Here is a 230,686-nt window from a genome sequence, read left to right as displayed (position 1 = left end):
AAGGTCAGGCGCTAGCTCTCCAGCTACAACCAGACTTGATCATGCTCGATTTGATGTTGCCAAGAGTCGATGGATTTACCGTTTGTCAACGCTTGCGTCGGGATGAGCGCACAGCTGAGATTCCCGTGTTAATGTTGACGGCTTTAAGCCAAACACAAGATAAAGTGGAAGGTTTTAATGCCGGGGCAGACGACTATCTGACCAAACCCTTTGAAGTTGAAGAAATGCTGGCACGAGTGCGGGCTCTATTGCGACGCACTGACCGTATTCCTCAAGCAGCAAAGCACAGTGAGATTCTTAACTATGGGCCTCTGACCCTCGTTCCTGAAAGATTTGAGGCAATTTGGTTCCATGAAACAGTGAAACTGACGCACTTGGAATTTGAGTTACTTCATTGCTTACTCCAACGCCACGGACAGACAGTTTCTCCTAGCGAAATCCTGCGGGAAGTTTGGGGCTATGACCCAGATGATGACATTGAAACGATTCGAGTACATATTCGCCACCTGAGAACTAAACTCGAACCAGATCCCCGCCATCCCCGCTATATCAAGACAGTTTACGGTGCTGGTTATTGTCTAGAATTACCTAGCCTACCTCCATCCGCTGAAGGCGCTTCAACATCAGTTGTTGAGTGAAATCAGAGTAAATTACCTTACCTGAGCCATAAATTGGCACTCTGTTCTGTCAAACTTAGCGAGTGCCAATAGGATGCTGTGTCTAAAATTGGTGAATCAATTAGCAAATACTGCTTGTAGTTAAGCTCTTCATTTGCTCAAACCCGACAATAACTCATAGTCAGTATTTCAGCCTTTTAAGGCACTGAGATCCGTTGATAACTTGTGTAGTTGATTGAAAAAAGGCAGAGGGCACAGGGCAGAAGGAGTCCTAGTGAATGTGCTATGCGTGAAAAAGGACAAGGGAGATAAGGAATCACAGACGAGAGCTTTTTCCCTCTGCCCCCTGCTCCCTGCCCCTCTGCTTCTTCCCATGCCCTATTTCTTACTAAAAATTCGATAGTAAAGCCAGGTGCTAGTTTCTTTGATAGGAAAAAGCAGGTATGTCAAAGGATTGATTGTCACAATAATATTGCGAAAATCTCGCTGTGCGAAAAACAGAATGGCACGAGCTACTTGCTGTGCTGACATAACACCGTAAGGATTCAGTTGGCTCTTAAAAGGCCCCAGGATTAGCTTGCGAATTATACAATCCCCATTTAAGCGCTTGAGCGTCACAATATCCCCCAAGGCGCGTTTGCTCAGCTCATAAAGGGGACTTAATGCTGGAGATACCTCAGCTTCAGATGTATTAACCCAGATTTCTTTAGTTGCTTTTGATTGAGGCCCTGTCACAGTTGTTAAAAATATATCCATCAATCGCAACGTCGAAAAAGTATTGACTTCATAAGAAGAATTAATGGACTCTGGTGTGCGGCTACCATAGACATTAATTCCGTGATTGAGAATCAAAATATCAACTTTCTCTAAACTATTTTTCAAATCTGCTTCATTACCTAATTCCCACGAAACTATCGCTACTTTATCTTGTGCCTGTAATTTTTCTGGGTGAGTAGTTAATGCGACTACCTTAGCATTATGCTTGAGCAGTTCACCTGCTAATGCTTGCCCTAAAGCACCAGAAGCACCAGTTAAAGCTACGGTTTTACCCTTGAGGGAAAGTCCTGTGCCCAATATGGTATCCACTAAGGGAAATACACCGCTATAGTAGGCGTTGACATCATCAAAATGATGTCGCCAGTGATAAGACCGATTCACCCACCAAACCGAGGGAATCGTTTCTAATGGGCCGGGGAGATGAGTATAATCTGTGTCGATTTTCCCTAAAAAATATCGTCGGGACGCACCATATAAGAAGGTACAAGCATAGGCTACTCCCAGCCACAAGCCCATTTGGTTGAGTAACAAAGCAACTATTGTCAAGATTGTCACCAGGATACTCGACTCAATAATATCGTTGTACAACTGGGACTCTTGATAAATTTTCAAGGAAACTACCGATAAATCGCGGCGATAGGCCTGGTGGTGCTTGTTGTGCCATTTTCCCAGCCAACTAAACTGGTGACACAACGCATGATAGCTATCTCTCACTACCTCAGCCAGCAATAGCGAGAATAATCCCCAAGTAGCAAACTGTAAGCAGGTATTTACTAAATCCCAATTAATCTGTAATTTTTCCTCAATTCCAGCCAAGTTAATAGCTAACATATTCATCGTGATTTTGCTGTACTCGTTTTTTGTAACCATTCTTCATAATCTAATAAGAATGCTTTCAGGTCGAGTTCTAAAGCACACGAAACTTAAACTGTATCAGCTTAACTCACAATAAAAATACTGGCTAAACTTGATGCTCTGACAGAATAGAGCTGATAACGCAATGATGCAAACTCTCACTGAAGGCGATCGCCTTGATAAGATGATTGAACACCATTGGGTCATTCTTTGAACCTATTTTATTACTGTATGAGGCACGATCGGATAATCTCTTCGCGCGATCGCACTGTTGGCCGGGAATTACTGCTTATGAGATATCTGCGATATGGGCGTTCATCCGGCGCACAAATTCTACACCTTTAATTACCGATTCTAGATCCTCGCCTTCAGCAAAATATGGAAAGGGCTTGAAAGCCTGTAACAATAAAATGAGGAAGGTCGCAGAGGTAGTTGGTTGCTCAAGCTATGCTTCTATGGCAAGGACTATAGTTAAGATGCGATCGCAGCTGAATTAGCCAAGTTTGGAGAATCACTATGCCTGTGGAAAAAGATGGCAAACCCAAGGCCCCAAATCCGCATCATTTTGGCGGTAGTTTGCTGATGCTCCTATTTTTCTGGCTGTTGCTGCACTTTTTTATTGCTCCGGGAATACGTCCCTCAAAAACTGAGGTTCTCTACAGCCAATTTCTCAAAGATGTCAAAGAAGGCAAAGTTAGTAAGGTTTTGGTGGGTGAAAACCAGATTGAGTATACCCAAAAGGCAGAGCAGCCACAAAATCAGCAATCTCGGCCAAAATTGTATGTCACCACACCCATACCCAATGACCAGAACTTACCAAAGTTACTGGAAGATAAAAATGTGGAATTTGGAGCCAAACCACCCGATGGCGGTAGCATTTTAGCTACCATCCTCGGCTGGGTGATTCCACCATTGATTTTTATTGCTCTTTGGAGCTTTCTCTTAAACCGCGCTCAAGCTGGCGCTGGTGCAGCACTCACAGTTGGCAAAAGTCAAGCTCGCATTTATGCTGAAGGTGACACTGGGGTGACATTTGCTGATGTCGCTGGTATCGACGAAGCCAAAGAAGAACTAGAAGAAATTGTCGAGTTTCTCAAAAATTCTGCCAAATATACTCGCATTGGAGCCAAAATCCCCAAAGGCGTGTTGTTAATTGGCGCACCCGGAACAGGTAAAACTCTGTTGGCGAAGGCTGTAGCCGGAGAAGCAGGAGTACCATTTTTTAGTATCTCCGGCTCTGAGTTTATTGAGTTGTTTGTTGGTGTTGGTGCAGCACGAGTACGAGATTTATTTCAACAAGCCAAAAAACAAGCTCCTTGCATCGTCTTTATCGATGAATTAGATGCTTTAGGTAAATCTCGCGCTGGCGGCGGGCCGAATATGGGCGGGAATGATGAACGAGAGCAAACTCTCAACCAACTTTTGACGGAAATGGATGGATTTGAAGCCAATACTGGGGTGATTATCCTCGCTGCAACTAACCGTCCAGAGGTTTTAGATCCGGCTTTACGCCGCCCTGGTCGCTTTGACCGCCAAATAGCCGTAGACCGACCAGATAAACAGGGACGGGAAGCAATTCTCAAAGTCCATGTCAAAGGAGTCAACTTAGCAGCAGATGTAGATTTAGGAGCTATAGCCACCCGCACGCCGGGATTTGCAGGCGCAGATTTAGCTAATTTGGTGAATGAAGCTGCTTTACTTGCAGCCCGTCATAATCGGGAAGCCGTCAAGATGACTGATTTTAATGAAGCCATTGAACGAGTGATTGCGGGGTTGCAAAAAAAATCCCGCGTCCTCAACGAGATGGAGAAAAGAACCGTTGCTTATCACGAAGCAGGTCATGCTGTTGTAGCAGCCTTAATGCCTGGGGCTGGTAAAGTTGAGAAAATTTCGATTGTTCCCCGTGGTGTGGGAGCTTTGGGATATACTTTGCAGTTACCAGAAGAAGACCGCTTTTTAATGGCAGAAGATGAAATTCGCGGTCGAATTGCCACTTTACTTGCAGGACGTTCAGCTGAGGAGATTTTTATCGGTAAAATTTCTACTGGAGCTAGTGATGATATTCAAAAAGCCACAGATTTAGCCGAACGCATAGTCACTCTTTATGGGATGAGTCAAAAATTAGGGCCTGTAGCTTTAGAAAAAGTACAGCAGCAATTTCTCGATGGATTTTCTAATCCGCGTCGCGCTGTCAGTGAAAAAGTAGCGGAAACAATCGACCAAGAAGTGAAAGATATTATAGACGGGGCACATCATATCGCCTTACGCATTTTAGAGATAAATCGTTCTTTATTGGAAGAAATGACTCAAGACTTACTACGCACAGAAATTCTTGAAGGAGAACAACTAAGAAGTTATTTAGAGCAAGTTCAACCACCAGCAGAATTAGCAATTTGGTTGCGTACAGGTCAAATGCTGTCTGTAAATTAGCTAGATTTCTACTTATAAGTGGTATTCTTTACAAGCAGATTTTCTCATCGAGAATCGCTCGTTTGTTGTGAATTAATTTAAACAAAATGAAGCTGTTATTTACTGCACTTGCTATTACTTCCACTCTTTTCTTAACTCAAGGTTGCGCATCACAATTTAAATCTAGCGAACAATCAACCTCTGGTTCTGCTGTTGCTCAGGAACACCATCAAATGGACGGGGCTGCAAATAGTCACGAGCATCATAGCGGACAAGCAGAGTCAGAACCTACGGCTATTGCCAAGCTAACTGTAAAGGGAGCGATCGCGCCCAAAACTCCTGTACCATTAATAATTGATGTTCAAGACAAGAATGGGAAAGCGATCGCTAATTTTGATAAATTCCAAGAACAATTAATGCATCTCATTATTGTTAGCGATACTCTCGATAGCTTTAATCATATTCATCCTACCTACAAAGGTAATGGACGCTTTGAAGTCCAAAATAATTTTCCCCATCCTGGTAATTACACCCTTTTTATTGATTACAAACCAGCAGGAAAAGCCGAACAAGTTTCCTTATTAACAGCAAAAGTTCCAGGTGAAGCACCTAATACGCCCAAAATTGACTTTTCTACCAGTAATACTTTTGGTAATACTCAAGCTAATCTCAAATTTTCTCAACCTACGTTGAAAGCTGGGCAAGAAGTCCACGTTATTTTTAATTTACAAGATACTGCTACTAAGCAACCAATTAAAGATTTGCAGCCTTATTTAGGTGAAAGAGGACATTTAGTGATTATCAAACGCACATCGCCATTAACCAGAGCAGACTATATTCATGCTCATGCTATGAAAGATACGCCAGATGGAGAAGTTCATTTTATAACTAGTTTCCCAAAACCGGGAGACTATAAACTTTGGGGACAATTTAATCGTAATGGCCAAATTGTTACTGCTAATTTTTTGGTGAATGTGCAATAGCAATTAGGAGCTTCAGTTAGTAGGGTAGGCATTACCACCATATCCCGTTTTTGGTAAGTCATGCCTACTATTAATTACCTAGAAGTTCAATCAATTTCAATCGCTACTTTGCCAAAGTGCGCGCCACTTTTGAGATATCTGAATGCTGCTTGTGCTTGAGAAAATGGAAAAACTCTATCAATAACTGGCTGCAATTTATTCTCTTGAATGGCGTGATTCATCGCCTCAAACATCTTGCGACTGCCTACATAAATGCCTTGAAGAGTTATACTCTTGAAGAGTATTGGCATGGGGTCAATCGCATCTCCTCTGCCTGATAACACACCAATTAAGCTGACACGTCCGCCAATTCTGACTGCTTGCAAAGATTTCGCTAGCGTACCCGTACCGCCTACTTCTACTACATGATCTACACCTGTGCGATTAGTCAGTTCGTAGACTTTCTTTTCCCAATCTGGCGTTAATTTATAATTAATTGTTTCGTCTGCACCTAAATCTTGAGCTTTTGCCAATTTTTCATCGCTGCTAGAAGTGATAATTACTCTAGCACCGTATAACTTCGCAAATAATAGCGCAAAAGTAGATACTCCACCTGTACCGAGCAATAATACAGTGTTACCTTCAGTAATGTTACCTTTGCTCACGAGTGCGTGCCAAGCTGTGACGGCTGCACAGGGTAAAGTTGCACCTTGTACGTAGGATAGATGATCGGGCAAAATTACCAAGCCATCTTGGTGTAAAACAACATACTCAGCTAACATTCCATCGATAGCGCCGCCTAAATCAGACTTCATCGATTCTCTAGTTAAAGAGCCAGCAATCCAGTCTTGGAAGAAAGTACCAGCTACGCGATCGCCTACTTTTACTCGTGTCACGCCTTCCCCTACCGCCACCACTTCTCCCGCACCGTCAGACATGGGGATGAGGGGATATTTGACTCCCGAACCATAGGCTCCCTCTGCAACCAACAAATCGCGGTAATTTAGAGATGTAGCTCTCACTCGAATCAAAACTTGCCCACAATTAGGTTTAGGTTCGGGGCGATCGACTAATGTGAGTGCATCAATTCCCGTATTATTTGTAAGTTCGTAAGCCTTCATAAAATTTCTCCTAGGTGAAAATCACAAAACTTGTTGGCAATATCTATAATGTGTGCGTTAAATCTACTCGTACAATCATTAGGACTTACGCAATTGGCATACTAAATAAAGGTTAGAGTGGTCAACAGTCAATAGTCTATAGTCCACAAGTCTCAACTTAAATCACTAGACACTTGCGTAAGTCATAAAGTAACGTCTCTACAATTTGAGAACTTTCAGGGATGTGAGGCTGAAATCTTGGCAACCAGTAATCAATCCACCTCTGGCTTGGATGTATCGCAAATATTCAATTGCAGGTTTGGTAATTAATTCTCCCGGCATTAACACGGGTATTCCTGGGGGATAGGGACAGACGATTTCTGCACAGATGCGATCGCTCGTTTTTTCTAGAGGTAAAGTTTCTGTAGGTGTGAAAAAAGCTTCACGGGGAGAAATTTGCACAGTATGACCCAGATTAAAAGTATCATCCCATAAAATTAGCTTGTTTTTTTCATCTGGGGGTGGGGCGATCTCAACCAAGGTAGTAAAACCTTGAATTAATTGCTCAATATCAGCTTGGATATTGCCGAGACTAATAATAAATGTGAGATGTTGCAGCGATGAAAATTCAGCCGTAACGCCTAATTTTTCATCCAAGATTTCCTCAGCCTCAAATCCGGTTAAACCTAAGCCAGAAACGGTGACAGTGAGGCGTGTTCTATCCAAAGCTACAAAGCCAGGTGTTTGACTGTGGGGAATCTCTAAAATTGATAATCCAGGAATTTGGCTAATTTTAGTTCTGGCTAGATCCGCCAGTCGCAAAGTCCGAGACATTAACTGCTTGCCATCCATTGCCATTTGCTGACGCGCAGCATCAAGGGAGGCTAAAAGTACATAACTGGGGCTGGTAGACTGGACTAATTGCAAAGCTTTCGTTACACAGTCAATATTTATCCTGTTGCCTTGAACGTGCAGCATGGAAGCTTGCGTCATTGCACCCAGCGTTTTGTGGATGGATTGTACTGTTAAATCTGCACCTGCTGTTAAGGCTGGGGTAGGTAATTCGGGATGAAAGGCAAAGTGTGCGCCGTGGGCTTCATCCACGAGTAATGGGATATTGTATTGATGAGTAATTTGAGCGATCGCTGCTAAATCTCCACACACACCGTAATATGTGGGATAAACTGCCAACACCGCTTTGGCATCGGGATGCTGTTGTAGAGCAGCTTGCACAGCAGTTGGTGTAATACTGTGGGCAATATCTAAAACTGCGTCATATTCAGGATTGAGAAAAATCGGTATCGCACCGGAAAGAATTAAACCAGCGATCGCAGAAGAATGCACATTTCGCGGCAGGATAATTTTATCACCCGTGCCACAAGTAGCGAGAATAGCTGCTTCTATACCACAGGTAGAACCATTGACCAAAAACCATGTTTGTGCAGCACCAAAAGCTTCAGCTGCTAGTTGTTGCGCCTGTTGAATTACTCCTTGGGGTGCAAACAGATTATCTAAATCTCCTAACTCTGTTAAATCAACGCCAAATACAGCTTTACCTAGCAAATCAGCCAAAGGTTGAGCAATTCCCTGTCCGCGCTTATGTCCGGGAGTATAGAAAGGAGCGTGGGGACTTGTTGCACAAGCTTTTAAAGCGTCTATTAATGGCGTTTGATTTTGATTGAGCATTTTGGAGAAAAAACCGCAGAGAATGTGAAGAGAATCTACAACACTGCCAATTATCCTGTGAAGCGTCTATCTAGGTTCGCCTGGGTTCCAGACCGTTCTCTACCTGGTCTTACCCAAGCAATATCTTGATGAGAATCACGTGTCATTTGTGCATCTCGCTCTGCGTCACTTTCAAATCCACCGCGAGTTGAAAATCCTACATTATTTCGGGGACTTGTAAACATATGGTAGACAACAACCGCCTCTGTTTTCCCAAAAAGATATTGCTGTGCGAGCAAGTCTGCACCTCGCGCATCTCCCACAATAAAGCTTTGATTTTGTTCTAGAGCATTATCAATCAAACAGCGGTAGTGCAAATCAAATTCTGCCTGTGTTAAGTCGAGGTGTCCGCTGATAAAATTGACGATTTGCTTATCTACCATAGAGTATTTTGAGAATTTACGCCAAAGATACGCCTTTTAGTCAGAAAGTAATGATTTTATAGCCAAAATTAACATTATATTAAACGTTGCTTGATTGGGCGTTGTTAGGTTCGACTATAAAAACAGAGAAACTTTTTGACGAGGGGTGAATATGGAATTCATGCATTGCGATCGCCTACTCAAGCATCGTTGCAGACGCCGGAGTTTTTTGTTAGGTGCAGGATTATTCACAGGGTTAGCGATGACTAGCCAATGGCGTCCAGCAATAGCAAAACCTAAGCTTTCTGGCTATCCGTTTAGCCTCGGTGTCGCCTCTGGCGATCCTTTACCGGATGGTGTGGTGTTATGGACGCGACTAGCTCCCAATCCCCTCAATGGTGGGGGAATGCCATTAGAAAATGTTGTAGTGCGGTGGGAAGTTGCGCTTGATGACAATATGAAAAAAGTTGTGCAAAAAGGTAAAGCCTTAGCAACTCCAGAACTAGCACATTCAGTACACGTTGATGTGCGTGGGTTGGAGCCTGAGCGTTGGTACTGGTATCAGTTTAGAGTAGGTGATGAAGTTAGTCCCATTGGACGAACTCGCACAGCTGGCGCATTCCACCGTTCTCTCAAACAGCTTAACTTTGCCTTTGTTTCCTGCCAAGATTGGCAAAACGGCTATTACACAGCTTATCGACATCTAGCTGAAGAAGAACTTGATTTGGTTGTGCATCTTGGTGACTATATTTACGAATCCGCCTCCCAACCCGGAGGAGCACGCCAACATAACAGTCCGGAAACCTTCTCCCTTATCGACTATCGTAACCGTTACGCTTTATACAAGACCGACTCGAATCTGCAAGCGGCTCATGCTGCCTTTCCTTGGATAGTAACGTGGGACGATCATGACGTTGATGACAACTACGCTAACTTAATACCTGGAGATAACCAAACTCAGGAAGCATTTGTAATTAGGCGAGCTAATGCTTATCAAGCATACTACGAACATATGCCATTACGGGAGTCTTCTCTGCCCAACAAGTCAAATATGCAACTTTATCGGCGGTTGACTTTCGGTGATTTGGCTGAGTTCAATGTCTTGGATACCCGCCAGTATCGCACTGACCAACCTTGTAATGACGGAATAAAACCCCGTTGCGTCCAAGCTTTTGATGCCAATGCTACGATGACGGGGAAAGAGCAAGAGCAGTGGTTATTTCAAGGGTTAGATAAATCGCGATCGCGTTGGAATGTAATAGCTCAACAAACTATGCTAGCTGAATATGATTTCGATCCTCGCCCCGATATCGGAGTATTCATCATGGATCAGTGGGATGGCTACGTAGCAGCGCGAAATCGACTCTTGAACTTTCTGCAACAGCGCCAACCTTCCAACCCAGTGGTAATTACCGGAGACTTCCACGCTAGTTGGGTACACGACCTCAAAGCAGACTTCAACAACCCAGCCTCCATTACAGTTGGTACAGAGTTTGTCGGAACCTCAATCTCCTCTGATTTTCCTGCCGAATTTATCGCCCCAGTTCAAGCCGCCTTAATAGATAATCCTCACACAAAATTCTTTGATGGCGCTTCTCGCGGCTACGTCCGCTGCAAGCTGACGCCAGAACGCTGGCAGAGCGATTACCGTGCTGTATCAACTATCATTAGTCCTAATGCTTCTATTAGTACTCTAGCTTCGTTTGTAGTACAAAACGGGCAACCAGGCGCACAACGGGCATAAATCTCGTAGTGGAATGACACGACTAAAGTTGTGCATTAAATTTTAATGACAACCTTCGCCAGTTATTTTTAATTACGCCTACCACTTAGCTATTTAGGGAGATGTCAGTAGCTTAAATTGTCATCTAGGTTGGGAAGGTCGAGTAATTTAATTGAGACTTTCCATGATTAAACCTATTGCTATTTCTATACCCGAACCTGGAATTCCCAATCCCGTACCAAATCCCCTACCCAGTCCTGAACCCGTACCAGAGCCAAACATTCCCCAACCCATACCGGGTCCTGTACCCGAACCCGTACCTGCGCCTATTCCCCAGCCTGTACCCGGGCCGATTCCGCAAACAGTTCCCGAACCAATACCCCAAACAATTCCTGAACCTGTTTAATTTATCTGGTTGACACTCTCACCACTTGAATTTTGTGGTTTACAACGGCTACAACCTTTACTAGATAAAGATTCTAAGTTGTTGTTCTAGGCTAAAACGTTATTTACAATACTCCTCTAAGTAAGTCGGTATAAATAATCATCACTTGTTTGTAGTCGCGCTTTAGCGCTAAAGCGCGACTACGAGCCAAATACAGAGATTGTACTTTTCTTTACATAGTTTGGTTTTTTCTCACCGACTTACTTATCATCTTTTCCAAAATCGTCCTAGCAAAATAGTAGTTCCGGCGGTAGCCTCAAAATTTTATTAGCGCACCATCAATCGAACTACTATCTTCAGGGCGGTTTTAATTGCTTCCCATAGCCTCAAATCTTCCCTCTTTATCTTGATTTTCGTCAGCGATTCACCTTTGCCAGTATTTTTATGTAAGTAAATGCCACAGCATTTACTAAGAAACATTACGTAATTTTAATTTTTTCCGTATATATATGGATATAAAATACCGATATTGATATTCTTAATGAATCCTTAACTTTACAGGGATTTCAATAAAATGAACGACTCTAAAACCTCAGGTAATTTGGGTGTATCTATATTTATGGGCGCTATCATCATGTTGACAAGCGCTAGCATTATCACCATCATGAGCGTGTTTTAATAAAACTACAACAATATTTAGCAAATAAACTTTACAAAGCTCCTCTCAAAGCAAGAGGGGCTTTTACAATTTGTAATTTTTATGTTTAGCGATCGCCTACAGTTATGTGAAGAAAAGTTATCTATATGAAATAGACAAAGGAGTAGCATCTGAGCTTCTCCCCTGCTCCCTCTCCCTCTCCCTCTGCCCCTCTGCCGCTTCTAATGCCCTATTCTCTATAATCCTCAGCAGATTTCATCGGTATCGCATCCTCGTAAGAAAAATTGCGTAACGATAACATCATCGAGTTGATGCGTTCAACTTGTAATTTCATTGATAACAAGATTTTAGGTAGCTTGTTGATGAGAAAATGCAGATTTATGGATTGTGCGCGATCGCTAATTTCACCGTCGGGTTCAGGATAGTGCAACTGATACAAACGCAACATTTCTAACAGTTTTTGGGTGCTATAGCTGATGTCAGATAGACTGGTGGAGATATAGTTAACAGGATTTTTGATTTCGTGTGCTACACCCAGCGCCCATAGTCCTAAGCTGGACATTTTTTCACTTTTAATTAGTTGTGCTTGTGTATTTTTGATTTGTTCGAGAGCTTGAGCTAGCTGTTCAGCTTGCGCTGTAGCAGCAGATTCCGCAGCCAGACTGGTTTCGTAGAGTTGTGCGTGCTGAATGGCAAGAACGGCTTCATCTGCGAGATGTTGTAACAAATCCATTTCTGCATCGCGCCAATTTCTCGGAGCAAAACACTCATGGGCAATAATTAAACCCCATAACTGCGTACCCATCTTGATTGGTACAATGAGATTTGCTTTAATCTGAAGACTCAATAAAAACTCTCGATGGCAGGGAGTTAAATCTTCTGAGGTTGTATTGTTGATGGCTCGCACTCTTCCGCGCAAGTAAAGACGGGCAGATTCTTCAGGAAAGCATTCTAATGGTGTTTTCATTCCTAAAAGAGAACGCAAGTTACTGCCTGCATCTTCAACAATCACTTCACCTTCTAACTCGCCAAGAATTTTGTAAATCAATACCCGATCTGTTTTCAGCAACTTCCGCACTTCCTGTACGAGAGTTTGCAAGGTAAGCTTATAGTCTAGATTGCTACGTATTTGATCGGAAACTTGCTTAACTATCCTCGTCAGATCTAAAGCCTGTTGTAATTGGGCTGTGCGCTCTTCTACTAAACTTTTTAGATTGGCATTCAGCATTCGCACTTCATGATACATTTGCTGTTGCTGAATTGCGATCGCAAATTGATCCGCTAGAGCTCGCCCGATTGAGATTTCTTCAGGTTTCCACTCAGGTGCTTGTCCTTTTTTTTGCTCTAGCCAAGCTGCAAATGAAAGCTGAGGTAGCCTTTGTTGCTCATTCGGATCGCGATGTCCTGCCCACAATATTTCCCTATCAAATTCAGGACGAAAAATAGTTAAAATGCCGATAAAAGTTTGACGGTAGCTAAGGGGAATGATTAACATACCGCGAATCTTAGTTGGCTGGAATAGGGGAGCCAGTTCTTGCCAATGAGGTTCTTTGTAGAGATCGTTAATTGCCCAGATGTTACCTGTTTTACACTCAACCATCCAGTCTTGCCATAGTGGATGCTGTTCTAGAACAATGTTTGCTAGCCCCTCTGATAGTATTGGTTGGTCGCCCCACGTGTATAATTCTGCACTTTGCTCAATGTAAATTCTACCGCCTATGCCATCCAAGGCTGCAATAGTTGCTTCTAGTGCGGTTTGGAATTGAATTGTCGGTGAGGCGTGTAACAGCGTCGTCAGGCGGTTGGTAATAGCTTCTCGCTCCTGTTCTGCACGAACTTGGTTGAGTAGGTAACTTTGAGCGATTGCCACTGAGATTTGATCTGCTACTTGCTGCACTAATTGCAGTTCTGGTTTCCCCACGGTGCGGGGTGTACTGTGGTGCGATACCAACAATCCCCACAGTCGCGGTTTTGCTGATTGCTCTTTCGGGTCGTGATGTAAAATTGGCACCACTAGCGAAGATTGCACGCCCATTGCTGTTAAGTATTGAATATGGCAAGGATCTACTGCTCGGTAGTAGAGATTCTCATTACTGAGAGATTTTCCTGTTTCTGGGCTGTCTAAGGGCGATAGTCCAATTCGCCCGCTAGCCACATTCACGATTGAACGCTGACGCGCTCGTAAAAACAGATCGCGTGCTTCTTGGGGAATATCACTAGCTGGAAAGTGCAGCCCCAACAGTGATGGTAGTTGCTGTTTATGTATAGATTCAGCTACGACTTCTCCACTACCGTCGCTGTCAAATTGATACACCATTACTCGATCTGTGCCCAAAAATCCACGGATTTCTGCAACACTTGTCGTTAATATCTCTTTCAGTTCGAGTGATTGCCTAATTCGGGTTGTTATTCGATGTAGCAAACTTTCTTCGGCAATTCTTGTTTCTAAATCATGTGAGTACTCAGTAAATTTCATTCAGTAAAATTACCTTCATAGTTGTATAAAAAGGTAGATGCACTTAAACGTGTGTAACTGGTAAAGCCTGCTAATTATGTTAATTGAAATTACATGCTTAGATATTTTTGCACATTATAAAAATTTATATACAATATGATTTGATTTTATACGTAAAAGAATACCTTAATTTTGGTTGAATATACTAAGGCTGGAAGCGTTGCACTTTTGAGGCGATCGCGCGCTGAAATATTTGGCTAATGATAGAAATAGTCAATTATCACTATCGAAAATTATTAACAAATGTATCAGCTATGTTATCAAAACCTGATAATTAGGCGATCGCTCACAACCAAGAGTAATAAAGCCCTTGTTTCAAAATGTTTAGGGAATTCCTGCTTGTTGAAAAATTTGTTGCGGTGTAATTTGCAGCCATGCAAACAGAGAATCTTCTAAACTATCTTCACCGCTTTTTGTTTGAGGTCGTGCATCAGGATAAAAAATAGTTATTGTTTTAGCTCTCGCATCCACAACCCAAACTCTCATGACACCTGCATCGAGATAATCTGTAGCTTTGGCGCTCATTTCACCAAAGCTTTGGTCGGGAGAGATAATTTCAATAACTAAGTCTGGAGGTATAGGACAGGGTTCATCTTCGATTAGCTCACTTGCCAACCGAGAATAAGAGACATAAAGTAAATCTGGTATCGGCACCCAATCCCTACCCTGACGTTTTAAAGTAACTGCCCACTCAATACCAACCTCACCAAGATTTTGCGCTCCCAGTAATAAAAGCGTGTAAATTGCGCCTGTTAGCCGAGAATGGAATCTTTTGGGTGACATTTTGGCTTTTGCTTCGCCATCGACTAATTCGTAAGTGATATCCTCTTCTGGTAGCGCGAGGAATTCTTGTAGTGTAATTTGAGATTTAATTTGAGTCATAGTGATCGCATCTCTTGTGACTCTATTTGCAGCTAGTTTAATTAAACGTATCATCAATTTCAAACTGTCAGCGCCTACGATCGCTTGTAGAAATGAGAATTGTCGCGGGGATGTCAGCAAATGCGATTAATTTTATATAGCAAACCAGGATGTCATTTATGCGAGGGGTTACAGGAAAAGTTAGAGAAAATCCAAAATCTGGCGTTGGAGTTGGAAATTCGCGATATTACCACTCGTGAGGATTGGTTTTTGGCGTATCAGTATGAGGTGCCAGTTTTATATTTATCAAACCCAGCAGATACTAACGAGAAACCTTTGCCACGTCCTTCACCTCGTGCTAGCGTGCAGCAGTTGGAGCAAATGCTGCGTAAGTATTTATCAAATGATTAAAATAATGCAGAATAAGCGCAAGAAAAGCGGGTGACGAGGTTCACAACATGAAACTGCGGGAATTACTAGCAGCGATAGACAGTGTAGAGCAATTACCTAAGCATCCTGCGTTGGCGGATGCAGAAGTGCAGGGCTTGAAAACCAATTCCCATGCGTGTGGTGTGGGAGATTTGTTTATTGGGATGCCAGGAACAAGGGTAGATGGGGGAGAATTTTGGCAAAGTGCGATCGCATCGGGTGCGGTAGCAGCAGTTGTATCTCCCCAAGCTGTGCAGAAAAATCCTCCCACTAGCGAGGCTGTTGTCATTAGCGCTAGCGATATGACTAAAGCCTGCGCCCAATTAGCAGGTGCTTTTTACGGTTATCCCGGACGAAAACTCAAACTAGTGGGTGTTACCGGAACTAACGGTAAAACCACAACTACACACTTGATTGAATTTCTGTTGGGGAAAGCAAATCAACCCACAGCTTTGATGGGGACTCTTTATACGCGCTGGCCGGGTTTTGCCGAAACGGCTGTCCACACTACACCGTTCGCGGTGGAACTGCAACAGCAGCTAGCACAAGCTGTAGATGCTGGTTGTGAGTATGGGGTGATGGAAGTTAGTTCCCATGCTTTGGCTCAAGGTCGCGTGTTGGGTTGTGAGTTTGAGGTGGCGGTGTTTAGCAATCTCACCCAAGACCACCTAGACTTTCACCGCGATATGGAAGATTATTTTGCGGCAAAAGCATTATTGTTTAGTCCAGATTATCTCAAAGGACGGGCAATAATTAATGCTGATGACCCTTATGGTAAGCGATTAATTGGCGCGTTGAGTCCAGAAAAAGTTTGGAGTTACAGCGTTAACAATGCCAATGCTGACTTTTGGATGAGCGATCTCAATTACGAGCCTAACGGTGTGAGTGGGACATTACATACACCTAAGGGGAATGTAGCTTTTCGTTCGCCTTTAGTTGGTCAATACAATTTAGAAAATCTGTTAGCAGCAGTTGGTGCAGTTTTACACTTGGGTTTAGATTTACAGTTAGTTGCAGCTGCAATCTCTGAATTTCCTGGGGTTCCCGGACGGATGGAACGAGTACAGGTAATTCCCAATCAAGACATCAGCGTGATTGTGGATTATGCCCACACACCAGACAGTTTGGAGAATCTCCTGAAAGCGGCTCGTCCGTTTATTCCTGGGAAGATGATTTGTGTGTTTGGTTGTGGTGGCGATCGCGATCGCACTAAACGCCCGAAAATGGGGAAAATAGCTGCCGAATTAGCTGATGTAGCCGTGGTGACTTCAGATAATCCCCGTACAGAAGACCCACAAAAGATTTTACAAGATATTTTGGCCGGAATTCCTGAAACGATTCATCCCACAGTGATTGGCGATCGCGCTGCTGCAATTCGCACTGCAATTTTACAAGCACAACCAGGCGATGGAGTGTTACTTGCTGGTAAAGGTCATGAAGATTACCAAATTCTCGGTACAGAAAAAATCCACTTTGACGATCGAGAACACGCACGCGCAGCTTTACAAGAAAGACTAAAAATTCAAAATTAATTAAGAATTCCATTTCTTGTTAGGGACGCTATTGCTGTACGGCTTGGCGGAAGTAAAGCAACCATTCAAAATCGATGAAAAGCTTACGGAGTATGCATTTTCCATTTTGGATTTTGGATTTTGAATTCCGCACAGCGGTACTAGCGTCCCTATGACTGAAACCATTAGGGATAGGAGAATTTTAGTTTATAGATAAACGCTAATAATGAATTTTCAATTCTCAACTTATTTCACCTCAAATGTGCTTGCGACATCATATAGTAAATGCTACACTCCATTAGTTTTATAATTGATATTCCAGAATTCATAATTAATATTAATTTTCTTAGCTTTCTGGTAACTAAGGTAAACATCAGGGTGAAAAGCAAAGACATAATTATCTTTTCCTTTATCCTTCTCTATCCCTCCTGCTTGTGCTTAACTCATGAATGATTCTCAGGCTCAGGATCTGTCAATTTATCAGTTAGCTTTGGCAATGCAAGCGCCTCCCCAAGGATTACCCTTCAGTCCTGGTACTCTGCTATCACTACTCAGATCACAAATTGACTTACTAATTGAGCAGAAAATTGCAGCAACCTTATGGGTAAAGCTACCGCCAGGAAAAATTTGGCGATCGGAATTAATTCGCTATCAATCCGCAATGGATGTTTCTGCTGTCATTTATAACTGTCAGATTGATGAGAGGCGCAAACAAGAAGCAACAGAGAGTACATATCTGAGCCAAGCGTTTGATGACTTAGTTATTAAGTTAATCCCAAATAGATATTTACAAAGAGAATACTTTTTTATAGCCTTGTCACCACAATTTTGTAGTCTAATTTTGGCTCATCGACCGCCAAAAAGACGAAGAACTAACGTTTTAAAGAAGGGAAATGCGAGAAAAAATATCCCTTTATTGGCGATAACTACAGTGGAAGGCAGAGTAATTCAGCGAGTGCTAGATGGTATTAAACAAGCAAGAACGCCAGAATCAGCCTCGATACTCCAGGCAGATTATCTTTGCCCTAGCGTACCAGAATCAGCACTGATGAATCAGCTGTTAGTCAAACAAGCCAAGCGACAAGATGAAATTAATCATCAATTGATGACAAAACGCAGCGCCAAGTTGCAGCAGCAAAATCAAAAACTCTACAAAAAAGCACAAATTAAAGACGATTACTTAAGCAATGCGTGTCAGGAGTTGCGTACACCTCTCACCCATATGAAAACAGCATTGTCGTTGTTAAATTCTCCGACGTTGAAGCCTCCCCAACGGCAACGTTATTTACAAATGTTAAATACCCAGTGCGATCGCCAGAATTCTTTAATTAGTGGTTTATTAGATTTGGTGCATCTAGAGCGCAATTTACAAGAATCGCCTTTAGAAGCGGTATGTTTGGCAGATATTGTTCCAGGGATAGTTAGTACCTACCAGCCTGTAGCCCAGGAAAAAGGCATTATGCTAGCCTACACAGTCCCCTCAGAACTACCATCTGTGTGGTGTGTAAATGGCGGTTTAAGACTAATTTTGATTAATTTGCTGCATAACAGCATAAAATTTACCCCTAGCGGCGGGCAAGTGTGGGTGCGATCGCGCTTGCATGGCGATCGGGTGCAACTAGAAGTCCGCGATACAGGTATTGGTATAGCGGAAACTGAAATTCCGAAAATCTTTGACAGCTTTTATCGTGTGCGTTCTGGCACAACAGATGAATCTAGCGGGCCGGGATTGGGGTTAACAGTTGTACAGCAGTTACTTTGGCGTTGCGGTGGTTTTATTTCTGTGAGAAGTAAGCTCAATGAAGGTTCAGCTTTTATTGTGAATTTAGCCATTGTCCGCGATCGCCCAGTTTAAGGGACTTGCAAACAAAAATATTCTGTTGCTTTTTGGGGAAGAGAGCAGAGAGAGCAGAGGAGCAGGGGAGAAATAACTATTGCTTATTCCCTTCTTGCCCCATGCCCCATACCTTTTAGATATGATATGAACTGAAATTTGAGAGTAATTCTCTCATCTGCCCTTCACCACTAGCTGTATTATCTCGTTCCTCTTGAGCTTCCATCGATTTCAACACGTTCTGAGCAGAACGCAAAGCACCTTCAATAAATCCTTGGTTATCAGAGTAAGCTTCTCCGCAGATATGAATATTTTTATGCTTGTAGCGATCGTTAAGTAGGCTAAAGGCTCTCAAACGTACCATCACCTCTCCAGACTTTACATTAGGTCGCCACGCATGACACGCAGCGCCAAAAGGAGCCTTTCCCCAATCATGAATGCCAAAGTCTTCAATGGTTCCCTTTAGATCTTCAACAATTTTTTGAGCTGATTGGTCGAGAAAACATTGCGGATAATTGGGGAAGATGCTGCTTTGAGAAAGATCATCAGCCTGCTTTTCTATCTCAAAGCCATCAGCAAGGTATTTAAAAAACTGCTCAACTAATCTCAAATCTCCTCTGATTTCTGCTTGCTCATGATATTCGGGATTCAAGATATAATCTTTCCAATATTCTCCTGCTGGGCGATCGGTATAAACCATCACCATACCTTTGCCATTTTTGTTGAACACGGAAAAGTCTTCTTGTCGGATAAAATACTCGTGGCTTTTGCGGTAAGGCGTATAGTAAATTATCCAGCCCTTACCGTTCTTTTTCTTGTCAACGGTCATATCATCAGGAAGTTCTATTCCCGCATCAATAAATTCACTCCGCATCTGTTGGGAAATGATTCCTTCATTGAGTTGGGCTTCATATTGCTGTTTTCTGTCTTGAGAAAGCTGAAGAGAATGTTCCTGATAATAATGCACTTCTCTTGTGGGAAGCGTATAAGCTCCAGTTTGCGGTTGCGTATCTTCATCCCACCAAGGGCTATCAGTCACAAAAAAGACTTTGAGCAGGGGAATGGCAATTACGGAATCTAAAGCTTTGCGGATAGTTTCTGGGAAATATGGTGACAAACGCAGCAATGCAGTTTTCGGTAAAGCTAAAATTACGTTTTTAGCTAGAACTTCTTCGATTTCTCCTTGAAAATAAAGCCTGACGAATTCACCTTCAGAACTTATTGCTTTCAAAGCATGGTTGTTTTTTCGGGTAAGATTGCTAAATTCATCAAGTTTTTTCAGCAGTTTCTCCGTAATTTGTGCTGAACCGCCTTTGATTCCTACCAATCTATCGTTGGGTTGCAAACCACGCAGCCAGAAAATAATCCATTCAATCGCATTGGGGTTTTCGGAAACAAAGTGATAAAAATTCCCCATATCTCTAATCTTCAAAATCGCCCGATGACTCAAAGCATCGCTCAAAGCGTTCCAAAAGCCGCGAGTATACAAGAGTTGACCATTAGGTTTACCACCTTGTCTAGCAGTTTGACGCAGAATGTCGTAGTCATACTCTGGCGCAATTGCAGGTTCTTGTTGCTCGAATTTGGCAATCTCATTGTCCATTTCCTGCTTGGACATCCCATTTCTGTACAATCCCAAAATTTTTAAAATTCCCATTCGTAGCAGATTTAAAGGATCTTCCTGCCATCTTTGTTCTTCAGGGTCTTGGATATTATAATCAGGCCATTTGGGTTTAGAAGATTGATATTGTGGGAAAGGAGAATATTCTAGCTGCAATTCATCGAGCAAATTATTGAGAAAACGTTGTCCTTTTTCCTCAAACCTCATCGGCCCAAATTCAGCTTTAAATTCTTTACCTTTTCCCATTCTTACTGTTTCAATACATCCTCCCCAACGATGGGATTTTTCAAATAAAGCAACCTGTTGATTTCTTTGTGCTAGTCTTAAACTGCAATACATTCCTGCGATCCCACCACCTATAATTACGGTATCGTAGGTTGAAATTTCTCGATTTTGTACCATTGTATTTTTAGAAAAATAAAATAAATAACTCACCTTGTTGTCACCAACAAAGTGAAAACTTGTCTATGAATTTCATAGAGAAATTTGAGATTGGTATCAGTACTATATGACTGTTTATAATTATTTTATCTTCTAAAATTTCAAAATACGATTGACTAAAATATCTTAATATGATATTAACAATCACAATAAATTGAGTTAAAAGCCTGATTTTCTATCAAATCTGCTCGATTAATGATAATTCTCGCATCTATGCAAAAAACGTAGAGTCCTATTTATCTTTGCTCCCTGAGCAGATATTAGAGAACTTCTGTTGTTTGATCATCTTGAGCCATACTGATTTCTATAGTGGAGTGAGAATTGATGATTGGCTTTTTGAAAGCAGGACAAGGTGTGATGAACTAATTAATGGTCAGTGCTAGGTGGTGCTAACACAGTATTAATCTGTGTAGGTGGGTCATTTAACGAGAGAGTTAAATGAGGTGTGGGAATATGATGGTCGCTGCGGGTAGGTATAACTGCTGTACCAACAGCAAAAAACTCAATTACATGGGAACTCCAAGAATATTGATGCTCGTGAATATTCGCGCCAATAATTCCTTCAGCTTGCAGTTGAGATGCTTCAACTTGCATTCTTTCCATCGCTAATTCGCGTGCATCATATAATGCTTGGGTAAAATTGGTCATCTCTACATTTTTGCCAATATTTCTAAACCACTGTCCCAACCCTTGATAAGCAACATGATAGACGCAGTTACCCATGACTAAACCCAGAGGACGATAGCCAGCTCTTAGAAGCGTCCAAAAATCTTGACCGGATAGGTCGCTGGTAAAAGGTTTGCCTGCAAAAGTACGATAAGAAGTTGCGGTATTAGTTGCCTTGACTGCGGTACCAATGGCTACAAACTCCGCCATATTCGGTTCCCAAGTCATGTGTTTAGCACTCAGACGCACTCCAACAATACCATCTGCGTCTAAGGCTTCTGCTTCTTCCTGCATCCGACTCATAGCTAATTCACGAGCATGATACATTGCTTGGGAAAGCACAGTCATTTCCATATTTTGGTTAATGTTAGCCCATTGAAAGCCGATGTGATACATCGAACAGCCAACTACTAACCCTACTGGCTCAAAACCAGCTTCTTTGACTAATAGGAACTCATTGACTGAGAGGTCGCTGGTAAATAAATTACTTTGCTTGCCGCCCTTTTGCATCATTGTTAAGCGTTCGCGGGCGTGTTCTGGTAAGTCGGCAGCGATCGCCGGATTATGATGAGGTTGAGGAACTTGGTTTGTCATAATTAAATTTACTGTTGAGAAAGTGGGTAGAAAACTAGAGTTTTACTAACTGGGTTTTCTTGTGGCAATTCATCTTCAACAATGGCAGTACCAATGGCAACAAAATTAGTCAGGATGTCGCGGAAGGGGCCGTTATTCCCAAGGATGCTGTTGAAAACCGCGAAAATAATATTGATAGTGAAACTAAGGAATAACAACACAAAACTCACACCCGCAGCAGTGCCTTGACCGGCGATAATTGCGCCAAAACAAGCAATAAACAGACCAACAGTAAAAAAAGCTAAAAAGCAGCCTAAAGGTGACTGAGGCTGATAGGTAATAATTTCTTCGCTCTTTTCGATGTGCATTCCGACTGCACCCTTAGCCTCTAATTGACTGATTTCTGCGGAGAGTCGCATTACTGCTAATTCCCGTGCATCTTGGAAACCTTGAGTAAACTGGGTTAATTCTTGGTTACGCCTGCCTTGACCAAATAAACGATTCCAAGCAGAGTTATTCATTAAGGCGCGAGTAGTGCGATCGCTATGCACATAATAAGAACAAGCACCGAATACTAAACCTTTCGGCCAATAACCAGCTTGACGCAGTTGCCAAAATTCCTGTCCGCTTAAGTCACTGGTAAAAGGTTTATTTGTTGGTGGACGGTTAGGTATGCGAATTGCCGTTCCAATAGCCGTAAATTCCACCATCCCTATGCCCCAGACTTGACGACGCTGATGCAGACGTACTCCAATAATGCCATGAGCGCCTAACATTGCTGCTTCTGCCTGCATTCTACTCACAGCCAGTTCTCTTACAGCTATTTGAGCTTGAGTTAAAGCTTCTACCTCTCCTGTTTGGTTACGATAGCCCCAAAAATAACCATAAAATCCGACTTTATAAAAGCTAGTTCCCATCACCAAACCGAGAGGTTCACAACCAGCTTCACGGGTGAGTAAATATTCGTTGGTACTTAAATCGCTAGTGAAGAAAGATTTGCCAGACTTTTTCTGAATATCTTTGTGTCGTTTGAGGCGATGAGTAGGAATATTAAACGCAGCCGTGGTAACTTGAGAATTCTGTCGAGATATAGAACTTACTCCCGACTTGCTAGCATTCCAAATCTTGTTAACGAGTTTTGCGAATAATCCCATACAGCTTTTAGCCCAAAATAAACTTACTCAAAGCTTCGCGCATCTCGGTATTGCGAGATGATACTTGAACTAATGCTGCTGCTACTGCTTGACGCCATTCTGTAACCGAAACTTCGGTAGTTTTAATTTTGACACCGCCTACTATTTTCATAACTTTAGCTGTAATACTGCCGTAGCGATCGCGGTTGATTTGGTAGTGATAATCGTCAAAGCAGAGGGTAACTGCTGTCACCGCACCTAAACCAAACCATTGACGTTGCACTTGTGTATTTTGAGGCAGAGCGCGTCGCAACTTGAAAGCCAATAATTTTAAGATATCTCTTGTTTCCTGGCGTTCAATTGTCAGGGCAGCAGAAAGAATCTCTACTTGTAGTTCTTGGTCGAAATTATCTGTCATTGAGTCAGTGTTCTTGCTAGGTGCAATGAATCCAATTTAACTCTCTCTTGGTTAAATTGGGGTAATCAACACCAGCCCTGACAACGCGAACGAATGAACTAATGAATAGAAGGTTATAATACTGTCTTATTGTAAAAACTACAGCTTGAAAAGCTTATTAATTCGTAAGCCCTGTCAAGTGATATCTAAAAAAGCCCGTTTTCTTCGTGTTCTTCGTGCTTTTGCCTTTGTGGTTTAAAATATGCGATCGCCCAAAGCTGACTGCGCTCCAGGCAATTACCATTGCTTTGTGCTAACTTCCAATGGTAAGAAAATAGTCATTACTTCCCCATGTTGCGGACGCTGACGTACAATCAGCTTGCCACCAATCGCTTGAAATAGATGCTTAGTTGCTGAGATATTCAGGCTAATTGTCCCTGTTTCGGGTTGGAACATGAGCAATTGACCCAAAGCTTTGCGAATGGGTGGGGTTGTTGCTGGGGTAGCTTTACTAGTATCTGTGCATTGCGGTTGCGGCGATAGTTGTAACTTTAGTTGATCGCCAGCCGGAATTACCTGCACTTGAATATGGCTACCAGCAGGTAAGCTGCGGGTAAAATTCTCAATCAAATTAGTCAGCACCCGATCCAACATTGTCGGGTTACTCACTACTGTTGGTAGTTGTTGCGGTAAAACCACATCCAAAGTTAAGTTGCGGCGATTTGCTGCTTGTTGCCAACGCGGAATACTCTGCTGCAATACTCGATCGAGAGACATGGGCGTTAGTTGAGTATGCGCAGGCTTCGCTGAATTAGATGTTTCTAGTTCTGCTGCTTTAAATAGCAACTCCATGCGATCGATTTGCTCGGTACACTCGTGGTCGATAACTTCTAGACGACTAATGACATTAGCAGGTAAGTCTCGCCGCTTCAGTAGCAAGCGAGTCATGGTGCGAATCGTAGTCAACGGAGTGCGAACTTCATGGGCAAAAGCCTGGAGTAATTCCACATCTGGTCGGGAACTAGCAGATGTCGCAACCGCAACAGGAGGTGAAGCGGGGACATTCTCCTTATCTGGTTCTGGTGCAAATTCTTGCAGCAACAACTGACTAAACTGCATCACTGTGCGATAATCTGGCGCTACTGGCGCAAATTTTTGTACTGATGCATCCAAATCAGCAAAAAAATCTGGGTTAGTCAGCATTACTCTTGCGCCTAAAGCCCGCCAAGCTTGCTGAACTATCTCTGGTTCAAAGGAAAATAAAAATGTTTTTTGGCCGCTGTTTTGTTCTGCCAAAACCAGTACTAAGCTAAATTTATCTGTAAAAACTAAGCAGAATTGTTCTGTTCCCAAAGGATCGGCAGGTAGTAAGGGTAGCACTGATTCATGCGGCGCAATTTCCTCTGCCATTTCTAAAGGAATCGGCATTTCAAACGGCATCAGTGCCAAAGGATTAAATGGCTTGGCTGTGAATGTTACTGTTTGTAAGTTCTGAGTGAGTGTTGGTTGACCAAACAGGGGTGCTGGTGCGGCTAAAACTAATCCCTGATTGGCATCAGATGCAGCATTTGCTAAAGTACTGATGAGCAACTGTTCTGTTGCTGCTAGGCTGATGCGCCACTGCCACTCTGCTTTTGCTGGTGAAGATTCAGCCGCGGTTGGCTGACTTTCAGCTAAAATTTCTCTCAGACTTGGCAAGATCCATTCGTACACAGGTTTTCACCCCTTGGTTGGAAAGCGACTTACAGCAACTAAGTTTTCACTACTTACTTACGAGGTTATAGCCATTTGCGTGCTGATGACAGTCGTATAACCGAACAAGATAGGCGCAATTTCCCCTGAGATTTGATGAAAATTTTGTAAGGACGCAACAATGTTGTGTCCTGAGATCGTGTGTGGCGTATCGTTTAACAGTAGGTGTTAAGGCAACCAAAATTCAGGCAAAATAGATTTAGTTAACTGACGAACTGTTTGATTGAGCGATCGCGCTACTTGTATATGTGCCTCATCTGCTTCTACAGGTAAAATCTGCGATCGCTGACCCTTCCCTAAATAAGACACTACCAAATTCGCAGCTTCTAAACCCGTAACATAAGCCTTTTCCTGCGACCATGAGCCGTGACGGTTAATAATCCAATCCCCACTCATAAACACATTTGCCAAACTTGTCTTGGCAGGTAACATATGACGATAACTTCCAGGTGCAAAATGTGTAACTGCATTTGGTAAACGAATTACACTGCTGTCAATTACTTTTGCATCTCTAAACTCTGGTACACAAGTTGCTAAATAACGTTGGACTATTGCCACAATATCCTCATCACTCAAATTGAGAAACTGATTTGCATGATAGAAATCAGCTTCAATTACCGTTCCTGGTTCATTGTTATATTCATCATGCAGTGTATTTAAATCAAAAAATGTCCAACCTGTAGTAGCATCAAATCCAAAACACGCATTAGAAGGACGGGGAATATTAATTTTGCGGTCAAACCATAAGCGAGTTGCTAAAACATCAATTGCTCCTAAATTATTTATATTCCGAAATTCTTCCCGACTTTGTAAGCTAGGGCTGTTAGCAACAATTTTCTTCATTCCCGTGACGCCAACCGCAAAAATTACAGCGTCAGCATCGAATACTTCATTATCACAAACTACACCTGTTGCCCGATTATTATCATCAACAATCAAGTCAGTAACTCGCCGCTTTGATAAAACTTTGGCACCAGCTTTTTCAATTCTTTCTACCCAAGGACGAAATATCTTTTCTCCTACAGTTCCCCGACACCAAACCACATCAAAATCAGATTGGTGAGCCAGAATGAAAAAGTACAGCATTCCTAAAGTTGCGGCGGCTGAACATTGTTCCCCAGGCGCAAACAAGCCTACTAATAACATTGGTTCAAACGCTTCTTTATACAGTCGCGCCGAAACCCCAAAATCTTTAAATAATTCCCGCGCCGTGACAAAATCGTAACGCCGCCAAGCATCATGTGAATTATCAAAATCAACCACAGAGTAAAGTAAAGGTAAGGCACTCAAACGGTCAATTAATGGCAAACGCTGAAACTGAGTGTAGAGAAAAGTTCCTAGGGGTGAGGGGAGTCGCGGTAACTCTTGAAAAATTGGCGATTCCACTTCCAAACCCGCAGGGGAATATTGCGCAGAACGAGTCCAAGATGTAAAAGGATTAATACCTAACTCATGAATTAAGGCAAAAATATTGCGATACGGATACCAAAACCCATGTATACCAGCTTCTACAGAACGTCCTGCGGATGTTTTCCACCCAGCAACTAATCCCCCAGGATAAGGCCCTGCTTCGAGAAGCGTTACATCGTATCCTTGTTTTGCCAAGTGGTAAGTTGCACCTAAACCAGCCCAACCTGCTCCTACCACCACTACCCGTTGTTGTGACCCTTCATTCATTCCAGCACAGTCTCCAAGAATTCCAGTCTATATTTAAATTTAAAGTATTTGTAAACCGATTTAAGCCTTTCAGCGTAAATCTACTGACAAAGTATAATTTTTTGATTTTATATGATTTAGCAAATATTGTTTTTTAACAAATTTATTGGCAGCAGACCACCGCGTTTTTGAGTAATTATTAAAAGTAGCAATAATTTTGTAATTAGTTTATGTATTTTTGATTAATGTAAGTAAATAAAATGACGCTTGCACTTAATCAGGGGTTAGGAGTATAACAAGAAAAATAGCTAGCTATACATCAAAAATACTCTTATGACTCAATTAGCAAAATCCGGAAGTAGCTTAAGCGAATTTCAGCTTCGGGATGGCATTTATTTTCCTAAGAACTACGAACAGTTAAATAGTACTGAACATAAACAAAAATGGGATGCTATTGGTAAGACTTACTATGGTTCCCAAAAAATTGAGCAAGTTCCAGAAACATCACCCATTAAACAAGATTACACCTTATTAGGTGGTAGACCTGGTGGCACTTGGAATAAATTCCCCATGAATAAATCTGTTGATTCTATTCTGGAGATTGGTTGTGGTTACGGTCGTGCGCCATTGCATCTTTCAATAGAAAAAAATCTCAGATGTCAAAAATACTTTGCTATTGATATCTCTGAATCTTTATTACGGCGCTTAATTAGAGTTAAACAAGAATATGATTTTTTCCCAGGCGCACAATTTAATATAATTTGCAATTCTGCCGAAATCTTACCTTTAGAAGATAATTCTGTAGATTTAGTAATTTCTAACTGTGTATTTATGCATATCCCAGATTTGCAGTTAAGAAATTTATTGTCTGAAATATTTCGAGTATTAAAACCTGGTGGAAGTTTTGTTTTTAATCATTCTTTCCATAACAAGGCTTGTCCTTCTCACATTATCCATAATTTTATTAGAAGTATAAATATCTTTAGTAAAAACCCGATTTATCTCAAGCAATATTCAGCCGTTGAAATTCAGGAAATGTTGAATGCTGCTGGTATAAAAACCAAGTGTCCGCAATATATAGTGGAACCAACAACAGAATATGCAATCTTACCAGAAACGATCAAAGGGATTCCACTACCGTTTGCGAAAGCGATTAATAGAAGCCTGAAGCCTGCGGATGCTTGGAAAGAGACGTTGGCTTATGGCTTTAGTGCCTACAGCGATCCACTTGAGTAAGCGATAAAATAGTTACGGCATTCTGAAATTATTTTGAAACCATTGTTAGACAGTGGTTTCTTTTGTTTTATACGAACTGATTTTGCGATCGCACTTTCTACCATATTGAGGCGATCGCCTAAAATATCTTAAATAATCCCAACTCTCAATTAGACTGTCAGACTGGAGAGTTGTTGCTCAACACGAGTCAGACGTTCTGAGTAATTTTTCATCACTTGCAGGGCGAACATCGGAGTTTCTTGAACTGCAAACAGAAACCTTTGTTCGTCAAGGAAAGCAAGTTGACAATCTGTTTTGGCAATAGCTGTATAAGTTCTATTTTTTACTCCTACCAAGGCTCCAATCGCAAACACTTCTCCAGATGCGATCGTTTCTACCACCTTGCCATCGACTAATATATCAACCTCGCCTTCGATAACGCCATACATACAATCGCCTGGTTCTCCGGCTTGAAATATCACTTGTCCTGCGGAAAATACTTTAGGATCTGGTTGTTTTTGAAAGATAGCGAGAGTTTGTACGGGATTTAACATGAAAACGTCCCTGCGATTGCTTGTTTTTCTACCTATGTTTTGCATCAGGCTAGCTGCGATGCTCTTTGGCTAGGGTAAAACAAGCAAGGTTAATAAAGGGTTAATCTCTGGTAAAGCATAATTTTAAGTTTGTTGCCAATATTTTTACAATAGCTACATAATTAGTGGAAATTTATACAGGAGTCTTATCCCCTACAAATTTTTGCAACACAACCTATCAATAATAGCCACTTGGGCAGAATAATTCGATAAGCTCTACAAGACAGAGTTAGTCCATCCCATCCACCTCATCAACGCAAAGAATATTTGAAGTTCTCTTTGAACAGTACATACAAGAAGATCCATGACTGCTTCACCACAAAACAATTCAATAATTCCCGTTATTGCAAGCCTGGAGGTTGCTAGGCAGGAATATCAATATAACTACACCCATATTCCACCGATCGCGATGGTGGATGAGCTTCCTACTAGGGAACGGTTCTCTACGAACTGGTATTTTTTGTTAGCCCAGCAGTTACGCAATCTTTTTGTTAATACTTTGATTACCAACCGAGGCAATCGCGGTTCCAAGTCGATTCGCGATGATGTCAAAATGTTTATCTTGGAAGCCATACTCAAGGGAGCGATACCGTTCAATGTCAGTATTGTTGCGCGAGTTCTGCAAATTATCCCGCAGTTTTTAGTTAAAGGAATATCTAAAGATTTTCACGAACTTGACGATCTGTTGTTCTCTATTCTCAAAGAAAACGGACTCGTAATCCTTAGAGATGCGCTCAATCGCGTCATTGAGTTGCTGTATGAAGGACATCCCACAGGTCATGTAGCTAGCCTGAACGATTATGAAAGGTTGTTTCCCGTAATTGAAGTTCCGAAGATTGGCAAAACTTTCCAAGAAGATAGAGTGTTTGCCTATATGCGAGTAGCTGGCTACAATCCCGTGATGATTCAGCGAGTCACTAGCTTGAGCGATCGCTTTCCAGTCACAGACGAACATTACCAAGCCGTAATGGGAACTGATGATTCATTACAAGCCGCTGGGGAAGAAGGCAGACTTTACCTCACAGATTATGGAATTTTCGAGGGGGCGCTCAACGGTACATATCCCCAAAAACAAAAATATGTTTATGCACCCCTAGCACTGTTTGCTTTACCCAAAGGCTCAGATCCTTCTCGCTTACTGCGCCCAGTCGCCATACAATGCGGCCAAACTCCAGGCCCCGATTACCCCATTATCACCCCTAAATCGGGTAAATATGCTTGGCTGTTTGCCAAAACTATTGTGCAAATAGCAGATGCCAACTTTCACGAACCTGTCACCCACCTAGCCCGAACTCACCTGTTCGTTGGTGCTTTTGTCATGGCCACCCAGCGCCAGCTACCAGCCAATCATCCCCTGGGCATACTGCTACGTGCCCATTTTGAGGGCACTTTAGCAATTAACGATGCCGCCCAACGGATTTTAATCGCTCGTGGCGGTGGGGTAGATAGATTGCTCTCATCAACAATTGATAACTCGCGGGTTTTAGCAGTGCGCGGCTTGCAAAGCTATGGCTTCAATAGCGCCATGTTACGCAAGCAATTTCAGCAGCGCGGTGTAGACGATCCGAAATTGCTACCTGTGTATCCTTACCGGGATGATGCATTGTTAGTCTGGGATGCGATTCATGGATGGGTTGCGGACTACCTAAACCTTTACTACGCTACAGATAACGACATTCAGAATGATGCAGCCCTGCAAAAGTGGGCAACTGAAGTCCAAGCTTACGATGGTGGTCGCATCAGCGATTTTGGCGAAGATGGACGTATCCAGACGCGAGAATATCTAATAGATGCCGCTACGCTAATTATTTTTACCGCCAGCGCTCAACATGCGGCAGTGAACTTTCCTCAGAAAGATTTGATGGGCTATGCCGCAGCCTTACCATTGGCTGGTTATTTGCCAGCTTCAACTCTCAAAGGAGACGTGACTGAGCAAGACTACTTAAATTTACTCTCACCCTTAGACCAGGCACAACGGCAATACAACTTACTCGGTTTATTAGGTGCTGTATATTACAACAGACTAGGGGAATATCCAGAGGGATACTTTAGCGATCGCCGCGTACAACCTTTGTTGCAGACATTCCAAACAAATCTCCAGCAGGTTGAACATACCATCAATCAGCGCAACTTGAACCGTCCCGCCTATGAATATCTGCTCCCTTCTAAAATTCCGCAGAGTATTAATATCTAATTGTCATTGGTCATTGGTCATTTGTCATTTCTCCCTTATCCCCCTGCTCCCTGCTCCCTGCCCCTCTGCCTCCCCTATCCCTAATTGAAGATTATGGAACTCAAAAATAAAGTTCTCAAAGCCCACAGACGCCAGATACGGTTTTCACGTATTCTAGCCAAGGTCGGTTATAACACTGCCATTGGCAAGTTGCTGCGCTTAGGTCTCTATTATATGGATGGTTTGACCATGCTCAGGGCATGGCGAGACTTTCTCTACATCCGTAAGGACAATATCGGAGACAAATTTTTCGCAGTAGACCAAGCAATTATGCATTCCTCTCATGCGCAAGTGAGGGAACTAATGCAAGTTGAGCCGCAAGTGCGAGGAAATGATTTAGGTATTATTAGAATCCTCGCCCCAAGCTATATGCTCAATAATCCACTGAGTTTGGGAATGAATGGTAATGAACATACAGGAATTCGTGCTGTATTTTTGCAAGCTTTACCAAATCCAACCGAACAGGCAGAGTTTTTAGGGCAGTTAGTTAATAAATCTTTGTCAAAAGCTGCTATACAAGGCCAATTACATATCGGTAACGATTTGCCTAGGATGATGGTGGCAATTTTGCACGAACTTGTTTTCCAAATTTCATTATCTGAGGAAGAAATTACTGCATCGGCTGCCTATATTAAAGGTTTGGCTCTCGCATCCTTACCAAATTTTATTAGCAAATATCTACTGTCATTCAAAACATCACCAAATATTCGCCATCGCCAGCGTTTAATTGAGCGATATAAACAATCGCCAAGATGGTCATTATATCTAGCCACAGGTGCCCAATATCAGTTGAACGCACACCAAATTGCTAATAGCTTGTTCGATATGATTCATATTGCTGGTACTGCTGGCACGAGTGCGCTTTTAGGATCTGTAATTGGTGTTTTATGCTTAGATAATGCTTTAAGAAATGACGTAATTTCAGAAGTTAATGCGGTTTGGGATGGCAAGGATACTCCGAGTGGATATGCTTTAGCACAGTCAACATTGCTCAATAAGGTAATTCTAGAAACAGCCCGTCTCTATCCGCCTGTACGGTTTGTTAGCCAGCTTTCCACAGAAAGAGGTGAGGTTGAAATTGGTACACAGCGTTGTCCGTTTCAAAGGGGAACTCGCTTGCTTGGTTCTATTTTTACAGCTAATCGGGATGCTAATAGATACAAAAATCCCGATAATTTTGATTTAACGCGGGATTTTTCTGATATTTTATCTTGGAATGGTGAAGGACATGAGCGAGTTTGTCCTGGCAGAGCTTTATCAATTGGCTTAATTCAAATGTTCTGTTTGTATTTGTTCAAAAATTATCAATGGAACTCATTTACAGAAGTAAAGTGGGATTTTGAAAAAGTAACTGCTGTCACTCCGAATAATTTAGTTCTACAAGGCTTTGCTTCAAAACGGTAAGTTTTTGAGAGAGGAAAGAAGTAATGAATCAATCAATCGAGAAAAAGCAACTCGACAATATTGCAACTTGGATGCTCCAGATCGCCGAAACAAAATTACCAACACCTCTCAAAGGTGTATTTTTTATGGATGGCAATCCGCTTCCTGATACTTGCATCACAATGTACAACTTGGAGTGGGATACGCAAAACTTGAGCTTGGTTCTACCTGTCTATGGCCCTGTACAGTGGACTTTTCATGACTCGCTTCCGGGATTTCTATTGCTTGTTGGTGCCCAATTATCTCGGTTTACCTACAAAATTCAGTTTGAAGATGCAACCTTAAAGCGATCGCAAATTATACCCTTTGCGTTCGGATTGCAGATTCCTCAGTGGCTCGCAAATTTCACTATGACCCAAGATGAAAATTCTCAAAATGGAGAAACATGGCAACGCCAGAACGTTTGGTTAGGTTTTATTACTGGTTTTGGTGATTATACGCTGCGTAAAGTTGTTGATGAAGATGGTCGTTATACTCCCGCCTTCAACGATATGCTGGCTAAGGCACCAAACGAGTGTTTGGTAATTGTCAGCAACTCAAAAGATAAGTAATCATTCACAGCCAGAAGTACGCTCGCCTAAGCTGCCAGAAATTAATTTACTCACAAAAAAACATTACCCTAACATTATATTGTTAGGGTAGATTTACGGTTGCGAAATATAGATTACAATAGTAAGTAAATATTTTTTCAAAACATCTAATAATATGATTACTCGCTTTCCTGCAATTGCTGCCACCTTGGCCAGCCTCAGTTTAGGTACGCTTTTGAGCATTGCTAGCCCAGCTTCAGCCCAGCAGCAGGTTATAACCTGTGAAAGCCATGATGGTCAGCCGCATAGCTGCTCGATATCTACAAGAGGTAGAGTACGAGGAGTGCGCCTGATCAAACAATTATCTGACACCAGTTGTAGAAATAATTGGGGCTATAACAGAAATCGTATCTGGGTGAGAAATGGTTGCCGCGCTCAGTTTGTAGTTCGCGATCGCAGAAATAACAGAAACGATAGATACGATAGAAACGACAGATACGACGACAGATACGACAGAAACGACCGATACAACGACAGATACGATAGAAACGACCGATATGACGACAGATACGATAGAAACGACCGATACGACCGATAGATATTTGATCTGGCTAGAGTGATGAAAGAACTCTGAGCGATCGCCAGCTATAGTTTAGTTCCGCAATTGTGAGACTGCATCAACTGAGCTGCGGCGCGATCGATTCCCATGTCATAACACCATTCCCCATTGAGATCTAACCTGGTTGGTAGCTGAAGCACGAGATGGCGATCGTTCCTATTGCGGCGATCGCCTGATAACAAACACTCACAAAGGTAAATACAAGAAAACTCCCTTCCATTCTGCTTGTTCGCTAAAATCGATCGTAGTTTGCTCCGCCGAACAGCGAACGCTCCCAATGACTGTAATTAATTTTGCGTGATTACTTATCATCAAATGAACGTGATATAAATATTTATTGAACAGGCGATCGCTACATATAGTGCATCTCCTATTTTGAAGCTTGGTGACTGGATTTATATTTATCAGTATGATTAAAAATCGCCATATTGCAAAAACTGCAAAATATGTTGAGATGTTATTTGTGGTTGTTCTATTTGAGGAGCGTGACCACAATTTTTCAGCTTGATTAGTTGAGAATTGGCAATATCTTTCTGAAATTTTTCTGCATCTCCAGATGCCAGCATATCATCATTTTCTCCCCATAAAATTAGTGTTGGTTTATCTACTTGGGCAATTCTATTCGCCAAGTTAGTGTAACCACCAGTTTTGACATAAGAAATCATGGCATCATACCAACCAGGCATTTCTTGGTGTAGCATGGCGCACTGAATAGCCGAAAGAATTTTTGGATCTAAATTAGCTAAAGTACTGCCTATATTGAATGCCAAAATGTGGCGTTGGCGCAGGTATTCTACAGCAAAAAAGTCAAAAGGAGGAAACAAGTATTTGCTAAAGGTGGGAGCGCCAGTATAACCCAAACTATTAATCAATACTAGCGATTTCACAATTTCAGGATAGGTGAGAGTAAAGTCAATCGCAGTTGCACCTCCCATTGATGCACCTACTAGTACGATCGGTTCTTTAATTAAATTTGCCCAAAATTCGTAAAGATGAATTTTGATTGTATCTGGACTGTATTGGATTTCTTTTTGCCTTTGTGTAAAGCCAAAACCTAACAAATCTACTGCCCATGTTTCATTTTCAGCCGCAAGTAATGGCAACAGCAGCCGGAACTCTAGGATGGAACTGTCGAAGCCGTGTAGTAGCAGAATCGGTGTTCCTCCCCGGCCTTTATGAATATAAGTTGTGAGGATTGGCTGTTGGCTAAGGGGAGTTACAAGCGCAATTGTTTCTATACTAGCAACGACAGCGATCGCCTCTAAGTCTTTGATTTGATTAACTTGTGATGGAAGAAAACTAGAGAACATGATGTTTGTCAATACTTTAGAGTATATACCGCAGACTTCGAGAACTTACTTGAGACGACAGAGATAAATGGCGTTGCATATTTGCGGGATGAATTCAGACTTCTAGAAAAAGCTGAAAGTCGATTCTTTGCGCCTTTGCGCCTTTGCGTGAGATAAAAATCATCCCATCAATCAGCAACGCCACAAATCTATTAGTCATTGTGGGCGTGTTCAAACTCATAAACGTAAAATAGTCGGCTCAATTTCTTTAACAAGTATCCTACTACTGCAAATAACGTTGCGCCTGCAAATGCCCACCAGAATCCGATTGGGGGAAGAACTGTTAAAAGCGGTATCGGCAGATGATTTACAGATGCTAGGGCAGCTTTTACCGCTATAGCCCTCGCATCGATAATTACGCCTACACACAGAAAAATTGCAGCTAATCCATAAGCTAATACATAAAGGCGTTTAATATTTTTCAGTGCATCCTGACAAACAGAACAATGTTGAGTGTGAGTTGTCCAGACATCAAAAAGCTTTTGCTTGTCTAGTTCTGCTGCGGAAAGATTAGAACTCTCTCCACCAGCCCAAGGAATACTACCTCCAGCTTTTTTCTCCAACCACTGGCGAAATGTAATTACCATTTTGTCTTGAGGATTGGGTGTATAGACTGCATCCAACCATCGGTTGTTTTGCCGTTTAGCTAAAATTTTCTGTTGGTAATGGAGAAACACTAAATCTTGGTGTAAGAATAGGGATGACAAAACATGACCTAACCAAGTTGGCATTGGCAGACCAAAGATTCCTAATCCTTTGGGTATTTTCCCAGATTCATTCTTGACTAATACCTGACAGCCAATATGACGACACCATCCCGGACGAGTTGGGGTGGCATATAATGCCAGAATGAGTTTGCCACCATCAACAGATGTTGAGACAATTTTCATATGACAGGGTGGTTGAAAATCGTGTATCGCTTGCTTAATTGTGGGTGCTGTCGGTGTGATTTCAAAGGCGAACCCTTCTTGTGTAGATATCTGCTTGATGCAAGGCATATCATAGTATTTGGCATCTTTATAGCGATCGCCTACAATACCGTGGTGGGAAACGGGTACATGGGCAGGATCGGCCACATTCTCCATAAAAAAGTCCCATCCGTAGGCTAAATCTCGGATGTTCCAAAACAAATGTTTTACTTGAAGTGACTCATCCTCAAGTTCTGGAATAATTCGTGGTGTTCTCAATTGGCTTTCAAGTTGTGCTGTTTGTCCTGACTCAGCCCAAACCCACAGTAGACCTTGACGTTCTTGGGTTGGATAGCTAACAGCACAGGATTTAGGGTTGGAACAATTTGCAGAGGCTGTTTGCTCATCTTTTGACTGGGGAATACTCACACAGTTTCCCTGCGCATCAAAACGCCAAGCGTGGTATGCACATAAAAGCGTTCCATCAGACTCAACACGCCCTTCCGAAAGAGGCGCTAGTCGATGGGGACAAAAATCTTCAAAACAAGACCACTTGCCCAAATTATCTCGCCACACAACAAGATCCTTTCCTAGTAACTGGACTGCGTGTGGGCGAGATGGATCTAAGAAATCTACAACTGCTACTGGATACCACTGCTTTGTCCACTGGAATATTTCTTCGTCTTGTTGATGAAATTGTCCAATAGCGTTATCTATATCGCCTTGCAAATTATTTTTAGTAGTCATGAGTGTTTCTTTGACCTTTAACAGACGCTTCTCCTGTAAGCAGAGCATCGCTTGCTTATGTCATCGTAACGAATCCGACTTATCTTCACAATTGCAAATTGATACTGGGTTGAAATTTGCTTTTGATGTTGGTTGTAGTCCCCTTCCGGGGAAAGTTAAGAGGGATGTAGGGGCATGGCGTCCACAATTTTTTGGTATATACAGTAATCTTATCGGTGCCGTGCCCCTACGAAATATTGCATCTCAGCCTAACTGAACTTTATTGACTTAAAACCATGCCCAAAAAAATGCAAATTAGCTTTGAGTTTAAGCCCCCTTGCGGGGAAATGGTTGATGGAAACAGTTTTAGATAAACCCAGCACTGGGCTTAACGGTATGTTTCAGTCCCCTTGCGGGGAAATAGTTAATGGAAACAAAGGTGCGAAAGGCAAAAAACAGCACGAAGTGAAGTTTCAGTTCCCTTGCGGGGAAATGGTTGGTAGAAACCAACTAAAAAACGAGGTCGCCCTCGCAAGAATGCCGGTTTCAGTCCCCTTGCGGGGAAATGGTTGGTAGAAACTGTTTGGATAGGCGATCGTGAAGTGCATAGAGCTAAGTTTCAGTCCCCTTGCGGGGAAATGGTTGGTAGAAACTGCTGTGGTATTCAAGAAGGAAATTGCCAAGCAGCGAATGATTGTTTCAGTCCCCTTGCGGGGAAATGGTTGGTAGAAACTATTGTGCCAATTTTCTGTTGTAGCAGCTGCGAGAGTTTCAGTCCCCTTGCGGGGAAATGGTTGGTAGAAACGGAACATCAACCCGCCATTACTCCCGTATGCCTCAAGTTTCAGTCCCCTTGCGGGGAAATGGTTGGTAGAAACTGCTCGGTTCTGAAACTTAAGCAGAGCAAGCTTCCTGGGAAGGGTTTTCGTGAACCGAAAATTTTGGTCATTTTCAGCCGACCTTATTGCAAATTATTTGCAACTTCCCTGATTTACCAAACGCTAGAACTATTTACTTGTCAAGGTTCTGGCGATTTTCGCGAACCTCTCGGTATTTTTGCCCTCACTTCGGTTCGCGAAAAATGCGGTTAGCGAATAATCATAAGATACTCATCGGCTGATGTCGAGTTGTTTATCGTTATATTTAGTAAACTTAGCAAAAATCAATCTGAAATTATTCCTCAAGTTTGCGATCGCTCTTTTAATTGTTGATACTTTTAGGAATGATGGTGTTTGATTCCAGCCAGCGATCGCACCCAGGTAGAAACTTAGGTGTTAGGCTGAGAGTAAAGGTTTGACTTGACCGAAACGGCGATCGCGTTTTTGGTAACTCAACAAAGCCTGATGAAATGCTTCTCGATCGAAATCAGGCCAGAGAATATCAGTAAAGTACATCTCTGTATACGCCATTTGCCACAACAAAAAATTACTCAAGCGCATCTCTCCACTAGTACGAATTAGTAAATCTGGTGCTGGAGTATCTGCTGTGTAGAGATGTTTTTCTACCAGGCTTTCATCGATTGCTTCTGCACTGAGTTGACCTTGTTGTACCAGTTGCGCTAGTTGACGACAAGCTTTTGTGATTTCGTTGCGGCTACCGTAGTTGACAGCAACAGTAAAGTGAATTGCTTGATTATTCAATGTTTCAATCATTGAACGTTCCACTTCCGTTTGCAGAGATGGGGGTAAAGCTGACAAATCGCCAATAAAGGAAATTCTCACTCCTTCTTGGTGCATTTGGGCTAACTCACGGCGTAATAATCGCTCAAATAAGTGCATGAGAAAGTCTACTTCTTCAATGGGACGCTGCCAATTTTCAGTAGAAAATGCGTAGGCGGTGAGGGCTTTGATTCCCCAATCTTTGCAGCAGCGTAATAGTTGTTTGAGGGTGCTAGCGCCCTGGCGATGTCCGGCGATGCGTGGTAGTCCTCGGCTAGTTGCCCATCTACCGTTACCATCCATGATTACGGCTATGTGTTGGGGAATTTTTTCGGGGTTGAGGTCTGGGGGTAGGGGGTTCATGAGATTTTTGGTGTTGATGAGGAAATTTACTAAAGGCTCACGCAGAGCGCGGAGGCGCAGAGAGAGTGTAATATCATGTCTGTTCAAATAACCGTCATTGCGACCGTTCGCTGTTCGGCGGAGCCGTTCCCGAAGGGTAAGCGTTCCCGCAGGGTAGGGAAGCAATCCCAAAAACCTTGCGATTGCGTCGTTTCACTTCGTTCCACTCGCAATGACATTGCCGAACATCATAATAAGAGGGTTATCGGGTTTCTAGTAGATTGTTGAGATACTCTGGTGTGAGGCTGTTGTGCCATGTCCAGAGGCGGTGCATGGTGTGGGTGAAGGTGTATAGTAGGGTGGCTTTGTTGGTGAAAGTCCAAGCATTCCAGTTGAGTGTCGCCATCATCCGGCGTAGGGTACGGATGAGGTTGTTACGTTGATAGGTTTGGGAACGGGTTTTGATGAGGGTTTTTCCTACTCGTATCAGTCCGGTATCGGGGAAAGCCCAGACTCCAAAGCCCCAGAATTTAGTCATGTGGTTGATTTCGTCTTTTGCGAGTTCTTCAAGAACATCTTGAAGTGCGTCGGTTGTGTGCGCCATCAGCCACAGATAAAGACAGGTTGCACCATATTCTGTGGCGACGCGATGCAAGCCGTGGCGATATAGATCTTCTTGGGGGTCATCTGTAGGGATGTAGCCTCTGACGATGCGGTGTTTGGGGGTAATTTTTTCCCCTGTTAATTGGGTGTAAACCTTCATTAATGCGGGTGTATGCTGGCGTTCTTCTTTTTCCCACAAGCCAATTTCTTGGAGTTCGCCGCCTTCACTGACTGTTCCACCGACAAACCGCGCCATGTGCGGATGTAATTTCTCTAAATACTGGCGGCTGGTTTGGGTGTAAGCTCGAATCGGGGCTTCTGTATCCATTGCACCGATTAAAATGGATAAAAATACTTCTGGGTTTATGCCGATAATTTGATTGCGGTTAATAGCTTGCCAATCAATAGGTTTCCAGGGACGCGGTTGAGGATTGCTAAATTGTAAGGGTAAATCTTGCAAGCGATCGCGGAGTTTTTCATCTGCAAGATAGTTATCTATTAGAGAGTGAATTCGACGCTGTATTTGCCAGCTTTGCGCGCCCGATGTTTCTATCTGTGGGCTGGCGGTATTAAGCATAGTTTTTTATACTTTAACTCTATGCCCAATAGCCTAAGCGATCGCACTTTCTGTTGTCAGTCGGCTGAAGTCGGCAATTTTATTTTGCGTGGTTACAAAAGTTGGTAAAAAGGTAGGTAACAAATGCATAGATTATATCTGAGACAGGATTTAATCACCATAGTATGCAAACCTTTGACATTATTATATAGTGAAAGCTGCTCTTATATATTTAGTCTCAAGCTCCTAAACACAATATTTTTAGCTGTGGTGTAGTATATATGTAGTGTTTATGGATTTATAAAATATGAAGGTCTACGACATATTCTCAAAACGTCAAAAAAGACTCAGAGGAGAATTCCCTGATGTTTATCAGTATGTTGATATTCCTCAACCGCTTCGTGTACAGATTTTCTATATTCTTAATGATGTTATTGCCGCACCCATAGATTTACACTTTATGAAGGGTTTTAGCGAAATTTATAGTAGATTATATCGTGAATATGGTAAGTTACAGCAAGCGATAGTAGGTAAAGATATCATTAATCTGTTTTTATTTAATACTCAAGTAACAGAACATATTTTAGATTTTATAGAGTTAAGCTTCCAATTGATTGACACAACATATAGAAGAAGTATTACTGTAAATGAAAATTTTTCAAAAATTACAGCTGATGAAGCAATTGCAGAATTAAACTTTAGATTTAGAGAACACGGTGTAGGCTATCAGTATGAGTCAGGTAAAATGATAAGGGTTGATTCTCAAATTATTCATACTGAAGCTGTCAAGCCAGTTTTACACTTATTAAGTGATACCAGATTTCAAGGAGCAAATGAGGAATTTTTGAAAGCACATGAACACTACAGACATGGACGCTATAAAGAATGTCTTGTTGAATGCCTAAAAGCTTTCGAGAGTACTATGAAAACTATCTTTGATTCTCAAGGCTGGAGCTATCAATCTACAGACACAGCAAAAAAGCTGATTGATATTTGCTTTCAAAATAATCTAATTCCAGCATACTTACAAACTCAGTTTACCTCTCTCAGATCGAATCTTGAAAGCGGAATTCCTACTATAAGAAATAAAAATGCGGGTCATGGGCAAGGTTCTCAGTTAATTACTATTCCACAACACTTTGCTGCTTATCAACTTCATATGACGGCAAGTACCATTTTATTTTTGCTGGAAGCAGAGAGGACACTACCTTAATAAACCAAAGTCAAAAAAGTCGGGAAAAAAGTCGGATTCACAAAATCTTATCCGAAAATTGGGCAGGGGAATTGTAGATTAATCTATAGTTCTCATATTTAACTACCCTCATCGTTACATAATGGACGCTGAAGCAGCATTAGCATGGTTGGATACCATAATTCCTGCTCAGACCGGGGAACGGTTGAGCGATTTGCAAAAAGTTATTCTTCAGCAGGTTTGGTTGGGTAGAAAATACTTGGATATCGCCCATGCTTACGGTTGTACGGAAGGACACGTTAAGGATGTTGGTTCGCAGTTATGGAAGTTGTTGTCTCAGGTATTACGAGAGAAGGTTACTAAAAGTAATTGTCGCGCTACTTTAGAACGAATTCTGAGAAAAGCTGCGGCTATCTCCAGCCAGATCGATCGCTCACAACCGCCCCAAGTTTCCATTATTAAACCAGAGGATAGCAATTTTTTGGGTAGAGAAGATGCGATCGCTCACCTAACTTCCTTAGTAAATCAAGGGTCGAAAGTAATTGTTATCCAAGGTGAGGGTGGTTTAGGTAAAACTACTCTAGCGCAGCAATATCTGCAAACTCAGGGTTTTGAGTTGGTTTTAGAATTGTTGATGGCGAAGGAAACCCACAACATCACCTCAGCGCAACGGGTGGTAGAAGAATGGCTCAAACAAGACTTTGGTGAAGAACCGGGGGTAGAATTTGGGGTAACGTTGGGACGACTCAAGCGCCTACTCCATCAGCGGCGAATTGGGGTGTTAATTGACAATCTGGAACCTGCTTTAGATGGAAAAGGAAAGTTAATTCCTCCGCACCGCAACTATCTAGAACTGTTGCGGATTTTAGCTGATGTTAGAGTACAATCTGTAACGCTGATTACCAGTCGCGATCGCTTGTGCGAACCAGAGTTGAACGTGCATCATTATCGGCTTCCAGGTTTAGATGGAAGCGCATGGCTGAAGTTTTTTCGCAACCAGGGATTAACTGTTAACCTTCCTAGCTTGCAACAAATACATCATACCTATGGCGGTAATGCTAAAGCGATGGGTATTCTCTGCGGTGCGATGCAAGCAGATTTTGGCGGTGATATGGCGCTTTATTGGCAACAAAATCATAGCGATCCTTTAGCCGCAACAGATTTAAAAAATTTAGCGGTTAGTCAAATTAATCGTCTGCAAGCCCTCGACCCTCAAGCCTATCATCTACTTTGCCGTTTAGGTTGTTATCGTTACCAAGATATACCCACCATTCCGATTCAAGGAATATTTTGTTTATTGTGGGATGTTCCACCTGCCGAACATCTGCAAATTATAGCTTCTCTGAGAAATCGCTCTTTAGTAGAGTGCGATCGCGGTGAATATTGGCTGCATCCGGTAATTCAAGCCGAAGCGATCGCGCGTTTACGCCTGAGTGATGAGTGGCAAATTACTAACCATAAAGCCGCAGAATTTTGGACAGCTAGCGTTACCCAAATTGCCACCTTTAAAGATGCTTTGCAAGCTCTAGAATCCTATTATCATTACATAGAAATTAATGAATTTGAGTTAGCAGGTAAAGTTCTGCTCAAGAGTCGTCATAATCAATGGCAGCAGTTTTTACCTCTTGGTAGTACTCTGTATCGCATGGGTTTAATTCAGCCTATACTTACAGCAATTAATCATATATTAACTCATATTGAAGCTGAACAAAATATTATCGAGTTATACAATATTTTAGGCGATCTATATTGGATAACAGGTGATATCGATCGGGCGCTAAATTGCCAAGAAAACACTATAAATCTAGCTAAACAAGCACTTAAATCACTTGTCCCTCAGTCAGAGAATAAACATAAAGTTTACTATCTGAGAATGTTAGAAGTAGATTCCCTCTTAAGCATTGGTCTTTACAAAATAGATTTGTGGGAACTAGAAGCAGCCTTTGAGTTATTTCAACAAGTAATTTACCTTGCTCAAAATACTGCTCATCATCGCTGGGCAGAAAAAGCTTCTGTATGTTTAGCTTTAGTTAATTCCTATTTAGGCTTATACGATGCTGCCCATGAGTTAGCCAATGCAGCCTATGAACATCTTAAAAATGAACAATCGATCGAGACTGGCAGCTTTGCTTATTTTATGCAAATTCTAGGTCAAACCTATGTCAATTTAGGCGATTTGTCTAAGGCTAATCAAATATTTCATCAAGTATTGAATTTTGCCGAAGCTAGCCATTATATGCAGGTTAAAGCCAAAACTCTAAATGGTTTAGCAGAAATTTATCGTCAACAAGCAGATTATCAATTAGCCCTGGCTCATCATACAGAAGCAATCGAGCTTTTGGATAAAATAGGAGCTAAATGCGACTTAGCAGAAGCTTATTTTCAATTAGGATTGACTTATCAAAAATTGGACAAAGCTGGTGAAAGCCAAATGTATTTTCATCAAGCAATGCAGTTGTTCGCAGAAATAAAAGCTCCAAAACAAGTTGCGAAAATTTCTATACTTACTAGGGTTTAAAATAACCTAGAGTAGTATTTTTAGGGTGGGTAACGCCCACCGCCACTTAGTTGCTACAACGCAGTGGCTTGCCTATGTATTATTTCTTTAACCTTCTGTCGCATTATTTTTTTAAATTCGTATAACCCAGAGTATAATTTCTTTGCTTAACAAAAAAAAGCGATCGCTTGTTATTATCTCTGCAAAAGAATAGCATACCGATCCATTTGCCTAAGTGGACTATGCGTTTAAGTGCAACACATTGAGCAGCATTAGACTTTTTTCGAGGATAATCTTAATCAACCCAGATTAATCTACCATTTATGCTCAATAATTCTACAAGCTCGCCTGACAATTCTTACATTCGTCCTTACCGACGCGGAAAACATAAAATTTTCATTGGGATGGCTCCTGGCGTCGGCAAAACTTACAAAATGTTAGAAGAAGCACATCAACTAAAACAAGATGGTATTGATGTTGTAATTGGTATCTTGGAAACTCATGGACGCAAAGAAACAGCCCAAAAAGCTACAGGTTTGGAGGTGATTCCTAGAAAAACCAGTAGCAGAGAAAATGTGACTTTAGAAGAAATGGATACGGATGCAATTCTCTTGCGTTCTCCTCAACTTGTATTGGTTGATGAACTCGCTCATACTAATGTACCTGGTTCTCCACGCGAAAAGCGCTACCAAGATGTAGAAGCGATTTTAGCCGCAGGAATTGATGTTTACTCGACTGTCAACATTCAACATTTAGAAAGTTTGAACGACTTAGTTGCAAGAATTACAGGCGTTGTCGTGCGAGAACGAATTCCAGATCGCTTGCTTGACGAAGCTGATGCGGTTGTGGTGATTGATGTGACGCCAGAAACCCTAGAAGAACGCCTGCTAGAAGGTAAAATTTACGCCCCTGAAAAAATTTCTCAATCGTTAGACAACTTTTTTCAGCGTCGCAATTTAATTGCTTTGCGAGAACTGGCTTTACGAGAAGTAGCAGATACAGTTGAAGAAGCTAACACTTCTACTTTAGAAGGACAGAACTGTAATATTCACGAGCGAGTTTTAGTTTGCGTGTCTACCTATCCTAATTCTGTGCAATTACTCCGTCGGGGAGCGAGAATTGCTAATTACATGAATGCGCGACTTTATGCGATTTTTGTTGCAGATCCCGAACGATTCCTCACCAAACAAGAAAGTTTACATATTCATACCTGCGAGAAATTATGTAAAGAATTTAGTGGCGAGTTTTTACACGTCAAAAGTCACAACGTCGCCCAAGAAATTGCTCAAGTTGCAGCTAAATATCATATCACTCAAATTGTCATTGGTGAAAGCCAGCAGCCTCGATGGAAAAGATGGTTTAAACTTTCTTTTACCCAACGCTTGATGGAGCTAATTAGATATCAAAATATTGATTTACACATCATCGCTACTGACAAATAGTTTTTTAATAATCTCAATAGTTTTGATGTGTTGTTTACAACATTTATAATTATCATTCCTATGATGTAATAAGACATAACTTAATACCCTATTATCCAAAACTAAAATGCTAATCAGTTGGATTTACCTTGTTGCAGCAGTTTTGTTTGAAGTTATCGGTACAACTTGTATGAAGTTGTCGCAAGGGTTTACTAAAGTTACTCCTTCAATATTAGTATTTACATCTTATGGGCTGTGTCTAACTTTTCTCACACTTTCGCTCAAAAAAATTGAAGTCAGTGTTGCTTATTCTTTTTGGGCTGGTTTGGGGACTACACTCATTGCACTCATTGGAATTTTTTGGTTTCGAGAATCTATGAGTAGCGTTAAATTCATATCTATCATATTGATAGTTATTGGCGTGATTGGTTTAAATTCAGGTAAGTAGGTAGCGTGAATTTATATCCCCGACTTCTTAAAGAAGTCAGGGATCTAAGCATTTAAATTTGTAATAATCCCTCTGGATTTACAGATAAAAGCGATCGCCTCTGCAAACCCTCACGCGATAAAATCTCATTGGCTGCTAATAAACCGCTACTTACAGCCCTTTCCATTAACCCACAAGGGAAAGGCATTTTTACCCAATCTCCAGCAAAAATTACATTAGCAATACTGGTGCTAGTTTCTGGACGTTCTGCATAACTATTTGGTGGATAGCCAGAAAAGTTATGTTGATTTACCAATTCTCGATGCAATACCTTTGCTTGCTTTAATTCTGGGACTATTTCGTATAGTTCCTGCTCAAAAGTATTTAACAAAGCTTCCTGGTTGGGAAATTCTTTTTCTTTATAGCAGTAAGCGTGTAATTCTACTACGCTACCACCTGTACGATTTGCCCAGTCAATAAATTGTTCTTGAATGCGATGATACAGGGTAATACTATCAGTTAGCTGGTAGCCAGATAAGGAAGTAAAATTACTTTGTTCCCACTGAAAATCACGGTTAAACCAAAAACGACACACAGCAAAAGGATCGGCGATGCTTAATTTTTCCACTTGCGATCGCACTTTTTTATCGACATCGCCATTAATCCGCTTAAATAGTTGCTGTACTCCCGGTACATCAGTAGCAAATACATAATAATCGGCTGCGATTGCTTGTGGTGATGACGATTCTGGATTAGCTGCTACTAATTGTAATTCTTCATCTTGCCTTGCTACTATTTTAAACTTAGTTAAATCTCGCTGTGCTGGCCCTTTTAAAACTTTTCCATCAGCAGTAAAAACTGCACCATGACAAGGACAATGAAACTTACCATCCTCTGCTTTTTTAACAGTACAACCTTGATGGGTGCAGGTAAGCGAAATTGCTTCTTTACTTCCCTTAGGTGCAGCAAATACTTCATCAGCTGCTCCAAAATATTCTATCTTTTCATCTGCAACAACTGAGTTACGCTTAACCGAAAAAGGTACAACATTATTGTTATTATTACCATCAAAATATTTTAAGGAATTAATTTTACCTTGGACAGCAGAAATTTCACTTACTGTTGCATCTGTAATAATTTTACCGCCGTTACTCAAAATTGTCTGAGCTATGGGTTGGACTAAACTAGTTCCCATATCGTCTTTTGTACCATTAAAAGCTAATCCTTCAGGATTGCCAAAAAAATAAAAGTGGAAGAATTGCATGAGTTCTCCCACACTCATCAAATCTGGTGCATTCAAACTAGATTTAGCAAAAGGGAGAAAATATAAATCATATAAACCTTGGGGAAATTCTGTGGCTACCCAATCAGCCACAGAAATATTATCAAAGCGTCGATAATTTCTTTCGCGCTGAAATCCAGTAATCGCCTGAAATACTTGTAAGTGCTTTAAATTAATGAGATTAATTCCCCATTGGAAGCGATTGGGAGAAGCGATCGCTAAATCTATAATATTCCAAGGAAAGGCTGAACGGCTAGGACGAAATACCTCTGGTTGATATTTGCGATCGCGATACACAACCGAATAAAAATTTAAAGATTGGAAATGCTCGTTTATCCCTAATTCTGTAACTAAACCATTCAAATTATAGTATTGGGGAAAAAAGCCATGAAACCCATGCTCCATCATGAAAGTTTCACCAACGGCTTCAACTTGCCAACTAGCAATTTTACCACCAAGTTGAGGGGACTTTTCTAAAAGTGTCACAGCAAATCCCCGTTGACTCAATTCGTATGCACAGGCTAAACCCGCTAATCCAGCCCCAATCACTACCACACTTTTACCTTGATTTAGCATCCTTGGTAGTTGTAGAGTGTCTCTTTGAAAAACCGTTGGTTTTGGCTTACTGAAACGAGAGTATCCAGTTACTCCAGCGATACTACCAATACCGAACCACTTCAGCAGCGTGCGGCGGGATATAGTAGATGATTCTGGTGAATTTGATAATTGACTCATTGGTTACAAAATTAACTCTTGATGATGAATTACTGGCGGGAAATCGGGGCTATAAGTTAGCCAATTTTTCGGAGTATTTTTGCCATTTCAGTGTTAATCTTCAGCCGATTCATTTTTGGACAATGAAATAATCTGCCCTCAAAATTGCTCGTTCGGGCTATTTATGCATAGACGATAAATCTTTAGAATTGGATTCAAAAATTAGCAGATTATTTGACAAAATAAATGTCAAAATCATATTGAACGCATTTCTGGTTAAGGAAATTCTTGACTTCAGATTTCATACTTCACACTTCATCCTTCAGATGACAGTGTAATATAATATTTAAAAGTTGACTACTAAACGTTAGGTAGGTTTGAGAGTGCCAGACGATCGCAACTCTCCAAAACAAGTCCCATCTAGTGGCAGAGAACGCATTCTTGATGAAGCAGAACAGTTATTTCGCGCGCGTGGCTATAATTCGGTAGCCATGAGGGATATTGCTCAAGCAGTGGGAATCCGACAGGCTTCTTTGTACTATCATTTTCCCAGCAAAGAGCAACTTTTTGTCGCCGTGACCGAGCGAATGTTTGAACGCCATCGCCTCGGTATACAGCAAGCTATTGGCGAACACGAGGATAATTTGCGATCGCAACTATCTGCAATCGGTGCGTGGTTTATCTCTCAACCTACCATCCACTTTTTGAGCATGGTACACACAGATATGCCTTTATTAGATGAGGAAAATACTGCGAGATTATCAGCTTGCTCTACCAAATGCATTTTTGAGCCTATTTGTCAAATTTTTGCTCAAGCACAACAGCGAGGAGAAATTCGTACTGTACGTCCCCAATTGCTAGCTGGATTCTTTTTGTCGGTGATGGAGAGTCTTCCCCTCGCCGCTACCTTAGCCGATGCTGTACCGAAACAAACTATTGTGAATGAAATGATTTCTGTTTTATTAGATGGATTGAAACTCCAGTGAGTTAGAGAAATATGAAATATTTGCGTGAAATTATAGCAGTAAGCCAGCGCATTTTAATTGAGCTATTGCGCCGTAGACGCAGCTTAATTTTCTGGAGTATTTTTCCGATTTCAGTATTAATTATCAGTGGATTTATTTTAGCAGAACGGGCACAACTACCACTTACATCTGCTTTTGCATATGCTGCTCCTTCAAGTTTAGTAGGTGCAGCAATGTTTTTTAGTTGTTTGGGTGGAAGTGTCGCCACTGTCGTTGCAGAAAGAGAACAGCAAACTCTCAAACGTTTGTTTCTTTCTCCTTTAAGCGGTACTTCTTATTTTTTGGGAATTTTTTTAGCTCATAGTTGCATTGGTTTGGGACAAACATTATTAATTTATACTGTTGCGGCTTTTTGGGGTGCTACTTTCAAGGGTTCTATTTTATTAGGATTGATAATTATTTTAATGACTATTATTGCTTATGTAGGTTTAGGTTTTATTTTAGGAACCCAATTAGCTCGGAGAATTGAAGATGTCAACGCTTTAGTAGCAGCATTTGGCGTACCTTTATTAATTTTAGGTGGAGCATTTTTACCCGCTACGCTGTTTCCTCCTACCTTAATTAATATAGCCAAATTTAATCCGATTTATCACATGAATGAATCGCTTGTAGCCGTTTCAGCTAAGGGTGAAGGAATTGCTGATATTTCCTCACACTTCTGGTTTTTATTAATTTTTTCTATAGCAATGTTTGGATGTGGATGGTTCGCTTATCGGCGGATGTTAATAGTTGAGAGAAGATTATAAAATCCTCAAAAAATATGCTTACAATTAAAAACTTAAATAAATCCTATAGAAAAAGACAAGTTCTCCAAAATTTGAACTTGCATATAGCTTCAGGAGAAATTTATGGCTTAATTGGCGCAAATGGAGCAGGTAAGACCACTACAATTAATATTATTTGTAATTTGCTCAAGGCTGACAGTGGTGATATTCAAATCAATCATCAACCAGTTTCAGAATCTACGAAAAAACTGATTGGTGTCGCACCCCAAGAAAATATCCTTTATAAAACTCTATCTTGTGAAGAAAATCTGAAATTCTTCGCAGATATTTATGGATTAAACCGCAAAGAACGCCAAAGAATGATCGCAGAAACTTTAGTAGCTGTAAACTTAATAGATAGAGCAAAACATCCCGTAGAGACGCTTAGTGGAGGAATGCAGAGGCGGTTAAATATTGCAGTAGCTTTAGTGCATCAGCCACAGCTAGTAATACTAGACGAACCAACGACGGGTTTAGATATTGAGGCGAGATACGAAATTTGGGAGTTGATTCGTCAACTAAAAAATCAAGGAATTACAGTTTTGCTCACAACTCATTTACTAGACGAAGCAGAACGCCTTTGCCAAAGAATTGGTATTCTCAAAAACGGCCATATCTTGGCTGAAGGTAGTTTAGCAGAATTGCGCAGATTAATTCCAGCCCAAGAAGTTATTTTAGTGCAAACTGAGTTTGAAGAGCAAGCGATCGCCAGAGCCAAAGAATATGGTTTTGCTCATAGGCGTTATGGTAGCGACTTGGCCTTTTGGTTGCCAGAGCCTTTGGAATTAAAAGAAATTATTGCACGGTTTGAGGGTATAGCGATTAACTCAATTGCCCGTCAACCTGTACGTTTAGAGCATATTTATGTGGAACTAATGCATCACCATTAGCAATATCTGAGAATCATAGAAAATAGGGAGATTTTGGAGAATTCTTGTTGTTTATCGTCCTCAAGCTCTATCATATCTACGCTCCACTTTGCGTTAATATTCGTTTAAGCACAAGGTAGCGGTTACATCTGGAATTGTGCTCATAACAATTATTTTTCCCATTATCAATTGCGGAATTATGGACATTGAGCTAGCTTTAAAGCCTCTCAGCAACTCATGCTTGAGCTTGCTGTTTTTAGCTTGTCAATATGAAATTGGCTGAATTAAATTTGGATAATTTTTTGATAAAGGTTGCATAAAGATGACAAATTGTGTAACATCGTCTAAGTAAATTTGTCCGGACAAAAAATATTGACGTTAAGTTACCGATGTAACTTACATCTCAGTAAATTTGTCATGGCGAGAAAAGTTTGGGTGAAGTTATAAAGTGTGCATTGACCGAATTGTGTTGATTTAACCAAGTCAACACAGAGCTAAACTTTTACATCTATATCTCAGGGAATAATTGGCAATATTAGCGGATATTCTGCAAATTTCGGCTGATATTTCCAACTATTCTCAGTTCACAATTTAGCTCAGAAAATCATCATAGCAGGGTGCTCTGAATCCCATCATCTCGACTGCTTGTGTATGCAAAAAGTCGAGACTTGACAAAGTTGTTATTCAAGGGAATTCAAAGCATGACTATTATTAACGTGACTACGACTGCCGATAGCGGAGCAGGTTCCTTACGAAATGCGATCGCCTCTGCAAAAGCAGGAGACACAATTAAATTTGCCTCAAACCTTACCAATCAAGTCATTAGACTCACCAGCGGGCAAATTAACATTACAAAGAATCTGACAATTGATGGCACAGGAGCAGCTAATTTAAAGATTAGCGGCAACAACACAGGTCGCGTATTTCAGGTCTGGAGAAATGTTGATGCAACAGTCCGAAACCTCACCATTGCCGATGGTTACACCACGGGAAGAGGCGGAGCTATCGAAGTTATTGACTATGCCACTATCAGAGTTGAAAACTGTCGATTTAGCAACAATCGCGGTGGCGTCGCTGGAGCAATTCACATTGGCTATGGTAGCAAAGGCACAGTACTAAACAGCAGCTTTGACAGTAACGATGGTACTTTAGCAAAATCTGGTTTTAGTAGTGGCGCGATCGCCACCTATGGTTCTGGTGAACTAACTGTCAAAAACAGCCAATTCACCAATAACAAAGGAATGTGTGGTGGTGCTATTTATAGCCTGCTAGGTGGTTTGACTGTAGAAAACTCAGCCTTCCGCAATAACAGTTCACAAAGTAGTGGTGGTGCAATCTTTACTGATGGAGCCAACCTAGTAGGGGGTGCTTCTACTGTCGGAGGTACAATCGCCATTCGTGGAAGTCGGTTTGAAGGAAATAGTACTAAAGGGGAAGGTGGCGCACTATTTCTCTATGGTTACGGCCCAGACAAGATCCTTCTGGAAAACAGTACTGTTGTTGGTAATACAGCTAGCAAGAACGATCAAGGTATTGGGCGAGGGGGCGCATTGCGAGGTAATAGCGCTCTGACAATTCGCAACGTCACTTTTGCTAACAATACAGCTGACGTCCAAGGCGGAGCTTTGTGGATAGATGGTGGCTCAACAAAGAATATCATCAATAGCACCTTTTCAGGGAATAAGGCAAGGAGTGATGCTGGTGGGGCAATGTTTCTCAATGTCGGCAAATCCAACCCTGTTAATATCGTCAATTCCACTATCGCTAATAACTTTGCTGGACGGGCTTGTGGGGCAATTTGGATGGCCAGTCCAGAAGCAGCTGTCACCCTCACCAACTCCATTGTTGCCAAAAATACTTCTAATGACGTATCACAACAACAAGTTGTGTTTCAACTAAAAGATGGGGGTAGTAACATTGAATATCCGGCTCCAGCGGCCGGAAACCGAGTTGTAGCAGGGAGCCGGATTGTTGACCCTCTTCTTGGCCCCTTACAAACAATTGGTGGTTCTTTAGTACATCCGCTTCTAGCAAATAGCCCGGCTATCAATACAGGTAAAACAGGTAGTGGTATACCTACTATTGATGAGCGCGGGATGCTAAGAGATGCCAGACCAGATGTGGGAGCCTTCGAGATATCCAGCCAGTTGAGTACAACAGGTATTAATACTATTATTTCAGGGCCGAACATCGTGCGCGGTACTCAATGGAACGACAACATTCAAGGCATTGCTACTAGCAACATTCTCAAAGGTGGCGATGGTAACGATACCATGCGTGGTGGTGATAGTAACGACATCATTCACGGTGGTGAAGGTGACGATGTTTTGATCGGTGGTAAAGGTAGCGATGTCTTGCTTGGGGTAGGAGGTAAAGACCGATTTGTGTATGAAAGCTTTGCAGATCGAGGCGATTTTCTGCAATATTTTGACTCTGGACAAGATAGGATTGACCTCAGCAAAATTATCGATGGCAGCAAGTTTATGAGTTCTAATCCTTTTAGGGATTATGTAAAAATATCACAGTCTGGTTCTAATAGCGTTGTGAGCATTAACCCAAATGGTGATGCCAGCCCCAATCAATATCAGCAATTGTTAACAATAGGTAATCTTAGCAGCAGCAGTCTAACTGCCAGTAATTTCATTCTTTAGAATCTGGTTGCAATCTTTAATAAAGTAGCACTGATTACGCTCCCCACCTCAGCTTTTATGCTGGGTGGGGATTCTGGCTGCAATAAACACAATCTTGCTCAGGCTTGTTATCATACCACGTCCAGTTGAACACAAGTCAATTGCGACCTGAGGGAGGCGATCGCAAAGATATTGGGATTGCTTTGTTATAACCCGCACCTACTTCGCTCATCTGAACGCCACATAAAGGCCGATTTTGCACCCTTTAAATTGTGTACAATTAGCCTTTTTACGGGAAAAAGGGTAAAAGGAAGTTGAATTCCTTTTACCCTTGGTTAACTACTTATAAATTTAGTTTTACAAGCAGTCTTATTTACCCAATTACCCCAGTAATTTCTCTTTCTCTCAATTGAAACGCAACTTTGAGTACCTTTGACTGTGCATAGGCGTAAAGCGGTCAACCAGTGAGGTCTCGCACAGCATAAACACCATCTGGAGGGCTGGCGAAAGACATCACTTGTTATTTACCTTGCCGATGCGGCCTTTGAAAGAGCTTCCAACGCACCTATGTCCACAACTGCACGCCCGTCAGCATTCCCATCTACGGGACGCTTAAAGCCTAGCTGATCGACACTGGGTGCGTTAATTCCACTAAAACTGCTAGCTCCAGCATCAATTGCCGAACTCCCAGATCTGAGGGTGAAATTCCCTCTATCAGGATCGCTAAATAGGGGGTTTTTTCCAAGAATATTGTTGGTTCCTGGGGCGTTGAATTTGGATGAGTTGTAGATTAAATTATTGTTGTACTGGATGTTCGTTGATCTAGACAGGCTATTAACTACACCACCAGTTTTAGCGTAGAGAATGTTGTTGAAGATTTTCACGCGATCGGAACCACTAGAGGTAGCAATTTCTCCCAAGCCTTGAGTCTCTGCGACTTGTCCATTCTGATATGTCGTGTTATTGACGATATCAACGTTGGGGCTACTATAGACATTAACACCAGCACCACCATTTCTATAGATGATGTTGTTTGTAATTAGCGTTCTCCCGTTATACCTTTGATGAAAAGAGGCTGACTGGGTATTCAAACAATCATCAATTATGATGCCATGCCCTTCAGTAATTTTGCCAGCCGAGCTCCAGGGAACAAAATTTTTGTTGTCGTAAATAATGTTGTCCCGGATCACCATCTTATATCTATCGGTGACACCATCAGAATTCCAGTTATATTGGGTGCTAATACCACTGGTTCCGTCCGGACTGTACCAAGCATTTCTCGCAACAATATTTTTCTCAATGGTCACGTAGTCAGACCTGTAAGAATGAATCCCGTGCCCGCCAAAATTAGAAATTTTGTTGTTGCGAATAGTTATATGGTGAGATTTCTCATTAATGCCAATTCCCGTACCTTTGGTTAATGGATTGTTCGAGTTATATCTTTGTTGGAGTGCGTACTCTTTAGTGATGTTGTTGTTGTTTCCCTCTAGGGTCAAACCCTCAATAATAATATAAGAGGATCTAACAATGTTAATAGCGTAGGCATTTTTTGATTTGATCAGGGGATTATGCCCAGGATAGGCTTTGAAAGTAATCGGAGCACTAGCAGTACCTTGTTTTTCATATAAGACCACGATCTGTGTATCAGAACTGTTCCTTTCGTAAGTACCGTTCATGAGATAAACTGTATCACCTGCTTTTACCAAACCCCCTACTCTGCCTAACGTCCGAAATGCTTGACTTGTGGATAAGCCGTTGTTGCTATCGCTGCCACTTCCAGAGACATAGTAAGTTTTACCAGTCGTACTCTGAGCTATTTTTGTACTGGCATTAGCATCTGTAGGTATCAGTTTTGGTGCAGACTTGTCTGCATTATCAGAGTATTCAGCTTTTAACCGAGCACCATTGGCAAAGTTAACAGGTTGGGTTATTGCAACCGGTTGATCTAAAAACATAATTGTGCGACTCCTAAGGTGTTTGAGAATTCTAGTAGCGCATTCCTGGTATGAGGCAACGGAAATCTGCAAATCACCGTGCAAAAATGTTCGCGATCTCTTATCGCTTATAGATGCTGTGGTAGTGTATTTAAGGGCTCACAGCCCAAGTTTTGAGCTAAGGTAAAGCCCCGATGATGACGCTAAATTGGTAAATATTTGACAAACGATCTACGTTTGTATGTCAGGCGATTGTTTGGGTGAAATCGCTTACTAAACCTGAATCAGCTTACCATGCGTTTTTGTAGCATCGGGTACATATATGCCACTTATAAAGCTGTCACAACACTTTGCTAATGAGTGTTGATAGGGAATATGTAAACCCCAAAATTTAACACCTACTGGTTAATGCGAAAACAAAAAAAACTTTTAACTTTTTCCCAAGCCAAATTTTCAGTTCACAATGCTTAAACGAGTAGTATTGCCCGAACCTCGGCGTCACAGCTTGAAGTAGTTCATGTAATATGAGAATAAACAGAGAAAAGTAAAGTTGAGAGCATTAATTAACTTTCTTTTCAATGTCATCAGCAAAGTTCGGCAATACTCACCAATTCTCTGTGTGCGATCGGAATTTATAGCTTACTAGTAATTCAGGTAATATTTGACAGCCTACAGCAGGAGAGATAGTCAAAGACATTCGGGAAAATTTACTAGAAAATTAAGTACTAGCTTTATTGAATAACGATTGCAGCTAGTAATAAGGCAAGGAGAGTAAAACCGACTGACTTTTGTATATTCCAGAGAATCAGCGATGCATCGCACTCACCTGATGGAGGTGAAATTATGTCTACTAGAAAATTTCATACCCGTGCTGAAGCTGGTAAGATGTTAGCCAGAGAATTAACCGCCTATGCTGACTGCAAAGATCTGGTGGTTTTAGGTTTGCCTCGTGGTGGTGTACCTGTAGCGTATGAAGTGGCAAAGTTACTAGGTGCAACCTTAGATATCTGTTTAGTGAGAAAATTAGGCGTACCCGGTCATAAAGAGTTGGCAATGGGTGCAATTACGTCGGGTGGTATTCGCGTATTAAATTACGATGTTGTCAGTTCATTAGGGATCGCCAATCAAACGATTGAGCAAGTAACGGCTGAAGAATCGCAGGAATTACAACGTCGCGATCGCGCTTATCGTGGCGATCGCCCTCCCTTAAATGTTAAAAATCGCACTGTGATTGTAGTAGATGACGGTATTGCTACTGGCTCAACTATGCGTGCTGCCATTACTATGTTGAAACAGCAACAGCCAAAGCGTATTGTTGTTGCAGTTCCTATCGCACCACCAGAAACTTGTGAGGAACTCAGTAACTTCGTAGACGAGGTAGTGTGTCTAAAAATGCCAGAGCGAATGTATGCAGTAGGCATTTGGTATGAAGACTTTTCGCAAACTACCGATGAAGAAGTGCGCTATCTACTTACTCAACAGTCAACTGTTAGCACTCACAATTGACCGTATGCGATTCTACTTATCATCAGCAGCACAGCGAAATCCTGCGAAAATCTGACGCACGCTGGGATAATACCAGTTGCGAAAACTTGGACGGAGTACCCAAGGACGAGTTGCCCAACTACCGCCTTTTAAAACGCGGTGCTTTTGGTCAAAATAAACTTGTGAGTATCCTACATAAGGATAACTTTGAAACCCCTCATAGCCAGCAAACCAAGAATCTGTCCACTCCCAAACATTTCCGAGGGTGTCGGATAAACCATAAATACTTTGTCCGTCAGGATAAGCATTTACTGCTGTAGTTTTACCAACTAGGCGATCGCAATTACAATTCTCAATTACTGTTTTTGCTTCTACATTCTGAGTAGCCGCTTTTTCCCATTCGGCTTCTGTTGGTAGGCGCTTCCCAACAAACCGTGAGTATGCTTCTGCTTCGTACCAACTGACACCACAAACTGGGCGATTATCCCAAGTGCGATCGTTATCCCAATATAGGGGTTGTGTCACCTGCTCAGTTTGTAGCCAATGCCATCCAGCGTTTGACCACCAACGCCGATCTTGATATCCACCTGCCTCTATGAATGTCAGATACTGCCCACAAGTTACAGGATAGCGATCGATCCAATAAGTGTCTAAATATACTTTATGTGCTGGAGATTCGTTATCTAACGCATCAATAGAGTTATTACCCTGTTCAAATTCACCAGCTGGGATTTGGATCGTGTCTTCGAGGTTGTTAGGAGCAGGTTGGCTGGCTCTATCGGTGCGGAGTAGCTTTTTATGAGAGTGGGAAAGTTTTACTAATTCCAACACCATACTAATAATTTCGTGGTGTTGGCTTTCATGCTGAATCAAAAAGCGCCACAGACGTTCGTTTTGTTCAACATCAGCGACTTTTAGGGAATCTAGTACTTTGGCTCTCACCGTATCCAAGTAATAACGGATTTCCGTTAGTTCGGGTAATTCCACACGTTTGGCTTTGGGTAAACCATCAGCTGCAAACAGCTGACGGTACTGCGGAAACAAACAGGGTAAACCTGCACTGCGTTCTAACAGCCACAAAGCTTCAGTGTAAGCAATGTGTCCTAAGTGCCAGCCAACAGGGCTAAAATCTGGATGCGGTTGAGCGCAAAAAGTCATCCGATCCATACCCTCGAATATTGCCAGAGTTTTAGTCCGACATTCAACGAAGGCAAGAATTATCGCCTCTCTCACACTAGATTTGCTCAACTTGGATATCACAGTCCACTCCCACACTGATGATGCTATTTTCTGAGAAATCTGTCCAATTACCTGTAAATAGTGGTTCGGATGCAATAATTACGGCTTTGGGGAAAGTTAGATCGTCTCGTAACCAGTAAAGAGACGGAGCAGGTGATTTTGTACTAAAGCGAGAAGCAATTAAGCGATCGCGATCGCTAATTACTATATTGGCGGAAACATCAGTTTGATATTCCTCTGCCCATTCCCTCAATTGAAGTAATGTAATATGCAATGCTTGCTCTACACTCTTACCGGGATTGGCTTGCAGATGATGGAGCAGTAAAGCAAAAATATGTTCCGAATCTGTACTTCCCTGGATTGATTGGTAAATTTCATCGCTGAGTCGGTTGCGAATCGGTCTGTATAATGTCTGCCGGAACTTTTCAATCCGTCCATTGTGAGTAAATAATAGACGCTGATACTGAAAAGGCTGAGAATTACTAAAATCTAAGGCTTGTCCTGCTGTTGCACTGCGAACATAAGCCAATATTTGCCCCGATTCGACATAACGGCTCAGACTTACCAGATTTTGGTCATTCCAAATCGGCAAAATATTTTTGTAAATAAAGGGTTCGGTATCTTTTTGCGGATGATACCAACCCATTCCAAAACCATCAGCGTTCACCACTCCCGAAAGCATTTCCTGAGGTTGATAACTCTGCACAATCAAGGAATGTTCTGGTGCGTACAGTAAATGTTCTAAAGAAATCGGCGAACCGAGGTAAGCAAGTAAACGGCACATAAAATAATTGGAATTTTGGGCGTTGCTAATTAGCTAGCAATAAACTTCAAGGCTACACCATTCATACAGTAGCGTTTACCAGTGGGTGCAGGGCCGTCGTTAAATACGTGACCTAGATGACCACCACAACGATGACAATGGACTTCAACTCTAGTCATAAAGAAGGACTTATCTACGGTTGTGCCAATAGCTCCTTCAATGGGTGCATAAAAACTAGGCCAGCCTGTACCACTGTTGAATTTGGTTTCCGAGGAAAATAGAGGTAATTCGCACCCAGCACATACGTAAGTTCCCAGTGCATATTGCTTATCGAGAGGACTAGTACCCGCGCGTTCGGTACCATGTTTACGCAAAACATGAAACTGTTCTGGTGTCAAGGTTTTGCGCCATTCTTCCTCAGTTTTAGCGATCTCAAATTCATTTTCATTCTTGGCAGTTGTCATAACTTCTGATTTCCTTGTGAAATATTGTGATAAAAATGCTGTGCCAACAATTACGGCACTAGCTTCTAAAAAATACCGCTTGTTCATTATCTAGTTGCCGATTTACCTTGCTGCATTATGAGCGATCGCTCTGAATGAGCGCTGATAGCAAGATGAAAATTCTCTAAGAACTGCTGATTGCGATTCACAGACCGCAAAATAAATGTTGTGGTAGTCTGTCCAATCCTCCTGGTTTTTGGTTTTTAAAGTTGTTACAAAACTACATCTACTCTAGTAAATTATCGCCCTGTTAATCAAACCATTCCGGGTGGTGATTTCACTAATTCCCGAAACAGCACGCGATCGCTCAATTGATGAAACCAAAGATTATACTTTGTTGGTACGCGAGGATTATGATATGTTGCCCTGGACTAGTCTCATAACTGCTTTAACGCTGCTGCTGTACTTTGTCGTTACCATTAATGTTGGTCGAGCCAGAGCCAAATATAAAGTACCACCTCCCCAAATGACAGGCGATCCTGACTTTGAGCGAGTGCTACGCGTTCAGCAAAATACCCTAGAGCAAATGATTTTCTTCCTACCTGCTTTATGGTTATTTTCTTTTTATGTCAATCCGTTGTGGGGGGCGGTTATCGGTGCTATCTGGCTTGTGGGTCGAGTCGCCTATGCTTGGGGATACTATCAAGCGGCAGAAAAGCGGAGAATTGGCTTTGGTATTAGTTCTCTTAGCGGTATAGCGCTACTTTTAGGTTCGCTCGTGGGTATCATCTTATCTTTAGTTAATTACAATTTCTCATAACCGCAACAACGATTAGACTACAGTCCTGACTACAAATTTTGGGAGATGGAAAGAACTTCTCCCCATCTCCCTTTGCTTTAGATGCTTATCAATCAGTCTGACAGTGCTAGCTTGGAGTCCCTTTTCACCTTCTTTTTCCCCAAAACAAACCTTATCTCCTACCTGCAACTACTGAAAATCACCCTTGAAGATACTGTTGTGGTGAAAATAAACTTCGCTACCATCAAATGTTTCGATGAAGCCGTTGTTTGTGAGCCTTGATTTACTGACGCAACATACTACTATGGTCTTGCAGTTTGCGTTTGGCTATATCAAAAGCATCACGAATCGCTACATAAATATCCTCGTGACTATGACGTTCGGGTGGATCGCGTTTTACAACTATTTCCCCATTTGGCACAGTCATGTCAATTCGTACCTGATAAAGCTTACCGTTACGTTGATGCCGATGTGGCACGTCAACGATAACTCGACAGCTAGTAATTCGGTTATAGAAGCGGTCTAATTTAGCTGCTAAGGCGCGAATTTTGTCTTCTACAGCTTCTGATGGCGGGATGTTATGAAAGGTGATTTGTAGCGGGATTCTCATGATTTCTCCTAATTCTTAATTATCTGTTGCTTCGATCAACCAATGGCTCAAGCCAGGTAATAATTAAGATGTATTTTTCCAATCTCAAAGCAACATATATTCTTGCTTGGTTGTGAGTTAAAGAGGGTAACTTGAGAAGTAACGAAATTTTTTGAATTTGCCGTACCTACAACTTTGGTTTAGTGGCTGTGATGGTCATTCTCTTCACTCCCTACACTAAATTCAGAAAGACAAATTCGTTATAAGTGGTCGGTACACTGAAACTACTGGTGATGGTTGCTTTTTCATTAGTAAGGATTTTCAGCATATTTACTTTGCGTAAAATAGCTCTGTTTATTACCGAATGGCTTACTTAATGACTTTAGCTGATATGAAAACTTTGAGCTTTAAGTATTAACCTTTACCTTCAATTTCTATATTACTCTAAATATCAATAATAAGAAAGTACCAATAAGAAAATATATATTAAGTCTGTGTGGAGAAATAGTCCTGATTCTGGGCAATTCTCTACTTCTAAGCGTAAGTTTATAACTTAAATATCTGCGCTCCAGAAATAGCCCTTGATTCGCGATCGCTCTCTATTAGCTGTTGCTTAATTTCCCGAATAATTTTAAAATTAAAATAGCTGTGCTATGCAAATAAAATATAATAATTTGGCAAGAAAAGCCAGAAAAAATTGCCTTTCTGGCTTTAACAACTAACTGCTAGTTGCTGTGTCAACATTTCATGAATTGCGGTATCGCTGATTTTGGCGAAGTTTTCATACCAAAGAGCGATCGCATATAAAGGTTCTGGTGTCATTAAACAGACAACCTTATCTACTTCATTGCGCAATTCCTGACAAGTTTTTGCTAATCCCACAGGAACCGCCACAATAATTTGCTGAGGCTTTTGTTCCCGGACTATGGCAATAGCAGCGCGCATCGTAGCACCGGTGGCGATACCGTCGTCGATGAGAATAATAGTGCGATCGCTCAAATTTGGTGGCGAAAGATGACCTCGATAAACCCTGTCGCGTCGTTCTAATTCCCGTTGTTCTTTCGCCGCAACATCATCAATCGTTTTCCCAGAAATCCCCAACCAACTGACAACATCATAATTTAAGCAACGTACACCACCCGATGCGATCGCACCCATTGCTAATTCTTTGTGTCCTGGTACAGTCAGTTTGCTAACCAAACAAATATCCCACGGTACATCCAGTATTTTGGCTACTTCACAAGCAATCGGTACGCCACCACGCGGAAGCCCCAACACTAAAACATCTGGACGATGGGCGTAATCTGTCAGCTTGCTAGCTAATTTTTGTCCTGCTTCAGCGCGATTTCGATATCTTGTAGTCATTTTTATCACCTCAACTACAGGATTAGTCAAATTTGTTTCAAACTCTTTCCTTGTGTCTCCTGCCTTCTGGCACTAGTCCTAGATATCTTTTAGCTTAGGAAAAAAAGTTGAGGAAATTGTGAGGAACACAAGATTACTTCAATGAGTTACAGTTTACACACCGAACTAATAAGAGCGATCGCAATTATGCCATTACAACTGAGCAAATTAGCCACAAAGCTAATCTGATGCACATTTATATCTCGGTCTTGTTTGCTAAAGCCTAGCCCTTGTGAAAGATGGTGCGAATGATATCACTATCCAGCAATTCTACCAAGTAAATGCTTGCTTGTAGTTCTTGGGATAATCTTTGAGCGATCGTTAAAAATAACTTTCACGCCAAGATAACGTTTGTACTCTACTGCCACCTTCATCCGCTTTTGTTGCACAGTAGAAGCCTTAATATTAGTAGCAGAAATATTGACAAAATGCACTCCCTCATCTGTAGAGTGAGATAATAGAAGTAGAGCCATTCCCCTAACGAGATGACTCTAGAAAAGGCTATAGAGGAAAGGGGAAGTGCAAAATGCTGAAATGCTTAATTAGTCTTGGACTAGTAACTACAGCACTCCTTGGCAGTCTAGGAATTGTTAGTGCTGCTAGCTACTCTTTAGTATCTAACAACCCTACAGAGATAGAGAATATTATTGTTCAGGCAGATGCCAACAGTTACAACACTTATATGAGTAGGGGCGTAAGCAAGCTCGAACAGAAAAAATATTCAGCAGCTGTTGAAGATTTCAACAATGCTATTCGCCTCAACCCTGATGAGGCACGAGCTTACTTCGGTCGGGGGTTGGCTTTTTCTGCATTAGAAGATTACCAGAAAGCCATAGAAGACTTTTCCCAAGTGATTCGCCTCCAACCTCCTAATACTCCGCAGGCTTGGGCTTACGACGAACGAGGTTACGTGTACTACATTCTAGACAAATATCCGGAAGGTCTCGAAGATTTCAACCAAGCTATCAATCTTAAACCTGACTATACTGATGCCTACTATCACCGAAGCCACGTCTATTATGCTTTAGGCAACTATCAACAAGCCATTGATGATTTAAGCCAGGTTATTCAGAAAGCTCCAAAATTTGCCTGTGCCTACAACAATCGGTGCTACTATCGCGCTCGTGGGCTGAAAGACTATCAAGGAGCAATTGAAGATTGTAACCAGGCTCTTCGACTAGATTCACAAACTGCCAATTTCTACAGCAGTCGCTGCTACGTTCGTGCCAATTTAGGAGATCAAAAAGCCCTAGAAGATTGTGCTCGTGCTTTTAAAATTGCTCCTAATAAGGCGGGAACTTATGAGGATCGGGGACTCGCCCACTTGGCTTTAGGAGACAAACAAAGAGCAATTGAAGATCTCCAGAAAGCCGCAGAACTCTACCGACAACGAAAAGATAATCAAAGTTACCAAAAAGTTATGAAAATCATCGATCAAATCCAGTTAAAACCGACTACCTTCTAAGGTTATTTATGCCAGTTTAAGACAAAATTAGTTGTGTCTATTCTTAACTTAAATGCGATCGCCTTGGCTTTCTCTGATGTCATCGACTGGAAAAAAGAATGCGACAGACGAGTAGGGAACATCAGTAATATAAGTTGACATTACTCACATATTCCTCACATTTTGTTTCTAACCTTAAAGTAGAGTCCAAGTTTCAAATCAAAGGTGGCAAGAGATGTCTCGATCAAACGCCAACGGAAGTCAAAAGTATTGGAGAGGAAATATGCTCAACGTTGTGCGTCGCAGTCAGATTATTGGATGGATTGCAATAGATAGCTCGACAGCTGAACGTTTAGGTAAGTTAGAGGAAGTCTGGATAGATGATTCCGGGCGTATTGCCTATTTTTCGGGTGGGGAAACTTATTTACCAGTAGATAGAATTGCTGGCGTAGGTATGGGTGCGGTGTCAACTTATTATTTCCCAGTCCTTGATACTCCAGAAAATCTGCGTCGCTTGCATCAAACTACTGTTGAATCTACATTGGGTGAAACTCTTGGTTGGGTAGAAGATTTTTTATTTGATTGGCAAACGGGAGAAATCGCCGCTTACATTGTAGCCGGAGAAATTGCAGCTCCTTTTGGTGGAAAAGCAGTACTGTATCCTGAAGATATCGAAGTAATTGACATAGATAAAGTAGTTATCGGCGAAGACGTGCAAGGTAAACTTCAAGGTGAATCAGAGGGATTGAAGAGTTTTTTTAGTGAGAAATCAGAACAAGTACAACATCTCGTACACATGATAGGCGATCGCCTACATCATCTGATTGCTCCTGAGGATAAACCAGAAGTTGTGCGCGTCAAAATTAAAGAGGTTAGCGACGAAGTAGCAGCTTCTAGCGATCGTCCGCATCATGTCTTGCAAGAGGCTACGGAGTTTTTGCAAGAGCAATGGCATCATTTGCAACAGAGTATTACCCGTGCAGGCGATAGCGCAAAATCGGCTCTAGATGCTGCTTGGAAGCAAATCAGCAAATAATCACAATTCAAAATTCCGAAAGCTAGACATAACAAGGATTTGGCAGTGCGTATCTGTCGCATTCCTTGTTCAAATTGGAATCAGGTATTGATTATGGACAATTTCATCCTCTTTGCAGGCACAGCTAACCCTGATTTAGCAGCAGCCGTTTCCCAGAAACTCAACATTCCTTTGGGTAAATCTCTGGTGGAATGCTTTCCAGATGGCGAGGTAAATGTCCAACTCCTAGAATCTGTACGCGAAAAGGCTGTATTTATCCTCCAGTCCACTGCACCACCCGTTAATGACCATTTAGTAGAACTTTTAGCCTTTGCAGATGCCTGTCGTCGGTCTGCGGCTAGACGGATTACGGCTATTATCCCTTACTTTGGCTATGCCCGTTCCGATAAACGTCATGGTAGGCGGGAACCAATCGCTGCCAGTATGGTGGCTGAAGTTTTACAGGCTGTGGGAGTAACTCATATTGTCACCCTGGATTTACACACCCCACAAATTGAGGGTTTCTTTCGCATTCCTGTAGACAGTCTGACAGCAGTACCCATTTTTTGCGAGGCTATCAGCCCTCATTTACCGCCTAATTTTGTCGTTGTATCGCCAGACACCGGGCGCGTCCAAATGGCAACTCAGTATGCTCAAAAGCTGAATAGTTCTGTAGTTGTGCTACACAAACACCGCAAGAGTGGTACAGAAACAGAAGTAACTCGTGTGGTAGGAGATGTAAAGGGTTGTGCCTGCTTAATTATCGATGACATGATTTCCACGGGTGGCACTCTGGCTAGAAGTATTGAAGCCCTATTGAAAGCGGAAGCACGTCCAGAAATCATGATTGCTGCTACCCACGGGTTATTTGTGAAGGACGCACGCGCTAAGTTAAGTCACCCCAGCATCCAGGCTGTTTATGTCACCGATACTATCGCACCAACAGAAACGGATTGGCAGCAACTCAAAATTGTCTCGATCGCACCTTTAATTGCTACTGCTATCAAACAGTTTCAGGTAGACGGTTCTCTTAAAGATTTATGTTTAAAAGAGGTATAAAATATGTTGCAAAGATTCCGTAATCGGGTTGAAGCTGGGAAAGTATTAGCTGCTAAGTTAACAGAGTATGGCAATCGTCCAGACGTTTTAGTTTTAGGGCTTCCCCGTGGTGGCGTGCCTGTAGCTTATGAGGTAGCAAACGCACTTGATGCACCCTTAGATGTCTGCTTGGTGAGGAAATTAGGCGTACCCGGACACAAGGAACTAGCAATGGGTGCGCTCGCAATGGGAGGAGTACGTGTCATTAATGAGAATGTCGTAGATTGGTTACGGATTCCCAAAGAAACTATCGATCGAGTAGCCGCAATGGAAAGGCGGGAATTAGAACGTCGTAACCTCGTTTATCGAGGTAATCGTCCGCTACCAAAAGTCAAAAATCATACCGTTATTCTTGTAGATGATGGTATTGCTACGGGTGCAACTATCCGCGCCGCGATCGCAACTTTGAAAAAACAACAGCCCTGCGAACTAGTTGTGGCTGTTCCAGTAGTAGGCGTATCTACTTTTGAAGAACTAGAACCAGAAGTAGATAAGCTTGTTTGCGTAATCATGCCAGAAGATTTGTATGCGATCGGTATTTGGTATGAGGATTTTCAGCAAACAACCGACGCAGAGGTATGCGAACTGCTGACAAGGCAAAAATTACTGGTAGCTAATAGCTCTTAAGTAGTGGTCAGGGTCATCATTGGTCATTAGTGGAGATTAAGTTTATGCAGAAGCACGAACACCTAATATTAGTCAACGCAGGTGAAGTCAAGCTAGAGGGAAATTTAGTAATTCCCGATGGTGCTACAGGCGTAGTTTTATTTGCTCATGGTAGTGGTAGCAGCCGCCATAGTCCTCGCAATCGCTTTGTGGCTGGAGTTTTACAACAGGGGGGACTAGCAACTTTATTAATTGATTTGCTCACTCCACAAGAAGAAGAAATTGATCTGCGGACAAGACATTTGCGCTTTGATATTGCTTTGTTAGCATCGCGGTTAGTTGGTGCTACAGATTGGCTAGCAGAAAACCCAGATACCCAACACCTGAAGATAGGTTACTTTGGCGCTAGTACTGGCGCTGGTGCAGCCCTCGTCGCCGCCGCCGAACGGAAAGCAGCGGTGCAGGCTGTTGTCTCTCGTGGGGGAAGACCCGATCTAGCTGGTGCAGCACTACCTCATGTCAAAGCACCAACCTTGCTGATTGTTGGTGGTTACGATACGCCAGTCATAGCGATGAATGAGGAAGCATTAGCAAAATTGCGATCGCCAAAACGGCTGGAGATTATTCCCAAAGCTACCCATTTATTTGAAGAACCAGGCACATTGGCAACAGTAGCACTATTGGCGAGTGAATGGTTTAGCCATTATCTTATGTCTAGAAGCGAGTGAAAATGCTGATGCATTCGTAGGGGCGGGGTTTTTCCGCCCTTAACGATGATTTATAGCGTTACACAGCAATTTCCTTCAAAGCGTGTAAGACTCGCTCAACTTCCTCAACTGTGTTGTAGTGTGTCATTCCAATCCGCACTAAGCCACCTGTCGCTTCTACGCCTAACTTTTCAGTCAAACCGATCGCATAAAAATGTCCGTGCCAAGAAAATATTCCGCGATCGCCTAATGCTTTGGCAACACTTTCCGGGCTTTGTCCTGCTAGCCTAAAGGCAACTGTTGGTGTGCGTGAAGTAAAGCGCTGTGGGTTAGTAATGCCATACAAGGTTAAACCAGGAATCGCCAACAATCCGGGAATGAGTTTGTGACTCAATTCTCTTTCGTATTGTTGAATTGCTGACATTGCTGCTACTAAAGCAGCGCGGCGGCTGTGATAAGCAGATGTGATTGAAGGTGTAGATTGATCGGGTGATGTGAGGAAACTGGGACAGTGAAATTTTTCTATGCCTTCCTTATCTGCTTCGATTAAGGCGGAAATTAACTCATTATCGACTGAAGGTGATACGTGACAACCGAGTTTTGTCAAATAATTAATCGCCGCTACCAATCCTGCTAAACCTTCAAAATTCAAAGTTCCTGTTTCCCAACGCGCTGGGACTTCATCCGGAGCAGGCCTAACTTTATATGGAATTAAGCGGGTAAGATGTTCTCGCTTACCATACAAAATCCCCACGTGGGGGCCGAAGAATTTATAGGCGGAACAGGCGAGAAAGTCACAACCTAGCGCATGGACATTAATTGGAGCGTGGGGTACGTAGTGAACTGCATCAACAAACACCAAAGCTCCAACAGCATGAGCAAGGCGCACGACTGCGGGTACATCGTTGATTGTCCCGACAGCGTTAGAAGCATAACCAACAGCGACTAATTTTGTGCGGGGATTAATTTGGCGTTCCAGTTCTCCCATGTCTAAGGTGCAGTCTTCGGTGTTGAAATCTACAACTTTGACAACTACACCCTTTTCTTCTAACGCATACCAAGTAGAAACATTGGCGTAATGGTCGAGCCGCGTCACAATAATTTCATCGCCTGGTTGCAGTTCCCGACCAATAGCGCGACTCAAGCTGAAGGTAAGGGTAGTCATGTTCGCACCGAATACTACCTCATCACTGTGGCATCCTAGCAAATCGGCACTAGCAGCACGAGCAGCTGTAATCAGTGCATCTGTACGCATACTCGTGGCAAAAGCTCCGTGAGAATTGGCATTTGACCTCACCAAATAATCGCTAATGGCATCGAGTACTGCTCCTGGTGTCTGTGTACCACCAGGGCCATCGCAAAAAATTACAGGTTCACCGTTGATTTTTTGAGTAAGTGCGGGAAACTGGGCGCGTATCCATTTCAGGTCAAGGTGCTGCATAATCATCTCCTGGGTTGATAGTCGAATGGCGCTGAGACGATCCGACACAGGGATGCTACCTAAACTTTTAATTCGTAGCATTTTTAAATGCAGAGAGAAGCAGAGTTTTTCTTAATTTAATTAGTTACGAATTTGTGAAGTTTTGTACTGAGTGCCATTCGTTGATAGTGTCTTAACTTTTCACAGGTAAGTTATGCTGCACAAGGTAACACAAAAATTTTTTGATTACACTTGTGGTTGTCTTGGTATCCCTACACTTTTGAGGATATTCATTGGCCCTGCGTCTTTGAGGATTTGCATTTGTTCTTGATTCCGCACTAGTAGAGCGCCTGCACATCCTAAGGAGTTGACAGAAATCCCCTCGAATTCTTCTTGCGATCGCGGTACGATTAACATCCATTGGCGTGTAGCTAAAAAGTTGTAAGCGCCCGATTGTCTATTACCTTCAACTGCGGCGATCCCTACAGTCTTGAGTAAGTTGCGATAGATTTCTAGGGTAGTTTTAGCGGCTGTGAGTGGCGACTCTGCCCAACTGCGATCTAGGCTTGCGAAAGCGTGTGTAAAAGGTAACTCTGGAATAGTTGCGACTGTACCTTGAAATTCTGCTGCTGCTAATAAAGGCTCAATGGGTATGGCTGCACCTGAGGTTGTTAGGGGTAAGGGTACAACCTGTAAATGCTTGTGTCGCTGACTTGCACCTGCAACTTGACCGCCGTTGTAAAATGCCAATCCATCATATTCTGCCAAACAAGCCCACATGGCAGCGAAATCTTCTAAGGTTAGTAAGCTTTCCTGTTCTTCAAAAGCGCGAGTAATAATTAATAAGTGATAGTCAACTACGTTGAATTTATTCAACAAACAAACGTGTGTCTCAGAAATATCGGCAACAAATAAATCTTCTTCGTAAGGTAAGAATGGATTAAAGTCCTTGCCAGATGAGGTAGTTTGTTGAACTTGTTTTTGCTTGGCTGCATCCTTGCGCACCAGATTAGACAAAATCCTTACTAAGAACTGCACGCCATCCTGCTCAACAAATTCAAACTCCGTTGGTATCGACAACAAAGCTCCGCATTTCCAAGCGGATTCAGTACGTTCTATGACACTTTTCCATAACGTGCCAGGTTGCAACAATATTTTTCCTTGTGTCATATCTTTTCCTTCAGGCTCGGTGAAATATTTTAAGCCATACGCTGCTTTTCTACCAATGACAGATTAACTAAGTTTGAAAATTGCGACTAGAGAAAGTTACTGAAGAAAACTTGTTAGTGTACGTACCTACCAAATGTAGCTCCGATAACTAATACGGAGGTATGAGGGCAGAATACTAGTGATTGCGTCACGCTATTTATATCGCCTGTTGACAATTTTCCTCTTTTTCGTAACCAGTACCGCAGCAAGTAGACGCAAACCAGATCGGGCATCGCTGCTACTTATTGAGTGTAAAGTACTACAGGATAATTTGCTCATGGCTATAACTGTCAAAACTAATTCCATTACAGAAGCTTGGAGGTTAGTAGAAAACTCCATTATTTTCTATAGCAAACGCCCCATTGGTACAGTAGCAGCTTGTGACTTACACAGAGAGTCTCTCAACTATGACCAGTGCTTTATCCGCGACTTTGTGATTTCCGGGTTAGTTTTTCTCACCCAAGGAAAAGCAGAGATTGTTCGCAATTTTTTAACCGAGACTCTCACCTTGCAAAGTCACGAAAAGCAAATGGACTTTTTTAAGCCAGGCCCTGGATTAATGCCTGCTAGTTTTAAAGTTGATATTGTCGATGGAAAGCAAGTTTTGATTGCTGATTTTGGCGAACACGCTATTGGCAGAGTTCCGCCAGTCGATTCTTGTTTGTGGTGGATTATTTTATTACGAGCTTATGTAAAAGCAACCAAAGATATTTCTTTAGCTTATCAGCCAGAATTTCAACAAGGTATCAAGCTAATTTTAGATTTCTGCTTAGTGCATCGCTTTGCTATGTACCCAACCATGTTAGTTCCAGACGGTGCTTTTATGATTGACCGTCGCATGGGTGTTTATGGTAATCCTTTAGAAATTCAGGTGCTATTTTATGCAGCTTTATTAGCAGCAAGTGAATTGCTTTTACCAGGTAATGGTGGTGTTAAATATCTGGAAACAATTAACCGACGCTTGGCAGCGCTGGAGTATCACGTTAAAGAATATTATTGGATAGATATCAACCGTGTAAATGAGATTTATCGCTACAAAGGCGAAGAATTTGGTAAAGAAGTTGCCAATAAATTTAATATTTATCCTGAGTCTATCCCTCATTGGTTAACTGAATGGCTACCAGAAACCGGAGGCTATTTGGCAGGAAATTTAGGGCCTTCACAGTTAGATTTTCGCTTCTTTGCTTTGGGTAACTTAATGGCAATTCTAGTTTCCTTAGCCAGCGAACAAGAATCTCAAATGATTATGGATCTAATTGAACAACGCTGGCACGATTTAATTGGCAATATGCCGATGAAAATTTGTTTTCCAGCTTTAGAAGGTTTAGAGTGGAAAATTGTGACTGGCTCAGATCCAAAAAATAGAGCTTGGTCTTATCATAATGGCGGTAATTGGCCTGTTTTACTTTGGTTGTTAGTAGCTGCGGCTATCAAAACAGGTCGAGTAGAACTGGCAAATAAAGCTATTAATGTAGCTCAAAGCCGCCTCAGCCACGACCAATGGCCAGAATACTATGATGGTAAAAATGGGCGATTAATTGGTAAAGAAGCAAGGAAATATCAAACTTGGACGATTTCTGGCTTCCTAATGGCAAAAGAACTAGTAGCTAATCGGACACATTTAGAGTTAATTTCTTTTGAAAAAGACCCTGAGATGATTAGCTGTGTAAATTAAATAGCTAATCTAAATCGGGTTCAACACCAAGCGCTTTTAATTGGGCGATTAATCTTTCAGCGCGTTGTCTTTCTTGTTGTATAGAAGTTATTATCCAATTACCAGTGCGATCGTACCAGCGTAACCAAGGCTGTTCTACATCTTAATAGCTACCTTGCCATACACCCAAGCCTAGTTGTAATTCTGGTATTCAAAAGCGAGGTTCTGATAGTGCAATCTGTGCATAACTACTACCATCAAGCCTGAACATCCTGAATTCATATTTATAACTGTCAAATACGGCGTAATAGGGAACCCGCAGAATTTGCTCATATACTTCCCATTTACCTGGCGGTTGCTCAATATTGCGATCGCCGCATCGGTTTTTTAGTACAGAATTATGCGCTATTCCCACACAGCCTATCCTACGGGAAGCCGCTATTCTAAGAGAACGCATCGCAAACGCGTCTATGCGCGAAACAAAATTCATCTCATCAATCAGCAACGCCAAAAAAATATCTCATCGCTGGTTGTAGTTACCGAAGTTAAGAGATTAGTCCCAAGAGCAATTTTATATATATCACTAGCTGAAAGAATTGCTGTGCTTTGGTTAGAAATATTAATAGCCAATTATTCTTAACTTCGTGCTTAAGTTCCTTAACTTCGGTGGTGATACCAGACTAGAAAAAGGAAACTATATTTGTGCCTTTGAGAACAATAATTTACTGACTTGTTCTTAACTGGTGCGATTGGGCTGACACCAGGGTGATTGAACTTGTTCAGATGTTTTAGTTCTGGTTGAAAAGACAAACTTTAATAATTTGATGTTTTCAGGAGATTTTATGGATAGTGTAAAACTGCAAGCCGCCATCGATCTCGCAAATGCTAATTGGCAAGCAGGTGAAACCAGCATATCTCAACTATCGCCTCAAGAGCAAAGGAAGCGCTTGGGTTATTTTCCTCGTCCTGGCGAACCTTCTTTAGAAGACCGAGAAAAAATTGCACGTATCAACCACGAAGCTTTGAAAACAGCTCAAGCACACGGTCAGACTTTTGGATATCCAACATCCTACGACCTCAGAACAGGTGGCTTTGTGACGCCTATTAAGGATCAAAGTAGTTGTGGTTCTTGTGTTGCTTTTGGTACAGCCGCCACAATTGAAGCTACTTTTCGTCGCCAACGCAATAACCCTAACCTCGCTGTAGACTTGTCAGAAGCTCACTTGTTTTACTGCTATGCTAAGAATGATGGCATGAACTGCGATACTGGTTGGTGGCCAGATCGCGCAATGGAAGCAGCTAAAAAAGGTATTGTAGATGAGGCTTGCTTTCCTTACACTCCAGGAAACCAAGATTGCAAGCTTTGTTCTGATTGGCAAAATCGTCTTGTCACCATTACTGGATATCACCAGATTACTGATGTGTCTGCGATGAAAGAGTGGCTATCTAGCCGTGGTGCGTTGAGTGCTTGTTTCAGCGTCTATAATGATTTCTTTTATTACAAGAGTGGTGTCTATCGCCATGTTTCAGGTGATTTAGCAGGTGGACACTGTATTTCCATGATTGGTTACGATGACACGCAAGGATGCTGGATTTGCAAAAACAGTTGGGGAACTGGTTGGGGCGAGCAGGGCTTCTTCAAGATTGCTTATGGTGAGTGTGGAATAGAAGCTTCAGTGTATGCAGTAGATGGTATCGATGATACAGGTTGGTTAAGTAATGTCACAGTTCAAGGATTATGGTCAAATAACTCCGACCTCAATTCTTACGTCTACTTGAGTAATGGAATTGGCTGGCGTAGATTGTGTAATACCAACGTCAACGCTCACATTGATATGTTGATGCAATTAGCAGCTTCCAAAGAGCAAAATCATGCGGTATCTGTTTACCAACTTCACGGCATCATCACCCAGGTTTACGCATGGTAATTACTCACAAATAATCTTCTCAAAAGTGATTTACGCATCATTTCAAATTTGGCTAATTGAAGAGGTTAATTATGAATCCACAATCTGAAACACTTGCAGCTTTAACAACTATCGATCAATGCGAACCCTGCCAAACCTCTGTCCCACCTATGGCACAAAACATTGAAGGGAATGGCTCTAGTCAAAGTACTTCCTTACTCAACTACCCAACCGAGCAACCTCCTGCTAGTGCCGTTGCTGCTAGGGTTGAAGAACGTCCTACCCAAGAACCACTCAGCCAATTAACTGGTCAACAGCAAACTGTTAGTGCCGGATGGCAAACTGATAAGAAAGTATTAGGATTATGGAGTGCCTGCTCGGATCAGCGCAATGCTTGGATGTATGTTGATGGCATTGGTTGGCGTAAGTTTGCTGATAATTCTGATAGTGCAATCATGGCATTTAATATTATTGCATCTCATGCCAAGGTTACAGGCAAAGGTAGTTACTTCTATGAAGGAAATGATGGCAAAGTCAGCACTCTTTACGTTTGGTAAAGCTTTTTCCTCGCATCTGTTCAGTGGGTAAGGAAACTCCTATCTTTATTCAACGTCGTTTTATAGAGTACATACGTTAGTCGCCAGAACTCAGCTAGATTTCTGTGCGACTGACGGAGAAATACTTGATGCAACCATAACCAATATTGGTAGGCATGAATTCCCCACTAATTAACTATTACTTTTGGATTATTCTACAAAGTAAGTAATGCATTACAGTCTTACATATTTAAAAATAACTCTTATGTTTCCCGCACTAATTATTACCACGTATCTAGTATCTTGTATTCCCCAAGCTCCGAAAACTACACCAAATAATCAAACATCATTACCGCCAGTGGTGACTCCATCTCTGCGGTCTCCAAAATTACCATTGAAATCAGGTATGTCTGAAGTAACTTTATCTCAAGCCGATAACGGTAAAATCATCACCCTCAAGCGCGGCCAAATTCTGAAACTTCGCTTAGACGAAAATCCGACCACAGGCTATCGCTGGTCAATGTCTGTCCCAGATTCACAAGTATTGCAACTTAATAGTGACAACTTCAACCAGCCTAGTAATGCTGGTATTGGTGCTGGCGGACAACGCGTGTTCGCTTTTCACGCAAATAATCCTGGAAAAGCCAAACTACAAATGAAAAAGTTGCGTGAGTGGATTGGCGAGCAATCAACGATTGAGCAATTTGAAGTTACAGTTCAAGTCACCGAATAGTCAGGATTATAGCTGGGTAGAAACTGAGGTTTAAAAGCTAAAAACTATTTAGTGTAAAAATCTAGATTTATCCCTACGAAAAATTTAAATTTTGAGGAATCGAAATTATAAATTCAGTACCACCTGTTGGTAGTGGCACGCATTCCAATGAACCGCCATGCTTTTCTTTGATAATTTGATAGCTAATTGCTAATCCCATTCCAGTACCAACACCAACTGGTTTAGTTGTAAAGAAGGGGTCAAATATTTTTTGTTGGAGATCTTTTGGGATTCCTTTGCCATTATCAGCAATGCGGATGACAACTTTTTTATCTATTGCTTCAGTTTGAATCCTAATTGTGGGAATTGCATTTATGTTCCGATGTTCGCTGAACAATGAACAACTGAGTGTTGCTTCTTCTAAAGCATCAATAGCATTACTAATAATATTCATGAATACTTGGTTGATTTGCCCAGCATAACACTCTACTAGAGGCAGATTGCCATATTCTTTAATAACATTGATGGCAGAGTTATCAAGCTTACCTTTCAATCGATGTCCCAGGATCAGTAATGTACTATTAATACCCTCATGAATATCAACATCTTTGATTTCAGCTTCATCTAAGCGGGAAAAAATTCGTAAAGAAAGGACAATATCTCGAATACGTTGTGCGCCAACTTTCATCGATTCGAGTAATTTAGGTAAATCCTCTACGAGGTAATTTATATCGTTGGATTCGATTTCTTCCTCAACCTCAGGAACAGGATTTGGGTAATAGTGTTGATAAACTTTTACCATTCTGAGTAAGTTCTCAATATATTCTTGAGCACAAGTAAGATTGCCATAGATAAAATTAACTGGATTGTTAATTTCATGAGCTACACCTGCTACTAATTCACCCAGGCTAGACATTTTCTCACTTTGCACAAGCTGAGTTTGGGCTTGTTGTAATTCTTGAAGTATTTTCTGAAGTTCAGCTTCTGCTTGTCGGCGTTCCGTTACTTCTTGGATTAATTTTTTTTGAGTATTTCTAAGTGCTAAGTGAGCATTAACACGAGCCAGAACTTCTTCAACTTGAATGGGTTTAGTGATGTAATCTACTGCTCCCATTTGTAACCCTTTAACTTTATGCTCTACATCAGATAAAGCGGTCATAAACATTATGGGAATATCTTGGAAGTCAGCATTTGCTTTTAAACGCCGACAGGTTTCAAACCCATCAATACCAGGAGGCATCATTACATCTAACAAAATCAGATCTGGCTGAATTATAGGCACTTTTTCTAATGCCATTTCACCACTCTTCACGACAGAAATATCGAAGCCATCTGCATGTAAAATATCAAATAGCAATCGGATATTCATTGGAGTATCATCAACAATTAAAATAGAGTTTGTCTCAAGATTTTCCATAAATTATTTGTTGTGAATGTAAAAGACAGAGCAGGGGTAATTAAAAAGAAGACAGACAAATAATACAAAATGAATATTTGACTCTGGCTATTTATGGGATATGTATGTTTCTACTAAGGTGGCGATCGCTTCTACTTCAAACTCGTCAGCTAGTGCCAATAACTTATCAGTAAAAGCTGTATACTTTGTATCTAGTTGCTTGATGCGGTTCGTTTCTAATTGGATATTGGCAACATCACAACGTTGAACGGCTTGATAAAGTACCATCAGTTCAGATGCAGGAGGTACAACCATTTCTGCAACCTCAGGGGAAGTATTTTGATTTTCATCTTGATAAATCCATTGCAATTGCAAATGGTTTGCTAATATATCTATCAACTCTTGGGCTTGTATGGGTTTGGGTAGGAAATCATTACAGCCAGCGTCTAGAGCTTTTTGGCGATCGAGATCGAATACACTTGCTGAGGAAGTAATGACGATCGCATTTTGCATCTCCTTTGACTGGCGTAGGTGTTGAATCATGGTGAACCCATCCATTACAGGCATTGCTAAGTCGGTAATTATCAAGTTTGGTAGAAGTGCGATCGCTTTTTCTAATCCTTCCTGACCGTTACTGGCTTCAAAAATTTCAAACCCGATGGGTTCGAGTAAATTCACTACCACCGAACGATTTTCCCAACGGTCATCCACAATCAAGATTTTCCTGGTTTCGCCTTGAAAGCCAACAATAGTAGTTTTAGGAGCAATCGTAGATGTTTGTGTCCATTCTTGTGTCTCAGGTAACTCTACCTCAAACCAGAAGACGCTACCCTCTTGATATTTACTTTGTACATGAATTGTGCTATCCATCAAAGCTACAACCTTTTGGCTAATAGCTAACCCTAACCCCGTACCTTCTGCTTGCTGTTCAACGCTACCAACTTGCTCAAAAGGACGAAAGATTTTCTCTAGTTCTTGGAGAGTCATACCGACGCCTGTGTCTGCAATTTCAAAGCGAATTTTTTGCAGGTGTTGTTGGCGATCGCCTACGACCTCAACTTTAAAAGTGACGCCACCGCGATCGGTAAATTTAATCGCATTACCCAAGAGGTTGATCAAAACCTGACGCAGACGTTTTTCATCTGCATGAATATTCCGAGGAAGTTGTTTGCTTGGTTGATAAATAAACTCAATTCCCTTTTGTTCAGCGCGAATGCGACAAATTTCTACCACACCTTGCAGGAAGTTGAGAAACGGAAAATCTTTGGGATAAAGTTCCATCTTTCGCGCTTCAATTTTTGAGAGGTCAAGGATATCGTTAATTAATGTCAGCAGGTGAGAAGCACACTGATGAATGATATCAATACCTTTATGTTCCTTCTCTGTTAGAGTTTGGGAGCGTTGAAAGATTTGCGCATAGCCGAGAATACCGTTGAGGGGAGTACGCAGTTCATGGCTCATATTTGCCAGAAATTCGCTTTTGGCTTGGCTTGCACTGTCAGCAATAATTTTAGCTGCTTTGAGTTCAGCAGTACGCTCTTCTACTCTTTGTTCTAATTCGTCTTTTGCTTGTTTGAGTTTTGCTTGTGCTTTTCTATTTTCGTTGAGTACAGCTGAGAGTACAAATGTAGTTAAGGCAACAACACAAATAAAAGATTGCAGTAGTAAAAGAGATTGATATACCGATCCTTTGGCAAAGGAACCAAAACCATGAGCTGTTCCAAAAATTGCGATCGCTGAGATAACAATTACAAGCAAAGTAGATTCCCTTTGTCCAAATCTAAAAGCAGACCATAACAACACAGGAATCATCATGTATTCGACAGGATAGCCACTCCAAAAGGCTATCTTACTGATGACAATTAACGAGAACAGTAATAGTGCAAACTCTATAATCTGTTGTTTTCGGAGTCTTTGCTGCTGTGTTGACTTTTGTAACCATGCCAAGACTACTGGTGTAACGATCAGCGTACCAGCAAGAACTGCTGTTAACCAAGCCCGCCAGACATTTACATATTGTGCCCAAGGAGTACTACCAGTTAGACAGAGTACACCAATGGCTACAGTAGAGCTAATTACAGGATAAGGCACAATTAGCACTACAAACTTGAAAACATCCTGCGCTCGCTCCAACAAATTGCGACGACCGATAAAGCGATTAATCAGCAAAGCCATCATTAACGGATCGCTCATGTCAATGAAGGAGATGATGAGACTGCCTATAAAGCTGTTTTGATAAAAAATTGAAAAATTAGCAATTAATTCACTTAGAAGAATCGCAGGCCAAATACGGTATCCCAGCACTAGGATACTACCTAAATAAACACCTGTGGTTGGCCAAATTGGTGCAGTTCCATCTTGAAAAGCAATTGTCGCTGATAATTTACCAAGACAAAAATGAATAACAGGAAGAATAATTAAGGCTATTAATACAGTGCGATCTGGGATAAAATTAAATTTTTTGGAAATAGAATTTTGTTGCATCACTCTTCAAGTAGGTATCCTACTTAATCAGTAAAAATCCATATATATAACGCTGAATTAAGCCATAACTTAATCGGGTGCTACCGCAAAATTTTTTTCACACACAAGATGTAAAATCACCCTACTTCAGCTATGGCTTATCTTCAATAGTTCCCAAAAATTTTACCCAAGTAACATTTCACTAATATCCACACTTCAATTATTTTTCCAATAATTTCAGAGGCTATCTCGCAACAAATATCCAGATTAATCAATCAGGTGCTAACTTTGCACCTGACTGGTAGAGCATGATTAAATAACTTTGTATATTATGAAACGTTTTAACTTAATATTAAGATTTAGAAAAAATTTGGAAATACAAGTAGGCTATGTCTTGCCCATAACTAAAGTCTCAGTTTAATAGTGCAAGTTCACTTAAGTGTCCTGAAATATTTGCTTGAGTCTACTTAAGTAGACTTTAATTATTCAACCTTAGAATTAATTCCAAAGCGAGACTAATCAGAACTAATATGGTGTCCGGCAAATTACACTCGATAAGTCATTGCGAGCGCAACGCAATGGACATGATATAACAGGTGTATATGCTAATTATTATGTCTTTACCTCTGTTGTTTCTGAGTTAGTAAGCTTAATATGCTCAAAAAATCGAGACATCCAAGGTAAAGCAATCAGAATTCCTGCTAAAACTAATAAAAATACTGAAATACCGAGAAGTTGATCGCGAGGAATTTCTAGTACACCCCGTAAAATTACTTCTCTTAAAGCAGAAACAATAGTAATTTCTACGGCTGCTCCTACAGATATTTGCTGTGCTTGGAGATAATCAATTAACAAGCGAAATAACTCTACCAGAATCAAAATAAACAAAATATCAGATGTTATTTCTCGTAAATCTAGGGGATTTAACAAGGAAACAAACATATCTGTCAGGCGGATAAGCATCACACAGAATAAGCCAAGACACAGAGAAATGATAATAAAGTCTTGAAAAATTTCTAAATTACGTACTATTCTATCTCTCTGCAACCAATTATTTAGCTCTGTAATAATTCGTTTTGGCATGGGATATCCTGAATTTAGACGATTATATATTTATATATTAATTATTTTCATTACTCAGTTCATAATTAGCTATTTTTACGATCGCTACTCTAAAATTGAACTAACAATTCTGATAAATTAAGTTTAAAAAATAATAAATTGCTTGGATTTTATAACTGTATTCAGGTTTACAAATTAATGAAAATCCTGTAGCTAAGAATCATTTATGTATCGCAAACATTATTTGAATTACTATTAACTAGTAAATTTTTATCTGATGCGATCGCTATATTCGCAATGCAGACATCAATAGCGCAGACTTATTCCCCCAACCACACAACCAAAATTGCCATCCATCGAAATCCTGACTTACACAACTATTTACCAACTAAGTTGGTAAATAACTTGGTCTTTGATGAGAGTTAGACAAGCAGTATCAGTAAAAAGTTTCTCCACCACTCTTTTTGTACAGGTATTTACAAAACTGTACAAAAATGAGAGAAAATTACAGGTTTTGACATAAAAATCAGTGAGAGAAGCATGATCGTTGAGGAAAACTTAGCCCAGCAGTTTACAGCAATTGTTGAGCAATCTCACCCACAAGTATGGAAATTGCTGCGCCATTGTTATGTAAAAGTGATTAATCCTTACTCAACACGCGCGCGGGTTCCCCACTTACCATACATTGGCATTTATTGCCCAGATAGATTGATCGCGGCTGTAGCTGCCGAAAAAAATATTCTTAGAGAAGTTGCAACATTTGTGGGATTGGTTGAAGTTATTTGTTTAAATGCCACACACATAGCGTGCGATCCTCTATCAAACCTGAAGCAGACCGATCCCCAATTTTGGCTAGAACTGTTATGGATATCCACACAATCAGAATAATTAAAATAATCTAAAATTTAACTTAAGATTACAGAATTCAAATTTTATTAACTTTCGATCGTCGTTTTGGGTGAGGTGAAGTTTGAGGCTTCAGCTTTGCCCTTGATTAATATATCTGTAGATTTAGTGCGATCGCTGATTTGCCAGTTAAGAGATTGAGGATTTTAGGACTTCCAACAGAAAGCCGACGGGAAAGCCCACTCTTCAAGGGGTGGGATGAGCTTAAATATTGTAATGCATAAAAAATACCATCCATATTCTCACTGACCTGTATAATGCATAGTGAATATGACTACATAATATTTAACCGAAGTTTGTTGTTTTTTTACAAAATTGTCTATTTTCTGGTGAAACCTGCTTTTATTATTTAGTGTCATATTTTCATAGCTGACTCCGGTTACACCTCAGCTTTTACCAAAAAGTTTGGGTAACTATTACTACATTTATTTTGGTGCCTGTCAAAGCTCGGTAGTTCAACCATACATAGAGATCGAGACTTAACAACTTCGTGAAGTCTTTAACTGACATACTCAAGACCTATCTATGTATCTCTATATCCGCTAAAAGTGTTCTGTCAGAGTACACGCAGGAAGAGAAAGGAGAGATTTGCACAACTGATTTTGGAATGCTACATCTATCCCATTGCGTCTAAATGGTGAAAATAGCTTGCTAGTGAGGTTGTGACCCAAAAATAAACTCTAACCATGCATTGATCGATATGAAAGAACTCTCTCCAGCAAAAGGCTGTAAGTGCGATAGTGCTTGAACTGCAACAGCTAACGATTGCTTGTGAACTTAAACTTACTATCACCGATCAAAGGAATTAATTATGCCTGTTACACCCACCTATCCAGGTGTTTACATAGAAGAGCTTCCCAGTGGTGTACGTACAATTACTGGTGTAGCAACTTCGATTACTGCATTTGTCGGCTACACACCACGAGGTACCTTAAATAAGGCTGTACGCATTTTCAATTTTGGTGATTTTGAACGTGAATTCGGTGGCTTACACCCAAATAGCGAAATTAGCTACTCAATACAGCAATTCTTTTTGAATGGTGGTAGTGATGCTTATGTAGTGCGTGTAGCTCAGGGTGCAAGTGAAGCCAGTACAATACTCAAATATGGATCTAATGACAATGAGAATGCGTTGACAGTAAAAGCTGCTAATGCGGGGAAATGGGGTGAAGACTTATTTGTAACAGTAGATTACGGTAGTTCTCCTCTGACTTTGACAAGTACCTTTAACCTCACAGTCACTCGTCAGGTACAACAAGGTAACAGTCCTAACCTTGTTCCTGTAGAAACTGAAAAGTTTCTCAACCTGAGTATGAATAGCAAGTCTGCTAAATACGCACCAGATGTTGTAAATAGCGGTTCTAAGCTAGTTCGGCTAGAAGTTGCCCCTGGATTATTTAATGGTGCTAGCGAGCAAGGTTATACTCTTAGCGGTGATTTGTCTACCTTCCCCACATTAACTGATAAACAAATCAAAATATCTGGCGTAATTGATGGAGAAGATGCCTTTACGCTGATCTTGGATACTCAGTCATCCTTCCCACCAACCAATATCAGTCAGTTAGTGACAGCTATCAATAATGCTATTACCGCAGCTAACTTAACCTCTCGTCTAGAAGTTTCCAATCAAGGAAATTTAATTAAACTGACTTCTAAGTCCACAAATGCCGAAATTTCCGCTGTACAGGTGACGATCGCCCCAGATAATGATGCCTCCCCAGCTTTGAAACTAGGAATTGATAATGGTGGACAAGAATTCCAAGCTGCGAGAATACGTCGGCCATTAGCTGTAGAAAATGCAAGATTGACTGGTGGTGGAGATGGTAGTCCACCCCAAAGTGCCAATGATATTCTTGGTGGATTTGATGCCAAAACCGGGATATATGCATTGCGAAATGTGGATTTGTTCAACCTGTTAGTTATTCCCGAAACCACCAAGCTAAGTGACGCAGCTGGTAAAGCCGTGATTCAGGAAGCGATCAAATTCTGTGGAGATCGGCGGGCATTTTATATTATCGATCCCCCACCCTCAAAGACTTTTACTGAGATTGGCGATTGGGCTGTAGGTGCTAGTAAAGATAAAAATGCGGCTATCTTTTTTCCCCGAATTTTGGCAGCCGATCCCAAAAAAGATTTCCGTCTGCGGGATTTTCCGGTTTCAGGAGCGATCGCAGGCATTTTTTCGCGCACCGATAGCGATCGCGGTGTATGGAAAGCACCAGCAGGGATTGAGGCTGTTGTCCGTGGCGCTCAGGGGCTAACCTATACCCTAACAGATTCCGAAAATGGAGTTCTCAATCCTTTGGGAATTAATTGTCTACGCACCTTTCCTGCCTATGGAACAATAGTTTGGGGAGCGCGGACTCGTCAAGGAGCCGATCAAGATGCCTCTGAATGGAAATATATTCCTGTCAGAAGGTTGACTTTGTTCTTAGAAGAAAGCCTCTATCGCGGTACTCAGTGGGTAGTGTTTGAACCCAACGACGAGCCGCTGTGGGCGCAAATCCGGCTAAATATTGGTGCGTTTATGAATAACCTATTTCGCCAGGGAGCATTTCAAGGGAAATCGCCCAAAGAAGCCTATTTTGTGAAGTGCGACAGTGAAACTACAACCCAGAATGACATCAATTTAGGCATCGTCAACATCGTTATTGGTTTTGCACCGCTGAAGCCAGCCGAATTCGTGATTTTGAAATTCCAACAAATGGCCGGACAAATTGCCACCTAATACCAATTTGAAAAATGATGGCGACAGATGGATTCACACCCACCCAGACTCAGAAAGTAATTCCCCCAACATCCCAAATGGTAGAAGGAGATTTAAAGAATGCCCGCACCTCAATTTACGGTTAATACTTACCGTTACGATCCCTACAAGACCTTCAAATTTCGCGTTTATTGGGTTGGTAAAACAGCTCCAGTCGCAGGAATTAGCAAAGTTGGCGCACTCAAAAGAACTACGGAAGTAGTAACACATCGTGAGGGTGGAGACCCCAGCACGCAACGCCATTCACCAGGACAAACCAAGTACGAACCCATAATGTTGGAGAGGGGAGTTACCCACGACAAAGAATTTGAACAATGGGCTAATAAGGTTTGGAACTACGGTTCTGGTTTGGGTCAAGAAGTTTCTCTCAAAGATTTTCGTAAGGATATCATCATCGAATTGATGAATGAAGCAGGGCAACCTGCCATCCGTTACAAAGTATTTCGTTGCTGGGTGTCAGAATTTCAAGCTCTACCAGAACTAGATGCTAATGCTGCTAACACCATAGCAATTCAGCAGATTAAACTCGAAAATGAGGGTTGGGAACGTGATTACGATATTAGTGAACCAACCGAGCCAAGCTTCCTTGAGCCTAGTTAATTACCCTTAAGCCATGCGTCCTTTATCTGCCGATTACATCCTGCGGATTTGGGAAATTGGGCAAAGTCAGCACCCCATAGATAGAGCGCTGACTTTGCTTGCCTTTGCCTGTCCGGAAAAGACAACAGACGAACTCGCATCTCTGACAATTGGACAACGGGATGCATATCTGTTAACCCTGAGAGAAATTTCTTTAGGGCCTAGACTTAATGGTTTTACTGAATGCCCAAAATGCGGAGAAAGGCTGGAATTTGATTTGAATGTGTCAGATATCCGCATCAGTGAGCCATCGAAAACAGTTGTGCATAACCATACACTCAAGTTAGAAGCATGGGAGTTACAGTTTCGTTTGCCAAATAGTTTGGATTTGGCTGCGATCGCCGATTGTCAGGATGTAGCGGCAGCAGACTCACTGCTCTTGCAACGTTGTTTACTGCAAGCTAACCATAACGGTACTCCCGTAAGTTGCGATCGCTTATCACCAGAAGTGATTAATCAACTGGCAGAGCAAATGGCAGAAGCCGATCCCCAGGCAGAAATACTGCTCAACCTCAACTGCTCTGCCTGTGGGCATGAATGGCAGTCTTTATTTGACATTCTTTCTTTCTTCTGGACGGAAATTACTGCCCAAGCCAAGCGCTTATTACGGGAAGTACATCTGCTCGCCAGATTTTATGGTTGGCGGGAAGCAGATATCTTATCCATGAGTGCATTCCGGCGACAGCTTTATTTAGACTTAGTAACCGATGGCTAACTTTTGCACCAGATTGGTCACTCGTACTTTGGGGTTAGAACCCACAGTACAACCTCTGATTGCTTCTATGTTTACACCAACAGATGCGATCGCCATTGATTCGGCTGATAATTCAGCAGTCGATCCTCCTCAGGCAAATCTAATCAGTCCAGATGCAGAAACCCTATCCACGGTTACTCCCTTGGCTGATGCACCTCAATCACTCTTATTTCCCAGTCGCGCTGATGTTTTACCATTAGCAACACCTCCTCCACTAGTAGAAACCCCACAGATTTTAGGTAGTTCTTCCCCAGTTGAACAGCCTGAAGCCACAGGTGGAGAAAGTGTAAATTTTACATTTGATTTTCAGCCTGTAAATGTCACACCTACGCCTAATTTTAGTAATACTTTACAGCCCAACTCGCCAGCGGAAATATCCATCCAAAAATCAGACGCTACAGGTGGAGAAAATGTAAATTTCACCTCTGCTGTTCAACCTATACCTGTCACACCTACACCTAATTCTAGTAATACTTTACAGCCCAACTCGCTAGCGGAAATATCCATCCAAAAATCAGAAGCCACAGGTGGAGAAAATGTAAATTTTCCTTCTGATGTTCACCCTGTACCTGTCATACCTACGCCTAATTTTAGTAATACTTTACAGCCCAACTCGCCAGCGGAAATATCCATCCAAAAATCAGAAGCCACAGGTGGAGAAAATGTAAATTTTCCTTCTGATGTTCACCCTGTACCTGTCATACCTACGCCTAATTTTAGTAATACTTTACGGCCCAACTCGCCAGCGGAAATATCTATCCAGAAATCAGAAGCCCCAGGTGGAGAAAATGTAAATTTCACATCTGATGTTCAGCCTGTACCTGTCATACCTACGCCTAATTCTAGTAATACTTTACAAACAAAATCACCCAGCGAAAGACTCATCCAGAAATCAAAAGCCATAGGTGAGGAAAATGTAAATTTTACATCTGACGTTCAACCTGCACCCATAACACCTGCACCTAATTCTAGTCAGACTTTACAGACAAACAACACTACAAAGCCACAAGTACCTGGATTTATGGGTTCACAAGTTGAAAATAATACCCTTGAGATTAGTAAATCTACTACACAAAACGTAATTTCAACTAGTTCTAGCGAACAACCAAAGCTTACGGAAACCCCTCAAGTCTCAGGGAGCATCCAGCCAGTAATAGAGGCGACAACAGGGTTAGCCAGCGGCCAATCTACAAATATTCAAGATGTTGCAGCGAATGTCCTATCTACCAGGAAAGTTGTAGAGTCAGTAATATCCATACCTACACCAACTGACGGAGTTGAGAAGAACGCTGATAAGGTAAATATAGAAACCTCGGCAAATCCTCAACAAAAAAGTGAACTCCCAACAGGGAAGGAAGAACGGAGAGAAGGACTTAAGAATTCCCCTTTGATTCAGTCACAATTGACACCAGCAATTTCTCCACAAGCACAGATACCCGTTTCCGATAGCTCTTTTGAAGTTGACAAAACAACAACAGCCAACAGCCAATCTATATATGCAAGTGATTCCAGGCATTCTATAACCAGAAGGCTCAGTCAACGTTTCTTGGGGGCGCGATCGCAGGTTTTGTCTAATCAAGGGATGAATAACCGCCAACAAATAGATTTTACATTTGCTGGAGAAGATAAAATAACTCCACAAATACGCAACGCGCGATCGCACAGTGATTTATTCAGCACAGATAAAACAGCAATCTCACCCATAAATGAAAAAGCAAGGGAGCAGGGAGTAGGGGGCAGGGGAGAAAACACTATAGTGGATACAGTCGCTATTTCTGCGGTTGCTGCCAAAGTTCCAGCATTGAAGTCGGGGTATAAAGAACAACCTCTATCAGCGGAACGTCGGCAAACTGTAGCTTCATCACCTGCACCAACACCGACAATTAACATCACTATTGGGCGGATTGAGGTAAGGGGCGTTAATCCACCCACTCCTACACCAAGCACAAAATCTGTGCGCCGCAGTCCTGCCTTATCTCTGGATAATTATTTGCAACAGCGAAACGGGAGTCAGCGATGAGCAATTTTTTAGCGATCGCCACCGTAACTGCTACACTCAGTCAACTGTTACAGTCATCTGTGGGTGTAGATGTACCAGGCGCAACAGTCACTACTCTGCGACCGGACGGTTTAGGGAGTGGTACGCCAGCCCCGAAAGTCAATCTTTATCTTTATCAAGTCACCCCCAATGCAGCTTTACGGAATGTTGATACCCCAACTCGCCGTGCTGATGGTACACTCATCCAGCGCCCGCAAGTAGCCTTGGATCTACACTATTTACTCAGCTTTTATGGTGACGAAACGCAGTTGGAACCGCAACGCCTGTTAGGTAGCGCCGCCAGCATCCTCCATGCGCGACCTTTGCTGACACGCTCAATGATTCGTGAAACTATTAGCAGTACTACATTTAATTATCTTGCTGGCTCTAATTTAGCTGAAGAGGTGGAATTAGTTAAATTTAGCCCTATAGGTCTTAATTTAGAAGAATTATCGAAAATTTGGTCTGTCTTTTTCCAAACCCCTTACGCTCTCTCGGTTGCTTATCAAGGATCTGTGGTGTTGATTGAAAGAGAAGAAGCACCGCAAACAGCACTACCTGTACGCGATCGCAATACTTATGTTATACCTTTCCGTCACCCTGTAATTGAACGTGTGGGCACAGCCACAGGAGCAGAACAGCCAATTACTATTGGTAGCACCTTAATTATTACTGGCAAACAACTCAAAAATGATATTACCCAGGTACGAATTGGCGAAACTGATATCACACCCACATCAGTCAGCGATACCCAGATTAGCTTACCTTTAACTTCTCCCCCTCTCAACACCGATATACTCCGGGCAGGAATTCAAGGTATCCAAGTAATCCATCCCCTGTTAATCGGTACGCCGCCTGTTCTGCATCGAGGTAGCGAATCGAACGTAGCTGCCTTTGTGTTGCGTCCCACAATTAGCGTAGATATTGGCTCTATTACTTGTACAACTACCAATAATGTGACTCGCTGCTCTGGATCAATTACGATTAATTTTACACCCAGTGTCGGTAAAAACCAGCGAGTAGTACTGCTGCTGAACGAATTTCAACCCACTGGTAAAGCACGCGCTTATAATTTTCCAGCGCCATTGCAAAATGGTATTACTGACCCCCAAGTAGATGCAACCAATACCATTACCTTCTCTATAGAACGGGTAGTAGCTAGTACCTATCTAGTGCGAGTACAGGTAGATGGTGCAGAAAGCGTGCTGGCGATGAATCCCGACCCCAATAACCCAGGATACATTGCACCCCAGGTAATCATCGGATGAACACCACAGATGTACAACATTGGCAGATAGCAAACCAAAATTACCTAACGGCAGCTTTGGCAATTGTGTGCGATCGCTTGGAATCTTACGTTAAGCGATCGCAGGGTGAAAACACAGCACGAGAAAAAAGTCAAGTTTTGCAACATAATTTACAAGCAGCTGCCAATCAATTAAAAGCGCCTTCAGCCTTAGAAAATGTGTGTTCCGCCTTTGGCTTAACCGATTTTGAACGGGATGTACTGCTGTTATGTGCTGGCTTAGAACTAGGTGGGGAATTTGCCCAGTTATGTGGGAAAGCCTTTGGAAATGCTGGTGACACTCATGCCACCTTTAGTTTAGCAATGGCAGTTTTATCTGAAGCTCACTGGAGTGCCCTGCTACCAGCATCACCCTTGCGTTACTGGCGTTTGCTGGAGGTGGGCGCGGGGAATGTCATGGCTTACAGTCCCTTAAAGATTGATGAGAGGATACTGCACTATCTCACAGGAATGTCTTACCTCGACGATCGCTTGCAGGGGTTAGTGGAACCAGTCGCAGCAGGGGGAGAATTACCGCGATCGCATCAAAGCGTCGCTGACCGCATTGTAAAACTTTGGCAGCCAAGAATTGCCACCGGCTCGGCGATTCAACTGTGTGGCGATGAAGATGGGGGGAAAGAAACTATTGCATCTACAGCTTGTAGTCAATTGGGTATTGAGTTATGGATGCTGCGCGGGGCGGATATTCCAGCCACAATCGTGGAACGGGAAGCATTAATTCGCCTGTGGGAACGGGAAGCAATGCTGGACAACAAAGCCTTACTCCTAGATTGTCAGCATTTGGACAGCACCGAAACTACCCGCGCCATCCGCTTTGTTGAGCATCTGCGGGGACTGCTAATTATTGTCACCCGCGAACCCCTGCGGACTCAAAGACTTTCCCTACTCCGCTTTGATGTTAACAAACCCAGTGCTAGCGAACAAAAGTTACTTTGGCAAAACGCTTTGGGTAATTGGGCAGGAGATATCAACGGTCATATAGAACCTTTGGTAATGCAGTTTAACCTCAGTTCTCAAGGAATCCAAGCAGCTTGTTTAGAATTACAAACTCAAGGGAGTGAGACAGCGCCAATCAATACCCTGTGGAATGCCTGTCGCGCCCAAGCTAGGACTCACCTAGACGATCTAGCACAGCGCATTGAACCTGTCGCCACTTGGGATGATTTAGTTTTACCCGCACTCCAACACCAGACATTAAAGCAGATAGCTGCCCATGTAAAACAGCGTGCCAAAGTCTACGAAACCTGGGGTTTTGCCAGTAAAAGTGCAAACGGTTTAGGGATTAGCGCCTTATTTGCCGGGATGAGTGGGACAGGGAAAACAATGGCCGCTGAGGTACTGGCAAATCAACTACAGCTTGACCTTTACCGCATCGATTTAAGTTCCGTAATCAGCAAATATATCGGGGAAACCGAGAAGAATTTGCGGCGGGTATTTGATGCGGCGGAAGCAGGAGGCGCGATTCTTTTATTTGACGAAGCCGATGCGTTGTTTGGTAAGCGAAGCGAAGTCAAAGATAGCCATGACCGCTACGCCAATATTGAAGTTAGCTATTTATTGCAGCGCATGGAAGCTTACCGGGGGCTGGCAATTTTAACTACTAATTTAAAAGGCGCTTTGGATACCGCCTTTTTGCGCCGTCTGCGTTTCATCGTCCAATTTCCCTTCCCTGATGCAGCCCAACGCACAGAAATTTGGCGGCGGATTTTTCCCAGTAATACACCTACTAAGGGTTTAGATATGGTGAAATTGGGGCGGTTGAATGTAGCTGGGGGTAATATTCGCAACATTGCCCTGAATGCTGCTTTCTTAGCTGCGGATGGTGGAGAGGCTGTGCAGATGAAACATCTTTTAGCAGCAGCCCAGAGCGAATATGCCAAGTTAGAGAAATCTTTGATTGAAGCGGAAATTGGAGGTTGGGTATGAGTGGAGCGATGAATCGTAAATCGAGTTCTCAGGTTAAATCTACAACTGTGTCGCCAGTATCTTCCCTATCTCAGCCGGGGATTTTACAGCGTAAATGTGACTGTGGCGGTGTAGCAGGGTTAACAGGGCAATGTGAGGGGTGTAACAGTAAGCGATTGAGTGGGCAGGGACGGGTGAGTAATTCGCCGTCGGCTGGGGATGAGGATTCTCAGAGTAATGCTTTGACAAGGACAGAGCAGTTACCTGGGCATAGTTTTGGGCGGATGACAGTGCAGGCGAAATTACCGAATAGGAGATCGCCATTAAAACCGCAGCAGTTACCGCAACGCCTCCCTAAAGAAGTACCATCACCGTCAGAGGATAATCACGCGCTCAATGGGAAGAGCAAAAAAACAGGGAATAGCCAAGAGTCATCAGAGGCGACGCGCCTCAACAAAACTGGCTTGCCGGATCGCCTCAAAACAGGTATTGAAAACCTCTCCGGCTACTCAATGTATGATGTTCGGGTACATTACAACTCGGAGAAGCCAGCACAATTGCAAGCACATGCTTATACACAAGGCACAGAAATATATTTGGGTGCAGGACAAGAGAAACATCTGCCCCATGAGGCTTGGCATGTAGTGCAACAAATGCAGGGAAGGGTACGGACTACGATGCAAGCACATACCGTGAACATCAACGCCGATCCGAACATGGAGCAGGAAGCTGATGTGATGGGGCAAAAGGCTTTACAACTGGCTGATGTTCATTCAAAAGGAGTGGCGTTAAAAGAGGAAACGCCAAAGGTGACGACAGCAACGGTGCAGTTGATACCCGTGGATGACAGTGATATTGGCAAAACCTATGAAATCATTCCCTATGGTGCAGCTGCCAAGGTACAAGGACAGCTGAAAGAGATACGAGGTGGAGGATGGTATATTTTTACTACTGTATCAGGCAAGGTGAATGTACGTGGGCATGAAAATATTATACGGGAGATAACGGCATCTACATCTCCAAGCACAGGTACACTAGGGGTCATCCTAAGCAGTTACAATATAGCAGCCCTTTCCACCTCCGTGTCGGAATTTGTTATCAATGATATTGTCAAGGCATACAGTGTGACCCCTAGTCAAGCCCTACAAATGATTGCGAATAGTTTTGGCCGTGATCCACGAACCATACGCATTCATTATTCCTTTGGCTCTAAAACCATTGCTCCTGGCGCACCTGCTTTTACCGATCCATCAAAAACTGAAAAAATGTCGCAGGCGATGGTTAGTTACCGTAAGAAAGATTACCCGAAGCATCAAAAGGTGGGTAAAGACTATGATGAATGGGCAGATGAACTATCGGACAGCGAAGATTCCTCATCTGAACGTCAGGATTTAGCTCGAAGAATGGGAGAATATCTCACATCTCCCAAACCTACGGACGACTTTATGGATCTATCGGGAGCAAAACGGGCTGCGTTAGGTGGTATTTTAACAGCTACACAAGTATCTGATCGCTTGCGTACCTATCAAAATTCAGAAGTAACACCTATGGAATTCACCAAGCAAATAGAAGAGCGTGGGAAAGGTACGGGTACGATGCATTCAATCTTTGGAAGCAAAACCTATTCTACTTTTCTCCCCGCCCGTTCTGGTGGCTCAGGTTTGCAGAGGGAACAACTGGCTAACTACATAGAAGAAATTAAAGCTAGCGCCTTGTTAAGTGTAAATAACTGTCTCATAAATGCGATTTGTCAAGCGCAATATGGACGAAATGCAACTATGCCTGAACTGGTGGAAATCCGTTCCATGTTGGGAAATGTAGGGAGAATGCTTGTTGCGAGCGCAGATACTATCAATGTCATCCGTCAAGTACTCCATGTTAACAATAAGATCATGGTTCGTTATCCCTTAGGTTTAGGGGCAGCTAACGAACTCTTTCCTGGTATGGGAGGGGGAGGCGGACTCATCAATGTTTACCATACTGGAGGACATCATTTCCAACACAATCAGCCCTCTGCTGGAAGTTATGATATGTCGTAATTAAAGTGCGATCGCCCGATCTTTTAGGGTGAGCAAAAGCAGATAATTGGGAAATAAACTGTTAAATATGGCAATATTGCCCACCTAACCCCACTACTTGCCTACTCGATCTTCTAAATCTCGAAAATCTGGAACTTGTGGTACATTCCCCCCACAACATCCCCAATCCGGTCGATAAGTAACCACGCAAAATTAATTACAGTCATTGCGAGCGAAGCGAAGCAATCGCAGGGGTTGGGATTGCTTCATTTCGCTTTGCTCCATTCGCAATAACATTGTGTAATTAATTATGTTTAACTACTTACCTATATTGCTCCACCCATTTGTGAAAACTTGAATATCCTCATAAATGAGGACAAGACACCAAACCATGCTTAACCGGATTATAGTGAATATAATCTAAATGCCTGTGCAAATCATGCTCATCACAAATCGTATGCTCCCAAAAGCGACGTTGCCAAACATCACTTTCTCGGTGCTGACGACGAGAAGCGGAAAAATCTTGTGATAATGAGCGTTTTTCTCGTAAATAGCGTGTAAATAACACTTTGAATCGAGATACTCTTTGAGAATAATTAGAATCATCTGGTGGTAACGACCAGATAAAATGAAGATAATTCGGTAAAACAACGGCGGCGGTGATTTCAAAAAGTAATTCTTTCCGCATTTTAGCGATCGCCTATTGTGGTAATGATTTGAAAAGAGCGATCGCAATCTCGAAAAAACTAAGCGATCGCAAATTCAGTGCGATCTCCATCTTGTTGTTAAGCCACTCCATAGCCCGTATATTCTCGCATTTGGGGAGCTTGAAATCCTAGAATAATATCATCTTTTGGAACACCTTGCTCAACAAGTTCTTGAGCCACTCTCATTTCCGTCATATTCTGCTCAATCCAAATTTTTCCCTCTTTAATATCTAAATGCAAAACACAACCATAAACACGCCGATGACCATCCCATCCCACATTCATTACCATGTAATGGTCTTGTTTGGTATCAAAAACTGTATAACAATCAATTTGACCATTTGCAATTGGGATAGCAGCATAAGCCGTTAACAACGACTGAATGATATAGCGATAAGAATCTAGGGTATCCATTGTAAAATTACCTCTTGAATTGGGTCATAAACAATTTGTTTAATCCGATATTTCTCTACATAAATTGGGCAAATTCCCGCTTAAAAAAAGATTCATAAACACCTATAGGCACTGCCAAATAGAGAATCCGATTTGGATCGCTGTTTTCTAAAGCAAGCCGATAATTCAAAAACTGTCCTAACGCAGCATGATAATCTGTTAGGGGTGAATCACTCAAAAATGTTTTAATCTCAACTGCATTTTTTCTTTACCTCTCTCTGCTGCTAAAAGTTGTTCGGCACCTAAATCGATTTCAAACTTAGTTCCACCAACTTCCAATCGCAGAGGATCGTCGTTTATCTTCCACTGCTCCTTTTCTAAAGCAATTTTCACCACAGCATGAAATTTATCTTTAGCTGCCATCGTTAACGTTTTCTGATTTACTTAACATTTTAGTGCAAGCAGTCTTTGATGAGGCTCTGGAAATGCGATCGCCTCTGGTATTGCTGATATGAAAAGTTAAGCGATCGCAAATTCAGTATATTGTCTGGCATGAGGTGGATGAAATGCTAAAACAATCTCTTCCTGTGTAATACCTTTGTGCAACAAATCTGTCGCCACACCATTTTCTGTCCAAACACAACCATAGACTCGCCGACCATCATGCGATCGTGAAGGGTAACAAAATAGTACTTTCATTACTTTTGCATTATTCAAGTATGTGAATGCTGAACTATATATTTGCTGAACTTAATTATTAAATAAAATGATTACCAATAGTCTAGGAAAAGCAAATACGTGCACCGTTTCAAAAAGTTATCCTCAATGGTGTTTCTGCTCTTAGCCTTTATTTATACACCTGCGTTGGCTGAAAATCATGTACTCAACGAACAAAGTCTTAACCCACAGACAAAAGTAGTTGGAGAGCAAGGTGAAGAGCTTTTGTTAGCTCACCGACACACTCGAAGACGTTATCATAGACGGCAACGGACTAGACAATATTATTACCGTCAGCGGAATCGACAACATTATTATAGACGGCGCTATCGCTCTATACATTATCACGGACAACCATATCGTTATGGAGAATGGGAACTGGTGCGCGATCGTCATGGACGATTAATGTATGATTGGCAGCGTTAATAGTACACTTTAGACCAATTTTTCTCAATAATTTTTATGCGTAAATCCTCATGTATGCAGACTTGTTCGAGCTAAGTAAAGCAACTGAAAATCGATGAATTTTAAACTATATAAAGAATATAAAATAAAATCTTATGTGCGGTTGATAGTCAAAGAATTAGCAGCAATTATCAGATGATTTTTTATTGTTTCATATATGGCACATATTCCTAAAATATTTGATTTTATACGCTTTGTCCGAATTTCCATACAATTTCTTGAGAAAAGTGTGGAGTGACAAAATTGAGTTTAAGCACTTCAACATAACTAATCCAGAAAAGCTCTCGATGGAGACAGTAACAGTAATTGAGGATAATATCGGGTTCACTAAATCTGAGTATTGAGGATTTTTCGATTTGATTGCCTGTTTTGTGAGTACAGCGATCGCCTAGAATGCAAACTCTGTTGATAGCGCATAGGGACTTTACGGAATACTATATCTCCTTAGATTGAGGAAATCTACAGCGGAGATATCTCCAATGTAAGACAGACCTAAAATCTTACTATCCAAAATTCTATGTCAAATCTCTTTCGAGGAGACGTATCACGCCGTCAACTTTTAGCCAGTGCAGGATTCGGAATTGTTGCTGCAACGGCAAGCACTAATTTGTCAGACACCGCCTCTGCCCAGGAATCAGAAGCATTAGCTCAACCGATACCACGCGGTGGAGAACTACCACCTCAGATCCAGTTACCACCGATTCAAGCTCCGACTGAGCAAGAGACAGGCGGCCCTCCTACTGCCTTGCCACGGGAACGGCGATTAGGGTTTGCGATCGTTGGACTTGGCAGATTGTCATTGGAAGAAATCATGCCTGCGTTTGGTGAGTGCAAACTGGCAAAACCTGTGGCTTTGGTGAGTGGCGATCGCGCGAAAGCAGAACAGGTGGCTCAACAGTACAGTATCCCACCGCAAAACATTTACAACTATCAGAATTACGATAATCTCCGGAATAATCCTGAAGTTGATGTGATTTATATTGTGCTACCCAACAGTATGCACGCAGAATATACTGTGCGGGGTGCGCGAGCTGGGAAACACATTCTTTGCGAAAAGCCGATGGCAAATACAGTCGAAGAATGCCAGCAGATGATTGATGCTTGTAAACAGGCAAATCGTAAGCTGGCGATCGCCTATCGCTGTCAGTACGAACCGCACCACCGTGCCATCATCCAAATGGTTCGCAGTCAGGAATTGGGTACTGTCAAGCTGATTCAGGCAGACAACGGACAGAACCAGGGCGGTGACTTAAATCAATGGCGGTTAAAGAAATCCCTAGCCGGAGGTGGTTCGTTACCAGATGTGGGAATTTACTGCTTGAATGCTACGCGCTACTTAACTGGCGAAGAACCGATCGCCATCAGCGCCAACCTCTTCAGCACTCCTAAAGATCCCCGTTTTCGAGAAGTTGAAGAGAATGTGACGTTCCAACTTCAGTATCCCAGCGGCGTCTTAGCCATCTGTTCTACTAGCTATGGTTATCATCGAGCCAGCCGCTTTCGAGTTTTTGGCTCCGATGCTTGGGTACAACTCGATCCAGCATTTACCTACAACGGTTTGCAAATGGCGATCGGGCGTAAATCTTCTAGCAACAGCATGGCAGAGAACATAACACAAGTGCGAATGCCTGAGAAAAATCAATTTGCCTTAGAAATGGATCACATGGCAGATTGTGTGATTCACAATCGCATACCTCACACACCAGGAGAAGAGGGCTTACAAGACCAAAAGCTGATGGCGCTGATTTACCAAGCAGCCCAGACCCGTCAGACTATTTCGCTACCCCCTGTATCAAAACTGGATATTACTCGCGGCCCCACTCCTCGAACGCTTAAATAATCAACACTAGCAATATTCACGTAAATGCACCTCAAATTGCACTTGTACAAGTTGCATTAGACACTGCCAGTCAAGGAGAGGTGCCCCATCTCTGCATTCATCAATTTTTTCTCTTAGGATCACAGAGTAAGCTTTCATTTTTATACACCATGTCTGTACTTACTGTATTCTACCTGGTTGCAATTCGCTCTAATTTTGCATACAAGGCGACGCTATAGCATCACAGGTCGATGCATTAATATAACAAGGCAATGTTTTAACAATACAAGCCAATGTTATGGCATCACAGGGCGATGTTTTAATATAACAAGCCAATGTTATGGCATCACAGGGCGATGTTTTAATATAACAAGCCGATGTTATGGCATCACAGGGCAATGCATTAACATAACAAGCCAATGTTATGACATCACAGGGCGATGTATTAAGGGACTTCTAGAAAATAAATTATCCAATTTACTTAGATCGTAATATTGTTCTTTCTCTCCCTGCTCCCTGCCCCCTGCCCCCCTGCCTACACAGCAATGGGATATCTTTTTAGTTGGAAGTCCCTAAAGTCGTGGATCTACTGGTTCGCTCTCCAATGCTAAAATGCCGAAAACGCATTCATGGACGCGACGCAGTGGGGTATTATTCACAAAGCGCTCTAATGCTTCCACACCCAAAGCAAATTCGCGCATCGCTAGCGAACGTTTGAGAGATAATCCCCGTTGACGCAGGCGTTGTAGATTCTCTGGGCTGGAGTATTCCGGACCGTAGATAATGCGCAGGTATTCCTGTCCCCGACATTTTACCGCAGGTTGTACTACTCCGCGACTACCTTGGACGATGTATTGCATGGGTTTAATCACCATTCCTTCTCCGCCAGCTTTGGTAAGTTCTTCCCACCAATGCACGCCTTCAGCTTGGCTGCTAGGATCTGTTAAATCTATGACTTTGTAAGCAGTGGCTAATAGCAAACCTGGATCGGCTTGGCAAATTTTAGCAGCTTGTTCCATGTGCCAACGGTGGTCTTTATCAGTATGCACGGCTCCTTCTGTTGCTAGGATGTGGAAAGGAGCCAGTTTTAACTGCGAAATATCGCTGACATTCCAGCAATAACGGCGATAAGCTGCAACATATTGATGCGCCATCTCTGCACGTTGTTGATAGTGAGTGAATTGGCTGGTGACATCCACGCCGCGATCGCTTGCTTGTTGTAACAAAGATACGGCATCATTGAGAGCTAGGCGTGATGCTACTCCTACAGGTGCATACTGCGATCGCAATAATCCCTGCGCTTTTGCTGACCAAGGCATTAATTCACAATCTAAACATACCCAGTCGGTATTAAATGTTTCCCAAAAGCCACTTTCCAAGAGGGCTGCATTTACCCGCGCTAAGAGTTCTGCTTCGAGTGCTACATCATCAAAAAATCGCCTTCCGGTGCGGGTGTAGCAGATACCGATACCTTCATTTATTACACCAAAGCGTTTCTCGGCAGCCGCCGCATCTCGGCAAACAATTACCACAGCACGCGAACCCATGTGTTTTTCTTCGCAAACTACCTCAGTAATTTCTTGGTTTTGGTAATAATCAAAAGCTTGTGCAGGATGTTCTAACAACCCCGGTAATGAAGATGTCGCCACTGGGGACATAGTGGGAGGTAAGTAAATTAGCCATTTGGGATTAGCTGCAAACCGACTCATCACTTCTAAAGCTGCGATCGCATTTTCTTCGCGAATGGTAATGTTAGATTGCAGTCGAGTATTGATGATGCGCTTACCTAATACATCTTCGATATGCAAAACATCATCGAGTTCTTGCTGAGATGTGCGGGTGAAAACGTTTTGTACCAAAGGTTTCACAGGTTCGCAGTAAGTACGCGCCGCAGGTACGCTCACCAATTCTTTTTCAGGATAGCGCAGCGCAGTTAACTTACCGCCAAAAACGCAACCTGTATCAATATCAATAGTATTATTCAGCCATTCCGCTTCTGGTACAGGGGTATGTCCGTATACCACCATTGCTTCACCCCGATACTCACCCGCCCAGTTGTAGCGCACAGGTAAGCCAAATTCATCAATTTCCCCTGTACTTTCGCCATACAAAGCGAACTCCCGCACCGCACCAGAACCCCGTCCTTGCATCTCCTGTTTCATCCCGGCGTGGGCTACTACTAACTTTCCATCATCGAGGAGGTAATGACTAACTAACGTATCTAAAAATTCTCGCAGTTCTTGAGTAAAGGGTTCCCGCACTGCATCAGGTAACGCCTCAATCTCCTGCAAAGTTTGCTCTAAACCATGATTAACCCGGACATTCTTACCGCGTAGTTTCCGCAACAGCTTGTTTTCATGATTACCAGGGACACAGATAGCTGTACCTGCTTTCACCATGTTTCGCACTAACTTGACTGTATCTAAGATGCGGGGGCCTCGATCTACTAAATCGCCAAGAAATACAGCTTTGCGCCCTTGGGGATGGTGGTAGGTGGGTACATTCCAGAGTGGAGAGGGGGGAGTGTGGGGAGTGTGGGAAGATGAGATAGCAAATTCTCCCTTGTCTCCTCCATCCTTCACATACCCTAACTGTTGCAACAATGCTTCGAGTTCATCACCACAGCCGTGAATGTCACCGATAATATCAAAGGGGCCGTGTTCGTGTTTTAGGTTATTCCATAGCGGTTGACGTTCGATTTCAACAGATTCTATTTCCTCCAGAGATTTGAGAGTGTAGACATAGCGGAAGCCTTCCTTTTCTAAACCGCGTAGAGAACGCCGCAACATTTGGCTATGACGACGCACGACATGGAAACCAAAATTGCGATCGCTTCTTTGTTGGTTGCGTTCGTGACATAATTCTTCTGGGAGGTCGAGAACGATTGCGATCGCAAAACAATGATAATCTCGTGCGATTTGCAGTAAATGTTTGCGGTCTTCTGGCTGCACGTTAGTAGCATCAATTACAGTTAATTTACCTGCTGCTAGTCGTTTGGCGGCGATAAAGTGCAGCACTGCAAAAGCATCGCCAGAAGCAGATTGATTATTTTCATCATTAGAAACTAACCCGCGACAAAAGTCTGAAGATAGAACTTCAAAGGGTTGAAAGTGTTTGTGAGCAAAGGTTGATTTACCAGAACCAGAAGCACCTATAAGAACAATTAGAGAAAGTTCGGGGATAGTAATTTTCATATTAGTTAATTGGTTTTTGTAACGCCAAGTGACGCGGAGTTTTATTTATGGTTTAGCATTAACTAGTTCTGCAATAAATTTGCTGTATTCATCTTTCATTGGCAAGTCAAAATCGCGTTTGATGCGTCGCCGCAATGCGGGTACAATTTCACCTTTGATGGGGTTAAATCCTTGCTTTTCGTATTCTTCCCAATAAAGCCCCACACCTCGCTTATGCCAGTTAGGAAGTTGATTAAAATTAATGCCATGTTGGAATAACAATTCATTTTTATCAGCAACAGATAATCCTTTCATCATCCTGGTTGCTGCTGTGGCATTTTTCCCATCGCGACGCAAACACCAATAGCAATGAGCATTCAGTGCATTTCTGTGAGCATCCTCATTCCGCCAGCGAAAGTAATTCACTACTTCTTCTGTATTGGGAAGCTGAGAAATTCGACAATCAAAACAGGCTAAAGAACCTAACAATACGGAGAATTTAGCGCTAGCTTCACCTGCTAAAACTGAGTTGAGTTTTCTTAATTTACGGCTGAAGGTGTTTTCGTTATGGGTATAACCATAAATGATATCGATGCCACAATTCATTAAATGTTCGACTGTTTTCACCATCAAATCTCGAAAGCGGATATCAAAAGGTGCTTCAAATTCATGCACTTCTTTTGTGAGGCGGGTAAAGCCGCGTCCATCTAATCTGGCAACAATATACAATCCAGGTAGCACACAATGGTCGTGTGCTGTTTCAAATACCCGCATTCTGCTATCAAGTTCATCAAATTTCACGGTTCCATTCCTCAACAATAAATGAGTAATTTACATCAGGTTTAACTGTATAGATGGCATCAAATCCTTCTTCCCAACTCGGCATAACTAGCTTTTTATAAGTTGCTAACAGCCCTACTAAAGGCACAATTTGTTTAGGTGGTCTTTGGTTGTTGCGTTGCTGGCAATCTTCTAATAAAGCTTGAAAGTAATAACCCACAACCCGAAAATATTTCTCTTTAGCAGGTATGATGTAACGCTTTCTTTCCTCAACAGTTGGATTAGTGTTATCGATAACAAAAGGCTGTTTGGCTTCTAAACAAGCTTGGAAAATTATTTGTTCGCGATGGCGGGTTTTGAGCATATCCAGGTTAATGCGGATGTGAGTATTAAAGAAGTAGTTACGATAAAAAGTAGATTTACCTGCTCCTTGGATGCCTATAAAAATGATTGCTTCCATTCATCTGTGTTATCAACAACTAAACACCGCCATTTGTGTTGGCGAACCTACTACAGCATCTTCCATCCCTACCGCTTGAAATTCCACAGTATAGCCAAATCTTTCTGCTACTTGATTTGCCCAATTTTGGAACTCTAACCGCGTCCATTCAAAGCGGTGGTCTTTATGGCGCAGTTTACCCGCTGGGAGTTTTTCAAATTTAACGTTGTATTCAATATTTGGTGTTGTTACTACTATTATTTTTGGACGAGCAAACTCAAATAAAACTCGCTCAAATGCTCCCAATCTTGGTAAATCTAGATGCTCAATTACTTCAATTACTGTAGCAGCATCATAACCTTTGAGGCGTTTATCTTGATAAGTCAGCGCCCCTTGAATTAGTTGTAAACGTTCCCATTGATTGCGGGGAAGGCGCAGGCGGTCTAATCGTTCTTGAGCAATTTCTAAGGCTCTATAAGAAACATCTACGCCTGTAATTTTTTCAAAAAAGCTATCTTGAAGCAATACTTTTACAAGATTACCTTGACCGCAACCTAAATCAATCACCTTCTTGGCGTTACTTTGTTTTAAAGCAGCAATTACGGCATTCATGCGTTGCTGATTTAAACTAATGGGCTTTTCTACCGCCGCTTCTTCTTCAGCATGGCTTTCTTCGGTGCTGTCGGGGTCGGGGTTGTCTTCTTCTGCGAGTTGGGCTAAAGCTTCGCGAGTTAGGCGATGTTGACGTTTGAGGTAACGTCTGGTAATTTGCGATCGCGCTGGATGTTGAGTTAACCAGCCTTCACCATGACGCAGTAACTTTTCTATTTCATCTTCGTTGACCCAGTAATGTTTATCGTCATCTAACACGGGAATCAACACATACAGATGACTCAATAAATCGCTGAGGGTGATGGTGTGTTGCAGTTCCACCGTAAAATATTGGCTCTGTCCCCAATCAGGAAATTCCTCATCTAAGGGGTAACTTTGGGCACTAACAGTGTAACCCAACGGTTCAAATAGTTGGCGGAGGAAATTCTCGCCACCGCGACAAGGTAAAACAGAGATTTTGGCAATTAGAGGTATGGGAGTTTGTGCAAGTTCTGGTTTATCTTTGCAACGACCTGACAACGCAGTGCTAAATACTTGCGCGATCGCTACACTTAAAAATGAAGAAGCTACATAAGGGCGATCGCTAACATACTGTTCTAGCCTAGCACCCTTTCCCCGCACTAACTTCACCGGATCGACATCTAACAGCAACGCCGCCGTACAGCGTTCTGGTTGCGCTTGGGGGTAAAACACGTGCGCCTGCCCAAACGTCAAAGAAAACGACTGACAACGGTCTGGGTGTTTATGTAGTAGGTAGCCTAACTCCGTTGCTGGGGAGTGTGTGGTAGTGATAGTCAGCAGCATTCACTGATATGGAGATATGCGAATAGTTAATAAATACCGCTTTAGCGTAAGCGATTACGGAAATAAATAACGGTGTTGTTGAGGAATATTAAGTTTGCAATTGCAAAAGGAAAAGGGGGGATAGTTTGGTATCAAATGTAAGATTCAAAATTACAACGATTCAATGTTGCTTTTAAACAATTCCTTGAAAACTGCTGATTTGAGATGCTGAATCAGATTGAGACTGGCTAAAATCTTATACAACCATTGCAATATTTCCAGTGCTAAATGAGCAATCAGAAACCTCCTTACATCTCTCGCCAGCAAGCCAAGGACTTTTTCGCTAAATTTGCTAAGGCGTTGGAATCTCCAGAGTCTAACCCACTTTTGTTTCAGGTTTATGGGTTTGGAGGAGTTGGCAAAACTACCCTTACCAACAAACTACTAGAGATGCACGAGTCGCAAGCTGACTTTGCAGTAGTGTCTTTTGGTCTTACACCAGGTATCGAAACGCCATTGAAGTTAATGGAAAAGCTTTATGAGCTATTACCTAAACCTACGGGACTTTTACGAAGGGATATCTTACCTAAACCAGACCCGTTTACATCACTTTACGAGCGATATCACGATACTTTTTACAAGCTAAAAACTGAACCTGTTCAAGGTAAATCAGTTGATACACAACAACAAAATACAGTTAAAGATTGGCTTGAATTAGGCACAGGAATGCTACTAGCAACAAGTGCAGGATACTTGGGAGATCCCGGAACAGCATTAAGTTTAGGTCTGGATGCTGCGGTTAAGGCCGGAGGAATGTTATCGGATGCACCACAAGCGCTTAAATCAAGTAAAGAGCGTATGCAAGAACTATTGCAACAGCATCCAGCAACCAAGAATAACAAAGAACTTCAGGAGTTAATGCTGGAACCAATACCTAAGTTAACTCATGCCTTTGCTCAAGGTTTGATACAGAAAGCTCAAAAGCAAAAGCAGTCAATTGTGCTGATTTTAGATACCTATGAAAAAGCACCCTCAGATATTGACACTTGGCTGTGGCAGTATTTACTAGAAGATACCACTTTAAAATCTTACCCTGTTCGTATTGTGGTAGCAGGACGGCGTTCTGTACTTGAGAAAGAAAGTTGGCGCAAATTGCAGCAGGATCGGGATTTGATTTATGGACAACAACTAGATGAATTCAATAAAGAACAGACAAAAGAATATCTTCAGCATATCGGCATTACTAAATCTGGTGAAATTCAGAAAATATATAAAGCAACTAAAGGTTTACCTTACTATCTCAACTGGATTAAACGAGAAAAAGAAGTAGGTAGAGATATTGATTTTTCTCGTGGGAACCAAGCGATTACTGAACTGCTACTACAAGGACTGAGTACAAAGCAAAAGCAAATAGTACAATTAGCAGCTTGTTGTCGTTGGTTTGATCGGTCATTGATTGAGTATTTAATGCATAAACAGGGAATAGACTTTGAAACTGGTGCTTGTGCAACTAGCAACTGTTTTGATTGGCTAACAAAGTGTGACTTTGTTGAGTTTGTTCAAGGTCAGTATCGCTTGGATGATGTGGCTCGTGATATTTTTCGCCTTTCATTTTATCAGGATGACAAAATGCAATTTCGAGCAACCCATGAACTGTTAGCCATATATTTTGAGCAACTGGCGAACCAAGAGGTTGCTGTTGATAGCCATGAACTGGAAAAATACGAAAATGCTGATTGGAGGCAATATACTGCTGAATTTCTATATCATGCTCTGTTTGCATGGAGAGATGAGGGCCAGCGTCAATTTATTTTCCATTTGTTTGCTTCTCGCTATTTGAAGCAGCTTGAAGTAGTGATGATACCTTTTGCCGCAGTTGTTGCTGAAGCAGTATTAGGAAATTATCGCCTTTTACCAGATTCGACTGAGAGATTTTTGAAAAGCATAACATTGGGCTTTCTATTTAGTTGGGTAATGTTAGCAAACGATCCAACTAAATATGAGATAAACTATGAAAACGGGACTGGCCCATCTAAAGAAGAGATAGAAGCAGCATTAAGACCTTGCTTCACTCAAGTTGACTTTTTAAAAGATGGTTTGGGTAAATATGCCGGGCTTTTGTATAAATCCTTAAGAAGTCGCCCTAGTCAGCGAAAAGATTTGCTACTTCGAGCAATTGAGCAAGCTGAAAGTATTTCTACTGATACTTATCTTGAATTTAATAGGACTTACGCAATTGGCACAAATAGCAGGCAGGGCAAAGCCCTGACACGCGACAATATAAATCAAACCAAGCACATAAAAATACTTGGGCGCTTCAGTTGCTGAATTAAATAATTAGAAAGCAAGTTATGCTTGATTTGATAGATAGTTTTGCCAGTTCTATAGGCTAAATTCTTTAACCTAACCCAAACCAACATTGCACAAGCAATATGATTTCTTTGGAGTCTAGCTTTCCGACACTGGCAAGATTCAATGCCAGTTAGTTGTTTAATTTCCCTGTGAAACTCCTCTATTTTCCAACGAATTTTACACACCTGTTGTACAACATCCGTGGAACTTTGAGATAAATCGTTAGTGGCGACATAATCCGTTCTGTTGGTAGAAACAGTAACCCGGAATAGTTTCACTTTTTTATTAGCTGGGAATCCTTTAATTTTTATGATTTTACCACAGTCTAATTCTTCTTGGTTCCATTCTAATAATTCAATCCGTTTATATTTTTCTTGACCAAATGTATCATCAACTAAACGATTATTTTTTAAAGGGCAATAATAAATTTTGTCTAAGCTATCAATATATAGCATTAAACTGTGTACCGCATACCATGTATCCATCAAAACAGTATCAAATGGTAAAAGCTTATGATACACAAGGTTTTGGAGCATATCTTTCACATGGTCTATCTTGGTTTTCCCATCGACATCAGGATTAAAAATTCGATAATCTATGACCCAAAATCTTTGAAGTGTAGGGTTGACATACACGCAGCTAACTACACCAATGCCTTTCAGGACACCATGCTCATTACCACTATATTGTCTTCTGACTATTTCTATTTCTTCAGAATACTTTTTATCTAAAACGCTATCATCAAATATGATGTAACCATTTTCATCAGACTCAACGACCTCTTTCACGTTATCCCATAGTAAACGAGGTGTTAATTTTTCGGTTTTCAAATAATAGTTAATTGCGTCATGACTAATACTCTCTAAATGCTCTGCCAAATTGGTAATTGTATAATTAATTTGACTACTTAATAAATATTGGCAGTAATTAAGCTTAGTAAATCTCATTACCCTTAGCGAAATTTATCTAATATAACCTCTACCTATTTTCTCACGAATATTTCGATAGTACTTCCAAGACAGCGACTTCTATTACGAAGGCAAAGCTTTCAAAATCAGATTTAATTAATACATATGTACTATGAACTAACGATCGCATTGTGCCAGTTGCGTAAGTCCTGTTTAATAGTCATCTGTTTTTAGATGTCAGTAATAGGCTATATAGATTAGAAGAATACAAAGAGGCTTTGGCTAACTATGACAAAGCTTTGGCAATTAAGGATGACAACCCAGAAGCATGGTTCAGCCGAGGCGTTGCACTGGATGACTTAAAGCGTTACGAGGAAGCATTAGCTAGCTATGACAAAGCCATAGCAATTAAGGATGACTTTGCGGAAGTATGGTCAAATCGAGGCAATATACTGGATAATTTAAAGCGTTACGAGGAAGCATTAGCTAGCTATGACAAAGCCATAGCAATTAAGGATGACTTTTCGGAAGCATGGTTAAATCGAGGCACTGCGCTGATTAACTTAGAGCTTTACAAGGAAGCATTAGCTAGCTATGACAAAGCCATAGCAATTAAGGATGACTTTTCGGAAGCATGGTTAAATCGAGGCACTGCGCTGATTAACTTAGAGCTTTACAAGGAAGCATTAGCTAGCTATGACAAAGCCATAGCAATTAAGGATGACTTTTCGGAAGCATGGTTAAATCGAGGCTTGGTACTGAGAGTATTAAAGCGTTATAAGGAAGCATTAACTAGCTATAAGAAGGCTTTAACTGTTCGACCAAATAAACTAGATTATTTCAATGAGCAAAGCTTAACCTTAAGTTTCTTAGGACTTTATGAAGAAGCATTGGCAAATATCAATGAAGCTTTAAAACTTCAACCAGAGTATCCTATATGCTGGGCTAATCAAGGTATTGTACTAGGGCGTGCAGGGCGCTACAAAGAAGCACTGGCTAGTTGTGACAAGGCACTAGAACTACAGCCTAATGATGAGAGTGGTCATTATGGCAAAGCTTGCTGTTACGCTTTGCAAGGAAACATTGAGTTAGCAATTGAAAAGTTGCAACAAGCAATAAATCTCAATCATTCCCGATGCCGCAGAGAAGCAAAAATTAATCCTGATTTTGACAGCATTAGAAATGATGAACGGTTTAAAGCATTAATGCAAGGCTAAACAAGACTCCAGAATCATTCACGCAAAGCAGTTTATATTTCTTGATACCATAAAGCACCTAGACTTTTAACCTGCGCCTCTCCAAAGGTCAGGTTGAAGATTGACAACGGTCTGGGTGTTTATGTAGTAAGTAGCCTAACTCCGTTGCTGGGGAGTGTGTAGTCGCGATCGTTAGCAGCATTCACTTATAAAAATAGAAATAATTATTGAATACTGTTTCAGGGTAAGCGATTACGGAAAAAAATACTGGTTTGTACCGGAATGTAAAGTTGACTATTTTTGCTATAACTATACTGAAATACCTTTCTTCTTTGTGCCTTCGTGCTTTGTGTTTTAAAAATTATTTTTTTACCACAAAGACACTAAGCTTAAATTTACATAAATTTTTGAGAGCTTACATCATGAAATATTCGCTCTTATTGTTAGTTATCATCAGTGCGATCGCTGGAACCAAGAATGCCGATGCTCAACAAGTAAATCTATTCCCCACAAGAACACAACCCAATCAACCTGCTGTGATAGTGCCTGCTACTGATGAAACCAATCAAGCTGCTAATCTACTAACAGAAGGAGCCACAATTGATAACAAATGGAAAAATGTTATTATCCAACCAAATAATCATCTCATCCCGAATAACAACAAAATTACAGTAGTGCAACAGCAGGGATGTAAACAAATGAATCCCTTAGATTTCTTAGAAAATCCAGCGGCTGCGTTTGAAAAATGTCAGGAGTTAAATAATAATCAAACTCCACCTCCTAGAAGCAGCGAACCAATTGAATATTTAAAAGTGCCTAAACTTGATTCTGGTATTAGCGTGACTGTGACACAATTTTGATATCAGTTGTTTTTGTTAATTCTGAATTAGGAGTCCCATACAAATTGGTCAAAGTCGTCACTATCAACATTTTATTTGAAATGGACTTATGGGAGAGGCGCAGCCAACTATTAGTAGAAGGACTGAAAGCACTTCGGGCAGATCTAATTGGATTGCAAGAAGTTAATATTCAAGAAAATACAGGTTTTTGGCTAGCAGAACAGCTAGAAATGCCTTATGTTTATTTAGTGCCTTATCAAGAGCGAGCTTATCAAATTGGGCCTGAGTATGGAATTGCAATTCTTAGCCGCTATCCATTCATTCAACAGGCGCAACTTGATTTGCAAAGTCAAGGAAGGTTTGCTCAATATGTACGGGTAGAAATAGGCGATCGCCCATTAATATTTTGTAATGGGCATTATTATTGGCAACCCGGATCTACTCCCGCGCGGATGCAGCAACTACAGCTATTAGTCAACTGGCTGAGTCAGTTACCGCCACACATACCTGTAGTCGCCGTGGGAGATTTTAATGCTACACCTGAAACCCCAGAAATTGCATTTATGCAGGAGCAATTTACCTCAGCCTATGCTGCCTATCATGGGTATGAACCAGAGTATACTTGCCCTACACCCTTACAGAAGCCCAACCGCAGTTGGTGGCGTAAATTTGGATTGTCTTTAATCAACTTATATACCAACCGCACATTAAAACCTTGGCGTGGCACTCTGGATTATATATTTATCAACAATCAGTTGAGCTTGCGTAACTGTCAACTGATCCTGACTGAAGCTGCACCAGAGAATCCTCATATTTATCCATCAGACCACTTTGGCATTGCAGCCGATGTGGAATGGAATAGTTGATCGGCTTTGTTATTTGGCTGGGAATAATGCTGTGGGCGGGATGAGAATTTTTCTGACTTTGAAAACAGCTTACGATCGAGAAGAAAATATAGCGATCGCCTATGTTAATTTTACTGGTGGAAGATGACCCCGCCCAATTGGAACCATTGCGAGCTGCATTATCCAAAGCCGGACATGTTGTTGACGCCATTGAAGATGGAGATACTGCTCAATGGCTGTTATCTCAAAAAGATTATGACTTGCTCATCTTAGATTGGATGCTTCCTCATGTTAGCGGAGTTCAACTTTGCCAGGAATATCGACAAGCGGGGAAAACTTCTCCGGTGTTGATGCTTACCGCCAAAGACACCACCCCAGATAAAGTCACAGGTTTAGATGCGGGTGCAGATGATTATTTAGTCAAACCAATAGATGTGATGGAATTGCTAGCAAGAGTAAGAGCCTTAGCCAGGCGTTCTCCATTTTGGCAGGGAGACACTCTCAGTTTAGAAGATTTACATCTCAACTTAAACAACTTGACAATTGAACGCGATCGCGTGACAGTTCAATTATCTGGGCGCGAATTTCAGCTAATGGAATACTTGATGCGTCATCCACGGCAAGTTTTATCTCATAATCAAATAGAACAAGCTCTTTGGGGATGGGGCGCAGAACCAGAAAGTAATGCGGTGACAACATTGGTACGGCGACTGCGACAACGCTTGCAAACCGTAGGAGCCAAAGATTGGCTAGAAAATGTTTATGGGATGGGCTATCGTTTCGACGTTCCCACAAAAAGCGAGTTGTAGTGAGACAAAAATCTCTGATATTCATTTGCTACACACAGTAATAATTGCTATTAACAAATGAAAATTGTTCCAGTCGATCGAGATAACTTCGATACATGGCTAAATCTGGCCTTGCAACTATGGCCAGACGGATCGCCAGAAGAAATGCGTGCAAGTCTGAGCAATATTTTTCAATCTCCGCGTGAGGCAGGATTTTTGATTAAAGATGACGATGAAACAGCAATTGGCTTTATCAATCTCTCTCTGAGATACGATTATGTGCCTGGTGCTACTCAAAGTCCTGTGGCATATGTAGAAGGAATTTATGTTAAAAGTGAATATCGCAACCAAGGCGTGGGCAGATACTTAATCGAATATGCCCAACAGTGGGCGCGGGAACATGGATGTGTAGAAATCGCCTCAGATGTTTTATTAGAAAATACAGTAAGTTATCAATTTCATCGTCAGGTCGGTTTTCAAGAGGTAGAAAGAATTGTGACATTTATTAAACAAGTTCCCCCTACTGAAGAGCGATCGCAAACATAAATTAAATGAAGTTTTTTGACTAAATATTTTGGTATAAACAGGAAGGATATGATGTGAATTCGGGCATAGGTACATCATCAAGTACTGCTTCTCCGATACTATTTACATCATTAAGTAATTGTCTAATACTGTACGCATGTCGCAACCCCTTTCTCCTCCCGCACGTAAACCTGCCAATCCTCACTTTTCCTCTGGCCCTTGTGCAAAGCGTCCTGGTTGGTCTGTTTCTAACCTAGAAAACGCCTGTGTTGGTCGTTCCCATCGTTCTAAAGATGGCAAAGCGAAATTAGCCGATGTAATTGAGCGTTCTAAGAAAATTCTGGGAATTCCTGCTGATTACCGCTTGGGTATCGTTCCAGCGTCTGATACTGGTGCAGTAGAAATGGCTTTGTGGTCGCTATTAGGACACAAACCCCTTGATATCCTGGCATGGGAAAGTTTTGGTCAGGAATGGGTCAAAGATGTCACAGACGAGTTAAAGTTAGCTGATGTTCGCCTGCTGAAAGCACCCTATGGTAGTTTGCCAGATTTAGAATCTGTTGATTTTAGCCATGATGTCGTTTTTTTGTGGAATGGTACAACTTCAGGTGTGAGAGTTCCCAATGGCGATTGGATTAAAGATGACCGCCAAGGGTTGACCATTTGCGATGCTACATCCGCAGTGTTTGCGATGGACATACCTTGGGAAAAGATAGACGTGCTGACTTACTCTTGGCAAAAGGTATTGGGTGGCGAAGCACAGCATGGAGTGCTTGTACTTTCACCCCGTGCTGTCGAACGCCTGGAAAGTTATAAACCAGCTTGGCCTTTACCGAAACTCTTTCGCTTGACACAAAAAGGTAAGCTGATTGAAGGTATTTTCAAAGGAGATACCATCAACACGCCATCAATGTTGTGTGTAGAAGATGCCCTAGATAGCTTAACTTGGGCAGAAAGCATTGGCGGACTTCCTGGTTTAATTAGTCGCAGTGAAGCCAACTTAAATGCGATCGCAAAATGGGTTGAGCAAAGCGATTGGGCTGATTTTCTGGCAGAAAAATCCGAAACTCGCTCTTGTACTTCCATCTGCTTGAAAATTATTGATTCTTGGTTTACTAGCCAAACTCCAGAAGAACAGGCAAAATGTGCTACCCAATTAGCCAAACTACTGGAGAAGGAGAAAGTAGCTTACGATATTGCACCTTATCGCGCTGCACCACCAGGATTAAGAATTTGGGGAGGCGCAACAGTTGAAACCGCAGATATTGAAGCGCTGCTGCCTTGGTTAGACTGGGCTTACAATACTATCAAAGCTGAGTCAATTGCTGTGGTTTAACTTGAGCGTAAAATGATGAGGCGCAAGGCTTTGCGCCTCTACAGCCTGAAACAGGAATTTAATATTTACCAACAAGCTTTGGCTGTAGAACCTTGGAGAATATCAGGGTTATTTGAGCTTTTCCGTTTTAGTTGACGAGAAGCAATTAGAGCAAGCGTCAGAAAATTAGTGTTTTTAATAATAGTAGATAAATTAATTTTCCTCTGCTCTATTAATGCTCGGATAAAATCTAGTGATTTTGTGATGGTGAACCACGGAAATCCATCATCTACTATTGGTCTAATATTGTGTTTGCCGTAACATAACTCTAAACCTTTACAGCCAGACATCCATCTATAAATTTGCTCCATCCAAGCACTTTTGATGGAACTATTCATAGTTATCTCACCTATCTTTGGAGATCTATTTGTAGAGTTAACTTTCAAGCATATATCAGAACCAAAACCAGCATGATAAGTTAAAATGCTGAGATGTACATCTTCAACTCGTATTCCTGGATATCTTTCACTAATTATCGCTAACAAGCTAATCATGGCATCTGTTCTCGCAACAATACCACCTCCAGGGTGCCACTTGTAACCAGAAAATTTCCCATGTACGACATTTAAAAATAACTGGATCGGAGGTACTTCTTGACTGAAGTCGGGTAAGAGAATCTCTTTATTATCCAGCATAGCTTGTTGATAAACCACAAATTTATTGCGGGTGCTTAAAATATCAATTTGTGGGCTTTTTTGTAACTCATTAACTATTAACTTCAAGCCATTAGTCTCTAACTTCGACTCAATTGCTTGATATTTGGGTTCGACTAAAAACTGAGTTTCAGCATCGAAAGTTACTAAAAACTCAGGAGGTATCCATCCTTTTTCTATACTCTTTAACAGTAAAGAGCCATAAATATCGCCTAAAACTCTAATCTTTCCCGATGAATGCAAACTAACTTTTTGGTGAACAATAAAGATTCTATGCTGAGAAGATTCAGGAGGAATATTAGATAAGCAATAAGGTTCTCCCGTGCATTGTACATTGTCAAATATCCGGGCTGCAATATTATTTTCTGGCTTGGCTTCGGTATATAAGTGAGTAATTTGGACGTTTGGTAATAAATTGAAGTGTTCGATTACTGTTGGACATTCAAAACCGTGATTAAGTCCAATAATGATATCCGCTTGCATTCCCATCTCAGTAATTTGTTGAATGATTTGGGGAATGGTATAAGGTAAAAAGCTGTCGGCTTGATTAGCAGCAGCTACTACTCCTAAGATTCTGGTTTTATCAAAAGTATTTTTAGTTTTAGATACGATCCATTCTCGACAAGTTTTGACAGCTTGAAGATCTGAATTTAGTACGCTATTTTGTGTACGCTTTACTAAAACATTTTGCTTTTTGAAGTGGAGAGTTTGAAACGCAGGGATTCTCAGAAATGTATCGAGAGACATATCTTGAAGAACTTCTATGAAGATGTTGAGGCTTAATTCTTTCTAGCTGTTTTTTCAATCTGGAACAGTAGTTGTCCTCACATTTTTTGCATAGATAAGTTTGCAATGTCCCCAGGTTGCTGTCACCACCTTCCACTTGCAGGTCTAATAGTAATAAAACTATAGTTAAAGTAAGTGCGATCGCTTAAATTTGGGAATTGTAAATTTTCATGTGTCCACGCGGAGTTACTACCAGTCGTTCAACTCAAGCTAAACAAACAATTGCCCCGAAATTGTGGTTGTTACTGGTGGGTGTCAATCAATATCAGGACGAGCAACTTCCTTCGCTACGTTATTCAGCAGTTGACTGTCAGGTATTAGCTGAAGCTTTAGCAGGCGCGACTAAGGAACAGTTTCCGCAAAGACAGGTAACAATTTATCACGATTTTGCTAATAATTTGCCACTATTAGCAACTGTGCGCGAAAGTTTACAGCAAATTGCTGTTGATGCCCAACCAATTGATACGGTTCTCTTTTATTTTTCTGGTCACGGAATGTTACAGCCAAATACTCAAGAAGCATTTTTGTGTTTGGCAGATACGCACAAAGATAATTTAGAACAGACTGGTTTACCTGTTAAAGAACTGTTGGCGCAGTTAAGTAAAAGTGGGGCACAAAATCAGTTAGTTTGGTTGGATGCTTGCCATAGTGGAGGAATGACTTTAAGGGGAGCAGTGACAGAACCGCTGCTGAATCCTACTCCGCAATTAGTAGATGCTTTACAGCGTAATGCTACAAAAGGTAAAGGTTTTTATGCCTTACTTTCCTGCGATATTAATCAGCAATCATGGGAGTTCCCCGAACTGGGGCATGGGGTATTTACTTATTATTTAATGCGGGGGTTAAATGGTGATGCTGCTGATGCCCAAGGTATAATCTTTGCTGATGGGCTTTATCGCTATGTTTATCACCAAACGCTGCAATATATTGATAAAACTAATCAACAATTACGCTTAATTAATCAACAAAAACGCGGCAAGGGAGATACTCAACTTTTTAGCGAATATCCCCTACAAACGCCTAAGCGCATTGTCGAAGGAATTGGGGAATTAATATTAGGTTCAATTCCGGCGATCGCAGAATCAAACCCTCCGAGAATAGCGCTAGTAATTGAGGGCTTTAGTGGCTATCAAACAATGCTAGATCTTAGTAAGATATTGGTTGATAGTGGTGATTTTGAGTTAGAATATGTGACCCGTTCGGTAGAAACAACCGCTAAGGATATTCGCACTGCAATTCAACAACGCCTTGCCAGAAATGAAGAAGCTGCAACCGTATTGTTATATCTACGTGGAATTTTAGAAGAAACCCCAGCCGGAGAAGCAGCATTATTAATAGCCGAAGATATTTGGCTAAGTCGTTCTTGGTTAAGGCAACAATTACGCCGTTCGCAAATAGCCCAGCAAATCATTATTTTAGATTTTTCTGTTGTGGCGACTGCTGTTTCTTCCATTCAGGAATGGGTAGAAGATTTGCAAGTAGAATCAGAAAAAGGGCAATGTATTATCGCGGCTACTTCCCCAAAAGATAATCCAGAACTCTTTGCACAAACCCTCATCGATACTTTAAAAGCTGCTAAGAAATCAGCGGGTTTATCTGTAGCAGGTTGGATTACGCAATTACAAGTTCAACTAGCAACTCAAACCCAAATTACCCCGTTTCTACCATTACATTTTTGGCTATCAGGAACTCAAGGTGTAATTGAAATTATTCCGGCTACAACTGGCGCACGCAGTCATAAAAAAGCAGCCTTAGATTTCAAAATTTGTCCCTACCGAGGATTAAGGGCTTTTGCTGAAGAAGACGCGCAATATTTTTTTGGGAGGGAATCTTTAACCCAGCATTTAATTAGTCAAATAGCACATAAATCTTTTTTAGCTGTAGTGGGTGCTTCTGGTAGTGGTAAATCTTCTGTTGTCCAAGCAGGATTAATGGCTCAATTGCGTCTTGGTAAACAATTACCTGGAAGCGATTCTTGGTTAATTAAATGTTTACGTCCCGGTGCGCGTCCCTTGGAAGAGTTGGCGAGGCGGTTGGGGGAGGGGGGAAGAAGCAGGGGGGCGGGGAGCAGGGAGCAGGGGGGAATTGAAGATTCTCCGTCTCCTGAACTTGTACTTGAGGGGATGCTGTACCAGGGTGTGGAAGGCTTTGTTTACTGGTTGCGTAGCCGACCTGAAGCTATGGTGATTTTGGTCGTAGACCAGTTTGAGGAATTGTTCACGCTTGCGCCTAGTGAAGATAGACAGCGATTTTTAGATTTGGTGTTGGGAGCTATAGAGTATGCTTCGGATAAGTTTAAATTAGTCGTTACTTTGCGGGCAGATTTTATTGCTGCTTGCTTGGAAGTACCTGCACTCGCGAATTTATTGCAAGAATCTAGCGTGTTGGTTCCGCCTAATTTGAGCGATCGCGATTATCGTCGTGTCATTATTAATCCAGCGGAACAAGTAAGTTTGAAAGTAGAACCAGAATTAGTAGAAGTTCTGGTACAAGAGTTAAACCACTCGGCGGGAGATTTACCGCTGTTAGAATTTGTACTTGAGCAGTTATGGGAATACCGCCAAGAAGGGGAACTGACTCTAGCCGCTTATCAGCAACAAGTGGGTGGGATTAAAGGAGCATTGGAACGTAAAGCCCAGGCGGTTTATGAAGGTTTAGATACCCAAGCTCAAGATTGTGCTAGGTGGATTTTTCTCTCTCTCACTCAATTAGGCGATGGTACAGAAGATACCAGGCGCAGGGTGTTGAAATCAGAGTTAGTGGTGCAAAAATATCCAGCGGCGTTGGTGGAAAGAACGCTGCAAGTATTAACGGCTGCAAAGTTAGTCGTGGTGAATTTGGAGGAGGAGGGGAGTAGGGGACAGGACAAGGGAGACAAGGGGGACAAGGGGGATTCTGTAATGGTTTCTCTTCCTGCGTCGGCGGTAACTATTGAAGTTGTGCATGAAATATTGATTCGCCATTGGTCAACTTTGCGCTGGTGGTTGGAGGAGAATCGTAGTAGGTTGCGATCGCAACGTCAAATTGAACAAGCGGCAGCTTTATGGAAATATAATCATGAGCAAGCTGATTTTTTGTTGCAAGGTATCCGTTTGGCAGAAGCGGAAGAAATTTATGTCAAATATACCGATGAATTATCTCAAGATGTCCAACGTTTCATTGCTGCTTGTTTAGCAGAAAGACAACGACAACAATTTGAACAGAAAAAGCGACTTAGACAAGCTCAAAAAGCTATTGTAGTTATTAGTGTTTTGGGTATTGCTGCAAGTGGTTTTGGTGGATTAGCTTATGTCCAAAAACAAGCGGCGCAGTTACGCGAAATTTCTGCTTTAAACGCCTCATCGGAAGCATTATTATTATCAAATCAGCAACTAGAAGCTTTAATTGCGAGTGTAAAAGCTGGGCGAGAAGTAAAGCAGGTATTTGCACCAAATAAAGATATTCAATTAGCAACTGTAGCAACTCTTCAGCAAGCTGTTGACCAAACTCAAGAAGTCAACCGTTTACAAGGTCATAGTCAACAAGTTGATGCTGTGAGTTTTAGCCCAGATGGGAAAATTATCGTCTCGGCTAGCGATGACGGTACAATTAAACTTTGGCATACAGATGGTAAATTAATCAATACGATTATTGATAATCAAAGTAGGTTTATAGATATTGATTTCAGTCACAATGGGAAATTTATTGCTGCAAGTATAGATAAAATTATCAAACTATATACTATAGATGGCAAGTTAATCAAAATTTTTGCTGGGCATAATGATATTGTAAATAGTGTTGATTTTAGTCCTGATGATAAGACGCTTGTTTCTGCTAGCCGAGATAAAACCATCATACTATGGCGTAGTGATGGCAGTTTAATTAAAAGCTGGAATGCTCATAATGGTTGGGTAAATACTGTTAGCTTTAGCCCAGATGGTCAAATTATCGCTTCTGGTGGTGAAGATAATTTAGTCAAGCTGTGGCAAGCAAATGGGAAGTTATTGCAAACAATGTCAGGGCATAAAGAACGAGTAACTTGTGTTAAATTTAGCCCAGATGGTAAATTTATAGCTACTGCTAGTGGCGATAAAACTATTAAACTTTGGAATATTCAAGGCAAACTTTTACAAACTATTGAAGGTAATACAAATCAAATTAACAGTATCAGCTTTAGTCCAGATGGTAAATTACTCGCTGCTGGTGATGCTGATGCGATATTGAAAATATGGAGTGTTCAAGATAAATCAACTATAGAAATCCAGCAGATTTTCAGAGGGCATGGGGCACAAATTAATGATATAAGCTTTAGCCCTGATCGTAAAATTATTGCCTCTGCTAGTGCTGATAAAACCGTTAGAATTTGGCGAGTAAATAATAATACAAAAACTCAGAATAAAGGTAATTTTTATAGTGTCAGTGTTAGCCATGATAACAAAACATTCGCTGCGGCTGGTTGGGATGGCATAATAAAAATCTGGGGTAACAATGGAGAATTTATAAAATCACTTTCAGGAAATAAACAGATAATTTATGCGGTAGATTTTAGCCTCAATAGCCAAATTATTGCTGCTGCAAGTGATAATAAAACAATTAAATTATGGAATATAGCAAATACTTCTTTACTTCAGACACTAACAGGACATACAGCGCGAGTAACTAGCATTAGTTTTAGTCCAGATGGAAAGATGCTAGCTTCTGGTAGTGCCGATAAAACTATAAAATTATGGCAACTTCCAGATGCTAAATTACTCCAAACTTTTAAAGGACATACAGATGCAATAACCAGCATTAGTTTTAGTGCTGATGGTAAAATAATAGCTTCTGGTAGTTACGATAAGACAGTCAAACTTTGGAAACTTGATGGCAGTCTTGTTAGAACTTTACAAGGAAATGGGCTTGCGATCGCATCTGTAAAATTTAGTCCAGATAACACAATCCTCGCTGCTGCTAGTTTGGACAACAATATCAAACTTTGGAATGTCGCTGATGGGACTTTAATTACTACCCTCGCCGGACATACTGCTGGTGTTACTAGTTTGAGTTTTCTGCCAAATAGCCAAATACTAGCTTCTGGTAGCGCTGACGGTACAATAAAGCTGTGGAATATCAGCGATCGCACTTTACTCAAAACCCTATTAGGTCATCCTGGTAAAATCAATAGCATCAGTTTCACTCCTGATGGTAAGGCGCTAATTACTGCAAGTGAAGACGCTGGTATCAAAGTATGGGATTTAGATTTAAATAATCTTAGGCAGCGCGGATGCTTACAAATCAAAGATTACCTGCAAAATAACCCCAATGTCAGCGAGAGCGATCGCCATATCTGCAAAGATTAATTTATGCCGTTACACCAATGTTTTGGGAATTACGCAACGTTTCTAACTGTTTCAACTGCTGTGACTGTTGTTCTAGGCGAATTGATAAGCGATCGCACACTAGTTCGCAGATCTCAAAAATTAACGGATCGGCGATTTCATAAAACACACTCACCCCTTGCGGTTGACGCTTAATCATCCCAGCTTTGGTGAGAATTTGCAGATGTTTGGATACATTGGCTTGTCCCAATCCAGTGATGGCGATAATTTCGCTAACATTTTTGCTACCTGACCTCAGAGAACATAAAACTTGAAGTCTGCTAATTTCAGATAGTACTTTAAAATAATCAGCAATTTGCCCTAAAGCAGCAGGTGAAGTTTCTAACATAAAGATTCGCACGCTTATACATATATTTATTATATTATTATATGGTAGTATAATCTCTAGCAATAGTAAGCGATCGCATTTCCTGAAGAACGCCAATTTTCTATCTACAAACCTGCTACTCTCTGAAATTGTTCCAAGATTACTCTTTGGTTCTGGGGGAAAGAGACATAATCAAAGCAAGCAGGACACGGAGACAAAAAAGTGCAAATTACTAAGCGCAATGTCGAATTAAGAGTAAATGACAGTTTAATGCGTGTCTATGTAGCGGCTCCTAAAGCAGAAGGAGTTTATCCAGGTATTGTATTTTACAGTGATATTTATCAGTTAGGCGGGCCGATCGTTCGTTTAGCTAACTACCTAGCAGGATTTGGTTATGTAGTCGCCGCACCAGAAATTTTCCATCGCCTTGAACCAATTGGTACAGTTATTGAACCCGACGATCTCGGTCGGATGCGAGGGAATGATGATGCACGCCGAACTGCGATCGCAGATTATGATGCAGATTGTCGTGCAGTAATTGAATTTCTCAAAACAGAAAGTGCAGTTTCTCCAGATAAAATAGGTGCTCTCGGCTTTTGTATTGGCGGACATTTAGCTTTCCGCGCAGCCTTTCAACCCGAAATTAAGGCTTCCGTCTGCTGCTACCCGACAGGTATTCCCAGCGGTAAGCTAGGTCAGGGAATAGCTGATACAATCCATCGGGTGAGTGAAATCAAAAGCGAGATGCTATTGGTATTCGGTACTCTCGACCCTCACATCCCAGAACCAGACCGCCAAACCATAATTCAATCTCTAGAGAATGCGAATGTACCTCACAAAGTTTTTCTCTATGAAGCAGAACATACATTTATGCGCGATGACGGTTATCGCTACGATTCCGCTGCTGCTACCTCTGCTTGGTCGGAAATAGTAACTTTTTTAGAACGGATATTTGCAAACTGAAGAGAAGTTAGGATGGCGATCGCGCTCTTATACTGAAAATTCCTCAATGCGATCGCTGTACAGATGTGGCTGGATGGATGATACAGTGTAGAGCGAACTGGCAATCAAACCTTGAGGAGTAAATTTATCGTGTCCGGTCGGCTAAGAACATTTGTTACGAAAATCTTGCTAAATCTCAGTTTGGCAATCTTCTTAACTCTTACTAGTAGTTTAATATTTCCTACTAGTTGGGCTTTTGCTGCTAGCTTGGGATTAAATAATGGTCATCTGAGTTCTTGTCCGACTTCAGATAACTGCGTTGTCAGCCAAGACGCCGATGCTAAACACGCGATCGCTCCGATTCCTTATCATGTAGACCGCAATGTAGCGAAAGAAACCTTACTCAAAGTTCTCACCGTTGTTCCCCGAACAGAAGTTCTAGAACAGACAAACGATTACATCCATGCTATTTCTAAAAGCCGCATCTTCAAATTTGTTGACGATGTGGAGTTTTATTTTCCTCCTAATGAGTCAGTCATTCATCTGCGTTCCGCATCTCGTGTAGGAGAGTCGGATCTCGGCGTTAACCGCAGGCGTTTAGAGCAAATTCGTCTTGCTCTGCGAGATTTAAATATTTGATTTAATCTCACCTGAATTGCTGTAATCGCTATTAGTTTTACACAGAGAACTTATACAAAATATTTCCCTCTTCATTGACTTCAAAAGAAGCATTGAGTTCTTTAGATTTCTCATCTAAATATTGTTTAGCGTCCTGGATTGATATTTCAGCATATCTCGCCATTTGAAAAACTGTTATACTTCCAGCATTATTATCAACTAATTCTAAGAACACTAAGTTTAGACGCTTTTGTTCTGATGCCACAAGTAATGCTTGTTCTTTGCGATTTTGCTGTCTTAATGACCAAATCATCCAGCCGCCTAAGGCTGTTGACGGAAGAGTCAGAATAGTTAAAGCAGCTATAGCATCGTGTTTGCCTTTAGGGGATGTTTTGGGATTGAGAATATCTACCATCATCCCAACAGAAAATGGAACACCAAATAATAGGAAACATATTGCAAAAAATCTTTTAACTGCTTTCATAAAACCTTTTTATTTAGTATTAAATATTAATTTAATCAATTATTTAGAGTTATTTGAATCTGTCATCCTTTCCAGTAATCTATTATCAATAGTAAGAATTGCAAGCTTACATAGATAAACAAAAACATCATAGTCCATTATACAACGTATAATAAAATACTGATTGTTAAGTAAATAGACCACATTGTCGGAAACAATGTTCCCTTGTGAAAACTGCTGTCTTGAAGCGATCGCTCGACACTTATCAAGGGCGAGGTTTCCCCACCCTTGTAAATGGCAAAGCGACTATACTAACCTCTAAAATAATGCTGTGCGATTTTGGCAGGTGGATGTTTTGATGTCTGAGGCGATTGTGAATGATGGCGATTCTGCACCAGTACCAACGCTGCAACTGCTAGGAGAAAATAACCAAAGGTCTTTTGAAGTTTTTGTGCTGGTACAAACTGAGCCAAGTATGCACCGGGAATTGTGCCTAAACTTGCAGCCACAATAAAGGACAACATGAGATTCCAATTGAGAGAAACATGTCCCAGGTAGCCCAAAAAGCCTGTAACTGAATTGAAGATAATAATCAGCAGTGATGTACCGATCGCCTTTTTCATGGGTAGATTTCCTAACAGTACCAAGGCTGGGACAATAGCAAATCCACCACCCACACCCACCAACCCAGTTAGTATCCCCACCCCTAAGCCTTCAGTCATTAACCACAACCAGCAATACTTACAAACAGGTTGGGGATAAAATCCTAGCTGTCGATCTGCGGCGACAGGCTGAGAACTACGGCGAATCATAAACACTGCTGCTAGCAACATCATGATTGCAAACAGCATCATTTGGAAGGTTTCGGTGACTACTGGGAGTGTGGCAATTTTTGCTCCGATAAATGCACCCAACATCGTTGCAGAACCGAAGATAATTGCAGTCTTGAGGCTGACATTCTTGGCTCGCCAGTGGGGAATCACTCCCAACAAACTAACTGTACCGACAATTACCAGCGTCATGGCGATCGCAGATTTGGGAGGTACACCCATGACATAAACTAAAATTGGCAGCGCCAGCACCGAACCACCACCACCAATTAAGCCCAAGCTCACACCAATACACAGAGCCAGTAAATGCCCAATAATCCACAGCGTCATACGCTACTCCGCTGGTTATAGGGTAGTTTCGCCAGCATCATCCCCAATATACAAGTGTCTGTTATACCCGAATAGATTAACCCTGCTCCCATGAAGCCACTAAGAAGTAAAAACCAGGGAGAAACAAAAGCTCCTAGTACAGTACCTATGAAGACAGAGGAACCTGTAACAATCTGAACTTGCCGTAGTAGGCTAATTGGAGCATTTTGGTTGATTGTGGTAGGATAACCTGCCTCTTTCCAAGTACTAATACCACCATGCAAATGAGTCACTTTTGTAAATCCAGCATCAAATAGCTTTTGGGCAGCCATTGTCGAGCGATTTCCAGAGCGACAGTAGAGAACGATGTTACCCTCTTGAGGAATCTTGCGAGGATCAAAATTGGATAAGGAAACTAGGGTTGCGCCTGGGATATGTTCGCCCGCAAATTCCGCTGGTTCGCGAACATCAATCGGTGTCACAGCTTTTTGGTCAAGCAGCTGTTTGAGAGTTTGGGCATTAATAGTTTGTAATCTGTTCGCACGAGAAGTAGTCATCAAATTTATCCTTTAGTTCTCTATAAGCAATACTTCGGACAAAATTAGGCAGCAATAACGCCGTAAGATCGTAGGCTTTGGTAGTTAGGATGAGATTTAATTACAGTCGCACAAAGGCCTAACTTTGAAATAAACGTGTCGAGCAAATGGTCATTAAAAGAGCGTCGTTTGACACTGGCCATTGAAAAGACAAAGGGTTGTTGACCCGACTGCTGTCGATAAGCATCGAGCTTGGCAAGATTTAAGGCAGTGAAACTGACATTGAAATGAAAATCAAGTTTTTTAACATCACGGGCTTGACAATCACTCAGTCCGGTAAACTGTTTAGCATCACGGAAGATGAATTCGATTTGAAAGCGCAGTTTGTAGAAACGATAAATTTCGTCTGGCGATTGGCTGATATCTGTCGAGAATAAGACAGCATAACTCGGTTTGTGAGGCTGACGGCGGTCAAGTAAATAAGCCAGGCGTATCTTGCGTTTGAGTGAAACGTGCCATACAACAGATGTGTAGAGTTCAAGCCCTGATTGCAGTTCGCGTACCCAACTCAAGCGAGTAGGGTCGGCTAGATCAACTTTGCCATCATATTTACGTTTAGCTCCCCGTGCTTTTTGTTCACCTTCAAACACATATCGTAGATTCGCATCTCGGCGCAGTTTACTAATCACATCGAGCTTGAGCGCCCTCACCCCTGTGACAAATGCTTCCTTGGCATATGCTCCATCCACAGCAAGATAGCGAACTTGGGGAGGTAATTGAGGTTGAGTAATTTCCAGGTGGTGAAGATAGTAGTCCATCCGTGTCAGTTCTGGACAGAAGCCTTGGTCAAATGTTTGTTCAGCAAGCAGACCAAAGCCCACTTCAGTTTCTACATTTATCACCGCCACCAAGGACACTTCCAATCCTTTCTCGACTCGATTGTGACTACCATTGTAAAATTGGTCAAGTCCAAAGGTCTTTTTCCCACTTTTGGCAATGAATGAGCAATCCATCACGGCGATCATCTGGTGCTGTAAAGAGTTTGCTGCTTTGATAATTTCTGCGTTGAACTGGGCGAAGTCAAACTGTCTGTGAAACTGTCGTCGATAGGTTTTCTCGCTCAAACTGCTGTAGCGACTCAAGTTGGTAAAATTTACCTTGCCACATGTAATTAATATCGTTGCAAACAGCGTTGTCATCACCTTTACTCCCGGTTTGCCCAAAACGCCCATTTTTTCCACCAGGCTTTGTATAATTTCCATACAGCTATCGTTCCTGTGCTTGTTTCTTCTAATCAGCACCCTAATGGATCGATAGCTTTCTTGTCGATTGGCTCAACTCAAAACTGTCCGGAGTATTGTATAAGTAGACAGGTGTGAATATTTATCGTTGAGGTAAGGCAAAGGGCAGAAGACTTATAAATTTGAATTAAGCTGCGACGCTACCGCAGCGCTGGTTGGCTGGTACTGCTTCCATAATCTTTTTGGGGTCGGGTAGGTTAAGATTTGCCATCAATTGCACAAATTCATTGCGATCGCGTCCGGCTAATCGAGGGTTCCACAGCTTCTCTTCACCAATAGTAGAAACAGTATGTCCGCGATAATCGTGACCGGGATAAACTAAGGTTTCATCAGGTAGCGCGAACAATCTTTGCGTTATTGAGTCATACATCGCTTCTGCATTCCCGCTTTGGAAGTCAGTTCTTCCACAACCACGAATTAGCAACGCATCTCCAGTTAACAGGTGAGTGCTATTAACTAGATATGCCATGTGGCTGTCGGTATGACCGGGAGTGGCGATCGCTTCTATTCTCACACTCCCTACCTCTAATACTTCTTTATCTTTAATCAAGCGGTCTGCACAAGCAACTTGGGCATTCTCTGGTACGATTCCCTGACAACCTGTTAACTCACGTAGTTTTGCTGTACCTGTAATATGGTCGGCGTGGATATGGGTTTCTAGACAGAATTTTAGAGTTAGTCCTAGTTCGTTGAGCAATCGGCGATCGCGTTCCACCTGCTCTAACACCGGATCGACTAAAACAGCAAATTTAGTTGCAGGATCTGCAATTAGATAAGTATATGTACTAGTTTCTGGATCGAATAGTTGTCTAAATAACATCATGGCTGACTCCAATAATCTCTCTTGCCAATATTTTACTTGTTAATACTACTATATAACTAAATAGTAGTATTGATGAATATTGTTTGCAAAAAGATAATTAAAATTCCTAGCTGGTAAGACTTTTTACTCTACGGACTGACACGAATGACGACGGCAGTAATACCGCAATCCCCATAAAGATGTAACTAAAATTACAATTTTTAAGACCAAGGGACTTAAAAGAAAACTAATAAATAGACTGACTACGGCAATGGTGGTTGTCAAAACAACTACTATCTCTTCTTGACGAAAGTAAAATCTGAGAAAGATAGCAATGAGTGCCAGGATCAAAGATATATACACGATCATTTGCGATTGGGGATTGAGGATTGGGCATAGGCTATGGGGCATTTCCCCGCACTCCCAAAAAATGCATTAGTGGAAAGTAAAGATTTTTATAATTCTGCTTTACCAACTCACTATATTACTATATAGTTATATCATAAGATGGTGGTTATGAGGTAAAACTGCTGTGGGATGTCAGTCGCAGACCGCAAAATAGGCGGTATCAGTAGGTGAACCTTGTAACTAGTAGGAGTGAGCTGCTTGACTCTGGCTGCATTAAATAGTTACCGGGGGGAATTTTATGGCTCGGATTGTGGTGATTGGTGCTGGAATTGGAGGATTACCTATTACCTACGAACTGCGACGACTACTGCCAAAAGAGCATCAAATTACACTAATTTCCAATACTCCTAAGTTTACTTTTATTCCTTCCCTACCTTGGGTAGGGTTGAATCTTAAAGAACTTGAGAGTATTCAATTAGATGTAGAAAATCTGCTAGTAAATCGAGGAATAGATTGGATATTAGGAGGAGTTAGCCAAATTCAGCCAGAGTTACAGCAAATCGTTGTAGACGATACTGTAATTTCTTATGATTATGTAGTGATTGCCACAGGTGCAGAGTTAGCACTAGACGCAATACCAGGATTAGATCGGGGATATGTGCAATCGGTGTGTAATCCAGCTCATGCACTCAAAGCCGCCCAGTGCTGGAAACAGTTTCTCAAAAAGCCAGGGCCGATAGTAGTAGGTGCAGTACCCGGTGCTAGTTGTTTTGGCCCAGCTTATGAGTTTGCATTACTTACAGATTGGTTATTGCGACGATATGGTTTGCGCAGTTGGGCCCCTATTACTTTCGTCACACCAGAACCCTATATTGGACATTTGGGAATTGGTGGGATGGCAAATTCTGCGGAGTTAGTCACAAAATTACTCAAACAAAAAGAAATTACAGTACTTGAAAACACCGCTATTAGCCATGTTGGGCCAGACACAATTTATTTAGCAGATGGTCGTTCTCTACCATTTGCTTTTAGTATGTTGCTTCCGCCATTTAGGGGGCCGCGTTTTTTACGGGAAGCACCGTATTTAACTGACCAAAAAGGGTTTATGCCTGTACTGCCAACATACCAACATCCTCAGTTTCCCTCAATATATAGCGTTGGGGTGATTACGCAACTCAAACCACCAGAACAAACTCCCATTCCCATTGGTGTACCCAAGACAGGCCAAATGACCGAAGCAATGGGAGTAGCTGTAGCTCATAACATTGCTGTGCAACTAAAGGTAATTTCTGCACCTTTAGTAACTCCCACCTTAGAAGCACTTTGTTTAGCCGATTTTGGCGACACAGGAATTGCATTTTTAGCAGACCAAGTTTTACCAGATCCAATTACTAAGCAAAGACGCAGAGCCATAGCTAAAGAAGGGCTTTGGGTCAGTTGGGCTAAGACTGCTTTTGAGAAGTTTTTCCTAGCTAAGATGCGTTGGGGTTTAGCAGTGCCTTGGTTTGAGCATTGGGGATTAAATCTGATGAATTTAACCCTTGTAAAACCTGTTGAAGACTCCGAGTTAACAAAAAATCCTCAACCTGTTGAGATGAAATAGCCATTTGTCATTTGTTGAAAATGTAGGGTGTGTTGTCGCGTAGCGCAACGCACCGACAAAAATTGTAGATTTTCACCTTAATTATTCTCTATTAAATCTGGAAATTTTACAAAAATATATTAACCAGAAAGAGGAGAAATAAATATGAAAAGGATAATCCCAACAATTGCAACAATTTCTATTTTGAGTTTACTTTCAGTACCAGTTGTATTAGCTCAATCAGGTACAGGAGGATGCCCTTCTAGGGCTACTTCCTCCCAAGGAATGTATGACCCAAAAACTGTAGAAACTATAACTGGTCAAGTAATTGCTATCGACAACACTGCTTCTCCTAGAGGAATGTCTGGTGGCTTGCATTTAAAAGTCAAAACTCCCACAGAAGAGATTCCAGTACATTTGGGGCCAGTATGGTACATCAACCAACAAAACATCCAAATTAAACTTCAAGACCAAATTGAAGTTAAAGGTTCAAGAATTACCTTTGCTGGACAGCCAACAATCATTGCTGCCCAAATTAAAAAAGACAACCAAATTCTGAAGTTACGTTCTGATGATGGTCTACCAGTTTGGGCTGGATGGAGAAGAAACCAGAGGTAAGCCAATGAACAGTGACGAGCGCAATAGCCAGCTAAAAATTTACTTTCAGTTAGTAGATGTTTTAGCACTAATTACTGGCTGGAGTTTGGCATTTTTGACAGGGTTGTTATTGTGGTTTGCCCCTATAGAAAAAGATGTGGATATAGTCGTTTGGTTTTTCGGTTTATTAAAGCATGAATGGGGCAAACTTCATTTATTTATGGGTGTAATTGCTTTGTGTATCACAACGGTTCATCTTGTAATTTCTCAAAGAGTTTTACAAAGTTTGCATCATCGTCACAATTTATGAGAATAATCTTTATTAAAGATGTATGGAAATTGCACTCAACCCGAATGAATTAGAACTACTAGCACGCCGCTTTAAAGTTCTTGCAGAACCCACAAGATTGCAGATTTTAGGGGCGTTATGTAATCAAGAGCAAACCGTACAGGAAATATGCGATCGCACTGGTCTTAAACAAGGAAACGTCTCTAGACACTTACAACTGATGAAAGATGCAGGAGTGTTAACTTGTCGCCGCGAGGGTTCATGGCGCTACTACCGTGTGATCGATACCGAACTTTTAGCCATGTGCAAACAAGTTTTCCGCAACGTTATGAGGTGATTTGTGATACCTTGCCACATCCGAAGAATTTTCTCTTGGCTATTACTACTTGGCAGCTTAGTTTTACTGATTTGGGGCAATAAGTAACTAGATTTGTCATTTGTCATTTGGTGTTTGTCCCAATTACCCATTACCCAATCCCCAGTCCCCAATCCCTAATCTCTTGGAGTTAAAAACATGACAGAATTATTTTCCTCAGAATGGATGCAAGCTTACGCAGAGAAATGGAATCAAGAACCGGAATTAGCAGATGCGCTCAAACAAATTCATTTCAATTCTGTAATTGGTTATGGCTTTGAAGATGAGTCAGAACCTAGAGGTGTACTCACCATTGTGGATGGAAAAGCTATTGAAGCAAGTGCTTACAATGGGCAAAAACTTAACTGGGATCTGCGTGCTGACAAGGATAATTGGCAACAGTGGGTAGCTAAGGGCTTAAACATGATGGGTTTGAGTATGGCTTATATGTCACGCAAGCTGCAATTCCGTGTGGGAGATTATCTCGCCATGATTAAAGATCCACGCATGGCAGGGCCATTTATTAAGTCTTTCTCGGTTATGGGTAGAGTTTGAGTTATTAACCGCCGATAAACGCAGATAAACGCCGATTTGATGAGATGTATTTTATTCTCTCTGCGTCTGTGCATAAAACAGCTGCAAGAAAATTACTTCCAATCCAAAATCCAAAATCCAAAATTCCAATGAAACGTACTCTCAAAGAAAACGAACAAAATCAAACTCAACCTTTCAGCTTAGGTGCTAGACAACTGCGATCGCGACAAGCACAATTCACAATCATTGATGCGCGCAGTTGGATGGAGTACGTTCTTGGGCATATTCCCGGAGCACGTTACCTCAGTCAAAGCAGTATCCTAAAGGAAATTCCTAAAGACCAACTAATAGTAGTCACTTGCCTGTCAGGACACCGCAGTTTATCAACCGCAAATTGGTTAATAGAGCAAGGCTACAGTAAGGTTTACAACTTACAAGGCGGCATCATGACATGGCAACAGTTAGGCTATCCTCTGCAACGAGGAAACAATCCCTAGCTATTTGATGCTGAATTAATGGGAGAGCAAAATCAATCTTATGTTTAACGATCAATCGTCCGTCAAATTGGAACCAACTCATACAGACATTACCGCAGAACCAGCCCCAGAACTACAACCCAAAAAACCCAAGCGGCTGCCAACGATCGCCTTGATTACTGCGTTAGCTTTGCTCGCCGTAGGCATCGCATTTGGGGGCGTGGCTTGGTTCTGGTTATTTCGTCATGCTTCCGAATCTACGGAAGCGACAACCGCTAATCTCCAACCTCTAGAGGTGGAAACTACAACGGCTGCTCAAGAATCTATAGCTGGTGACAGCAGCCTGACTGGTACTATCGAATCTGTAGAGACTGTCACCACTACCAGCCGGATTCAAGGACAAATTAAAAGTCTTCCAGTAGCAGAAGGCGACAGAGTCAAAGCTGGTCAAGTGCTGGCTATTATCGATGTTAAAGATATCCAAGCCCAAGGGAATCAAGCATTAGCAGCCATCGCCCAAGCACAAGCTGGTGTCACAGTGGCGGCGGCGGCGCAAACGCAAGCAATGGCTAGTAAAACCCAGGCAGAAGCACAGTTAAATCAAGCCGAGGCGGGACAACAACAAGCCGAAGCCCAACTACAAGAAGCAGAAGCACAATTAGCTGATGCCCAATTAAATCAACGCCGTATGGCAATGCTGCAAAAAGATGGTGCAGTTAGTCAGTCACAGTTGGATCAGGCGAATACACAAGTTGCATTAATTCAAGCGCGAATTAAACAAGCCAAGGCGGGTATCGATCAAGCTAAACGGGGAATTGATCGCGCCAAAGCTGGCGTACAACAAGCCAGTTCCCAAGTTCAACAAGCCCAAGGCGGAGTAGAACAAGCACGTTCCCAAGTCCAACAAGCCAAAGCTGGACAACAGCAAACCCTCGCTAATTTAAACTATGGCACTGTCACCGCACCCTTCGCAGGCGTGATTACCAAAAAACATACAGAAGTTGGTGCGATCGCGGGGACAGGACAACCTATAGTGACATTAGAAAGCACCAATCGACTACGTTTAAGTGTCGCAGTCCCAGAATCCTTAATTACCCTAGTCAGGCTAGGAGACGAAGTGACAGTACAGCTAGATACTGTGAACCGTTCCGTTACTGGTCACGTGCGGCAAATGGTACCTTCTGCTAACTTAAATTCCCGTAGTTTTACGGTAAAAGTAGCTTTAGATAATTCCTATAAATTAATGCCAGGAATGTTTGGCCGCTTAGAACTACCGCGAGAAACTCGCACAGTCATGATGATTCCGCAAAATGCTGTGTTTAAGCGTGGTCAATTAGAAGGAGTATATGTAATTGCGGCTAATGATATTGCTCAATTACGCTGGGTAAAAACCGGGAAAGTGCAAGATAAAAAAGTAGAAATTGTCTCCGGGTTAGAAGCAGGCGATCGCATTATTACTAGCAATGTTGATGAACTGCGTGATGGACAGCAGGTTGTTGCTAATAAATAAAGAGTTTTTTCTCACGCAGAGGCGCAAAGGCGCAAAGAAGAATGCAATACTCTGCTCTCAGTTAAAAACTCTCTTCTACTCTCTTCCCTTCGTGTTCTTCGTGCCTTAGCGGTTCGTTTATCTCTTCTCCCCATCTCACAAAACTGCATATCTTATGAACGGTAAAAGTTCAGAGCCAAAAATCCAAAATCAATCTAAACTTGGTTTTGTTGGCAAACTAGCCAAAAAATTTATTGACTCTAAATTAACTCCCCTAATTATTTTAGTTTCATTATTATTAGGCATTGGGGCAACGATAATTCTACCCCGCGAAGAAGAACCGCAAATTACAGTTCCAATGGCGGATGTATTCGTGCAAATGCCAGGTGCAACTGCCAAGGAAGTAGAACAGCGCATTACCTTCCCGATGGAGAAGTTAATTAAAGAATTACCTGGTGTCGAGTATGTTTATTCTACTTCTAGCCCTGGTTCATCTGTTGCCATAGTCCGGTTTTACGTAGGGCAAAAAACCGAAGATGCTATTGTTCAACTTTATAACAAGCTATACGCTAACTTCGATAAAATTCCGGCTGGTGTTTCTCAGCCATTAATTAAATCTCGTGCCATTGATGATGTACCGATTCTGACACTCACTTTGTGGAGTAATGAAGCCAACGCTACTGATTTACGGCAAATTGCGGCTCAATTGGATGAGCAAATCAAGCAGGTACCAGATGTATCGGAAACCACTTTAATTGGTGGTCAAAAACGACAGTTACGCATCGAAGTTGACCCTGCAAGATTGAATGCGTTCGGCTTAACTCCCTTAGATATTTCCCAAGCATTACAGTCACAAAATACCGAACTAGCAAGCGGTGCTTTGAGCCAAAACAATCAATCATTCTTAATTAGAACTCAAAGCTTTATTCGCTCGGTAGAAGATGCACAAAATTTAGTTGTCAGTGTGGCGAATAATCAACCTGTATATTTACGGGATGTAGCTACTGTTAGCGATGGTGCAGAAGAACCCGCTAGTTATGTATTTTTCGGACAAGGAAAGACAGAAGGTAAACATGGTGCAAAGCAAACAGCGACGGGTGAAGCCGATGCAGTGACAATTGCGATCGCCAAACGTCCAGGTGCAAATGCAATTCAAGTTTCCCATCACGTATTGCACAAGTTAAAGGAAATTCAACATAATTACATACCCAACTATGTACAGCTAACAGTCACGCGCGATTATGGGGAAACCGCCGCAGAACGTTCTAACGAGTTGCTAGTCCACATGGGGATTGCGGTAATTTCTGTAACAGTCCTCATGTGGTTTGCACTAGGTAAGAAAGAGGCAATGGTGGTGGCAGTTTCCATCCCTGTTACCTTAGCGCTAACTCTCGCCAGCTTTGTATTTTATGGCTTTACCCTTAACCGTGTAACATTTTTTGCGCTAATTTTCTCCATTGGTATTTTAGTAGATGATGCGATCGTGGTTGTAGAAAACGTTGGTCGCCATTTGCAACTTCCCGAAAACAAAACCCGAATGCAGTTATCCCGGAATCGCCAAAAGACACTACAAAAAATTGTCCTCGAAGCTGTTGACGAGGTGGGAAATCCGACAATTTTGGCGACCTTAACCGTTATTGCGGCGATTCTGCCAATGGCATTTGTCGGTGGGTTGATGGGGCCTTATATGCGTCCAATTCCTTTAGGTGCATCTGCGGCGATGATTTTCTCCGCGTTAGTGGCGTTTATTGTTGTCCCTTGGGCAACGATGCGCTTTTTTGGTAGTTACAATAGTCACAATCGCGGACATGAAGAGGAAGACTTTCTCAGTCGGCTTTATCGCCGCTTCATGGGGCCGTTAATTGCGCGTCGTCAATGGGGAAACGCCTTTATTGCAGGAACACTGGCGTTATTAATCGCAGCGTTGGGATTAGCGGGATTTCGGTTAGTTATCCTGAAAATGTTACCCTACGACAACAAAAGCGAATTGCAGATTGTCCTCAATATGCCAGAAGGGACAACCCTAGAACAGACGGCTAGGGTAACGAAAGAAATGGGGCAATATCTCACAACAGTACCAGAAGTGACAAACTATCAAAGTTATGTTGGTACTGCGTCACCTTACAACTTCAATGGCTTGGTGCGACATTACTTTTTGCGTTCTGGTGCGAATATTGCAGATATGCAGGTGAACTTTTTACCGAAAGGCGATCGCAATCGTCAAAGCCATGATATTGCTAAAGCTATCCGTCCCCACCTCAAGCAAATTGCTGATAAGTATAACGGTCGTGTGCAAGTAGCAGAAATACCTCCAGGGCCGCCAGTGTTGCAAACTTTGGTGACAGAAGTATACGGTGCAGATTACGATAAACAAATTGAACTAGCGCGACAAATACGCGAAATTTACAAGAATACTGCCGATATTGTGGATGTGGATTGGTACATGGAATCACCACAAACAGAATATCAATTAGTAATTGACCGAGAAAAAGCTGCCCTCAATGGTATTAGTCCGGCACAAATTTCGCAAGTATTACAAATTGCTCTTTCTGGTCAAAATGTGGGGTTACTACATGATGCTAATTCCCGCGAAGATATCACTATTAACTTACGGTTAAATCAAGCAAATCGCACCAGTTTAGCAGACCTGAAATCTTTAAAGATGAAAGGAGTAAATGGTAATTTAGTCGCTGTCAGTGATTTAATTCAAACTAAAACTACCACAGCAGACCATAGTATTTATCACAAAAACTTAAAGCCTGTAGTTTATGTTACGGCTGATGTTGCTGGGAAAGTTGAGAGTGCAGTGTATGCCATGCTCAATGTGCAATCTCAAATAGATAAACTCTCCCATACTAAGGGCTATAACATTACTACCTATTTTACCGAACAACCGCCAACTACCGAAAAATTTGGCATTAAATGGGATGGTGAATGGCACGTTACCTTTGAAGTATTCCGCGATTTAGGAATTGCTTTTGCTGTAGTGTTGGTGTTGATTTATGCCCTGGTAGTTGGCTGGTTCCAATCCTTTGTAACTCCCTTAGTAATTATGGCAGCAATTCCCTTTTCTCTAGTAGGAATTATGCCAGCCCACTGGCTAATGGGAGCATTTTTCAGTGCTACCTCCATGATTGGCTTTATTGCCGGAGCCGGAATTGTAGTGCGAAACTCGATTATTTTAGTAGATTTTATTGAATTGCGTCTGAAAGAAGGAATACCTTTAGAAGAGGCAGTAATTGATGCGGGCGCAGTGCGATTTCGCCCGATGTTACTCACCGCCGCAGCAGTAATAGTTGGTTCCGCAATTATTTTAACTGACCCAATTTTTCAAGGATTAGCAATTTCTTTAATGGCTGGTGAAGTCGCTTCTTTATTATTATCGCGTTCAGCCGTTCCCATTTTATATTACAAAGTCTGGCGGGGTAAGAAGTTAAAAGCAGCAGCTACCCTTATTCCTACTGTTATTGTCAACTAAATGATTAGAAGCTAACTTAAAGACTCTAATGATTTAGTAAGATTTGATGCTAAAAATATGGCAGATGCGATCGCACAAACATTAGTATCTGCGATAATACGTAATCTACAATCAAGCACAGTATAAACCTATTCCAGCTAGTTGTAATTTTAATTTCAGCTAATTTTGATTGATCTTTCCAGGGAGAATCTGTAAAAAACAGATTCTCCTTCTACTTGCTTACTGGTAGTTTTTAGTAACCTTTGATACAATAACTGGTTTACATTATTAATCCTTGGAGCTAAAAATATGAGGAGCTTCTGGTCAAATTTAGTTGAAGATTACATCCAATCGGGAGAAACTCTAACCCAGCAATATGAACCGAGAGAATCAGTTATTAAATTACTAGGTAATGGTGCTATCTATATCAAAAGTGATATGGATGCAGATGCTGATGGTTCACCTCGCGCGAGAATCATCGATCCTAAGTATGGTCAATTAGCGACTTCACTAATAAAACCTAAATGGCTAGGGGAATCTAATTATGTTAATGCTGAAACTATTCCTTACTTTGTATTACCTGCAAATTTTAATTCTGTATGTGGACTACCATATGAATTGAGGGAATTACTAGGTGATTTAGCGCTAATTCGTTGGCAAAACCGAGAAATTTTTGCAATATTCGCTGATGTAGGCTCTCGTAAAAGAATTGGTGAAGGCTCTATCAAAACAATTGAAGCTTTAGGTGGAAATCCGTGGAATTCAGATAAAAGCCGAATTATCAAAGGTTTACCATTCGGAGTAGAGTATCTGGTTTTTCCTAAATCAACAGCAAATATTCCTCTTCCTGCAACTTTTGATTCAATTCAACAGATAGGTGCTGAAGTTTTCCAAAAAATCTTCTCATCTTTAACAGTTTATTCAATGACCACAGAAGAGATGAAACAACAATCGGGGGTTAATAATATTGAAGTTAGGGAAATTCTAAATACTCCAGAATTTAAGACTGTAACAGAACTCAACTGTCGTAGTGGTGTGGGAACAGAGTATTCTATTTTAACAGTTATTCCGGCTAATACTGTTGTCAAAAATAAAGTAGCGTACACACCTGGGAATTCTCTGGTCTTTAATGTTGGTGCCAAAAATAATGGCTTATGGTTTATGGTAGAGTACCAAAATTATCGAGGTTTTGTTCGTGCTTCCAGTACTTACATTATCCCCTGGCGGCAAGATTCATCATTATTAGGATCTCCAGCAGAGAATATTCTATCTATCTAAATACTGGTCATTGTTTTTCCAGGCTTACAGTTGCTCTCCAAACAGCAAATTCATGTAAATTAATTTACTCTAGTCCCAATATGAGGATAGTAAATGCAGGTAATTTTCTTGGCACACCTGCATTTATTTATCAAAATAAAGGCACATTTATTCCGATATTTATGCCTACAGAAAAGTTGTCCAAATCTACTAATGGGTCAGATGAAGAGCCGAAAAGATAGGACGCTGAACCACTAATAAAAAAATCTGGGTTAATATTATAGATTGCTTCTAAACCAATTTGATTTTGGGTATCAAATCTATCTTGTTGAGTGAAGTCTCTTAAACTTAATCTATAATCTAATGCACCTTGAAATTGAGGTGTAATATCATAGCGCAAACGCGCCCCTAAGGTATTGGCGACGCGGTTTTGGTCGCTGGGTGTGGCAAAGCTGGCGCGTAGTTCGTAGAATGAATCGAGTCTGAGGCGATTGTCTAATTGGTCTTGTCGTCCGACACTTAAGCGAACCGAGTCATCTAATAATAAGCGATCGCCACTACCATCTCTATATAGTCTCTCCTGAACCCATCCCAGTTGACCATACATTCCCCTGGTAAGTCGTTGCTGTATCCCCACATTGAAGTTGAGATAGTTGTAATTAAAGTCTCCGCGATCGGCATATCTTACCAAACCACCACCCGCAGCAGCTATTAAGCGGGTATCTTCTGCTAGTTTAGGTGTTGCTAGTAGGGTAGCACTATTGATGAATACCGCATCACTTGGTTGAAATGCTTCAAAACCTGTAATGTTGGAACTAGTAAAAGCTGAAGAACGCAGCAATAGTTGCACATCAGGTTGACGGCGCTGGGGTGGTTGTTGTGGACGAGGAGTGATAATTTTAATCTCGCCTAATTCTGACTCAACATCCTGTGGATCGGTTGCTTGATTTGAGTCATTTACAGGAAAATCTGCGGGATTATTTGGGTCGCCTGGAACTACAGGTACTTGGACGACAACTGTATTTTCTGGTTTTGCTTGTGGAGAATCAGCTTGTGTAGAAACTGGGAAATTCTCGCTTGGGGTAGGATTAACAGCTGCGCTACGATGAATGTCCCAAGTCAATAACGTAGCTAACGAACAAAGCGCAATCGGAAAAGCACGCATAAGTAATTCAATATTCAAAAATAATTAATAGAAAATACCAAATATTGGCTAGAGGTTTTAGCGATTATCGCTTGATTTTGCAATTACTTATCGAAGTATTTGTCCTTGACCGCTAGTTTGACCACCAGTTTGACCGCTAGTTTGACCACCAGTTTGACCACCAGTTTGACCACTAGTTTGACCGCCAGTTTGACCACCTGGATCTCTTCTGGGTGGGGGAGTTACAATGTTGCGATCGTCTTCAAATCTCCGCAGTGGGTCATCGTTCGTAGTGATACAGTTAGTGGAAAGCGTACTAGCTCCACCACGGGAATTGACATTACACAAACCTTCAATCCAGACTTTTTGTGTATTTAATCCTGCTAAGGTTTCTTTTCTAACTTTATTGAGAATAACCTGCACATTAGGAGACTCTTGTGATACTAAAGCTTCTTGTCCAGGCCCTAAGCCAGTAGCTAGTTGACTGGTTTGGTAAAACCTCTGCAAATCAAAATTTTGTACTGGACTGATGACCCCGTTGTTAATTGTCACTGTTTGACCAGCTTGTAAAGTTTGCAGTTGAGTACCGTTGAGATTGGTGACTGTAACTGGCAGATTAGTTAAATTAAAAACTTGGGTAATATTAGTAGCACCGTTATGAGTCACAGCTACAGCGCCACTAGTGGCGGTTGGGGGTAATATATCTGAACCGGGAGGAGGTGCTGCTGCTATTACATTAATACGGCTTTGGGGAGTTTCGATTGTCGTTCCCGTACTACCAGATGGCGTGAGAATTAAAGCTGTACCATTTCGCAATTCAAAAATGGTTTCTGCTTTGTAAATTCCGCCAGGTAATTCAAAGCGACGTATTCCTGGCTTAAACCGAAAGGTTGCACTAGAACCAATTCTCGCTAGAGAACCTTCATTAAATAATAATTCGGCGCGCGATCGCGATTTTGTCTGAAGCGCATCTAAAGGAACCAACACATCCGCCTTTTTCGCAGCGCGCGGTGGTTTATCTTTTAGCAGCAATTGCACTTGATTCAGCAACTTGTAGACTTCTGCACGGGTTAGTAAATCTTGCTGCGCCAACGCTGGTGTTATCCAAGATGCTGTGAGAATCATCCCCACAACGATCTTTTGAACTAATGACCGCATCCACCACTCCATCACAACTATAAATAATCAAAATCCTAATTATAATTAGAACATTTGTTCTTAGCTAGATCTACACAGAGCGATCGCCTGGTTCCAGATCGCTGTTGTTACATTTGGTAAATATAAGCTGTTGGATAGATAAAGATCGCGGAAAAGCCACGATCGACTTTTGACTTCTTCATAAATTGTTGCAACTTATGAGTGCCGAATTTTTATCTAGTAAAGTTTAGTTTCAAGTATTACTCATCACAAATTAGTAGTGCTATTTTAATAGTTGAAGCTAGAAAGCTTCCCTGGCAGATAAAACAGCCAAGTAGGCAAAGTCCAAGTTAGTTAAGAGGTAAAAACGCTGTTAAATAGTCTGTCTCGTCAACTAACAACAACACCCAACTCGAAAGCTGATATTTCCTCAATGTGGTAAGAGGGGGTTATACACCTAAAACTTAATTACATCGCGAGTATGTAATTAATAGCTGTAGCCCCGTGTGTCTAGTTCAAACAGAGGAAATCACTAAGCAAGTCGTAGCTTGGGTGTTGTTGTTTTTAGGATTTTTTGATAGAAAAAAACAGAAATCACAACAGTATGTAAACTGGTTGTTGCAACTTGTGAGTGCTGAATTTCTATCTAGTAAAGTTTAGTTTCAAGTATTACTCACTACAAATTAATAGTGCTATTTTAATAATTGAAGCTAAAAAGCTTCCCTGGCAGATACAACAGCCAAGTAGGTAAAAGTCCAAGTTAGTTAAGAGGTAAAAACGCTGTTAAATAGTCTGTCTCGTCAACTAACAACAACACCCAACTCGAAAGCTGATATTTCCTCAATTTGGTAAAGAGGGGGTAATGCAACTGAAAATAGTTACATTGCGAGTGTGTAATTTAGTCGGTGTAGCCCCGTGTGTCTAGTTCAAACAGAGGAAATCACTAAGCAAGTCGTAGCTTGGGTGTTGTTGTTTTTAGAAATGAATGAGTGAGAGAAAAAGACCCACCACTTTCCGACTTGGCGATCGTTGCAGACGGCTAAATTGAAAATTTAGCGCGGTCTTAAACCCACTTATTCATCCACTCATTTTGGCGACTGATATCATGTCCGTTTAAATAACTGTGATTGCGACCGTAGAGCAGCAATAGCAGAGTTTTTTGGCAAGACTCTGACTTATCACCGCGTCAGCCGCAATCATCTTCTTATTCAGCAACGCCTTGAATTGGGTCTTACCTTAATGCTTGTAAATCAACATCAGAGCATCTTCCGGCTCTATCACAAGTGGTAACTAGTAAGGAACCGTTAGGTAAAAGAGATATTAAGAAATTATCGGGAGAATAGTTACGGGCAGGTTGTTTGGTATAGTAATCGGTGGGATTATAGCCAACTAAAATTAATCCTTTAGCTGAAGATTTTAGATACATAGTTTGCGAGATTACCCTAGTTCTTCGTAAGTTAGGGTCGTAGAATGTAGTTCCTAGTCCACCTTTATACCCATTCATAATTAAAACACTTTCATATACAACTCCATCAATACTGTAGGTTAACTTCCAGGTTCCATAAATAGGAGAATTTGCTTCTGAGTATTGAGCGATTTTATAATTCGACGATTGAGTAATAGTTGCTTGATTCTCAGTTGAATTATTTACAGATGTTTTTGCACCTGCTGGCTGTACACCAAATAATGCCATTCCAAGTAACAAAATTCCAATTGTAGCGGCTTTTTTCCCATTCATATATCAATCTTGTCCTTTGATTGAGCCTTCACTTCACACATATTTCTCAGCATCGGGAACTTATGCAAAAGATGAAGCTAATACCAATTTGAAAAAAGAATGTGACAGATGAGTAGGGAACATCAGTAAGATATCGGTTAATAAGAAAGTCTTTTGTTGCCGTGCCCCTACAAGATATATGGAATCAAGACGCGAAAACTGCATAAGTCCTTGCCCCTCTGAAATAAATATGAGAAAAGCGAGGAGAAACACCCATGAGTAGACAAACTCTCTCAATTTTGTTGCAAAAACTGAAACCAGCCTCAGCCAATTTTCATGTAAGCTTTAAACTAAGCCCCATCTAGCTCAGTAGATATTTTGAAAATAATTTAATCATCCAATTATCCTCAATCTAGCAATAGATTGACACCCAAACTCCTGGGTAATTTTTCATGCCTTTTAATTACGAATTACGAATTAAAAATGATGCCTAAATTTAAGCTTTACACTTTAACCTGCTTGCTGAGTGTTGTTTTATTATCCGAGTCAGTGGGAGCAAAAGCCACATTTAAACAAACGCAAATCGCCCAGCAGCCAACCACAACACAGCAAGATGTAAACCGCGCCGCAGCAGCAAAACTGTTTGATGAAGGGATGGCGCTTTACAAACAAGGTACAGCAGAATCACTGCAACAGGCGATCGCAAAATGGCAACAAGCGCTAGTATTGTGGCAGAAAGTAGGGGATAAAAAAGAAGAAGCCAGAACATTAGTATGGCTTGGCTATGTTTACTCCGCATTAGGGGAAAAGCAGAAGGCTTTGGAATTTTACAACAAAGCACTCCCACTATATCGGGCGGTGGGCGATCGCTCTGGGGAAGCTACTACCCTGAATAATATCGGCTATGTTTACTCCGCATTAGGGGAAAAGCAGCAGGCTTTGGAATTTTACAACAAAGCACTCCCACTATATCGGGCGGTGGGCGATCGCTCTGGGGAAGCTACTACCCTGAATAATATCGGCGCAGTTTACGACGATTTAGGGGAAAAGCAGCAGGCTTTGGCATATTACAACAAAGCACTCCCACTATATCGGGCGGTGGGCGATCGCTCTGGGGAAGCTACTACCCTGAATAATATCGGCTTAGTTTACGACGCATTAGGGGAAAAGCAGCAGGCTTTGGCATATTACAACAAAGCACTCCCACTATATCGGGCGGTGGGCGACAAAGATGGGGAGGGAACTACCCTGAATAATATCGGCTTAGTTTACGACGCATTAGGGGAAAAGCAGCAGGCTTTGGCATATTACAACAAAGCACTCCCACTATATCGGGCGGTGGGCGACAAAGATGGGGAGGGAACTACCCTGAATAATATCGGTAAAGTTTACTCCGATTTAGGAGAAAATCAAAAAGCTTTGGAGGCTTACAATAGTGCACTCCCATTGCGGCGTGCGGTAGGTGACAGGCGTGGGGAAGCTATTACCCTCAATAATATCGGCGTAGTTTACGACGCATTAGGGGAAAAGCAGAAGGCTTTGGAATATTACAACAATGCACTCTCATTGCGGCGTGCGGTGGGCGATCGCTCTGGGGAAGCTACTACCCTCAATAATATCGGCGTAGTTTCCTCCGCATTAGAGGAAAAGCAGAAGGCTTTGGAATTTTACAACAAAGCACTCCCACTATATCGGGCGGTGGGCGATCGCTCTGGGGAAGCTACTACCCTCAATAATATCGGCGGAGTTTACGACGATTTAGGGGAAAAGCAGCAGGCTTTGGCATATTACAACAAAGTACTCCCACTAAGACAGGCGGTGGGCGATAGGGGTGGCGAAGCTAAAACTCTGGTTAATATCGGGAAAGTTTACGCCGATTTAGGGGAAAAGCCGAAGGCTTTAAAATATTATAACAATGCACTCCCACTAATTCGGGCGGTTGGCGACAGGGATGGGGAAGCTTCTACTCTTGGTAACATCGCCCACCTAGAACGCAGTCGCGGAAATCTCCAAACAGCCCGCACCAATGTAGAAGCCGCTATCAAAATTATCGAAGAATTACGCACCAAAATTGACAGCAAAGAACTCCGCACTTCTTACTTCGCCACAGTTCAGGGTTATTACAAATTCTACATCGACTTGCTGATGGAACTGCACAAAAAAGAACCGTCCCAAGGATACGCTGCATTAGCCCTACACTACAGCGAACGCTCCCGCGCACGCAGCCTTATAGAGTTGTTAAATGAAGCTAACGCCAAAATTCTTAAAGGTGCAAACCCGCAATTAATAGCACAAGAACGGGATTTACGACAGCAAATTGATGCTAAAGATACGCTGCGGCGTAATTTAGAAACTTCAACCAATAAAAACGACCTTGTTACCAAAGCAGCTATTGAAAGACTGAGCAAAGAAATCAAAAATCTCCTCAACCAATACCAAGAAGTACAAGCAAAAATCCGTGCTAGTAACCCTGAGTATGCAAAATTGACAAACCCAGATCCAGACAAAGATATTCTCAAATTACCGCAAATTCAACAACAACTAGATAAAGACACGCTGCTATTGCAATATTCCTTGGGAGAAGAACGCAGTTACTTATGGGCTGTCACTCCCACATCAATGCAAGTTTACACACTCCCCCCACGCCAAGAAATAGAAAAACTTACCGAACGAATAAGCCAAGATTTAAAATCACCAATAGCTAATGACGCTACTATTGCTAGTTCCAAAAAACTTAGTCAAATTATCCTTGCACCTGTTGCTGATCAATTACCAGGAAAACGTTTAGTTATAGTTGCTGATGGTGTGTTGCAAACCATTCCCTTTGCAGCTTTAGCTGATATCAACACCCAAGCCTCATCCTTACCTCACCCTAACCCTCTCCTCAAAGGAGAGAGAGGTTTGGAGAGAGGTTCTCTATATCAACCACTGATGGTAAACCATGAAATTGTCAATTTACCCTCAGCTTCTACCATCGCTTTTCAACGCCAACAACTTGCTAACCGCAAACCCGCACCAAAAGCCTTAGCCATCCTTGCAGATCCAGTATATAGTGCTACCGATAAACGAGTTACAGGTAAACCCGAAAATACTCAACTCGGTTCAAATTTAGAAATCGAACGTTCAGCCCTAGAACGTGCAGCCAGAAGCCTCAAACGCAATGGTTGGGATAGGTTAGAAAACACCGCAACCGAAGCCAAAGAGATTTTAAAACTAGTACCAGCATCCAGCAGCTTAGAGGCTTTGAATTTTGATGCAAACTACAACCAAGCAACCAGCAGCGCTTTAAATCAATTCCGCATTCTCCATTTTGCTGCTCACGGTTTTGTCAATCAAGAACAGCCACAGCTATCCGGAATAGTACTGTCATTAGTTGATAAAAAAGGCAACCCCATCAGCGGCTATCTGCGCTTGGGAGATTTGTTTAACCAAGATTACCCAGCCGAGTTAATTGTCTTAAGCGCTTGCGAAACTGGACTTGGTAAGAACGTTAACGGTGAGGGATTAGTTGGGTTGACACGCGGTTTAATGTATGCAGGTGCTGCGCGGGTTGTGGTGTCGCTGTGGAAGGTTGGTGATGAAAGTACATCGGTATTGATGCAGGAATTTTACAAACAGATGTTGCAGCAAGGTAAAACTCCAGCCCAAGCTTTGCGTGCAGCTCAAAGCAAGTTATGGCAAGATGGGCGCAGTCCTGATGAATGGGCGGGTTTTACTGTGCAGGGTGAATGGCGGTAAAGAAGGCAAAGGGCACAGATTAACGCGAATTGAAGTTATTGCCAATTGTAAGCGATCGCCATTGCGGGAATTTGATGACATCGGCTTGTGATATTAACGCATCGCCCTGTTATGCCAAAACGTCGGCTTGTGATATTAAAACATCGACCTGTTATGCCATAACGTTGGCTTGTGATATTAAAACATCGACCTGTTATGCCATAACATCGGCTCGTTATGCCAATGCGTCGCCCTGTTATGCCATAACATCTGCTTGTTATGTTAATGCATCAAAGAGCAATTGAATTGCATAGTGATGAGTAGGTGTTGGTAGTAATGGCAAACTTGGCAATGTTGTTGCTTACGATTATGGAAAGTACTGTGTATGAAGTCGCTGTGCCTTTAAATTCAATTTTTTATAAATGAATTGTGAATTTCTGATGATGAATCGGCTAATAGCGATGGTACTTTTACTCAAATTGCTAGAATACAGACGCCGAATTTAGTATTTTATTGAACACGTGCGGAAATACCAATTCCTTTATTTACTATTAGCACTCAACTTACTTGCTATCCTTGGCATGTATTATTTCTATAGGCCATCGCACCTTATCGCTTGCAAGCCAATCGAATTTATTGCCAGTAAAGATAAACAATATTTATATCCTCAGAAAATAGTACTTCAGCCTTGGCGCGGTAGGCATTATGTCTATGCTCTATTTTCGGTTCCTAAAGAATATAAAACTGACAAGTTGATCGAGGTGAAACTACCAGATAAAACCACCGAATGCGGAATTATTGAGCCTGTTGCTAACTCCTTTGATGGCGGTGTTTATGCACAACCCGATCGTTACTTAGTCAAGGGGCATTTACAAACAAGAGTCGCTTTTTCGCTAATTTTACAAGGTAAAAAAGACCAGTTGCAACAAGCTAATAACTGGACATTGGGTTATATCAATAATCATAGTCCACAGTAATTTTTTATTTGTCGCGGTGCCCAATTAAGATTAAAAGACAATACAGCAGATAAACTAGCATATACAGTAACTATTACTGCATATGCTGCATTAAACGCCAATATTTATACCAATTCCAATAATATTTACAACAGATAAATTCCTTGTCAGGGCACGGCAACCACAATCTTTTGGGATACCAAATTATCTTACTGGTGCTGTGCCCCTACTTATCTGTCGCGTTCTTTTTTCAAAATAGCGATCGCGCTTGCATAAGTTCCCCCTCGCCAGAAATATAAGGAATTGTAGTTAACCCAAAGCAAAGGGAACGTGGGGAAATGCCCCATGCCCCAAAAGAAATTGCTTTTCCGCAAAGGAGGTGAAACAATTAAAAATAAGTAGCTGAAATTCAGTAAAAATACCGTGGTAGCAGCAAAATTCTGGGAATTTGTCAAGCTAGACTCTACGAGTAAGCGCCGGGTGGAAATGATAGTTGCAGCTAGAAATTATTTGCAAACAAAATTTACAGGAGTTGAGCTTTCTGATAGTGCGATCGCTCGTCAACTTTGGCTACAAATGCAACAAGGTACAGCAAGCGACACTACAGAAACCAACTTAGCGGAAATTTGTTTGCGCTGCTATATATCTTCCCAAATCTATCAGGTTTGTCTAGATTTAGCGATGAGGTTTGGCAGTCGTCACGGTTTTCGGTGTGAGGATTTATTACCGTTCGTCTTGGACGATCAAGTAATCTTAGAAACTTCCAACAAAGCGCAACTAAGTACATCCTCTTATCAATCCTTAGCGACAAAACTCTTAAATACCTTCGACCCAACGAAAGGTTCGCTGAATGCATGGGTAAGTCGGTATGTGAAACAAAACCCAGAAATCAAGCGGTTTTTACTTCAGCATGGCGTGTTGTTAATTAGCGATTGGGCATTGTTAAACGATACAAATCCTAAGGAGTTACAACGAATTCTCGCAGATATGTATCATTTAACGCTAGGAGAAATTGAGCAAGTCTGCCAATTGTTGATTAGTTATCACGCAGTTTACCGCGAAGACCGCTTGCAACAAAGGCTAGCTGGAGTAACGCAACCCTGTCAAATCCCGACATCGGAACAGTTAACTCGCATTGTTCATGACTTGCAAAGCCGAACTAATCGCAAAATCGGTAAAGAAGCTGTGTTAACTCAACTGCAAGCAATCGCAAGCAAGCTGAGACAATACCGCATTGCAGCCCAAGGTGGTTATGTTTCCTCTGTTGCTTACGATCGCCCAGAGATACAACCCATTGTAGAGCGATCGCAACTCACGCAAGTTGACGATGAAACCACAGAATTTATGCAGTTATATCAACAGCAATTTCTCGAATCTTTAGATAAAGCTGTTGCACAAGTCTTAGAAACTTCTCTTGATAAACTGCAACGTAAACGTGCGACTAATCCAGAAATTACCCAATCATTTATCACTGCTTTACACCTGTTTCATTGCCAAGGTCTAGCGATGAGCCAAATCGCACCGCAAATTGGCATGAAAAAACAATATGAAGTAACGCGGTTATTAAAGTTAAATGAATTGCGCGCTGATATTAGACAAAATTTATTATTGATCTTACGCGATCGCGTTTTAGAAATCGCCCAACAATTTACCAATTATGAACGCTTGCAACGTTTAGATCAACAGTTGGAATTGATTTTAGACGAACAAATTTCTCGCATCATCCAAGAAGCCGAATCGGAAGCGAAAAATCCCGTGCGGAATCAACCTTTATGTAGTTTATTAGCTCGTCGATTATGTCGGTATTTGGAAGGCAGGAGGTAGGGGGGATGAGGGAGTGTGGGGAGTGTGGGAAGGGTGGGGAGAAATGGGACAAATGACCAATGACAAATCACAAATGACAAATGACTAACTTATGATTCAACCTACATCAAATTTAAATTTAAACGATTATGTTGATTGGCATTCGCTGAATGAAACTCGAACAGAATTATTACCGGAAAATTTACAACAAGCTGTACGTTTGAGCCAATCAATTCACCTGCCACAACAACGCTGGCCAGTTTACCTGTGTGCGTTGGCAACTTTAGGATTTGAGCAATGGATAAAAGAACGCGCACCCGATCTAGAAATACACAGCGATTCTGCTTCAATTTGGCAACCAGCAATTGCAAATTTATTAGCAGCAGCTTGTAATATTCAAGTGGGCGCTTTTAAGATTTGTCTCATAACTGCCAGCGTTTTACCTGACCAACATCGCATCCCTAATGCAGTTTTTGATATTCCCGATTTTGCTGCTCATTTCTATGTGTTGATGCAAGTTGAGGAAGAAGCACAGCAGGTTGCGATATCTGGATTTATGAACTACGAGCAATATCGTAGTTATCAAGCAACAGCAAGGTTACAACTCGAGCCAGATTGGACATACACTCTACCTCAATCTTGGTTTAATTCTGACCCTAACGCCTTACTACTAAATCTACGCTGTCTCAACCCAGATGCCATACAGCTACCTATAAATATTCCCTCAATAGAAACTAATACAGTTGCAGGATTAAAACAAAAGCTTACAAGAATCAAACCTCAACTACAAAAGCAACAACCTTGGGAATTACTCACAATTAACGAAGGCATAACTTTACTAAGTAACTCAGATTTAATTCACTGGGTTTACAAAGCAGCAACTCCCTCCCTGATACAACCATTAATTAATGTTGGTTTATGGTTAAACAATCAAATTGATATAGTTGCTCAAGAATTGGGTTGGATGTTAATGCCATTACCAGCATTATCACAATTACGTTCCTTACAAGAAAATTTTGACCGAATTCGCGCTAGTTTAGAACAACAGGGAGTTTATATTCCCTCTTCAGCACGGGGTGCGTTTCGTGACTTAAATAGCGAACAAAGTAGTTTGCGAATGTATGCAATTACCTGGGAACTAACAGAAACAGCAGATAACCGAGAATGGACATTGCTAATTGCTTTAGGTTCCCAACCGCAAACACAAATCCCAAATACTCTAACCTTAGAGGTGCGCGATGAAACACAACAATTATTTGAACAAACTCTATCAGATACCAGTCAAGGTATACTTTACGCTCAAGTTATTGGCGATTGGAACGAGCGATTTTGGGTGACAGTAACTGCCGATGATATTGTATTTGAAATTCCGCCTTTTGGTTTGGCGTTAGAAAGTGCTTAAAGGCAGAGGGCAGAAGGAGGGAAAAAGAAGAATTACGTTTTTAGTATTAGCTAATTATTTAAAACTTGTATTCTTTGCGTCTTGGCGGCTTTGCGCGAAATAAAAATTCTAATATGAAAAATAATAACCATATTTTTAATCTAAAAGTTCAAAAAGTAGAGCAAATTTGTCTATTTGAACTCGCTTGGGGAAAAGACCAGCGATTAACTACACAAATTAATTATCCCCCCGCCCTCACTCAGCTGTATCAAGATTGGCGAAAAGCATATCTTAACTTTTATCGCTCCGACCAAATGCGCGGACGCACTGTTGATGGTGGTATAGCTAAACTCACTATCGATTGGCACGCCGAACTTGTGAAAGCCGAAACGAAATTGATGTATGAGTTTCATCGCTGGTTACGCAGTGCTGAACTTTATGAAATTCGTGCCCAAATTGCTCAAGAAAGTCAACAAATAATTAAAGATAATCCCGACACTAACGCACCCATACAAATATTCCTTACCTGTGCGCCTTTAGAATTAGCTCGTTTTCCTTGGGAAGCCTGGGAATTAGGTAATGAATTTGCCACTAATGAAGCAATTCAATTCATTCGCACACCTTTAAATATTTCCACACAAGCACAAGAAAAACGTCAAGGCAGACCCCGCATTTTAGCAATTTTGGGCGATGATACTGGCTTAAATTTTAAAGCGGAAAAAGAGTCTTTAAAATCCCTGTTACGCATAGCTGATGTCGAATTTGTCGGTTGGCAACCACAACACACTGCGGCGCAGGTAATTCAAGAAATTACTGATGCAATTACCGATGAACGCGGTTGGGATGTGTTATTTTTTGCTGGACATAGTAATGAAACCGACATCACAGGCGGCGAATTGGGGATTGCGCCAGGCGTGTCAATTGCGATTAGCGAAATTGCACCGCAACTTAGCATCGCCCAAAAACGCGGACTTCAAGTAGCAATTTTTAATTCATGCAGTGGTTTAAGTATTGCAGATGCGTTAATCGATTTGGGTTTTGGTCAAGTAGTGGTGATGCGCGAACCCATTCATAACAGCGTCGCCCAAGGATTTATGGTGCGATTTTTGCAAGGACTGGCGAAACATCTTGATGTGTACGAGTCGTTGACGGAAGCGCGGCAATTTCTACGGATGGATAAAAGTCACACTTATCCTTCATCTTACTTAGTACCTTCGCTATTTTGCCATCCGGGAGCCGCACTCTACCGCATTCCGGCTTTTCGCTGGCAACAACGCCTGCGTCAAAGTATACCAAATCGCTTAGAGGCGATCGCTCTCGCTGCCAGCCTTACTCTTGGCCTGCTTGTCCCGGTTCAAGAAATGCTGCTAGAGACAAGATTACTTACTCAGTCAATTTACCGCAACGTCACAGCCCAAATCCCATCGGAGGAAGCCCCCCCAGTCGCTTTAGTCCAAATTGATGAAGAGTCGCTTTACCGCGCCCAAATGCCGAATTCCCAACTTTTGCCAATGAACCGCAGGTACATCGCCAAGTTGGTAGATAGTACGAGAAAGTTAAATGCTTCTGTTGTAGGTTTAGATTTTATTTTTGATACACCCCAGAAAGATCCGCCATCGGGAGATAAAGATTTAGGTAAAGCCGTGCGTCAAGCGGTAGATGCAAATATGTGGTTAATGTTTGCGGCTGTTCTGCAACCCGATCGCGAAGTCGGTACAAATGAAGCACTGAACATTAATAACTGGGATTGGACATTGCAAGGATACATTGATGCATACCCAAACTTAGTAGAATTACCAGATGGCAATAACGACTGTCGTAAAACTTGCCCGTTCGCATATTTGCTGTCTTTAGTGCAGCTAGCTAAACAAGAAATCACAGCCTTACCCCAACCGCAAACTAACCGCCAGCAGAATCTCCGGGCGCAACTACTCGATGCAATTCAGCAGTATCCCAACAAAGGTAACTTATCTACGCTGCGAGATTGGCGATCGCCTTTTGGTTTACAGCCAATCTTAGATTACTCAATTCCCCCGAAGCAAGTTTATACCCCGATTCCCGCTTGGCAATTGATTGAAAACCCAGATATCAACAAATTTCCTTTACTTTCCAAGCAAGTAGTTTTGATCGCAGTTGGTAGCGATCGGCGTTTAGGAATTGCAGCCGGTCAACCCGATCGCTCTCTAGCCCCAGCCGCCATCAGTTATTGGACAAAGCAAGAGTGGCTGACAGGTGGTGAAACTTTAGCATACATGATGCACCATTTTCTAACCCAGCGTTTGGTAATTCCTATCCCCGATATTTGGACGATTGGGGTGGCAATTATTCTCGGTAAAATCACAACCTTGGCGATGAAAAATCAGTTGCGTTTAAAACCCAGCCGTCGTCAGCAAATCATAGCAGGTGCAATCGGTGCAGTCATCCTCTACGGAATTGCCGTATTGCAACTATATATTTCTGTGGCGATTTTAATTCCCTGGTTTTTACCCTCATCAGTTTTCCTCATCTACGTTTTACCAGCTACAAAGAGAAACAATCATGCGTAAATTATTTAGCTTTGCACTCATTCCTTTAGCGATCGCTTTTGGCGGTATCCCTAACGAACAACACATTGCTAAATCTGAGCAACTCATGGCTCAATCTAGTGATTTGTTTGCCTTTTTTTGGAAGCGTCGTCCCAGAAAGCCTTTAGCCTCTAGAGGAACTAATAATCCCATCTGTGCGATCGCCCCTGGCTTAATAGAAACATACATTGTTTGGAGCGATCGCCCTTTATTTTTATGGCACAGTCCCGGAAACAATCAAGACGCTCAATTAATTGTTCGCGATTACGAAACTGAAAAAGTCGTGTGGCAAACACCAGTTAAAATTGCCGACCAAAAAGTTGTTTACGGTGCAGAACAACCCTTAGAAGCGGGCAAATTCTATCAATGGCAATTATCAGACAGCACAAACTGGACAACATTTCAAGTCATGCCAGCAAGCGATCGCCAAAAAATTCAAGCTCAATTGCAAACCTTAGAGCAACAACTTAAAGCCAACAAAGCCTCTTCCGAAGAAATCGCCCTCAAAAAAGCCGATTACTTTCTTAATTATCAACTCAAACACACAACAGAAACAGGTACTTTCCATCCTTGGTCTGATGCTTTTCAAGTTCTTTACCAAGTAGAAAAACCCTCTGCATCCTTCATCAAGCAACGCGAAACATTTGTCACAGATGTGTGTAAACCACGCTCATCTGCAACTTCTCCAGCCCAATAACCGTAGGGCGGGGTTTCCCCGTCCTCTAACGGACATGATATTACTGCATGTGTTGCACCTCACCAGAAATAGTTATAGGTATGAGTTCAATGCAAAGATCGGCCCTTAGAGTAATCAGCTATGAATCAGATACAGAATTGGCTCCACAACTCCCTTGTATTCAGCTTGATTTTACTAGCCAGCACACCAACCTCTGCACAAATCAACGCTGATGATACTTTAGGGGCAGAGAGTTCTTCTGTGACACCCAACGTTTTAATTAATGGTGCAAGTGCCGATCGAATTGATGGTGGTGCTTTACGCGGTAGCAATCTATTTCATAGTTTTACTCAATTTAATATTGATGATGGGCAACGAGTTTATTTTGGCAACCCTGCCGGAGTGCAAAATATTTTCACTAGGGTGACAGGTAGGCAAAGCTCAAATATTTTGGGGACATTGGGAGTTGCGGGAAATGCTAATTTATTTTTAATAAATCCCAATGGAATCGTATTTGGTAAAAATGCCCAATTAGATATTCGGGGAGCCTTTACAGCGACTACAGCAAATAGCTTACTCTTCCCCAATGGAATTGAATTTAGTGCCACTAATACTCAAGCACCACCTTTATTAACTATCAATGTACCAATTGGCTTGCAGTTTGGTTCTCAACCTGGAAGTATTACTAGCCAAGCAGTTAATCCGTTGTATGTTGGCACTGGTAGCACCCTAGCATTTATGGGTGGTGAAATTGCCTTAGATGGTAGTTTTTTGTTTGGCTCAAATGGACAAGTAAAATTGGCAGCAGTCGGTGGAGATACATCTGTTGGATTGAATGTTAATGGCTCATCATTGGATTTTAAATTACCAGAAAATTTTGGACGCTCACCCATTAACTTAACAAATAGCAGAATTGTCGCTACAGGTGAAAATAGCGGTATTGAAATATTTGGTGAAAAAATTAGCTTAAACGGAAACAGTTCGTATCTATTTAGTTCTAATGGCGGCTCTATTGTTGTTGATGCAACTCAATTGAATTTAGACAACAGCGGCGGAATTGCGAGCGCTACTAATGGTGCAGCTAAAGGTGGTGATATTCAAATCCAAGCCAGCGATGCAGTTAACCTGACTAACAGTAGCGCAATTTTTTCTAACAGCAATGCTTCAGGTAAAGGTGGTGACATTACCATCAATGCCGACAAAATTACAATTACCGGAGATGGAATACCAGCAACCAGCAGTAGAATCTATACATCTGCCATTGGTGAAGGTAATGGGGGGAACCTCACCCTGAATGCTAAAGAGTCAGTTAACATTAATGGTGGCTTTGTTTTGCTGATATCTGGGGGTATAGGTAACACTGGGAATTTGACAGTGCGGGCAACAGATGCAATCAATATTAGCAACCAGTCTTCTTTAGCACTTTCGAGCTTAGGTTCCGGTTCCACAGGTGACATCCGAATTGAAACGGGTACTTTGCGAGTTAAAAACAACTTTTCAGGAAGAGGAATAACAGCACTTGCAAGTGATGGTGGAAGTGTTGGTTCTATTTCCATTCAAGCTCGGAATGGAGTTGAAGTGAGTCAAAGTAATATAGCTACATCTCTAGTTTTACCATTTGGAAGTATAACTCAAGCCAAAGCAGGCGATATTACCATTGAAACCCAGCGAGTTAGTCTTAAAGATGGAGGGAATATCAATACGAATACCTCTAGCAGTGCAAATGCAGCTAATATTTTGATTAAAGCTAGCGAATATGTAGAGATTAATGGTGTTTCTAGCGGGGTATCAAGCCGGACAAGTTTTGGTACAGGAAATAGCGGTAATGTAACAATAGAAACTCCTCGACTAAATATTACCCAAGGAGCAAATATTACTACTACATCCATTAGTAGCAGCGGTAATGCCGGAAATATTACTATCCGCGCCCAGGATGTAGAACTGGATGGGTTTGTTTTTCTCACCAAGGAACAGGTTGCAGAACTCAATGAATTATTTTCTACGGAAGAATTTCTCTTTGATCCTCAGTTACAGGAAGTGCTATCTCAATTCGGGGGTCTGAATTATACCAGTGACATAATCTCGGATGTAATTAATAGTAATGCAGATGTGCTGGGTGGCACGATCGCTATTGACACAGAACGGTTGCGGTTGAGTAATGGCGCAAGCATATCAACCTCAGTGGTAGGGGGACGTGGACGAGGGGGTAATTTGGTGGTTCGTGCCACGGATACTATTGATATTTCTGGGGTTGGTCCAAAAAGACAAGATGGTTCACCTGCACCATCAGGTTTATTTGCTGAATTGCAAACGGGAGGAATTGGTTCTGGAGGAAGCATTAACCTGACAACAGGACGGTTAAACCTCAGTAATGGCGGACAAATTTCTGCATCTACATTTAACCAAGGAAACGCTGGCAATGTTTTCATTGATGCCAATCAAATAGATTTACGCGGACAACAGACTGTCATTCTTACTGTCGTTGACGATGAAGCTAAAGGCGATGCAGGCAACATCAACATCAAAACTCAACAATTAAATCTACAAGGAGGAGCGCAGATATCATCAGGAACTCAAGGAAATGGTAATGGAGGGAATTTAAAAGTCCAAGCAGATACTATTAACCTAACGGGTTCAGTGGATGACCAAGCTAGTAGCTTAACAACATCTGTTGACGAAAGAGCTAATGGTAAAGGTGGCGATATAGATGTTACTAGCAACCGCATATTTATCAGTGATGATGCTGAAATTGCTTCCGGTAGTTTAGGCACAGGCGATGCCGGAAATATGAGGATTAGTACGAATTTTTTAGCAATTGATGGCAAAGGTAGCGCGATCGCATCTTTAACAAATGCTGGTAACGGTGGTGACATCATCCTCGAAATCGGTGAATTATTACTTTTGCGGCGTGGCGCGTTAATTTCCACCACCGCAGGCAGGACACAAGCAGGCGGCAATGGCGGTAACATCATCCTCAATTCACCCTTCATCGCCGCCATACCCAACGAAAACAGCGATATCACCGCTAATGCTTTCACTGGCAAAGGTGGTAATGTGAACATCACTACGCAAGGTATTTTCGGCATTCAAGCGCGATCGCAACTTACGCCACAGAGTGATATCACTGCAAGTTCTGAGTTAGGCGTACAGGGAGAAATCACTATCACCGAACCACAACTTCAACCGCCACAAAAACTGCTGGAGTTACCTACAGGATTGGTTGATGCGAGTAGTCAAATTGCCCAAACTTGTCCCAGAGGCCCGAATGCTAAACCTTTAGGTAAATTTGTTGTCACCGGACGCGGGAGTTTACCACCCTCTTCATTAGAACCGCTAACAGGTGCAACTAGCCTCAATCCCTTAGCAAGTTTAGATGGAGAAAATCCTGATACGGGGATGCAGGGACATCAAGATACAGGAAAAATACCACAAATTGTTGAGGCGCAAGGTTTTATAAAAACTGCTGATGGCAAAATTGCCCTTGTAGCCCAAGCACCGATAGCAACACCTTCAGCTACAAAAGCAACGGCTGCATGTGTTGCACCTCGCTAGAAATACTATAGGTGTAAGTTAAATGCAACGCATCAGCTCCCAGAACAATCAGCAATGAATCAGATGCAAAATTGGCTCCACCGTAATAGTCATACGTCATTGCGAGTGAAACGCAGTGGAACGAAGCAATCTCTAATAGCTTGCGATCGCACTATCTTCCCAGACAGCTTTTCGCGAATCTTCGCAACGTTCGCTGTTCCACCAAACATCATATTATGCAGTTTCATTCTGCTAACTAGCACCCCCGTCCAAGCTCAAATTAATCCAGACAACACTTTAGGGGCAGAGAGTTCTTCTGTTACACCCAACGTTTTAATTAATGGTGCCAGTGCCGATCGAATTGATGGTGGTGCTTTACGCGGCAGCAATCTTTTTCATAGTTTTACTCAGTTTAATATTAATGATGGGCAACGAGTTTACTTTGGCAACCCTGCTGGAGTGCAAAATATTTTCACTAGGGTGACTGGTGGGCAAAGCTCAAATATTTTGGGGACATTGGGAGTTAATGGTACTGCCAATTTGTTTCTCATCAATCCCAACGGCATTGTCTTTGGTAAAAATGCCAGTTTAGATGTGCGTGGTTCCTTTGTGGGGACTACTGCTAATGCTGTGCAATTTGGCAATCAAGGCATTTTTAGCGCTACAAATCCGCAAGCAGCGCCTCTGTTAACTATTAATCCCTCAGCGTTGCTGTTCAACCAACTAAATCAAACAGGAATTACCAATCAATCGCAAGCACCGGCAGGTATTAATCCTGTGGGTGACAATGTTACAGGGCTAAGAGTCGCAGATAGCCAAAACTTACTATTGGTGGGTGGAAATCTCAACATTGATGGCGGCGGACTGCTGGCTTATGGCGGGAACATTGAATTAGCTGCTGTAGCCGCACCAGCAACAGTCGGATTAAATATTGCCGCTAATAATTTGCCCAGTCTAACAATACCCGATGGCGTAGAACGTGCAGATGTCTCTCTCAGCAATGGCGCAGAAGTTAATGTTCGGGGTGCAGATGGCGGTAACATCAAGATTAATGGGCGGAATGTCAACTTAGCAGGAGAAAGCAAACTCCGAGCCGGGATAGAAACAGGTTTAGGTACAGCAAATAGTCAAGGCGGAGATGTTGAAATTAATGCCACAGGCACAACAACTCTAACTGATAGCAGTTTTATCAGCAATTCGGTACGCGATCGCGCATTTGGCAAATCGGGTGATGTGAAGATCGCTACAGGCTCGTTGAACTTAGATAAAGATGCAGTAATTAATGTCAGCACTTTGGGACAGGGTGATGCTGGTAATATATTTATCCAAGCAGATGGTGTTTCTTTAGGCAGCAATACAGGCATTTATAGCAGCGTGACCTATGGAGCTATCGGTAATGGTGGTAGCGTTAATATCAAAGCAAATTCACTAAATATCAGCGATAATGCGGCGATAGAAACGAATGTCCTCGGAGCTTATCAAGAATTTCCCGTTGGGCGGGGAAACGGAGGCAATATCAATGTTAATGTTGGCTCGCTTTCCCTAAACCAAGGTATCATCAACGCTAGTACATCGGGACAAGGTAATGCTGGCAATGTTTCGATCCAAACAAAAGACGCTGTTTCACTGACCAATGGTGCTGGTATTTACAGTTATGTAGATGAAGGTGCTGTGGGAAACGGCGGTAGCATCAAAATTCAAGCTGGTTCCCTGTCACTCATCAAAGGCTCAGAAATTGACACTAGAACTTTCGGACAAGGTAATGGCGGTAAAATTACTGTCAACGCCAGTGAAGCGATTTCTTTAGACGGATTTGGTAACGATAGCAATCTATTTACCCGAATCATTAGCGCTGTTGGTAATTCAGGTGTCGGTAAGGCTGGAGATATTGAGCTGACAGCTGGTAATGTTGCACTTACTAACGATGCTTATGTCAGTAGCAGCACCTTAGACAAAGGAGATGCAGGCAATATCATCATTAATGCCCGTGACACTATCAGCTTTAACAATTATGCTTATGCGAATAGTATTGTTGCTGCTAAAGCAGTGGGCAATGGCGGAGATATCCAAGTCAAAACTGGAACGCTGCTTTTAACTAATGGCGGTCAAATATCCACTAATGTATTAGGACAAGGTAATGCAGGCAATATTACTGTCGAAGCTAGCGATACTGTCAAGCTTGATGGTTTTATAACTCGTGAATTTGATGGTGATTTAAATGATGTTACAAGTGGATTGAGCAGTATTTTACTCATTGGAGGTGTGGGTAAAGCTGGAGATATTCAGCTGAAAACTAAATCGCTGTTCGTTACTAATGGTGCTAGTTTAACTACTAGTACCAGTGGTACAGGAGATGCAGGTAACATCACCATTAACGCCAGCGATCGCGTTACTTTTGCAGGTTTTAGCGGTAAGAGCCTATTTAATAGTCAAGCATCCAGCATTGGAAATTCTCAGAGTGTTGGTAACGGTGGTGACATCAGTATTAATACAGGTACGCTGTTGTTCCAAAATGGTGGTAGCTTGGTGGCATTTAACAGCGGGCAAGGTAATGGTGGGAATATTTTTGTTGATGCGGCAAATACCATTACTTTTGACGGTATAGGTAAAAGCGGTTTACCAAGTAGTGCCTCTACTTATGCAACTAACGGTGATGCTGGTAGTATTCAAGCAAAAACTGGTGCGCTGTTTTTAACCAATGGCGGATATATATCTGCTGTGGGATTTGGGTTAGGAAAAGCAGGTGACATTAAAATTGATGCCCGCAATAGTGTGAAAGTTGACGGTGCTATCCGTGATGTTACTTTATTTAATGGTAGCGTTGCTGATGCTGAAAGTGGCTTGTTAACCAGTTTACTGAGGGGTGAAGGTAAAGGCGGAGACATTGAAATCACAACTGGATCGCTGACAGTTAGTAATCGTGGAATTCTATCTAGCAGTACTAGTGCTAAAGGCAATGCAGGTAATATTACTATCAACGCCCGCGATACAGTGACTTTTGATAATGTAGGCAATGCCTACAGTGTAGCTTTAGATAATGCGATCGGAAATAGTGGCAATATTCGCATCAATACCGGAACATTATTTTTAACTAATGGTGGTACAGTCAATACGTTTAGCGCTGGCCAGGGTAACGCTGGCAATATCTTTATTAATACCCGCGATCGCGTTTTTGTTGATGGAGTCGGTAGTAAAGGGATGATTAGCGGTGCATACTCTTTTACCACAAACAGCGGTAACGGTGGAGAAATTCAAGTAAATACGGGAACGCTGTCATTAAGCAATGGTGGCATACTGAATGCAGCTACCTTTGGGAAGGGTAATGCAGGTGACATTACAATTAATGCCCGCGATCTTGTCACCATTGAGGCTTTTGATGTGAATGGATTTACCAGCGGGGTTTTTACTACAGTCGAAAATCAAGGTGAAGGTAAGGGAGGCGATATTAATCTGACAACTGGTTCGCTTTCTGTACTTGGAGGACTAATAAGTAGTACTAGCCTAGCTAAAGGCGATGCTGGCAATATTACAATTAATGCCCGTGACACAATAACTCTTGATGGTGCGGGTCGTGGTAATATCATCACCCCTGAAAGTATAGAGCGTCCCAGCAATTTTAGCGGTATCTTCAGTTCAGTTACGAATCGAGGTACGGGTAAAGCTGGTGATACTAAAATCAACGCTGGTGATGTTCGCATTGCCGATAAAGCGGGTATTGCAGCTGCAACTTTTGCTGGTGATGGGGGCAATATTACCCTTGATATCGGTGATTTGTTATTGCTACGTAGTGGCGGTTTTATCTCCACTACCGCAGGTAATGCCCAAGCTGGTGGTGATGGCGGTAACATTACCATTAACTCACCTTTTATAGTCGCTGCACCTAACGAAAACAGCGATATTACTGCCAATGCTTTCACCGGTAAAGGGGGTAACGTTAACATTACTACCCAAAATATTTTCGGTATTCAAGCTAGTTCCCAACTTACGTCATTTAGCGATATTACCGCAAGTTCGCAATTAGGCGTACAAGGACAAATTTCCATTACTCAACCAAGTATTCAACCCACCCAAGGATTAGTAGAATTACCAGAGCAAGTTCTGGATGCAAGTAGTCAAATTGCTCAAATTTGCCCCAAACCTACAGCTAAACACCCTCTAGGTAAGTTTATTATTACTGGACGCGGAGGGAGTTTACCACCAACTTCTTTAGAACCACTAGCAGGTACAACTAGCCTCAGTCCCTTAGCAAGTTTAGATGGGGAAAATGCTGATGGTGAGATAGACGCGGTGAGGAAGTCGGAGTCTTCCCATTTTCCGTCGAGTCCGAACTTCCGTTATCCGAAGGTTAGAGAGAATCCCTCACAAATTGTAGAAGCGCAAGCTTTAATTAAAACTGCCAATGGTAATATTGCCCTTGTAGCCCAAGCACCGACAGCCACACCTTCAGCTACTAGAGCAACGCCTGCATGTGTTACATCAATTCGTAATTACGAAAGTCTCGCAGAATCTAAATTCTAGGGGATTGCCTGAATGGCAAATTTTGGTTTCAGCCAATAGCATTCTTGTCATTGCTACTAACTGAATTATGTACGCAGAGAGAAGTCAATACACATGATTTTTTGTTCTTTATAAGAAAGGTGAGCAGGTGAAGAACTCAAAATGGTACAAAATACTACTCCAAGGCAAGATATTTCTCCAAAAAGACGTAATCCATTGCCTCTTTTAATAACTGGTTTATTGATCGGTTTGCTTGTTGGTGCGCCCTTAGGCTGGTTTAGCCATCGATTTTACTATCGCTATCGATCGGCTCAAGTTTTACTTTGTCGCCAACAACATTTTGGACAACCAGAAGTTCAGCTACAAGCTTTGTGTGGTTCTCTATATTAGTTTTGACATTTGACAACCAAGTAGTTTGTTATCAACATTGCTCCTCTTCGTTAAACCAAGGCTAACGTGAGGAGCAAATAAATCCTCAATTGCATAAGAATTTTGTGGAAAGCGAACCCCACACTTTGCATGAATTAACCAGCGCTGTTTCATAAAAAACTACAGCAGCTTAAATTAAACGAAACTATAGGCTTCAAGTTCCAAATTTAGTTATCAAATCACAAGCAAGTGTCACAGGTAAAGCAAGAAGTTTTGAAAACGTACTAACTCCGTTCTTTCATACCAAAGACGCGCCGAAAAAGGGACTGCATTAAGGCAGGAGACAAATGATAAACTGCTTTCCAAAGGTTTGCTGTCCCTACCATGACATCAGAACGCCGATTCTTGACTGCATCCCAAATTGATTTAGCTACATCTTCCGGTTTTTCTAGCACAGGAGTTTGCACGGCTTTATCTACCAATTCCGAACGCGCCTCAGCTGTTTCCTCATCCTTACCGCGAAAGATTGCTCTTTCCATCAGTTGAGTACTGATAAAACTGGGATAAATGCCGCTAACATGAATGCCTTTAGGCGATAACTCGGCGTGTAGAGATTTTGTTAAGCCGGTTATGGCGTACTTACTGGTTGTGTAAGGAATTTGGTAAGGAATTGGTTCTATACCACCAATAGAACTGACATTAACAATGGTTCCTTGGCGACGTTCTAAAAAATGGGGCAATATGGCATTAATAGTATGGATGTAGCCCCACAAATTGGTATCAATTATCTGATGCCAATCATCTAAGCTAAAATCTTCGACAGGCCCCAAGCCAAAGATACCTGCATTATTAATTAATACATCCACTTGACCAAAATGAGCTATTGCCTTCTCGATTAAGTTGTTTGCTTGGATAGGATCTTTTACATCTGTAGCAATTGCGATCGCTTCTTGTCCCAGTTCCCGGATCTGTGCAGCAGTTGCTTCTAAACGCTCAAGTTGACGAGCTGCCAGCACAACATTATAGTTATGTCTGGCAAATAGTAATGCTGTAGCTTTGCCAATTCCTTGCGATGCGCCTGTAATAATTACTGTGTTAGTCATATGTCAGCGAACGTAAACTGGTAAAATTTTTTGCCTATTCTCCAAACTGTGTTGATGTTACAGATGAAAAACTTACTTTGATACAGTCACATTGAAGCGGAGTATTTAACTAAAAGCCTCATCCTTATAGACGATTTCATCTGGAATCAAGGAATAATTTTAGGGAAAAATTTTTCATCAATTGCCGATTCGGAATAAACATCAGAATTGAATTTATCAAGAGACTCTAGATTATATGTGGCAAAAGAAAGCAGACATCTTCAAGAAAGTTTAACGCTTATTTCCCTGTAGTAACTAATTTTTCTATCTGCGAGTTAAAAAATATCCTGTCCTTCTCGACACCCTGTGCGCGAGAAAACTGTGACTGAAACCATAAGTAGTCCGCCGCGGTCAGTTTATGGTTGAAATCTGTGAGTTAAACTAAAAGGTTACTTACCTTAGAGCCTGACTGGCTTTATGGTCGAATACCCGTTTTGTACTTTGCGATGGTGTACACGCCTGCTATAGGCGATCGCAAAGTAGAAAAAATCTCCTTCTTTTCATGGTCATACAATTCCCAAAAACGACCAAATATTGTTATTGATGCCATTCGCTCAGTTGAGAGCAAACACAACAGTATAGAATGAAGCTATCAATTTCTGTAAAGTTGTAGCTAAAGTAGTTTAATTGGCAGTTGTCCATAGGCAAGCATTTACCGCAGGTATCGTACCCCATCTTTTAGCAAGATAAAACCATAGAGGCAAATTTAAATATGTCAAAGAAAGAAAGGAGATTTAAGGCAGTTAGTTCTCTTGATGATGTGGAAATTATTATTCAGGAGCCATGTCAGGTTCGTTGGGCAGATATGGAAGGTGATAATGATGTGAGAAAATGTCACTATTGTCAATTAAATGTTTACAACTTTTTAAGCAAGTCTCCTCAGGAAATTCTCAATTTAATTAATCTCCATGAAGGCAAACTTTGCGCTCAGTTTTTTGCTCGCTCTGATGGGACAATGACAATGGAATCTTGTCAGGAAAAACAAAAAAATCATGGAATTGCTAGAGGGGGAATTCAGGTGATAAAGAAAGAATAATACGAAAAGTTGCTTACATGGGGATTGCCGATAAAAATAATATCAATAATCTTTATTCTGACAATGTGTATTGAAAACTATTTAATAACTGAGTGTTTTTTTTAACATCAATTATAACTATTGGGAAGTGCGATAACTAATTGCTAGACTTTGGCAAATACAATCTCTAGTAATGATATCATGTCCGGTAAATTACTTGTGATATGTCATTGCGAGTGTAACGCAGTGGAACGTAGACACGTAGACGCGTTCGACGAAGTCGTTCTCGCAGAGTAGCGGCTTCTCGAAGAGTAGTGGCTTCCCGCAGGGTAGCAATCACAAGGTCTCTGCGATTGCTTCACTCCGTACCCTTCGGGAACGCCAAGGGCGAACGCAATGACAAGCGTTTAACTGGACATCATATGATTTCCTCTTGATCGTTGATATGATTCCCAAGTGTAAATATTTGAAGCACTCATAATTTCTTACCTCCTTATGGGCACTGTCTATGCTGTACTCTGTACAAAGTGCGTAGCTTGCCGCCGCAGGCATCGCCCTTTTATCCTCTAAGAAAAATAATGGAGCGATCGCTGTTCTGATAAGCTAAAAGTCTATGGCTTACCACCCACCAACACCAGAGAGAGTAACCCAAGTAGGTGGCAGCAGCAATTAGATTAAATCTTGTTTGAATAAAATGCCCTGGCACGTGAAGTCAATAGCGAATTATTCACAGAATGCAAATAAACTTGAATTGGCATAACAGGCTTACCATCTGACCACTTGCCCATATCAAACTTTAATTTATCAGCATCAGCACCAAAACGTATTACTTGGTCAAGAGCGTACCATATATAACGCCAGTCCAAGTTATTTTCTACTCCGACACCGCCTAGAAACTCATTAGCTATCCAATCAGGAAGAAAACTGGTGTTCAGCGTGGCTTGCTCATGATCGGCATACATAGCGGGGGAGCCATGCCGATCGGTGAAGGGCGGCTTTCCGCCGTGTATGGTCTGTTTATTTACGCCATGCTGTACTAATAACAATAAGAATACCGCGATCGCCCCATCACTCCTCATATTTAACCTCTAATTGATAAATCTGCATCGGTGGATGTTCCTGCATCATTCGCCAGTAATAACCATTGGCAGGTCTGGTGATTGCGTTAATTAAATTGCCAGATATGGATAACGCTGTCCTCATTGCTACTGGCAAGAAGCTTTCCATCCGGGCTAATAGCAACTCTTAAAACAGAACTAGAACCATCTTCAAAGGTGCCTAGCAATTTTAGAGTATCGAGGCTCCATAGTTTAATAGTGCCATCATCATTGCCGCAGACAAGAATTTTTCCATCTGGGCTAATGGTTAGGGATTTAACCGAACTAAAATTGTCAGGAAAATCATGCAGCAGTATTCCAGTTTGAAGATTCCATAACTTTAGGGTGCTAATTGCACGATTTCGAGAGACTAACTGACCAAAACTGCCACTAACGAGCTTTTTACTATCTTTCGTAATAGCAATAGCATCAACTGGGGTCTTGTGTCCTTGAAGGGTATGGCGTATTTTGCGATTTTTTAAATCAATCAGCTTAATTGTGTTGTCATCACTGCCACTACTACTGACAAGAATTTGCATATCAGGGCTAATTGCCACATTACTCACATAAGCTGAATGTGCAGCAATAGTATTAAACTGTTTTCCAGTATGTAAATCCCAAAGCTTGATTGTGCGATCGTCACTGCCACTGGCAATCAATCTGCCATCAGAACTAATAGCAACGGTTTCTACTGGTAGTGTATGTCCGCCGTCAACGTGAAGCATCTTCAAGGTGCGTAAATCCCAAATTTTCATTGTCGGGCTGGTTATTCCACCACTAACAAGAAGCTTTCCATCTGGACTAATGGCAATTGAGGTAACGCCGTCTGACTGAGCATTTATACTACGCAGCAACTTTCCTGTGTGTATATTCCAGAATTTAATAGTATCGTCCCTACCCCCACTAATTAGGGTTTGCCCATCTGGGCTAATCACAATTGCTGGAACACCAAAAGTAACTTTTTGATGACCAGTCAGCGTGTGAATCAGTTGAATATGAGGTTTACCGATAGGTGAATTTGAACTGGAAGGATGTACATCAATGACAGTGAGAGTAAGGGTTAGCGCAATAACTAGGGCTTTATTTGCTTTTTTTCGATTGAATAAAATTTTTGGGTACTTACTAGATAACAGCTTTCTGATAAATTTGGTTTTTATCATAGATGCGTTGCCAAGAATATTCAGTGCAAGACATTTAATGATACTCTTCGGGATGCGTAGCTTGCTGCCTTTTCTTCGCCCTCAGTTCTGGAAATGTTTTATGCAAATTAAGCTCGACTCTTGAGGACTCAAATTAATAAAAGTTTTTATATGAAGATTTTGAACTTCCTCAAACCCAAACCAGCACAACCAACTATTGAGAGTTACGGACAGCAGAGTAGCAGCTTTGAACGCCAGAACAGGAAAGATTAATTCCGGTTTACCAACAGAAGTCAGATTAACCATAAGCGCCATTGGGAAGAAATCCTAAGAGTTGTTTCAATCTTTGGTCTGCTCCTTCATAGCAGTGACTAGGCATTTGATAATTCATAAATGGTGCGTACTTATGACCAACTAGTCTCTTAGCGTAGGTAATTTGAGTAATATAGCGAGTGATAGAGGAAGAGTTTCTAGAGCCTCTATGCCATACCTGATTGTTAAAGCAAACGGCAGAACCCATTGCTCCCAAGCAGCTATAAATTTGGTCTTCATATCCTGATATATTACCGTCACAGAACTTACCAAATAGATGAGATCCAGGAATTACCTGAGTTGGCCCATTTTCTTCAAAAAGTACATCTGTTAAGTAGTAATTCACAGTGAATGCCAGAACATTGAGGCGAATATTAGTCAAGGGTTGACCATCCAGTGAAATTACGTGCGGCGTATCGTCTTGATGCCAGGCATTTTTAGCCAAACCGTCAGTTTCTGGAGGAATCTTAAATGAGTTGTTGTGAATAACATGAATTATATTAGCGTTGGGAATCCCATCATCTATTGAGTAGCCTATGCCATTTGCACCACCAATTAAATGTTCTGCAAATGTAACAATTGGCTCCAAAGCAAAAAGATTTAAATTATGCTGAGAATGCTCAAACATTCTTTTCATAATCTTTTTTGATTTATGATAATTTTTACCTTCAGTCTGCTTGAGAGCTTCATCTAAATCATTTCTTAGAAGTTCACATTGTTCGGGCGTTAACACATTGTCAATTACTAGAAAGCCATTAATATGAAAATACTCAATCCATTCATTGAGTTGCTCTGTAGTTGGCTTATGTCCAGTTAGATATTTAGGCATTTTTCCTTGAGTTTTATATATATATTGATATGTAATATAAGCTTTATTGTTGAGTCAGTTACTTCTAGTCTGAAAGCAATTTACCAAAATTGGATATTTTAAATTATTAAGTTTTATTGTTCATTTTTGACTGGTCGAGAATTTTTGGTTTGTTTGTCAGCATCCTTATATTCCGCCATATTCAACAATAAGCAAAAAGTGAACACTTTTTGACCTGGAAGATGAGCAATAGGACAAGACAGACTACAACTATCGATTCAGAAAACAGTAGTTTGTCAAGTACAAAGAGGTTAAAAATGATTCGTCACATTTCGATTCCTGCTGCTAATCCCCGTCAAGTTGCTGAAGCGATCGCGGAACTTTGGGGAGGACGTGTGTTACCATTCCTTATTCATGGCGATAGTTATATGGCTATGGCTTGGGATGGAAGAGGAACCATGATTGAGGTTTATCCACTAGGTACAGAATTGGTTCCTGGTAATGGTGATGCAGAAGTGCAGTTTCGAGACTCTAATTCTTCTAGCCAGTTTCAAGCAGTACACGCAGCTATTGATGTACCTACAAGCCAAGAACAGATTTTTGCAATTGCCGCACGTGAAGGTTGGCGTGTGGTACGTTGCGATCGCGGCGGATTTTTTGAAGTTATAGAATTATGGATTGAAAACCGCTTGTTGTTGGAATTGTTAACCCCAGAACTAGCAGCAAAATACACCAATTTTATGCAACCACAGTCATTAGAGCAGCTTGTTGCAGCTATGGGTGTGGGTTAAGGGACTTCCAACTAAAAAAATATCCTATCGCTAGGGTAGCAGAGGGAGAGAAAGAATTTGCTCAATATCTTCGCCTTTGCTGATTGAATAATTTAATTTCTGGAAGTTCATAAAGATTGAGTAGAGGGTTTAGCATTGCTAAACCCCTACGAAAAAACTATCTTTGCCAGAATTTTCATCAATTGATATCAGCACTTAGCTTTATTTTGCAGCTTGGTGGTAATTAATCTGCGCCTATGCGCAATGAATCAACGTATATAACTTTAGCCTGGGAAGGAAACATATAATATGAGTCTTGGCGATTGTGTAATCAATGCTAGTAACTTATACTCTGACAAAATAGCGATTCTGTTCGAGGATCGAGCTTGGAACTATCAAGACTTGAATGAGATTACAGACAAAATCGCTGCTTCCTTGATGAGGATGGGGGTTTCTCAAGGCGATCGCATTGCTATTCATCTATCAAATTGTCCAGAAATCGTCTTTTGTTATTACGCTTGTTTTAAAATTGGTGCGATCGCAGTTCCTCTCAACAATCGTTTGAAAGCACCGGAACTCGAATATATCCTCAATCACTGTCAAGCTAAAATCTGTATCAGCCAAGGAGATTTATTTGGGGAAATTCAGGCGATCCAAGATAATCTTACCAGTGTAGAATCATACTTTGTCTTATGTAATAACTCTAGATCTGCTAACCTGCATAATTTTGAGGAACTGTTGCAGCAGTATGGAAAAGAGATAGAATTTCCTAAATTAGATGCAAGTGCGATCGCGGCAATTTTATACACTTCTGGCACCACAGCCCGTCCCAAAGGCGTTACCCACACCCATAAATCTTTACTGATTACAGCCGCATATCACAGCCAACAAACCAATTTAAGCAATGCAGATATTAGTGGTGTGATGTTACCTCTGTGTCATATCTTTGGTTTTGCCTTGCAAATGATTTCATCTGTGAGTGTAGGTGCAACATTAGTAATTATCCCTCGTTTTGAACCAGGATTAGTCTTGCAAAATCTCCAGCAACATGGTGTTACCAAACTTTACGGGCTACCAGTCATGTATAACGCTTTGGTGAACTATTCAGAAGTAACTGCTTACCGTCTAGATAGTTTGCAACTTTGTTTTGCTGGTGGTGATGCAGTTCCCGCAACGTTACAACAACGTTTTACCCAAATATTTGGTGTAGAAATTCTTGAAGGATGCGGGATGACAGAGGTAATTCCTTATAGCATGAACCCTAACGATGCTAAACGCCTTGGTTCTATTGGTAAAGCTACAGAGGGAATGATGCTGCGAATAGTCAATGACAACGGGGAAGATGTTCCTCAAGGCGAAATTGGCGAAATTATTGTCAAAAGTGAAGCAATGATGCTTGGCTATTGGAATCAGCCAGAAGCTACCGCCGCCGTATTAAAAGATGGCTGGTTATATACAGGTGATTTAGGTTGGATGGATGCAGATAATTATTACTGGTTTGTAAGTCGTAAAAAAGAAATTATCGTTCGGGGTGGTTCTAATATTTCGCCTTTAGAAGTGGAAGCAGTTTTATATCAACATCCATCTGTGAAAGAAGCCGCAGTTGTTGGTGTACCAAATGCAACTTGGGGTGAAATTGTGCAAGCATTTGTCGTATTGAAAGCAGGATATTCCCTCAGCAAAACAGAATTAAAGGAATTTATGAGTGAAAGAATAGCAGCTTACAAAATCCCCGAAAATATTGCCTTTTTACCGGAGTTACCTAAAGGCTTAACAGGTAAAATCCACCGTAAAACATTACGAGATTGGGCAACAGCCAATTTCCCACTATATTCATAGTTTGGAATAATTCGTAATTACTTGGAGCTAATTTATGCCATCATTATCAGAACGGCTGGCTTGAGAGAGGAATCGCAAATTTGTTGGTAGAGAACAAGAGATTTCCATTCTGTTCTTCTCGACAGCCTGTGCGCAAGAAAACGAAAAATATTGTCAGATTTTCGCAGTTGGATAACATCAGCCCTAGGCACGTTGTCAAAGCGATCGCCCGCAAGGTTTAATTTTCGCTGTCATGAAAACTGCTGATGCAAGCCCTTGTGGGGCTACAAGGGCAACTATTGCATATGTTACTCCTCACCAGAAATATTAATAAGTGTGAGTTTAATGCAACGCATCAGCCCTAAGAGTAACCAGCGATGAATCAGATACAGAATTGGCTTCAAAACTCCCTTTTGTTCATCCCGATTTTGCTCGCCAGCACTCCAGCCTACAGCCAGATCAACCCCGATAATACTTTAGGCGCAGAAAGTTCTCTCCTCATACAGAACGTTCCGATTAACGGTGTTAACTATGACTTTATCGATGGCGGCGCGCAACGCGGTGCTAATTTATTTCACAGTTTTAGCCAGTTTAATATTAATGATGGGCAACGAGTATATTTTATAAATCCATCTGGAGTAGGAAATATACTATCGCGGGTGACGGGTGGAAATCCATCAAATATTTTGGGTACTTTGGGAGTTTTGGGTAATGCGAATCTGTTCCTCATCAACCCCAATGGGATTGTATTTGGGCAAAATGCCAAATTAGATGTACGCGGTTCCTTTGTGGGGACTACCGCCAACGGAGTGCGATTTGGCGAACAAGGAATATTTAGTGCCACAAACCCAGAAGCACCGCCACTGTTGAATGTTAACCCTTCGGCGTTATTTTTTAATCAACTCAATCAAGGGAAAATTACTGTTCAATCAACGGCGAATGCAGGTATTAGTCCTACTGGTGCGATCGCAACTGGTTTAAGAGTACCAGATGGTGAAAGTTTACTGCTGGTTGGTGGAGATATCAACCTTGATGGCGGAGAACTCAAGGCTTATGGTGGCAATATTGAGCTAGCGGGGTTGTCTGCACCTGGTGATGTGGGGCTGAATTTTGCAGATAATAACCTCAGTTTAATAATACCGGATGGCGTAGCAAGAGCAGATGTAACTTTCAGTAATGGGGCGGTAGCTAATGTCCGCAGCGATAATGGCGGTAATATCAAAATTAATGCTCGCAATGTCGAGTTGGCTGGAGACAGTAAATTGCGGGCGGGAATAGATATCGGTTTGGGTACGCCAGAGAGTCAAAGCGGAGATGTTGTAATTAATGCGACGGGAACAACTACTTTGAAGGAAGGTAGTTTTGTTGCCAATATTCTTGAGGAAGAAGCTTTTGGTAAAACTGGTGATATCAAGATTAATACAGGTTCCTTGAAGTTTGATAACGGTCAACTTAATGCTACTAAATACGGGCAAGGAAGCGGGGGAAATATCCTTTTACAAGTAAAGGATGATATTTCTTTAAGTAACGCTAGTGCTATTTTTAGTGGTTTAGAAATTGCTGCTGTTGGTAATAGTGGAAACATTCAAATAGATGCAGGTTCTTTATCGCTGTCATCTTCGGAAATCAATAGCAAAACTTATGGGCAAGGAAATGCAGGCAATATTAATATCAATGTGCGCGACGCAATTAATTTGCAAGGTCGAGGTGTGTATGATTTCAGTACCCGAATTATTAGTTCTGTAAATTATGAAGGTGTAGGTAAAGCCGGAGATATTTCAATCACTACAGGTTCTCTCCAGTTGCAGGATGGAGCTTTTATTTCTAGCCTAAGTTTAGGCAAAGGAAACGCCGGAAATATTACAATTGATGCGCGCGATCGCATTACTTTTGAGAATACCAGTTATGCTCGTGCTGGCACATCACTAGAAGCAATAGGTAACGGCGGAGAAATTCGCGTTACAACCGGAACTCTGTCCTTAAGTAGTGGTTCTCAAATTGATAATAATATTGCAGGACAAGGTAATAGTAGCGATATTACAATTAACGCCCGTGATGCAATTAAATTAGATGGCATCGTTGGTACATTTATTACTGGCATCAACAGCCAAGCACTATCAGCAAATGCTGGTAAAGGTGGAAATATTCAAATCACAACTGGTTCGTTATCTTTAACAAATGGTGCAACAGTAAATACTACTACTGGTGGGCAAGGAAGTTCAGGTAATATCACTATTAACGCACAAGATACAGTTACCGTTGATGGTTTTGGGAAAGTACCAGTTTCCGGCTGTTTTGGATTAGTATTGTGTCAAACAAGAGTATCCCAAACCGGAAAAATTATAGCCGAGAATTTGCTACCTAGTAACATTAGCAGTTCTAGCTTAAGTGAAACAGCTAATAGTGGTGATATTCGGCTCGATACGAAAAATCTGGTTCTCAAAGATGGGGGAAGAATTAACGCTGATGTCATTAGTAATAATGATGGTGGCAATATATTTATTAAGGCATCAGATACAGTTTCTATTTCCAGTCCTGAATATGGTGTCTTCTCTTCACAAATCGGCAGTACTTTCCAGGGAAACAATTTAAACTCTACAGGTAATGGCGGTAATATCAATATTCAAACAGGGAAATTTTCACTCAATAATTCTGCTTTGCTGACTTCAACTATAGGCACAGGAAACGCTGGTAATATTTCTGTAGATGTGCAAGATTCTGCATCTTTGATTAACAGCAGAATCTTCAGCAATGTTGAGCCTGAAGCAGTAGGTAATGGTGGAAATATAAATTTCAAAGCCAGGACACTTTCTTTGGATAACTCTCGTTTGTTTTCTCCAACCTACGGAATTGGTAATGCGGGAAATATTTCAGTGCAAGTGATTGATTCTTTGAAACTGAACAATCAAAGCTATATTTTCAGTAGTAATGCAGCCGGAGCAGTTGGTAATGGTGGTGATATAAATATACTTGCTGGCTCATTTTCTTTAGATGGTGTTTCTGGAATCACTGCTGCTAATTTAGGCGGTCAAGGCTCTGCTGGTGATATTTTAATTAATACAGTGAATAACATTGATTTGGCTGGTGAGTCTTTTATTGCTACTTTTACCAATGGAGAAGGCGATGCAGGTAAAATTAACCTCCAAGCAGGCGGTAATGTTTCAATTGCTGTTGGCGGAGGGATTTTTGGTAATGTAGCAGAATCCGGAGTTGGAAATGGTGGTGATATTACCATCCAAGCTGGCAATTTTTTGTTAACTGAAGAGGCTCAACTGCAAACCAGAACTGTAGGAAAAGGTAGTGCTGGTAATATTACTATTAAGACAACAGAGAACTTAAATATTGATAAATCCATAGTGGCAACTACTACCAACGGACAAGGAGATGCAGGTAAAATTTCACTGCAAGCAGGAGAAAATATTTCCATATCAGGTAACTTAAATAGCCCAGATATTAGTCTAGGAAGCAGTCTATTTAGTGGCGTAGAAGCAAACGGAGTGGGTAAAGGTGGTGATATTGAAATTCTAGCTACTAACTTTTTTGCTGATGGTGCAAAATTACTAGCTGGTACGTTAGGACAAGGAAATTCAGGTAACGTTCAAATAAATACTACTGGTAATATCAACCTCAAAAATGGCGCTCAAATTATGACATCTACTATTGGCGAAGGGGATGCTGGTAATGTCAAACTTATCGCTAGCGGTCAGGTTTTTATTGATGGTGTGGATGCGAATGGTTTGGGAAGTGGAATTCAGAGTACGGTAGGAGAAGAAAACTACTTTTTTGGTACGGGTAAAGGTGGCAATATTGATATTACTGCTCGCGATTTATTCGTTACCAATAATGCGCAAATAAGTTCTAGTAGCTTCGCTGAAGGAAACGCCGGAGACATTTTCATCAATTCAGGTTTGGTGCAACTGGATAATAATGGCAAGATTGCTGCCGTCACTAATTCCAAAGATGGCGGAAATATAAATTTCAACATTGCAGATTTGTTATTGCTGCGTCGCAATAGCAATATTTCCACTACCGCAGGGTTAGCCCAAGCTGGCGGTAATGGCGGTAACATCAGCATTAATTCGCCTTTCATTGTTGCAGTACCAAACGAAAACAGCGATATTTCTGCTAATGCTTTCACTGGTAAAGGCGGTAATGTAAACATCAGCACTCAGGCTATCTTTGGTATCGAAGCCCGTCCCAAGCTTACAAATCAAAGTGATATCACTGCAAGTTCAGAATTAGGCGTACAGGGACAAATTAATATCTCTCAACCGCAAGTCCAAACCCCACAAAAACTGCTGGAGTTACCTACAGGATTGGTTGATGCGAGTAGTCAAATTGCCCAAACTTGCCCTAGAGGCCCGAATGCTAAACCTTTGGGTAGCTTTGTCGTGACTGGACGCGGTAGTTTACCACCCACTTCTTTAGAACCACTCACAGGTACAACTAGTCTTAGTCCGTTAGCCAGTTTGGATGGAGAAAATGCTGATGGTAACGCGGGGACGCAGGGATATAAAGACGCGGAGAGTTCTTCGGAAATTATTGAAGCCCAAGGTTTGGTGAAAACTGCTGATGGCAAAATTGCCCTTCTAGCCCAAGCACCGACAGCCACGCCTGCGGCTACAACAGCGACTAGTGCATGTGTTACATCTCGCTAGAAATATTAATAAGTGTGAGTTTAATGCAACGCATCAGCCCTAAGAGTAACCAGCGATGAATCAGATACAGAATTGGCTTCAAAACTCCCTTTTGTTCATCCCGATTTTGCTCGCCAGCACTCCAGCCTACAGCCAGATCAACCCCGATAATACTTTAGGCGCAGAAAGTTCTCTCCTCATACAGAACGTTCCGATTAACGGTGTTAACTATGACTTTATCGATGGCGGCGCGCAACGCGGTGCTAATTTATTTCACAGTTTTAGCCAGTTTAATATTAATGATGGGCAACGAGTATATTTTATAAATCCATCTGGAGTAGGAAATATACTATCGCGGGTGACGGGTGGAAATCCATCAAATATTTTGGGCACTTTGGGAGTTTTGGGTAATGCCAATTTGTTTCTCATCAACCCCAATGGTATTGTATTTGGACAAAATGCCAAGTTAGATGTAAGCGGTTCCTTCGTGGGGACTACTGCCAACGGAGTGAGATTTGGCGAACAAGGAATATTTAGTGCCACAAACCCAGAAGCACCACCAGTATTAAATGTCAACCCTTCGGCGTTATTTTTTAATCAACTCAATCAAGGGAAAATTACTGTTCAATCAACGGCGAATGCAGGTATTAGTCCTACTGGTGACATTGCGACAGGTTTAAGAGTACCAGATGGTGAAAGTTTGCTGCTTGTTGGTGGAGATATCAATATTGACGGCGGAGAACTCAAGGCTTTTGGTGGAAATATTGAGTTAGCAGGGTTGTCTGCACCTGGTGATGTGGGGCTAAATTTTGCAGATAATAACCTCAGTTTAACAATGCCGGATAGCGTAGAAAGAGCAGATGTCAATTTAAGCAATAGCGCACAGGTAAATGTTCGGGGTGCGAATGGCGGTAACATCAAGATTAATGCGCGAAATCTAAACTTGACAGGTGAAAGTATAATACGGGCTGGGATAGATAGCGGTTTGGGTACGCCAGAGAGTCAAGCCGGAGATATTGTTATTAATGCGACAGGAACAACGACTTTAACAGACGGTAGTTTTATCGCTAATGTTCTTAAGGAAGAAGCTTTTGGTAAGGCAGGTGATATCAAGATCAATACAAATGCATTAAATTTTGATAATAATGCGTATCTAAATGTAATTAACTACGGGCAAGGAAACGGTGGAAATATATTCTTACAAGTTAAAGATGGCATTTCTCTAACCAATGATGGTGGAATTATTAGTGGTATAGAAAATAATGCCATTGGCAATAGTGGCAATATTCAAATAGAAGCAGGTTCTCTCCAGTTAAAAGATGGAGCTTTTATTTCTAGCTCAACTTCAGGTAGAGGCAACGCAGGCAATATTATAATTAATGCGCGCGAAGCAGTTAATTTACAAGGCAAGGGTGTTGATGACAGTACCCAAATTATTAGTGATGTTAATGATGAAGGTATAGGTAAAGCTGGTGATATTCAAATTACTACAGGTTCTCTCCAGTTAAAAGATGAAGCTTTAATTTCTAGCTCAACTTCAGGCAGAGGCAACGCAGGCAATATTATAATTGATGCGCGCGATCGCATTACTTTTGATAATAACAGTTTTGCTAGCAGTGGTACATCTCAAGGATCGTTAGGTGACGCAGGACAAATCCGTATTAAAACCGGAACTCTCTCTTTGAGTGGTGGATCTTACATCGAGAATAATGTTTTCGGACTAGGTAATACTGGTGATATCACTATTAACGCACAGGATACAGTTAGTGTTAATGGTTTTTCCAAATCTATAGTCCCAGGATCTTACTGTTCTGGCTCGGCAATTTGTCAAACAAAAGTGGATGAGAATGGACAAATTTTTACCGAGATTTTTCAAATCAGTAACATTAGTAGTTCTAACTTAGGTGAAGCAGCTAAGGGTGGTACTATTCGTATTAATACGAAAAATTTATTCTTAAAAGATGGTGGAAAAATTGACGCTACTGCTTATAGTAGTAATGATGCTGGTAACATATTTATACAAGCATTGGATACAGTTTCTATTTCTAGCCCAGACCCAGAATCTAATATTTTCTCTTCAGAAATTAGCAGTGGTTTCCTGGGAAGCAATTTAGATTCTACAGGGAATGGTGGTAGCATCAATATTCAAACAAAAAAATTCTCACTCGATAATTCAATTTTGCTAACAACAACTATAGGAAAAGGAAACGCTGGCAATATTTCTTTGGATGTTCAGGATTCTGCATCTTTGATTAACAGCAAGATCTATAGCAATGTTGGAACTAGTGCTGTAGGCAATGGTGGCAATATAGATATCAAAGCTAGGACGCTTCTGCTAGATAATTCTAAATTGTTTTCTCCTACATCCGGAGTTGGTAATGCAGGAAACATTTCAGCACAAGTAGCTGATTCTTTAAAATTGATAAATCAAAGCACTATTGTCAGCAACATCCAATCTCAAGCAGTTGGAAATGGTGGTGATATAAATATACAGGCTGGCTCATTTTCTTTAGATACTAATTCTAGAGTCACTGCTGTTAATTTAGGCGGTAAAGGCTTGGCTGGCGATATTTCAATTAAGACAGTAAATAATATTGATGCCGATCAATCATTTATAGCCGCGTTTACCTCAGGACAAGGAGATGCAGGTAAAATTAATCTGCAAGCAGGTGGTAATGTTTCAATTACGGATAAAAGTGGAATCTTTGGAGATGTAGATAAATCAGGAGTTGGAAATGGAGGAGATATCACGATCCAAGCTAGCAATTTTTATTTAACTGATGGAGCTAATTTGCAAACCACAACTAGAGGTAAAGGTAACGCTGGTAACATAACTATTAATACAATAGGAGACTTAATTATTACTAGCCAGTCACAGTCAGGTTTGGCAACTAGTACTGGTGGGCGAGGAAATGCAGGTAAAATTTCACTTCATGCAGGAGAAAATATTTCGATATCAAGTAACCGAAACAGATCAGATATTGGTTCAAATGCCCCTCTATTTAGTAGCGTAGAAGCAAACGGGGTGGGTCAAGGTGGCGATATTGAAATCCAAGCACGTAACTTTTTTGCTGACGATGCAATCTTATTTTCCGCTACTGTAGGGCAAGGCAATTCAGGCAACGTTATCATTAATACCACTGGCAATATTACCCTCAAAAATGGCGCTCAAATTCTAACCTCTACTGTTGGAGAAGGATCTGCTGGCAATGTTAAAGTTATCGCAGGTGGTGAGGTTTCCTTTGATGGTGTGGATGCTAATGGTTGGAAAGGTGGAATCCAGAGTACGGTAGGACAAGAAGAAGAACCTGTGGGTCAAGGTAAGGGTGGCAATATTGATATTACTGCTCGCGATTTACTCGTTACCAATAATGCGCAAATAAGTTCTAGTAGCTTCGCTGAAGGAAACGCCGGAGACATTTTCATCAATTCAGGTTTGGTTAAACTTGACAATAATGGCAAGATTGCTGCCGTCACTAATTCCAAAGATGGCGGAAATATAAATTTCAACATTGCAGATTTGTTATTGCTGCGTCGCAATAGCAATATTTCCACTACCGCAGGGTTAGCCCAAGCTGGGGGTAATGGCGGTAACATTACCATCAATTCGCCTTTCATTGTCGCCATACCCAACGAAAACAGCGATATCTCAGCTAATGCTTTCACTGGTAAAGGTGGTAATGTGAATATCAGCACTCAGGCTATCTTTGGTATCGAAGCCCGTCCCAAGCCTACAAATCAGAGTGATATCACTGCAAGTTCTCAATTAGGCGTACAGGGACAAATCACTATTTCTCAACCACAAGTCCAACCACCGCAAAAACTGCTGGAATTACCTACAGGATTGGTTGATGCGAGTAGTCAAATTGCCCAAACTTGTCCTAGAGTCCACAATTCTAAACCTTTGGGTAAGTTTGTCGTTACTGGACGCGGTAGTTTACCACCCACTTCGTTGGAACCGCTTGTAGGCGCAACTAGCTTCAGTCCGTTAGCCAGTTTGGATGGGGAAAATGCTGATACTGGCGCGATGACGGAGGAATATAAAGAGGCAGTGAGGAAGTCGGAGTCTTGGACGCCACTTGCTTCAAGTCGGGGAACCCGCCCAACGCAGTGGCTCCGCTTCCCGTCGAGTCCGAACTTCCGAACCCGAAGGGGGAATCCTTCGCAAATTGTTGAGGCGCAAGGTTTGGTGAAAACTGCTGACGGTAATATTGTCTTGGTTGCGCAAGCGCCAAATGCTACACCTGCTGCTACTACTAGTTCTGGGATGTGTCCGATAGTGAAGTGAACAAGATCTTTTTATATCACGCAGAGGCGCAGAGAGGAGTATGAAGAGGTTGCAAAAGTTTGTGATGTTGATGGTGATGAGTGCTTTATTATGCATGACATCGCCTGGGTTGGCGCAAGTGACAAATGTTGCTCAAGTCCCTAGCGTACCTGTTGAGCAGCAGGCGCGAGTATCATACGCTAAGGGTGAGTTTGCACAGGCGGCGCAGTTATTTCAACAAGCGGCTCAAGCTTATAAAGTTGCTAAAGACCCGATTCGTCAAGCGTTGAGTTTGAGTAATCTGTCGCTTTGTTATCAACAGTTGGGACGGTGGGATGATGCTAGCCGTGTAATTACGGAAAGTGTTGAGCTTTTACAGGCAATCAAGGAGACTAAGCCGGATAAGTTATTGGCACTGGCGCAAGCTTTGGATATTCAAGGCGGATTACAGTTAGCACGGGGACAGGCGGAGGCGGCGCTGAAATCTTGGGAAGGTGCTACATCTATATATACTCAGTTAAATAAACCGAGTAAGGCACTGACGAGTCAAACGAATCAAGCGCAAGCTTTACAAAATTTGGGTCTTTATCGCAAGGCAATTTCTCTATTAGAATCGGCGCTAAAGTTACCGCAGGTTTCTACTACTAATACCGAACAACTCAAGTCTCTTGTCGATAAAGTTGCTGCGACACCAGAAACGGCTGTAGCTTTGCGGACTTTGGGCGAGTCTTTGCGGGTTGTGGGTAATCTGGGGGCAGCAAATTTAATTTTAGAGCGCAGTTTGGCGATCGCTAATGAATTAAAATTACCTGAGGTCGTTACCTTAACTCAACTTAGCCTCGGTAATCTTGTCCGCGCTCAATTGAGTTTAAATAAAGGTAGCAAGACTCCGATCGATCCTCAAGCTGCAATCAATTTCTATCAACAAGCTGCTGCTTCTGCATCACCAGATTTAAGGATGCAAGCACGAGTCAATCAACTCAGTTTGCTGGTGGAGACTAATCAACTCGATGCGGCAAAAACTTTATTACCCCAGCTGCAACAAGAAATTGCGACATTACCACCCAGTCGGAGTGCGATCGCATCACGGGTAAATTTGGGGCAAACATTGATACAGATGCAAAAGCAGTCTCCAGATACAGCTTCGTGGCGAGATGTGGCTCAAATGCTGGCTGTGGCAGTTCAACAAGCGAAGGATTTGGGAGATACACGGTTACAAGCTGATGCACTGGGTAGCCTAGGTAACGTTTACGAACAAACACAACAGTGGTCTGAGGCGGAAAAGTTAACTCAACAAGCGCTGCAATTAGGGCAACAAATCAATGCAGGGGATATTGCCTATCGTTGGCAATGGCAGTTAGGTAGGGTGATGAAAGCCCAAGGTAAAAATGATAGTGCGATCGCAGCTTATAAGGAAGCAGTCGGTACAATTAAATCTCTCCGCGCCGACTTAGCCGCAGCTAGTCCTGACGTGCAATTTTCCTTCCGCGAAGCTGTTGAACCAATTCATCGTCAACTCGTTGGCTTGTTAGTAGAGTCAAATCAAAAAGATAATTTGAAGACAGCGCGAGATGTGATTGAAGGCTTGCAATTAGTCGAACTAGATAACTTCTTTCGAGAAGCTTGTCTCAACGGAAACCCGGCGTTAGTAGACAAGGTAGATCCCAAAGCCGCAGTCATTTATCCAATTATTTTGGAAAATCAAATAGCGATTATTGCCAGCTTACCAAACTCCCAAAATAAAGCCCAAGATGACCGTGATTTTCGTTACTATAAAACAGCTGTTAGCAACGAAAAAATCGATAAGCTAGCATCCCAACTAGGGGATGGAATGAAGCAACCAACTAGCTTGGATATAACGCTGCCGAAATTGCAGCAAATGTATAATTTAATAGTTCGTCCAGAAGCAGAGGACTTAGCAGCGAGTCAAGTAGAAACATTGGTATTTGTATTAGATGGGGTTTTGCGGAACGTCCCAATGGCGGCGCTGCATGATGGTAAAGAATTCCTTGTGGAAAAATACAGCATTGCCCTCACACCCGGATTACAATTATTAGCACCGCGATCGCTCAAACAAGAACGCTTAGGAGCCTTAGTCGGTGGGCTGAGTAAAGCTCGTTTGGGGTTTGAGGCTCTACCCAATGTCGAGAAAGAAGTAGAAAAAATCGAATCGGAACTACCCTCGGAAGTTCTAGTTAACCAGAAATTTACAAATTCCGCCTTTCAAAATAAAATTTCTGCTGTTTCCTACCCGATTGTTCATTTAGCAACCCACGGACAATTTAGTTCCCAAGCAGATGACACATTTATTCTTACCTGGGACGGCAAGATTAAAGTTAACGAACTCAGTGGCGTTTTAAGAACAGTCGAAATCTCACGAGACAATTCCCTCGAACTTCTGGTATTGAGTGCTTGCGAAACAGCAGCAGGCGATAATCGTTCCGCTTTGGGATTAGCAGGCGTAGCAGTACGTTCTGGTGCTAGAAGTACAATAGCAACTCTGTGGCGTGTCAACGATGAAGCCTCTGCAACTCTCATGAGCCTATTTTATGACCAATTAGTGCAAGCCAATCGTACTGGAATTACCAAAGCAGAAGCGTTAAGACGCGCCCAACTTGCCATTTTAAAGAGCCAAGAATATCAAACACCATATTACTGGGCACCCTATGTATTACTAGGAAATTGGACTTAGGCAATACCAATTCATTAGTAATGAAAACCCACCCTACTCAAAGTAATTTTGGGTAAGGTGGAAATTTCAAAACTTAGAATTCCAAGCTAAATATGTAGCTTATTTGATTCGGGAGTTTTCAATTCTGATGCGTGACTTGTCGCTTCTTCAAATAAGAAATCGGCAAATGCATCTGCCAACTTCATATCAGAAAGTCCTTCGACAAATAAAAACTGACCTTGGGGATTGACTTCTAACCAAATAGGTTCGCCGTTATCATCCAATTTCAAATCAAAGATACCCATGCGTAGCCCCATGATATTCATGAATTTACGCAAGCCAGTCTCAGTTTCCCTTGGCAGTTGATAGGGTTCGACAACTACCTCATCCAGATGAACGCGCCAATCCAAGCGATCGCAAGTGATTAAAGCTGCATAAAAGCGATCGCCAAACGCATTCACTCGCAGATGACGAGTACCAGAAATCATTTCCTGATAAATCGCTGGCGATAATCGTAATGTGCGATCGGAGGATAACAGAGCATCGTTGACCTGGTGAGTGGTTAATGGGGCTTTAGTTGTACCCGCGACTGTCTTGACAATCGCTTGGTTATTCAAAGCCTTACAGAAATCGCGGATAATCTCCGGGTCTTGACTCACCAAAGTTTTGGGAACGCGTAAGCCCGCTTGCAGTGCTGCTCGTAATTGCGACAGTTTGTTTTCTGCTTTGCGGCTAGCATCAGGATGATTAATCCATACGCCCCGAAATTCGTTGAGCATGATGCCAGTGAAACTTGCCATACAATCATTCAAAATGACATCTATGGCTGCCTCATCCACTACATCAGGCGGTAGTTGAGATTGGTGAGATTTTTTCCACGAATTCCCACTAGGTCGCCGCCACCAAATTACATCTAACTCCTGCACATTTAATCCTTGTCCGCCCAAGGTGGGGAGAATTGGTGCATAAGCTGCTGTTGACGACCAAGTGAGTTTACCACTATCCGCTAATCGGTCAGTTTCGATGATGTCGCATTTGACTTGGTGACGGTCTTGCAAGGTTTTCCGAATGGCATAGGCATGAAAATCTTCCTCAACCGTCGCAATGGCTATATGAGGTTGATGATTAGAAGCAGTCACTGTCATCCCATCCGCTATCACTACCTGAGATGGTGGCACAATGCTCATTTCTCATAGAGAGATTGGTAGCATCAGCAATGGTATGCGTGTATTGGGTAAGTCTTTCTGGTACGGGATACTCAGAGGGCGGACGGACGCTTAAAACAGCAGGAACTGCTTGTTCTCCGTTAGTTGCTGAAGCGGCATTGGCCGACGCTGCTACAGTAAGAGTATTAATAGCCGCAACAGACAACATCACTGCGGGTAACAAACTGGTTTTATAGTTCATATACTTTTTCCTATTGGAGAGTTGAGTTAAAACCATTTCTCAATGGCTTTAATCAAGTTGATATTTAGTAAAGTAATAAACAATCGGGGAGAAGTAGGGGAGATGAGAAAATATTGCTGATATCATGTCCGTTCAAACCGACGTCATTGCGACCGGAGGGAAGCAATCTCAAAAACCCCGCGATTGCGTCGTTCCACTGCGTTTCACTCGCAATGACATATTAGGGGTAATTTGCCGGACATCATATGACTTTTTGTCCCAGCCTTGTGTAGAAATTTGATAATCTTGTGAGATTTAGGAATTGGGTAACACGATATGATGTAGTGGCGATCGCTCTTTTAAACGCCACCAAATTGCTAAAGTTAATTGGCGATGAATTTCTTGGTTAGTCCCTAATTTGTCAATGGGATAATGAAACCAGCACACCTGCAAGTAACGATGAGATTCATAAGCCAATAGCCACATTTTTTCGTAGCGTACCAAATCCTTTACCCAGGCTGGGTCAATCTCTTGTTGTTGGATGAAGTTAGCAAATGCGATCGCATCTTCTCGATGTTTCTTGACACCCTGTGGTAAATGGGTTTCTGCATATCGCCAAAATAGATCGTTGAAGTTTTTACCCAACACCCGTGCAGTTCGTGGTAGTAGTTCGCGCACTTCTCCCAACCGCTTCCACTTGAGAGAATTCGCAAAAATATTTACCTGCTGTGCAGAGATTTGCGATAACTGCTGTGTCTCTTCATCACTCAACCCCAACTCTGCGCCAACGATTTGCGGGTTAGCAAAGAAACGCTGTCTCAATTCACTATTGGTGTAAAGTTGGGCTAAAACTTGTTGTGTTTGTGCTAACCCCATCTATGATGACTCCTGCCGATTTGCCTTGCTTGTTGCAGTTCTCCTAGCAATTCTGCAAACAGTGGCAAGTTTTCATCTCTTTCTAAAACAATCCCTTTAACTGCAACCTTGGCTAACACTTCATCCATGAGTTGCCAAACCTCGGCTGGTGTTGACTGGGAATGGCTGTCAATCAATACACCATCATGCCAATGTCCGCCAACGAAATGCAACTGTACCACACGTTCTATAGGTAATTGTTGGAGAAATTCCTGCACGTTGTAGCCATGATTCACAGAATTTGTATGTAGGTTTGTCACATCCAATAGCAACCCACAATCAGCACGTTCTACTATTTCTGCCAAAAACTGCGCCTCTGTCATCTCAGCACCGGGTAGCGTCACCATATAAGTGATATTTTCCAAAATCAATGGCACATCAATCCAGCGACGCACCTCAGCTATATTGCGACAAACAACTTCCACAGCTTCCTGGGTATAAGGTAGCGGTGACAAATGTCCGATATCAACACCACCAGCTTTGGTAAAGCAGATATGCTCGCTCCACCAAGGGGGATTAAGCTGTTTAATTAGCGCTGCTAGCTTTTTTAAATAATCTCGATCCAAACCTTCAGCACTACCTAACGACAGATTAATAGCATGGGGAATTATCGGGAAATGCGCCGCAAGTACTTCTAATTCCTGCTGTTTTTGCCAAGGTGCATCTAGATAATGTTCGCAAACAATTTCCAGAAAATCTACTTGCTGACGGTTGAGAAATAAATCGCTTTTAAATGGTTCGCGAAAACCTAACCCTACACCTAAAGTCGGGAGATGGGATAATATCATTTCTTAATCCCCACCACCGCCACAACCACCGCAACCGCCGCAGCCACCACCATCACCACCGCAGCCACCACCTCCACAACCACCAACTCCACACCCACCGCTGCTACCATTACTTTGCCAACTGGCAGTATTCATAACAGGTGAGAAGATATTTTGATATCGGTCGTAGCGCGTCCCTGTCAGTACTTCAAAGCCATAGAGTGCCACAACCAAGTTGTATTCCAACGACGAAGGAATACCAATTTCTACTTTTTGTTTTAACTGCGCGAATGTTCCTTCAGGAATATCAGCTTTGATTTTCTGTTTCAATTGCCCAAATGTTGTTTCCAGTTGTTTCAGGTAATTTCCCCCCAGACTGCTAAGACGATTTGTTCGGCAGACAGTCCATAGAAGCTGTAATGAAAAAAACCCCATTACGATAAGAAAACCTACGTTATGGCGTCCATGTAATGAAGCTACTACCAACTTAAAACTACCCAAACCGCCAATAATCAACGTTCCTATCCCGCCAATTCCTTGTCTCCAAAATTTCACTTGCTCAGAATTTAGAAGTTGCTGATTTTGGAGTTGCTGTTGATAAACTGCACAGTGCGGCTGTAGCTTACTGGCTAACAAGTATCCAGACGATCTGACTTGAGTTGAGACAGCAAACCAATCAAATGCTTCGCGCTGTATTGGTGTTAGTGCAGATACATCACCATGATTTTCTGCTTGCTTGATAGAATCTTCAGCGATTTGTAAATAACCACGTTGGATTAAGTCCATCACTGCTACCTTCGCAACTCCCATTTCTTGGGAACGCAAGTAAGCAATCTCGTAAGCATCTGGTTCGGCCGGAATTAAAGGTAAAGTTTGGTCTTTTGTAGAGTCTTGTACTAGCCACGCACATCCTAACAGTGTGATGGTGATAACTGCACCATACAACCACAGAAAGTCCGTCCCTCGCATATCTGGAACTATTTTAGCGATCGCCACGACTACCAATATTGCCACGGTAGCAATTAGTAACTTAATTTTTGGCGCTTCTGTTAGCGAACTGGGAATTGGTTGATTTGACATATTTTTTTCTCCCTAACCGCCACAACCACCGCCGCAGCCACCGCAGCCACCACCGCAGGAACTACCACTGCTGCAAGAACTCCCACTACTACAAGAACTACAGCTAGAACTACTACTACAGGAACCATTTGACGATTTGCTTTGTCGGCTACTTGTTCTAGAGTATGTTGGAGGAAAGAATACTTTGTAGTATGAATCGTAGGAAGTGCCAGCTAAAGCCTCAACGCCAAATAATGCTACAACCAAGTTGTATTCAAATGCAGAAGGGATGCTAAATTTGACCTTGGTTTTCGCCTCTGCAAAGGTTTGTTGGAGTTGTTGGAGATAAGCTTGACCTCGCAAACTTAAGCGCGATCGCTTGCTCACAAACCATAAAATACCGATAATCGATAAGACACCCATAACTATCAAAAACCCGACATTATGGCGTCCCTTTCCTAAAGCGATGAGTAGCTTATAACCCCCCAGGCTAAAAATAATTGTCGCCGCAATCAAGCCTACTTGAATATTCGATTTTTGCCATTTTTGATCGTATAGCAGTTGCTCGTTATCTAGCTCTTCTGCATAAATTTGACAGTAAGGTTCTACTTTCTCAGCTATTGAATTGATGGATTTTAGCGCTGGAGACGAGGAAAAACTAGAAAAAACTTGCTGTTCTAGAGGCTGTAACTCAGACAGATTATTGTGATTTGGTGCTTGGCTAATTAATTGTTCAGCAAGTTGTAAATAACCTCTCTGAATTAAATTCAAAATTGCTACCTTTACCACTTCTACTGTTCCCGAACGCAAGTAAGCAATTTCGTAGGGATCTGGTTCGCTGGGAATTAAGGGTAAAGGTTGGTTTTTTGTGGGATCTTGTATGAGCCAACCACAAACTAACAGTGTCAAGATAATGATACAGCCATACAACAGTAGAAAATCCGGCCCGTACATATCTGCAATTGGATTATGTAGCAAGGCATCCATAAAGTTTACTCCTGTTCAGCACACCACTTGCTTTTGAGAGAATTCAAACTTAATAATTCCCCAAATTGAAAGGAACAATCTATCTCTACAGCATGAGTTACAACGTTTACGGAAACTATTTGCATTACAATTATACTACACGTACCACAATACGTAAAACTCTATTCCAAATGACAAAGGACGAATTACTTAGGTAACTTCGCCCCACACCTTTTACAAAATCCCGCATCTGCATCGTGAAAAGCTAAACCACATCCCGAACAAATTATTTCTACTTGGTTAGCAGTTTTCACCAATCGCTTAATTAAATCTCCCACTTGCCAAGGAATTAGTGCAATACCTGTCAAAATCATCAATACTGTTAGCCCACGACCTAATTCTGAAGCTGGTGTCACATCACCAAAACCCACAGTTGTCATCGTGACAATTGAAAAATATAAGGCATCCAAAAAAGTTGTGAAAACTTGGGGATTGACAGGATGCTCAACTTGATAAATTAAGCCTGAATAAACAAATATAATCGCAAATAATGTAAATAATATCCGAGCAAATATTACTCCATCTTCACTACTAACACTGCCAAAGAAAAATCTTTTGTCGATAAATCTGATTAACCTTAAAATCCGAAACCATCTCAGCAAGCGAATAAAGCTGAGATCCACTGCCCCCAGAAAAAATGGTAAAATAGCTATTAAGTCAATAATTGAATATATACTCAAAAAATACTTAAGTTTATTTTCTGCACTCCACAAACGCAATCCATACTCAACTGCAAAAATGATAAAAATTGCAGTGTCTACAAGATTTAATTGAAAGCGGACAAAATCAGGAATATTATAAGTTTCAGCTACAAAAATTCCTGAAGATAACAAAACCAGTCCAGCAATAGTTAAATTAATTCTTTGACCTACTGGTGTTTCTATATCTGTTAAGTAGAATTCGGTTTTTTCTCTGCTAAGTAACATAATTAACTCTAGCTATTTTTCAGTAGTTCGCAGAAATAATAGGCAAAATAAGATATTCTTAACAAGTAGCTTTTTTACATTCTAACTATTATGAACCATGAATATTTTATGCAGCTAGCGTTGGTAGAGGCAAAAAAAGGTGATGCGCCTTATGGTGCAGTAATTGTGAAAGATAACGAAGTAGTTGCCGTAGCTCATAATACTGTAAGACGAGATAACGATCCATCTGCTCATGCGGAAATCAATGTTATTCGTAGTTTAACAGCTAAACTTAAAAATCCTTCTTTGGAGGGTTATACTATCTACACAACTGGCGAACCTTGTCCAATGTGTGCAACTGCTTGTGTTTGGACGGGTATCTCAGAAATTGTGTATGCTGTTTCAATTCAAGATTTGATTGCTATAAATCAGTCACAAATTGATATTTTTTGTGAAGAGGTGATTGCGAAGTCCTTTAGAAATATCAAAGTGACCAAAGGGATTTTAAGAAATGAATGTTTGGCATTATTTAATTAACTATTGCTTGTTTCTCATATTAAGTTGCAGTCTGTTGTAGTACATCAGAATTAATGAGATTGCTTCCCTACGGTCGCAATGACAATACTATATTTGATTGCAACTTGGTATAAGTTAGCCAATCTAAACTACTTACGAAATTCGCCAATGACTTCGATGCGTCTCACAATGTTATTGTTTAACTCTTCTAACTCCTCAGCTGGAATCCACCATTCTGTATGATATGATGCGCCTACTTGATGAATTTCATATTTATCCATGAATACTTTTTTGACTTCAAAGCGTGTCACATAACCTACGCCACTATCTCTAACATTCCATTTAGTAGCAATTTCTTTAGCATATTGCTCGTTTGTAACTGGGTAAAAAATTGGTTGTTCGGGTAATCTCGGCGGCCATTTAGTGTAACCGCTTTGTTTAACTAGTTCTAATTCTTTTGGGCCAGTAGGGCGATATAAAGTTACGGTTTCATCCATATTTACCTCTTGCATAAAGTTTAAGAATTTAATTCATAATTACTCAACTACATTTAAATATGATAAATATGTATTAGCAAAAATTGCTGCTTGAGTGCGATCGCGTAAATTTAAGCGATTTAACATATTAGTAACATGATTCTTTACCGTACCCTCAGAAATATAGAGTTTTTGGGCAATTTCTCGGTTACTAGCACCTTGAGCAATTAAACATAAAACCTCTTTTTCTCTTGGAGTAAGTTCTGCCAAACTAGGAGGTATTGGTGGTGATTGATTTGCTTCTAAACTAGGAAACTGAGTCAACAGTTTTTTGACAATTCCCGGGCCCAGTTGAGTGTAACCTTTATCAACAGCGCGGATAGCAAAAGCTAATTCTTCTGATGGTGTATCTTTGAGTAAATAACCCATTGCGCCACTTTGTAGGGCTGCTTTGACATATTCATCATCATCAAAAGTTGTTAATACTAAAACTTTAATATTGCTAAAACGCTTTTGAATTTCTCTAGTAGCTGCTACTCCATCCATAATCGGCATTCTAATATCCATTAGCACTACATTTGGATGTAATTCCGCAATTAGATCGAGTGCCATTTTACCATTTTCTGCTTCTCCGACTATTTCTAAATCTTCTTCTAATTCTAATAATGCTCTTAATCCTTGCCGAATTAAATTTTGGTCATCTACTAACAATACTTTAATCATTTATTTAACCTCGTTTGGGGAATATCAACTGTAATTTTACAACCAGCACCAGGAGCGCTAATAATATTAAATACTCCACCAAGTGCTAAAGTGCGATCGCGCATACTTTGCAAGCCAAAACCTGTAGTATTTTGTTTAAAATCAAAGCCTTTCCCGTTATCTTGAATAGTTAACCGTAAACCTCTAGGAGTTTTATCAATTTCTATTCTAACTTCTGTGGCTTCTGCATACTTGGATATATTCGTCAATGACTCTTGAATAATTCGATAGATAGCAGTTTTAAATTCATTGGGTAGAGAGTTTTCTAAATTGATTATGCAAATTGGTGAAAAGCCTTTTGTATGCTGAAAGTCTTCTAATAGTCCTTGAATTGCTTGTTCCAGAGATTTATCTTGCAAGGGATGAGAACGCATAGCAGAAACAGAGTGTCGGATATCCTGCAAAGCTTTAGAACCTAATTCTTTAGCCCTCACTAAAAAACTTTGCGCTTTACTGGGGTTAGATTGTGAAAGTTTTAAAGCTGTTTCTAGCTGCAAATTTAATGCTGTCAGCGAATGTCCTAACGAATCATGAATTTCCCGCGCGATGCGATTACGTTCTTCTAGGGTTGCTTGATTTTCAATTCGTAGAGCATATTGACGCAGTTTTTCGTTAGCAATAGCTAATTCTTCACGACTTTGGCGTTCAGATAATACTGTATTCATCAACAATAATACGAAAATTAAACTTAAGCCAAATAATAGAGATAGGCTTAAGGTAAAGAATTGAAAACGCTCTTGTGCTTGTGGTGATATGGGAAAATTATGTAATCGCCGCTGCAATGTTAGCTGAAATAAAATAAATGAGATAAATGTAACTACTAATCGCCCTTGTAAATTAAAAATTAAGCAACTGCGAGTTACTAAAATTATATAGATAAAAGGAAATAGTCTCGAAGTTCTTCCACCAACAAAGCCAGTTACTAAAATTAATAAAACTTCAATAGTGGTGTATATAATCTTAGTTATTTGATTGCCAGTTGGTAATCGCAAACCCATCAATCCAAAAATAATTAAACTGGCAGTTGCTACTTCTGGAAACTGACTAGAAAATTTCGGTGAGGGATATGGCATGACAGCCGTTATTGTGGCGATCGCTAGTAATATCCACTCTAAATAAAGTAGAAATCGAAAAGGATGATTGTGAAATTGAATCGGACGTTTCATGTTATTTAAATTGAGATTAATGAAGTTTGATTAATGCAAGCTATTAAAATTAGATGTAGTTATATTTATTTACGCGCATCCACTTAGATAATTTGAATTTATTTACAAAGAAATATTAAAATATCTACTTTATAAGCGATTTGATAAATCTAGTTTAATTTACATTAAATGTCTATTATTATTACCTATCAGCAAATAATGACTAAAGTCATGGGTGTATTCATGACTTTCGCCTCATGTAGTTGATAAATATCAGTTCTTATGATGGTGACATCAAAACAAGGAAACAACACACGAGGTCATTCATGAAAGTTAAAGCATTATCACTAGTAGCTGGAGCGATCGCCTTAACTTTAGCTGCTACCCCCTTTGCAGTCAAAGCGCAATCAAGCTTTTCTTCTAATAAACTAGTTGCACAAGCGCAAAATACCCAAACACCAAAAGCTCGAAAGAACGCAATATGGCAACAATTGGGGCTAACGGATGCACAAAAAAGCCAAATTGAAGCAATTCGCCGTGATACTCGTACCCAAATGGAAGGAGTTCTAACCCAAGAACAAAAAGACCAGATAAGAGCGCAATTCCAAGCACGTCAAGCACAAAGAGGCCAGCCTCAAGCAGGTCAACAGCCTGGTCAACGTCCTAAGAGAGGTGGTTTTGCAGCGTTGAATTTAACAGACGCTCAAAAAACTCAAATGAAGCAAATCATGCAGTCTTCACAACAAAAGATTCAAGCAGTACTAACTCCCGAACAACGGACAAAACTTCAGGAACTTCGTCAAAATGCACGTGCGCGCTGGGAACAACGTCGTAACCAAGGAACGACACCTTAAAACCTCATATTGTTGAGCAGCTTTTGCTAAATAAATAAAGCCCAATTACCACTGTCTACCGCATTTTTATTACCTTTAATTCTTGGAGAATCTCTTAGCAATGAATTAACTAAAAATCTTGACCTTATTATTCTATTAAATATAGAGTAATTAAACATTTATAAACCCAAACCTGACTGAGCAAATATGTTCAGTCATTTTTCATAACAATAGTAACTAATCCAAATTGAGATTGACTTAAGTAAGTTGGTGAGAAAAAACCGAACTATGTAACGAAAAATAAAATTTCTATATTTGGCTCGTAGTTGCGCTTTAGCGCTAAAGCGCAACTACAAACTAGTGATGATTATTTACATCGACTTACTTAATCTACGATATTTTAAACACAAGAGTATGATGCAATCCCCCACCACTGCTTTTAATCCCGTTCCGCGCTTGCAACAACTGTTAGATTTACTCGATCGCCAAGCTGAAGCCCAAGGGCTAGCTGTTCCTCAAATTGTCTACGTAGAGAAATTACAACAGCTTCCTCTAGGGACTTTTGGCAGAACTTGGGCTGACTTCTTGGCACAAAACAACCTCAAACCCTTCACCACAGGGCCTCGCCGCAAGCAACTCCATGATGGTATCCATGTTGTTACAGGTTATGGTACAGACTTGATGGGGGAAGCAGAAGTACAGGCTTTTCTCTTAGGCGCTAAGTTTCGACTAATTAATTTGCTGCTGGGGCTAGGCCTGTTACGCATCATTTACAAAAAACAAGGACAGCAGCTTAGTTGGGACAGACTATGGCAAGCCTATCAACGAGGATCTCACTCCAACTTAAACCCAGATACTTGGCAACCAGAATTACTTTGGCACTTACCTTTGACTGATGTACAAGCATCGTTTGGTATAACCAAACCTCAGAATTAAAAATTGAGTAGCCCCTAGCAAAAGGTCGGAGTTTTGAGTTATGAGTTAATTCAAAACTCTTTGTTTTATCAAAATGTCTAAAGAATTTCCTATTGGTAGTAAAGTCCGAGTGGTAGCGCTACCAGCTTACGTCAAAACTGCTGAACCTATGCCTATGCTCCGTCCTCCTGATGTGATTCGCCTAGACGAAGAAGGTACAGTTATTGACCGTCGTCCTGGTGGATATTGGGCTATTCGCTTTACCAAGGGAACTTTTCTCCTCGATAGCCAATACATTGAAAGTACAGATATCCCTCCCGAATCTGAGTCAGAGCCAAATAGCGACCAAGAATTGTAAACTTGTGTAAAGTTATCATTCTCATCTGTACATGATTTCTCGTCGCACTTTTTTGAGCATATTATTTGCCAGCTGTGTTGCTATCCTCAGTTGGCTAAACTTTACTCCGGTGGCTAATGCACTTGGTGGTAAACTTCCAGCAATTAATCAACCTGCACCAGAGTTTACTTTACCAACCAATACAGGTAACGGGACAATTTCTCTCTCGGAATTGCGTGGTAAGTGGGTAGTGCTTTATTTTTACCCGAAAGACTTTACCTCTGGTTGCACCATAGAAGCGCGTCGTTTTCAGCAAGACTTACCCAAATACATCGAAAAGAATACGCAAATTATTGGTGTCAGTGCTGATGATGTTGATTCTCACGCTGAATTTTGTGATTCAGAGGGGCTAAAATTCCCGCTTTTGGCAGATACAACTGGTGCAGTTAGTAAAGCTTACGGTTCTTGGATTGGTGCTGTGTCTATGCGCCACAGTTTTATCATCGATCCAGAGGGGATTTTGCGCGAGAATTTTGTGAAAGTTAATCCTAATGTTCACAGCGCAGAAGTACTGGCGCGACTTGAGGAGTTACAACGCATCTAGCAGTAAGGACTTTAGTTCTTGATGTGAGGACTGAAGTCCTGAGTGCGATCGCCTCTTCAAAACTCCTCTGAGTGTAGGCTGATAAAATTAATTAGGAATTGGCGTAGGCATCGCTCAACGATCGGGAACAATCACAATGGTTAAATCAGCCCCAACAATTATAACCTTTGATGAATTTATTACTCAGTACGGCGAGAGCGATCGCTATGAACTTATTGATGGTGAATTAATCGACATGGAACCGACAGGGCCTCATGAGCAAGTATCGGCATTTATTGGGCGAAAACTGAATGTAGAAATTGACCGTCAAGATGTAGCTTATTTTATTCCCCATCGCTGTTTAATTAAATTATTGGGAACCAACACAGCTTTTCGCCCTGATGTGATTGTGCTAGATCAAGCTCAACTGGTTAATGAACCATTGTGGCAGCAAGAACCTGTAATTACCTCCGGAAACTCAATTCGACTGATTGCTGAAGTTGTGAGTACGAACTGGCAAAATGACTATGCCCGGAAAGTTGAAGATTATGCCTTATTAGGTGTACTTGAATACTGGATTGTGGATTATTTAGGTATTGGTGGTAGAGAGTATATTGGCAAACCCAAACAACCCACAATGACAATTTGTACGCTTGTAGAGGATGAGTATCAAAAACGTTTATTTCAAAACAACGATCGGCTTGTTTCCTCAATTTTTCCCAATTTGCAGCTAACCGCACAACAAATCTTTGCAGCAGGACTACTTCAGCGCGATATGTAAAAACTGTTTTTAATTACTAATTAATTGAACGCTTTCTCCTTTCCATGAGCATTTGCGGTTCGACATTCTCTACATTTGGTAGTGCTTCTAATCGAGTAATTCCTTGAAAAGCATCACTCATCTTCCCTGATTTAGCCCTTAACCAAGCCGCATGAGGAGCATGAGCCAAAATTAGTTCAACTTCATAACCTGCGCGATCGATTGCAGCTTTTTGTGACTCTACATCAACATCTTGAGCAAAGCGAATCAATACTAAACCCGTGGGAACAGCAACTGAACCCCCTTGCAATTGATAAACAGGGCTAACTGTATCTGTAATTGTTGACTTTGGTTCGCCAGCAAAAACAGCAATTTTTCCCTCATTTAATACTAAAGCTGCTGTAGATGAAATCGCATTCGGTTGCTTGTAGTGTACAGCGTAGTATCCAGACTGACGACTGTACAACACAGGTGCATCTTTGCCGATGCGAATTTGTTGGGGATATTCACTAAAGTAGTCTGATGGAAATCTCACTTCAGCAATTAAGGGTAGAGAATAAGCCTGAAGAAATAACTCGATCATCTTATTTAAATTCTAATAATTTGTTCGTGGACTAAAATCCTTACTACAGCCCTGTCGCCTCTAGACCGTAGAAAGTTTCCTCAAGTTGCTATTTATTGAGATTTTTGAACTAATATTACTGAAATTCGGGAAAACTCCAAGTCTAGTTTGTATTTAGTGGCGAATACGAAATTCTTCTTTGCTGCGGCTTGCGGGTGACTCCTTCCAGATATGCACACAAGAGCCAAAGGCTGAGATTTAACTTAAGACCAGGAGACTAATTTATGGTTCAGGTTCGCTATGGTGGTAAGAACGGTGAACAGTATGAACTCGTCATTAGCGATCGCCACATTGTAGTTCGTACTGAAAATCGCAATCTGCTTGTAAGCGATCGCCCTTTTGAAGTAGCGTCTGTATCACCCGAAGCCCGCGATCTACTCAGTCAATTTGAGTTAAAAACGCGATTCCGGCAAGCAGGTGTAGAAATTTTGCAAGTGAAAGCACCAAGTCAAGATGGTGCTTTACGCGACCAAGCTAGGGCAATTTTAAATCAGGAACCGGAAATCCAATTTGCTGGGCGGGTATTGGTCGATCCTCAATCAATGCAGCCAGTAGTCTACACGGAAAACTTATTCGTCAAGTTTGATGATGAAGCGGAAGCTAGCACCTGTGAGGCAATTTTAGAGCGTTACAATTTAACCATCAAACGTCAACTTGACTATGCCCGCAATGCTTATTTTGTGAGTGCGCCTGTCAATACTGGTTTAGCAGTCTTTGACCTAGCCGAAAGACTACTCAATGAAGAATCTGTGGAACTGTGCCATCCTGAATTAGTTAGGGAACTGCGCAAACGTCAAGTTTTCCCCCAACAATGGCATCTCAAGGAAACCACAATTAATGGTAAGACTGTTAATGCTCATGCCAATGTAGAAGCAGCTTGGAAGTTTAGCGACGGGACAGGAATGACTATTGCCATTATTGATGATGGTGTGGATATTGACCATGAAGAGTTCCGTTCCTCTGCCAAGATTGTTACTCCCAGAGATGTGACATTAAAAACGAATAATCCCAGACCAGGAGACTCTGACGATCATGGTACAGCTTGTGCCGGAGTTGCTTGTGGTAATGGTAACTTTGGCGCATCGGGTGTAGCACCAAAAGCCAAACTCATGCCAATTCGGTTTGTTTCCGCGTTGGGGTCGCAAGATGAAGCCGACGCTTTTGTGTGGGCGGCGGACAACGGTGCAGATGTCATTTCTTGTAGCTGGGGGCCAGAAGATGGAGATTGGCGCAAACCCAACGATCCCCTTCACAAGCAGAAAGTGCCTTTACCTGACTCTACACGCTTGGCGATGGACTACGCCTTTAATAAGGGGCGCAATGGTAAGGGTTGTGTGATTTTATTTGCTGCTGGTAATGGTAATGAAAGTGTCGATAATGATGGCTACGCCAGCTATTCTAAAATCATTGCTGTTGCAGCTTGTAATGACTTTGGCACCAAAAGCGCCTACAGCGACTTTGGCAATGCTGTCTGGTGTGCTTTCCCCAGCAATCACGGCTATCCTTCCCAAACCACAGGCATTTGGACAACCGATCGCACTGGTGCAGTCGGGTACAATTTCGGTAATACAAGACGCGGGGATTTAGCAGGTAACTATACTAATAGTTTCGGCGGTACTTCTAGCGCCTGTCCTGGGGTAGCTGGTGTGGCGGCTTTGATTCTTTCCCGTAACCCGAATTTACGTTGGGATGAGGTCAAAGATATCATTAAACGTTCGTGCGATCGCATTGATGAAGCGGGCGGTAATTATAATGCTAACGGACACAGCCCCTCCTATGGTTACGGTCGTGTCAATGCCAAAAAAGCTGTAGAACTAGCATTACCCCCCCAACCCGAACCAGTCGGTATTTTCAAAGCCGTGCAGGATGTGCCGATTGGTGATTTGCAGACATCTACACTCAGTTTAGCGATCGCCAACACCAATCCGATCAAATCTATCAAAGTTGAAGTAGACATCGAGCATACCTACATTGGCGATTTAGTTGTCGCCCTCGTCCCTCCCGCAGAAACAGGCGTATTACCGATAATTCTCCATAATCGCCTAGGTGGAGCCACAGACAACATCAAAAAAACCTATGATGAACTCAACACCCCTGATTTAGCTACCCTCAAAGGTCAAAGTCCCCAAGGCAATTGGACTTTGGAAGTAGCAGATAAAGCCAAAAGAGATACAGGTAAAATTCGCAGTTTGACTATTGAAATTGCCTTTTAAGTAGTAAGGACTTTAGTCTTTGAATTTTTGACTAAAGTCCTTCTCATCCCAATTTGAAAAAAGAATACACAAGATGGGTAACGAACATTGTTCCTTACTAAATATTTGATGTGTCACAAACATAATTTGATATCATGTCTGTTCAAATAACCGTCATTGCGATCGTAGGAAAGCAATCCCAATAACTCTGCGATTTTCTACTCGCGGCGGACATATTCAGGGTAATTTGCTGGACATTATGCCAAGTAGTTGAAAAGATTGCGATTGAAATTGAAATTATGAAAGTTAATATGCGTCATCACAAAAAATGCACTTATAGTCAACCATGACCAAGAAAAATTTGCTTGGCAACGAAATTTTTACATTAGACAACATTCTCTCACCAGAAGAATGCGCTGAGTATATTACTTTAACCGAAAACCTTGGTTATACAGATGCTCCGATTAATACCATCCGAGGTTTTGAAAGACGTCCCGACATCCGTAATAATCAGCGTGTCATTTTAGATGACCCAGAACGAGCTTTTGATTTATGGCAGCGAGTATCAAAATATATACCTAATAATATTGGGCAATGGCAAGCTTCGGGGTTAAATGAGCGTTTTCGCTTTTATCGCTATGACCCAGGCCAGAGGTTTGCGCTTCATCATGATGGTTCTTATCAGCGACCTAACGGCGAGGAAAGTCTATTGACTTTCATGATTTACCTGAATGAAGGTTTTGCAGGTGGTGAAACCCGTTTTCATCTTCCGCGTCGATATTACGAACATTTACTTACTATCGCTGTGGCTCCAGTTACAGGTATGGCTTTGTGTTTTGTCCACGAACTAGCACATGAAGGCGCTCCTGTAATCCAAGGACGAAAGTACGTTTTACGCTCAGATGTAATGTACCGTCAACTGTCGAAAGTCTATTGAACTGTAGACGTATAAAAAAATATGCCAATTTTTTTAATTATAAAAAATTGACATATTTTTGATTTTTGTATTGCTTTACTAAATTAAAGTTTTATCCTTCCTTTCTCCAAATATAACTACTCCTCTTGGCTTTAAAGCTTTTCTTTTCCTAGCTCTAAGTTTAAGTTGCTGTTTCTGTAGTCTAAGTTTTTGTCTATTCAATTCTTCAGCTATTAATTCCTTAGCTCGGTTCTCAATTTTTATTTGGCTTTCTATTGGTTGTTCTTGAATTTTTTCACTCAGGCTTTTCCCCATGTGTTTCTTCTTCCTCTTTTAATCTTTTAAGATGCTCTCATTTGTGGGGCGATCGCATAAGGACAATACCTAAGTTTATATGCTACCTTGAAGGCTTTTAAAGCTACGGAGGATAGAAGCTTGTCAGATAGCTTATTTAGCGCCCTACGTAAATATCCCAAAAGCCAAGAGCTCGATCCAATTGAGAATTTTATTACTGAAGGTTTTGCTTGGCTTCTGAGAAATAAAGAGGCGCTTGCTCGTGATTTTGTAATTTATCTCAATCCTAAATTACCAGAACCTCTTTCTTTAACTCATACAATACCAACGTGGGAAACACAACATACCTTCCCTGGTGGACAGATAGATATGGTGGCAGATTTTGGAAAGTTTGCCTTTATCTTTGAACACAAGGTATGGTCATACTTAAGACCAGGACAACTAGATAATTATCGTAAATATGCAGAAAGAACAGACACACAGTGGTCACAAGGATATAAATTAATTCTAATTACTGGATCAACTCGGCAACATGAACATCATCCTGACTTGGCTCTAACTTGGAGTGATATATATAAGTTTTTGAAATCTTGGGTAGAAACAAAATTAGACGATAGTCTAGTTCGTGATTTTATGGATATGCTGGTTGAGGAAAATTTAGGGCCAGCAGCACCAGTTTCGTATGAAAGTATAGTTTCTTATTTACCTGCTCAATCACTAAAACCTAACTTGCAAAGCATAACCTTACGTGCTGCTGACGCAGATTGGCGTTGGGTATCAAAGACAATTGGATTTAAAAAAGATGCGCCTACCCCTTGTATGCCAATAAAATATCAATGGGGAAGATTAGGGTTAGATATTTTAGATGGTTGGTTTCCAGGTATATTCATTGGTGTTCTTCTAGATGCTTTAGATCATTGCGTGCAGCCTTCAAATTTACATCTAGGCCCCGATTTTTGTCTAATTCTAGATTTTGCTATAGATAAGTGGAAGACCGTTGAAGGGGATTTTTTTCACTCTGATGAATATAGTAAATTGCGCTCAAGATTGAAGCAGAATTCCGGTACATGGGATTTTCAAGATCACCGATTTGAAGCAACAAAACCTAATCGTTGGCATCCTCTACATTTAAGAAAACCTCTAGCTGAGGTTTTACGAGGTACTATAACCTTTGAACAGCAAGTTGATAGATTTATCTCGCATGGTCGTGAAGTCATTGAATTGCTGCTTGCTGGTGGTGAGTTAGAAGCTTTGACAAAGCGACTTCATCCTGCGCATTCAACAACTCCCTAAAAAAAATCCCTGGTAGAAATACCAGGGTTTAAAAGAGCTATTACCATTTCACTTCAGTTCTATCAAGGATACTCCTCTCTTGCTCTTATACAGCAGGCAGGATGTGGAATGGTTCTCATATGTTACCGCAAAAGTGGCATGGTATAAAATTAGCCAACATTTGCTAACAGTAACTCCCGTTTCTCAGATTTTTGGATTTGCACTTGACCGTCGTCGTCAACATCCGCGATCGCTGTGTCTCCACTAGCGACTTGACCGGATAGCAAGGCTTCAGCCAAAGAATCTTCTAACAGGCGCATAATCGCACGACGTAATGGTCTAGCACCGTAGCTGGGGTTGTAACCTTCTTGAACTACACGTTCTTTGAAGCGTTCTGTGACTTCTAAGGTAATTCCCTTCTCTGTCAAGCGACCAGCAACTTCACGTAAGAGGATGTCAGCAATTTGCTTGACTTCATCCTTAGAAAGCTGAGTGAAGACGATAATTTCATCAAGACGGTTGAGGAACTCTGGACGGAAGTAAGCTTTGAGTTCTTCGTTTACCAAGTTGCGGATGCGGTTGTAACTAGCATCAGCTTGGTTGTCGAAATCGAAGCCTAAACCACCACCACCTTTTTCAATTACCTTGGAACCGATATTAGATGTCAAGATAATCAAGGTGTTCTTGAAGTCTACTTTCCGACCTTTAGCATCGGTAAGATGTCCATCATCCAAGAGTTGCAGCAACATATTGAATACATCGGGGTGTGCTTTTTCGATTTCGTCGAATAGCAGCACTGTGTATGGTTTGCGCCGCACGGCTTCTGTTAGTTGTCCGCCTTCGTCGTAGCCAACGTAACCAGGAGGCGAACCAATCAGCTTGGATACGGTGTGGCTTTCCATGTATTCGGACATATCGAGGCGAATCATGGCTTCTTCGGAACCGAAGAAGTAAGCGGCTAGTGCTTTTGCTAGTTCTGTCTTACCAACTCCAGTGGGGCCGGAGAAGATAAAGCTAGCAATTGGGCGATTGGGGTTCTTTAAGCCAACTCTGGCGCGACGAATGGCGCGAGAGACAGCGGTGACTGCTTGTTCTTGACCGATGAGTCGTTGATGCAGCGTGTCTTCCAGATGCAACAGTAACTCAGATTCGGATTCTGTGAGTTTGTTGACAGGGACACCAGTCCAGGAAGCGACAATTTGGGCGATGTCTTCTTCATCAACGATGGGATTTTTGGCGGCTGTGCCATTTTCCGCATCACCGTTGAGTTTTGCTTGCAATTCTAATTCGCGATCGCGCAGTTTCCCGGCTTTGTCAAAATCTTGGAGTCTGACAGCATCTTGTTTGGATTTGGTGACACCAACCAATTCCTGTTTCAATTCTTTGTTAGGAGAATTCTGGGAATTGCGCAGACGCACGCGCGAACCTGCTTCATCAATCAAGTCTATGGCCTTATCTGGCAAAAAGCGATCGCTAATGTAGCGGTCGGACAATTGCGCAGCTGCAACAACAGCAGCGTCGGAAATTGTCACTTTATGATGTTGCTCGTATGCTCCCCGCAAGCCGTAGAGAATCTCTATGGTTTCTGGAACTGTGGGTTCGCCTACCATTATCGGTTGGAAACGCCGTTCTAGGGCTGCATCGCGCTCGATGTGCTGACGATACTCGTCTAAGGTTGTTGCGCCGACGCACTGGAGTTCGCCTCTGGCTAAGGCTGGTTTGAGGATATTGGCTGCATCTAAGCCGCCTTCTGTTCCCCCCGCACCAACTAAGGTGTGAATTTCATCAATTACGAGGATGATATTGCCAACGGAGCGAATTTCATCGACGATTTTCTTGATGCGTTCTTCAAAATCTCCTCGGAAGCGAGTTCCTGCGACTAGCAAGCCCATATCGAGGCTAATTACTTGCTTGTCTTGCAAAACTTCCGGAACATCTTGGTTAATTATCCGTTGCGCCAGACCTTCGGCGATCGCGGTTTTCCCAACACCAGGTTCGCCAATCAATACGGGATTGTTTTTAGTGCGGCGTCCGAGAATTTGAATGGCACGTTCAATTTCTTTATCGCGACCAACAATCGGGTCTAACTTACCTTCTTGCGCCAGTTTGGTAAGATTTCTGCCAAATTCTTCCAAACTCAGTGGTTGGTTGCGTTTTTGACTACCACCCGCAGCGTAGACAGTAGCGTTTTCACCTAAATAACGGATGACCGCACTGCGGACTGTCTTGAGGTCAACGCCGAGATTTTGCAGTACTTTGGCGGCTACACCTTCACCCGCCTCGGTTAAACCTAAGAGTAAGTGTTCTGTATTAATGTAATTGTGCCCCAGGCCATGAGCTTCTTTAAACGATTGCTCAAACAGGCTTTTTACTTTAGGAGTAAAAGGAATTTCTGGTGGTACAAAGCCAGAACCCCTACCAATAATTTTTTCGACCTCGCGACGAGCATCTTTAAGAGTAACGCCCAAATCGGTCAGCACCTTAGCAGCAACCCCAGTTCCTTCTCCCATCAGCCCCAGGAGAATTTGCTCTGTTCCTACAAAGTTGTGTCCCAGACGACGCGCTTCCTCCTGAGCTAGCATAATTACTTTAATTGCTTCGGAAGTGAAGTGTTCAAACATAGCGGGTTCTTGCTCCCTTGCTGCTTGGACTTTGGGTGAGATACAATTCACCCTTATCTAAAGTTTCATGTATTTTCTTAATGACAATGTATCTTTATTTAAAGTTGAATGACAGTAGTGAGAGCCGTAAGTGTTAAGGTGTGTTTGCCGTCGCTAACTTGCTGAGTACAATATTGAGGATATGAGAAGTTGTGGATTTGACACTTACCTCTTCAGTATTGATTTTTGGCTTCTCTATGCCTCAGCTCTCAGCTACACTTAAAACTTAGGACTTAGAACTTAGGACTGACGATGGCTGAAGCATCCGGAGGTAAAGACCAACAACATCCTCTGCACAACCGCGATCGCCCTACTATTGATATTTTACTAGCTCAAGAGGCGACAGACTATAATTTAGCAGAACTGGCTCGCCTGCGCATTCGTTATCAAGGCTTTCCCGGCGCGCGCGACATTCAACAAGACTTAGATAAAGTTTTGCAACGTTGGGGTTTGACAGAAGCGCAATTATTTGAGAAAACTCACCAAATCCACGATGTGGGGGGAATTTATAAAAGTCGCGGCAAAAAAGAAGAACAGGATTGGAATTAGCCAGCGTGCAGCACAACCTGTAAATTTTTTAATAATTCCTGTGATGTATAGGGTTTTGGTAAAAATGTGGTAATGCTATCATCCAAATTTGCGATTAATTCATGATTTGAAGTCAAACCACTAACGACTACAATTTTGACTTCGGGATTGATTTTTTTCAGGACGCGGATAGCCATTGGCCCATCCATAGATGGCATCATCATATCAATTAAGACGACACTAATCTCTGCTTTATGTTTTGTATATAAGGCGACTGCTTCAATACCATCTTTGGCAACTAAAACCTTATAAGCATTTTTTTCTAACGCAGTTTTAGTAATTTCCCGAATTGATTCTTCATCATCAACAACCAGAATCAATTCTCCATTTCCTGTGGGGAAATCATCATATTCTGTTAATGCATCTTCTGATTCATTTGTTTGAGCAGCTAATAAATATATCTGGAATTCTGTTCCTTTGCCAACTTCGCTGACGACTTTCACAAAACCATTGTGACTTTTGACAATTCCTATGACTGTTGAAAGTCCTAATCCTGTGCCTTGACCTACATCTTTTGTGGTGAAAAAAGGCTCAAAAATGCGATCGATAATTTCTTTGGAAATCCCCTTTCCTGTATCGGATACCGTCAGCATTACATAAGGGCCAACCTGAGCATCAATATTCCTCCGAACACATTCACTGTCAATCCAAACATTTTTCGCAGCAATATTCAGCATACCGCCATCTGGCATGGCATCGCGAGCATTAATACAAAGGTTCAATAGCACTTGATGCAGCTGATTAGCATCACCTGAAATACTCCACAGGCTTTGCTTGGGGATGTCAACATTGATTGTAATAGATTTGGAAAATGTCTGTTTAATAATTTGTTCAACTTCTAAAATTACATCCTGTATCTGTAAGGTGCTGAACTTACCTTCCAATCCTCTGGAAAAACATAGTACGTGTTTGACTAAATCTGCTGCGCGTTTAATATTTGTTTCTAGTATTGCTAGCCATTGTTTGCTGTTTTCATCTGCAAGTTTTATTTCTAAGAGTTGAACTATCATCAACATGGGTGTGAGCGCATTATTTAAGTCGTGCGCAATCCCACTCGCTAAAGTCCCAATACTCTCCATCCTTTGTGCACGGAGAAACTGCGATTCGAGTTGTTTTTTTTCGGTAATATCAGTATTAACAATTAATATCGATTTGGGTTGTCCTTCCAAATCTGGCATCACCGTCCAACGACTAGAAACAATAATTTCTTTGCCTGCTTTCGTAATCTGATGTAAATCGCCTTGCCACAGACCACAGTGCATTAAACTTTCTTGAATCTCTTCTAGTTGATATAATGTCTCTGGTTTATAAAGCAGTTTATTAGCATTTCTAGCGAGTGCTTCTTCTTGATTCCAACCATACAAATGTTCCGATCCTTGATTCCAAAATCGGATTTGATTATGCAAATCTTGGACAATAATTGCATCTGTGGTAATATCTAACAAAGCTGCTTGTTCGAGAATTTTCTGTTCTGCTTGCTTGCGTTCCGATATTTCCGCTTCTAAACGTTCATTTTGCTCGGTGAGTTTCTTTGTGAGATTTTGCATCCGCAGGTGAATTTTAACGCGAGCTAAAACCTCGTCATGTGCTAATGGTTTAGTGATGTAATCGACTGCTCCCAAATTCAACCCAGTAACTTTATCAACTTTGTCTGCAAGCGCAGTTAAGAAAATGACCGGGATATTGTGAGTCGCAGGATTATTTTTCAACCTGCGGCAAGTTTCAAAGCCATCAATTTCTGGCATCAAAACATCTAACAAAATTAAGTCAGGTGCGGCATATTCTGCCATCTCGACTGCACTTATACCATCTTCAGCTACTAAAACTTTAAACCCTGATTCTTCGAGAAAATCGAGCAATAATTCTAAATTCGTAGGATTATCATCTACGATTAAGATGACACCTTGGTTAGTAGGATTATCACTCATTAATACCTCTAAAAAATGTTTAAAAAATGAAAAATTTGTTTTTTATATTCTTTGGTAACTTGATAGACACTGACAAATACAATCTCTATCTTCCAGTCTAGTAGCTTTGATTGACAATAGCTTGCATATGGTAAATTACTGCCAAATCTATGAAGCGGGAAACCGCCTCACTAGAAATAACTATCAGGGTAGTTGGCAGTACTAAGTCTGAAGTGGGAAGTGAATTCTTCCGCTTGTTTTCTCGATCGACCCATTCCCAACCTAAACGCATGTTTCAGTTCTCTTCAATATTTACTTACCGAACAGGTTTGGGTAGAAAACCGTCACAACCAACTTCTTGACTAGAATTAGCGATCGCAATCAAAAACGCTAGCCGAAACAGCAATTACTATAACCCCTTTTAATTTTAGTATCGTCCTGAGCTATTAGTGGCTGCAAAGCCCGATCTTACTGTTATGAAAACTGAGAAAAGCCACAGCGTCTTGGTATACGCAACTAGTGAAGGTTACTTAGAGGACACTCCTTTGTCCATAAAATTAATTAATGGACGCTTAATAACCAGTTGTAATGCTGTTATTTGTGTCTAACGGCGCTTGCGATCGCCTTGTTAAAATCGCAAAAATATTTCTGCTATTTTTGCTTGCGGAATAGCAATACCGATATTTTATATATGACACCTGAATTCTCCTTGATGATAACCTACTTTAAACACAGGTTTTAGAAACTATTTATAAAAGAAATATTAAATAGGTTGTCTTGCGATCGTTAAACTAACCAAACCATTTTGAGAACTGGAGTTTTTTTAACGGACTCAAACAAAGTAGACGAGATGATTTTGCCGTAACGTACTAAACCAACCATAACTACTAAATCACAGCGATCGCATTACCTTCTCAAGTAACTTTCTCAAATCCTCACCAAAAGTTACCAAGACCCGGTAAATTGATTGTGGCCTGTTGCTATGCTCTATTATCTATGATGGAACGCCCTATTTTATACATAGCCATTACTAACCACGGTTTTGGTCATGCTTCGCGCATGGCTTCAGTCGCCGCAACTATTCAAAAGTTGTGTCCCGAAGTTCTGTTAATTATGGTGACTACTGCACCACGTTGGTTACTAGAGTGCTATATCAAAGGCGATTTTATCCATCGCCCTAGGGCTTATGATTTGGGTGTAGTGCAAGCAGATAGCTTGACAATGGATAAAGCAGCTACTTTAGCAAAGTTACTGGAAATTAAGAAAAATCAGCATTCTTTAATTGCTTCGGAAGTCAATTTTATTCGGCAAAACCGCGTTCATCTAATTTTGGCAGATATTCCCTTTCTGGCTTCTCTAATTGCCAAAGCCGCCAATATTCCCTGCTGGTCAATTAGTAATTTCGGCTGGGATCTTATCTATCGAGATTGGGGTGGAGAATTTTTGGAAGTTGCTGACTGGATTAGCGATTGTTATTCAAAAAGCGATCGCCTATATCGTCTTCCTTTCCACGAACCGATGTCAGCTTTCACCAATATTATAGATGTAGGCTTAACAGGTGGTTCGCCCCGCTACGCTGCTGATGATTTGCGATCGCGTTGGGGAATTACCGCACCTCTCGACAAAACTATTCTGCTGACTTTCGGCGGTTTGGGTTTACAGCAGCTTCCCTATGATAACCTGCACCATTTTTCCGATTGGCAATTTATCGTATTCGATCAATCTGCCCCAGATTTACCTAATTTAGTGAAAATTACTGACCGCAATTACCGCCCTGTAGACTTTATGCCGATTTGCGGGCGAGTTGTGTCTAAACCTGGTTACGGTACTTTTGCGGAAGCTACTCGTTTGCAAGTACCGCTTGTTACTGTTACCCGTGAAGGCTTTGCAGAAGCAGCTTTTTTAATCGAAGGGTTGACTAATTATAATCAGCACCAAATTCTCAGCCCATCTGAGTTTTTTCAAGGTAATTGGGATTTTCTGCATCAACCTCTCCTGCAACCAAAGCTATCCCAACCAATTGCTAAAGATGGCAATGAAGCGATCGCAGCTGATGTTCTGGAATATTTTCAAGTTAACTCAAATTACGAGCGATGAGCGATCGCACTTTTTGTTCAGCTACTATTACTTCGGATACTTCCATCAGGCATGATAGTTTCGTGGAAGATAGCTCCCTTGCAAGCATAGATCCTAAAATCACTGGCTCCTCTAAAATCAGCGTAGCTCAGGTTAGCATCATCGAAAGATGTTTCCGTCAAAATAGCTCTTCTTAAGTTGGCATGGCTGAGATTAGCATCAAAGAAACCAGTTTGACCGCAAACAACTCCACTCAAATCAGCCCCTTCCAGGTTCGCTCCATTCAAACTTGCTTCGCCGAGACGTGCTCCCCTCAAGTTGGCATGGCTCAAGTCGGCATAAGTGAGAATAGTCCAATCCAGGCTAGCGTTGCTAAGATCGGCTTCCCTTAAAATAGCCCTGCTAAGATTCACATCCAGCAAGCGAACTCTTGAGAGTTTAACTCCTGTAAAATCTCTTTCCCCAGCAGCATATCGTTGCAACAATTCCTCAGCAGTCATACTCAGCCTCTAAAACCATTCCCACAATCAAAAATCCTACTCAGCAGGATTTGCTTCCAACCAGCTAAGTAAATTCTCTATTCCTGTGAAATCTAACAAAGCCTCACCAAGTGCTTCTAATTGAGCTAAGGAAAGGGCTTGAAGGCGTTCTTGAGCTTCTTCAGGTAACTCTCCCACCCGTCTTTTTAGTAACCTTAGGACGAAACTTTGCGCTTGTTCCTGTTGTCCCCGTTCGTAGCCAATACGTTCGCCAGTTGTTACATAGCTCATAGTACGCTCCTGCTCAAACTGCTTAAATTCTTGCCAAAACTCTGCTTCCAATGCTTTTGGTAAAATCATAACCCAATCAATAAATCGGTAGAGGTTACGAATATCTTTTTCTTGCAGTCCTTGTTCGTATAATCGCCGGATTAAGCTAAATTTCCAAGTTTTCCGTTCTCCTGGTTTTTTATTCGTCTGTTGCGTCTTCAAATTTGCCATGACAACCGTCGCAAATGGGTTATCGCTGGCTTCTAACTCTGCCCAACGGTTTTGATAATCGAGAAGCTTGACGGTGCCAAATTCAAAATTTAGCCTGGTATCGGGATAATTGTAATTGTATTGATTTGGTCGCCAATTTGGGTCAGCATCGCACAAAATCGCCAAGCTAATTGCTGGTTTGCCAAATTTATCAAATATTCGCAGGTTGTAAGAAAACATTCTTTCTGCAAAGGTTTCTTCAGATTTGGCTTGAATTTCTACATGAATTAACAGCCAAATTTCTTCTCCTTGAATTTGCCAAACTTTAACTAATTTATCTGCATATCTTCTTCCCTGTTCGGCATCACGGGCTATTTGCTGAAACTCCTTATCAAGAAATTCATGGGGACGTTCCCAGTTAATTAATCTGGCTGTTTCTGGGAAGAAAAAATGCATGGCTTGGGGAAAGTATGCTTCTAATATTTCTTTCCACGGTGAATCATTATCGGCTCTTTCTAATTCCTCAGTCATGTGGATTTTAAATTTTGCATTTATTCGACGGATATAGTAAAGAATACTCCAGCGTCGATTATTGCCACATCCAGAATACTAGGCGATCGCATCTCTAAATCACGTCTGCTCAAGTTATGAGTTAGGAGCGATTGCACTATTGATGTCTTCAGCTTAGTTAGTCCATTTTTAGTTGATATTACATCCTCAACAACTGTCGTTCTGAATACTTCCATCCGGCATAATAGTGTTACAAAATATTGCACCACTCAAGTGAGCGCCTTCGATAGTAGCACCTTCAAAGTTAGTACCAGTCAAATTGGAATTTTTCAGATTAGCATTTCTCAAGTCTGTACCAGTTAAATTAGCTCCACTCAAATTAGCTCCATTGAGATTAGCATTCAAGAGAATGCCTAGCATCAAATTAGCACCACTCAGGTCGGCACCACTCAGATCAGCCTTTTCCAAGATAATCATAGACATATGGACATTAGCCAAGTTAGCGCCACTCAAATTAGCGCATTCCAGACAAATTTCGTCCATCCTGCTTCCCCTCAGATCGGCTCCACTTAAATTGATTCCACCTAAATCAGCTTCATTCAGATCAACTTTTCTAAAATCTCTGTTCCCAGCAGCATATTTTCTAACCAGTTCCTCTCTGTTCAAATCTCCAGTCCTGTATTCATAAACAATCAATTTGCTGCACTTTCCCTATGGCAAACTCTCTTACACTCAACTCAACCTATAAGCGATCGCACTAGGAATTAGTTTGAATACTACCATCGGGCATAATGGTGTTCTGGAACAGAACTCTGCTAAAGTTAGCTCCTTCGATATTAGCTTCAGTCAAATTAGCCTCTCGCAAGCTAGTATCCCTAAAATCAACGCCTTCCAAGTTAGCTCTAGTCAGATTAGCCCTGTAGAACGTAGTATTTCCAAATCTAGCTTCTCTCAAATCGGCTTCGGTCAAGTTAGCACAATTGAGACTAGCTCCACGCAAGTCAGTTCCTCTGAGATTAGCTCGACTCAAATCAACACTATTAAGGCTGGAATCGGTCAAATAGGTATTCCACAAATTAACACCTATCAAGATGGCACAAGATATCTCAAATTGTTCCAGCCTAGTACCACTCAAGTTGGCACCACTAAGGTCAATAGCGTACAAGTCGTCCGCACTGATTTCAATACTAGAGAAGTTCCGTTCTCCGGCTGCATAACGCCTGAGAAGCTCTTTTTTATCCATAGTTCAATTTCTACATCAATTAACCTATATGTTGTGTGATATATTCTCAATCAGCAAGCGCATTCTGACTCTCAGTGGACTTTTAACTCATTGCAAATGACCGAAAACGAAAAGAATTCCAGCCCCAAACCGCCAAGCTTCACTCGCGGCGCTACACAATTTATTTATGGGTGTTTTGAATTTTGAATTTTGAATTCGGAGCGAAGCGACGTGACTCATTACCAAAAGCTACTTAGAGTTTCCACTACTGGCAAGTCTTTTCAAAATATCACCTCAAAAATTGAAGCGATCGTTGCCGAGTCGGGGGTGGAAACTGGTCTTTGTACTCTATTTTTACGCCACACTTCAGCTAGTCTAGTGATTCAAGAAAATGCCGATCCTGATGTGCTGGTGGATTTGGCTAATTTTATGGCGAAACTTGTACCGGAATCAGGCAAGTATATTCATGATGCAGAAGGCCCTGATGATATGCCGGCACATATCCGTACAGCCCTCACCCACACTTCCGAAAATATCCCGATTAATCGCGGTCACTTGGTACTTGGAACTTGGCAAGGAATTTATGTTTGGGAGCATCGTCAACGCAGTCATGTGCGAGAGTTAGTTGTTCATATCTCTGGTTGAGAATTAAATTTTACTAGCATAATTTTGGGTGCAATTTGTGAGTTTCGACAATGTATGTAAAACTTTAGCTGAAAAATATCCAACAGATTTCGCACGTTGGTTGCTAAAGGTAGAAGCATCAAAAATCGAAGTTTTAAAAACAGAGTTGAGTCTTGAACCAATTCGAGCCGACTCTGTTACTTTTTTAAAAATAGAGAATCGGATTTTACATTTGGAATTTCAAACAATCATACAATCTACTCCGGCTATTTCTTTCCGAATGTTGGATTAGTTCGTGAGGTTAGTGCGACAGTATGATGTTCCCATAACTCAGATAGTTATTTTCTTACAAGAGACAAGTAACGAAATCGCTTTTACTGAAGAATATGTAAATGAGATGACAACTCACCGCTATCGAGTTATAAGAATGTGGGAACAAGATTCCACGTTATTTCTCGATAATCCGGCATTATTACCTTTAGCACCTTTAACCCAAACAGATTCACCCCAAAGGTTATTATCCCAGGTTGCCCAGAGTGTTGCTAGAATTTCCGATAGGGAAACTCGGCAAAATATCGCAGCTTACACAGGTATTTTAGCTGGTTTAAAGTTTAAGAAAGATTTAATTCGTCAATTTTTAGGGGAGGATATTATGCAAGAATCTGTGATTTATCAGGATATTTTGCAGAAGGGAGAACAAAAGGGAGAACAAAAAGAAGCACTTAGGTTCTGTATGTCTTTACTTGATGAAAGATTTGGTGAAATTGATGGGTCAATTATTGCGCGAGTTCAAGGTTTAAACAAGGAACAGCTAGAAAATTTAGGTAGAGCGATTCTGAGAATTTCATCAATACCTGATTTATTGACTTGGTTAGACCAGCAGGAAATAGATTAACCAATGAAAATTGCTGACTTAATTACATGGTTTGAAGAATGGGCAAATCCTGCTTGGAGTGAAAGTTGGGATAATTGTGGGTGGCAGGTTGAGCCAGGAATTTTACAAGAATCTGCTAGGGTTTTGGTATGCTTAACGCCGACTTTGGCGGTGATGCAAGAAGCGATCGCCACTAATGCTAACCTAATTTTTGCCCATCATCCCCTAATATTTAACCCGCCTAAATCTCTCCGCAGTGGTGAAGCGATCGCAGAAATGGTGCGGTTAGCTTTTACCAAAAATATCGGTATTTACAGCGCTCATACCAATTTCGACCAAGTAAATGATGGAACTGCTGATGTTTTGGCGCAAATTTTAGAATTGAAGGAAGTTACTCCCATTGTTCCTACTCAAAATGGATTAGGATATGGTCGGGTTGGCATATTACAGCCTTTGATGACATTAAAGGAATTATTGGCGGTAATCCACACCCGCCTATCACCCCCGAATTTGATTGTGTCACCAACTGCTGATTTACACCAAGAAATTTCTAAAGTCGCAGTTTTAGGCGGTTCTGGCGCTAGTTATATTTCGGCGGTAGTGAAAACTGGTGCTACTGCTTATCTAACTTCTGACTGTAAGTTCCATCAGTTCCAAGAAAGCCGCGATCGCGGTTTGGTTTTGATTGATGCGGGACATTACGCTACCGAACGACCCGCTTGCGATCGCTTGGTGCAAAAATTACGGTCTTTCAATCTCGATTGGGTACAATTGAGCGATCGCGATGAGGATTTCCGCCAGATTTTGCCTTAATTACGTGTATATTATTATTCCTTTATAGAATTGATTTTTGCAAATATTTTGCGGCATTTACTGAAAATTAGTGTATATTTAATTATCAAATCTATCTGTCTAGTTTTTACTTTGTACTTGAAAATTGTGGATGACATATTTCCTAAATATATTGAGATATCAACAATTTCAGAGTCAGATAGTATAAACTTTTCCTATGATGGAGATCACAAAATTATGTAATTATAATCACTAGTGTTCGCTGTCTCATATCAATTTGTCAAATTAGTATTTATTTCATACTGGAGGTAACAAATTGCTTACTAAGCCCTAATCAACATGATTCGCACAATTGTTGAATCTGCTTTCCAAACTGGATGTCTTAGTGTTGAATCTGAGGGTCTACTCCATCAAGTTATAGCGACGAAGTGTTATCAATCAGATGATTTGCTAGCACTTAACTCGCTTTATGATGCAGTTCGTGCAGGTCAAATTAAACGAGAAGCATCCTCGACACTACTCATGGATTTTCCCTTAGGGAACAAATCTTGCTAATACCCCTACAATAATTGACTTTGGCGTTGCATAGTTGCTCGTAAACGGGACGTGTCACATCAGTCAAAAAACCCTCTACTCAAAACTCTTGTGGTGTTATTGTCCAAAACCATTCAGGACAGCCAAAGAATGAGTTAAGATCAAATACATAGGGGTAAAAGTACAGCCGAGTTCCCGGACTTCCCAGCAATGCCAATGACTACAAGTAGGCAACTCAAACAACCGCAATCAACGCTTGTTTCGGAGTATCTATTATTACATAATGGTAGGAAGAACTCATCAGCAAGGATTAACCTAGTTAGGATAAATCCCGAATTGTATGACTTCTATGAAGAATACATTCACTGAAGGAACCTGAAGGAGTTTTAGTTTCACCAACGTAGTAGCTATGAGGTGATGACCCAAGATTTCCTGAGATTCTGACAACTACACGCAGTCTTTGGTTTGGGTTAAAATACGTAGTTACTCGTAACTGTAAAACTGACTTCTAAGGGTATTATGCACTGGGGTAAAGCCCAGATTTTGAAAGGTTTAACTACGTTGTTTAAAAAGGCAGAAGCAGTACATGCTACACCGCAAGATTTATCAATTGTGTTGCGATGGGCGGGAGGTATGTGTATTCTTGCGGGACCAGCAACGCTGGATAGAACGCGCCCGCATCATTGATATAGAGGGAGATTTAGTGACCCTGCGCTATGAAACAGAAGAAGAGGATGAAGTTTGTTCTTGGGAAGAGATGGTTCGGCTCGAAAGCATTGGTGCTGTCACCCAAAAGTTAGCCTCAGTACCACGCGGTAATGTAGAACCTCTGTTGACCGAAGACTGTCCGGAAGCTGAACGTATCCGCAACCGTTACACAGACTCGAATCCTGAATAAATCAAAATAGTCGAGAGTTAAGAGTCCAGGGTCAATGTTTCCACTCTGGACTCTTAACTTTTTGGGCATGGGGCATTGGGCATTTGTTATTATTTCTCCCTTCCTTATCCTCCTTGTCTCCCTGCTCCCTGCTCCTCTGCTTCTTCACATCCCCTATTCATTTTCAATTAACCGTTCATAGGCGGGACAGTAACCTTCCAGAGTGACTTTGAAGTTGTACAGGGGAGAATTAGGGTTCCAGCAGCGCTGACCTCGTTGATATCGGCAGGTTCCGCAGCATTCTATGTCAGCCCAGGTATAGCGATCGCTATTTTGGCTGAGGAGTTCTCTTTGTGATAAGCCTCGTAATACTATTTCTTCACCTTGCCAACGGGCTTCAATTAAACCTGTATCAGCAAAAGATCGCCAGCGGGGATCGGTGGTAATGGACTCTGGCAGGGTAATTGTGATGGTGGTTCCTAACTCGGTGAGTTCGCCTTCATAATTAGTTTCTGGGGCAGCTGGCTGGATAAATGTATCGCCAATTGGCAGTTCTACTAACATCCCCGCAGATGGCGAATGCAGGTGGTAGCGGTTTTGCAACTCTTCTAAAGCTGTGAGATCTGCCAAGTAGGAAGGGGAACCATGAACGAAAATGACGTGCTGGGGTCGCAAGTTATGAATTAACTGCGTAGTACCAGGGCCATCGCTGTGTTGGGCGAGAAGATAGCCTTCAATGGTCGTGGGTGCAGGATATTGTTTTTTAACTTTTATATCTATTTTTTCTGGCAGGAGGATCAGCCAAGGGCCGGTTTCGGGTTGACAATATTGGCTGAAATCTGCTGTAGAGTCGGTGAGGACAATACAGGGGGTCTTGCCGATATTGGCACGATGTTCTGCTTGCAAACGCCGCACGCGAGGACGCACCCTTTCATCCCAAAATAAGGGTTGATGGCGGGCAAAGTTTTGTACTGATGCAGGGAGGTGGGGTAGTAGTTCCAAATAAGCATCGCAGCCCTTAGCGACAGCACCATCAACCCAAATATCTAAATCTCTGCCTGTGAAATGGTGGTGGCTGCGTAAAAGCATCAGTAGTTCTTGCCCTAACCCTAATGCAGGTGTAGGGAGTAGCACAGAACAGCGATCGCCGATCGCGCGATGAATTCGTTCTGCTAGTTGATTTTCTTGGTTGCGGCGGTGGGTATGTCGTGATGTCCCATACGTGCCTTCAATAATTAAAGCATCTAGCTCTAATCCCCGTAATTCTTCTAAACGCAAGCCTTCTACCAGCCGCGAGTTAGATAAGAAAAAGTCTCCTGTATACAGTAGCTTATAAGAACGCCGGGGAGTGGTGTAAGTCAGCAGAATCGCAACAGCCCCTGGTAGATGACCTGCGGGAAACAACTCCGCTACTAAGCCCTCTTGAAATTCCACAGGCGATCGCAACGGTAAAGCTTGACAAAATTGGGAAATTTCTTTTGGGTCTTTGTCTAACCAGTTTAATGACAGTAACTTACTAGTTACTTCACTGGCGTATATGGGTAAATGTGGGAAAGCCTGATGCAGTGCCAGCAATCCTCTTGCGTGATCGGGGTGGGCGTGACTAATCAAAACTAAATCTGCTGGTAAGGGAGAATTTCGGCGGTGTGCCGACTGCTTTAGCCCCTTCACCAACGACGAAGTATCTCCCAAACCACAATCCAGCAAAATTCGGTACGGCCCCATCCGTACTAATAAACATACGCCCTCATCATTATGCTGGACACCATAAGGCAAACATTCTAATTCGCTAGCTGCATCATCAGCATCAATACGAGAGGACGATGAAAGATTATCTCTCATGTTCTCCTCCCCTCAAACCTCATTGTCATGGAAATATCTCAAAAGCCAAAAACTGTGGGTATTTTGGTTTTGCGACCTAGGGGTAAGTTTCATTTAGCGCCCCTTCACCTTGAAAATGCGGATTTTTGATGGGGGAGGATACCTCCGCCGAACCCGCCCAGGTTCGGAAAATTTGGGTAAAGAGAACCCCTCAAACTAGGGACTAAAGGAATTTTCCTTTCCGAAATTCTGAGGGTCAAAAGCCGACCTTCAGACCGTTTTCAATGTGCAGAGCCATTGCCGTGATAGTTATCTGAGTCATAAAATCCGTTTTTGGTGCCAAAAAACAAGCACGAAATGGTAAATATGACTGTTAATCCCGCTAAAATCAGCTTTACATCCATCGGTTTGCTGCCCTTTACTAAAAGACTTTCATCATATTAATAGGGCGCTTTGGCATCACGCCGGAAACGCTAGAAAATCTTTACTATGCTGATGTTGATTGAACAATAGGTAAATTTACCGCAATAAGTTCAGATTGTAGACTTTTTCGGCCCGCCTGTCTATCTATCTATATAGTATTCTTGGCTTCACGGTGCAGGTTAAGCGCGATCGCTCGAAGTGTGGTGTTTAGGCTTTTTGCTCATAATTACCCATTGCCTAAATTACCTGAGGTATTCTGTTCTATTTGCAATATCTATTTTATTCCGAGTTTATATTTGATTTACCTATATAGAGAAAATGGGCATGGGGCATTTCTTCCCCTCCTCCCCACACTCCTTTGTCCCTTTTCCCTCCATAGCTGGGAACTATAAGGTTAATAGCCTTTTTTGGAGGTTATTTTCCTTCAAATATCTGCACGGAGATCGGAAAATGCAGCAGACTACGTTCAAGCAGCAATCTCTATTTAAACTCGATCGCCCCTTGTTGCTGGCTGCGTTAATTATTCCTATTGTTCACCTCTGCCTGGGACGAATAGGTCTTTCTATGACCTTTGTCAATGGTGCTTCAGCATTTTGGCCTTCGCTGGGTGTGTTTTTAGCGGCAATGGTTTTGGTAGGTTATCGTGTTTGGCCGATATTATTTGTAAGTGATTTTATTGTTAGCTATCTTCTGTTTTTCAAACATAATTTTTTAATTAGTAGTATTATTCCGGCGGTTAATCTTTTCACTCCTCTAATTGGCACTTTTTTGATTCATCGTTGGATCAAACGCCGCAATTTTTTAGAGCGATCGCAAGATGTCTTTAAGTTTATTGTCTTAACTATACCTACCCCCCTAATCAGTTCTGTACTAGCTGCGTTGACCCTTTGTATTAGTGGAATTGCTCCTTGGGTAGCATTTGGTGATGTGTGTCGCACCTGGCTGGCATCAGACGTCACTGGTATTTTGGTTGTGACGCCCTTACTGCTGGCATGGCTCCAAAAATCTTCAACAGGCTTTGAACGGCGACAAATTACCGAGTTTGTAATTATCTTACTCATTTTGATAGCGATCGCTCGTGTAGCCTTTTCGGGAGGATATCCAATTGAATATATGGTGATTCCGCCGCTGATTTGGTCGGCAGTTCGGTTTAAAGCGCGGGAATCTACTCTTTTAGTATTAATTGTGTCTGCGATCGCAGTTTTTGGCACTGTTCGCGGCTTTGGTTCGTTTGCTAAACAAGCCTCTGCGAATGAATCGCTAATTCTGCTGCAATCATTTATCTGTGCGATCGCTATTACGACATTTGTGCTGTCGGCGATGACAAATGAAAACAAAAGGGCAGAAACAAAACTCCGACAAGCCAACGATGAACTAGAACGCCGAGTTGAAGAACGGACGACTGAACTCAAAGAAGCGAAGAATATTGCTGAAGTTGCCAATCAAGCTAAGAGTGAATTTCTTGCCAACATGAGCCACGAGTTACGCACTCCCCTCAACGGTATCCTTGGCTATACGCAAATCCTCCAACGGACTGAACCCCTGACAGAAAAAGGACATAAAGGAATTGAAATCATCCATCAATGCGGCTCTCATTTGTTGACTCTAATTAACGATGTACTCGATTTGTCTAAAATTGAAGCCCGCAAAATGGAACTACGTCCGGTTGATTTCCATTTACCTTCATTTTTGCAAGGAGTTGTGGAAATCTGCCGTATCAAAGCTGAACAAAAAGTCATTGCCTTTAACTATCAACCCGACGTTCAACTCCCTATTGGCATTCATGCAGATGAGAAACGACTGCGACAAGTTTTAATTAATCTTTTGGGAAACGCAATCAAGTTTACAGATCGAGGGGGTGTGACTTTAAAAGTAAATGTCATTAGTCAAGAAAAACAACAAATCACTAAATTTAAGATTCGTTTTCAAGTCGAGGATACGGGAGTCGGGATGACAGTAGAGCAATTACAGAATATTTTTCTGCCCTTTGAACAAGTTGGAGATGTCAAGAGACAGGCGGAAGGAACCGGATTAGGATTAGCCATTAGTCAACAAATCGTCCACATCATGGGTAGCGCTTTAGAAGTTCAAAGTCAATTGGGTAAAGGTAGCGTTTTCTGGTTTGAGGTGGATGTGCCAGAAGCTACAGGTTGGGCAATGGCTTCTAGGGAAACACCGCAGGGAGCGATCGCCGGTTATCAAGGTCAAAAACGCACCATCTTGGTAGTGGACGACAAATGGGAAAATCGTTCGGTGATTGCCAATTTGTTGGAACCGATTGGATTTGAGGTGATGGAAGCTGGTGATGGCAAGGAGGGAATTGAGCGAGCTATTGCCATTACCCCAGATTTAATTATTACCGATCTACTCATGCCGGTGATGGATGGTGTTGCCCTAATTCAGCAGGTAAAGCAATCTGCTCAATTAAAAGACGTAGCGATTATTGCTTCCTCTGCGAGCGTGTTTGAAAGCGATCGCCATCACAGTTTAGATGCTGGGGCGAATGCTTTCTTACCTAAACCGGTGGCAGCTGAAACTCTGTTGGAATTACTCAAAGTTCACCTCAATTTGGAATGGGTTTATACAGCAAAATCACAAATTGAGCCAAATCAACAAAATACACATGATATTTGTTTACCTCCGATTAACGTATTAACTAATTTGCAAGAATTGGCAAAACAGGGCGATGTCGATGGTGTAGTGAATGAAGCGAACAATTTGAAAGCCAGCGATCCTGTTTATTTTAGCTTTGCCCAACAAGTAATTCAGCTTGCCGAAAATTTCCAGCTTAAAAAACTGCGCGAACTGTTAAGTCAATGGATCGATGAGGCTAACTAAATCTTGCTTTATTAATTTTTGAATTTATCTATAAAAAACCATCTTTAGAATTTAAACCAATGAAAGACTCTGATTTTGTTTTGATTGTGGATGATAATCCCACTAATTTGTCAGTGCTATCACAAGCTTTAAAAGGTGCGGGTTTTGCAGTTCGAGTTGCTGAAGATGGCGAAAGCGCGATCGAATTGGTGCAGCATAAACCACCTGCGCTGATTCTCTTAGATGTACAAATGCCTGGAATCGATGGGTTTGAGACGTGTCAGAGACTCAAAGCCGATCCCTTAACGCAAGCAATTCCGATTATTTTTATGACGGCGCTGACGGATACGGAAAACAAGGTGAAAGGTCTTTCATTAGGGGCTGTTGATTACATTCCCAAGCCTTTTGAACAAGCAGAAGTAATTGCGAGAGTGCGATCGCATTTACAACTCAAGCAACTGAGCGATCGCTTAGAACAACGCGTAGCAGAACGAACAGCGGAGTTAGCTAAGGCACAAGTGCAACTGGTACAGCAAGAAAAGCTATCAATGCTTGGTCAACTGATGGCAGGGGTTGCCCATGAAATGAATAATCCCATTAGCTGCATCATCAGCAATACGATCCCGGCTCAAGAGTATGTTTCTGATATTACTAACATCTTACAATTATGCCAGCAATATTACGAGCAACTGCCAGAAGCTATTCAAGAGGCGATCGCGCAAACAGATCTGGAGTTCATTCTCGAAGATTTGCCAAACCTCCTCAATTCTATGCAGTTAAGCACGGAGCGCATTAAAGAGATTTCTGTATCGCTGCGAAACTTTGCCCGCACTGATACAGCTGTCAAGCTTGAAGTTGACATACATCAAGGACTGGATAGTACTTTACTAATTTTGCGACACCGCCTGAAAAGTTTGGGACAGCGACCGGAAATTAAAGTCAACAGACAATACTCTCCTTTACCAAAGATTGAATGCTTTCCCGGACAACTCAATCAAGTGTTTATGAATATCCTGGCTAATGCCATTGATGCGTTAGAAGAAGCTTGGCAGCAGGGAAAGCGAGTAGATAATTCCCTTTTCATCGAGGTTTCTACGGAAATGCTAGAGCCGGATTTTGTCATCATTCGGATTGCAGATAATGGCATTGGGATGTCAGACGAGGTGAGACAGCGGATTTTTGACTGTATGTTCACTACAAAGGAACTGGGTAAAGGTACTGGATTAGGATTAGCGATCGCTCATCAAATTGTCGTGGAAAAACATGGTGGGGCGATCAAAGTTGATTCCACACTCGATCGAGGAACAGAATTTACGATTGTGTTGCCTGTGAAAGGAGAAGCACAAAACTAAACAGTTTAGTTTTTACACTTAGTCTTATTTTATTCTTTTATCTCTATATTTTACTTAATATATTAAGTATACTAAATAATGAGAAGTTAATTGTATGCATACTTAATATTAATTAGCAAAACATCTGAATATTTAAAACTTTCAACATCTAGATGTTTAGACATTTTAAAAATGTCCAGATGTTTAGGTTATGCAGTAGAATCTTGGGATTATTTGCTTGTAAATTCAAAATGATTATTACTGTGGCGGCGTTTAAGGGGGGTGTTGGCAAATCAACTACAGCGCTACACCTGGCTACATATCTTCAAAACACAGCTGATACACTGCTAGTAGACGGCGACCTCAACCGCAGTGCTTTGGATTGGTCAAATCGAGGTTGTTTACCATTCAAAGTTGCTGATGAAAAGCAAGGAATAGTTCTGGCAAAACTCTACGAAAATATTGTGATTGATACGCCAGCTAGACCAGATCCAGATGAACTAAAAACGATTGCTAGGGGATGCGATTTGCTAGTAATACCGACAACTCCTGATGCGATCGCATTAGCTGCAACAATGCAAATGGTGGAAGCTCTGAAGCAATTTAAGACAAATTATCGTATTTTGCTGACTCTGATTCCACCAAATCCTAATAAAGCAGGAGAAGATGCTAGAGCAGCTTTATTAAAAGCAGGATTACCTGTATTTAAATCTGGAATTCGGCGGTTGGCTGTATTTCAAAGAGCCGCTTTAGAAGGAGTACCAGTCAATGCTGTTAAAGATTCTTACGCGCAAATTGCATGGCGTTGTTACGCTGAGGTGGGAAAGGAGATATTAGAGAATTCAAAATGAGGATTTTTTCTGGAACTGGCGCTTTCATCTGTTGATTATTTACAATTAAAATATGGAGAATTTTTACTTTGAATAATAAGAAGAAAACTAGTCGCTTTGACGATCTAATTGATGCTGCTCGTAGCCGTCAACAACGAGACAATATACAGCCAACTGAAAATAAACCTTCTTCCCACAGCAAAAGTACTAACCCAGAATATACTCGCACAACCATTTATCTGCCTAAGCATCTGCATCGCAAACTTAAAGCAGTAGCAGCTTCTCAAGAGCGACAAATGAGCGACATTATGACAGAGTTGGTTGAGCAATGGCTTTTATCTAATAATCAGGGTAAGGATGAAAATAGCTAGAATTCACCAAAAAATTTAACCGCAGAGACACAGAGAAATAAAAAATTATTTGCTCATTCACTAAAGAGAGTTGTTAACTAATGACAAATGACTAAAACACAATTTCCTCACCGCGTTCGGTAAAACGCACGTCTTTAATTTTCCATTGAGGATTACTTGTCAATGTTTTTCGGAGGCTACCAAACAGCGCAAATTGTTCGCAACTCGAAAGCGAAGCTATTTGCCGTTTTGAGTTTGGAGCTACTCGAAAATCAACTGTAGCAACGCCATTTTTCACGCTGACTCGATAACTCGATAAGTTAAAGTCGCCTGTATCTCTTTGCTCAAGAATTTTGCTCACTGCGCCTTGTACGGGTTCATCTGCTGGTACGCTAACTTTTTGGGGAATTAGTTGTTGACATTGAACATCACTTGTGTATAGGGTGACATTGGTAGTTTTGCTAGTGGCAGCTTTCGTAGTTGCAGCAGGTGAGGGTGTCTCAACATCGTCTGATTTCGCCCTCAGATGAGCCATACTAGGGCTTTTGCTGGGGGAGGGGGATAATCCACTGTCAGATGTCGTTGGCGTTGTTGTGGGCGTTATGGTAGGCGCTGCTGTAGGCGCTGGCGTTTCGCTAATAGTATCCTGACGAGAGCTAGGGCTAGAACTACAACTGCTGAGGCTAGCTGCGATCGCCACAACAAAAAATGGTAATAGGTACTTTCTAGTTATGTTTATCATGTTACTCATAGCTTTAAAGTTGTTGGGTTGTTCTATTAAATACACTGTTATCGAGCGCTATTCCGTATAAAATTGTAAATTTTAATTCAGTTTATCCAGCCTCAACTACGGAGTTGCTCATCTGTACTTTCTGCGTGTAATTGCTTATCTTCACTACCATTGCAACACTTCACTCTCTAGCCAAAAACAGCTTATGTCTAGCAATGAATCTAGTAACTACGACCCTCGTAATGCTGAATGGGATGGTGTTGGAATTGACCAATGGGAGCCATCTAAGTGGAAACAATGGAAAGCCAAATCTTCCCCATCAGATGAAAGTGTAAAGATAGAGCGTGAATATCTTCGGATAAAACACGCTATTGGGCAAGCTAACTCGGCATTAAGTTTAGATAGAGTGAAGGTCAAACTTAAGCTAACTAGCGTTAAAACTATTGGTTTACAAGGGACTTTTCCCTGTAAACCTGGCGATATTGGAAAAAATGGTAGTCCAAGTAAGCAGTATACCATTTCGCTTGGGTTTGCTGCGAATGATTTAGGTGTGAAAACGGCAGTAGTAAAAGCACGAGAATTAGATTTATTGTTGATAACAAAACAATTTCGGTGGACACCAGAGTTATTAGGTAAACAAGCACAAAAGCTAGCTTTACCAGAACAGGAAAATTCTCCGAAACTTATTAGTGAATGGATTGAAGATTATCAGCGAGAATTTTGGAAAACTCATCAAAAGAATCGTCAAGGTATACGAACTTGGGAAACTCATTACATGAGGCATTTAAAAAAACTTCCTCAAGATTTACCTATGTCTTCATATGCATTGGAGAAAGCATTAGAAAGAACTAAACCGAATACATCAGGAAGGTTTTTCTTAGTATGGCAACTGAAGAAGTTTTGCGAGTTTTGCGGAATTAATGGCTTAAAAACAATTGATGCTTATGCAACTCCTAAACCATATCCAACAATTCGCCAAGTGCCATCAGATGAAGAAATTATCCAAGGCTTTACTAAAATTGGGCTGCCTTTATCAGCTTATGCTAGTAAAGAGAATCTAACACAACCCGAACAATGGCAATGGGCTTATGGGATGTTAGCAACTTATGGCTTAAGGCCACATGAATTATTTGCGATAGATATAGAAGCCTTTACTAACACTCAAAATACTTTTCATTTAGTAACTCTAAATCCGAGTTTGACAGAGGGTACTAAAACTGGCGAGCGCAGTTGCGGAATTCCGCCATTACATCCCCATTGGGTGGAATTATTTGATTTAAAAAATATAAAATTTCCTTACAACGAAGGCAAATTAAGTAATAAAACGGCAAAACTTTATATCAGATTTAGAGTTACTAATTTGGGGTTTAGACCCTATGAATTACGTCACGCTTATGCAATCCGCGGACATCGCCTACAAGTGCCCATTAAAACGATGGCCGATTATATGGGACATACAGTGCAAGAGCATACCAAGACATATCAAAGATGGATGAACGAAGATGCAAATTTAGCAATTTATCGCGAAGTTGTCATTCACAGACAGGGTACAACAAAGGAAGCCTTGAAGGCAAGAATTAGTGAATTAGAAGCAGAAGTACAGGCTTTGAAGGCTGAAAATGCAACAATTAAAGGATTGTTGATTCAGCATCAGTTGGGCGAATTACTGAGTTAGTTTTTGTGTTAAAAAATATTGAACCACAAAGGCACAAAGACACAAAGAAGATTCTTGAGCCATCATGTTGTTTGCTGAAATGAGTTGGGAATAATAAGTGCTGTAGTTGCCTTTATTTCCTTAGCTGGCAAGTAACAATACTATGGCTTGCAATCTTATCTCTGTAGATAAAAATACTTACGAATCTCTTCAACAAGAGCTGATAGAACTACGTCAGATAGTAGAGTCTAATCGCTGCTTGGATAGCGTTGAACCTAGTCTACAGCAGATGCGCTCGTTTATAGAATACACTCCAGCTGCGATCGCTGTATTTGACCGTCAAATGCGTTACCTCGCAGCTAGTCGGCGGTGGCGAGAAGATTATAGCTTGAGCGATGAAGACATTATTGGTCGCTCTCATTATGAAATATTCCCCCAAATTCCCCAACATTGGCGGGAAATTTACCAACGTTGTTTAGCAGGTGCGATTGAGGAATCCGCAGAAGATGCTTTTCCTGGTGCAAACGGGAAAATCGAATGGGTGAAGTGGGAGATTCATCCTTGGTACGAAGATTTTGGTGCAGTTGGTGGGATCGTCATCTGTACGGAAGCGATCGCTAATCGCAAACAGAGCGAAAAGCTTTTAAGAAATATTACCGCTAATGTACCAGGTGCAATTTTTCAGTTCACCAACCGTAATGGTGTTTGGAGAGTCGATTATATCAGCGACTTTATCTGGGAACTGGCGGGAATTACAGCAGCAGATATGATACAGGATTTCAATAGCTTTGTGGCTCGCGTGCATCCAGAAGATATTGAAAACTATGTGGCCTCAGTAGTAGAGACAGTGGAAAATTCCATTCCTTGGCACTACGAAGGACGGTTAATTAAACCTAACGGAGAAATTATTTGGTGGCAAGGAGACTCAACTCCTATACGTAACGACCAAGGGGAGATTATCTTCTGTGGTGTACTATTAGATATTACTGACCGCAAGCAAGTAGAAGCAGAACTCAAACAACTCAATGAAGAGTTAGAAACTACTGAAGCAAGATTACAGCGACTAGCAGATAACGTACCGGGAATGCTGTACGAATTTTGCCTTCAACCAGATGGTCAAATGTCTTTTCCCTATGTTTCTTCAGGATGTCGAGAAATTCTAGAAATCGAACCGGAACAGATTATAGAAGATGCTTCCTTATTGTTTGCCCAAATTGACCCGGAGGATACTTCACAAGTACTCCAAGCAATGAATTACTCTGCCCAAACGCTGGAAAACTTTGAGCAAGACTGGCGAATAATTACTCCTGTAGGTTTGCAAAAATGGGTAAAATCATTTTCCCGACCAGAACGTCAAGCTGCTGGAGAAACAACTTGGTATGGGTGCTTAATTGATATTAGCGATGTCTACGACGGGCTACGCCAACGCCAAAAAATACAACAACAACTACAAGAGCAGGCACAGTTTTTACAAAGTATTTGGGAAGGTGTAGATTATGGCATTTTTGTCTTGGATGTTTTAGATGATGGTGAAGAGTTTCGTTATGTGAAATTCAATCCAGCCATGCTCAGAAATAGTTCCATTCCCCTTGAATCCTTTGTAGGAAAAACAATGGCAGAGGCGCTACCTGCTGATATGGCACATTACTATCGCCAACGCTATCGCGAATGTATCAAATCAGGCAAGAGCATATTTTATGAGGAGTTTTTCTATATTCATGACCAGGAAACTTGGTGGTTATTAAATGTCACGCCTCTGTTAGATAGTACCTCACGCATTTCTCAGTTAGTGATAACAGCAACTGACATCACAGAACGCAAGCAAACTGAACAGGAACGGCAAAGATTTGTTTCTCTGATTGAAAATAGTAGTGACTTCATTGGTTTTGCCAGCTTAGAAGGAAAAGCCATGTTTATTAATGAAGCTGGATTAAAGCTAATTGGAATTGATAATTTAGCAGCAGTAGAAGACTTCAAAATTATTGATTGCATCTTACCAGAAGACAGAGAATATATGCGGCGGCACATTTTACCTGCTGTTATAGAACGTGGTTTATGGCAGGGAGAATATCGTTTCCGACACTTTCCCACTGAAGAAGCAATCCCAGTTGACTTTAATATGTTCATAGTTAAAAATTCAGAGACTGGCGATCCTTTGTGTTTGGCAACAATTACTCGTGATATTAGCGAACGCAAACAAGCAGAAGCTCGATTACAAGAACAAGAACAGTTTTTACGCAGCATTTATGATGGGGTTCCGCAATTAATATTTATTGTCGATGTGCTAGAAAGTGGTACATTTCGTTTTGCTGGTTGTAACTCAGCAGCAGAAAAAATAGTAGGTGTGAATCATGAAAAGATGACTGGTAAAACTCCAGAAGAGTTGCATGGAGCGATTGAAGGTGCAGCAATAACTCAGCGATATCAACGCTGTATAGAAGCTGGTAGTGCAATTTCTTATGAAGAATGTTTGAGTTTCGATGGTAAAGAAACCTGGTGGTTTACTACTATCAATCCTCTGCGAAATAGCGAAAGTAGAATTTATCGGCTTGTGGGAACTACTTTAAATATTACAGAGCGCAAACAAGCAGAAGAAGCACTACAAGCTAGTCAACACTTTATTCAACGCATTGCCGATTCTTCTCCTAATGTTCTCTACATTTTTGATTTAGAAGAACAACGCAATGTTTACGCAAATCAAGAAATTGCTACTCTTATCGGTTACTCTAATACAGAAATTCAGCAAATGGGAGAAAATCTGATTCCCACCATTATGCATCCAGATGATTGGGAAACAGTCAGACATCACCATGAAAAATTTATTACAGCCAAAGATGGCGATATTGTTGAATTTGAATTTCGAGTCAGACGTCCTAATTGTGAGTGGTGCTGGCTCTACACTCGGGAGACACCATTCAACCGGAATAATGAAGGACAAATTAAGCAAATTTTGGGTGTATCAACTGACATTACAGAGCGCAAACAAGCGGAAATTAAATTACAACAACAAGCACAAAACTTAGAAGCAACCTTGAGCGAACTCCAACGTACCCAAACCCAACTCATCCACAGTGAGAAAATGTCCTCAATAGGCAATATGGTTGCAGGCGTTGCTCATGAAATCAACAATCCAGTCAATTTCATTCACGGTAATTTAATTCCTGCCAGTCAATACACCAAAGACTTATTACGATTAGTAGAACTCTATCAACAACACTACCCCGATCCTCCCGAAGAAATTCAAGCAGAAATTGTCGACATTGACCTTGATTTTCTCAAAGAAGACTTAGTAAAACTTCTAGAGTCTATGCGGATAGGTACTCAACGCATTCGTGAAATAGTCCTATCGCTCCGCAATTTTTCGCGTTTAGATGAAGCTGAATTCAAGCAGGTAGACATCCATGAAGGTCTTGATAGTACTCTGATGATTCTTCACAACCGCTTGAAATCTAAACAAAATCACCCAGAGATTTCGGTAATTAAAGAATATGCTAAACTTCCTTTAATTGATTGCTACCCAGGTCAATTAAATCAGGTATTTATGAATATTTTAAGTAATGCTATTGATGCTTTAGAAGAGTCATTAGTAACTAAATGTGAGCAAATTATCAATCCTCAAATTCGCATTTGTACAGAAGTTATCGATCGGAATCGCGTAGCTATCCGAATTTCAGATAACGGTAAGGGAATCCCTCCAGCAATTCGCTCGAAATTATTTGACCCTTTCTTTACTACAAAAGATGTAGGTAAAGGGACTGGATTAGGGTTATCAATTAGTTACCAAATTGTTGTAGATAAACATAGCGGTAAGTTATCTTGTAATTCCGCACCAGAACAAGGAGCAGAATTTGTGATTGAAATTCCTGTTAATCAGCCCAAAGTCCCACAGTAAACAATTAAAATTGGGAGTGAAAAAGTGCGATCGCAATGACCCTTCTGACATGAGATAAAATATGATTGAGTGGGTACTAGTTAGGTGAACTGTAGAAGCGAGGCAAGTTATGTTACTTCAACTCAACCAACTAATTGTACCTGTCGGTCATCAGTTATTGATTAAAAATGTATCCTGGTCGGCATACAAAGCTCTTTTGGCTGAATTGGGTGAAAATCGCAATTCTCGCATCTCTTACAGTCAAGGAATGTTAGAAATCATGGCTCCACTTCCAGAGCATGAGGTAAGTAAAAAAATTATTGGCAATTTGGTGGAAATCTTATTAGAAGAACTCGATATGGAATTTTGGAGTTTAGGTTCTACTACTTTTGACCAAGAACAAATGGATGCTGGAGTAGAACCTGATGATTGTTTCTACATTCAAAATGAAGCGGCTGTACGCGGTAAAGATAGAATTGATTTAACAGTCGATCCGCCTCCTGATTTAGCAATTGAAATTGATATTACCTCTCGCACTCGGTTTAATAATTATGAGGTATTGGGTGTGCCAGAATTATGGCGATGGAAGGGAAATAAACTAGAAATTAATGTTTTGATTAATAGTAAATATGTAGCATCTACAGCTAGTGCTATTTTTCCTAATTTACCGATTACTCAAATTATTCCTGAATACTTAATGCGCAGTAAAGCTGAGGGGAGGAATGCAGCGATGAGAGCATTTCGGAGTTGGGTAAGAGAGCAAATATGATTTCTTGGAGTTAATGGAAATTGCGGTGTTTTCAATATCCTCTGGATCGCCATCACAGGGCATGAGATAATCGCGGTCAGTGTGGCGTATGCCATGACCACTAAAGAAGAACCAAAAGTTATCTCCTGCACCTAAGAAGGGATTTTCAAATAATTGTCGCAAGATTCGCAGTAAGTTAGTGCAGTTGGGGCGAGTCGATTTCCCAGCAATATCAGGGGAGTCATCACAGAAAAAGTATATCGTCTCAAACCCTGCTTCATTGCGGAGAAATTCCTGCATTAACTGTGCATCCCGCTGGGCATATTTTAGCGGTTGCAGTAAATCATATCGGTTAATACCAATTGCAATCGCCCAATTCTTCACCATCTCATTTTGCTTCTTGTCGTTTGAAGGTCAGCTTAATTGCTCCTTTACCGCTAGCTTTTGCACCACTGCCAATTAACTTTACTTCCCCTTCACCACTAATTTCTACTGAGAGTTCAATTTCTTCTAGCTGCATCCCAGAGTTAACTTTAGCTTGCTGTTCTGCACGGCTGAATAAGCGTCCTACTACTTGCAGAAAGTGAGACATTTCTTGCTCTAATTTTTGGGCGCTAACTCTCACTGCATCTCCAGCCCCTTTACTACTCGTAGTTTCTCTTGTTTCTTCTCTCCAGTCACCTCCTCTAGTAATACCGCCTTTTGTATCGTCAGGAATGGAAATTTGAGGGGTGTCATCGGTGACAATCCAAATGCTATCTGAAGGTGTTTCTGGCATGGTGGGTTAAGTGTTTATCTCAGATTTTTCCAAAATACCATATATATATACAACGGTATCGGGGCCGATTTCGATAAAAGTTTTGTCTCACGCAGAGCCGCAGAGGCGCAGAGAGAAATTACATAATATAGTCACGAATAAAATTTCTAAACCTTGGCGTTACTCTGCACTACCTCTGTGCCCCTCTGCGTTTAAAAATTCTCTTAATTAATATCAAGTTATAATAAGCGATCGCCTAAATTTCACTTTGTTCGCATCTTCATAGAAAATGGTTAAAGTTTGATTTTCTGATGTCTTATGGCGAATCTAAGTCTATCAAAACCCGCGCTGGCAGGTTTCTATATTTAGGCATTTTTAACCATATTTAAGCTCAAAAGTCAATAGCCAAGCCAGGAAAACGAGACAAAAATGGGTAGTAAAAAGTAAGAAAAAAGTAAGAAACGAATTTTCAGGTAAACGCTAGAAAGCATACAGGGAGGGTAAAATAGATGGTGCGACCGCGCAAGGTCTTTGCTCAGCATTGGCTCAAAAGTGAGAAGGCTCTGGACGCTATTGTGAAGGCGGCGGAATGTCAGGAGAGCGATCGCGTTCTGGAGATTGGCCCGGGAACGGGTATTCTGACTCGTCGTTTATTACCTTTTGTGCAATCGTTAGTGGCTGTAGAAATCGACCGGGATTTGTGTGCATTATTAGCAAAGCAATTAGGTAAAAGAGAAAATTTTCTCCTATTACAAGGGGACTTTTTGACTTTGGATTTACATGAAAACTTGGCAGCATTTCCTAATTTCCAAAATCAAAATAAAGTAGTTGCTAATATCCCCTATAACATCACCGGGCCGATAATCGAAAAACTCCTGGGTACGATTGCTAATCCCAATCCTCAACCGTTTGATTCAATAGTATTATTAGTGCAAAAAGAAGTAGCAGAAAGGTTGTATGCGAAAGCAGGTTCAAAAACTTTTGGAGCGTTGAGCGTTAGGGTGCAATATCTGGCAGAATGTGAGTTAATTTGTACAGTACCCGCAAGTGCATTTCATCCTGCACCAAAAGTCGATTCAGCAGTAGTTAGGTTGCGTCCTCGACAGATAGAAACACCAGCAATCGACCCGCGAAAATTAGAGAATTTGATCAAGCTAGGATTTGGGGCGAAGCGGAAAATGTTACGAAATAATTTACAACCAGTAGTAGAACGCGATCGCCTGACCCACTTACTGGAACAATTAGAGATAAATCCCCAAGTACGCGCTGAAGACCTCAGCGTCTCCCAATGGGTGACTCTAGCTAATGAAGTAGGAAGTCTGAAGTCTGAAGGCTAAAACTTTCATACTTCATGCTTCATCCTTTATCCTTCATCCTTTTGAAAATGCGTTCTTACAGCTTAATTGCCCCTGCTAAAATCAACTTGTATCTGGAAATCATTGGCGATCGCCCGGATGGATTTCATGAGTTAGCGATGATACTGCAAAGTATCGAACTCGCAGACCAGATTAGCGTGCGTTCTCTTAGCACAGACAATATTCGCGTCCACAGCCAACACCCACAAGTACCTACAGATAAAAGTAATCTGGCTTACCGTGCAGCTGAACTCATGGTGAAGGAATTTCCAGATACCTTTGCCAAGTATGGTGGAGTAGAAATTACCATCGACAAGCATATTCCGGTAGCAGCTGGGTTGGCTGGAGGTTCGACAAACGCCGCAGCAGTGTTGGTAGGGATAGATTTACTCTGGAATTTGGGGTTAACTCAAACAGAACTCGAAGAATTAGGAGCAATCTTAGGTTCAGACGTACCCTTCTGTATCGCAGGTGGAACGGTAATTGCTACAGGTAGAGGCGAACAACTTTCTCCCCTGCCGAGTTTAGACAATATATATATAGTATTGGCGAAATATCGGAGCTTAGAAGTTTCCACTGCTTGGGCGTACAAAACTTATCGGCAGCAGTTTGGTAATACATATATAAAAGATAATGCCGACTTAATCGCTCGTGCTAATGCAGTTCACTCCGGGCCGATAGTGAAAGCCATAGCCAATAAAGATGCAGCAGACATCGCTCAAAAATTGCATAACGATCTAGAGCGTGTAGTCTTACCAGAATATCCCCAAGTTCTGCAACTGCGAGAATTGTTTGCGTCACAGGAAGGTGTTTTAGGAACGATGATGTCTGGTTCCGGCCCAACAGTTTTTGCTTTGGTTGAATCGCAACAGCAAGCAGAAGTAGTTAAGCAACAAATAAGAGCCGCTATTCCTGATGAAGATCTAGAATTATTTGTGACGCGAACAGCTACACATGGAATTAAAATCGCATCCTCAGTTTAAGTAAAATCCAAAATCCAAAATTGTATGACCGATCCAAATTCACTTCCTCAACCAGATGCTCAAGCACAAGTACAAACCAGTCCGTTACGCTGTGTAACTGGAGCGATAATTTCTGGGGGATTAGGATACGCACTATATTCGCTGATGATTGCGATCGCCACAAGTTTTGCGAACAAACCCATCCATTCAGATAATCAATTAGTGGTTAGACTAACCTCCGCCGTTCGGACATTGGTAGTCGGCTTAGTCGCCTTGGGTTCGGGAATATTTGCTCTCGTCGCCGTTGGTCTGTTGGCTTTGGCTGTACAACTATTAGTGCAAAAGTTCAAAAAAAATCCAGAGTCCAATTAAAACCAGATTTACCTGTGAGTCTTCAATTTTGAATTCGCCGCAGGGGTTGATGTTGCATCAATTTCCTCACATCCTCAACAGGTAATCCTAACTCTTGGCTGATTGCGGCTTCCAGTTGAGTTAAATCTGTGACGAAAAATTCAAATTGTAATTCCTTGACCACTGGGGAATCTGTCTTGACTTTCACTCTGGAAATACCTAAACGCTTGTTGATTTCTGGTTGGATTGACAGCACGGTTCTGTTAGGCTGCTTCGTCAATTGAGCATCAACCTTTAGGTATCTCATGGTTTGGTGAGAGCGAGTTAACACCCCATCCATCACAAACCCGCATCCCAACCAAAAAGCTAATCCTAACAGAGGTAAAGGCAACCAAAACTCTAATCCCAGAGAACGCAATATTTTAAACCATCGGGATTGGAGCATAATTTTATTAATATCAAATAGTGAAAGCTAAAATTTGCTCTGCTGCTCGTTGTCCGCTACGAATCGCTCCCTCCATATAACCACAAAATTCAACCGGAGCAGTATGTTCTCCTGCAAAAATGAGTCGTCCAGCAGAGTACGATAAGTCAGAACGCCAGGTTTTCAAGTCTGATGGAGCGAAGTAGCAGTAAGCACCCTGCGACCAAGGATCGGCACCCCAGTCATGAGTTGCAGTTGAGATCGCTTCCGGAGCATTTGGATAGAGCGTAGATACTGTTTGTTGTGCTAACTCAACAGCGTGTCCTGCAACATTTCGGCTAGGTGTCCCGCTACTCGTACAAGCAAGAATTCCCGCTTCCTGAGCCTGAGCTACTGTAGATTCCCAGACTGTTTGATAAGGTGTGTCTCCTACGACTAACCCCCAATTTAATTGCCGCCAGAAACGGTGAGAGTACTGAAGTAAAGTCTTTATTGATACCCCATAAGGCAAGCGAGCGATCGCCTCTCGTTGTACCTGTGACAACGGAACTTCAATCGACAAATGACGCAAGACACTCCAAGGAACTGTCACCACAATCCAGTCGCCAAATACTTCCACCTGTCCCTGAAGAGTATTGAGAGTCACAGCAACAGTTTGTTCTTGCTGTTGAATCCGCACAACAGGGGTGTTGAGATGGATGCGATCGCCTAAAAAGCGAGCAAATGCAGTTGCAAGTTGAGTACTACCACCTTGAATTCGCAGACTGCGATCGCCTGTTGTACCACTGTAAGCAAAAAAGCCAACTCCAATGGCCTCTGGATCGGCAGCATACAAACCGTAGGATTGCTGACGAACAACTTTGCAGGCAAAGGGAGCAATCGAATTTGCGGTAAGCCACTGAGTTAATGTTTGGGCTGGATCGGCCTGCTGTTCCAATAATTCATCTAACTTTTGATATACATCATTTAAAGCAGCTTGTTGTTGAGCAGTCAGCGTTTTTTGAGGTTGGAAATTACCATCTATGTAATAGCAGAGGTCACTTGGAAAGGTAATAGCAGGCTCAAGTTTGAGGTTGAATTGAGTCGCATAAGACATCAATGCTGTATGGTTATCGTCAACAAACTCTGCACCCAATTCACCATACTGTTCTGCTGTCAAAAACGCCGTTTGGACTCGTCCTCCAACTCGCGATCGGGCTTCAAAAATTTGCACATCAAACCCAGCAAGAACCAGTTCATAAGCAACCGTCAGTCCTGCCAATCCAGCCCCAACTACAATTACTCGTTTGCTCATTAGGCTAGTCTACAGATTTTGTCTTTTCTATAAATTCCCAATTGTAATGTCCCATACTCTATTAACTGTCTCTTCTATCCACCGGAGTGTTATTTTTATTGAACTCACGTTAATTGTGGATAAGGGATTTCCAAAAAATAAATTATCCAATTTACTCAGATAATATAGCAATCAAACTCTTGCCTTCAGCGCTTGTTTTGCAATATTACTAACCCTGTCTTGGGAATTATTGCTTAACTGCTCCAAAATTGAAATCGGTGTGTTGACATTTGTGACAACAGCCGCCCGAATATGGTCATAGGAATGAACTGCGAGTTGTTCTAGCACATTGACAGGTGTATTGGGATGAATAGCAATAGCGCGTAGAGCATCAATCGTATTAAAATGCTGGGTTTGGTTGATTTTTAAATAAAGCTTCTCCAGTCCCTCTGAAGGTGTATTCGGGTTTTGAGCGAGACTTAGGAGAAAAATAACCTGTACGCTAGACGGAGCTTGATAGTCTATAAGTGTAAGCAGCATAGTGGGTGGTGTTCTTAAAGAAGATGCGATCGCCTCCATTACAACGCATTCATTCATCTGCAACAGATTTTCTAACACTTTTGGAGTGATGTCAGAACGTCTCACCAATCGAACTGCAATTTCTTTATATTTTTCAATCTTGCCTAGATTAGCTGGCGAGACTCGTTGACGTTGCTTAACCAAGAAATCTGCAAAAAATTCTATAACGGTAGAGGTTGCATTGGGATGGTTTGCAGCTTTGAAGGGTACATCTTCATCTGTATCCTGCGCAAGTTTTTCTAAAACCTTTGCAGGGGTTGAGGGATGAGCCGCAACTAATAGCCGGACAGAGGCTCGTTGATCGCTGGCTAACCGTTCTAGCAAATCGATTGATGTTCCAGGTTTACCCTCCATAAAATTGATGATGGCGATCGCAGTTTCGGAAACATTTGGATGCTTCTTGACCATCTCACGAATTTCTTTGGGATTTTCTCCTGCTAGTTTTTCCAATATTGCGCTTGGTGTATTAGGATTTCGCGCAAGTGCTTGATGCATAGAAGAATTTCTCCAATCAGCAAACTTATCAAGTAGAGATAAAGGTGCTTTGGGGTTCTGAGCGATCGCTATTTCGACATCGCTGCGTCCTTTCTTAGCTAGTTTAAGCAACAACGATTCAGAAGTGTTCGGATTTTGAGCGATGGTGATAAATAGGTGATTATAATCAAATTCATCTTCATCATAATAGTCATCATCGTCATCGCGGAAAGGAGGCGGGCTTTCTACAAGTTGTTCTAGGATATGAAGAGGTGTCTTTGGATTTCCCGCCACAGCACAAAGAATTTTTTCATCCTCAATTTGGGATAAGCGAGCAAGCATCTGTTCGCTAGTTTTTGTGCTACGTGCTAAAGAAAGCCTAACGAAATGACTCTCAGGATTTTCTAGCAGCAAAAGATTAAAAATCGGGTTTGCAGTTATCGCGTCTGGAAATTCTTTACCTAATTTGAGCAGTGTTTCCGTTGGTGTATTCGGATTTCTAGCTACAGCCTCGCGAACTTCTGGCTGAGGATGTGAAGATAACTCCTCAAGCACCTCAGTTGAGGTATCATCAGCAGAGGCAATTGCCAAATCTTTGTTATCAAGCATAGTTAAGACTGAGATTTTAGATATAAAATTAGCTTTCCCAAAATCTCAAGGCACTATTAATTTAACGACTATAGATAGACTGTCAATAATCCTTCGGGATGCCTCCGGAAACATTGCCTCAGCTTGCGAAGTATATGTATTATAAAAGTAATACTCTTGGAAAACTACGGTAAAAGCATATGTAGTCCCTCGTCTCAATCAAATTCAGTTCAATGACGAATGCTAGCAATCCTCTGTTGCTTGTTCGTTTCAGTTCGTCGCGAAATTATTTGATTGCAGTCGCCAAGGTATAAAGTCATGGAACAAATTTATAAATATCCGCGTACCCATCACATTGAGGGTTCGCGGTTGCAACCTGGGGATGAAGACCTCGATAGTATTCCCTTTGATGCAATTAAAGAACAGTACGTAGTAGTTGAAGAAAAAGTTGATGGTGCAAATGCTGCAATTAGTTTTGCGGCTGATGGTCAAATTCGACTGCAAAGCCGGGGACATTATTTAACAGGTGGAGTGCGAGAAAAGCATTTCAACTTGTTCAAACAGTGGGCAAATACTCACGCCTTAGCATTTTGGCAAGTATTGGGAAGTCGCTATATTCTCTTTGGAGAATGGCTGTATGCCAAGCACACGGTATTTTATGATGCTTTACCCCACTACTTTCTAGAATACGATGTGCTGGATTTAGAAAAGCAAGTATTTCTCAGCACCAAAAGCCGTCAGCAGTTACTATCTGGATTGCCTTTAGTTTCTGTACCAGTACTGTTTTCTGGCAAACTCCAATCTTATAAACAACTGCTGGGATTGCTGGGTGAATCTCATTATCAAACCCCTGCATATCTGCAACATTTCCGCGAAATTTGTCAGGAAAAAGGACTCGATGTTGAACGTTCCCTCAAACAAACTGACCAAAGTTCTTTGATGGAAGGTTTATACATCAAAGTGGAACCAGAAGATACGGTAACGGCGCGTTATAAATACGTGCGTTCGAGCTTTTTAACCACCATCCAACAATCCGATGGGCATTGGCTCAACCGCCCGATTATACCTAATCTTCTACGTGCCGATGCGGATTTGTTTGGGTAATAGTCATTGGTCAAGAGTCAAGAGTCAAGCATTTCTTTCCTCCTTGTCCCCTTCATCCCCCTACAAAATTTATGAATTCCTCTATTCAATCTTGGTCTTTTCCATATTGTCCAAGCGAAACTGATTGGTCGATTAATTGGTCAGCCTTGGAAGCTGAATTTGATTGGCTGCGATCGCTTGCCGATTGTCCTCAAGATCCGCGTTACCATGCGGAAGGGAATGTTCTCGTTCATACAAAATTAGTATGTGAGGCATTAGTAGCATTACCCCAATGGCGAGCATTACCTGCTAAAGAGCGATCGCTTTTATTTGCGGCGGCTTTGCTACATGATGTCGCCAAACCTGCGGCGACCGAAATAGCAGCAGACGGAGCCATTTCCTCGAAAGGTCACGTACTCCAAGGTGCAAAAATGGCACAGCAGATTCTTTGGGATTTGCAAGTACCATTTAAAGAACGCGAGGCGATCGCATCTTTGGTTAAATATGGCAGTTTACCCCTGTGGTTTTGGGACAAACCCAACCCCGAACGCGCAGTTATCAAAGCCAGCCAAATTATCCGTTGCGATCTGCTGAGTTTGCTAGCAGAAGCAGATGTCAGAGGGCGTTATTGTGACGACCAAGCCCAATTAATTGAACGCATCGAGTTTTTCCGCGAATTTTGTCAAGAAAATCACTGTTTTCACCAACCTAGAAGATTTCCATCTGCCCATAGTCGGTTTGTGTATTTCCAAAAAGAAAATGGCAACCCAGACTATGAAGCTTATGACGATACCCGCTTTCAGGTAGTGATGATGTCAGGATTACCGGGTGCGGGAAAAGATACTTGGATTAAAGAAAATTTACCAGACTGGGAAGTAATTTCCCTAGATAAACTACGGCAGGACATGGGCATCGATCCAGAAGATGATCAAGGCTTAGTAGCAAATGCAGCTAAAGCCTTAGCCAAAGAATATATGCGAGATGGAAAATCCTTTGTCTGGAATGCAACTAAC

188 protein-coding genes and 4 pseudogenes (2 of these 192 running past the window's edge) are annotated in these 230,686 nt (G+C 41.6%); 107 read left to right on the top strand and 85 right to left on the bottom strand.

What is annotated here, in order from left to right; translation table 11 throughout:
- Positions 1-638, top strand: the 3' portion of a protein-coding gene (locus AACU33_RS13115) for a response regulator transcription factor (RefSeq protein WP_096589036.1). Its footprint begins 106 nt before the window's first position; the window shows 638 of its 744 coding nt (coding positions 107-744); its start codon lies off the left edge, out of view; the stop codon is at positions 636-638.
- Positions 639-995: 357 nt separating this feature from the next.
- Here the strand turns inward: AACU33_RS13115 and AACU33_RS13110 are convergent, their stop codons facing one another.
- Positions 996-2,225 (bottom strand): bifunctional sterol desaturase/short chain dehydrogenase, encoded by a 1,230-nt coding sequence (locus tag AACU33_RS13110; RefSeq protein WP_096595243.1) that lies wholly within the window; start codon positions 2,223-2,225, stop codon positions 996-998.
- A 540-nt stretch (positions 2,226-2,765) separates the two neighbouring features.
- Between AACU33_RS13110 and ftsH the strand changes: the two genes are divergently transcribed.
- Both ftsH and AACU33_RS13100 read left to right on the top strand, forming a co-directional pair.
- The gene (gene ftsH, locus AACU33_RS13105) at positions 2,766-4,679 is read left to right on the top strand and encodes an ATP-dependent zinc metalloprotease FtsH (protein ID WP_096589033.1); all 1,914 of its coding nucleotides are present in this window, start codon (positions 2,766-2,768) and stop codon (positions 4,677-4,679) included.
- 86 nt (positions 4,680-4,765) lie between these two features.
- Positions 4,766-5,641, top strand: coding sequence for a hypothetical protein (locus AACU33_RS13100; protein ID WP_096589031.1), 876 nt, complete (start codon positions 4,766-4,768; stop codon positions 5,639-5,641).
- An 86-nt stretch (positions 5,642-5,727) separates the two neighbouring features.
- Here AACU33_RS13100 and AACU33_RS13095 read toward each other — a convergent pair whose 3' ends face one another.
- The 3 genes from AACU33_RS13095 to AACU33_RS13085 form a co-directional block, all read right to left on the bottom strand.
- On the bottom strand, positions 5,728-6,741 hold the full coding sequence (locus AACU33_RS13095) for a zinc-dependent alcohol dehydrogenase family protein (protein ID WP_096589029.1): 1,014 nt from the start codon (positions 6,739-6,741) through the stop codon (positions 5,728-5,730).
- 198 nt (positions 6,742-6,939) lie between these two features.
- Entirely contained in the window at positions 6,940-8,406 is a 1,467-nt protein-coding gene (locus AACU33_RS13090) for an aminotransferase class I/II-fold pyridoxal phosphate-dependent enzyme (protein WP_096589027.1), read from the bottom strand.
- A gap of 50 nt (positions 8,407-8,456) precedes the next feature.
- Positions 8,457-8,828, bottom strand: a complete 372-nt coding sequence (locus AACU33_RS13085) for a hypothetical protein (protein ID WP_096589026.1) — start codon at positions 8,826-8,828, stop codon at positions 8,457-8,459.
- Between the two features lie 151 nt (positions 8,829-8,979).
- On the opposite strand from AACU33_RS13085, the gene AACU33_RS13080 reads away from it, so the two are divergent.
- Both AACU33_RS13080 and AACU33_RS13075 read left to right on the top strand, forming a co-directional pair.
- A complete protein-coding gene (locus AACU33_RS13080; RefSeq protein ID WP_096589024.1) occupies positions 8,980-10,551 on the top strand; it encodes an alkaline phosphatase D family protein in 1,572 nt (523 codons plus the stop codon).
- A gap of 163 nt (positions 10,552-10,714) precedes the next feature.
- Positions 10,715-10,936, top strand: coding sequence for a hypothetical protein (locus tag AACU33_RS13075; RefSeq protein WP_096589022.1), 222 nt, complete (start codon positions 10,715-10,717; stop codon positions 10,934-10,936).
- An 866-nt stretch (positions 10,937-11,802) separates the two neighbouring features.
- Here the strand turns inward: AACU33_RS13075 and AACU33_RS13070 are convergent.
- Both AACU33_RS13070 and AACU33_RS13065 read right to left on the bottom strand, forming a co-directional pair.
- Positions 11,803-14,049 carry a GAF domain-containing protein gene (locus AACU33_RS13070; protein ID WP_096589020.1) on the bottom strand — a complete coding sequence of 749 codons (2,247 nt, stop codon included), beginning with the start codon at positions 14,047-14,049 and terminating at the stop codon, positions 11,803-11,805.
- Positions 14,050-14,412: 363 nt separating this feature from the next.
- The gene (locus AACU33_RS13065; protein ID WP_096595242.1) at positions 14,413-14,970 is read right to left on the bottom strand and encodes a Uma2 family endonuclease; all 558 of its coding nucleotides are present in this window, start codon (positions 14,968-14,970) and stop codon (positions 14,413-14,415) included.
- A gap of 120 nt (positions 14,971-15,090) precedes the next feature.
- On the opposite strand from AACU33_RS13065, the gene AACU33_RS13060 reads away from it, so the two are divergent.
- The 3 genes from AACU33_RS13060 to AACU33_RS13050 all read left to right on the top strand — a co-directional run bounded on the left by AACU33_RS13060 (position 15,091) and on the right by AACU33_RS13050 (position 18,744).
- Positions 15,091-15,360, top strand: coding sequence for a glutaredoxin family protein (locus AACU33_RS13060; protein ID WP_096589018.1), 270 nt, complete (start codon positions 15,091-15,093; stop codon positions 15,358-15,360).
- Between the two features lie 47 nt (positions 15,361-15,407).
- Entirely contained in the window at positions 15,408-16,910 is a 1,503-nt protein-coding gene (locus AACU33_RS13055; protein WP_096589016.1) for a UDP-N-acetylmuramoyl-L-alanyl-D-glutamate--2,6-diaminopimelate ligase, read from the top strand.
- Between the two features lie 424 nt (positions 16,911-17,334).
- Positions 17,335-18,744 carry a DICT sensory domain-containing protein gene (locus AACU33_RS13050; protein WP_096589014.1) on the top strand — a complete coding sequence of 470 codons (1,410 nt, stop codon included), beginning with the start codon at positions 17,335-17,337 and terminating at the stop codon, positions 18,742-18,744.
- A 115-nt stretch (positions 18,745-18,859) separates the two neighbouring features.
- Here the strand turns inward: AACU33_RS13050 and AACU33_RS13045 are convergent, their stop codons facing one another.
- The 6 genes from AACU33_RS13045 to AACU33_RS13020 all read right to left on the bottom strand — a co-directional run bounded on the left by AACU33_RS13045 (position 18,860) and on the right by AACU33_RS13020 (position 26,983).
- A complete protein-coding gene (locus AACU33_RS13045; protein ID WP_096589012.1) occupies positions 18,860-20,746 on the bottom strand; it encodes a flavin monoamine oxidase family protein in 1,887 nt (628 codons plus the stop codon).
- A 405-nt stretch (positions 20,747-21,151) separates the two neighbouring features.
- Complete coding sequence (locus AACU33_RS13040; protein ID WP_339375977.1) at positions 21,152-22,045, bottom strand: heavy metal-binding domain-containing protein; 894 nt, start codon at positions 22,043-22,045, stop codon at positions 21,152-21,154.
- Between the two features lie 8 nt (positions 22,046-22,053).
- The gene (locus AACU33_RS13035) at positions 22,054-23,178 is read right to left on the bottom strand and encodes a heavy metal-binding domain-containing protein (protein WP_096589010.1); all 1,125 of its coding nucleotides are present in this window, start codon (positions 23,176-23,178) and stop codon (positions 22,054-22,056) included.
- 7 nt (positions 23,179-23,185) lie between these two features.
- Positions 23,186-23,575: a hypothetical protein gene (locus AACU33_RS13030; RefSeq protein WP_096589008.1), complete on the bottom strand. Its 390-nt coding sequence runs from the start codon at positions 23,573-23,575 to the stop codon at positions 23,186-23,188.
- A 276-nt stretch (positions 23,576-23,851) separates the two neighbouring features.
- Positions 23,852-25,267 (bottom strand): sensor histidine kinase, encoded by a 1,416-nt coding sequence (locus AACU33_RS13025; protein WP_096589006.1) that lies wholly within the window; start codon positions 25,265-25,267, stop codon positions 23,852-23,854.
- Positions 25,268-25,474: 207 nt separating this feature from the next.
- Complete coding sequence (locus AACU33_RS13020) at positions 25,475-26,983, bottom strand: hydroxysqualene dehydroxylase (RefSeq protein WP_096589005.1); 1,509 nt, start codon at positions 26,981-26,983, stop codon at positions 25,475-25,477.
- Positions 26,984-27,295: 312 nt separating this feature from the next.
- On the opposite strand from AACU33_RS13020, the gene AACU33_RS13015 reads away from it, so the two are divergent.
- Positions 27,296-28,198 carry a class I SAM-dependent methyltransferase gene (locus AACU33_RS13015; RefSeq protein WP_096589003.1) on the top strand — a complete coding sequence of 301 codons (903 nt, stop codon included), beginning with the start codon at positions 27,296-27,298 and terminating at the stop codon, positions 28,196-28,198.
- A 149-nt stretch (positions 28,199-28,347) separates the two neighbouring features.
- Here the strand turns inward: AACU33_RS13015 and AACU33_RS13010 are convergent, their stop codons facing one another.
- Complete coding sequence (locus AACU33_RS13010; protein ID WP_096589001.1) at positions 28,348-28,731, bottom strand: Crp/Fnr family transcriptional regulator; 384 nt, start codon at positions 28,729-28,731, stop codon at positions 28,348-28,350.
- A 343-nt stretch (positions 28,732-29,074) separates the two neighbouring features.
- Here AACU33_RS13010 and AACU33_RS13005 point away from each other — a divergent pair, with 343 nt between their 5' ends.
- From AACU33_RS13005 to AACU33_RS37585, 4 genes are all read left to right on the top strand, one after another.
- Positions 29,075-30,964: a lipoxygenase family protein gene (locus AACU33_RS13005; RefSeq protein ID WP_096588999.1), complete on the top strand. Its 1,890-nt coding sequence runs from the start codon at positions 29,075-29,077 to the stop codon at positions 30,962-30,964.
- A gap of 93 nt (positions 30,965-31,057) precedes the next feature.
- Positions 31,058-32,407, top strand: a complete 1,350-nt coding sequence (locus tag AACU33_RS13000; protein WP_096588997.1) for a cytochrome P450 — start codon at positions 31,058-31,060, stop codon at positions 32,405-32,407.
- Between the two features lie 23 nt (positions 32,408-32,430).
- On the top strand, positions 32,431-32,997 hold the full coding sequence (locus tag AACU33_RS12995; protein WP_096588995.1) for a hypothetical protein: 567 nt from the start codon (positions 32,431-32,433) through the stop codon (positions 32,995-32,997).
- A 154-nt stretch (positions 32,998-33,151) separates the two neighbouring features.
- The gene (locus AACU33_RS37585; protein ID WP_096588993.1) at positions 33,152-33,574 is read left to right on the top strand and encodes a DUF3011 domain-containing protein; all 423 of its coding nucleotides are present in this window, start codon (positions 33,152-33,154) and stop codon (positions 33,572-33,574) included.
- Positions 33,575-33,621: 47 nt separating this feature from the next.
- Here the strand turns inward: AACU33_RS37585 and AACU33_RS12990 are convergent, their stop codons facing one another.
- The 3 genes from AACU33_RS12990 to AACU33_RS12980 form a co-directional block, all read right to left on the bottom strand.
- The gene (locus tag AACU33_RS12990) at positions 33,622-33,873 is read right to left on the bottom strand and encodes a hypothetical protein (RefSeq protein WP_339375976.1); all 252 of its coding nucleotides are present in this window, start codon (positions 33,871-33,873) and stop codon (positions 33,622-33,624) included.
- Positions 33,874-34,008: 135 nt separating this feature from the next.
- A complete protein-coding gene (locus AACU33_RS12985; protein WP_096588991.1) occupies positions 34,009-34,905 on the bottom strand; it encodes an alpha/beta fold hydrolase in 897 nt (298 codons plus the stop codon).
- A gap of 191 nt (positions 34,906-35,096) precedes the next feature.
- Positions 35,097-36,599: a Rieske 2Fe-2S domain-containing protein gene (locus tag AACU33_RS12980; protein WP_096588989.1), complete on the bottom strand. Its 1,503-nt coding sequence runs from the start codon at positions 36,597-36,599 to the stop codon at positions 35,097-35,099.
- Between the two features lie 548 nt (positions 36,600-37,147).
- On the opposite strand from AACU33_RS12980, the gene AACU33_RS37580 reads away from it, so the two are divergent.
- Positions 37,148-37,669, top strand: coding sequence for a hypothetical protein (locus tag AACU33_RS37580; protein ID WP_445291754.1), 522 nt, complete (start codon positions 37,148-37,150; stop codon positions 37,667-37,669).
- Between the two features lie 183 nt (positions 37,670-37,852).
- Here the strand turns inward: AACU33_RS37580 and AACU33_RS12975 are convergent, their stop codons facing one another.
- Positions 37,853-38,599, bottom strand: coding sequence for an isoprenyl transferase (locus AACU33_RS12975; RefSeq protein WP_096595240.1), 747 nt, complete (start codon positions 38,597-38,599; stop codon positions 37,853-37,855).
- A gap of 241 nt (positions 38,600-38,840) precedes the next feature.
- A complete protein-coding gene (locus AACU33_RS12970; RefSeq protein WP_096588987.1) occupies positions 38,841-39,758 on the bottom strand; it encodes a ferritin-like domain-containing protein in 918 nt (305 codons plus the stop codon).
- Positions 39,759-40,044: 286 nt separating this feature from the next.
- Here AACU33_RS12970 and AACU33_RS12965 point away from each other — a divergent pair, with 286 nt between their 5' ends.
- The 4 genes from AACU33_RS12965 (at position 40,045) to AACU33_RS12950 (ending at position 45,295) form a co-directional block, all read left to right on the top strand.
- The gene (locus AACU33_RS12965) at positions 40,045-40,950 is read left to right on the top strand and encodes an STM4504/CBY_0614 family protein (protein WP_096588985.1); all 906 of its coding nucleotides are present in this window, start codon (positions 40,045-40,047) and stop codon (positions 40,948-40,950) included.
- A 121-nt stretch (positions 40,951-41,071) separates the two neighbouring features.
- Entirely contained in the window at positions 41,072-43,447 is a 2,376-nt protein-coding gene (locus AACU33_RS12960; RefSeq protein ID WP_096588983.1) for an NB-ARC domain-containing protein, read from the top strand.
- A 302-nt stretch (positions 43,448-43,749) separates the two neighbouring features.
- Entirely contained in the window at positions 43,750-44,868 is a 1,119-nt protein-coding gene (locus AACU33_RS12955) for a sensor protein KdpD (RefSeq protein ID WP_096588981.1), read from the top strand.
- A gap of 106 nt (positions 44,869-44,974) precedes the next feature.
- Positions 44,975-45,295 (top strand): DMT family transporter, encoded by a 321-nt coding sequence (locus AACU33_RS12950; protein WP_096588979.1) that lies wholly within the window; start codon positions 44,975-44,977, stop codon positions 45,293-45,295.
- A gap of 52 nt (positions 45,296-45,347) precedes the next feature.
- Here AACU33_RS12950 and AACU33_RS12945 read toward each other — a convergent pair whose 3' ends face one another.
- Positions 45,348-47,291 carry an FAD-dependent oxidoreductase gene (locus AACU33_RS12945; protein WP_096588977.1) on the bottom strand — a complete coding sequence of 648 codons (1,944 nt, stop codon included), beginning with the start codon at positions 47,289-47,291 and terminating at the stop codon, positions 45,348-45,350.
- A 362-nt stretch (positions 47,292-47,653) separates the two neighbouring features.
- On the opposite strand from AACU33_RS12945, the gene AACU33_RS12940 reads away from it, so the two are divergent.
- The 4 genes from AACU33_RS12940 (at position 47,654) to AACU33_RS12925 (ending at position 52,579) form a co-directional block, all read left to right on the top strand.
- A complete protein-coding gene (locus AACU33_RS12940; RefSeq protein ID WP_096588976.1) occupies positions 47,654-48,256 on the top strand; it encodes a TetR/AcrR family transcriptional regulator in 603 nt (200 codons plus the stop codon).
- Between the two features lie 11 nt (positions 48,257-48,267).
- Positions 48,268-49,041, top strand: a complete 774-nt coding sequence (locus AACU33_RS12935; protein WP_096588974.1) for an ABC transporter permease — start codon at positions 48,268-48,270, stop codon at positions 49,039-49,041.
- A gap of 14 nt (positions 49,042-49,055) precedes the next feature.
- A complete protein-coding gene (locus AACU33_RS12930) occupies positions 49,056-49,949 on the top strand; it encodes an ABC transporter ATP-binding protein (protein ID WP_096588972.1) in 894 nt (297 codons plus the stop codon).
- A 680-nt stretch (positions 49,950-50,629) separates the two neighbouring features.
- Entirely contained in the window at positions 50,630-52,579 is a 1,950-nt protein-coding gene (locus tag AACU33_RS12925) for a choice-of-anchor Q domain-containing protein (protein WP_096588970.1), read from the top strand.
- Positions 52,580-53,082: 503 nt separating this feature from the next.
- On the opposite strand, the gene AACU33_RS12920 is transcribed toward AACU33_RS12925, so the two are convergent.
- Positions 53,083-54,513 carry a right-handed parallel beta-helix repeat-containing protein gene (locus tag AACU33_RS12920; RefSeq protein ID WP_096588968.1) on the bottom strand — a complete coding sequence of 477 codons (1,431 nt, stop codon included), beginning with the start codon at positions 54,511-54,513 and terminating at the stop codon, positions 53,083-53,085.
- A gap of 822 nt (positions 54,514-55,335) precedes the next feature.
- On the opposite strand from AACU33_RS12920, the gene AACU33_RS12915 reads away from it, so the two are divergent.
- A complete protein-coding gene (locus AACU33_RS12915) occupies positions 55,336-55,998 on the top strand; it encodes a phosphoribosyltransferase (RefSeq protein WP_096588966.1) in 663 nt (220 codons plus the stop codon).
- Between the two features lie 12 nt (positions 55,999-56,010).
- On the opposite strand, the gene egtB is transcribed toward AACU33_RS12915, so the two are convergent.
- From egtB to msrB, 3 genes are read right to left on the bottom strand one after another with little or no spacing between them, the layout of a single operon-like run.
- Complete coding sequence (gene egtB / locus AACU33_RS12910) at positions 56,011-57,237, bottom strand: ergothioneine biosynthesis protein EgtB (protein ID WP_096588964.1); 1,227 nt, start codon at positions 57,235-57,237, stop codon at positions 56,011-56,013.
- Positions 57,212-58,000 carry an ergothioneine biosynthesis protein EgtC gene (gene egtC, locus AACU33_RS12905; protein WP_096588962.1) on the bottom strand — a complete coding sequence of 263 codons (789 nt, stop codon included), beginning with the start codon at positions 57,998-58,000 and terminating at the stop codon, positions 57,212-57,214. Before egtC ends, egtB begins: the two co-directional genes overlap by 26 nt.
- Positions 58,001-58,029: 29 nt before the next feature.
- Positions 58,030-58,530 (bottom strand): peptide-methionine (R)-S-oxide reductase MsrB, encoded by a 501-nt coding sequence (msrB, locus tag AACU33_RS12900; RefSeq protein WP_096588960.1) that lies wholly within the window; start codon positions 58,528-58,530, stop codon positions 58,030-58,032.
- 310 nt (positions 58,531-58,840) lie between these two features.
- On the opposite strand from msrB, the gene AACU33_RS12895 reads away from it, so the two are divergent.
- The gene (locus AACU33_RS12895) at positions 58,841-59,242 is read left to right on the top strand and encodes an MAPEG family protein (protein WP_096595239.1); all 402 of its coding nucleotides are present in this window, start codon (positions 58,841-58,843) and stop codon (positions 59,240-59,242) included.
- Between the two features lie 262 nt (positions 59,243-59,504).
- Here AACU33_RS12895 and AACU33_RS12890 read toward each other — a convergent pair whose 3' ends face one another.
- From AACU33_RS12890 to AACU33_RS12875, 4 genes are all read right to left on the bottom strand, one after another.
- Entirely contained in the window at positions 59,505-59,831 is a 327-nt protein-coding gene (locus AACU33_RS12890; protein WP_339375975.1) for an HPF/RaiA family ribosome-associated protein, read from the bottom strand.
- A gap of 690 nt (positions 59,832-60,521) precedes the next feature.
- The gene (locus AACU33_RS12885; protein WP_096588958.1) at positions 60,522-61,175 is read right to left on the bottom strand and encodes a phosphoribosyltransferase; all 654 of its coding nucleotides are present in this window, start codon (positions 61,173-61,175) and stop codon (positions 60,522-60,524) included.
- A gap of 146 nt (positions 61,176-61,321) precedes the next feature.
- A complete protein-coding gene (locus AACU33_RS12880) occupies positions 61,322-61,408 on the bottom strand; it encodes a hypothetical protein (RefSeq protein WP_339376498.1) in 87 nt (28 codons plus the stop codon).
- 63 nt (positions 61,409-61,471) lie between these two features.
- Complete coding sequence (locus AACU33_RS12875) at positions 61,472-61,687, bottom strand: hypothetical protein (protein WP_096588956.1); 216 nt, start codon at positions 61,685-61,687, stop codon at positions 61,472-61,474.
- 53 nt (positions 61,688-61,740) lie between these two features.
- On the opposite strand from AACU33_RS12875, the gene AACU33_RS12870 reads away from it, so the two are divergent.
- The 5 genes from AACU33_RS12870 to AACU33_RS12850 all read left to right on the top strand — a co-directional run bounded on the left by AACU33_RS12870 (position 61,741) and on the right by AACU33_RS12850 (position 66,105).
- On the top strand, positions 61,741-62,679 hold the full coding sequence (locus AACU33_RS12870) for a tetratricopeptide repeat protein (RefSeq protein ID WP_096588954.1): 939 nt from the start codon (positions 61,741-61,743) through the stop codon (positions 62,677-62,679).
- Positions 62,680-62,893: 214 nt separating this feature from the next.
- Entirely contained in the window at positions 62,894-63,694 is an 801-nt protein-coding gene (locus tag AACU33_RS12865; protein WP_339375974.1) for a PRC-barrel domain-containing protein, read from the top strand.
- A 93-nt stretch (positions 63,695-63,787) separates the two neighbouring features.
- Positions 63,788-64,732: a ribose-phosphate diphosphokinase gene (locus AACU33_RS12860; protein ID WP_096588950.1), complete on the top strand. Its 945-nt coding sequence runs from the start codon at positions 63,788-63,790 to the stop codon at positions 64,730-64,732.
- A 3-nt stretch (positions 64,733-64,735) separates the two neighbouring features.
- Positions 64,736-65,398: a phosphoribosyltransferase gene (locus tag AACU33_RS12855; protein WP_096588948.1), complete on the top strand. Its 663-nt coding sequence runs from the start codon at positions 64,736-64,738 to the stop codon at positions 65,396-65,398.
- Positions 65,399-65,442: 44 nt separating this feature from the next.
- Positions 65,443-66,105, top strand: coding sequence for a dienelactone hydrolase family protein (locus tag AACU33_RS12850; RefSeq protein WP_096588946.1), 663 nt, complete (start codon positions 65,443-65,445; stop codon positions 66,103-66,105).
- 58 nt (positions 66,106-66,163) lie between these two features.
- On the opposite strand, the gene AACU33_RS12845 is transcribed toward AACU33_RS12850, so the two are convergent.
- Both AACU33_RS12845 and AACU33_RS12840 read right to left on the bottom strand, forming a co-directional pair.
- Entirely contained in the window at positions 66,164-67,525 is a 1,362-nt protein-coding gene (locus tag AACU33_RS12845; RefSeq protein ID WP_339375973.1) for a cysteine desulfurase-like protein, read from the bottom strand.
- Between the two features lie 225 nt (positions 67,526-67,750).
- Complete coding sequence (locus AACU33_RS12840) at positions 67,751-68,674, bottom strand: ATP adenylyltransferase family protein (RefSeq protein WP_096588944.1); 924 nt, start codon at positions 68,672-68,674, stop codon at positions 67,751-67,753.
- A 316-nt stretch (positions 68,675-68,990) separates the two neighbouring features.
- On the opposite strand from AACU33_RS12840, the gene AACU33_RS12835 reads away from it, so the two are divergent.
- The gene (locus AACU33_RS12835; protein ID WP_096595237.1) at positions 68,991-70,388 is read left to right on the top strand and encodes a glycoside hydrolase 100 family protein; all 1,398 of its coding nucleotides are present in this window, start codon (positions 68,991-68,993) and stop codon (positions 70,386-70,388) included.
- Between the two features lie 4 nt (positions 70,389-70,392).
- On the opposite strand, the pseudogene AACU33_RS12830 reads toward AACU33_RS12835, so the two are convergent.
- Positions 70,393-70,737, bottom strand: a pseudogene (locus AACU33_RS12830) (hypothetical protein); the annotation flags it as partial.
- Positions 70,738-70,767: 30 nt separating this feature from the next.
- On the opposite strand from AACU33_RS12830, the gene AACU33_RS12825 reads away from it, so the two are divergent.
- From AACU33_RS12825 to AACU33_RS12810, 4 genes are all read left to right on the top strand, one after another.
- Positions 70,768-71,007: a hypothetical protein gene (locus AACU33_RS12825; protein ID WP_339375972.1), complete on the top strand. Its 240-nt coding sequence runs from the start codon at positions 70,768-70,770 to the stop codon at positions 71,005-71,007.
- Between the two features lie 202 nt (positions 71,008-71,209).
- Positions 71,210-72,295, top strand: coding sequence for a C1 family peptidase (locus AACU33_RS12820; RefSeq protein ID WP_339375971.1), 1,086 nt, complete (start codon positions 71,210-71,212; stop codon positions 72,293-72,295).
- A 71-nt stretch (positions 72,296-72,366) separates the two neighbouring features.
- Positions 72,367-72,831, top strand: a complete 465-nt coding sequence (locus AACU33_RS12815; RefSeq protein ID WP_096588939.1) for a hypothetical protein — start codon at positions 72,367-72,369, stop codon at positions 72,829-72,831.
- A gap of 244 nt (positions 72,832-73,075) precedes the next feature.
- Complete coding sequence (locus AACU33_RS12810) at positions 73,076-73,543, top strand: protease inhibitor I42 family protein (protein ID WP_339375970.1); 468 nt, start codon at positions 73,076-73,078, stop codon at positions 73,541-73,543.
- Positions 73,544-73,616: 73 nt separating this feature from the next.
- Here the strand turns inward: AACU33_RS12810 and AACU33_RS12805 are convergent, their stop codons facing one another.
- From AACU33_RS12805 to AACU33_RS12795, 3 genes are all read right to left on the bottom strand, one after another.
- Positions 73,617-74,939 carry a hybrid sensor histidine kinase/response regulator gene (locus AACU33_RS12805; protein ID WP_096588935.1) on the bottom strand — a complete coding sequence of 441 codons (1,323 nt, stop codon included), beginning with the start codon at positions 74,937-74,939 and terminating at the stop codon, positions 73,617-73,619.
- Positions 74,940-75,026: 87 nt separating this feature from the next.
- Complete coding sequence (locus AACU33_RS12800) at positions 75,027-77,402, bottom strand: MASE1 domain-containing protein (RefSeq protein ID WP_096588933.1); 2,376 nt, start codon at positions 77,400-77,402, stop codon at positions 75,027-75,029.
- Positions 77,403-77,993: 591 nt separating this feature from the next.
- Positions 77,994-78,464 carry a phosphate-starvation-inducible PsiE family protein gene (locus AACU33_RS12795; protein ID WP_096588931.1) on the bottom strand — a complete coding sequence of 157 codons (471 nt, stop codon included), beginning with the start codon at positions 78,462-78,464 and terminating at the stop codon, positions 77,994-77,996.
- Between the two features lie 519 nt (positions 78,465-78,983).
- Between AACU33_RS12795 and AACU33_RS12790 the strand changes: the two genes are divergently transcribed.
- From AACU33_RS12790 to AACU33_RS12755, 8 genes are all read left to right on the top strand, one after another.
- Positions 78,984-79,331 carry a hypothetical protein gene (locus AACU33_RS12790; RefSeq protein ID WP_096588929.1) on the top strand — a complete coding sequence of 116 codons (348 nt, stop codon included), beginning with the start codon at positions 78,984-78,986 and terminating at the stop codon, positions 79,329-79,331.
- Positions 79,332-80,160: 829 nt separating this feature from the next.
- A complete protein-coding gene (locus AACU33_RS12785; protein ID WP_096588927.1) occupies positions 80,161-82,077 on the top strand; it encodes a phage tail sheath subtilisin-like domain-containing protein in 1,917 nt (638 codons plus the stop codon).
- Between the two features lie 99 nt (positions 82,078-82,176).
- Positions 82,177-82,716, top strand: coding sequence for a phage tail protein (locus AACU33_RS12780; protein ID WP_096588925.1), 540 nt, complete (start codon positions 82,177-82,179; stop codon positions 82,714-82,716).
- A gap of 13 nt (positions 82,717-82,729) precedes the next feature.
- Positions 82,730-83,470, top strand: a complete 741-nt coding sequence (locus AACU33_RS12775) for a T4 family baseplate hub assembly chaperone (protein WP_096588923.1) — start codon at positions 82,730-82,732, stop codon at positions 83,468-83,470.
- A complete protein-coding gene (locus AACU33_RS12770; RefSeq protein ID WP_096588921.1) occupies positions 83,463-85,529 on the top strand; it encodes a hypothetical protein in 2,067 nt (688 codons plus the stop codon). Before AACU33_RS12775 ends, AACU33_RS12770 begins: the two co-directional genes overlap by 8 nt.
- Positions 85,526-86,815, top strand: a complete 1,290-nt coding sequence (locus AACU33_RS12765) for a DUF4255 domain-containing protein (RefSeq protein WP_096588919.1) — start codon at positions 85,526-85,528, stop codon at positions 86,813-86,815. The genes AACU33_RS12770 and AACU33_RS12765 overlap by 4 nt, the downstream gene beginning before the upstream one ends.
- Positions 86,812-88,779, top strand: coding sequence for an ATP-binding protein (locus AACU33_RS12760; protein ID WP_096588917.1), 1,968 nt, complete (start codon positions 86,812-86,814; stop codon positions 88,777-88,779). Before AACU33_RS12765 ends, AACU33_RS12760 begins: the two co-directional genes overlap by 4 nt.
- A gap of 8 nt (positions 88,780-88,787) precedes the next feature.
- Complete coding sequence (locus tag AACU33_RS12755; protein ID WP_339375969.1) at positions 88,788-90,797, top strand: eCIS core domain-containing protein; 2,010 nt, start codon at positions 88,788-88,790, stop codon at positions 90,795-90,797.
- Positions 90,798-91,140: 343 nt separating this feature from the next.
- Here the strand turns inward: AACU33_RS12755 and AACU33_RS12750 are convergent, their stop codons facing one another.
- From AACU33_RS12750 to AACU33_RS12735, 4 genes and pseudogenes are all read right to left on the bottom strand, one after another.
- Entirely contained in the window at positions 91,141-91,464 is a 324-nt protein-coding gene (locus tag AACU33_RS12750; protein ID WP_339375967.1) for an REP-associated tyrosine transposase, read from the bottom strand.
- A 97-nt stretch (positions 91,465-91,561) separates the two neighbouring features.
- On the bottom strand, positions 91,562-91,897 hold the full coding sequence (locus tag AACU33_RS12745) for a XisI protein (protein WP_096588915.1): 336 nt from the start codon (positions 91,895-91,897) through the stop codon (positions 91,562-91,564).
- Positions 91,885-92,299 (bottom strand): annotated as a pseudogene (locus AACU33_RS12740) (XisH family protein). Before AACU33_RS12740 ends, AACU33_RS12745 begins: the two are co-directional and overlap by 13 nt.
- A gap of 96 nt (positions 92,300-92,395) precedes the next feature.
- The gene (locus AACU33_RS12735; protein ID WP_445291753.1) at positions 92,396-92,575 is read right to left on the bottom strand and encodes an element excision factor XisI family protein; all 180 of its coding nucleotides are present in this window, start codon (positions 92,573-92,575) and stop codon (positions 92,396-92,398) included.
- A gap of 126 nt (positions 92,576-92,701) precedes the next feature.
- Here AACU33_RS12735 and AACU33_RS12730 point away from each other — a divergent pair, with 126 nt between their 5' ends.
- Entirely contained in the window at positions 92,702-93,019 is a 318-nt protein-coding gene (locus AACU33_RS12730) for a hypothetical protein (RefSeq protein ID WP_096588913.1), read from the top strand.
- 556 nt (positions 93,020-93,575) lie between these two features.
- Positions 93,576-94,898, top strand: a complete 1,323-nt coding sequence (locus tag AACU33_RS12725; protein ID WP_096588911.1) for a Gfo/Idh/MocA family protein — start codon at positions 93,576-93,578, stop codon at positions 94,896-94,898.
- Between the two features lie 551 nt (positions 94,899-95,449).
- Here the strand turns inward: AACU33_RS12725 and AACU33_RS12720 are convergent.
- From AACU33_RS12720 to AACU33_RS12705, 4 genes are read right to left on the bottom strand one after another with little or no spacing between them, the layout of a single operon-like run.
- Positions 95,450-98,071, bottom strand: coding sequence for a polynucleotide kinase-phosphatase (locus AACU33_RS12720; RefSeq protein WP_096588909.1), 2,622 nt, complete (start codon positions 98,069-98,071; stop codon positions 95,450-95,452).
- 45 nt (positions 98,072-98,116) lie between these two features.
- Positions 98,117-98,851, bottom strand: a complete 735-nt coding sequence (locus AACU33_RS12715; protein WP_096588907.1) for a tRNA(His) guanylyltransferase Thg1 family protein — start codon at positions 98,849-98,851, stop codon at positions 98,117-98,119.
- Entirely contained in the window at positions 98,841-99,290 is a 450-nt protein-coding gene (locus AACU33_RS12710) for an ATP-binding protein (RefSeq protein WP_096588906.1), read from the bottom strand. Before AACU33_RS12710 ends, AACU33_RS12715 begins: the two co-directional genes overlap by 11 nt.
- A 12-nt stretch (positions 99,291-99,302) precedes the next feature.
- Positions 99,303-100,685: a 3' terminal RNA ribose 2'-O-methyltransferase Hen1 gene (locus AACU33_RS12705; protein WP_096588904.1), complete on the bottom strand. Its 1,383-nt coding sequence runs from the start codon at positions 100,683-100,685 to the stop codon at positions 99,303-99,305.
- Between the two features lie 267 nt (positions 100,686-100,952).
- On the opposite strand from AACU33_RS12705, the gene AACU33_RS12700 reads away from it, so the two are divergent.
- On the top strand, positions 100,953-102,992 hold the full coding sequence (locus AACU33_RS12700; RefSeq protein WP_096588902.1) for a P-loop NTPase fold protein: 2,040 nt from the start codon (positions 100,953-100,955) through the stop codon (positions 102,990-102,992).
- On the opposite strand, the gene AACU33_RS12695 is transcribed toward AACU33_RS12700, so the two are convergent.
- Positions 102,950-103,963 (bottom strand): IS701 family transposase, encoded by a 1,014-nt coding sequence (locus AACU33_RS12695; protein ID WP_096586464.1) that lies wholly within the window; start codon positions 103,961-103,963, stop codon positions 102,950-102,952. The genes AACU33_RS12700 and AACU33_RS12695 overlap by 43 nt on opposite strands.
- A gap of 170 nt (positions 103,964-104,133) precedes the next feature.
- Between AACU33_RS12695 and AACU33_RS12690 the strand changes: the two genes are divergently transcribed.
- Positions 104,134-105,141, top strand: a complete 1,008-nt coding sequence (locus AACU33_RS12690) for a tetratricopeptide repeat protein (protein ID WP_339376497.1) — start codon at positions 104,134-104,136, stop codon at positions 105,139-105,141.
- A gap of 68 nt (positions 105,142-105,209) precedes the next feature.
- On the opposite strand, the pseudogene AACU33_RS12685 reads toward AACU33_RS12690, so the two are convergent.
- Positions 105,210-105,322 (bottom strand): annotated as a pseudogene (locus AACU33_RS12685) (3' terminal RNA ribose 2'-O-methyltransferase Hen1); the annotation flags it as partial.
- A 220-nt stretch (positions 105,323-105,542) separates the two neighbouring features.
- Between AACU33_RS12685 and AACU33_RS12680 the strand changes: the two are divergent.
- The 6 genes from AACU33_RS12680 to AACU33_RS12655 all read left to right on the top strand — a co-directional run bounded on the left by AACU33_RS12680 (position 105,543) and on the right by AACU33_RS12655 (position 109,453).
- Positions 105,543-105,980, top strand: a complete 438-nt coding sequence (locus tag AACU33_RS12680; protein WP_096588898.1) for a hypothetical protein — start codon at positions 105,543-105,545, stop codon at positions 105,978-105,980.
- 80 nt (positions 105,981-106,060) lie between these two features.
- On the top strand, positions 106,061-106,825 hold the full coding sequence (locus tag AACU33_RS12675) for an endonuclease/exonuclease/phosphatase family protein (protein ID WP_096595235.1): 765 nt from the start codon (positions 106,061-106,063) through the stop codon (positions 106,823-106,825).
- Positions 106,806-106,952, top strand: coding sequence for a hypothetical protein (locus AACU33_RS12670; protein ID WP_339375964.1), 147 nt, complete (start codon positions 106,806-106,808; stop codon positions 106,950-106,952). Before AACU33_RS12675 ends, AACU33_RS12670 begins: the two co-directional genes overlap by 20 nt.
- Entirely contained in the window at positions 106,927-107,613 is a 687-nt protein-coding gene (rppA, locus tag AACU33_RS12665; RefSeq protein ID WP_096588896.1) for a two-component system response regulator RppA, read from the top strand. Before AACU33_RS12670 ends, rppA begins: the two co-directional genes overlap by 26 nt.
- A 57-nt stretch (positions 107,614-107,670) precedes the next feature.
- The gene (gene aac(6') / locus AACU33_RS12660; protein WP_096588894.1) at positions 107,671-108,138 is read left to right on the top strand and encodes an aminoglycoside 6'-N-acetyltransferase; all 468 of its coding nucleotides are present in this window, start codon (positions 107,671-107,673) and stop codon (positions 108,136-108,138) included.
- Between the two features lie 136 nt (positions 108,139-108,274).
- Positions 108,275-109,453 (top strand): phosphoserine transaminase, encoded by a 1,179-nt coding sequence (locus AACU33_RS12655; protein WP_096588892.1) that lies wholly within the window; start codon positions 108,275-108,277, stop codon positions 109,451-109,453.
- Between the two features lie 65 nt (positions 109,454-109,518).
- On the opposite strand, the gene AACU33_RS12650 is transcribed toward AACU33_RS12655, so the two are convergent.
- Entirely contained in the window at positions 109,519-110,892 is a 1,374-nt protein-coding gene (locus tag AACU33_RS12650; protein ID WP_096588890.1) for a hypothetical protein, read from the bottom strand.
- Between the two features lie 209 nt (positions 110,893-111,101).
- On the opposite strand from AACU33_RS12650, the gene AACU33_RS12645 reads away from it, so the two are divergent.
- Positions 111,102-116,249 (top strand): nSTAND1 domain-containing NTPase, encoded by a 5,148-nt coding sequence (locus AACU33_RS12645; protein WP_096588888.1) that lies wholly within the window; start codon positions 111,102-111,104, stop codon positions 116,247-116,249.
- Between the two features lies 1 nt (position 116,250).
- On the opposite strand, the gene AACU33_RS12640 is transcribed toward AACU33_RS12645, so the two are convergent.
- The gene (locus tag AACU33_RS12640; RefSeq protein ID WP_096588886.1) at positions 116,251-116,616 is read right to left on the bottom strand and encodes an ArsR/SmtB family transcription factor; all 366 of its coding nucleotides are present in this window, start codon (positions 116,614-116,616) and stop codon (positions 116,251-116,253) included.
- A 201-nt stretch (positions 116,617-116,817) separates the two neighbouring features.
- Between AACU33_RS12640 and AACU33_RS12635 the strand changes: the two genes are divergently transcribed.
- On the top strand, positions 116,818-117,558 hold the full coding sequence (locus AACU33_RS12635; RefSeq protein ID WP_096588884.1) for a dienelactone hydrolase family protein: 741 nt from the start codon (positions 116,818-116,820) through the stop codon (positions 117,556-117,558).
- Positions 117,559-117,687: 129 nt separating this feature from the next.
- Positions 117,688-118,176, top strand: a complete 489-nt coding sequence (locus AACU33_RS12630) for a DUF1499 domain-containing protein (protein ID WP_096588882.1) — start codon at positions 117,688-117,690, stop codon at positions 118,174-118,176.
- 37 nt (positions 118,177-118,213) lie between these two features.
- Here AACU33_RS12630 and AACU33_RS12625 read toward each other — a convergent pair whose 3' ends face one another.
- The 5 genes from AACU33_RS12625 to AACU33_RS12605 form a co-directional block, all read right to left on the bottom strand.
- Positions 118,214-118,639: a hypothetical protein gene (locus tag AACU33_RS12625; protein ID WP_096588880.1), complete on the bottom strand. Its 426-nt coding sequence runs from the start codon at positions 118,637-118,639 to the stop codon at positions 118,214-118,216.
- A 290-nt stretch (positions 118,640-118,929) separates the two neighbouring features.
- Positions 118,930-119,778, bottom strand: a complete 849-nt coding sequence (locus tag AACU33_RS12620) for a sulfite exporter TauE/SafE family protein (RefSeq protein ID WP_339375963.1) — start codon at positions 119,776-119,778, stop codon at positions 118,930-118,932.
- Positions 119,775-120,314: a rhodanese-like domain-containing protein gene (locus AACU33_RS12615; RefSeq protein WP_096588878.1), complete on the bottom strand. Its 540-nt coding sequence runs from the start codon at positions 120,312-120,314 to the stop codon at positions 119,775-119,777. The genes AACU33_RS12620 and AACU33_RS12615 overlap by 4 nt, the downstream gene beginning before the upstream one ends.
- A gap of 44 nt (positions 120,315-120,358) precedes the next feature.
- Positions 120,359-121,555: a transposase gene (locus AACU33_RS12610; RefSeq protein ID WP_339375962.1), complete on the bottom strand. Its 1,197-nt coding sequence runs from the start codon at positions 121,553-121,555 to the stop codon at positions 120,359-120,361.
- Positions 121,556-121,721: 166 nt separating this feature from the next.
- On the bottom strand, positions 121,722-122,414 hold the full coding sequence (locus tag AACU33_RS12605; RefSeq protein ID WP_096588876.1) for an MBL fold metallo-hydrolase: 693 nt from the start codon (positions 122,412-122,414) through the stop codon (positions 121,722-121,724).
- 628 nt (positions 122,415-123,042) lie between these two features.
- On the opposite strand from AACU33_RS12605, the gene AACU33_RS12600 reads away from it, so the two are divergent.
- The 9 genes from AACU33_RS12600 (at position 123,043) to AACU33_RS12560 (ending at position 132,801) form a co-directional block, all read left to right on the top strand.
- Positions 123,043-124,347 (top strand): NAD(P)/FAD-dependent oxidoreductase, encoded by a 1,305-nt coding sequence (locus AACU33_RS12600; RefSeq protein ID WP_096588874.1) that lies wholly within the window; start codon positions 123,043-123,045, stop codon positions 124,345-124,347.
- 144 nt (positions 124,348-124,491) lie between these two features.
- On the top strand, positions 124,492-124,944 hold the full coding sequence (locus tag AACU33_RS12595) for a hypothetical protein (protein WP_339375961.1): 453 nt from the start codon (positions 124,492-124,494) through the stop codon (positions 124,942-124,944).
- A 4-nt stretch (positions 124,945-124,948) separates the two neighbouring features.
- Positions 124,949-125,233, top strand: coding sequence for a DUF4405 domain-containing protein (locus AACU33_RS12590; RefSeq protein ID WP_339375960.1), 285 nt, complete (start codon positions 124,949-124,951; stop codon positions 125,231-125,233).
- A gap of 22 nt (positions 125,234-125,255) precedes the next feature.
- Complete coding sequence (locus AACU33_RS12585) at positions 125,256-125,549, top strand: ArsR/SmtB family transcription factor (protein WP_096588871.1); 294 nt, start codon at positions 125,256-125,258, stop codon at positions 125,547-125,549.
- Positions 125,550-125,726: 177 nt separating this feature from the next.
- On the top strand, positions 125,727-126,122 hold the full coding sequence (locus AACU33_RS12580; RefSeq protein WP_096588869.1) for an SCP-2 sterol transfer family protein: 396 nt from the start codon (positions 125,727-125,729) through the stop codon (positions 126,120-126,122).
- Positions 126,123-126,250: 128 nt separating this feature from the next.
- Positions 126,251-126,598, top strand: a complete 348-nt coding sequence (locus AACU33_RS12575) for a rhodanese-like domain-containing protein (protein ID WP_096595232.1) — start codon at positions 126,251-126,253, stop codon at positions 126,596-126,598.
- 40 nt (positions 126,599-126,638) lie between these two features.
- Positions 126,639-128,087: an efflux RND transporter periplasmic adaptor subunit gene (locus AACU33_RS12570; protein ID WP_096588867.1), complete on the top strand. Its 1,449-nt coding sequence runs from the start codon at positions 126,639-126,641 to the stop codon at positions 128,085-128,087.
- 154 nt (positions 128,088-128,241) lie between these two features.
- Entirely contained in the window at positions 128,242-131,544 is a 3,303-nt protein-coding gene (locus tag AACU33_RS12565) for an efflux RND transporter permease subunit (protein ID WP_096588865.1), read from the top strand.
- Positions 131,545-131,832: 288 nt separating this feature from the next.
- On the top strand, positions 131,833-132,801 hold the full coding sequence (locus AACU33_RS12560) for a glycoside hydrolase family 75 protein (RefSeq protein ID WP_096588863.1): 969 nt from the start codon (positions 131,833-131,835) through the stop codon (positions 132,799-132,801).
- Between the two features lie 130 nt (positions 132,802-132,931).
- Here AACU33_RS12560 and AACU33_RS12555 read toward each other — a convergent pair whose 3' ends face one another.
- From AACU33_RS12555 to AACU33_RS12545, 3 genes are all read right to left on the bottom strand, one after another.
- On the bottom strand, positions 132,932-133,945 hold the full coding sequence (locus AACU33_RS12555; RefSeq protein ID WP_096588861.1) for an outer membrane beta-barrel protein: 1,014 nt from the start codon (positions 133,943-133,945) through the stop codon (positions 132,932-132,934).
- Between the two features lie 87 nt (positions 133,946-134,032).
- Positions 134,033-135,082 (bottom strand): hypothetical protein, encoded by a 1,050-nt coding sequence (locus AACU33_RS12550; RefSeq protein WP_339375958.1) that lies wholly within the window; start codon positions 135,080-135,082, stop codon positions 134,033-134,035.
- A 1,210-nt stretch (positions 135,083-136,292) separates the two neighbouring features.
- The gene (locus AACU33_RS12545; RefSeq protein ID WP_096588859.1) at positions 136,293-136,799 is read right to left on the bottom strand and encodes a hypothetical protein; all 507 of its coding nucleotides are present in this window, start codon (positions 136,797-136,799) and stop codon (positions 136,293-136,295) included.
- A gap of 462 nt (positions 136,800-137,261) precedes the next feature.
- On the opposite strand from AACU33_RS12545, the gene AACU33_RS12540 reads away from it, so the two are divergent.
- The 9 genes from AACU33_RS12540 (at position 137,262) to AACU33_RS12500 (ending at position 156,293) form a co-directional block, all read left to right on the top strand.
- Positions 137,262-140,516 carry a CHAT domain-containing tetratricopeptide repeat protein gene (locus tag AACU33_RS12540; RefSeq protein WP_096588857.1) on the top strand — a complete coding sequence of 1,085 codons (3,255 nt, stop codon included), beginning with the start codon at positions 137,262-137,264 and terminating at the stop codon, positions 140,514-140,516.
- Between the two features lie 740 nt (positions 140,517-141,256).
- Complete coding sequence (locus tag AACU33_RS12535) at positions 141,257-141,472, top strand: hypothetical protein (protein WP_339375957.1); 216 nt, start codon at positions 141,257-141,259, stop codon at positions 141,470-141,472.
- Positions 141,473-141,874: 402 nt separating this feature from the next.
- Complete coding sequence (locus AACU33_RS12530) at positions 141,875-143,275, top strand: hypothetical protein (RefSeq protein WP_096588853.1); 1,401 nt, start codon at positions 141,875-141,877, stop codon at positions 143,273-143,275.
- Between the two features lie 91 nt (positions 143,276-143,366).
- The gene (locus AACU33_RS12525; RefSeq protein ID WP_096588851.1) at positions 143,367-144,656 is read left to right on the top strand and encodes a DUF1822 family protein; all 1,290 of its coding nucleotides are present in this window, start codon (positions 143,367-143,369) and stop codon (positions 144,654-144,656) included.
- 113 nt (positions 144,657-144,769) lie between these two features.
- A complete protein-coding gene (locus AACU33_RS12520; RefSeq protein ID WP_096588849.1) occupies positions 144,770-147,181 on the top strand; it encodes a CHASE2 domain-containing protein in 2,412 nt (803 codons plus the stop codon).
- On the top strand, positions 147,174-147,896 hold the full coding sequence (locus AACU33_RS12515) for a DUF928 domain-containing protein (RefSeq protein ID WP_096588847.1): 723 nt from the start codon (positions 147,174-147,176) through the stop codon (positions 147,894-147,896). The genes AACU33_RS12520 and AACU33_RS12515 overlap by 8 nt, the downstream gene beginning before the upstream one ends.
- Positions 147,897-148,016: 120 nt before the next feature.
- Complete coding sequence (locus AACU33_RS12510; protein ID WP_096588845.1) at positions 148,017-151,427, top strand: two-partner secretion domain-containing protein; 3,411 nt, start codon at positions 148,017-148,019, stop codon at positions 151,425-151,427.
- Between the two features lie 54 nt (positions 151,428-151,481).
- Positions 151,482-155,924, top strand: a complete 4,443-nt coding sequence (locus tag AACU33_RS12505) for a two-partner secretion domain-containing protein (protein ID WP_096588843.1) — start codon at positions 151,482-151,484, stop codon at positions 155,922-155,924.
- Positions 155,925-156,065: 141 nt separating this feature from the next.
- Positions 156,066-156,293 (top strand): hypothetical protein, encoded by a 228-nt coding sequence (locus tag AACU33_RS12500; protein ID WP_096588841.1) that lies wholly within the window; start codon positions 156,066-156,068, stop codon positions 156,291-156,293.
- A 263-nt stretch (positions 156,294-156,556) separates the two neighbouring features.
- Here AACU33_RS12500 and AACU33_RS12495 read toward each other — a convergent pair whose 3' ends face one another.
- Complete coding sequence (locus AACU33_RS12495) at positions 156,557-157,375, bottom strand: SDR family NAD(P)-dependent oxidoreductase (RefSeq protein ID WP_096588839.1); 819 nt, start codon at positions 157,373-157,375, stop codon at positions 156,557-156,559.
- A 454-nt stretch (positions 157,376-157,829) separates the two neighbouring features.
- On the bottom strand, positions 157,830-157,964 hold the full coding sequence (locus tag AACU33_RS12490; protein ID WP_339375956.1) for a hypothetical protein: 135 nt from the start codon (positions 157,962-157,964) through the stop codon (positions 157,830-157,832).
- Between the two features lie 162 nt (positions 157,965-158,126).
- Here AACU33_RS12490 and AACU33_RS12485 point away from each other — a divergent pair, with 162 nt between their 5' ends.
- The gene (locus tag AACU33_RS12485; protein WP_096588837.1) at positions 158,127-158,450 is read left to right on the top strand and encodes a hypothetical protein; all 324 of its coding nucleotides are present in this window, start codon (positions 158,127-158,129) and stop codon (positions 158,448-158,450) included.
- 178 nt (positions 158,451-158,628) lie between these two features.
- On the opposite strand, the gene AACU33_RS12480 is transcribed toward AACU33_RS12485, so the two are convergent.
- From AACU33_RS12480 to AACU33_RS12465, 4 genes are all read right to left on the bottom strand, one after another.
- Positions 158,629-158,769 carry a hypothetical protein gene (locus tag AACU33_RS12480; RefSeq protein WP_339375955.1) on the bottom strand — a complete coding sequence of 47 codons (141 nt, stop codon included), beginning with the start codon at positions 158,767-158,769 and terminating at the stop codon, positions 158,629-158,631.
- 334 nt (positions 158,770-159,103) lie between these two features.
- On the bottom strand, positions 159,104-159,508 hold the full coding sequence (locus AACU33_RS12475; protein WP_096588835.1) for a hypothetical protein: 405 nt from the start codon (positions 159,506-159,508) through the stop codon (positions 159,104-159,106).
- An 86-nt stretch (positions 159,509-159,594) separates the two neighbouring features.
- Complete coding sequence (locus AACU33_RS12470; RefSeq protein WP_096588833.1) at positions 159,595-160,686, bottom strand: WD40 repeat domain-containing protein; 1,092 nt, start codon at positions 160,684-160,686, stop codon at positions 159,595-159,597.
- Between the two features lie 277 nt (positions 160,687-160,963).
- The gene (locus AACU33_RS12465; protein WP_096588831.1) at positions 160,964-161,806 is read right to left on the bottom strand and encodes a phytanoyl-CoA dioxygenase family protein; all 843 of its coding nucleotides are present in this window, start codon (positions 161,804-161,806) and stop codon (positions 160,964-160,966) included.
- A gap of 296 nt (positions 161,807-162,102) precedes the next feature.
- Between AACU33_RS12465 and AACU33_RS12460 the strand changes: the two genes are divergently transcribed.
- The 5 genes from AACU33_RS12460 to AACU33_RS12440 all read left to right on the top strand — a co-directional run bounded on the left by AACU33_RS12460 (position 162,103) and on the right by AACU33_RS12440 (position 175,969).
- Positions 162,103-162,576 carry a hypothetical protein gene (locus AACU33_RS12460; protein WP_096588829.1) on the top strand — a complete coding sequence of 158 codons (474 nt, stop codon included), beginning with the start codon at positions 162,103-162,105 and terminating at the stop codon, positions 162,574-162,576.
- Positions 162,577-162,864: 288 nt separating this feature from the next.
- Positions 162,865-164,394 carry a class I adenylate-forming enzyme family protein gene (locus AACU33_RS12455; RefSeq protein WP_096588827.1) on the top strand — a complete coding sequence of 510 codons (1,530 nt, stop codon included), beginning with the start codon at positions 162,865-162,867 and terminating at the stop codon, positions 164,392-164,394.
- A 356-nt stretch (positions 164,395-164,750) separates the two neighbouring features.
- Positions 164,751-169,031 (top strand): two-partner secretion domain-containing protein, encoded by a 4,281-nt coding sequence (locus AACU33_RS12450; protein WP_096588825.1) that lies wholly within the window; start codon positions 164,751-164,753, stop codon positions 169,029-169,031.
- A gap of 55 nt (positions 169,032-169,086) precedes the next feature.
- A complete protein-coding gene (locus AACU33_RS12445) occupies positions 169,087-173,298 on the top strand; it encodes a two-partner secretion domain-containing protein (RefSeq protein ID WP_096588823.1) in 4,212 nt (1,403 codons plus the stop codon).
- A 40-nt stretch (positions 173,299-173,338) separates the two neighbouring features.
- Positions 173,339-175,969 (top strand): CHAT domain-containing protein, encoded by a 2,631-nt coding sequence (locus AACU33_RS12440; RefSeq protein WP_339375954.1) that lies wholly within the window; start codon positions 173,339-173,341, stop codon positions 175,967-175,969.
- Positions 175,970-176,055: 86 nt separating this feature from the next.
- On the opposite strand, the gene AACU33_RS12435 is transcribed toward AACU33_RS12440, so the two are convergent.
- The 7 genes from AACU33_RS12435 to AACU33_RS12405 all read right to left on the bottom strand — a co-directional run bounded on the left by AACU33_RS12435 (position 176,056) and on the right by AACU33_RS12405 (position 182,027).
- Positions 176,056-177,135: a hypothetical protein gene (locus AACU33_RS12435; RefSeq protein ID WP_339375953.1), complete on the bottom strand. Its 1,080-nt coding sequence runs from the start codon at positions 177,133-177,135 to the stop codon at positions 176,056-176,058.
- Positions 177,074-177,355, bottom strand: coding sequence for a hypothetical protein (locus tag AACU33_RS12430; RefSeq protein ID WP_096588819.1), 282 nt, complete (start codon positions 177,353-177,355; stop codon positions 177,074-177,076). Before AACU33_RS12430 ends, AACU33_RS12435 begins: the two co-directional genes overlap by 62 nt.
- A 294-nt stretch (positions 177,356-177,649) precedes the next feature.
- Positions 177,650-178,210: a hypothetical protein gene (locus AACU33_RS12425; protein WP_096588817.1), complete on the bottom strand. Its 561-nt coding sequence runs from the start codon at positions 178,208-178,210 to the stop codon at positions 177,650-177,652.
- The gene (locus AACU33_RS12420) at positions 178,201-179,037 is read right to left on the bottom strand and encodes a DUF692 domain-containing protein (protein ID WP_096588815.1); all 837 of its coding nucleotides are present in this window, start codon (positions 179,035-179,037) and stop codon (positions 178,201-178,203) included. The genes AACU33_RS12425 and AACU33_RS12420 overlap by 10 nt, the downstream gene beginning before the upstream one ends.
- A gap of 3 nt (positions 179,038-179,040) precedes the next feature.
- The gene (locus AACU33_RS12415) at positions 179,041-180,096 is read right to left on the bottom strand and encodes a TIGR04222 domain-containing membrane protein (RefSeq protein ID WP_096588813.1); all 1,056 of its coding nucleotides are present in this window, start codon (positions 180,094-180,096) and stop codon (positions 179,041-179,043) included.
- A gap of 12 nt (positions 180,097-180,108) precedes the next feature.
- A complete protein-coding gene (locus AACU33_RS12410) occupies positions 180,109-181,062 on the bottom strand; it encodes a TIGR04222 domain-containing membrane protein (protein ID WP_096588811.1) in 954 nt (317 codons plus the stop codon).
- 185 nt (positions 181,063-181,247) lie between these two features.
- Positions 181,248-182,027, bottom strand: coding sequence for an ion transporter (locus AACU33_RS12405; protein WP_096588809.1), 780 nt, complete (start codon positions 182,025-182,027; stop codon positions 181,248-181,250).
- Positions 182,028-182,117: 90 nt separating this feature from the next.
- Between AACU33_RS12405 and AACU33_RS12400 the strand changes: the two genes are divergently transcribed.
- Positions 182,118-182,543 carry a nucleoside deaminase gene (locus tag AACU33_RS12400; RefSeq protein WP_096588807.1) on the top strand — a complete coding sequence of 142 codons (426 nt, stop codon included), beginning with the start codon at positions 182,118-182,120 and terminating at the stop codon, positions 182,541-182,543.
- A gap of 128 nt (positions 182,544-182,671) precedes the next feature.
- Here AACU33_RS12400 and AACU33_RS12395 read toward each other — a convergent pair whose 3' ends face one another.
- Genes AACU33_RS12395 through AACU33_RS12385 form a run of 3 tightly spaced genes read right to left on the bottom strand, consistent with a single transcriptional unit; the run spans position 182,672 to position 184,926 of the window.
- Complete coding sequence (locus tag AACU33_RS12395) at positions 182,672-183,019, bottom strand: hypothetical protein (RefSeq protein ID WP_339375952.1); 348 nt, start codon at positions 183,017-183,019, stop codon at positions 182,672-182,674.
- A gap of 39 nt (positions 183,020-183,058) precedes the next feature.
- A complete protein-coding gene (locus AACU33_RS12390; RefSeq protein ID WP_096588803.1) occupies positions 183,059-183,721 on the bottom strand; it encodes a response regulator in 663 nt (220 codons plus the stop codon).
- Positions 183,718-184,926 (bottom strand): sensor histidine kinase, encoded by a 1,209-nt coding sequence (locus AACU33_RS12385; protein ID WP_096588801.1) that lies wholly within the window; start codon positions 184,924-184,926, stop codon positions 183,718-183,720. Before AACU33_RS12385 ends, AACU33_RS12390 begins: the two co-directional genes overlap by 4 nt.
- A gap of 305 nt (positions 184,927-185,231) precedes the next feature.
- Here AACU33_RS12385 and AACU33_RS12380 point away from each other — a divergent pair, with 305 nt between their 5' ends.
- From AACU33_RS12380 to AACU33_RS12360, 5 genes are all read left to right on the top strand, one after another.
- Positions 185,232-185,759: a Spy/CpxP family protein refolding chaperone gene (locus tag AACU33_RS12380; protein WP_096588799.1), complete on the top strand. Its 528-nt coding sequence runs from the start codon at positions 185,232-185,234 to the stop codon at positions 185,757-185,759.
- Between the two features lie 393 nt (positions 185,760-186,152).
- On the top strand, positions 186,153-186,674 hold the full coding sequence (locus AACU33_RS12375; RefSeq protein WP_096588797.1) for a Coq4 family protein: 522 nt from the start codon (positions 186,153-186,155) through the stop codon (positions 186,672-186,674).
- Positions 186,675-186,747: 73 nt separating this feature from the next.
- Positions 186,748-187,011, top strand: a complete 264-nt coding sequence (gene sipA / locus AACU33_RS12370; RefSeq protein WP_096588795.1) for a regulatory protein SipA — start codon at positions 186,748-186,750, stop codon at positions 187,009-187,011.
- A 31-nt stretch (positions 187,012-187,042) separates the two neighbouring features.
- Positions 187,043-187,594, top strand: coding sequence for a peroxiredoxin (locus tag AACU33_RS12365; protein WP_096588793.1), 552 nt, complete (start codon positions 187,043-187,045; stop codon positions 187,592-187,594).
- A 136-nt stretch (positions 187,595-187,730) separates the two neighbouring features.
- A complete protein-coding gene (locus tag AACU33_RS12360; protein WP_096588791.1) occupies positions 187,731-188,354 on the top strand; it encodes a Uma2 family endonuclease in 624 nt (207 codons plus the stop codon).
- 16 nt (positions 188,355-188,370) lie between these two features.
- Here AACU33_RS12360 and AACU33_RS12355 read toward each other — a convergent pair whose 3' ends face one another.
- Positions 188,371-188,916, bottom strand: coding sequence for a hypothetical protein (locus AACU33_RS12355; RefSeq protein ID WP_096588789.1), 546 nt, complete (start codon positions 188,914-188,916; stop codon positions 188,371-188,373).
- A 263-nt stretch (positions 188,917-189,179) separates the two neighbouring features.
- Here AACU33_RS12355 and AACU33_RS12350 point away from each other — a divergent pair, with 263 nt between their 5' ends.
- Positions 189,180-191,168: a S8 family serine peptidase gene (locus AACU33_RS12350; RefSeq protein ID WP_096588787.1), complete on the top strand. Its 1,989-nt coding sequence runs from the start codon at positions 189,180-189,182 to the stop codon at positions 191,166-191,168.
- Positions 191,169-191,493: 325 nt separating this feature from the next.
- Positions 191,494-192,084 carry a prolyl hydroxylase family protein gene (locus AACU33_RS12345; RefSeq protein WP_096588785.1) on the top strand — a complete coding sequence of 197 codons (591 nt, stop codon included), beginning with the start codon at positions 191,494-191,496 and terminating at the stop codon, positions 192,082-192,084.
- Positions 192,085-192,162: 78 nt separating this feature from the next.
- On the opposite strand, the gene AACU33_RS12340 is transcribed toward AACU33_RS12345, so the two are convergent.
- A complete protein-coding gene (locus AACU33_RS12340; protein ID WP_096588784.1) occupies positions 192,163-192,378 on the bottom strand; it encodes a hypothetical protein in 216 nt (71 codons plus the stop codon).
- Between the two features lie 120 nt (positions 192,379-192,498).
- Between AACU33_RS12340 and AACU33_RS12335 the strand changes: the two genes are divergently transcribed.
- Positions 192,499-193,650 carry a hypothetical protein gene (locus AACU33_RS12335; protein ID WP_339375951.1) on the top strand — a complete coding sequence of 384 codons (1,152 nt, stop codon included), beginning with the start codon at positions 192,499-192,501 and terminating at the stop codon, positions 193,648-193,650.
- Positions 193,651-193,799: 149 nt separating this feature from the next.
- On the opposite strand, the gene AACU33_RS12330 is transcribed toward AACU33_RS12335, so the two are convergent.
- Positions 193,800-196,250: an ATP-dependent Clp protease ATP-binding subunit gene (locus AACU33_RS12330; protein WP_096588780.1), complete on the bottom strand. Its 2,451-nt coding sequence runs from the start codon at positions 196,248-196,250 to the stop codon at positions 193,800-193,802.
- A gap of 291 nt (positions 196,251-196,541) precedes the next feature.
- Here AACU33_RS12330 and AACU33_RS12325 point away from each other — a divergent pair, with 291 nt between their 5' ends.
- Positions 196,542-196,838 carry a DUF3288 family protein gene (locus AACU33_RS12325; protein ID WP_096588778.1) on the top strand — a complete coding sequence of 99 codons (297 nt, stop codon included), beginning with the start codon at positions 196,542-196,544 and terminating at the stop codon, positions 196,836-196,838.
- Here AACU33_RS12325 and AACU33_RS12320 read toward each other — a convergent pair.
- Positions 196,835-198,805, bottom strand: coding sequence for an ATP-binding response regulator (locus AACU33_RS12320; protein ID WP_096588776.1), 1,971 nt, complete (start codon positions 198,803-198,805; stop codon positions 196,835-196,837). The genes AACU33_RS12325 and AACU33_RS12320 overlap by 4 nt on opposite strands.
- A gap of 97 nt (positions 198,806-198,902) precedes the next feature.
- Entirely contained in the window at positions 198,903-199,076 is a 174-nt protein-coding gene (locus AACU33_RS12315; RefSeq protein ID WP_339375950.1) for a hypothetical protein, read from the bottom strand.
- Between the two features lie 707 nt (positions 199,077-199,783).
- Here AACU33_RS12315 and AACU33_RS12310 point away from each other — a divergent pair.
- Positions 199,784-200,881, top strand: coding sequence for a glycosyl transferase (locus AACU33_RS12310; RefSeq protein ID WP_096595230.1), 1,098 nt, complete (start codon positions 199,784-199,786; stop codon positions 200,879-200,881).
- Positions 200,882-200,898: 17 nt separating this feature from the next.
- Here AACU33_RS12310 and AACU33_RS12305 read toward each other — a convergent pair whose 3' ends face one another.
- The 4 genes from AACU33_RS12305 to AACU33_RS12290 form a co-directional block, all read right to left on the bottom strand.
- Entirely contained in the window at positions 200,899-201,360 is a 462-nt protein-coding gene (locus tag AACU33_RS12305; protein ID WP_096588774.1) for a pentapeptide repeat-containing protein, read from the bottom strand.
- 36 nt (positions 201,361-201,396) lie between these two features.
- Positions 201,397-202,350: a DUF4351 domain-containing protein gene (locus tag AACU33_RS12300; RefSeq protein ID WP_096588772.1), complete on the bottom strand. Its 954-nt coding sequence runs from the start codon at positions 202,348-202,350 to the stop codon at positions 201,397-201,399.
- Between the two features lie 186 nt (positions 202,351-202,536).
- A complete protein-coding gene (locus AACU33_RS12295; protein ID WP_096595229.1) occupies positions 202,537-202,995 on the bottom strand; it encodes a pentapeptide repeat-containing protein in 459 nt (152 codons plus the stop codon).
- 91 nt (positions 202,996-203,086) lie between these two features.
- Positions 203,087-203,572: a pentapeptide repeat-containing protein gene (locus AACU33_RS12290; protein WP_096588770.1), complete on the bottom strand. Its 486-nt coding sequence runs from the start codon at positions 203,570-203,572 to the stop codon at positions 203,087-203,089.
- Positions 203,573-203,782: 210 nt separating this feature from the next.
- Between AACU33_RS12290 and AACU33_RS12285 the strand changes: the two genes are divergently transcribed.
- From AACU33_RS12285 to AACU33_RS12265, 5 genes and pseudogenes are all read left to right on the top strand, one after another.
- On the top strand, positions 203,783-204,196 hold the full coding sequence (locus AACU33_RS12285; protein WP_096588768.1) for a secondary thiamine-phosphate synthase enzyme YjbQ: 414 nt from the start codon (positions 203,783-203,785) through the stop codon (positions 204,194-204,196).
- A 37-nt stretch (positions 204,197-204,233) separates the two neighbouring features.
- Positions 204,234-205,070: pseudogene (locus AACU33_RS12280) on the top strand (Rpn family recombination-promoting nuclease/putative transposase).
- Between the two features lie 3 nt (positions 205,071-205,073).
- A complete protein-coding gene (locus AACU33_RS12275; protein WP_096588766.1) occupies positions 205,074-205,862 on the top strand; it encodes a Nif3-like dinuclear metal center hexameric protein in 789 nt (262 codons plus the stop codon).
- A 318-nt stretch (positions 205,863-206,180) separates the two neighbouring features.
- On the top strand, positions 206,181-206,396 hold the full coding sequence (locus AACU33_RS12270) for a hypothetical protein (RefSeq protein WP_096588765.1): 216 nt from the start codon (positions 206,181-206,183) through the stop codon (positions 206,394-206,396).
- A 565-nt stretch (positions 206,397-206,961) separates the two neighbouring features.
- Positions 206,962-207,273, top strand: a complete 312-nt coding sequence (locus AACU33_RS12265; protein ID WP_096588764.1) for a DUF6679 family protein — start codon at positions 206,962-206,964, stop codon at positions 207,271-207,273.
- A 153-nt stretch (positions 207,274-207,426) separates the two neighbouring features.
- Here the strand turns inward: AACU33_RS12265 and AACU33_RS12260 are convergent, their stop codons facing one another.
- Positions 207,427-209,094 (bottom strand): MBL fold metallo-hydrolase, encoded by a 1,668-nt coding sequence (locus AACU33_RS12260; protein WP_096588763.1) that lies wholly within the window; start codon positions 209,092-209,094, stop codon positions 207,427-207,429.
- A gap of 852 nt (positions 209,095-209,946) precedes the next feature.
- On the opposite strand from AACU33_RS12260, the gene AACU33_RS12255 reads away from it, so the two are divergent.
- The 4 genes from AACU33_RS12255 (at position 209,947) to AACU33_RS12240 (ending at position 214,845) form a co-directional block, all read left to right on the top strand.
- The gene (locus tag AACU33_RS12255; RefSeq protein ID WP_096588762.1) at positions 209,947-212,334 is read left to right on the top strand and encodes an MASE1 domain-containing protein; all 2,388 of its coding nucleotides are present in this window, start codon (positions 209,947-209,949) and stop codon (positions 212,332-212,334) included.
- A 59-nt stretch (positions 212,335-212,393) separates the two neighbouring features.
- Positions 212,394-213,665, top strand: coding sequence for a sensor histidine kinase (locus AACU33_RS12250; protein WP_096588761.1), 1,272 nt, complete (start codon positions 212,394-212,396; stop codon positions 213,663-213,665).
- A 230-nt stretch (positions 213,666-213,895) separates the two neighbouring features.
- The gene (locus AACU33_RS12245; protein WP_096588760.1) at positions 213,896-214,495 is read left to right on the top strand and encodes a nucleotide-binding protein; all 600 of its coding nucleotides are present in this window, start codon (positions 213,896-213,898) and stop codon (positions 214,493-214,495) included.
- Between the two features lie 68 nt (positions 214,496-214,563).
- A complete protein-coding gene (locus AACU33_RS12240) occupies positions 214,564-214,845 on the top strand; it encodes a CopG family transcriptional regulator (RefSeq protein ID WP_096588759.1) in 282 nt (93 codons plus the stop codon).
- A gap of 91 nt (positions 214,846-214,936) precedes the next feature.
- On the opposite strand, the gene AACU33_RS12235 is transcribed toward AACU33_RS12240, so the two are convergent.
- A complete protein-coding gene (locus AACU33_RS12235) occupies positions 214,937-215,575 on the bottom strand; it encodes a GerMN domain-containing protein (protein ID WP_096595228.1) in 639 nt (212 codons plus the stop codon).
- Between the two features lie 184 nt (positions 215,576-215,759).
- Here AACU33_RS12235 and AACU33_RS12230 point away from each other — a divergent pair, with 184 nt between their 5' ends.
- The 3 genes from AACU33_RS12230 (at position 215,760) to AACU33_RS12220 (ending at position 221,848) form a co-directional block, all read left to right on the top strand.
- Positions 215,760-217,229, top strand: coding sequence for an integrase (locus tag AACU33_RS12230; protein WP_096588758.1), 1,470 nt, complete (start codon positions 215,760-215,762; stop codon positions 217,227-217,229).
- Between the two features lie 142 nt (positions 217,230-217,371).
- Complete coding sequence (locus AACU33_RS12225) at positions 217,372-221,100, top strand: PAS domain S-box protein (RefSeq protein WP_339375949.1); 3,729 nt, start codon at positions 217,372-217,374, stop codon at positions 221,098-221,100.
- 109 nt (positions 221,101-221,209) lie between these two features.
- The gene (locus AACU33_RS12220; protein ID WP_096588757.1) at positions 221,210-221,848 is read left to right on the top strand and encodes a Uma2 family endonuclease; all 639 of its coding nucleotides are present in this window, start codon (positions 221,210-221,212) and stop codon (positions 221,846-221,848) included.
- Here the strand turns inward: AACU33_RS12220 and AACU33_RS12215 are convergent.
- Together AACU33_RS12215 and AACU33_RS12210 are read right to left on the bottom strand one after the other, a co-directional pair.
- Positions 221,774-222,214 (bottom strand): caspase family protein, encoded by a 441-nt coding sequence (locus tag AACU33_RS12215; protein WP_339375948.1) that lies wholly within the window; start codon positions 222,212-222,214, stop codon positions 221,774-221,776. The two genes, AACU33_RS12220 and AACU33_RS12215, sit on opposite strands and share 75 nt — an antisense overlap.
- Before the next feature lies 1 nt (position 222,215).
- On the bottom strand, positions 222,216-222,605 hold the full coding sequence (locus AACU33_RS12210; protein ID WP_096588756.1) for a Pepco domain-containing protein: 390 nt from the start codon (positions 222,603-222,605) through the stop codon (positions 222,216-222,218).
- 488 nt (positions 222,606-223,093) lie between these two features.
- Here AACU33_RS12210 and rsmA point away from each other — a divergent pair, with 488 nt between their 5' ends.
- From rsmA to AACU33_RS12195, 3 genes are read left to right on the top strand one after another with little or no spacing between them, the layout of a single operon-like run.
- Positions 223,094-223,921: a 16S rRNA (adenine(1518)-N(6)/adenine(1519)-N(6))-dimethyltransferase RsmA gene (gene rsmA / locus AACU33_RS12205; protein ID WP_096588755.1), complete on the top strand. Its 828-nt coding sequence runs from the start codon at positions 223,094-223,096 to the stop codon at positions 223,919-223,921.
- 47 nt (positions 223,922-223,968) lie between these two features.
- Complete coding sequence (gene ispE / locus AACU33_RS12200; protein ID WP_096595226.1) at positions 223,969-224,922, top strand: 4-(cytidine 5'-diphospho)-2-C-methyl-D-erythritol kinase; 954 nt, start codon at positions 223,969-223,971, stop codon at positions 224,920-224,922.
- Positions 224,923-224,946: 24 nt separating this feature from the next.
- Positions 224,947-225,273, top strand: a complete 327-nt coding sequence (locus tag AACU33_RS12195; RefSeq protein ID WP_086765689.1) for a DUF3082 domain-containing protein — start codon at positions 224,947-224,949, stop codon at positions 225,271-225,273.
- Between the two features lie 22 nt (positions 225,274-225,295).
- Here AACU33_RS12195 and AACU33_RS12190 read toward each other — a convergent pair whose 3' ends face one another.
- From AACU33_RS12190 to AACU33_RS12180, 3 genes are all read right to left on the bottom strand, one after another.
- Positions 225,296-225,697 (bottom strand): hypothetical protein, encoded by a 402-nt coding sequence (locus AACU33_RS12190; RefSeq protein ID WP_096588754.1) that lies wholly within the window; start codon positions 225,695-225,697, stop codon positions 225,296-225,298.
- A gap of 13 nt (positions 225,698-225,710) precedes the next feature.
- Positions 225,711-226,970, bottom strand: a complete 1,260-nt coding sequence (locus AACU33_RS12185) for a flavin monoamine oxidase family protein (protein ID WP_096588753.1) — start codon at positions 226,968-226,970, stop codon at positions 225,711-225,713.
- Between the two features lie 171 nt (positions 226,971-227,141).
- Positions 227,142-228,611 carry a hypothetical protein gene (locus tag AACU33_RS12180; protein ID WP_096588752.1) on the bottom strand — a complete coding sequence of 490 codons (1,470 nt, stop codon included), beginning with the start codon at positions 228,609-228,611 and terminating at the stop codon, positions 227,142-227,144.
- A 297-nt stretch (positions 228,612-228,908) separates the two neighbouring features.
- On the opposite strand from AACU33_RS12180, the gene AACU33_RS12175 reads away from it, so the two are divergent.
- Together AACU33_RS12175 and AACU33_RS12170 are read left to right on the top strand one after the other, a co-directional pair.
- Positions 228,909-229,694 carry an RNA ligase family protein gene (locus AACU33_RS12175; protein ID WP_096588751.1) on the top strand — a complete coding sequence of 262 codons (786 nt, stop codon included), beginning with the start codon at positions 228,909-228,911 and terminating at the stop codon, positions 229,692-229,694.
- A 71-nt stretch (positions 229,695-229,765) separates the two neighbouring features.
- Positions 229,766-230,686, top strand: the 5' portion of a protein-coding gene (locus AACU33_RS12170) for an AAA family ATPase (RefSeq protein ID WP_096588750.1). The gene runs 216 nt beyond the window's last position; only the first 921 of its 1,137 coding nucleotides appear in the window; it begins with the start codon at positions 229,766-229,768; its stop codon lies off the right edge, out of view.

The sequence above is a fragment of the Calothrix sp. NIES-2098 genome (assembly GCF_963875125.1).
GTDB lineage: Bacteria > Cyanobacteriota > Cyanobacteriia > Cyanobacteriales > Nostocaceae > Aulosira.
The sequence above is the reverse complement of the archived record's forward strand: the minus strand, read 5'-3'. Positions and strand labels throughout refer to the sequence as shown.

Coding starts and splice junctions, on each gene's coding strand:
- AACU33_RS13110 (WP_096595243.1), bottom strand. CDS start 2,225: ATGTTAGCTATTAACTTGGCTGGAATTGAGGAAAAATTACAGATTAAT.
- ftsH (WP_096589033.1), top strand. CDS start 2,766: ATGCCTGTGGAAAAAGATGGCAAACCCAAGGCCCCAAATCCGCATCAT.
- AACU33_RS13100 (WP_096589031.1), top strand. CDS start 4,766: ATGAAGCTGTTATTTACTGCACTTGCTATTACTTCCACTCTTTTCTTA.
- AACU33_RS13095 (WP_096589029.1), bottom strand. CDS start 6,741: ATGAAGGCTTACGAACTTACAAATAATACGGGAATTGATGCACTCACA.
- AACU33_RS13090 (WP_096589027.1), bottom strand. CDS start 8,406: ATGCTCAATCAAAATCAAACGCCATTAATAGACGCTTTAAAAGCTTGT.
- AACU33_RS13085 (WP_096589026.1), bottom strand. CDS start 8,828: ATGGTAGATAAGCAAATCGTCAATTTTATCAGCGGACACCTCGACTTA.
- AACU33_RS13080 (WP_096589024.1), top strand. CDS start 8,980: ATGGAATTCATGCATTGCGATCGCCTACTCAAGCATCGTTGCAGACGC.
- AACU33_RS13075 (WP_096589022.1), top strand. CDS start 10,715: ATGATTAAACCTATTGCTATTTCTATACCCGAACCTGGAATTCCCAAT.
- AACU33_RS13070 (WP_096589020.1), bottom strand. CDS start 14,049: ATGAAATTTACTGAGTACTCACATGATTTAGAAACAAGAATTGCCGAA.
- AACU33_RS13065 (WP_096595242.1), bottom strand. CDS start 14,970: ATGACTCAAATTAAATCTCAAATTACACTACAAGAATTCCTCGCGCTA.
- AACU33_RS13060 (WP_096589018.1), top strand. CDS start 15,091: ATGCGATTAATTTTATATAGCAAACCAGGATGTCATTTATGCGAGGGG.
- AACU33_RS13055 (WP_096589016.1), top strand. CDS start 15,408: ATGAAACTGCGGGAATTACTAGCAGCGATAGACAGTGTAGAGCAATTA.
- AACU33_RS13050 (WP_096589014.1), top strand. CDS start 17,335: ATGAATGATTCTCAGGCTCAGGATCTGTCAATTTATCAGTTAGCTTTG.
- AACU33_RS13045 (WP_096589012.1), bottom strand. CDS start 20,746: ATGGTACAAAATCGAGAAATTTCAACCTACGATACCGTAATTATAGGT.
- AACU33_RS13040 (WP_339375977.1), bottom strand. CDS start 22,045: ATGACAAACCAAGTTCCTCAACCTCATCATAATCCGGCGATCGCTGCC.
- AACU33_RS13035 (WP_096589010.1), bottom strand. CDS start 23,178: ATGGGATTATTCGCAAAACTCGTTAACAAGATTTGGAATGCTAGCAAG.
- AACU33_RS13030 (WP_096589008.1), bottom strand. CDS start 23,575: ATGACAGATAATTTCGACCAAGAACTACAAGTAGAGATTCTTTCTGCT.
- AACU33_RS13020 (WP_096589005.1), bottom strand. CDS start 26,983: ATGAATGAAGGGTCACAACAACGGGTAGTGGTGGTAGGAGCAGGTTGG.
- AACU33_RS13015 (WP_096589003.1), top strand. CDS start 27,296: ATGACTCAATTAGCAAAATCCGGAAGTAGCTTAAGCGAATTTCAGCTT.
- AACU33_RS13010 (WP_096589001.1), bottom strand. CDS start 28,731: ATGTTAAATCCCGTACAAACTCTCGCTATCTTTCAAAAACAACCAGAT.
- AACU33_RS13005 (WP_096588999.1), top strand. CDS start 29,075: ATGACTGCTTCACCACAAAACAATTCAATAATTCCCGTTATTGCAAGC.
- AACU33_RS13000 (WP_096588997.1), top strand. CDS start 31,058: ATGGAACTCAAAAATAAAGTTCTCAAAGCCCACAGACGCCAGATACGG.
- AACU33_RS12995 (WP_096588995.1), top strand. CDS start 32,431: ATGAATCAATCAATCGAGAAAAAGCAACTCGACAATATTGCAACTTGG.
- AACU33_RS37585 (WP_096588993.1), top strand. CDS start 33,152: ATGATTACTCGCTTTCCTGCAATTGCTGCCACCTTGGCCAGCCTCAGT.
- AACU33_RS12985 (WP_096588991.1), bottom strand. CDS start 34,905: ATGTTCTCTAGTTTTCTTCCATCACAAGTTAATCAAATCAAAGACTTA.
- AACU33_RS12980 (WP_096588989.1), bottom strand. CDS start 36,599: ATGACTACTAAAAATAATTTGCAAGGCGATATAGATAACGCTATTGGA.
- AACU33_RS12975 (WP_096595240.1), bottom strand. CDS start 38,599: ATGAACCCCCTACCCCCAGACCTCAACCCCGAAAAAATTCCCCAACAC.
- AACU33_RS12970 (WP_096588987.1), bottom strand. CDS start 39,758: ATGCTTAATACCGCCAGCCCACAGATAGAAACATCGGGCGCGCAAAGC.
- AACU33_RS12965 (WP_096588985.1), top strand. CDS start 40,045: ATGAAGGTCTACGACATATTCTCAAAACGTCAAAAAAGACTCAGAGGA.
- AACU33_RS12960 (WP_096588983.1), top strand. CDS start 41,072: ATGGACGCTGAAGCAGCATTAGCATGGTTGGATACCATAATTCCTGCT.
- AACU33_RS12955 (WP_096588981.1), top strand. CDS start 43,750: ATGCTCAATAATTCTACAAGCTCGCCTGACAATTCTTACATTCGTCCT.
- AACU33_RS12950 (WP_096588979.1), top strand. CDS start 44,975: ATGCTAATCAGTTGGATTTACCTTGTTGCAGCAGTTTTGTTTGAAGTT.
- AACU33_RS12945 (WP_096588977.1), bottom strand. CDS start 47,291: ATGAGTCAATTATCAAATTCACCAGAATCATCTACTATATCCCGCCGC.
- AACU33_RS12935 (WP_096588974.1), top strand. CDS start 48,268: ATGAAATATTTGCGTGAAATTATAGCAGTAAGCCAGCGCATTTTAATT.
- AACU33_RS12930 (WP_096588972.1), top strand. CDS start 49,056: ATGCTTACAATTAAAAACTTAAATAAATCCTATAGAAAAAGACAAGTT.
- AACU33_RS12925 (WP_096588970.1), top strand. CDS start 50,630: ATGACTATTATTAACGTGACTACGACTGCCGATAGCGGAGCAGGTTCC.
- AACU33_RS12920 (WP_096588968.1), bottom strand. CDS start 54,513: ATGTTTTTAGATCAACCGGTTGCAATAACCCAACCTGTTAACTTTGCC.
- AACU33_RS12915 (WP_096588966.1), top strand. CDS start 55,336: ATGTCTACTAGAAAATTTCATACCCGTGCTGAAGCTGGTAAGATGTTA.
- egtC (WP_096588962.1), bottom strand. CDS start 58,000: ATGTGCCGTTTACTTGCTTACCTCGGTTCGCCGATTTCTTTAGAACAT.
- msrB (WP_096588960.1), bottom strand. CDS start 58,530: ATGAACAAGCGGTATTTTTTAGAAGCTAGTGCCGTAATTGTTGGCACA.
- AACU33_RS12895 (WP_096595239.1), top strand. CDS start 58,841: ATGTTGCCCTGGACTAGTCTCATAACTGCTTTAACGCTGCTGCTGTAC.
- AACU33_RS12890 (WP_339375975.1), bottom strand. CDS start 59,831: ATGAGAATCCCGCTACAAATCACCTTTCATAACATCCCGCCATCAGAA.
- AACU33_RS12885 (WP_096588958.1), bottom strand. CDS start 61,175: ATGACTACAAGATATCGAAATCGCGCTGAAGCAGGACAAAAATTAGCT.
- AACU33_RS12875 (WP_096588956.1), bottom strand. CDS start 61,687: ATGGCTCTACTTCTATTATCTCACTCTACAGATGAGGGAGTGCATTTT.
- AACU33_RS12870 (WP_096588954.1), top strand. CDS start 61,741: ATGCTGAAATGCTTAATTAGTCTTGGACTAGTAACTACAGCACTCCTT.
- AACU33_RS12865 (WP_339375974.1), top strand. CDS start 62,894: ATGTCTCGATCAAACGCCAACGGAAGTCAAAAGTATTGGAGAGGAAAT.
- AACU33_RS12860 (WP_096588950.1), top strand. CDS start 63,788: ATGGACAATTTCATCCTCTTTGCAGGCACAGCTAACCCTGATTTAGCA.
- AACU33_RS12855 (WP_096588948.1), top strand. CDS start 64,736: ATGTTGCAAAGATTCCGTAATCGGGTTGAAGCTGGGAAAGTATTAGCT.
- AACU33_RS12850 (WP_096588946.1), top strand. CDS start 65,443: ATGCAGAAGCACGAACACCTAATATTAGTCAACGCAGGTGAAGTCAAG.
- AACU33_RS12845 (WP_339375973.1), bottom strand. CDS start 67,525: ATGCAGCACCTTGACCTGAAATGGATACGCGCCCAGTTTCCCGCACTT.
- AACU33_RS12840 (WP_096588944.1), bottom strand. CDS start 68,674: ATGACACAAGGAAAAATATTGTTGCAACCTGGCACGTTATGGAAAAGT.
- AACU33_RS12835 (WP_096595237.1), top strand. CDS start 68,991: ATGGCTATAACTGTCAAAACTAATTCCATTACAGAAGCTTGGAGGTTA.
- AACU33_RS12825 (WP_339375972.1), top strand. CDS start 70,768: ATGCGCTATTCCCACACAGCCTATCCTACGGGAAGCCGCTATTCTAAG.
- AACU33_RS12820 (WP_339375971.1), top strand. CDS start 71,210: ATGGATAGTGTAAAACTGCAAGCCGCCATCGATCTCGCAAATGCTAAT.
- AACU33_RS12815 (WP_096588939.1), top strand. CDS start 72,367: ATGAATCCACAATCTGAAACACTTGCAGCTTTAACAACTATCGATCAA.
- AACU33_RS12810 (WP_339375970.1), top strand. CDS start 73,076: ATGTTTCCCGCACTAATTATTACCACGTATCTAGTATCTTGTATTCCC.
- AACU33_RS12805 (WP_096588935.1), bottom strand. CDS start 74,939: ATGGAAAATCTTGAGACAAACTCTATTTTAATTGTTGATGATACTCCA.
- AACU33_RS12800 (WP_096588933.1), bottom strand. CDS start 77,402: ATGCAACAAAATTCTATTTCCAAAAAATTTAATTTTATCCCAGATCGC.
- AACU33_RS12795 (WP_096588931.1), bottom strand. CDS start 78,464: ATGCCAAAACGAATTATTACAGAGCTAAATAATTGGTTGCAGAGAGAT.
- AACU33_RS12790 (WP_096588929.1), top strand. CDS start 78,984: ATGATCGTTGAGGAAAACTTAGCCCAGCAGTTTACAGCAATTGTTGAG.
- AACU33_RS12785 (WP_096588927.1), top strand. CDS start 80,161: ATGCCTGTTACACCCACCTATCCAGGTGTTTACATAGAAGAGCTTCCC.
- AACU33_RS12780 (WP_096588925.1), top strand. CDS start 82,177: ATGCCCGCACCTCAATTTACGGTTAATACTTACCGTTACGATCCCTAC.
- AACU33_RS12775 (WP_096588923.1), top strand. CDS start 82,730: ATGCGTCCTTTATCTGCCGATTACATCCTGCGGATTTGGGAAATTGGG.
- AACU33_RS12770 (WP_096588921.1), top strand. CDS start 83,463: ATGGCTAACTTTTGCACCAGATTGGTCACTCGTACTTTGGGGTTAGAA.
- AACU33_RS12765 (WP_096588919.1), top strand. CDS start 85,526: ATGAGCAATTTTTTAGCGATCGCCACCGTAACTGCTACACTCAGTCAA.
- AACU33_RS12760 (WP_096588917.1), top strand. CDS start 86,812: ATGAACACCACAGATGTACAACATTGGCAGATAGCAAACCAAAATTAC.
- AACU33_RS12755 (WP_339375969.1), top strand. CDS start 88,788: ATGAATCGTAAATCGAGTTCTCAGGTTAAATCTACAACTGTGTCGCCA.
- AACU33_RS12750 (WP_339375967.1), bottom strand. CDS start 91,464: ATGCGGAAAGAATTACTTTTTGAAATCACCGCCGCCGTTGTTTTACCG.
- AACU33_RS12745 (WP_096588915.1), bottom strand. CDS start 91,897: ATGGATACCCTAGATTCTTATCGCTATATCATTCAGTCGTTGTTAACG.
- AACU33_RS12735 (WP_445291753.1), bottom strand. CDS start 92,575: ATGAAAGTACTATTTTGTTACCCTTCACGATCGCATGATGGTCGGCGA.
- AACU33_RS12730 (WP_096588913.1), top strand. CDS start 92,702: ATGGTGTTTCTGCTCTTAGCCTTTATTTATACACCTGCGTTGGCTGAA.
- AACU33_RS12725 (WP_096588911.1), top strand. CDS start 93,576: ATGTCAAATCTCTTTCGAGGAGACGTATCACGCCGTCAACTTTTAGCC.
- AACU33_RS12720 (WP_096588909.1), bottom strand. CDS start 98,071: ATGAAAATTACTATCCCCGAACTTTCTCTAATTGTTCTTATAGGTGCT.
- AACU33_RS12710 (WP_096588906.1), bottom strand. CDS start 99,290: ATGGAAGCAATCATTTTTATAGGCATCCAAGGAGCAGGTAAATCTACT.
- AACU33_RS12705 (WP_096588904.1), bottom strand. CDS start 100,685: ATGCTGCTGACTATCACTACCACACACTCCCCAGCAACGGAGTTAGGC.
- AACU33_RS12700 (WP_096588902.1), top strand. CDS start 100,953: ATGAGCAATCAGAAACCTCCTTACATCTCTCGCCAGCAAGCCAAGGAC.
- AACU33_RS12695 (WP_096586464.1), bottom strand. CDS start 103,963: ATGAGATTTACTAAGCTTAATTACTGCCAATATTTATTAAGTAGTCAA.
- AACU33_RS12680 (WP_096588898.1), top strand. CDS start 105,543: ATGAAATATTCGCTCTTATTGTTAGTTATCATCAGTGCGATCGCTGGA.
- AACU33_RS12675 (WP_096595235.1), top strand. CDS start 106,061: ATGGACTTATGGGAGAGGCGCAGCCAACTATTAGTAGAAGGACTGAAA.
- AACU33_RS12670 (WP_339375964.1), top strand. CDS start 106,806: ATGTGGAATGGAATAGTTGATCGGCTTTGTTATTTGGCTGGGAATAAT.
- rppA (WP_096588896.1), top strand. CDS start 106,927: ATGTTAATTTTACTGGTGGAAGATGACCCCGCCCAATTGGAACCATTG.
- AACU33_RS12655 (WP_096588892.1), top strand. CDS start 108,275: ATGTCGCAACCCCTTTCTCCTCCCGCACGTAAACCTGCCAATCCTCAC.
- AACU33_RS12650 (WP_096588890.1), bottom strand. CDS start 110,892: ATGTCTCTCGATACATTTCTGAGAATCCCTGCGTTTCAAACTCTCCAC.
- AACU33_RS12645 (WP_096588888.1), top strand. CDS start 111,102: ATGTGTCCACGCGGAGTTACTACCAGTCGTTCAACTCAAGCTAAACAA.
- AACU33_RS12640 (WP_096588886.1), bottom strand. CDS start 116,616: ATGTTAGAAACTTCACCTGCTGCTTTAGGGCAAATTGCTGATTATTTT.
- AACU33_RS12625 (WP_096588880.1), bottom strand. CDS start 118,639: ATGAAAGCAGTTAAAAGATTTTTTGCAATATGTTTCCTATTATTTGGT.
- AACU33_RS12620 (WP_339375963.1), bottom strand. CDS start 119,778: ATGACGCTGTGGATTATTGGGCATTTACTGGCTCTGTGTATTGGTGTG.
- AACU33_RS12615 (WP_096588878.1), bottom strand. CDS start 120,314: ATGACTACTTCTCGTGCGAACAGATTACAAACTATTAATGCCCAAACT.
- AACU33_RS12610 (WP_339375962.1), bottom strand. CDS start 121,555: ATGGAAATTATACAAAGCCTGGTGGAAAAAATGGGCGTTTTGGGCAAA.
- AACU33_RS12605 (WP_096588876.1), bottom strand. CDS start 122,414: ATGTTATTTAGACAACTATTCGATCCAGAAACTAGTACATATACTTAT.
- AACU33_RS12600 (WP_096588874.1), top strand. CDS start 123,043: ATGGCTCGGATTGTGGTGATTGGTGCTGGAATTGGAGGATTACCTATT.
- AACU33_RS12595 (WP_339375961.1), top strand. CDS start 124,492: ATGAAAAGGATAATCCCAACAATTGCAACAATTTCTATTTTGAGTTTA.
- AACU33_RS12590 (WP_339375960.1), top strand. CDS start 124,949: ATGAACAGTGACGAGCGCAATAGCCAGCTAAAAATTTACTTTCAGTTA.
- AACU33_RS12585 (WP_096588871.1), top strand. CDS start 125,256: ATGGAAATTGCACTCAACCCGAATGAATTAGAACTACTAGCACGCCGC.
- AACU33_RS12580 (WP_096588869.1), top strand. CDS start 125,727: ATGACAGAATTATTTTCCTCAGAATGGATGCAAGCTTACGCAGAGAAA.
- AACU33_RS12575 (WP_096595232.1), top strand. CDS start 126,251: ATGAAACGTACTCTCAAAGAAAACGAACAAAATCAAACTCAACCTTTC.
- AACU33_RS12570 (WP_096588867.1), top strand. CDS start 126,639: ATGTTTAACGATCAATCGTCCGTCAAATTGGAACCAACTCATACAGAC.
- AACU33_RS12565 (WP_096588865.1), top strand. CDS start 128,242: ATGAACGGTAAAAGTTCAGAGCCAAAAATCCAAAATCAATCTAAACTT.
- AACU33_RS12560 (WP_096588863.1), top strand. CDS start 131,833: ATGAGGAGCTTCTGGTCAAATTTAGTTGAAGATTACATCCAATCGGGA.
- AACU33_RS12555 (WP_096588861.1), bottom strand. CDS start 133,945: ATGCGTGCTTTTCCGATTGCGCTTTGTTCGTTAGCTACGTTATTGACT.
- AACU33_RS12550 (WP_339375958.1), bottom strand. CDS start 135,082: ATGCGGTCATTAGTTCAAAAGATCGTTGTGGGGATGATTCTCACAGCA.
- AACU33_RS12545 (WP_096588859.1), bottom strand. CDS start 136,799: ATGAATGGGAAAAAAGCCGCTACAATTGGAATTTTGTTACTTGGAATG.
- AACU33_RS12540 (WP_096588857.1), top strand. CDS start 137,262: ATGATGCCTAAATTTAAGCTTTACACTTTAACCTGCTTGCTGAGTGTT.
- AACU33_RS12525 (WP_096588851.1), top strand. CDS start 143,367: ATGATTCAACCTACATCAAATTTAAATTTAAACGATTATGTTGATTGG.
- AACU33_RS12520 (WP_096588849.1), top strand. CDS start 144,770: ATGAAAAATAATAACCATATTTTTAATCTAAAAGTTCAAAAAGTAGAG.
- AACU33_RS12515 (WP_096588847.1), top strand. CDS start 147,174: ATGCGTAAATTATTTAGCTTTGCACTCATTCCTTTAGCGATCGCTTTT.
- AACU33_RS12510 (WP_096588845.1), top strand. CDS start 148,017: ATGAATCAGATACAGAATTGGCTCCACAACTCCCTTGTATTCAGCTTG.
- AACU33_RS12505 (WP_096588843.1), top strand. CDS start 151,482: ATGAATCAGATGCAAAATTGGCTCCACCGTAATAGTCATACGTCATTG.
- AACU33_RS12500 (WP_096588841.1), top strand. CDS start 156,066: ATGGTACAAAATACTACTCCAAGGCAAGATATTTCTCCAAAAAGACGT.
- AACU33_RS12495 (WP_096588839.1), bottom strand. CDS start 157,375: ATGACTAACACAGTAATTATTACAGGCGCATCGCAAGGAATTGGCAAA.
- AACU33_RS12490 (WP_339375956.1), bottom strand. CDS start 157,964: ATGGCATCAATAACAATATTTGGTCGTTTTTGGGAATTGTATGACCAT.
- AACU33_RS12485 (WP_096588837.1), top strand. CDS start 158,127: ATGTCAAAGAAAGAAAGGAGATTTAAGGCAGTTAGTTCTCTTGATGAT.
- AACU33_RS12475 (WP_096588835.1), bottom strand. CDS start 159,508: ATGAGGAGTGATGGGGCGATCGCGGTATTCTTATTGTTATTAGTACAG.
- AACU33_RS12470 (WP_096588833.1), bottom strand. CDS start 160,686: ATGATAAAAACCAAATTTATCAGAAAGCTGTTATCTAGTAAGTACCCA.
- AACU33_RS12465 (WP_096588831.1), bottom strand. CDS start 161,806: ATGCCTAAATATCTAACTGGACATAAGCCAACTACAGAGCAACTCAAT.
- AACU33_RS12460 (WP_096588829.1), top strand. CDS start 162,103: ATGATTCGTCACATTTCGATTCCTGCTGCTAATCCCCGTCAAGTTGCT.
- AACU33_RS12455 (WP_096588827.1), top strand. CDS start 162,865: ATGAGTCTTGGCGATTGTGTAATCAATGCTAGTAACTTATACTCTGAC.
- AACU33_RS12450 (WP_096588825.1), top strand. CDS start 164,751: ATGAATCAGATACAGAATTGGCTTCAAAACTCCCTTTTGTTCATCCCG.
- AACU33_RS12445 (WP_096588823.1), top strand. CDS start 169,087: ATGAATCAGATACAGAATTGGCTTCAAAACTCCCTTTTGTTCATCCCG.
- AACU33_RS12440 (WP_339375954.1), top strand. CDS start 173,339: ATGAAGAGGTTGCAAAAGTTTGTGATGTTGATGGTGATGAGTGCTTTA.
- AACU33_RS12435 (WP_339375953.1), bottom strand. CDS start 177,135: ATGAGCATTGTGCCACCATCTCAGGTAGTGATAGCGGATGGGATGACA.
- AACU33_RS12430 (WP_096588819.1), bottom strand. CDS start 177,355: ATGAACTATAAAACCAGTTTGTTACCCGCAGTGATGTTGTCTGTTGCG.
- AACU33_RS12425 (WP_096588817.1), bottom strand. CDS start 178,210: ATGGGGTTAGCACAAACACAACAAGTTTTAGCCCAACTTTACACCAAT.
- AACU33_RS12420 (WP_096588815.1), bottom strand. CDS start 179,037: ATGATATTATCCCATCTCCCGACTTTAGGTGTAGGGTTAGGTTTTCGC.
- AACU33_RS12415 (WP_096588813.1), bottom strand. CDS start 180,096: ATGTCAAATCAACCAATTCCCAGTTCGCTAACAGAAGCGCCAAAAATT.
- AACU33_RS12410 (WP_096588811.1), bottom strand. CDS start 181,062: ATGGATGCCTTGCTACATAATCCAATTGCAGATATGTACGGGCCGGAT.
- AACU33_RS12405 (WP_096588809.1), bottom strand. CDS start 182,027: ATGTTACTTAGCAGAGAAAAAACCGAATTCTACTTAACAGATATAGAA.
- AACU33_RS12400 (WP_096588807.1), top strand. CDS start 182,118: ATGAACCATGAATATTTTATGCAGCTAGCGTTGGTAGAGGCAAAAAAA.
- AACU33_RS12395 (WP_339375952.1), bottom strand. CDS start 183,019: ATGGATGAAACCGTAACTTTATATCGCCCTACTGGCCCAAAAGAATTA.
- AACU33_RS12390 (WP_096588803.1), bottom strand. CDS start 183,721: ATGATTAAAGTATTGTTAGTAGATGACCAAAATTTAATTCGGCAAGGA.
- AACU33_RS12385 (WP_096588801.1), bottom strand. CDS start 184,926: ATGAAACGTCCGATTCAATTTCACAATCATCCTTTTCGATTTCTACTT.
- AACU33_RS12380 (WP_096588799.1), top strand. CDS start 185,232: ATGAAAGTTAAAGCATTATCACTAGTAGCTGGAGCGATCGCCTTAACT.
- AACU33_RS12375 (WP_096588797.1), top strand. CDS start 186,153: ATGATGCAATCCCCCACCACTGCTTTTAATCCCGTTCCGCGCTTGCAA.
- sipA (WP_096588795.1), top strand. CDS start 186,748: ATGTCTAAAGAATTTCCTATTGGTAGTAAAGTCCGAGTGGTAGCGCTA.
- AACU33_RS12365 (WP_096588793.1), top strand. CDS start 187,043: ATGATTTCTCGTCGCACTTTTTTGAGCATATTATTTGCCAGCTGTGTT.
- AACU33_RS12360 (WP_096588791.1), top strand. CDS start 187,731: ATGGTTAAATCAGCCCCAACAATTATAACCTTTGATGAATTTATTACT.
- AACU33_RS12355 (WP_096588789.1), bottom strand. CDS start 188,916: ATGATCGAGTTATTTCTTCAGGCTTATTCTCTACCCTTAATTGCTGAA.
- AACU33_RS12350 (WP_096588787.1), top strand. CDS start 189,180: ATGGTTCAGGTTCGCTATGGTGGTAAGAACGGTGAACAGTATGAACTC.
- AACU33_RS12345 (WP_096588785.1), top strand. CDS start 191,494: ATGACCAAGAAAAATTTGCTTGGCAACGAAATTTTTACATTAGACAAC.
- AACU33_RS12340 (WP_096588784.1), bottom strand. CDS start 192,378: ATGGGGAAAAGCCTGAGTGAAAAAATTCAAGAACAACCAATAGAAAGC.
- AACU33_RS12330 (WP_096588780.1), bottom strand. CDS start 196,250: ATGTTTGAACACTTCACTTCCGAAGCAATTAAAGTAATTATGCTAGCT.
- AACU33_RS12325 (WP_096588778.1), top strand. CDS start 196,542: ATGGCTGAAGCATCCGGAGGTAAAGACCAACAACATCCTCTGCACAAC.
- AACU33_RS12320 (WP_096588776.1), bottom strand. CDS start 198,805: ATGAGTGATAATCCTACTAACCAAGGTGTCATCTTAATCGTAGATGAT.
- AACU33_RS12315 (WP_339375950.1), bottom strand. CDS start 199,076: ATGCGTTTAGGTTGGGAATGGGTCGATCGAGAAAACAAGCGGAAGAAT.
- AACU33_RS12310 (WP_096595230.1), top strand. CDS start 199,784: ATGGAACGCCCTATTTTATACATAGCCATTACTAACCACGGTTTTGGT.
- AACU33_RS12305 (WP_096588774.1), bottom strand. CDS start 201,360: ATGACTGCTGAGGAATTGTTGCAACGATATGCTGCTGGGGAAAGAGAT.
- AACU33_RS12300 (WP_096588772.1), bottom strand. CDS start 202,350: ATGACTGAGGAATTAGAAAGAGCCGATAATGATTCACCGTGGAAAGAA.
- AACU33_RS12290 (WP_096588770.1), bottom strand. CDS start 203,572: ATGGATAAAAAAGAGCTTCTCAGGCGTTATGCAGCCGGAGAACGGAAC.
- AACU33_RS12275 (WP_096588766.1), top strand. CDS start 205,074: ATGAAAATTGCTGACTTAATTACATGGTTTGAAGAATGGGCAAATCCT.
- AACU33_RS12270 (WP_096588765.1), top strand. CDS start 206,181: ATGATTCGCACAATTGTTGAATCTGCTTTCCAAACTGGATGTCTTAGT.
- AACU33_RS12265 (WP_096588764.1), top strand. CDS start 206,962: ATGCTACACCGCAAGATTTATCAATTGTGTTGCGATGGGCGGGAGGTA.
- AACU33_RS12260 (WP_096588763.1), bottom strand. CDS start 209,094: ATGAGAGATAATCTTTCATCGTCCTCTCGTATTGATGCTGATGATGCA.
- AACU33_RS12255 (WP_096588762.1), top strand. CDS start 209,947: ATGCAGCAGACTACGTTCAAGCAGCAATCTCTATTTAAACTCGATCGC.
- AACU33_RS12250 (WP_096588761.1), top strand. CDS start 212,394: ATGAAAGACTCTGATTTTGTTTTGATTGTGGATGATAATCCCACTAAT.
- AACU33_RS12245 (WP_096588760.1), top strand. CDS start 213,896: ATGATTATTACTGTGGCGGCGTTTAAGGGGGGTGTTGGCAAATCAACT.
- AACU33_RS12235 (WP_096595228.1), bottom strand. CDS start 215,575: ATGAGTAACATGATAAACATAACTAGAAAGTACCTATTACCATTTTTT.
- AACU33_RS12230 (WP_096588758.1), top strand. CDS start 215,760: ATGTCTAGCAATGAATCTAGTAACTACGACCCTCGTAATGCTGAATGG.
- AACU33_RS12225 (WP_339375949.1), top strand. CDS start 217,372: ATGGCTTGCAATCTTATCTCTGTAGATAAAAATACTTACGAATCTCTT.
- AACU33_RS12220 (WP_096588757.1), top strand. CDS start 221,210: ATGTTACTTCAACTCAACCAACTAATTGTACCTGTCGGTCATCAGTTA.
- AACU33_RS12215 (WP_339375948.1), bottom strand. CDS start 222,214: ATGGTGAAGAATTGGGCGATTGCAATTGGTATTAACCGATATGATTTA.
- AACU33_RS12210 (WP_096588756.1), bottom strand. CDS start 222,605: ATGCCAGAAACACCTTCAGATAGCATTTGGATTGTCACCGATGACACC.
- rsmA (WP_096588755.1), top strand. CDS start 223,094: ATGGTGCGACCGCGCAAGGTCTTTGCTCAGCATTGGCTCAAAAGTGAG.
- ispE (WP_096595226.1), top strand. CDS start 223,969: ATGCGTTCTTACAGCTTAATTGCCCCTGCTAAAATCAACTTGTATCTG.
- AACU33_RS12195 (WP_086765689.1), top strand. CDS start 224,947: ATGACCGATCCAAATTCACTTCCTCAACCAGATGCTCAAGCACAAGTA.
- AACU33_RS12190 (WP_096588754.1), bottom strand. CDS start 225,697: ATGCTCCAATCCCGATGGTTTAAAATATTGCGTTCTCTGGGATTAGAG.
- AACU33_RS12185 (WP_096588753.1), bottom strand. CDS start 226,970: ATGAGCAAACGAGTAATTGTAGTTGGGGCTGGATTGGCAGGACTGACG.
- AACU33_RS12180 (WP_096588752.1), bottom strand. CDS start 228,611: ATGCTTGATAACAAAGATTTGGCAATTGCCTCTGCTGATGATACCTCA.
- AACU33_RS12175 (WP_096588751.1), top strand. CDS start 228,909: ATGGAACAAATTTATAAATATCCGCGTACCCATCACATTGAGGGTTCG.